Raw genomic sequence first — 222,841 nt, forward strand, 5'->3', positions numbered from 1 at the left:
GCGTACAGCGTCCAGCCGGCAGCGGGTGCGCCGCCGGGCATGAAGAACGAGCCCACCAGCATCAGCGCCGCCGGGATCAGCAGCCAGAAACTGAAGTTGTTCATGCGCGCGAACGCCATGTCGGAGGCGCCCACCTGCAGCGGAATCATCCAGTTCGCGAAGCCCACGAAGGCCGGCATGATGGCGCCGAACACCATGATCAGGCCGTGCATGGTGGTGAACTGGTTGAACAGCTCGGGGTTCACCAGCTGCAGGCCGGGCTGGAACAGCTCGGCGCGGATCAGCAGCGCGAGCACACCGCCCACCATCAGCATCGTGAAGCTGAACAGCAGGTAGAGCGTGCCGATGTCCTTGTGGTTGGTCGCGAACACCCAGCGGCGCCAGCCGGTGGGCGCGTGGTGATCGTGATGCTCGTCGTGTGCGTGGTCGCCGGGGACTGCGTGACCGTGGGGGTCGAGGACTGCACTCATTTCGTTGTTCCTTGCAATTTCTTCGTCGCGGGGCGCTGCTGCCGCATCACTTGGCGCGCAGGGCCAGCACTTCGGCCGGCTGCACCAGCTGGCCCGTCTTGTTCGACCAGCTGTTCTTGGTGTACGTGGCCACTGCCGCGAGATCGGTATCGCTCAGCTGCTTCCAGGAGGGCATCGCGCCGTTGTTCTGGCCGGTGAGCAGCACCGTCAGCTGGATCTTGTGATCGGCGTCGGTCACCTTCGGGGAGCCGTCGAGCGGCTTGATCGGGCCAGCGCCCTTGCCGTTGGCCTGGTGGCAGGCGGCGCAGTTGGCGGCGTAGACCTTCTCGCCGCGCACCAGCATGTCGGGCAGCGCCCAGACCTTGGTCGGGTCGTCGAGCTTGGCGGCGGCTTCCTTGCGCTTGGCTGCCACCCAGGTCGTGTAGTCGGCGGACGAGACCACCTTCACGTGGATCGGCATGTAGGCGTGTTCCTTGCCGCACAGTTCCTGGCACTGGCCGTAGTAGTCGCCCACGGTCTCGGCGCGGAACCAGGTGTCGCGCACGAAGCCGGGGATCGCGTCCTGCTTGAGGCCCAGCTGCGGCACGGCGAAGGCGTGGATCACGTCGTTCGCGGTGGTGATGATGCGGATCTTCTTGTTGACCGGCACCACCAGCGGGTTGTCGACCTTGAGCAGGTAGTCGTCGGGCATCGCGCCCTTGGCGCCTGCGTCGGACATGGCGCGCTGCGAGCTGTCGAGCGTGGAGATGAAGGCCAGGCCCTCGCCTTCGCCGTTCAGGTAGTCGTAGCCCCACTTCCACTGGTAGCCGGTGGTCTTGATCGTGAGGTCGGCGTTGGTGGTGTCCTTCTGGGCCACCAGCACCTTGGTGGCGGGCAGCGCCATCACGATCACGATGAGGAAGGGCACGATGGTCCAGATGACCTCGACCACCACCGATTCATGGAAGTTGGCCGCCTTGTGGCCGACCGACTTGCGGTGCTTCCAGATCGAATAGAACATGACCGCGAACACGGCGACGAAGATGACCGTGCACAGGATCATCATGATCGTGTGGAGCAGATGCTGCTCCTGCGCGATCTTGGTCACGCCGACCGGAAGATTCAACTGGCGCACCGAGGGGCCGCCGGGCAGATCGTTGACTGCGTGCGCCGCGCTGCTGAAAGCCGCGCCGGCCGCCAGCAACAGATTCGCCGGCCTGTACTTATTGCGCCAAATGCTCTTCATCGTGTTCACGTTTCTTCAATTTTTTCGACAAACCCAACCGTGCAGCACTGCGCGAGCCCCCTCAGGCGCCACGCAACGCCATGCGAATCTCGCGGGCCAACGCCGCACGCAACTCCGGGCGTACATAGCGCCCCACCCTGACCGATCGACCCTGCCCCGAGACCTCGATCAGCGAGCGATCGCCGGTCTGGGGTTCGATCCGCACCTGGTGCGGAAGAAATTCCGTGCGTTCGTAGTGCCCGCCGTTCTCGAGCTCCACGACGAGCCGCCCTTCCTGCAGCGCGATCTTTTCGCCGTCGGTCGCATGCCGTGCATAGACCATGAACGCAAATCCGACAGCGGCCAGTTCGAGCCAGGCGAAAGGCAGTACCAGCGGCGCACCGTGCAGCCAGAACAGGGTGCCGATGCCGAGCGATACCACGCACAGCGAGGCGTAGAGCCAGCCCAGCTGGCTCGGCGTCACCGAGCAATTCCGCTTCAGGAACCAGTGGATGCTCTGGCCTGAAACGGTGGCAAATCGAAACACGGAATTCGACACGGGCGAGTTCAGCAAATCGGTGCGTCGACGGTCGCCAAACCCCTCGTACAAACAGGATTCGACACCCCTCGATCGCGGGACAATACCCGCGAGTTTCACGCAACGGCGGATTGTAGCGGGTAGATATCTGCGCCCGAGTGCCCTGTGGGACGCCTACGGGTCACTACTAGTAGGCAAAAAACGGCTCGTGCGCCAGGCGTTTTTGCCGCACGATCAACAGATGATCGAACGGGCGATCAAGCGCCTGGACGACCCCGTTGCAGCATCGAGCGCATCTCGCGCAGCGACACCGCGCTTTCGGCCGACAACGACACGCGCGGCGCCGGCTTGAACGCGTGGCCGTAGATAACTTCGAAGGTCAGCGCGATGCGCCCGCCGCCTTCTTCGGCCGGCGCGAGTTCGGGCAGCGCCTTCTTCAGTGACTGGTGCCAGGCCTTGCCGCGCAGCGCCGCAAAGCGCGACGGGTGCAGGTTGCGGCCCAGCGTGCGCAGCTCGGCCAGCGCCGCTTCGGGCGTGGCCCAGGTCAGCACGATGCGCTCCATGTCCATCACGGGTTCGGCGAAGCCGGCGTGCACCAGCATGTCGCCCCAGTCGTGCATGTCGGTGAACTCATGACCCGCGGCCGGCCAGCCGAGGCGGGCATGCAGCGCGCGCAGCTCGCGCACCGTATCGGGCCCGAGGCAGGAGAACATGAGAAAGCCGTCTGTCGCCACCAGCTTGTGCCAGTGCGAAATGAGCGCTTCAGGGTCGGCCGCCATGTGCAGCGACATGTTGGCCCAAAGCAGGTCGACACCGTCTTCGGGCGGTACGTCGAAGCGCGCCTTGCCGGCTTGCCAGCGGCGCGCGCTCCACCACGGCGCGCTCAGCGCCTGGCCGGTTGCGGCGGCCAGCGCGGGCTCCGGTTCGATCACGAAAGAAGCGGCGTCCTTGTAGCGGCGGGCGACGAGCTCGTGCGTCTCGAGGCCGCTGCGCAGCGGCGCCCAGTCAGCCCAGGTGCGGGGCTGGGCCTTGATCCATTGCAGCCGGTCTTCCATGCGGCGGCCGATTTCCTCGTGCAGCCAGGGGGAGCCGTCGGCAGGCGCAAGCCGGCGCCAGCGGGCCGCCGCCGTGGCATCGATGGTCGGCGGTCGTCGTGAGGGGTCGGTGGCCATGGGGCCGTGAGTATATTGAGGCAATGCTCAGCCATCGGGCCCTGTGGCCTTTCCTGCCTTTCAGGCCTCTCGGGGCCTTCACTTCGCTGCTTGCACGGCTGCCCAGCCAGTGCGCGGTTTGCCGCGCCTGGCCTTCGCGCCCGGTGTGCGATGCCTGCGTGGCCCGCTTCGCACCGCCCACCACGCGATGCGGCAGCTGCGCCCTGCCCGTGCCCGAGGGCGTGAGCCGCTGCGGCGATTGCGTGAAGCACCCGCCGCCGCTGGACGCCTGCCTCGCGGCCTGCACCTACGCGTGGCCGTGGCCGGACGCCATCGCAGCCTTCAAGTTCCGTGGCGAGGCCGGCTGGGCCGGGCCGTTCGCCACGCTGCTGCGCAGCGCGCCCTGGGTAGAGCCGGCTCTGGAGGCCTGCGACGTCGTGCTGCCGATGCCGCTGGCACCCGGCCGGCTGCGCGAACGCGGCTTCAACCAGGCGCACGAACTGGCACGGCGGCTGGCACCTTCCAAGACTGACGCCACCCTGCTCCTGCGCACCCGCGAGACGCCCGCCCAGAGCGGCCTTTCGCGCGCCGACCGATTACGCAACCTGCGCGGCGCCTTCGCGGTGGAGCCGCTGCGCGCCGAAAAGCTGCGCGGCCGGCGCCTCGTGCTGGTCGACGACGTGATGACCAGCGGCGCCTCGCTGTTCACGGCCGCCGAGGTGCTGCGGCTGGCTGGCGCGGCCCACATCACCGCCGTCGTGCTGGCCCGGACCGATCCGCCGCGCTGAGCCTTCGATGCGGCGCGCCGACAATGGGCGCATGTTCCATATCGTCCTGGTCCACCCCGAAATCCCGCCGAACACCGGCAACGTGATCCGGCTCGCAGCCAACACCGGCTGCACGCTGCACCTGGTCGAGCCGCTGGGCTTTTCGATGGACGACCGCCTGCTGCGCCGCGCCGGGCTCGACTATCACGAGTACGCCGAGGTCAAGCGCCATGCCGACTGGCAGGCCCTGCTCGCCGCCGAGCGGCCTGCCGCCGATCGCATGTTCGCCCTCACCACGCGCGGCACGCGGGCCGTGCACGACGTGCGCTTCCAGCCCGGCGACTGGCTGGTGTTCGGCTCGGAGACCAGCGGCCTGCCGCCCGCCGTGCGCGACAGCTTCGCCGAGCCGCAGCGCTTGCGGCTGCCGATGCGCGAAGGACAGCGCAGCCTGAACCTCTCGAATGCAGTGGCCGTGACGGTGTTCGAGGCCTGGCGGCAGAACGGCTTCGGCTGAAGCGGTCGCCCCTTCGAACATCAGGGGCACATCCGATCGGCAAGACGCGCCGTATGGAAGACATGCCGGCCGCGAAGCGACCCGGCATCTGGTCCATCCACCGCCTTGCCCCAAGGAGTCTTGCCATGAATGCCATCAAGTCGATTGCCTTTTCCGCCTTCGCCACGCTCGCCCTCGCCAGCAGCGCCCAGGCCTTCCAGGGTGAACAGAACCCGCTGCCGCCCGCGCCTTTCCAGTCGACGCTGTCGCGCGCGCAAGTGCAGGCCGAAGCGCGCCAGCCGCTGCAGATCAGCAACGGCGGCACCGGCGTGCAGCAGGCCAGGAGCGGCAACGTCGACCGCAACGCGGTGCGCGCCAACGCGCGGAGCATCACCCGCCAGGGCGCCGCGGCCTACGGCGAAGTGACCGACCGCCGGATGTAAAAAGAAAGAGGGAAGGCTGCCGCTTTCTCAGCGGTAGCGGCGCACCACCGACTCGGCCACGCAGGCCGGCTTGGCCGCGCCTTCGAGTTCGATGGTGGTTTCCCAGGTCATCTGGAAGCCATCGTTGGCAATCGCCTCTGAGGTCAGCAGCTTCATGCGAGCCCGCAGGCGCTTGCCCACCGGCACCGGCGACATGAAGCGCACCTTGTTCAAGCCGTAGTTCACGCCCATGCGCGACTCGACCACGTCGAGTGCCGTTTCGTAGAAGCGCGGCAGCAGCGACAGCGTCAGGAAACCGTGGGCAATCGGCCCGCCGAAGGGGCCGGCCTTGGCTCGCTCGATGTCGACATGGATCCACTGGTGGTCACCCGTCGCCTCGGCGAACTGGTTGACCTGCTCCTGCGTGATGGTGATCCAGTCGCTCACGGCGACTTCCTGGCCGACGCAGGCAGCGAGATCCTGAAGGGTCTGGAATGTCTTTTTTGTCATGCGAGGCATTCTGGCGTCTGGGGCCCCCGCACGGCTGTCGGGCGGGCGACAACCGGGCTCAGGGAAAACCGGGAGCAGGCTGGCGGCTCAGGCGTCGAGCCATTCGCAGATCGGCTGCCACTGCTCCAGGTCGCGCTGCACACGGCCGGGAGCGATGTCGAACAGCGTGAGCCCGCGCGCCGCGAGCTGCACGTAGTTTTGCGTGTCGCGCAGCTCGCCGATCACCGGCACGCCGAGCCCGGCGATGAACTCGTGGAGCCGGTCGGCCGCCAGCGTGCGGGCGTTCACGCGCATGCCGACGAGGCCGATCTTCGTTTTCTCGGCGCGGCGGTTCTCCTGCAGCCGGTCGAGGAAATCGCGTGTCGCGTAGATGTCGAAGATGCTCGGCTGCAGCGGCACGATCACGCGGTCGGCCAGTGCCAGCACCTCCTTGAAGCGCCAGCCGTGCAGGCCGGCCGGCGTGTCGAGCACCGCGTGCGTGGTGCCGCGCGGCGGCCGCACCACCGTGCTCTCGCCCGTAGCCTCCCAAGTGGCGATGGGCCGGGCCAGCGGCGGGCGCAGGCCCAGCCAGAGCCGCGAAGACTGCTGGCGATCCACGTCGCCCAGCATCACGGCATGACCACGGCTTGCGAAATAGCCCGCAACATTCGTCGCGATCGTCGACTTGCCGACCCCACCCTTGGGATTGGCGACCAGAACCACCGGCATAAAGCTCTCCTCCAGAACTGGGACAGCTGGAATGGTAGTCGCTGGCGCGTTTTTGCCCGACGCATCGGCCCCGACTGAGATATGTTCGCGGGATGACGACAACAACATCCATGGGAAATCCCGCCGACAGCTCCGGCGGCAATTCCAGCGGCATCTACGTGCTGGCGGCGCACCCGCACTGGCGCGACTCCCGAGTCAACCGCCGCATGCTCGCCGCCGCGCGCGCCGTGCCCGGCGTCGACGTGAACGACCTCTACGGCAGCTACCCCGACTTCGCCATCGACGTCGAGGCCGAGCAGGCCCGGCTCGCCCAGGCCAGCCTCGTGGTGCTGGTGCACCCGATCCAGTGGTACTCGATGCCCGCGCTGCAGAAGCTCTGGGTCGACGACGTGCTCAGCTACGGCTGGGCCTATGGTCCCGGCGGCACGGCCCTGCAGGGCAAGGACCTCTGGCTGGTCGCCACCACGGGCAGCCCCGAAGCGAGCTACCACCCGCAGAACTACCACCGCTATTTCTTCGACGCCTTCCTGCCGCCCTACGAGCAGACCGCCGCGCTGTGCGGCATGCGCTTTCTGCCGCCGCTGATCTTCTACGGCGCGCGCAGCGCCAGCGAGGCGGATGTGAAGTCGCACGTCGAAACCTTCGCCCAGCGCCTGGGCAGCTACCCCGACTGGCCCGAGATCGAGGAGATCGACGCCTGCGTGGCCTGCCCCGTGCCCGAGAGCGACCGGCCGGCCGAGGTCGATGAGCTCGACAAGGCGGCGGCCAGCGCCTTCCATGCCGCCGTGACCCACGGCCTTGCGAACGCCTCCGCAGACAACCACGGCAAGAAGGCGGCCTGAGCATGGAACACGCACCCGCCTGGCTGACCAGCAGCCTTATCTATCTTGGCGCCGCCGTGCTGGTGGTGCCGCTTTCGAAGGCCCTGGGCCTCGGCTCGATCATCGGCTACCTCGTGGCCGGCATAGCCATCGGCCCCTGGGGACTGGGGCTCGTGTCCAGCGTCGAGGACGTGCTGCATTTCGCCGAGTTCGGCGTGGTGCTGATGCTGTTTCTCGTGGGCCTCGAACTCGAACCCAAGCGCCTGTGGAGCCTGCGCCGTCCCATCTTCGGCTGGGGCGCAGCGCAGGTGCTGAGCTGCGCCGTGGTGCTGTTCGCCGTGGGCTGGGCCGTGGGCGCCGAATGGCGCGTGGCACTGGTGGCCGCGCTGGGCCTGGCGCTGTCGTCCACCGCCATCGCGCTGCAGGTGTTCGGCGAACGCAACCTGCTGAAGACGCCCAGCGGGCAGGCCGGCTTCTCGATCCTGCTGTTCCAGGACGTGGCGGCCATCCCCATCCTCGCGCTGCTGCCGCTGCTTGCCGGCGCCACCGCGGCCGAGCAGTCGATCACCGGGCTGGAGCGGGCGCTGGAAGCCGCGAAGATCCTCGGCGTGATCGGCGGCATCATCCTCGGCGGCCGGCTGCTGCTGCGCCCTATCCTGCGCTGGATCGCGCGCAGCGACACGCCCGAGATCTTCACCGCCGCCGCCCTCTTGCTGGTGGTGGCCATCGCGGCGCTGATGCAGTTGGTGGGCCTGTCGATGGCGCTCGGCGCCTTTCTCGCCGGCGTGCTGCTGGCAGAAAGCGAATACCGGCGCGAGCTCGAAACCGACATCGAGCCCTTCAAGGGCCTGCTGCTGGGCCTGTTCTTCATTGCCGTGGGCATGTCGATCAACTTCGGCGTGCTGATCGCGAGCCCGTGGGTCATGGCGATGCTGGTGGTCGGCTTCATGGTCATCAAGCTGGTGGTGATCTATTCGCTCGCCAAGGCGATGGGCATCGCCTACCAGGAGCGGCCCGTGTTCACGCTGCTGCTCGCGCAGGGCGGCGAGTTCGCATTCGTGGTGTTCCAGGCCGCGGGGCCCGATGTGCTGCCGCCCGAGATCACATCGCTGCTGATCGGCGCAGTGGCGCTGTCGATGCTGCTGTCGCCGCTGCTGCTGGTGCTGCTCGACAAGTTCGTGCTGCCGCGCTACAGCCGCAACCAGGGCCCGCAGCTCGAAGAAATTTCGGAGCAGCAGGACGCCAAGGTGCTGATCTGCGGCTTCGGCCGCTACGGCCAGATCGTCGGGCGCATGCTGATGTCGCAGGGCCTGCGCGTGACGGTGCTCGACCACGACGCCGACACCGTCGAAGGCCTGCGCCAGTTCGGCTTTCGCGTGTTCTACGGCGACGCCACCCGGCTCGACCTGCTGCGCACCGCAGGCGCCGGCACGGCCAAGGCCATCGTGGTGGCGGTGGACGACATCGAGCAGTCGCTGGAAATCGTCGATCTCGTGAAGGAGAACTTTCCGCAGGCCCGCATCATCGCGCGGGCGCGCAACGTGACGCACCTGTTCCAGCTGCGCGACCGCGGCGTGACGGAGGTCGAGCGCGAGGTGTTCGAATCGTCGCTGCGCAGCGCCCGTGCGACGCTCGAAGCGCTGGGCTGGCCGGCGCACGAGGCGCGCGAATCGACCATGCGCTTTCGCCGCCGGAACATCAAGCTCAGCGACGAGATCTATCCTCACTACAAGGACCGCGCCAAGCTGATCGCCGCCAACAAGGCGGGCCGGCAGCAGTTCGAGGAGCAGATGGCGCGCGAGCGCGAGGAGCGGCAGCGCCGCTCGGGGCGCGACTGGGACCGGCTGGACGGCGAGGAAACCGCGCCGAAGGAAGAAGCGGACGCGTAGCGGGCCGGTCAGGCCGCCAGCTTCAGCAGCCTGACCGCATTGCCCTTCAGGATGCCCGGCATCACCTCGGGCTTGAACCCCGCCGCCTCGAAGTCACGCATCCAGCGGTCGGGCGTGATCAGCGGGTAGTCGCTGCCGAACAGGATGCGGTCCTTCAGCAGCGTGTTGGCGTACTGCACCAGCTGCTTCGGAAAGTACTTGGGGCTCCAGCCCGACAGGTCGATCCACACGTTGGGCTTGTGCGTGGCCACGCTCAGCGCCTCGTCCTGCCAGGGAAAGCTGGGGTGCGCCATCACGATCTGCATGTCGGGGAAGTCGATGGCCACGTCGTCCAGGTGCATCGGGTTGCTGTATTCGAGCCGCAGCCCGCCGCCGCAGCGCATGCCCGAGCCGATGCCGCTGTGGCCGGTGTGGAAGATGGCCGGCAGGCCGTACTCGGCAATCACTTCGTAGATGGGCCATGCCATCTTGTCGTAGGGGTGGTAGCCCTGCACCGTCGGGTGAAACTTGAAGCCCTTCACGCCGTGCTCTTCGATGAGCCGGCGCGCCTCGCGTGCGCCCATCTTTCCCTTGTGCGGATCGACGCTGCCGAAGGCGATCATGATGTCGCTGTTCTTCTGCGCGGCCTCGGCGATCTCCTCGTTCGGGATGCGGCGGCGGCCCATGTTCGATTCGGCGTCGACCATGAACATCACCAGGCCGATCTTTCTTTCACGGTAGTACGCCACGCTCTCCGCAATGGTGGGCCGGCCGCTGGAGCCGAAGTACTTGTCGGCGGCGCGGTCGTATTCCTCGCCGTAGTTGTCGAAAGGGTTCCAGCAGCTCACCTCGGCGTGGGTGTGGATGTCGATCGCGATCAGGTTCTGGTGGTCCATGTGTTTGTCTCCAGTACGGGTAAGTCCCTAGCATTGGGCAGGTCCAAATGCCTTGAATTGATTATTTCTCATAACCATAATCCAACGCAACCCCGAACACCATCATGACCAATCCAGACCTTCACATCGAGCTCCGCGACGAAGTCGCCATCGTTCGCCTGACGCGCGGCACCAAGCGCAACGCGTTGTCCGACGGCCTGATCCTCGCGCTACGCGACACCTTCGAGAAATTGCCTTCCACGGTGCGCGCCGCGGTGATCGACGGCGAAGGCCCGCATTTCTGCGCCGGCCTCGACCTGAGCGAGCTGAAAGAGCGCGACGCCGGCCAGGGCCTGCAGCACTCGCGCATGTGGCACGCGGCGCTCGATCTCATCCAGCATGGCCCGGTGCCGGTAGTAGCGGCGCTGCACGGCGCGGTGGTCGGCGGCGGGCTCGAACTGGCCAGCGCCTGCCACATCCGCGTGGCCGATCGCAGCACCTTCTACGCATTGCCCGAAGGCTCGCGCGGCATCTTCGTGGGCGGCGGCGGCTCGGTGCGCATTCCCAAGCTGATCGGCGTGGCTCGCATGACCGACATGATGATGACCGGCCGCGTCTACAACGCCGAGGACGGCGAGCGCGCCAACTTCGCGCAGTACCTGGTCGACGAAGGCACGGCCTTCGACAAGGCCTTCGAACTCGCCAAGCGCATCGCCACCAACGCGCCGCTGACCAACTACGCGCTGATGCACGCACTGCCGCGCATTGCAGAACAGTCGGCCGACCACGGCTTCTTCACCGAAGCGCTGATGGCCGGCATCGCACAGGCCGCCCCCGAAGCCAAGGAACGCGTGCGCGACTTCCTCGAAGGCCGGGGCGCGAAGGTGAGCAAGACATGACCGCCATCCGATACCGCCCCCTGGCCTTCGGCGTGACGCGCGCCGTGCTGCGCGACGGCGCACCGGGCACGCAGTACCTGACCGCCGAGACGCAGCTCGAAACCTACCGCGAGCGCATGACCGACCGCCTCGCGCACTGGGCCGAGACCACACCCGATCGCACCTTCATCGCCCGCCGCGAACGGCTGGCCGACGGCAGCACCGGCGACTGGATCCGCGTGAGCTACGCGGAGGCGCTGCAGAAGGCCCGCGGTATCGGACAAGCCCTGTTGAACCGCGGCCTGAATGCCGAGCGCCCTGTGGCCATCCTCAGCGAGAACGGCATCGATCACGCGCTGCTCGCACTCGGTTGCCTCTACGCCGGCGTGCCCTACTGCCCCGTGTCGCCGCCCTACTCGCTCGTGAGCCAGGGCTTCGAGAAGCTGCGCCACGTGTTCGACACGCTGACGCCGGGCCTCGTGTTCGCCACCGATGCCGCGCGCTACGGCCGCGCCATCGCAGCCGTCGTTCCCGCCGAAACCGAAGTCGTCATTGCAGAAGGCCAGCTCGAAGGCCGCGCCACCACCTCGCTCGACGCACTGGCCTCGACCCCCGCCACGCCGGCCATCGACGCGGCCATGCAGTCGACCGGCCCCGACACCATCACCAAGTTCCTCTTCACCTCGGGATCCACCAAGATGCCCAAGGCGGTGATCAACACGCACCGCATGTGGTGCGCCAACCAGCAGCAACTGCGCCAGTCGATTCCAGCGCTGGGTGAAGAGCCGCCGGTGCTGGTCGACTGGCTACCCTGGAACCACACCTTCGGCGGCAACCACAACGTGGGCATCGTGCTGGACAACGGCGGCACGCTCTACGTCGACGACGGCAAGCCCACGCCCGGCGGCATGGCCGAGACGCTGCGCAACCTGCGCGAGATCGCGCCCACCATCTACTTCAACGTGCCCACCGGCTTCGAGGCCATCGCGCACGCCATGGAAACCGACGCGGTGCTGCGCCGCAACCTGCTGTCGCGCGTGAAGATGTTCTTCTACTCGGGCGCCGCGCTGTCGCAGCCCGTGTGGGACAGCCTGCACAAGACGCAGGAGTCGGAAGTCGGCGAGCGCATCGTCATGGGCACCGGCCTCGGCATGACCGAATCGGGCCCCTTCGCGCTCTACGTGACCGGCCCCGACGTGAAGTCGGGCGACGTGGGCCTGCCGGCACCCGGCATCGAGCTCAAGCTGATCGACGTCGACGGCAAGACCGAGGTGCGCTACCGCGGCCCCAACATCACGCCCGGCTACTGGCGCGCGCCCGATGCCACGGCCGAGGCCTTCGACGACGAAGGCTTCTTCTCCACCGGCGACGCCGTGAAGTGGATAGACGACGGCAACATCCACCGCGGCCTGCGCTTCGACGGCCGCATCGCCGAAGACTTCAAGCTCGCCACCGGAACCTTCGTGAGCGTGGGCCCGATGCGCGCAAAGATCATCGCGGCCGGCGCGCCATACGTGCAGGACGCGGTGCTGACCGGCATCAACCTGAAGGAAGTCGGCGCGCTGATCTTCCCTACGCAGAAGGTGCGACAGCTCGCCGGCCTGGCCCCCGACGCCACCATGCAGCAGGTGCTCGAGAGCGCACCGGTGCAGGCGCACTTCCAGCAGGTCGCCGACACGCTGGCCGCGAGCGCCACCGGCAGTGCCAACCGCATCGCACGGCTGCACCTGATGGCCGAGCCGCCGTCCATCGACAAAGGCGAAGTGACCGACAAGGGCTCCATCAACCAGCGCTCCGTGCTCAAGCACCGCGCCGCGCTGGCCGATGCAATGCACGACGGCACCCTGCCCTTCACCGTCAAGCCCCGCTAACCCCATCCAGGAGACACAAGAATGAAGATCGAAGGACAAGCCGCCCTCGTCACCGGCGGCGCATCGGGCCTCGGCGAAGCCACCGCGCGCGAACTCGCACGCCTGGGCGCCAAGGTCGCCGTGCTCGACCGCAATGCCGCGCTGGCAGAGAAAGTCGCAGCGGAGATCGGCGGCGTCGCCTGCGTCTGCGACATCACCGACACCGACAGCGTGAATGCCGCACTCGACAAGGCCGAGGCCGCGCACGGCACCGCGCGCATCCTGATGAACGTGGCCGGCATCGGCAGCGCCAAGCGCATCGTCGGCAAGGACGGCAACCCCGCGCCGCTCGAAGACTTCGTGCGCGTGGTCAACATCAACCTGATCGGCGGCTACAACATGGCGCGCCTTTTCGCCGCGCGCTGCGCCAAGCTCGATGCGCTCGACAACGGCGAAAAGGGCGTGATGCTCTTCACCGCCTCGGTCGCCGCCTTCGACGGCCAGGTGGGCCAGCAGGCCTACAGCGCCTCCAAAGGCGGCCTGGTCGGCATGACGCTGCCGATGGCGCGCGACCTTGCGCAGCACGCCATTCGCGTGTGCACCGTGGCACCGGGCCTGTTCGCCACGCCGTTGCTGCTGGAACTACCCGAGGCGGTGCAACATTCACTGGCCGCATCCATTCCCTTCCCCCCGCGCCTGGGCAAGCCCTCGGAATTCGCCGAGCTGGCCTGCCACATCGTCACCAACGGCCACCTCAATGGCGAGGTGATCCGCCTCGACGGCGCACTGCGCATGGCGCCGCGCTGAGCCGCACCTTTTCGCGTTCCCAAGTTCTCGCCTCACAACGTATCAGGAGACATCGATGACCTTCAAGAAGACCACCCTCGCCGCCGTGCTGGCGCTCATGGCCACCGGCATGATCGGCATGGCCCATGCCGACATCACCATCGGCGTGGTGCAGCCGCTCACGGGCCCCGCCTCGGGCCTGGGTATTCCGGTGAAGAACGGCATCATGATCTGGCCCAAGACCATCGCGGGCGAAACGCTGAAGGTCGTCGTGCTCGACGATGCCACCGACCCGACCACCGGCGTGAAAGACGCGCAGCGCCTCGTCACCGAAGACAAGGCCGACGTCATCGTCGGCTCCAGCGCCACGCCGGTCGCCATCCCGATGGCCGACGTGACGGCCGAAGCGGGCACGCCGCAGATCTCCACCGCGCCCGCCGGCCTGCCGCCGGGCAAGGACAAGTGGTTCTTCCGCCTGCCGCAGTCGAATGACGTGATGGCTTTCGCAGTGGTCGCGCACATGAAGAAGCAGAACGTGAAGACGGTCGGCTTCCTCGGCTACACCGACGCCTACGGCGAGCTGTGGCTGAAGGCGCTGACCGCCGAGGCCGCCAAGAACGGTATCAAGATCGTCGCCACCGAGCGCTTCGCGCGCGCCGACACCAGCGTGACCGGCCAGGTGCTGAAGCTCACGTCAGCCAACCCGGATGCGATCCTGATCGTGGCCTCGGGCAGCGGCGCCGGCATGCCGCAAAAAGCAGTGATGGAGCGCGGCTACAAAGGCAAGGTCTACCAGACGCACGCCGCCGCCACGCAAGACCTGATGCGCACCGCCGGCAAGGACGCCGAGGGCACCTTCGTGGTGTCGGGCCCCGCCACCGTGGCGGAGCAACTGCCCGACAGCCACCCGTCGAAGGCCGCCGCGGTCGCCTTCGTGCAGGGCTACGAAAAGGTCTACGGCCCCGGCTCGCGCAACCAGTTCGCCGGCCATTCGGCCGACGCGCTCACTGTGCTCGAGAAGGCCGTGCCGGTCGCGCTCAAGAAGGCCAAGCCCGGCACGCCGGAGTTCCGCGCCGCGCTGCGCGACGCGCTCGAAAGCATGGGCCGTACGGTGCTCGCGCACGGCGTGCTCAACTGGACGGCGCAGGACCACTGGGGCTACACGACCGAGACCGGCGTGATGCTCAAGGTGGTGAACGGCGCCTTCAAGGTCGAACAGTAATCCTTCGCCACGACCGCACGCCATGGATCTTTCAATCGCCAGCATCCTGACGCTGGACGGACTCACCAATGGCGCGATCTATGCCCTGCTGGGCATGGGCATCGTGCTCGTCTTCACGGTGACCCGCGTCATCTTCATCCCACAGGGCGAATTCGTGGCGTACGGCGCGCTGACGCTGGCGATCTTCCAGACCGGCAAGACGCCGGGCACGGTGTGGCTGCTGCTCATATTGGCCGGCGTTGCCGCGCTGATGGACCTGGCCACCACCTGGCGCCACAGCGGCAGCGCGGCGAGCGGGCTGAAGGCGGCGCTGCGCACATTCGCCCTCCCCGCCATCATTTGCGCGGTGTCGGCCTGGGCCGGCCCGCGCAACCTGCCGATCGGCGTGCAGGCCCTGCTCACGGTGTTCATCGTCACGGCCTTCGGGCCCCTGGTGTATCGCGTGGCGTATCAGTCGCTGGCTGGCGCGAGTTCGCTGGTGCTGCTGATCGTCTCGGTGGGCGTGCACTTTGCGATGACCGGGCTGGGCCTGCTGTTCTTCGGCGCGGAGGGCTTTCGCAATCCGCCGTTCTGGGACGAGCGCATGGCGCTCGGGCCGCTCAACGTGAGCGGGCAGGCGCTGATCATCTTCGGCGTGTCGGCCGCGCTGATCGTGCTGCTGTGGCTGTTCTTCGAGCGCAGCCTGTACGGCAAGGCGCTGCGGGCCACGGCGGTGAACCGGCTGGGCGCTCGGCTGATGGGCATCTCGACGCAGGCGGCCGGGCAGCTCACCTTCGCGATGGCGGCGCTGATCGGCGCCCTCTCGGGGCTGCTGATCGGGCCGACCACCACGGTGTTCTACGACTCGGGTTTTCTCATCGGCCTGAAGGGCTTCGTGGCTGGTGTGATCGGCGGTCTCGCCAGCTATCCAGGGGCGTTGCTTGGCGCACTGGCTGTGGGCGTCATCGAGGCCTTCGGCTCGTTCTGGGCCAGCTCGTTCAAGGAAGTGATCGTGTTCACCATCATCCTGCCGGTATTGCTGTGGCGCTCGCTGACCAGCGGCCATTCGGACGAGGAGCATTGAAATGAAACTCCCCCAGGCTTCGCGCACTTCGTGTCGCTTCTCCTTCCCCCTCACCGGGGGCAACACCAGCGGCCCGGCAGAGCCGGTTCCGCGGTGTTCCGCGCCTTGGCCGCGCCGGTCTCATGGGCCGTGGGTCGCGCACAGCGCAATGGACAACTGAAAATGGAAGCGCTCCTGAACCCATCTTCGGCCCGCGTGCCCGACAAGAGCGCGCTGCGCACCTGGGGCCCGCTCGCGCTGATCCTGGTGCTGATCGCGCTGCCGCTGTTGCCGCTGCCCGACTTCTGGATCATCCAGCTCAACTACATCGGCATCTACACGCTGCCCGTGCTCGGCCTGGTGCTGCTCACCGGCGTGGGCGGCCTCACCTCCTTCGGGCAGGCGGCCTTCGTGGGCATCGGTGCGTACACCACCGCCTACCTCACGGTGAACACCGGCCTCTCGCCGTGGGTCACGCTCTTCATCGGGCTTGCGCTCACTGGCCTCAGCGCTGCGATCATCGGCGCCATCACGCTGCGCATGTCGGGCCACTACCTGCCGCTGGCCACCATCGCTTGGGCGCTGTCGCTGTACTACCTCATGGGCAACCTCGACGCCCTCGGCAAGTACGACGGCATCCTGGGCGTGAAGGGCCTCACCGTGTTCGGCTTCGAGGTCGGGCAGCAGCGCATGTTCTATGCGGTGGTGTGGATCTTCGCGCTGCTTGCCGCGTTCGCGGTGATTCGCCTGCTCGACTCGCGCAGCGGCCGCGCCATCCGCTCGCTGGCGGGCGGCTCGCAGATGGCCGAGGCCATGGGCGTGAACACGCTGCGCTTCAAGATCGGCATCTTCGTGCTGGCGGCCATGCTCGCGTCGATCTCGGGCTGGCTGTTCGCTCACTTCCAGCGCACGGTGAACCCCTCGCCCTTCGGGCTGAAGATGGGCATCGAGTACCTGTTCATGGCGGTGCTCGGCGGCGCGGCCCATGTGTGGGGCGCCATCGCTGGCTCGGGCGTGGTCAAGCTGCTCGAAGACCAGCTGCAGGTGCTGCTGCCCAAGCTGATCGGCACGGCCGGCAGCTACGAGCTGATCGTGTTCGGCATCATGATCGTGCTGGTGCTCAAGTACCTGCCCGAAGGGCTCTGGGCATTCATCGACCGGCGGCTGCCGCGTCCTCGCCGCAGCGTCGACTGGCAAGGCGCGAAGGACCTGCCCGCGCGCGCCAAGCCGGCAGCCGGCGAAGTCGTGCTCGACGTGCAGGCCATCCGCAAGACCTTCGGCGGGCTGGTGGCCGTGAACGACATCAGCTTCCAGACGCGCGCCGGCCAGATCGTCGGCCTGATCGGGCCGAACGGCGCGGGCAAGTCGACCACCTTCAACCTGGTGACCGGCGTGCTCGGCCTCTCGGGCGGTGCCGTGCGCTTCCGCGGCGAGGCCATCGGCGGGCTCGGCGCACGGCAGATCGCGCAGCGCGGCGTGTCGCGCACCTTCCAGCACGTGAAGATGGTGGCGGACATGACGGTGCTGGAGAACGTGGCGCTGGGCGCGCACCTGCGCGGGCGCAAGGGCGCCATTGCAGCCATGCTGCGCATCGACCGCGCCGAAGAGCGCGCGCTGTTCCGCGAGGCCGAGCGCCAACTGCAGCGCGTGGGCATGGGCGCCTTGCTGCACGAACTCGCGGGCAACCTCGCGATGGGCCAGCAGCGCCTGCTTGAGATTGCACGCGCACTGTGCGCCGACCCGGCCCTGCTGCTGCTCGACGAGCCCGCGGCCGGCCTGCGCCACAAGGAAAAGGAAGCGCTGGGCAAGGTGCTGCGGCAACTGCGCGGCGAAGGCATGAGCATCCTGCTGGTCGAGCACGACATGGGACTGGTGATGGACATCTGCGACCACATCGTGGTGATGGAATTCGGCACGCACCTGATGGAGGGCACGCCCGCCGAGGTGCAGAACAGCGACAAGGTGCGCGCCGCGTACCTGGGCACGGAGCATTGACATGACGACCCCCTTGCTCCGCATCCGCGACCTGCACGCCGGCTACGGCCGCGCCGAAGTGCTGCACGGCATCGACCTGCAGGCCGACCAGGGCAGCGTCGTCACCGTCATCGGCCCGAACGGGGCCGGCAAGTCCACCCTGCTCAATGCGCTGATGGGCGTGCTGCCCGCCAAGGGCGTCATCGAGTTCAAGGGCCAGCCGATCTCAGCGCTGTCGCTCGAGGAACGCGTGATGCTCGGCATTGCGCTGGTACCCGAGAAGCGCGAGCTATTCGGCACCATGCCGGTGGAAGACAACCTCGTGCTCGGCGCATTCCGCCAGGTGCGGCTGCGCAACAGGCAGTGGCGCGACCGCATCGACGAGGTCTACACGCTGTTCCCGCGCCTGAAAGAGCGCCGCGCCCAACTGGCCGGCACGCTGTCGGGCGGCGAGCGGCAGATGCTGGCAGTGGGCCGCGCGCTGATGTCGCGCCCCACGCTGCTGATGCTCGATGAGCCCAGCCTGGGCCTGGCGCCGCTGGTGGTGCAGGAGATCTTCCGCACGGTCGATGCGCTGCGCGCCACGGGCGTGACGATCCTGCTGGTGGAGCAGAACGCGCGCGCCGCGCTCGAAGTGGCGGACCACGGCTACGTGCTCGAGATGGGCAGCGTGAGCCTGGAAGGCAAGGCGCAAGAACTTGCGGTCGATTCGCGCGTGATCGACACCTACCTGGGCGCGGCAAGAAAAGCCGCCTGACGAGAAGAAAAGAACGCCGCGGCATGCGCGGCAAGGAGACAACTTGATGACCCGACAGAGCCACGTCCACCTCGGCCTGTGCGCAACCGCGCTCGGCGTTGCCGCGTTGCTCGCGGCCTGCGCGGGCCGGCCCGCGGCATCGAATGCAGCACCGCATGCGCCGCTGGCAGCCGCGCGGCCCGGCACGCTCCAGGCCTGCACCGACCTTGCCGCCCGCGCCGCGCTGCCGGGCACGGTCTACACCTCGGTCACTGACGTACCGGCCGGCACCGTCACGGTCGGCGGCGTGGCCATGAGCGCGCCCGCGCACTGCCTCGTGCAGGGCCACATGAACGAGCGCACGAGCCCCGTCGACAACCAGCGCTATGCCATCGGCTTCGAGATGCGGCTGCCCGTTGCGTGGAACGGCCGCTTCTTCTACCAGGCCAACGGCGGGCTCGACGGCGTCGTGGTGCCGGCGCTCGGCGGCATCGGCGGTGGCGGCCCGCGCAGCAGCGCGCTGCAGATGGGCTTTGCCGTCATCAGTTCCGACGCCGGCCACGCGGGTTCGATGGGCCCGCGCTTCGGGCTCGACCCGCAGGCGCGGCTCGACTACGGCTACAACGCCGTTTCGCAGCTCACGCCGATGGCCAAGAACCTGATCGCCAAGGCCTATGGCCGCGGACCCGACCGCTCCTACTTCGGTGGCTGCTCCAACGGCGGGCGGCATGCAATGGTGGCTGCAGTGCGCTCGGCCGACCAGTACGACGGCATCCTCGCGGGCGACCCCGGCTTCAACCTGCCGAAGGCGGCAGTCGCGCAGCTCTACGGCGCGCAGCAATACGCGGCGGTGGCCAGCGCGAAGACACCCGCCGGCCAGCCCGACCTGCAGAGCGCGTTCACGCCGGCCGAGCTGAAGCTGGTGGCCGACAAGGTGCTGCAGCGCTGCGACGCGCTCGACGGCCTGGCCGACGGCATCGTGTCGAACGTCAATGCCTGCAAGACGCGCTTCGACATCCAGACGGCGGTGCCCACCTGCGCGGCGGGTACGCGTGACGGCATGTGCCTCAGCGCGCCGCAGAAGAAGGCGCTCGCCGACGTGTTCAAGGGCGCGCGCAACAGCGCGGGCCAGCCGATCTACAGCAGCTTCCCGTTCGACGCGGGCGTGAGCGGCGCCAACTGGCGTGAGTGGAAGTTCGCGAGCCCGCCGACGCGCGACGCGGGTGCCGTGGGCTTCATCTTCAGCACGCCGCCACTGGCCGACCGGCCGCAGGGCCTTCCCTTTGCGCTGGGCTTCGACATGGACCGCGACGCACCGCGCATCGCGGCCACCGATGGCGTGTTCCGCGAATCGGCCCTGTCGTTCATGACGCCGCCCGACGCGGCCAACCTGGGCGCGTTGCGCAACCGCGGAGGCCGGATGATCGTCTACCACGGCACCAGCGACCCGGTGTTCTCGTCCGACGACACGCAGGCCTGGTACGACCGTGTGCAGGCCGCGAATGGCGGCGATGCCTCGTCGTTCGCACGCTACTTCCCGGTGCCCGGCATGAACCACTGCGCGGGCGGCCCGGCCACCGATCAGTTCGACATGCTGAGCGCGCTGGTCGACTGGGTCGAGCAGGGCAAGGCGCCCGCATCGGTTACCGCCTCGGCGCGCGGTGCGGGCACGCCGATGCCCAACGCCGAGGTGCCGGCCAACTGGTCGGCGCAACGCACGCGGCCGCTGTGCCCCTACCCGCAAGTCGCAACCTACACCGGCGGCGATACCGAACGCGCGAGCAGCTTCGCGTGCAAGCTCCCGACGCCTTGATACCGAGTTACCGAGCCCCCGATGGATTACCAGCCCCGCCCCGAAGACGTCAGCTTCCTGCTCAATGCCGTGCTCGACGCGCCCGCGCGCCTGGCGACGCTCGCGCCTTTTGCCGAAGTCGACGAGGCCCTGCAGTCGCAAGTGCTCGAAGAGGCAGGCCGCTTCGTCGGCGAGGTGGTGGCACCCATCAACCGTGGCGGCGACGAGATCGGCTGCCGCTTTGTCGACGGCGAAGTCGTCTCGCCGCCGGGCTTTCGCGAGGCGTACCAGGCCTTCGTCGACGGCGGCTGGCCTGCGCTGTCGGCCGCGACGGAAGACGGCGGCCAGGGCCTGCCCGCGGTGCTCGAAGCGGTGCTCTACGAATGGCTGGCCGCCGCCAACCATGGCCTCACGATGGCGCCCGGCCTGCTGCATGGCGCGTACGCCTGCCTCAAGCACCACGGCAGCGAGGAGCTGAAGCAGCGCTATCTGCAGAAGATCGCGACCGGCGAGTGGCTCGCCACCATGTGCCTCACCGAAGCCCATGCGGGCAGCGACCTGGGGCAGGTGCGCACGCGCGCCACACCGCAGGTGGGGCAGGCCGACGGCAGCCTGCGGGTGAACGGCGGCAAGATCTTCATTTCCGGCGGCGAACACGACCTGACGCCGAACATCGTGCACCTCGTGCTGTGTCGCCTGCCCGATGCGCCGGCCGGCCCCAAGGGCCTGTCGCTGGTGCTGGTACCCAAGCTGCTGCCCGACGGCACACGCAACGCGGTGCACTGCGAACGCATGGAAGAAAAGATGGGCCTGCACGGCAGCCCCACCTGCACGATGCGCTTCGACGACGCCACCGGCTGGCTGGTCGGCGAGCCCGGCCGCGGCCTGGCTGCGATGTTCGTGATGATGAATTCGGCGCGCCTGCACGTGGCGCTGCAAGGCATCGGCCTGCTCGATGCCGCCTGGCAGAAGGCCGACGCCTATGCCGCCGAGCGCCGCCAGATGCGAGCCCCCGGCCCCGTGCCCGCCAGCCGCGGCAGCGAGCCGGCCGACCTGATCGCCGAACACCCGGCCGTGCGCCGCATTCTCGATACGCAGCGCGCATGGATCGACGGTGCGCGCACCCTCGCCTACCGCAGTGCGCTGATGCTCGACGTCGCCGCGCACGACGCCGACCCGAAGGCACGCGAGCAAGCGCAGCGCTGGTGTTCGTTCGTCACGCCGGTGCTGAAGGCCGCGTGCACGCACCAGGCCTTTCACGGCGCGAGCGAATGCCTGCAGGTGTTCGGCGGCCACGGCTACGTGCGCGAGTGGGGCATCGAACAGATCGTGCGCGACGCGCGCGTGACCATGATCTACGAGGGCACCAACGAGATCCAGGCCATCGACCTGCTGGTGCGCAAAGTGTTGCCCGACGGCGGCGTGGGCATGTCGGCCGTGCTGCTCGAACTGCGCGACACGCTCGACGCCTCGCGCGAGGCCGATGCCGACGTGCAGCGCCGGCTGGCGCAGCTGCGCTACCTGGGCACCACCGTCGCGATGGCGGCGCATGCCAACCCGGTGCTGCCCTACGAGGTGGCCGACGACTACCTGCGCGTGACGATGCTCGCGATGATGGCGTGGGCCTGGGCGCGCATCGAGGCAGTGGCGCCTCAAGACGCTGACAAGGCCCGGGCGGCGGCCGCCTTTCGCCGCTGGGTGCTGCCCGAGTTCGAAATGCGGCTTGGCATCGTCAAGCGGGCCTGCGAGACGGTGGCCCTGAGCCACCATGCCGCGACGCCCCCGGGTGTCGCCAACTAGCCACTCGAATCGCTCGCATGCATCCACTCGCGGTTACGCTCGGGCCATGCCACCCTCCCCGAAATCCGCCCCCGCGAAAGGCGAGCAGGCCGTAGTGCCGCAAGGCAAGCAGGACCGGCTCGACGCACGCATGCTCGAAACCCTGGTCGGCTACAACGCGCGCCGAGCGTGGCTGATCGTCAGCGCCTTCTTCGCGGAGCGCATGGCGCCCTACGGGCTGAAGCAGATCGACTTTTCGGTGCTGTCGCTGCTGGCGCACAACCCGGGCGCCACGTCGCGGCAACTGTGCAACGCGCTGGACATTCTTCCGCCGAATCTCGTGAGCCTGGTGGCCACGCTGGACAGCCGGGGCCTGATCGAACGCCGCCCCCACCCGCATGACGGCCGCGCCGTCGGGCTGCATCTCACGGCGGCTGGCGAGGCGCTGGTCCGCGAGGCCGAGCAGACCGTGATCCAGCTCGAAGCCGATGCCAGCGCCAAGCTCACTGCGCGGGAGCGCGAGACGCTGATCCGGCTGCTGCAGAAGATCTATTTCTAGCGTTTTGAAGGGGGCTCAGAGGCCCCGCTCGACCATATCGATCAATTGCTGGCCAAGGCTGTGGGCAGCCTCGGCCGGCATCTCGCGCAGCGGCCCGTCGATGATGAGCAGCGCCAGCCCGTGCACCGCGCTCCACGCGAGGTATTCGGCATTCGGGCGCCGCGCCGGGTCGAGCACGCCGGCATCCACCAGCCGGTCGATGGCCTTGCCCAGCAGCTGGAACGGGTCCAGTCCACCGGCGCCCGCCTTGCCCGGGCCGAGTTCGCCGCTGCCCTCGTCGGAGATCACGAAGGCCGTGCGGAACAAACCCGGCTCGGCCTGCGCGAAGCGCAGATAGGCGGTGCCGACGGCGCGCACCTGCGCCCGTGCGAAGTCTGCCGGCGGCTGGTCGCAGGGCAGCACCGCCAGCTCCTTTTCCATCGCGGTCGCCGCCGCGGCGAGGGCCGCCTCGCGCACCGCGAGCAACAGCTCCTGCCGGCTGCCGAAGTGCCGGTACGCCGCGTTGGGCACCACGCCCGCGCGCCGCGTGGCCTCGCGCAGCACCACCGCGCCGGGGCCGCCGTCGCGCGCCAGTTCAATGCCCGCGTCCAGCAGCGCCCGGCGCAGGTCGCCGTGGCGATAAGTGCTGCGGGCGGGCGGCAGGCTGTCGGGGGCGTTGTTGAGCTTCATTGCAATTCCATGTGGACACTGTCCATTATCCCTGTTATTCTTTGTGGACGGTGTACACAAAGTAATCCGATTGTTTGCGGCCCATGACACCGGGGGCCTCCGAGTCACCTCTTCAATCCAAAGGAATCGCCATGAAAGTCCAGTCTTACCTCTCGTTCGAAGGCCGCTGCGACGAAGCGCTCGGCTTCTACAAGAAGGCGCTAGGCGCCGAGGTCGTGCAGCTCATGCGCTACAGCGAAGCGCCTGCAGGAGCCCCTTCAGAGAACGCCGAAGCCGGTTGCGCCGGCGGCACGCCCGATGCAAACAAGGTGATGCACGCCGTGTTCCGCATCGGCGACACCGAGCTGATGGCCTCCGATGGCCGCTGCTCGGGACAGGCGAAGTTCGAGGGCATCATGCTCGCGCTCACCGCCAACACCGACACCGAAGTCGTCAAGTGGTTCAACGCACTCGCCGAAGGCGGCCAGGTCATGCAGCCGCTGATGCCGACCTTCTTCACCTCGAACTTCGGCATGCTGACCGACCGCTTCGGCGTGGGCTGGCTGCTGGTCGTCGCGCACCCCACCTGATTCCCCGCACGCTCCAATCCATCTTCCGAAAAAGCTCCCGACATGCTCAAGAAAATCGCCCTCGTCATCGTGCTCGCGATCGCCGCACTGCTGATCTTCGCCGCCACCCGGCCCGACACCTTCCGCGTGGAACGCACTGCGCGCATCGACGCGCCGGCCGACAAGATCTTTCCGCTGATCGACGACTTCCACCGCTGGAGCGCATGGTCGCCCTACGAGAAGCTCGACCCCGCCATGAAGCGCACCTTCGGCGGCACGGCGAGCGGCAAGGGCGCAACCTACGCCTGGGAGGGCAACGACAAGGCGGGCGCCGGGAGCATGGAGATCGTGGAGTCGACGCCTTCGTCGAAGGTCGCGATCAAGCTCGACTTCATCAAGCCCTTCGAAGGCCACAACACGGCCGAATTCACACTGCAGCCCCAGGGCAACGCGACGCAGGTCACCTGGGCCATGCATGGCCCCAGCCCTTACGTTGCAAAGCTCATGGGCATCTTCTTCAACATGGACCAGATGATCGGCAAGGACTTCGAAGCAGGCCTTGCCAATCTCAAGACGGCCACCGAAAAGTAACCCCACAAGGAAACCTCATGTCCCCCATTCACGCCTACCTCACGTTCGACGGCAATGCAGCAGAGGCCATGCGCTTCTACGAGAAGACGCTCGGCGGCACCATGCAGATGATGATGACCATCGGCGAAGCACCCGACACCGAGCAGTTCCCGCCCGAGGCGAAGAAGCGCATCATGCATGCCTCCCTGGCCTACGGCGACGGCATGCTCATGGCCTCCGACTCCATGCCCGGCCAGCCGTACGAAGGCATGAAGGGCTTCGGCGTCGCGCTGACGCTCGATACCGTCGCCGAAGCACGCCGCGTGTTCGACGCCTTTGCCGACGGCGGCACGGTCTCCATGCCCTTCGAGAAGACCTTCTGGGTCGAAGGCTTCGGCATGGTGACCGACCGCTTCGGCACGCCGTGGCTGATCAACGGCGGGAAGCCTCTGGTCTGACCCTTCCTCCCATCGCTCTACAGGAATTGCACTTCCCATGACCAACCAACTCGACAGCCGAAAGCGCTGGCTCGCATTGATGGTGCTGTGCCTCGGCGTTCTGATGATCGTGCTCGACACCACCATCGTGAATGTGGCGCTGCCCTCGATCCGTACCGACCTGGGCTTCACCGAGACCTCGCTGGTCTGGGTGGTGAACGCCTACATGCTGACCTTCGGCGGTTTCCTGCTGCTGGGCGGCAGGCTCGGCGACCTGTACGGCCACCGCCGCGTGTTCCTCGCGGGCCTGGTGCTGTTCACGCTGGCATCGCTGGCCTGCGGGGTCTCGACCTCGCAGGGCCTGCTGGTGGCGGCGCGCGCGGTGCAGGGCCTGGGCGGCGCAGTGGTCTCTGCCGTGTCGCTCTCGCTCATCATGAATCTCTTCACCGAACCGGCCGACCGCGCAAAAGCCATGGGCGTGTACGGCTTCGTGTGCGCGGGCGGCGGCAGCATCGGCGTGCTGCTGGGCGGCCTGCTGACGAGCACGCTGAGCTGGCACTGGATCTTCCTGGTGAACCTGCCAATCGGCGTGGCCGTGTACGCGCTGTGCGTGGCGCTGCTGCCCAGCGCGCGCGGCCATGCGCATGGCGAGAAGCTCGACGTTGCAGGCGCCATCACCGTCACGCTGTCGCTGATGCTCGCGGTGTACGGCGTGGTCAACGGCAACGAGGCCGGCTGGGGCTCCACGCAAACGGTGAGCCTGCTCGGCGCGGCCGTGGTGCTGCTGGCCATCTTCATCGGCATCGAGTCGCGCGTGCAGCATCCGCTGATGCCGCTGGGCCTGTTCAAGCTGCGCAGCGTGTCGGTCTCCAACGTGGTCGGCGTGCTGTGGGCCGCGGCAATGTTCGCGTGGTTCTTCATCTCGGCGCTGTACATGCAGCTGGTGCTGAACTACACGCCCATGCAGATCGGGCTGGCCTTCCTGCCGGCTAACGTGATCATGGCGGTGTTCTCGCTCGGCCTGTCGGCCAAGATCGTGATGCGCTTCGGCATTCGCAAGCCGCTGGCCGCCGGGCTCTGGCTCGCGGCCATCGGGCTGGCGCTGTTCGCGCGAGCGCCGGTCAACGGCAGCTTCGTGACCGACGTGCTGCCCGGGATGATGCTGCTCGGCCTTGGCGCGGGCATGGCCTTCAACCCGGTGCTGCTGGCGGCCATGAGCGAGGTGAGCCCGTCCGATTCGGGCCTGGCCTCGGGCGTGGTCAACACCTCTTTCATGATGGGCGGCGCGCTGGGCCTGGCCGTGCTGGCCAGCGCCGCGGCAGCGCGCAGCGCATCGATGGAAGCGGCCGGCGCGCAGATGCCGCTGGCCCTCACCGGTGGCTACAACCTTGCGTTTCTCGTCGGTGCCGTGTTCGCGGCGGCGGCGGGTTTGATCGGGGCCTTGCTGCTTCGCACCGTCATGCCTGGGCAAATGGAGAACAACGAAAAGGCTGACGGAAAAGGAGCACCCCGGGAGACGGCGGCATCGTGAGCGGCAACACGCCATGCAACCGCCGGTTTTCTTTCTTCAACGGTTCCACTCTTTATTCAGGAGAACACCCATGGCTCGTTATGTAGACGGCTTCATCGTCGCCATTCCCACCGCCAACGTCGAGGCCTACCGCAAGCTGGCGCGCAAGGCCGGCAAGGTCTGGATGGAATACGGCGCGATCGAATACGTGGAGTGCATTGCCGACGACGTGAAGCCCGGCAAGCTGACCTCGTTTCCGCAAAGCGTGAAGCTGAAGACCGACGAGACCGTGGCCTTCTCGTGGATCGTCTACAAGTCGCGCAAGCACCGCGACACGGTGAACGCGAAGGTCATGGCCGACCCGCGCATCGCGGCAATGGACCCGAAGACCATGCCGTTCGATGCGAAGCGGATGATCTTCGGCGGCTTCAAGAGCATCGTCGAACTCTGACCTCGCCCGACACGCTCAGGCCAGGAAGCCGTCATAGACGAGCTTCAGGCCCGTGAGCAACATGCCCAGGTACACGAAGCGATAGAACCAGGTCGCATCGATGCGCCGAGCGATGCGGACGCCGACCCACACGCCGAGGGGCGCGAGCGGCATCAGCACCAGCGACGTGGCCAGCGTGCGAAAGTCGAGCAGGCCGAGCCACGCGTAGGGAATCCACTTGCTGAGATTCACCACGAAGAAGAAGTAGGCCATCGTTGCGGTGAAGACCACCGGCGTGAGCCGCAGCGGAATCACATAGGCATTGATGGGCGGCCCACCCGCATGCGCGATGAAGCTGGTGAAGCCCGACACCGTGGTCAGCACCGCGCCCACGCCGCGCGAAGGCAGCGGGTCATTGGGCTTGGGTGGAAGCAGCAGGCGCTGCGCCAGAAACAGCAACGTGAACACACCGACGATGCCCGCCACCGTGTGCGCCGACAGCATGCGAAACAGCAGCGTGCCGATCACCGTGCCCAGCAGCCCGAACGGAATCAGAAACTTCAGCAGCGAGCGATCGAAGTCGCGCCGGAACGCCGCCAGGCCCAGCACGTCCATAAGCAGCAACAGCGGCATCAGGATGGCGGCTGCCTGCGGCACCGTGACGGCCAGCGCCATCATCGGCACCGCGAGCGAACCGAAGCCCGCGCCGAAACCGCTCTTGCTGATGCCGAGCAGCAGCACGGCGGGAATAGCGACCGCATAGAAATGCGGGTCGGTGATGAGGGGAAAGGCCATGGGCAGAGGAAGCGCAGAAAAAAGCCCACCGGGGCGGCGGGCTTCGCGAGCGTAGCAGGACAGGGCGCGCCATGCAGGCACTCTGGCGCTACTCCGGCTGAATACCCAGCTCACGCACCGTGCGACTCCAACGCTCCACGTCCTTGCGCACCAGCGCGTGCGTGTCAGACTGCGACAGCGCGAGCGGCTTGCCACCGGCCTTCACGAACGAATCCATCACCTCAGGCATTGCGATGACCTTTGCAAGCTCGGCACGCAGTCGCTCCAGCACCGCCGGTGGTGTCTTCGCCGGAGCAAAGAGACCGAACCACGATTCAAGCTCCAGCTTCGCCACGCCAGTCTCGCCAATGGTGGGAACGTCAGGCTGCGTCGGCAGCCGCGATGTACCCGACACCGCAAGCGCCTTCGCATTGCCAGCCACCACCTGCGGCCGCGCCGTCGGCGAAAGGTCGAAGAACAGATCGACCCGACCGCCGAGCAGGTCTTGGTAAGCCGCCTGCGCACCGCGGTACGGCACGTGCGTCAGCTCCACACCGGCCTGCTGCCACAGCGCCGCCGCGATCACATGCTGTCCAGAACCGTTGCCCGCCGATGCGTAGTTGAGCTTCTTCGGGTTGGCTTTGGCAAACGCCACCACGTCTTTCAGCGTGGCCTGCGGCAGGTCTTTCCGCGCCATCAGCGTGTAGCTGTAGGCCACGGCCAGCCCCAGCGGCTCGAAGTCGCGCAGCGAGTCGTAGGGCAGGTTCTTGTACAGCCCCATGTTGAGCGCGAGGTTCGACACCGAGCCGACCAGCAGCGTGTAGCCATCGGCCGGCGCCTTGGCGACGAAGTCGGTGCCGACCACCGTGCCGGAACCCGAGCGGTTGTCGACGATCACGGGCTGGCCCAGTGCGCGCGACAGACGCTCGCCAAGCAGCCGGCCGACAAAGTCGAAGCCGCCGCCGGGTGGCTGCGGCACTACGAGCTTGAGCGGCTTCGAAGGCCAGTCTTGTGCAAGCGCGAGTTTCGGCATGGCGAGCATCGCCAGCGCCGCAGCCATGACGCTGCGGCGGTCGAGTGTGGTGTCCATGGCCGTTCAGCGCTCGAGTGCGCCGCCAGCGAGCCAGCGCGCGCCGCGCTGGTACAGCGCCTCCACCGCCGGCCCCTTGAGCATCGGCATGTCCAGCTTCACCGTGTAGCCGATGCGCTGCTGGATGTAGGCAAGGTGGCGATAGCCTTCGGGCAGGTCGGCCAGCACCGCAGCGTCGAGCTTCACCGTGGCGGCAGGGTCCACCGGGTCGATGCGGTCCTTCTCGTAGATCGGCTGGCGGTGCAGCAGCTTCCATTCGCCGCCGTGCTTTTCCACGAAGTCGTAGAAGCGGCCGGTACACACCACATCGCACAGCACGCCCTCGACCATGCCGCGCTGCGAGATGGTCATCTTGGTCTGCGCGATGGCGCGCTCGTCAGCCACCTCGATGGCCGAGCCGCCCAGAAAGTGCAGGATGCTCACGCCCTTGGCCCAGCCCTCCTGCGTGACGCGGATGAACTCGGTGTACGGGCCCTGGAACCACGTGGCCATCATCACGCCATCGGGGTGCCAAACGGTGGCGAAGCGCTCCCAGTCGCCAGCGTCGCGCCACACGGCCCAGCGTTCGATCATCCGGCGGATCAGCAGCTCCTGCTGCAGGGTGTCTGTCATTTGCGTTGTCTCCTTCATTGTTTTTTGTTTGGATCAGGCAGGCTGCTTCAACGGGTTGAGCACGAAGTCGAAGTCCAGCCGCCAGCGGCCGTTGTCCTGCTTCTTCCATGGCGCGACCAGCGACTGGCGCACCGCGAACACCGCATCGGAGTCGAGCCACTGGTCGCCGTCGCGGAACACGTGGGTGATGAGCCGTTCGTAGCCCGGCGCCTCGATCTTGAAATGCAGATGCGCGGGCCGCCACGGGTGGCGTTTGGTCGCGCGCAGCAGGTCGCCCACGGGCCCATCGACCGGGATCGGATAGGCCTCGGCCAGCACGCTGCGGAAATGCAGCGAGCCATCGGCCGCAGTGCGCAGGCGGCCGCGGTTCTCTGCGTGGTCCAGCCCTTGGTGCTGCACGTCGTAGTGGCCGCCTTCGTCGGCCTGCCACACGTCGACCACCGCATTGGCCACCGGCTCGCCGTCGAGTCCGCACACCGTGGCGAACACGTCGCAGGGCGCGCCTACAGCGCCGTTGGCCACGTCGTCGCCATGCTCGTATTCGGGCGCGCCTTCGAAGTAGAAGGGGCCGAACACGGTGGCCTCGGTGCAGCCGACCGGCTTGTCGTTGTTCATCGCGATGGTGAGCATCGACAGGCCCAGCACGTCAGACAGCAGGATGAACTCCTGCCGCTTGTCGTCGCACTTCTGGCCGGTGGCGGTGAGGTACTGGATGCCCTGGAACCACTCGTCCTCGGTGAGCTTCACCTCGCGGGCGAAGGCGTGCAGGTGCTGCACCAGGCTGGTCATGATCTCGTGCAGGCGCGGGCTGGGGGTATCGGCGAAGCGCGCGAGCACGGCCTGGGTGATGTTGTCCTGGTTGAGGTTGCGCATCGTGGCTGTCTCCATGTTGTCTCGGCGCACTGTAGGCCGCACGCCGTTCGCACGAAAGCACCAGGGCGCAAATGATTTTTCCGCCCAGCGGAACGGTCGAGCCTGCCCTGCGCCAAAATCGTCCGGCCCTGAAAAACAAGCCCGGAGACACCACCCCATGGACCGCTGGACCGAAATCGCCCTGCTCGTGCAGATCGCCGATGCCGGCAGCCTGAGCCGCGCGGCCGAGGCGCTGGGCCTCTCCAACGCCGCCGCAAGCCGCCATCTGAGTGCGCTCGAAGAAAGGCTGGGCGCGCGGCTGGTCGAGCGCAATACGCGCCGCCTGTACCTCACCGACACCGGCCGCGAGTTCTGCGGCCGCGCCCGCACCATCCTGGCCGACCTGGCGGACGCCGAGTCGACGGTGAACGCCACCGCGCTCAACCCGACCGGCGTGCTGCGCGTGACGGCCTCGCTTTCTTTCTCGATCCATCACATCGCGCCGCTGCTGCGCGAATACACGCAGCGCTATCCGGGCGTGACGGTGCACGTGGAGGCCGCAAACCGCTACTTCGACCTGATCGACAACAACATCGACGTGGCGATCCGCACGCGCGAGTACGAGCCTGATTCGAACGTCACGATCCGCCGGCTCGGCGAGACGCGGCGCATCCTGGCGGCATCGCCGCGCTACTTCGCGCAGCACGGCTTTCCGAAGACGCTGGACGATCTGAAGCAGCACAAGCTGCTGATCTACACCTACGCCAACAACCCGAACGAGCTGCGCTTCAGCCGTGGCGGGGAGACGCACACGGTGTCGGTGACGGGCCTGCTCGAATCGAACGACGGCCAGGTGCTGCGCGCCGCCGCGCTGGACGGCATGGGCATCCTGGTGCAGCCGACCTACATCGTCTACGAAGACATCGTGGCCGGCCGGCTGGTGCCCACGCTGGACGACTGGGACCTGCCGCACCTGACGATCAACCTGGCGTACCCGAGCCGCAAGCACCTGTCGGCGAAGGTGCGCAGCTTCATCGACTTCATGGCGGCGCATTTCGCAAAAATGGACTACGAAAGAAAGTGGACAGGCCACTTCGGCAGCCACTGACCGGGCAAAACGGCCTTTCGCCAAAACATGTGCGTAAACGCACATCCCGCATTTCGGCGGCCTCGCAAACTGGAACCGCAACCGTCGCATTCCGCGGCGGACCCATCGTTTTCCACCAAGCAAGGATCTGCCATGAACACCCAGGCCGCAGCCGCCAACACCCCGCGTGCGCCGATCGCATCGCCGCTTTCCGCCCTCTCCCCCGCCGCGCTGGACGATTCCGGCAAGCTGCTGATTCGCGTGACGATCGGCTTCCTGGTGCTGCTGCACGGCATCTTCAAGCTGTCGGCCGGCGTGGGCTTCATCGGCGGCATGCTGGCCAAGGCCGGGCTGCCGGGTGGGCTGGCCTACCTGGTGTACGTGGGCGAAATCGTCGCGCCGCTGCTGATGATCGCGGGCGTCTTCACCCGCGCGGCCGCCGCCGTGGTGGTCATCAACATGCTGGTGGCCTTCGGCCTGGTGCACATGGCCGACCTGTTCTCGCTGACCAAGCAGGGCGGCTGGGCGCTGGAACTGCAGGGCCTGTACCTGTTCGGCGCGCTGACGGTGGTGCTGCTGGGTGCCGGCCGCTTCAGCGTGGGCGGCGTCAAGGGTCGCTGGAACTGAGCGTCTTCCGGCTCAGTCGGCGTCGCCCCTGACCTGCGAAACCATCAGTTCCAGGCGGGCGACGTCGGCCACCAGCAGGGCCTTGTCGTCCTTGCGCAGCACGCCGCCGCGCACCAGCACGTTCAGTTCGCGGGTGACCTGCTCGCGGTTGGTGCTGATCTGGCTGGCCAGCGCCGCATGCTTGGGAGCCGGCTCCAGCCGGGCCTGATTGCCGTCGATACCGGCAATACGGGCCAGGCGCAGCAGTTCGGCATGCAGCCGGTTCTGCACGCCGAGGGTGCTCAGGTCGATGACGCGCTCCGACAGCTGCCGCACCAGCGACACCAGCCGCAGCATCACGCGCTGGGCCACAAGCGGCTCGTCGTGCAGCAGGGCCATGAAGGCAGCGCGGTCGAGGCTGGCGACCACGCTGGGTTCGAGCGTGACCACGTCGGCGGAGCGCGGGCCGCCGTCGATGGCGGCGATGTCGCCGAAGTGCTCGCCGGCTTCGGAATCGCGGAAAGTCACCTGCCGGCCATTGGCCGAGTAGGTCGTCACCCGCACCCGGCCCGAGACCAGCAGGAACAGGTCGCCCTGCTGCTCGGCGCGCAGCAGCAAGGGCTTGCCGGCTTCCACGCTGTGCCACAGGCATTGCTGGGCCAGCAGGTCCAGGCGCTGGTCTGAAAGGCCTTCGAGCAGCGCGATCTGGCGCAGCGCGAGGCTGGAGCGGGGGGTGAGTTCAGGTTTGGCCATGCCAGGCTAGGTAGGGGCGCGCGGATTATGCTCGGGTGCCGCTTCGAACCCGTTCATGGACAGACGTTCCCCTCACGCCCCCCCTTTTTCCCTGAGACCGCCGACACGGCGCAATCTCCGCTGGGCGAGCGGGCTGGTGCTGATGGCCTACATCACGGCGCATCTGCTGAACCATTCGCTGGGCATCTATTCCTTTGCCGCGGCCGAGACCGTGCTGCGCGGCGTGCAGAAGTTCTGGCACAGCCTGCCAGGCACCGTGCTGCTGTACGGCGCGGCCGCCACCCACCTGGCGCTGGCCGTGGTCGCCCTGTGGGAGCGCCGCACCCTGCGCATGCCGCCGCTCGAAGGCCTGCGCGTACTGCTGGGCTTTGCGCTGCCGCTGCTGCTGGCCGCGCACCTCACTGCCATGCGCGGCGCCTACCTGGCCTATGGCATCGAGGGCTCGTATGTGCGCGTGGTCTGGGGGCTGTGGGACTGGCAGGGCGCGGCCGCACAGCTGCTGATGATGCTGGCGGCCTGGGTCCACGGCTGCCTGGGCCTGCATTTCGCACTGCGGGCGCAGCCGGCCTGGCGACGCTTTTCCTACCTGCTGCTGGCCATTGCGGTTGTGCTGCCGCTGACGGCGGCGATGGGCTTCGTCTCCATGGGGCGCGAGTTCCAGTGGAGCGGCGTGCCGCCCACCGTGCTTCCCACGCCCGAGCAAGGCAAGGCGCTGAATACGGCCGAAGGCAACATCAAGTGGTTCTACGGGCTGGCGCTGGTCGCGCTGCTGGGGGCGCGCTGGGGGCGCAACAGCTTCGCGCGCTGGTCGCGGCAACCATCGGTCACGCTGCGCTACCCCGGCCGCACGGTGCAGGTGCCGCGCGGCTGGAGCGTGCTGGAAGCGAGCCGCTCGCACGGCATCGCTCATGTGTCGATCTGCGGCGGACGGGCGCGCTGCTCGACCTGCCGCGTGCGCGTGGCCGGCCCGGTCGAGCACATCGGCGAACCCGGCCGCGACGAGCAGCGCACGCTCGAACGCGTGCGCGCGCCGGCCGACGTGCGCCTGGCCTGCCAGCTGCGCCCGCGCGGCGACGTCGAGGTCACGCCTCTGTTCGCGCCGCTGCCCAATGAAGGCCGGCCCGCGCCGGTCGGCAGCTTCGGGCGCGAGCGCGACGTGGCGATCCTGTTCGTCGACCTTCGGCGCTGGTCGGGCCTGTCGGAGCGGCAGTGGCCCTTCGACCTGGCCTATGTGCTCGACCGCTACTTCGCCACCGTCGGTGCGGCAGTGCGCGAAAGCGGCGGCGTGCCGAACCAGTTCATCGGCGACAGCGTGATGGCGATCTTCGGGCTCGAATGCGACCTGCCCACCGCTTGCAGGCAGGCACTGCACGCGACCGAGCTGATCGGCCAGCGCATGGATGCATGGAGCGAAGGCTTCGAGGCGCAGTTCGGCCAGCGGCTGGAGTTCGGCATGGGCCTGCATGCGGGCCGTGCGGCGGTGGGTGAAGTGGGCTATCTGGAAACCACGACCTTCACGGCCATCGGTGAAGTGGTCAACACCGCGAGCCGGCTGCAGGACCACTCGAAGACGGCCGCATCGCGCCTCGTCGTCTCGCTGTTCGCGGCCGAGCAGGCCGGTGTTGCGGAGGCCATGGGCGCGATCGAAACGCTCACCGTGCGGGGACGCTCCGAACCTCTTGCGGTGCTCTACGCACCGCACAGCGCTGCTCCTCTGTAGTTGCCGAAAGCGGTGCGCAAACGCACAGCGCAAACCACGATGCGATTTCACACTGCATCCCGTGGCAACGACGAATGTCCGCCGCCCACACTGACAGTCAAAGGGACTCGCATCATGAACACCAAGCAACTCATCGCCATCTCCGCCGCCGCATTCGCCATGCTCGGCGCAGCAGGCGCGCACGCTGAAACCTACGAAGGCGCGCACGCCATCACCTCGTCCGCCAGCCGCATGGACGTGCAGGCCGAAGCCGTGGCTGCCACGCGCGCCGGCAACTCCTACTCCGACAGCGCCGCTGAAGGCACTGTGGCCGTCAACTCCACGCTCGACCGCAGTGCGGTGCGCGACCAGGCCGTGGCCACCGCTCACGACCCGCTGCAAAGCCTGGACCGCCGCGCGTTCTACCGCGACCAGGTGCCCTCGGCCTACAGCAAGCCGACGGTGTCGTTCACGCGCCAGGCCGGCCTGTAAGCGGCGACGCGGCCCTGCCGCAAATCAGGGCCGCACACCTTCCCACGCGTTCTGCAGCAAGGCACGAATCGCATCGCGCTCCAGAGGGCGCGGATTGGGGTACTGGTTCTTCAGCGCATGCTCGCAGGCCAGGTCGAGATCGGATTCCTTCATGCCGATGTCGCGCAACGCAACCGGCGCACCGTTGTCGCGTGCAAGGTCGTACACGGCTTGCGCGGCAGTGCTTCCCCCAAGCGCCTGCGCGATACGCGCCATGGCCTGCGGCGCCGCTTCGGCGTTGTAGGCCAGCGCATGCGGCAGCACGATGGTGTGGGTCTCGGCATGCGGCAGATTGAAGCTGCCGCCCAGCGTGTGGCACAGCTTGTGGTGCAACGCCATGCCGACATTGCCGAGCACCGTGCCGCAGAGCCAGGCGCCATAGAGCGCGTCGCTGCGGGCACTCGCATCCTTGGGCGTGGCACGGATCGCCGGCAACGCGCGGCCCAGTGCTGCAATGCCTTCCTGCGCCATCAGGTCCATGATCGGATTCGAATCGACCGCGTAGAGCCCTTCGGCCGCATGCGCGATGGCGTTGATGCCGCTGGTCACGCTCATGCCCACGGGCAGGCCCAGCGAAAGCTCGGGGTCGTAGATGACGGTGCGCGGCAGCACCTTGAAATCCTTGCCCGTCTTCTTCATGCCGGCTTCGGTGATGCCGTAGATCGGCGTCATCTCGGAGCCCGCGTAGGTTGTAGGGATGGCGAGGATCGGCAGGCCCGAGTCGAGCGCGATGGCCTTGCCCAGCCCGGTGGTGGAACCGCCACCGATGGCCACGGCGCAATCCGCGCCCAGCCGGGCGGCCACTTCCCGCGCCTCACGCGCCGTTTCGATCGGCACGTGCATCACGGCACGGTCGAACACACCGGCCGCGTGCGCGCCGAGCATGTCGGCCACGCGCTCGGCCTGCGGGCGCTGCTCGGGCGTGGACAGCACCAGGGCCCGGCGCGCGCCGAGCAGGTCGATCTCGCGCGCCAGGTGCTGCAGCGAGCCCGCGCCGAACACCACCCGCTGGGGCACGCTGGTGTAGACGAACGATGGTGTGGTCATGGCTTTTCCTGTCTGTCTCTCGAATGTTCATGAACGGCCGATGCCGGGCATCACGATACGCCGGCGGCCCGCCGGGCGAGTGTCCCGCCGGGCCGCCTACTCATTCAACGACAGGAACGGAAAGGAGTTTTCCGCTCAGCTTCGATTGCCGGCCGTCCTCTCGCCGGCGCCCGCCTGAACGATGAGCAGCAGAAAGCCGCCGGCCATGGCCACGTTCTTCAGGAAATTGTTGAGCTGCGCATTGAACTGCGCCGCGTCGGCGGCCCAGAACGCGTGCGCCGCGAAGGCCGTGGCCAGCGTGAACAAGGCCAGCGCGCCGGCAACCCATTGCACGCGCCAGCCGGCGATCAGCAGCAGCCCGCCGCCGATCTCGAGTGCGATGGTCAACGGCAGCACCACGTCGGCCAGCGGGATGCCGAGCTTGGCGAAGTAGCCGAGCGTTGCGCCATAGGTCATGAGCTTGCGCACGCCCGCGACCAGGAAGATCACCGCCATCAGCACGCGGGCGGCCAGGGTCCAGCCGCGAAAGGGTTCGTTTGTCGTCATGTCGTTTCCTTGAATTTCACGCGACCTTCTCGTCGCCCAGGCAGTTGGCGGCCGTCCAGCCGTAGAGCCATTCGAGCGCGTCGTAGAAGCGCTCCTGCGGCCTGCCCGTCCACATGCTGTTGCGCACCAGTCGCTCGACGCCCTTGGCGTGGTAGATGCGGCCCATCTCGCGGGCCGAGAGCACGACACGCGCGGTGCGGGCAACGCGGGAGCGTTCGTACAACGCCAGCGCGCGCGGCCAGTCGCCCTCTTCGCGGCGCAGCGCGAGGCCCAGCGTCACGGCGTCCTCGCAGGCCATGCACGCGCCCTGCGCCAGGTACTGCACCATCGGGTGCGCCGCATCGCCCAGCAGCGTGGCGCGGCCGAAGGTCCATTGCTCGATGGGGTTGCGGTCGGCTGTGGAATAGCGCTTCCACGCTTTCGGAATGCGCAGCAGCTGCTGCACCTGCTCGCAGGTCAGGCGGAAGTAGCGCTGCACCTCCGCCGGGTCGCCGTCCATCGAACCCCACTCCTCGGGCTGGTCGCTGTGGAAGGTGACCGCCATGTTGAACTTGTCGCCGCCCTTCAACGGGTAGTGCACCAGGTGGCAGTTGGGCCCGACCCAGATGCATGGCGCGGTGAAGCGCAGCGCCTCGGGGAAGTCGGCCGTGTCTATCACGGCACGAAACACCACATGGCCCGATACGCGGATGCTGTCGCCCACGTACTGTTGGCGCACCGCCGAGCGCACGCCGTCGCAGCCGATCACGGCCTGGCCTTCGTGACGGCCGCCCTGTGCATCGATCAGCGTCACGCCTGCGTCGTCCTGCTCGATGTGCACGACCTTGGTCGAGGTGAGGAACTCGATGCCTTCTGTCGTGGCCTTCACGCCTTCGAGCAACGCGCCATGGATGTCGGCGCGGTGGATCACCGCATAGGGGTTGCCGAAGCGCTCGCGAAAGCGATCGGACAACGAGATGCTCGCCACGCGCTTCGCGTCGATGGCGTCGAACATCACCATCTCTTCGGTGTAGACCGCCTTGGCGCACAGATGCTCGCCCACGCCCAACGCGTCGCAAGCCGCGAAGGCGTTGGGGCTGAGCTGGATGCCGGCGCCGATCTCCCCGATCTGGCCCGCCTGCTCGATCACCTTCACGCGATAGCCCTCGCGCACCAGTGCCAGCGCAGCTGCGAGCCCGCCGATGCCGCCACCGGCCACGAGCACGGGACGGGTGTCTTTCACGGTGCGCATGTCACTTCAATCCGAACAGCTTGCGCGCGTTGTCGCGGCCGATCTTCTGGCGGTCGTTCTCGCTGATCTCGCACTTGTCGAACCAGCGGGCCGCGTCCTCATGCTTCTCGAACGGGTAGTCGACCGAATACATGATGCGGTCCGCCCCCACCTCGAGCATCGTCGACAGCAGCGTGGGCGTGCGGAAGTTGCCGCTGGTCGTGATGTGCACGTTGCTGCGCAGGTAGTCGCCGATTTCCTTGTCGCAGGGCATGCCGCGGCGGCCCTTGCGCAGGATGTGGTCGACGCGCCAGATGTTGAAGGGAATGCCCTCGCCGAAGTGGCCGAGGATCATCTGCAGATCGGGATGCCGGTCGAACAGGCCGCTCGACATGATGCGCAGCGCATGCAGGCCGGTCTCCACCGCGAAGGCCCAGGTGGGGCCGGTGAGCCAGTGCGCACCTTCGTAGATGGGCTCGCGGCTCAGCAACGGGTCGCGCGGGTGCATGTAGAAGGGTTTCTTCAATGCAGCGGCGACAATCCAGAAGTCGGCGAAGCGCGGGTCGTCGCAATAGACGACGGTGTTCTCGTCGCCCACCTGCGAGAAGCCGTTGACCAGGAAGCCGTGGAAGCCCAGCTGCGTCACGCAGCGCTCCAGCTCGCGCGCGGCCGCCTCGGGGTCTTGCATGGGCAACGCCGCGAACCCACCGAAGCGCGTGGGATGGCGCTTCGTCTGCTCGGCCAGCACGTCGTTGGCGCGCTGCGCGACTTCGACGGCGCGTTTCGCATCGGGAATGGCCTGCACCGCCGGCGAGTTGAGCGAGAGGATCGACAGCTCGGTGCCCCACTCGTCCATCTGCTCGAGGCGCTGCTGCTCGAAGTCGAGCAGGTTGTTCTTCAGGCCCTGCCATACCTCGGGGCGGGCGTATACCTGCGAGTCGGCGATCGTCAGGTCGATCGCGAAATGCTCTTCGAGCGCTATCTTGTTCTTCATCGATGAATCACTCCGGTTTGATGTTGAGCTTGTCCAGCACGTCCTGCCAGGTCTTGCGGTCGTCGGCGATGTAGCGCGCCAGCTGTTCGGGAGTGCCCGGGCGCGGGTAGGTGCCCAGCTCGCGCGACTTGGCCACCACGTCGGGCAGCAGCAGCGCCTCGTTCATGTCCTTGTTGAGCTTCGCGAGCACCTGCGGATCGATGCCCTTCTTCGCGATGACGGCGAACCAGCCGTGCGCCACCGCACCGGGCACTGTCTTGCTCGCAAGCGGGAACTGCTCCAGCCCGGCCTCGACGCGGTCGCCCATGCTGGCCAGCACGCGCATGCGCCCGCCCTGCACGTTGCCGGCGACCACGTTGTAGGTCTCGACCATCATCTGGGTCTGCCCGCCCAGCGTGGCCTGCATGGCCTGTGCACCGCCCGGGTAGTGCACTTCGAGAAACTGCGCGCCCGACTGCAGCCCAAGCAATGCCGAAGCCAGGTGCGGCGCGGTGCCGCGGCCGTTGTCTGCCACCTCGATGCCCTGCGGCTTGGCGCGTGCGGCGGCGATGAAGTCAGCGAGCGTCTTGTAGGGCGAATTGGCCGGCACCGCGAGCATGAAGGGCGCGACGGCCGCGAGCGTGACCGGCACGTAGTCGCGGTTGAAGTCGTAGGTCACGCCCTTGATGGTGCTCGGCGCCACCGAGATGGCCGAGCCCTGCACAAAGCCGAAGGTGTAGCCATCGGCAGGCGCAGCCAGGATCGCGTTCATGCCGATCACGCCGCTGCCGCCGGGCTTGTTGTCGACGATCACGCCCTGTCCCCACTTCTCGCCGAGCTTGGCGCCCACATGGCGGATCAGCACGTCGGGCGCCGACCCCGCGGGGAACGGCACCACGAAGCGCACCGCCTGCTGGGGCCACTTGGCAGCCGTTCCCTGAGCGGTTGCCAGAGGCATCGTTCCCAGGAAAGACAGTGCAATGGCGCATGCGCCGATAGCTCGTCGTAAAGGCTTCAGGCTCATGATCGTCTCCGTATTTGCTTGATTATTCAAGTAATTGCGGCGGACTATATACTTGATTGTTCAAGCATGTCTAGATGAAAACCCTGCCCCAAGATCACGACCTCGAGAAGGCCATTCCCTTCCTGCTGGCACGCGCCGGCGCGCGCATGGGCAATGCCTTTGCGAAGGCATTGAAGCCCTACGGACTCAGCCTCAGCGAATGGCGCGTGTGTGCGTCGCTGCAGCACACGCCGCGGCAAACGCTGTCTGAACTGGCCACGCACGCGTCGACCGACCTGTCGGCGCTGTCGCGCATCGTCGACCGACTGGCGGCGAATGAACTGGTGGCGCGCGAGAAGTGCGACACCGACAAGCGCGCGGTGCGCATCGCGCTCACGGAGCGCGGCCTCGCGCTGACCTGCGAGCTGATTCCGCTCGCGCAGCACTACGAGGCGGTGGCCACCTCGGACTTCAGCGCGGCGGAAGTGAAGACGCTGCGCGCGATGCTGCTGCGCCTGTACGCCAACGCGACGCCGCTGGCCTGAGCTAGGCCGGCGAGACCTGCACCGTCGAAGCCTGGCGGCTCTCGGTGATCGCGAAGCGCACCGGCAGGAAGCGCTCGATCACCGCGCAGTTGGTGCGCGTGTGCTCCGTCACCTCGCTGCAGGTAAAGGCACAGGCCTTCTTGCTCTGCCACGCCGCGAGCGCCAGCAGCAACGCCAGCTGATCCGCAAGGTGCGGGCCGACCGCGGCCTCGCTCTTCTGGAACGCGCGCAGCTCCTTCACCAGCCCGTGCGCCACCTGCTCGGCGCTCAGCGACTTCTCGCCGAAGGCCGTGAAGACCTCGGTGACATGCTCGTACGCCAGCGTGGCCATCAGCGCATTGCCGGGGCCTTCGTTCTGGCGCACCGCGCCGAAGCGCAGCTGCTCGCCCGACCAGCCCATCGCGCCGCCCAGCGTATCGAGCTCACGCGTCGGCACATGGCGCGGCAGGCCGGGCGCCAGGCATTCGGCGTAGTTCGACTGGTGCGCGCCGCGCGCCATCAGATCGAAGGGCTGCAGCGCGCCGGCCGCCGGCACGATGGTCGCTTCGACCTCGCCGCCGCCGGCCGGATAGAAGCCGCAGCGGCGCAGCGTCAGTTGCAGGTCCGCGCCCAGGCGGCGCACCAGCGGCGCGAAGGCACGCTCCAGGAAGTGGAACGGCGGCGCCATCGGGTTGTGCGTACCGCCGCTCAGGTGCACACGGCTGGTCGCGCCAGCAAGCAGCAGCGGTGGCAGCACGGTCTGCAGCACCAGCATGCAGCTGCCCGCGCTGGCAATGGCGAAGCGGTACTCGCCCGCGCGCACCGGGCCGGGCTGGAAGCGCAGCGACTGCGAACCCAGCTCCGCGCCTTCAACCTGCGCGCCACTGATTTCGGCAACCGCGTTCACGCACGCAAGGTGCTGGCGCATCAGCCCCGGCTTGGCGCGGCCCGCGCGGATCTTCTCGATGGTCAGCGGCTGGCCCGTGACCACCGACAGCGCGAGGCTGGTGCGCAGGATCTGGCCGCCGCCCTCGCCTTGCGAACCGTCGAGTTCAATCATGTGCGGCCTCCGTCTTTGCCTTCTCGAAGCGCAGCACCGTCTCGTGCAGGAATGCATCGAGGCCGGCCTCTTCGGCCTGCGGCAGCGGCGTCACCGGCTCCGCCGCATTGGCCGCCAGCTCGGATTCGATGAACGCGTGGATGCCGGGCCAGCGCGGGCTGGTCGCGGCTTCGCCCGCGCGCATCTTCACTTCGAGCAGCGCGTTGATCTCGTCGATCAGCGCCGCATCGCGCGCCGGGTCGAGCGTGCGCTGCGCCAGGTCGGCGAAGCGCATCGGCGGCACGCCGGGCTGCGAGCGGATCCAGCGCGCGGCCAGCAGCGGGCGCAGCACGTAGAGGTATTTCTTGTAGCGCACCTCGTCGGCCTGCAGGTGCTCGCGGAAATTCTTCTTCGCCATCGAGCTGTAGTGATGCCAGCCGCGCGCGTTGGAAAACACCGCCTCCGACAGGGCGCGGAAACGCGGCATCGCCACCACGTCGTCGCGGTACACGATGGGCGAGCGCAGCCATTCGAGCAGCGTCGGGTTCGACTCGCGCATCAGGCCTAGCGCCTTGCGCAGGTCCCAGCCGTTGATGTCGAGGTCGCCGCTGATCGGCACCTCGATCACGTCGCGGCGCGGCGTCACCGTGAGGTACCACGGCAGGCGGTTGACGTAGATGAAGCGCACGTCGTAGTCGCTGTCGGGTGAGGCAAAGCCCCAGCCGCGGCTGCCGGATTCGCAGGCGAAGAGCACGGTCACGTCATGCTTCGCTTCGATGTCGCGCAGGGCCTCCATGATCTGCGCGCGCATGGCGGGCTCGATCGGGTGGGCGGAGCGCAGGAATTCTTCTTCGGTACTCATCTTCGATTCTTCTTTCTTCTTTTCTCTCGTCAGGCCCGCGTGACTGTCACCTTGCCGGCACTGTCGAGCTCGTACACGTCCAGGTCATTGGCCAGGAACGCATTGCCGCTGTAGTGCGCCTGCGCCTCGGCCATCAGCGCCGTCATACCCTCTTCGTTCTGGTGGCGCGCGCTGAAATGCGTGAGGATCAGGTTCGGCACTTCGACGGTTTGCGCAAACTCGGCCAACAGGCGCGCGGAACTGTGCATCGGCCCGGGGCCGACCTTGTCGAGCGCGTCCTGCGTGAAGGTGGCTTCGTGCACCAGCAGTTGCGCGCCCTTGCAGGCATCGCGCAGCAGCGCGGGCTCGGCGTTGTCGCCGCCCAGCACCGCGGTGGCCGTGTCCACCTGCGTGTCTGCATAGTCGGCACTGCGGAGCACCTCGCCGTTGAAGGGCACGTCTTCGCCGGTCTGCAGCGCGCGCCATGCGGGCCCTGGCGGCAGGCCGATGGCACGCAGCGCATCGGCCTTCAGCCGCGAGCGGCGAGTCTCGACCTGCACGCGGTAGGCGTGGCTGGGCACCCGGTGCCGCAGCACATCGCGGTCGATGCGCACGCCGGGCGCTTCGTATACCAGCGGCTGGTCTTCAAGATCAACGTGCTCGACCTCGTAGGGCAGATGCAGGTCGGTCAGTGCGCGCGTGGCTTCGAACCACTCCCACACCGGCAGCGGCGCGATCAGCTTCAGCGGCTTCGTGCGCTTGCCCATGCCCGCGCTCGCGAGCAGGCCCGGCAGGCCGTAGCAATGGTCGCCGTGCACATGCGTGATGCAGATGGCGACCAAGTCGTTCAGAGACAGCGGCGTTTGCAGCAGGCGATGCTGCGTGCCCTCGCCGCAGTCGATCAGGAACCAGTCGGCGTTGAGCACCGTCTGCACGGCGAGGCCGGAGACGTTGCGGTGGCGCGTGGGGGTGCCTGAGGAGGTCCCCAGGAAAGTCAGTTTCATCATCACGTCGATCGCTCCCTGTACATCAGTGCGCTTCTCGCGGCGTCTGCAGCGACCCGCTCCCAACCAAAGTATCGGCGTCCGCCTTCCGGACGAGCCGCCATGAACGCATGGAGCCTTGCGAGATTCTCCGCGCCTCCCCAACGACCGAGCGTCTGAATCGCTACGACACGCAGGCTCCACCACTTGCTTTGCAGTGCGGCTTCGATTTCGGCTTCGGCTTGCGCATTCGGCTTCGTTGCGCCCAACGCACGCAGGCGATCCGTCTGCTCGCGCAGAAGGTTCGCGCCCGGCCCGGTGTTCCGCAAGCACTGGCGACGCGCGCGGCGGCATGCAAGGCAACGCACCGCCCGGCTATCGATGGCGCCGTGCACTACCTCGTACCACCACTTCTGTTGCTTGGCGGTCCACACCTCTTCGGCACCGCAATCGCGGCAGGTGAAAGGGCGCGCTACGTAGAAGGCAGGCAGCATTCCATACGTGTTGTTATGCAGCTGCAAAACGAGCCGATCCGCCAGCTCCCGTCCAGGCGAGTATTCGTCGTCGGTCCGCAGCGGCCGGACATCCTGCGCGCGCAGGCGTGCAGCCTGTGCGAGAGCGCGATTGAGGCGATGCGCCTTGATCTCGGCGCGGCGTTGTTTGTTGCTCTTCATTTTTCTTCGAACCCTCGTAATGCGACGCTACGAAGGCGGGCCCGCTTCTCGCGGGCCCTTTCCCCTCCTACAGCATCACGTTCAACCTTTCACACAAACAACCTGCTTGAGCGTGTAAACCACCTCCACCAAGTCTTTCTGCGCATCCATCACCGCGTCGATGTCCTTGTAGGCCATCGGAATCTCGTCGATCACGTCGGCGTCTTTTCGGCATTCCACGCCTTCGGTCGCGGCGATCTGGTCGGCCACCGTGTAGAGCTTCTTCGCCTTGGTACGGCTCATCTTTCGACCGGCGCCGTGGCTGCAGCTCATGAAGCTCTCGGGGTTGCCCTTTCCGCGCACGATGAAGCTCTTGGCGCCCATGCTGCCGGGGATGATCCCCAGCTCGCCAGTCTTTGCGCTCACCGCGCCCTTGCGGGTGATGAGCACGTCTTCACCGAAGTGCGTTTCGCGGCTCACGTAGTTGTGGTGGCAGTTCACCGCTTCCACGTGCGCCTCGAAGGGCTTGGTGATGACCTTGCGCACGGCCGCGACCACGCGCTGCATCATCACTTCGCGGTTCGCACGCGCGAACTTCTGGGCCCAGCCCACTGCACGCACGTAGTCGCCGAAATACTGGGCACCTTCCTCGAAGTACGCCAGATCCTGATCGGGCAGGTTGCGCTGGTGCAGCTCGGCGTCTTTCTTCGCAAGCTCGATGAAGTGCGTACCGATGGCGTTACCCACGCCGCGCGAACCCGAGTGCAGCATGAACCACACGGAACCCGCTTCATCCAGGCACACCTCGATGAAGTGGTTGCCCGTACCCAGCGTTCCCAGGTGCTTGTGGTTGTTGGTGTTCTTCAGGCGCGGGTAGTCTTCGCAGATTGCGTCGAACTCGTCCTTCAGCGCACCCCACGCCACGTCGGTTTCGTTCGGTGGCGTTTCCCACGAGCCTTTATCGCGGCCCATGCGCTTGGGGTTCGAGCCGTGTGGCACGGCCTTCTCGATCGCGCCGCGCAGCGGTCCCAGGTTGTCGGGCAGGTCGTTGGCATGCAGCGTGGTCTTGCACGCCATCATTCCGCAGCCGATGTCCACGCCCACCGCGGCCGGGATGATGGCCTTGAAGGTCGGGATCACCGACCCCACGGTCGCACCGATGCCGTAGTGCACGTCGGGCATGGCCGCGATGTGCTTGAACACGATAGGCAGGCGCGCGGCGTTCTCGAGCTGCTTCTGCGCTTCGGCTTCCACGGGCACGCCGCGGGTCCACATCTTCACGGGCACGCCGTTTTCGACTTCGTGGAGGTTGTAGTTCTGTTCCATTTCTTTTCTTTCTGTCTGTCTATCTATTCTTTACGACCAACTGGTGGACACGGCGGGATTCGAACCCGCATCAATACGGCGACCATGGTTCTTGAGTCCGATGGCCCAGTCGACGATTGGAAACGCGCGCCAGTGACAGACCCGTCATCGGAGCCAGCACCTGCATCCTCAACCTTGCTCGTCAACCGACTTTCCCGCCGTACCTGGTCTTACCCAGGCTGCCGGCAATATCAACATTTTTGGCAGTGGCGCTCCCTTCTGTGCCTGCGTGCCCGTATCTCTCTCTGCCTATCGCTCAGGAACCGCTTGGCCGAAGCGTCACCAGCCCGTTGAGCACCTGGTCCAAGCCGCCGATCACGGAGATCTTGTCGATCCGCTCGGCCACCCGCTCCAGCGTTTCGAGTTCCTTCATTCGCAACGCGACGGGGTTGCCCTCCATCACCTTGGCGGTGTTCAGCAGCGAGCGCGTGGCCGCGGTTTCCTCACGGCGACGGATCACGTTGGCCTGGGCCGACTTCTCGGCCTCCACCACCTGGGCGAGGATGGTCTTCATCTCGCCGGGCAGGATGATGTCCTTCACGCCCACGCTCTCCAGCGCAATGCCAGTACCTTCCAGCCGCTCACGCACCTGCGCCAGCACCGTCTGGTCGATGGCTGCCTTGTTCTCCAGCAATGCGTCGAGCGTCTGCTCGCCGACGGCTGCACGCAGCCCGAACTGCAGCTCGCGGTACACATGCTCGGCAGGCTTCGGCATCTGCGCCATCGCCTGCCGCACATCGGTGAAGCGCCACACTGCCGACATGTTCAAGCGCAGGCCCACCTTGTCGCGGGTCAGGATCTCCTGGCCGCTCACTTCGGCAATCTGCGCACGCAGGTCCACACAGGACACGGCCACTTGACGGTTGAAGCGCCAGAAACCGTGGTTACCCGGCGGCAGCAGCTCCTGCATCTGGCCCTGCAGCGTCAACACGCCGACATGGAACTCGGGCACCTGGACCAGCAACACACCGTCGAGGCCAGCCACCGCACGCGGACGCAGGGCCACGCTCTGCAGCTTCGAAACCAGCTCAGCCGGCAGACGCGCATCGTCGGCCACGTCGATCACGTCGACGCGCTGCTCACGCAGACCGCGCCAGTACAGCTTGCGCGTGGCAGGCGGCAGGATCTGCACCAGCACGCCGTCTTCCAGGCGCAGGCCGACTTCGGCCTCACCAAGCGACACGTGCACAAACTCACGCTCGACCAGTTCGGGCTCGCGCGCCAGGAAGTAATCGGCCAGCTCGTGCTCGAACGCCGGCTGGGCGAGCGCGAAGCGCTCCAGTTCGATGCGGTCGAAACGCGAGAACACCCAGTGCTTGCCCGCGCCGAGCAGTTGCTCGAAATCGCCATTGCGCAGCAGCAGCGCGCGTTCGTTCTTCTTGATCGTGATTCGGTTGAAACCCAGCATTTTTTCTACTCCCACTCGTTGTTCAGTTCGGTTATTCGTTTCGTTCAGTCACTCAATCCAGGCCCTCGAAAGGGCAGGCGGCGGGCACTGCGGTAGCCAAGGCCTGACGTGCAGCGGTCGCGCGGTTCGGTAGGTGCCTCCCGTCGTCGCATGTGCAACGCCGTCACTTCCCTCGCCGTCGATGGCTGCACGCAGTTCCTTGCCACACACGCGGTGCGCAAGCCGCCTGCGCTTGGCACGGTGTCGCGCGCCGCAAGGCATTTGCATGCCCTGCGCCATCGCTCCGGTGTGCCGGGGCGGAGGGGCTTTCGCCCCCATCAGATGGCGGTGCAAGCACCGCCGGGTTTTTCGCGGGAATCGAACCCGCAACGCCATGTGGTCAACACGGTGCTCAACCATGAGCAAAACTGGAACAAGCCCAGTTGCCAGCCAGTTCAGCTGCGGCATACGGCAAACCCAAGGACAGACCTGGCTTGCTGCACCGGGCCGCTTTCATGCGGCACCTGCGAGCGGTTGAACTGCATCCTGACGGGTGATCTATTGCAGCCAGCGTGCCAGCTTGGCGCTGTTGCGGGCCGGCGTTGAACAAGTTGTTGATATGAAAGGAGAAATTCTTTTCTCAGCGCCATTGCTCGCGATATCAAGCTAGATAGAATTCACATTCATTTATAAATTCAGCTAGTTTTATATCTATGAAGCCAATCGTCGTCATCGGCTTCCTCGGCACCCAGCTCGATGCCGGCCAGGGCGCGGGCCGCTGGAACAAGTGGCGCCCCACCGTCTCGCTCGCGCAGCACGAGGACATGGTCGTCTCGCGCATGGAGCTGCTCTACACGCTGCGGCACAAGGCGCTCGCGGAAGTGGTCAAGGCCGACATCGCCGCCGTGTCTCCCGAGACCACCGTCAACCTCGTGCCGCTCGACCTTGCGGACCCGTGGGATTTCGGCGAGGTCTACACGCGCCTGTACGACTGGGCGCGCAGCTACAGCTTCGACACCGAGCGCGAGCAGTACTGGACGCACATCACCACCGGCACGCACGTTGCACAGATCTGCATGTTCCTGCTGTCGGAATCGCGCGTGGTGCCCGGCGTGCTGGCACAGACTTCGCCGCCCAGGAAGCAGCGCGAAGGCGAGGCCGGCAAGTGCACGCTGATCGACCTCGACCTGTCGCGCTACGACGTGATCGCGCGGCGCTTCGATGCAGAGCAGCGCGATGCGGTCGCGTTCCTGAAGAGCGGCATCGCCACGCGCAACGCACGCTTCAATGCGCTGATCGACGAAATCGAACGCGTGGCCGTGCGATCGCGCGCGCCGATCCTGCTGATCGGGCCGACGGGCGCTGGCAAGTCCTTCCTGGCGCGGCGCATGTTCGAGCTGAAGCAGGCGCGGCACCAGATGACGGGGCCATTCGTGGAAGTGAACTGCGCGACGCTGCGAGGGGACGGGGCGGCGTCCACGCTGTTCGGGCACAAGAAGGGCTCCTTCACCGGAGCGGCAAGTGATCGTGCGGGCCTGCTGCGCACTGCGCACCAGGGCGCACTCTTCCTCGACGAGATCGGCGAACTCGGGCTCGACGAGCAGGCAATGCTGCTGAAGGCGATCGAAGAGAAGCGCTTCTTTCCAGTGGGCGCAGACAAGGAAGTGGAGAGCGATTTCCAGCTCATCGCCGGCACCAACCGCGACCTGCGCAGCGACGTAGCCGAAGGCCGATTCCGCGAGGACCTGTTCGCACGGATCAACCTCTGGACCTACGACCTGCCGGGCCTCGCGCAGCGCCCCGAGGACATCGAGCCCAACGTCGATCACCTGCTGGCCATTCACGCAACGGAGAACCATCGCGTGGTGCGCTTCAACGCCGAGGCACGCGCTGCCTACCTGCGCTTTGCACAGAGCGGCGAGGCGATCTGGAGCGGCAACTTCCGCGACCTGTCGGCGAGCGTGACGCGGCTGGCGACACTGGCCGATGGCGGGCGCATTCCAGTGGCACTGGTAGAGGCGGAGATTGCGCGGCTGCGGTGGCTGTGGAAGCACCAGGGGCCGTCGGCAGTCGCGGGCGGCGACGTCGATCTCGATGCGCTGCTCGGCGAAGAGCGCGCAGCAGCGCTCGACCTGTTCGACCGCCTGCAGCTCGAAGCGGTGGTGCGCGTCTGCCGGCAATCGCGCAGCCTGTCCGATGCGGGCCGCCAGCTCTTCCAGGCCTCGCGCGCGCAACGCAGCGTGGTGAACGATGCGGACAGGCTGCGCAAGTACCTCGTCAAGCACGGGCTCGACTGGGGCCAGATCGCCAACGCCTGAGCTATCCTCCGCCGCGATGGCCATCTCCGCATTCGCCGTGAAAGTCCCCGCTGCCGAGGCTCTTGTCGGGGACCTGCGCCGCCGCTACGACGCGACTGTCGCACTCGGCGTGCCGGCGCACATCACAGTGCTCGTGCCTTTCATGGACCCTGCACTGATCACACCCGAAGTGCTGGAGCGTGCGCAGCGGGTTCTGAACAAGACGCCGTCGTTTGACTTTTCCCTGGCCAAGGTCGGACGCTTCCCCGAAACCGCCTACCTCGCACCGGAGCCGGCCGCGCCCTTCATCGAAATGACGATGGCGCTCGTGGAAGCCTTCCCTAATTTCCCGCCGTACGGCGGCGAACACCAAGGCGTCATTCCGCATCTGACGGTGGCGCACGGCAACGCGCTCGACGCGGATGCGGCAGCCGCCGAACTGCAGATTCGCCTCCTCGCATCTGGCGCCGTGCATGCGACCTGCACCGAAGTCACGCTGATCGAAAACTCGTCCGGGCGCTGGCAAGACATGCATGTCTTCCAGCTGCCCCAAGCCTCCACCCGATTCATGCGCAACGTCCTCTTCATCTGCAGCCGCAACCAGTGGCGCAGCCCGACCGCGGAACAACTCTGGCGCCGGCACCCGCTGATTTCCGCACGCTCCGCCGGCACGAGCCCGAACGCGCGGCACAAGGTGTCCGTCGACGACGTCGAATGGGCCGACGTGATCCTCGTGATGGAAGAAAAACACAAGTCACGCCTGGTGGCCGAGTTCACGCGGATGCTGGAAGGCAAGCCGATCCATGTGCTCGACATTCCCGATGAATACAAATACATGGACCCCGAGCTGATAGAAGAACTTCAACGCTCGGTCGGATCCATCCTCGAAATCGATTGAACCCATGTCAGAAATCTACATAAGCACAGACGTCGAATCCGACGGCCCCATCCCGGGCCCGAACTCGATGCTCAGCTTCGGCTCGGCCGCCTACACGGCCGACAAGCAACTCGTCTCCACCTTCAGCGCCAACCTGCACACCCTGCCCGGCGCCGAGGCCGACCCCAAGACCGCTGCCTGGTGGAAGACCCAGCCCGAGGCCTGGGCCGCATGCCGCACCGATCTGCAGGACCCAGCCCACGCGATGAAGAACTACGTGAGCTGGCTCAAGGGCCTGCCCGCGCGGCCGGTGTTCGTCGCCTACCCGGCGGGCTTCGACTTTCTTTTTGTTTACTGGTACCTGATGCGCTTTGCGGGCGAGAGTCCGTTCAGCCACTCGGCGCTCGACGTCAAGTCGTTCGCCATGGCGATGCTCAAGCTCGACTACCGCGACAGCACCAAGCGCGCCATGCCGCGCCGCTGGTTCGACAAGCTGCCGCACACGCACGTCGCGCTGGACGACGCCATCGAGCAAGGTGCCCTCTTCTGCAACATGCTCGCGGAGAACCGCGCGGCCACCGCAGGCAGCAAGCAGACATGACGAACAGCGCGGTCCGCCGGTGGTGCAAGAAGCTGGCGCTGTGCGCGCTGCCGCTCATGCTGACGGGCTGCGTGCAGTCGATGTTCTATTACCCCGACAGCGTGGCCTATGAAACGCCTGACGTTCTGGGCCTGCGCTACGAGAGCGTGCAATTCACCAGCGCAGACGGCACGCGCCTGAGCGGCTGGTTCCTGCCCGCGGAGAATCGCCGGAACCCGAAGGAAGCCAAGGGCACGGTGGTGCACTTCCATGGCAACGCGCAGAACATGAGCACGCACTGGCGCTTCGCGGCCTGGCTGCCGAAGCAGGACTACAACGTGTTCGTGTTCGACTACCGCGGCTACGGCCAGTCTGAAGGCAAGCCGGAGCCCAAGGGCGTGTTCGAGGATTCCAACGCCGCGCTGAACTACGTGCGCTCGCGCAGCGATGTCGATGCGCAGCGGCTGTTCGTCTTCGGGCAGAGCCTGGGCGGCACCAATGCCATTGCGGTGGTCGGTGCGGGTAACCGGGCGGGCGTGAGGGCGGCGGCCATCGAGTCGACTTTCTATTCCTACTCATCGATTGCCAACGACAAGCTGTGGGGCGCAGGCATGCTGGTGAGCGACGAGTACGCGGCGTCGAAGTACGTGGCGGCCGTGTCGCCCATTCCGCTGCTGCTGATCCATGGCACGGCCGACCAGGTGATTTCGCCCACGCATTCGAGGCGCCTGCTGGCCGATGCGCGCGAGCCCAAGCGGCTGATCGAAGTGCCGGGCGCCAGTCACCTCGAACCGATGACGGCCCTGCGGTACGGCGCCGCCTATCGCAAGGCGCTGACCGCGTTCTTCGAATCCGCGCAGCATCCGCTGCAGCAATGACGACAGCCATGAAGCATTTCGACGAAGCCGCCACCCGCGCACCGCTGAGCTTCGAGCGGCTGGTGCCTGCGCTGCACGCGGCCTTCGCGGCCGGGGCCCAGGTTCCGCCGCGCCATGTGCACGGCATCGAGACCGCGGGAAGCGACGGCAGCAGCAAAGGCACCGTGCTCATCATGCCGGCGTGGAGCGACGCGGGTTTCCTGGGCATCAAGACCATCAACATCTTTCCCGGCAACAGCGCGCGCGGCCTGCCCGGGCTGCATGCGACCTATGTGCTGTACGACGCGCACACCGGCGTGCCGCTGGCGATGATGGACGGCAACGAGATCACCGCACGCCGCACGGCCGCGGCGTCGGCACTTGGGGCCTCGTTTCTGGCACGGCAGGACGCGCATCGGCTGCTGGTGCTGGGCACCGGCCGCATCGCTCGCATGCTGCCGGCCGCGCACGCGAGCGTGCGGCCCATCGACGAACTGTGGGTGTGGAACCACCGGGCCGAAGGCGCCGAAGCTTTGGCCGCGCAGTGGCGCGCCGAGGGCTGGAACGCGCGGGCAACCACCGACCTGGAAGCAGGCGTGCGCCGGGCCGACATCGTGAGCTGCGCCACGCTGGCCACCGCGCCGCTGGTGCGCGGCGAATGGCTGGCGCCGGGCTCACACCTGGACCTGATCGGCAGCTTCACACCCGCGATGCGCGAGGCCGACGTGCAGTGCTTTGCAGGCGCACAAACCTTCGTGGACACGGAAGAGGCGCTGCAGAAATCCGGCGATCTGCTCGACGCGATGGCCGCCGGCACGCTGCGTGCGGAAGAGGTCCGGGGTACGCTGGCCACGCTGTGCCGCGCGGAGCATCCGGGTCGCTCGGCCGCCGGAGAACGCACCGTGTTCAAGGCCGTCGGCAGTGCCCTGGAAGACCTGACTGCCGCCACCCTCGTGTGGCAATCGAGAGACACGACCTAAGCCTTATGGCCTAGTTTCTGGCCGCCAAAGCCTCTTGAGGGCGGGTTTTTCCTACATCTGGATACGTCGTGTGGCCAATAGCGCACATGCTGCATCGCGGATATCGTGCTCCTCACACCATCGACTGGGGGGACCACGTCATGCTCAGCACCGACCACAAAGCCAACATCCTCCACAAGGCCGGATACGCCGTGCCGGCCAAGCCGGGAAGTGCCGACAGCATCTACCAGACGGCCCAGTGCTGGGAGAAAGCGATCGACACGCTCTACGTGTCGTACTCCGCCAGCCGGGCCGCCAAGAGCCTGCGGGATGCGGAGGAAGCGCGCATGCTGGCCTTGCTGCAATTGCGCTCGACCAAGGCCTACGCCTGAGCGTTCACGCTGCCTGCTGGCGGTCGCGCAGGTAGGCAAGGATCAACCTGACAAGTTCGCTTCTGAGCGCGGGCAAGCCCAGGTCGCCACGATGCGCCGCCGCGTGGACGACCCCTTCGACGGCGGATGAGAGCACGCGGGCGGCCGTCTCGTCGTCACCAGCGGCACCGTTCGCGCCCGCGCTCGCGGCGATCAGCGCCCGATAGCGTCGCTGGTATTCCGCCTCGAACTCCGCATAGCTCGACCGCGCCACGAGCGGCACCTCGTCGAGCAGAACCCGGTGCAGCGCCTCGTCGACCGAATGGGCGGCAATGACACCGTCGGCAAACCGCGCCGCCCGCTGGTCGAGCGGGATGGTCTCGTTGTCGTCCCCGGCGCCGGACAACGCCACGAGCACCTCGTCGAGATGACGCTGGCGGATCGCTTCGGCAATCGCCAGCTTGTTCGGGAAGTACTGGTAGAGCGAGCCGACGCTCACGCCCGCGACGGCCGCAATCTCGTTGGTCGTGAACCGCGCCCATCCGCGGCGCGCCAGAACGCGAGTTGCGGCTTCGACGATCACGTCCACCGTGACGCGCGAACGCTGCTGGCGCGGCGCTTTGCGCATGGTCCTGCGCGGCGGGGGAATGCGAGTACCCAAGTTCGAGGCTCCACTCAAGAATAGGACCGCACGCTGGCGGCCATCCGATGAAACGCGAGGCGTGCATTTCATGCTTCAAAGGGAGATTGTGATGAGTACGCAGACGCTTCTGACTTCGCTGTTCCAGTACAAGGCCTGGGCCGACGAGGGGCTGCTCGCGGGTTTGGCCGACCTGGCCAGGCAAGGCCCGCTCGACGAATACCGCATGGCGCTTCGCGTCTTCAACCACGCCTGCATCGTCGACCGCATCTTCGTCGCGAATGTCCAGCGCATGACGCATGCCTACACCGCGACGGGTGCGCAAGAGCCGCCGCTGCTGCAAGCGTTGGCCGAGTCAGTGAAGGAAACCGATCGCTGGTATATCGACTACGTCGCGCGCCTGAACCCTCAGGAGCTCGAGGAAAGCATCGAGTTCACGTTCACCGACGGAGCCCCGGGGCGGATGTCGCGCGAGGAGATGCTGGCCCACGTGGCGACCCATGCGGGCTATCACCGGGGCGAAGTCGGCCGCATCCTGACCCGGCTCACGGGCTCGTCGCCGCCCGACACCTTCACCGGCTATCTGCATCAGGCCGAGCCCACGCGCCGCGCGCGGAGCAGTGCGTAGCGGCGGCGCTTTCGGAGCTTGCTTACTTGCTCTGTGCCGACTGCAGCACGGGGTTCTGCATGGTCGAGATGACCCGGCTGTTGACGCGCGAGCCGCCGGTCACGTTCTGGTCGGGCGCCGCGGCGGTGGCCATGGCTTCCTGGTAGACCTGAGCCGGGTCGCGGCTGGACGTGAACGGATCGGCGCCACGCGAGCCGCGCGTCACGTTCTGGTTGGGCGCGCTGGCGGTTTCGACGGCTTGCTTGTACACGGCTTCGGGATCGGCCACGGACTTGAACGGATCGGCACCGCGCGAGCCGCGCGTGACGTTCTGGTCCGGCGCATGAGCGGCGGCGATGGCTTCGGCTTCGACGGCTTCGCGAGTGCGTTGCTGGGCATTGGCGGAAGCGACTGCAAGCACGGTGAGCGCAGCAGCGAGGGCGAGTTGGGTGGTCTTCATGATTCGGCCTTTTCTGTAAGTTGTCTGTCTGTCCGGATGAGGTCGACCCGGAGATGCGGGAAAACCCTGAGCGAGACTATTCAGGCGAAAAGGCAGGTCAATGACGACCCTGTGGCGCGGAACGGCTCTTTGGGGCGCCCTGCAATCTTTGCGAACTTCTGTTAACTGCACCAGCGCCTTCCCTCAACCAGGCGTGCGCGCGACGCTCATCTGAGGCCGGTGCAGCGGAGTCACAGCCGGCTGCTACCCGCTGGGCACTCCCCCTTCGAATAATGCGGCGACGGCAGGCGCCCCGGCGCCAAGCCGCATTCCAACCTCATTCGAAGGAGACAAGAGATGGCTCGCAAGATCCTGATGCTCTGCGGCGACTACGCCGAAGACTACGAAACCATGGTGCCCTTCCAGACGCTGCTCGCCGTGGGCCACACGGTGCATGCCGTGGCGCCGGACAAGAAGGCCGGCGACTGGATTCACACCGCCATCCACGACTTCGAGGGCGCACAGACCTACAGCGAGAAACCGGGCCACCGCTTCACGCTGAACGCCAACTTCGCCGACGTTCGCCCCGAGGCTTACGACGCCCTCGTCATTCCCGGTGGCCGCGCGCCCGAATACCTGCGCATGCACAGCCGCGTGGTCGAGATCGCGCGGCACTTCCTGGCCACCGACAAGCCGCTGGCGGCGGTGTGCCACGGCGCGCAGTTGCTCGCGGCCACGGGCCTGCTGAAGGGCCGCAAGGTGTCGGCCTACCCGGCCTGCCAGGTCGAGGTGGAACTGGCGGGCGCCGAGTACATGGGCATTCCGGTCGATCAGGCCGTGACCGATCGCAACCTGGTCACCGCGCCTGCATGGCCGGCGCACCCGGCATGGCTCTCGCAGTTCCTGATGGTGCTGGGCACGCGCATCGAGCACTGAGCCGCCGGCTCGCTTCGGCAGATGGGCGGCGCTACAGTGCGTGCGTCGCCCAACCACCCCACGCCCCTCAAGGAGACGGCCCATGTGCGAAGTCTTCATCAGTGCAGACCCACAGAGCTACGACGCGCGCACGCGCTCGGTGCGGCTGCACGGCGTCGTCACCAGCATCCGGCTCGAGAACCTGTTCTGGCAGGTGCTCGAAGAAATTGCGCAACGCGACGGCATGGTCGTGGTGCAGCTCATCGAGCGGCTCTACGACGAGCTGGTGGCTGCGCGCGGCGAAGTCGGTAACTTCGCGTCGTTCCTGCGGGTGAGCGCCTTGCGCTACGAAGCGCTGCTGGCGCAGGGGCGGATTCCGGCCGATACCTCGGTGGCCATTCGCTCGCTCGATGCGGAAACCGTGCTGCATGAGCTGCCGCAGGGGTGGGGAAGATCGACGCCTGCGCAGCCGCAAGACGAGACGCGCGTGCGCACGCTCCACGTGGCCGCGCGGCGGCGGGCTTAGTCGCCGCCCCGGCCCGCGACTGCACACAGCAGCGCGAGGCCTATCTGCCAGAACCGTACTGGCGGATGTAGATGCGCGTTCCCGCAGCCGGGTCAAACTGTTGCCAGGCCAGGACCGCGTTCCCCAGTTCGTTCATGCCGATGTCGGGCGTCTGGGCCGCTTCATCGCTGCTTTCCTGCAGCGCCTGCGCGCCCCAAGCTCCGGCCAGCGTGTGGCGGGCTGCATAGAGGTCACCGGTCCCCGCGCCGTTGGCCTGGGTCCACGCTGCCAGCGCATTCGTCGCGTCATCCACGCCCAGCGCGGGCAGGCTCGTCAGCGCCTGTGAAGCTGCCGGCCGGACCACGGTGTCCGCACCGAATGCCGCGCCCGGCGCCGCCGTTGCGGCCATGAGCGCGTTGTCCAGCCGCCCCCAGCTCACCACGGCCGCACCGGCCGCGTTCATGCGCAGCACGGGTGTGCTCAGCAAGGCCTGCGTCGACATGAACGGCGCGCCCACGCGTGCGGTGTCGCCCTGCCAGGCGCCTCCCGAGAACCGCTTGAACCACACGGCACTCTCCCATTGGTTGCCGCCGCCGGGCAGGTCGACCTGGCCCCAGGCCAGCAGCGCATTGCCGCCGGCATCGATTGCCAGATCGTGCGCGCCGATCGACTGCGCGGTGCCGGCGTCCGGCACGAGTTCAGCCGCCGCGGCCCAGGCGCCGCCCGCATCGGCGCGATTGGTCCAGAGCGAGGCGCTGCTGCCGGTGGAGCGCTTCCACACGGCCAACGATTCGCCCGAGCCCGCCACCACGACCGCCGGGTCGCCGTCCACGGTGCCCACAACCTCGTCGGTCTCGATCAGCGCGGCCGTGCCCCAGCCACCCGCCGGCGTGTAGCGGTTGGCATAGATACTGAAGCGGGTGGCGGGACCGATCTGCGACCACACGGCGACGGCATTGCCGTTGGCGTCGATGCCCGCGCTCGCGAAGCCGACCGTGCCGGTGCCGGTCTCCAGCAGCGCCGGCGTGCCCCAGCCGGTCGATGGATCGACTTGCAGCGCCCACAGGTCATAGCCCGTTACCGAGCTCAACTGCGTCCACACCACGACGGCACGGCCGCTCGGCTTGTCGATGGCGACACGGACGTCGCGCACCGCACCGTTGTTGGCCTCGAGGCGCTGCGGCGTGCTCCAGCCGCCGCCGGGTTGGTAGAGGCTGCCCCACAGCCTGTCCGTCAGCGAATTGACCTCGAGTTGACGCCACACGACCAGCGCGCGCCCTTGCGCATCGACCCCCACCTTCGGCAAGCTGGCTCCGGCGGCGGACAGCGTGACCGCATCGCCCCAGCCGACCACCGGCGGTGCGGCGACGAACGCGGCCGTGACGGTGAGCGCGGCGTCCACGCGCACGGTGCAGGTGCCGGCATTGCTGCTGCACGCGCCGCCCCAACTGCCGAGCACCTGCCCCGCCGCCGGCGTGGCCGTGAGCGTGACCTGCGTGCCCGATGCGAAGTCCGCGCCGCAGCTGTCGGCGCAGTCGATGCCCGCAGGCTGCGACGCGACACGACCGGCGCCGGTGATGCTCACGTCCATCCGATGCGTCACCGCGACGGGCGGCGGAAAGCCGATGGGTGGAAGCAAGCCGCCACCGGCCCCTCCTGCGCCGCCGCCCCCGCAGGCCGTCAACAGGGCCAGGCTCCACACACAAGCCATCCATCGCCTGCAGGCGCTCTTCTTCGTCATAACTGCCATTCCTCGTTAGCTGACACCGGGGCCCGGCGCCTTCTGTGCTCGTTCAAGAGGGTCGGATCGTAGGAAGGAGGTTCGGCGCGGGCCATAGCACCATCGGGCACCTGCCCGATGGTGCTGTTTCCCGGAGGGCAGTGTTTGGCTAGGCTGGGGGTTCCAGTGCGGGTTCGCTCGCATCCCTGAACTTCCCGGCGTTGCATGACACCTTCACCCACCTCCCTCTTCTTCGTGCTTCTCGCTGCCACCGTCCTCGTGGGTGGGTGCGCATCGCATGCCGTGACCGACGACGCCATCGTCACCAACACCTCGCGTGCGTTGGGCCTGCCGCCCTCTGCGTTCACCATCTCGAACCGGGCCGACAGCGGCGTGCAAACGACCTTCCTGGCCAAGACCGACGGCGGCCGCACGTACAACTGCTACGTGGAAGGGTCAGTGTCGGTGGTGGGCCGGGTGGTCAGCGACGCCATCTGCCAGGAGATGCGCCAGAGCGATGCGCCCGCGTCCGCGCGTCGTTCCAATGCCAGGCCGGCGACCGGCACCGCACCAGCACCCGCTCCTGCCTGCAACGCGCTGCTGCGCGCCGCCGGTCGTTGCAACTGAGAACTGAGGCGCGGGCTCGCGCCACACCCACCGGTGTGGACAATGGCACCCTACGAGGAGATGGCGTGGCCTGCCGGGCTCGCGCCGAGGATCACGGCACCATGAAACTCCTGCTTGTCGACGATCACCCGCTGTTCGGTGTCGGCTTTGCGCATGCGCTGACTCACGCGCGGCCCGACTTCGAGGTGGAGACCGCCCTGTCGCTGGGGCAGGGCGTGGAACGCGCCTCGCAGTGCCCGCCGGACATCGTGCTGATCGACTACCGCCTGGGCGGCGAGGACGGCCTCGAAGGGCTGCGCCTGTTCGGCGCCCGGCACCCCCTCGTGTCCCGCCTGATGATCTCGGGCGACGAAGAACCGGCACTCGCCGCGCGCGCACGTGCCGCAGGCGCGGCCGGCTTCATCGGAAAGTCGCAGTCGGTGGCGCGCATCGCCGCCGCGCTGGACGAAGTGGCGGCGGGCGGCGAGGCTTTTGATGTGCTGCAGCCGCGCGCCGGCCTGCCTGCTTCCAACCTGACGCCGCGGCAGCTCGAAGTGCTGCTGCTGGTCGCCCAAGGCCGGCAGAACAAGCAGATCGCCGCCGAGCTGAACATCGCGGAACGCACGGTCAAGCTCCACATCACGGCCCTGCTCGACACCATGGACGCGCGCAACCGCACCCACCTGCTGGTGCAGGCGCGGCGCGCGGGGCTGATGCTGAATTTGCGATGAGGCCGCAGCCCTCCACTTCCGACTCTTTTTCTCCCGCGCAAACGCCGCGCGCACGCGGCTTCATCGCCTCGCGCCTGTCCTTCTCGGATCTTCAGTTCCAGCAACTGGAGCAGATGATCCGCTCCACGCCCTGGGCGTGGATCCTGGCCGCCGCCGCGGGGTTTCTGTGCTACCTCGAATACAAGGACGGCGTGGACGGCCAGCGCGTGAAGGCATGGTTCGCCGTCTACTGCGTCATCGTCGCCGCGCGCATGGGCATCTGGCTGGCTTGGGCGTTGCGGCCGGGGCTTCGCGCGAACCTGCCGACGATGGTGCTGCCCATCATGGCCACCAACCAGCTCATGGCCTTCTCGTTCGGTGTGCTGTGCGTGCTGCTGCAAAGCGACGGGCCGGCGCAGGCCGAGGCCATTCTTCACATCACCATGGTCACGGTCTCGCTGGGCGGAGCGATCCGGCTCTCCACGATGGGCCGAGCGGCCACCGTCTATGTGGTGCTCATTCTTGGGCCGCTGGTATTGCGCGACATCTGGTTCGGCGGCAGCTATCACGTGGCCATGGCCTCGATCGTGTCGCTCATCGGCGTCTACACGTTGCTCAGCGCCAGGGAGCTGTCCTCAGCGCTTCACGAGATCCAGGCGCAGCGCCGGCGCAATGCCGAACTGGTGATTGCTCTGAGTGCCGAAAACGAGCGCAGCAGCTCGGCCCGGCGAACAGCCGAAGAGGCCGTGGCCGCGCGCATGCGCTTCTTCGCCTCGGCCAACCACGATCTTCGGCAACCGCTCAATGCGATGGCATTGCTGGCGCAGACCGTGCACACCGTCAGCACCGAGCACCGCGTGAAGGAGATGTCGGAGCAGTTGGTGGCCTGCGCCGACGGCATGACCGACGTGGTGGACGACCTGCTCGACATCACGCGCGCCGACGCCGGATCGCTCAGCCCGCAGTGGTCGACCTTTGCCATCGACGAACTGCTGGGCGACTGCTGCCGGCCGCACCAGGCGGTGGCCATCGCGAAGGGGCTGTGCTTCGAAATCTCCGCCGGCCATGTGGCCGTGCGCAGCGACCGGGCCTTGCTGGCCAGGGTGGTCACCAACCTGCTGGCGAATGCCATCCGCTACACGCGCGAGGGACAGGTGCGCATCAGCAGCCAAAAAATCGACGGCGACCGGTTGAAGCTGACCATCGAGGACACGGGCATCGGCATTTCTTCCGAGCATCTGCCGCACGTTTTCGAGGAGTTCTACCAGGTCGACAATCCGGCGCGCGACCGGCGGCTGGGCTACGGCCTGGGGCTGCCCACCGTCAAGCGGCTGAGCGAACTGCTGGACCTTCGGGTGACTGCCCGCTCGGTACAGGGGCAAGGCAGCGTGTTCGAACTTCATCTCCCCTTGGCCGATGCCACCATGAGCGAACAGAGGGAGGATGTCGAGCGACCCGCCGCATCGTCATCGGCCACCCCATTGGCGGTGCGAATACTGGTGGTCGACGATGACCCGAGCTCGTTGCAGGCGCTTGACGGGCTGCTCGCTTCATGGGGAATGGACGTCCGGTCCGCAAGCGATGTCGGGGGCGCACTGGACGTGCTCCACGCCGGCTTCAGGCCCCACGCGCTGGTGGTGGACTTGCGACTGGGGCCGCAAGTGAGCGGCATCCAGGCCATCGAGGATCTGCGGTCAGCACTGAACGAGGCCGAACTGCCCGCGTTGATCGTCACCGGCGATGTGGGAGGTGACTATCTGGATGCGGCGCGCGCGGCGGGGCTGCCAGTCATCGTGAAGCCGGTGCGGCCCTCCCAGCTCCGGGCGTTTCTGGGTCACATTCAGGCACTCGGTCGGCAAGGCGTTGCCGAGTGATGCCGCAAACAAAAGCGGCCCCGGCGCTTTCGCGGGGGCCGCATGGCGGTCAGATCGGCGCAGGCTGCCTGCGCAACCCGATCAATCCAGCGAAACGTTCGCCTTGCGGATCACGTCGGTGAACCGCTTCGTCTCGCTCGCCACGAACTCGTCGAACTGCGGCCGCGTGGTCGGGAACGGCTCGTAGCCGAAGCTCTTGAACTTCTCCAGCACGTCGGGCTCGGCCAGGCCCTTCTCGATGTCGCGCTTGATCTTCTCTGTGACCGATGCGGGCAGGCCCTTGGGCACCGCGATCGCGTTCCAGCCGATGACCTCGAAGCCCTTCGGACCACCTGACTCGGACACCGTCGGCACGTCGGGGAAGGCGGCCACGCGTTGCGGCGCGGCAGCCGCCAGGAAGCGCAGCTTGTTCGCGCGCTGCAGCGGGCCGGCGGTGGCGCTGCTGCCCAAAGCAAATGCCAGCTCACCAGTTGCCACGGACGTGTACAGCTGCGTGGTCTCCTTGTAGATCACGTGTTCCATCTGCGTGCCGGTGGCCGACTCGAAGAGCTCGGAGCCCAGGTGCACCGGGTTGCCGACCGACCACGAACCGTAGTCGAGCTTGCCGGGGTTGGCCTTGGCGTCGGCGATCAGGTCGCCCACGGTCTTGTACTTGCTGTTGGTGGCAACGGTGAAGAAGAAGTAGGTCTTGAACAGCGGCAGCAGCGCGTCGAAGTCCTTGGCCGAGTCGTAGGGCAGCTTCTTGAACAGCGCGGGGTACGCGGCCAGGTGCACGTTGTCGAGCACGATGATGTCGTGGCCGTCCTTGGCGCCGCGCTTGAAGGCGTCGATGGCGATGAAGCCGTTGCCACCCGGGCGGTTCTCGACCACCACGGGCTGGCCCCAGGCACGCGATAGCTTGTCGGCCACGAGGCGCGCCACGCCGTCGGGGCCGCCGCCCACGGGAAACGGCGTGATGATGCGCACGGGCTTGCTGGGAAAGGCCTGCTGCGCCGGTGCCGTTGCAGGCAGCAGGGCTGCAGTTGCCAGCGCAAGCGCGGCCAGGCCGGCGCTGCGGCGCGTTGTCTTCGACGTGTGGTTCTTCATCCTCTGATCCATTTCTCTCTGTCCTCTTGGGTTAAAAAAATGCCATCGGGCCGCTATGCCTGCGGCTTCCGATGGCCTTGTCTTCTTGCTTCTCTGGTTATCTTTTTGTCGTCGCGTGTTCGTTCAGCGGTCAGACGCGTTCGAGAATCACCGCAATGCCCTGCCCCACGCCGATGCACATCGTGCACAGCGCGTAGCGGCCGCCGCCCTTGTGCAGCTGGTTGACTGCGGTGGTGGCCAGGCGAGCACCGCTGGCGCCCAGCGGATGGCCCAGCGCAATGGCGCCGCCGTTGATGTTGACGCGGGCGTCGTCGTCCTTCAGGCCCAGCAGGCGCAGCACGGCAAGGCCTTGCGCGGCAAAGGCTTCGTTCAGTTCGATGACGTCGATCTGGTCGATGGTGAGGCCGGTGAGCGCCAGCACCTTCTGCGTGGCGGGCGCGGGGCCGATGCCCATCACGCGCGGCGCGACGCCGGCGGTGGCCATGCCGACCACGCGGGCGCGGGGGGTGAGACCGTGCTTGGCGGCGCTGGCTTCGTCGGCCAGCAGCAGCGCGCAGGCACCGTCGTTCACGCCACTGGCGTTGCCTGCGGTCACGGTGCCGTCGGGGCGCACAACGCCCTTGAGCTTGGCGAGCGATTCCAGGCTGGTCTCACGCGGATGCTCGTCCTTGTTGACGATGATCGCGTCGCCCTTCTTCTGCGGCACGCTCACGGGCACGATCTCGGCGTCGAAGAAGCCGGACTTCTGCGAGGCCACGGCGCGCAGCTGCGAGTTCAGCGCCATCAGGTCTTGTGCTTCGCGCTCGATCTTGTAGTCGGTGGCCACGTTCTCGGCCGTCTCGGGCATGGAGTCGACGCCGTACTGCGCCTTCATGAGCTTGTTGACGAAGCGCCAGCCGATGGTGGTGTCGTACACGGCGTTGTTGCGGCTGAAGGCGCTCTCGGCCTTGGGCATGACGAAGGGGGCGCGGCTCATGCTCTCGACGCCGCCGGCGATCATCAAACCGGCTTCGCCTGCGCGGATGGCGCGCGCCGCGGTGCCCACGGCGTCGAGGCCCGAGCCGCACAGCCGGTTGATGGTGCCGCCGCCGATTTCGAGCGGCAGGCCCGCCAGCAGCGCCGACATGCGCGCGACGTTGCGGTTGTCTTCGCCAGCCTGGTTGGCGCAGCCATAGAGCACGTCGCTCACGGCCTGCCAATCGACGTTCTTGTTGCGTTCCATCAGCGCCTTGAGCGGCACGGCGCCCAGGTCGTCGGTGCGCACGCTGCTGAGCGAACCGCCGTAGCGGCCGAAGGGAGTGCGAACGGCGTCGCAGATGAAGGCTTGGTTGGTCATGAGCTGTCTCTCTTTGATTGCTTGAAAAAAGATCAGGCTGCGATCGGGAGTCCGACGAGCTTTTCGAGTTCTTCGCGGCTGAGGCCATCGACGAGGTCGACCAGCTTCAGGCCCTGCGGCGTGCATTCAAGCGTGGCGAGGTCGGAGTACACGCGCTTGACGCAGGCGATGCCGGTCAGCGGATAGGTGCATTCCTTCACCAGCTTGCTCACGCCCTGCTTGGTCAGCAGATCCATCATGACCCACGTCTGCTTGGCGCCGATGGCGAGGTCCATCGCGCCGCCGACTGCGGGAATGGCGTCTTTCTCGCCGGTGTGCCAGTTGGCGAGGTCGCCAGTGGCAGACACCTGGAACGCGCCGAGCACGCAGATGTCGAGATGGCCGCCGCGCATCATCGCGAAGCTGTCGGAGTGGTGGAAGAACGAGCCGCCCGGCAGCAGCGTGACGGGCTGCTTGCCGGCGTTGATGAGGTCGTAGTCTTCTTCGCCGGCTTCAGGCGCGGGGCCCATGCCGAGGATGCCGTTTTCGCTCTGCAGGATGACCTCGCGGCCCTTGGGTAGGTGGTTGGCCACCAGCGTGGGCTGGCCGATGCCGAGGTTGACGACGGCGCCGTCGAAGATGTCCTGCGCCACGCGGGCGGCCAATTGGTCCTTGGTGCGACGTTGGTAAGTCATGAGAATTAGATTCCTCCGCGCTTTCGCGCTACGGTTTTCGCTTTGGGGCGGCCCGGCAGCTCAAGCTGCCTTCTTGAAGCCGCCGGCCTGCGTGGCGACGCGTTCGATGCGCACCACCTGGTGCACGAAGATGCCCGGGGTGACGATGGTTTCGGGGTCGAGGGTGCCGAGTTCTGCGATGTCGTGCACGGTGGCGATGGTCTTCTTCGATGCCATGGCCATCACCGGGCCGAAGTTGCGTGCGGCCTTGCGGTAGACCAGGTTGCCCCAGCGGTCGCCGCGCTCGGCCTTGATGAGCGCCACGTCGCCGTGGATGGGGTACTCGAGCACGTACTGCTTGCCGTCGATCTCGCGAGTCTCGCGGTTGCCGGCCAGTTGCGTGCCGTAGCCGGTCGGGCAGAAGAAGGCGCCGATGCCTGCGCCCGCCGCACGGATGCGTTCGGCGAGATTGCCCTGGGGCACGAGCTCGAGCTCGAGCTTGCCGCTGCGGTAGAGCCCGTCGAACACCTGGCTGTCGGCCTGGCGCGGGAAGCTGCAGATGATCTTGCGCACGCGGCCGGCCTTCAGCAGCGCCGCGAGGCCGGTCTCGCCGTTGCCTGCGTTGTTGTTGACGACGGTGAGGTCCTTGGCGCCCTGTTCGACGAGGCCCTCGATGAGTTCGTTGGGAATGCCGGCGGTGCCGAAGCCGCCGATGAGAACCGTGGCGCCGTCTGGGATGCCTGCCAGGGCATCGGCGACCGAGCGCGCGATCTTGTTGATCATGAAGCCTGTCTCCGGGAGTGAAGAAAAGAAAGCGAGGAAGCGAACCGCCTGAACACGCCGACCGATTCTGCGAACCGCCGATTTGTTCGTCTAAAGAACATTTGTTCGTATAATGAATTTTAGAGAGGATCGCGCACCATGGCAACCCACCCCACACAACCCGATACACCCGCACCCGGCGACAGCTACGTGCAGTCTTTTGCGCGGGGGCTGCAGGTGATCCGCTCGTTCAGCGCCAATGCGCCGCACCAGACGCTCAGCGAGGTTGCGGCCGGCAGCGGGCTCACGCGCGCGGGGGCACGCCGCATCCTGCTCACGCTGCAGACGCTGGGCTATGTGGTGACCGACGGCAAGCTCTTCACGCTCACGCCGCGCATCCTCGACCTTGGGTTTGCGTACCTCTCGTCCATGCCGATCTGGAACCGCGCCGAGCCGGTGATGGAAGCGCTGGTGCAGCAGGTGCAGGAGTCGTGCTCGGCCGCCGTGCTCGACGCGACGGACATCGTCTACGTGCTGCGCGTGCCGACGAAGAAGATCATGCACATCAACCTGGGTGTGGGCTCTCGCCTGCCGGCCTATTGCACATCGCTGGGCCGGCTGCTGCTGGCGGACCTCGATGACGACGAAGTGCGCGCGCGCCTTGAAGCATCGAGCATCGAGGCGCTGACGAAGCACACGGTGACCGACATCGACGCGCTCATGGCCAAGGTGGCGCAGGCACGCAAGCAGCAGTGGTGCCTGGTGAACCAGGAACTCGAGGAAGGCCTGATCTCGGTAGCCGCACCTATCGTCGATCGGCAAGGGCGCATGGTGGCCGCACTCAACATCAGCGGACAGGCGAACCGCACCAGCGCGAAGGCAATGCAGGAGACGATGCTGCCCGCGCTGCGCGAAGCGGCGGAGCGGATCTCGCGCATGCTCTGACCCGAATGGGTATTCATGGACACGTCACACCGGCTTTTTAGATTGCGCTTCGCACTAAAAACCATGGGAGGGTCCATTCATGTCCATTCGCTTCGCCTCGTCCAACTTGCCGCGTCACCTGATGCTGGCAGTCGTTTCTTCCGCTGCCCTCGCCGCGTGCGGTGGCGGTAACGGAGGCGGCATTGCCCTTCCTCCGGTGGCTGCAACACCCGCTCCGGCACCGGCGCCCGCACCTGCTCCCCAGCCGTCACAAGACGACTCGGCAGGATTGCCTCACAAGCTGACCGGCTGGGCCTCCCTGGCCGATACGTTCCGCTGGCCCGGCCCGACCACTGGCCAGTTCATCACCGCCGCGCTCGGCGTGACGCCACCCTTCGTCGACGGCCAGCCGCTGCCGGGCTTCTCGGCACTGCTGAAGAACGATGACGGCACCTGGACCGCCATGCCCGACAACGGCTACGGCAGCAAGGGCAACTCCGGCGACTTCGTGGTCGGCTTCTACAACGTCAACATCGACTTCCGCACCGCGGCCAACGGCACGACGGTGCCCGGCACCATCAAGGTGAACAGCCACGTCAATTTCAACGACGCCAACGGCTTCCTGAAGGACGGCAAGGGCGTCGACCTGAAGATCACCGCCGACTACGCCAACTACCAGACGGTGTCCGGCAACAACCTGGTCGACAGCGGCAAGCCGGTGGATGCGCGCATCGTCAGCGGCCGGCTGCTGACAGGCTTCGACCTCGACGTCGAGTCGATCGCCCGCGCCAAGGACGGCACCTGGTTCGTCGGCGAGGAGTTCGGCCCCTACATCCTGCACTTCGACAAGAACGGCACGCTGATGGGCGACCCGGTGCCGCATCCGTTCCTGCGCAGCCCGTCCAACCCGCTGGTGATGAACGACGGCGCCACCGCAACCTCGCTCTCGAGCCGGGGCTTCGAGAGCCTGGCCTTCAACGGCGACAGCAGCCGCCTCTACGCGGTGCCCGAAGCAGCGCCCTCGCTGGCCTCGTTGCGGCCGGTGGCAGACGACGAGCGCTACCTGAACTTCTTCGAGTTCGACCCCGCCTCGATGCTCTACACCGGCAAGAACCCGGTCTACAAGAAGGACGGTCCCGCCAAGGACAATCAGATCGTGATCGGCGACATGACCAACGTGGGCGGCAACAAGTTCGTGCTGATCGAGCGCGACAGCCTGTTCGGCTCCAAGGCAGTGGTCAAGCGCCTGTACATGGTCGACCTCGACGTGAAGGATGCCGACGGTGTGCTGAAGAAGACGCTGCTCGTCGACTTGCTGAACATCTCCGACCCGACGGACATCGGCGGTCCGCTGGCCAGCGTGGTGGCTGGCAAGTTCAGCATGCCCTTCGATTCGGTCGAGAGCGTCGAGGTGGTGGACGACAACACCCTGGCCGTTGCGATCGACACCAACTTCCCGACGGAAGACGGTCGCGTTCCCGGCAAGCCGGACGACACGGAAGTCATCACGATCCGCTTCGACCAAGCGCTGTTCAAGCGCGTCGCGTCGAAGACGTAAGGAGAACCGGGGCTCCCCTCGGTCAGCTCTCCGAGTGGATGCCCTTCATGATGATCACGCCGCCCAGGCGCGTGGTGTCGGCGCGCATGCGCTTGGCCAGCGTGTCAGGTGAGCCGGGCTGTGCCTGCCAGCCGGTCTTCAGCAGCGCCTCGCTCACGTCGGGAGAGCTGATCACTTCGACCAGCGCTGCATTGAGCTTGGCGACGGCCGCGGGCTTCATGCCGGCGGGCGCGGCCAGCGCGGTCCAGATTTCGAGGTCGGCGCCGCGCACGTCCGCATCGCGAATCGTGGGCAGTTCGCTGGCCAGCGGGCTGCGCTCGGGAGAGGTCACGCCAATGGCCTTGATCTTTCCCGACTTGATATGCGGCAACGCGAGGCCGGGCGGCAGCAGCGCCAGCTGGATCTCGTTGGCCAGCAGGCCCGCAATGACCTGCGGGTTGCCGGTGTAGGGCTTGTGCTGCGCGGTGATGGCTGCGCGGCTCTTGATGAGCTCCATGCCCAGGTGGCCCACGGTGCCCACGCCCGGCGTACCGTACTTGCCGCTGCTGCCGAGGTTGCGCACCCACAGCAGCTGGTCGGCCGCGGTCTTGCCCGTGGCGCTGCCCGAGACCGCCAGCACCAGCGGCGCGGTGCCGATGAGGCCGACGGGCGCAAAGTCTTTCTCGGGGTCGAAAGGCAGCGCCGGGTTGAGCAGCTTGGCGATGGTGAGGTTGCCGTTGATCAGCGCGCCGATGGTGTGATCGTCGGTGGCCTTGGCCACCAGGTCGGCCACGGTGTTGCCGCTGGCGCCGGGCTTGTTCTCGACGACCACCGGCTGGCGCAGGATCTTCGACAGCGGTTCGGCAATGGCGCGAGTCGCGAGGTCGGGCGATGCGCCGGCAGGAAAGCCCACGAGGATGTGGACGGGCTTGGTCGGCCAGGCGTCGGCACCGGCTGCCGGGCGTTGTTGGGCCCAGGAGCCCGGTGCGAACAACGAAGTGGCAACGGCTGCAGCGCCGCCTTCGAGCAAGCGGCGTTTGGTGATCGTCAAGGGAGGCTCCAGAGCGATGAAAAGAAGCGGTGAAATGTCACCACTTTGTTTCAAACGTTACAGGATCATGCTCTGCTGCGCAAGTCAGAAGGAGGTTTGCACGGGGCCTTTATCGCGTCGGACGCGACAGCACTTCACCTGCGCGACGAAGCCCCGAGCAACCGCCTCTGCGTCGGAAAAAGCGACCAGCCCCAGCGCTGCTGCGCATAGCCCCACAGCCCCTGCTTGAAGAACAGCGTGACGAGGATCGCGAGCATGCCCAGGCCCAGCAGGTACCAGGTGCCGTAGTCGCTCAGGAACTTGTTGAGCGCCCAGAAGATGAGCGCGCCCACCAGCGGTCCCTCAATGCGGCCGATGCCGCCGATGACCACCATGAAGATGGCGAAAGCCGTCCAGTTGACGCTGAAGGCCGCATCGGGGCTTATGCGCAAATTGCCCACGAAGTACAGCGCCCCCGCGAGCCCCGCGCCGAAGGCCGCGACCACATACACCGCGAGCTTCATGCGCGCCACCGGAATGCCTTGCGACTCGGCCGCCACTTCGTTGTCGCGTATCGCCAGCAACGCCAGGCCGCGCTTGCTGCGCAGGAACAGGTACACCAGCGCGATGGCCGCGACCACGCAGGCCAGCGCCATCCAGTAGGTGGTGCTTTCGCGCGTGGCCTTCTCGATGCCGCGCAGCGCGGTGAGCGTAGTGCCCGAGCCGCCGCCCACCGCCGACACGTTGGCAAAGCTCAGGCGGAACACCTCCGCGATGACCCATGTGCCGATCGCGAAGTAGCCGCCCGACAGACGAAACGCAACAAAGGAAACGGGAATGGCGATGAGCCCCGCCGCCAGCGCGCCCAGCGGAATCGCAATGAACGGATTGATGCCCGCGAAGTTGCCGAGCATCAGCATCACGTAGCCGCCGAAGCCGAAGAAGGCCTGCTGCCCGATGCTCACCATGCCGCCGTAGCCGGCAAGCAGGTTCCACATCATTGCGAAGATGAAGTAGCAGGCGATCTCGACGAACTCGCGCATCCAGCTCGACTCGCCCCACCACGGGAGGCTGGCGGCAACGAGCACGAGGGCGATGCCGACGAAGAGTGCGACGCGGCTCGCGGCGGTGGCACGCTCGACGGCGATGAGGGGTGGGGGCATGCTCGTCATTCGGTTCATCCACGCGTTTTCGGAAAGAGCCCCTGCGGGCGCAGCACCAGCACGACGAGGAACACGATGTGCCCGAACCATATGCCCCAGCCCGGATCGAGCCTGAAGCCGATCTGCTGCGTGATGCCGAGAATCATCGCGCCGGCCAGCGTGCCCCAGAAGGAGCCCATGCCGCCGATGATCACGGCCTCGAAGGCAAAGAGCAGCAGCAGCGGCCCGTCGGAAGGCGAGACGGTTGTTCGCATGCCCTGCAGCGCGCCCGCGATGGCGATCAGTACGAAGGCGATGGCAGTGGCAAGCGCGTAGACCTTCTTCGCGTTCAGCCCCATGAGTTCGGCGATCTCGCGGTCGTCAGACACCGCGCGAAACGACCGGCCCAGCGCCGTGCGCTCAAAGAGCCACTGCAGAGCGCCCGTCGCAACGACCGCAATGGCCAGCACGATGAGCGGCAGTACGCCGAGCGACATCGCATCGCCCAGCGCAATGCCCTGCGTGTTGAGCCCGCCGGTCTCGATGGCACGCGGATCGGCCGAGAACAGTTCGAGCAGCAGGTTCTGAATGACGATCGACAGGCCGAAAGTGACGACCAGCGAAGGCAGCGGATCCTTGCCGAGCGTGCCGTTGAGCACGTAGCGCTGCAGCGCGTAGCCGAAACCGAAGGCCACCGGCAGCACCGCGAGCGCCACGAGCCAGGGCATGGCATCGCCCGTCAGCGACACGCCCGCGATGACCGCGAACGCGCCGAGGATGATGAAGTCACCCTGCGCCGTATTGGTGAGCCGCATCACGCCGAACATCAGCGACTGGCCCAGCGCGAACAGCGTGTAGAGGCCGCCGAGCAGCACGCCTTGAACGAGGGTTTCAAGCATGGGCGGCCTCGATGCCGAAGTAGGCCTGCGAGATCTGCTCGCGCGTCAGGTCGGCGGAATTTCCTTCGAGCGACACGCGACCTTCCTGGAAGCAGTAGATGCGCTGAGAGACCTGGCGCGCCATGGTCACGTCCTGCTCGACGATGACCACGGTCATGCCCTCGCCGGTGATGGTCGGCATGGCGGCATAGATCTCGCGGATGACTATGGGCGCGAGACCGAGCGACAGCTCGTCGCACAGCAGCAGCTCGGGGTTGCTCATGAGCGCGCGGCCGAGCGCGACCATCTGCTGCTGGCCGCCCGACAGCGAAGTGCCCGGCTGGTGCCGCTTTTCGGCGAGTATGGGAAACAGCGCGTACAGGCGCTGAAGGTTCCACGGCCCCTTGCGCGCGGCGGTGGCGCCCATGAGCAGGTTCTCTTCGACGCTGAGGCTGGGAAACAAGCGTCGGCCTTCGGGAACCATGGCAAGGCCGCGGCGCACGATGTCGCCGGGAGGCATCCCGCCGATGGGCTCACCCTTGAAGCTGATCGCTTCGCGAGGCGCGCGCACCAGGCCCGTAAGGCTCTTGAGAAAGGTCGACTTGCCCGCGCCGTTGGCACCGATGATGGCCACGAGCTCACCACGGGCCAGCGAGAGGTCGATGCCGAACAAGGCCTGGGCGTCGCCGTAGAAAGCCTTGAGGGCGTGGGTGGAAAGCAGCGCGCTCATGCCTCCATCCCCATGTACACCCGCCGCACCTCCGAATCGTTCATCACCGCGCGCGGCTCGCCTTCCGCCAGCTTCTGCCCGAAGTTGATGACGAACAAACGGTCCGCCAGCGACAGCAGCGCATGCACCACGTGCTCGATCCAGATCATCGTCACGCCCCGTGCCTTGATGCGCTTGAGCTCCCCGACCAGCACCGCGGCCTCTGGCTCCGTCAGCCCGCCCGCGATCTCGTCGAGCAGCAGCAACTGCGGCCGCGTTGCCAGCGCGCGCGCCAGCTCCAGCCGCTTGCGATCGAGCAGGGTCAGCCCACCCGCAGGCTTGTTCGCGTGCGGCATCAGCCCCGTATGCTCCAGCACCTCGTGCGCCGTCTGCCACGCCTCGCGCTCGGTCTGCTGCCCGCCGAAGCAGGCGGCCGTGACGAGGTTCTCGAACACGCTCATGTTGCCGAAGGGCTGCGGCACCTGGTAGCTGCGCCCGATGCCCGCGTGGCAGCGCTGGTGCGGCCGCAGCCGCGTCACGTCGCGGCCCGCGTATTCGACGCGCCCCGCATCGACGCGCACATCTCCCGAGATCAGATTGAACAGCGTGGTCTTCCCCGCGCCGTTCGGCCCGAGGATGCCCAGCGTCTCGCCCTCGGTCACCGACAGCGTGATGTCGTCCGTGACCTTGAGCGCTCCGTAGGACTTGCTCACGGCATGCAGTGCCAGCAGCGTCATGACGGTCAGAGCAGCCGCAGCTTGCCGCCGGCAGGAATGTTCGTCGCCGCCTCGTTGTTCACGATGGTCAGCTCCACCTTGTACTTCTGGCCCTTGCCCCATTGGCCGAGCACCAGCGGTGTCTTGCTGACGTTCTTGAAGGGGCCCTGGCCGCCCCACTTCACCGGGCCGACCACCGAGTTGATCGAGGTCGATGCCACGGCGTCGCGCACGTCCGAAGCCTTCAGCGACTTGGCACGCCCGAGTGCATTCGCTGCCACTTCGAACAACGCATGCGCAAAGCCGATGGGCTGCGTCCACTGCTTCTTCGCACCGGCCTCGTAGGCATCGGCCAGCGCCTTGGCGCTTTGCTGCGTGAGGCTCGACGTGAACGGATGCGATGGGCTCCACCACACCTCGGTCGACAGGCCATCGCCCAGGTCGCCCAGCGCCTCGATCGCGCCGGGGAACAGCAGTGCCTTGCCGAGCGTGATGATCTTCGGCTTGAAGCCCTGTTGCCGAGCCTGCGTGAGGAAGGTCTTGGCGTCGGGCGGAATCACCACGCCGGTGACGATCTCGACGCCCTCTTTCTTGAAGGCCGCGATCTGCGCGCTGAAATCTTGCGTGCCATTCTGAAAGCGCCCAGGGTCGGTGAGCGTGAAGCCCATCTGCGCGAGTGGCTTGGGGAAGCCCAGCTCCTTGTCGCCCCAGGCGTTGCCGTCGCCGTCGTTCGGGAACAGGCCACCCACCTTCTTGTTGGTGGCGAGCGTCTTCCAGCCGTTGGTGAAGTTGGCGATGACGTCTTCGAGGCCCCAGAACATGTGATACGTCCAGTTGAAGCCCTTCGCCGGGTCGCCCTTGCGGCCGAAGAACCAGGGCTGCCACGGCACCACGCTGGAGATGCAGGGCACCTCGTTGAGTTCGCACGCATCGCTCACGGGGTTGGCGGTTTCGGGTGTGCCGGCGGTGAGCACCAGCGCGACCTTGTCTTTCAGGATCAGGTCGTTCGCCACCTCGCCCGCGCGGTTGGGGTTCGACTGGCTGTCCTTCAGCACGATCTGCACCGCGTATTTCTTGCCGCCGACGCTGATGCCGTCCTTGAAGGCGGTCTTCATCTGGTCGATGACCCATTTGTCTGCCTCGCCGAAGGGCGCGAGCGGACCGGTCTGCGGCGACACGTAGCCGATCTTCAGCGTGTCGGCCGCGAACACCAGTGGCGTCGCGCCCGAAGCCACCAGCGCGGCCGTGGCCTGCGTGAACTGTCTGCGATTGAATGTCATGGTTGTCTCCGTCTCTTGTGTTTTTTGTGCCGCCCGATCAGGGGTCAGCGCGCGAAGTGCGGCGGTATCTGCGCGTCGACGTTCACCCACACGCTCTTGACCTGCGTGTATTCGCGCATCGCATCGAACCCCATCTCGCGGCCGTAGCCGCTCTGGCCGACGCCGCCGAAGGGCGAGCCGGGGTTCACGCGCTTGTAGCTGTTGATCCAGACCATGCCGGCGTGCAGGTCGCGCGCGACCTTGTGGGCGCGCTGCAGGTTGTTGGTCCACAGGCCGCTGCCGAGGCCGTAGTCGGTGCCGTTGGCGATCTGCATCGCCTCTTCGTCGTTCTTGAAGGTGAGCACGGTGACGAAGGGGCCGAACACCTCTTCCTGCGCGACGCGGTCTTTGTATGACCTGGCGCGCATCACGGTGGGTTCGACGTAGCAGCCCTTGGCCAGATCGCCGCCCGGCGACTTGCCGCCCGCCAGCAGTTCGCCGCCCTCGCCTTGCGCCACTTCCACATAGCTCAGCACGCGCTCGCGATGCTGCGCGCTGGTGAGCGGACCCATCTCCGTCGCCTCGTCGAGCGGGTCGCCGAGGCGGATCGACTTCGCAAGCGGAATGAACTGCTCGAGGAAGGCATCGGCGATCTTCTCGTGCAGCATCAGCCGCGAGCCCGCAATGCAGGCCTGCCCCTGGTTGTGGAAGATGGCCCACGCGCTCCCGTTGACTGCGGCCTGCAGGTTCGCGTCTTCGAAGACGATGTTCGGCCCCTTGCCGCCGAGTTCGAGCTGCACCTTCTTCAGGTTGCCCGCGCTGGCCTGCACGATGCGCCGGCCCGTGGCGGTGCTGCCGGTAAACGCGATCTTGGCGATCTCCGGGTGCTCGGCGATGTACTGGCCCGCCACGCTGCCAAGCCCCGGCAGCATGTTGACCACACCTGGCGGCAGGCCGGCCTCGGCCATCAGCTCGGCGATGCGCAGCGACGACAGCGGCGTGATTTCAGCCGGCTTCATCACGATGCAGTTGCCGGCCGCGAGCGCGGGCGCCATCTTCCAGCTGGTGAACATCAGCGGAAAGTTCCACGGCACCACTTGGCCGACGATGCCGACGGGCTCGCGCAGCGTGTAGTTGAGAAAGCCCTCTTCGACCGGAATGGTCTCGCCCTGGAACTTGTCGGCCATGCCACCGAAGTAGCGGAAGCACGCTGCCGTGCGCGGCACGTCGAGCCGGCGCGAATCGCGGATCGGGTGGCCGGTGTCGAGCGATTCGAGGCGCGCGAGTTCTTCGCCGTTGGCTTCGATGAGGTCGGCGAGCTTCAGCAGGATGCGGCCACGGTCGGCGGCAGCCATGCGGCTCCATCTGGGGAAGGCACGCTTCGCCGCGGCGACGGCCTTGTCGACGTCGGCCCTGCCGGCGAGCGCGACATTAACGATGGGCGTGTTGTCGTGCGGGTTCAGCGTGGCGAGGGTCTCGCCGGATTCGGCGTCGACGAAGCGGCCGTCGATGAAGAGCTGGTGGCGGATGGAAAGAGCAGGCATGAGTTTCCTCTCCCTCCCCGCTTGGGGAGAGTTGGATGGAAGGGCGTCGGGAGGGAGAGAAAAGCCGGTCAGAACTCGACCGGAATCTCCGGGCTCTCGCCCTTCTGGATTTCGTACACCAGGCTCGGCGACCCGTTCTCCCACACCAGCAGCATCGAGCGCTTGGGGCTGAAGCCCTGGTGGCGGCAGTAGGCGGGCATGGCGGCCATGTCGCCGGCCTTCATGATCACGCGGGCCATGGGCCTGCCGGTGTTCTTGTCGCCGCAGTCCCAGTGGATTTCGTCGGTCATCTGGAAGAACCACTCGACACGATCGTTGCCGTGGATGATCGGCAGGATGTGCTCCTCGGTCGTCGGGCACATGTAGCTGTGCTTCACCACCGAGGTGAAGCTCGGGTTCCACGTGACCTGCGAGCGGCTCAGGAAGCCGAAGAGATTGAAGGCGTGCACATCGTTCTCGAAGCCGGGCTCGGGGTGCAGCTCGGGCTGGCCCTGCGGCACGTCGGCAAAGGCGCGGTTCACCGGAGCGCCGCGTTCGTCGCTGCGCAGGTCGAGGTCTCCCTTCAGGCCCACGCAGCGCTTGGCAAGTTCGCGCGCCCTCGTGATCTTGGCGGTGTTGTTGCCGTTCTTGCGGCCGTAGGGCGAGCCGGTTTCCTGCGGCGCGGCGAAGGGGTCGAAGCTCTCGTTGGTCCAGTCGTCGAGCATGGCCTCGAAGGTGGCGCGGATCTGCGCGGTCGGGAAGTTCTCGAGCAGGTCGATACCCGCGTCCTTCATGGTGCCGTTGAAGCTGCCGGCGTACAGGTCGACCGACTCGTAGTGGTTGACGGTGCCGAACACGTCATCGAAGTTGACCCAGCCGTAGAAGAAGCCCCAGGCCACGTCGCGCATCAATGCGCGCAGGTAGCTGCCGGCGTCCATGGTGTGGCTCATGGGGCGGCCGTCGCGGGTCTTCCAGCCGATGTGCACGAAGTATTCGTCGCGGCGGAAGCTGAAGCTGCCGAGCGAAAAGTCCTTGTAGCCGAGCGTGGCGTCGGGCTGCGACGCGATCACCTTGGCGAGTTCTGCGGGTGCGTTCATGGTGTGTGGCTCCTGGATTCGGGTGCGGTCAATGCACTCAGTGCGATTGGCAGATGTCGGCCCACTTCTCGACCGAGAGGTCGCCCTTGCAGCTTTGCAGGACGATCACGCCCGGCTCGCCGGCGCTGCGGAACTGGTAGGCGGTGTTCTTCGGCAGCAGGCCCTGGTGGCCGCGCGAGAGCTTCATCCAGCCCATCTTCTTGCCTTTGGGCTCGCCCTTGACGAGCACGGCGCCGTTCTTTTCCTTGTCGGCCACTGTCTGGCCGTCGTCGAGCTGCACGAGGTGCACTTCGACGTCGCCGTCCATCACGAGCGCGAATTCGTCGTGCGCGCAGGTGTACCAGGGTGATGTGCCTTCGGCGCGCAGCGTCTCCAGTACGTAGATCTGGTTCTGGCCGAACACGACCTTCTCGTAGGGTTTGCTGATGCTCGCGATCTCGAAGCAGTTGGAAAAGGCGTAGTGGCGAACGTCGTCGTCGATGGGCTCGACGTGGCCCTTCTCGAAGTGCTTGAGTGAACCGAAGCGGGTCTTGTAGGCGGTCGCAGTGGTAGCTGTCATGGCTTGTCTCCTGTTGTCTCCAGTGATGGGTGAACTCTAGGAGTCAAGCGGCGGCACCGGTAGGGACCAGTTTGGAAGAGGATTATTCGGAGCTTCCGAACAATCGCAGGGGTTTACCCCCGTTCGGGCGCTATCCGCTGGAGCGGCTGAACTCGATGAGCTCGGCAGGAATAAGGCCTCGCTCGATCAGCGTGGCGTCCCACGGCGGCACGCGCGTGAAGCGGGTGGCGATGTGCTCGATGAAGAGGCGCAGCTTCAGCGCATTGCGCGAGGTGCCCGCATAAACCGCGCTCAGCGAGAACGACGACAGCTGGTGCTCGGCCAGCACCACGCGCAACTCGCCGCGCGCAATGGCGTCGCCCGCCACGAGCGTGGGCAGGCAGACGATGCCCGCATGTTCCAGTGCATATTCGCGCAGCAGGTGCACGCTGTTGGTCAGCAGCGCGGCGTTCAGGTAGATGGTGGTCTGCTCGCCCTCGTGGTGAAAAGTCCATCGGTCGCGCGTGGGGTAGCCCGAGTACAGGCCCAGCTTGTGCCGGTGCAGGTCGCGCGGCGCAGCGGGCGTGCCGTGCGCTTCGAGGTACGCCGGCGTGGCGCACAGCACTCGCCGCACCGGAAAGAGCGGCCGCGACACCAGCTCCTGCGAGGCCGCTGGAAAGATCTGCAGCGCGCAGTCGACGCCGGCCTTCACGGGGTCGGCCACCGCGTCGCTCACGATCAGCTCGAGGTGGATGTCAGGGTAGGTCGTCTGGAACTCGCGCAGCAGCGTGGCGAAACGGCCCAGCACCATGCCGGTGAGTGCATGCACGCGCAGGATGCCCGAGGGCGTGCCGCGCGCATCGCGCATCTGGTCGACGATGTCGTTGGCGCGCCCCACCAGCTCGGTGCAGTCGCGCAGAAAGGCCTGGCCCATGTCGCTGAGCCTCACCACGCGCGTGCTGCGGTGGAACAGCGGCGCGCCCAGGAACTCTTCGAGCTGCTTGACCCGCGTAGTGACGACTGAATTGGCCACGCGCAGCTGCCGCGCCGCTTCCGCAAAGCTCTGGGTCTGCGCGACGCGAACGAAAGTTTCAATGCTTTGGAGGCGGTCCACGGCGGCACTGTACTGCGGGGCCGGTCGGCGCGGGGCGCCACGGGACGTTGCGGGCAAGCCTAAAGGCCGCGAAAGACCGTTATCCCTGTGTCGGGGAGTTACGTGCCCCACTTACAATCCCTGCCGCATCACCCACCCCTACGAGGTCTTGTCCGCAATGCCCAAGAGCCCCCGGCCACGCGCCCGTTTCAGCTTCTCCCCCACCGTGCGCGCCCTGTTCCTGGCCGCGGCAACCTGTGGCGCCGTGCTCCCGGCGCTGGCCGCCATCGAGCATGAGGAGGTCGACAAGCTCATGCAGGCCGGCAAGCTCGACGAGGCCCTGACGAAGGCCGACGCCTTCCTCAAAGACAAGCCGCGCGACCCGCAGATGCGCTTTCTCAAGGGCGTGATCCAGCTCGACACCGGCAAGCGCAACGAGGCCATCGCCGCCTTCACCCAGCTCACGCTGGACGCGCCCGAGCTGCCCGAGCCGTACAACAACCTCGCGGTGATCTACGCGAGCCAGAACCAGTTCGACAAGGCACGCAGCGCGCTCGAAAGCGCCATTCGCACCAACCCCAGCTACGCCACCGCCCAGGAAAACCTCGGCGACGTGTATGCACGGCTGGCCAGCCAGGCCTACAGCAAGGCCCTGCAGCTCGACCAGAACAACACGGCCGTGCAGCCCAAGCTGGCGGTGATCCGCACGCTCTTCACGCCGACACCGCCGGGCGCCAAGCCGACAGCCCTGGTGGCCTCGGCAGCACCTGTCCAGGCGGCAAAGGCGCCGGCTCCCGCGCCAGCCCCCGCTGCGCCGCCGCCGCCAGTCAAGGTTGCAGCCGCTCCCGCACCGGTGGCCGCCGCGCCCAAGGCGCCCGAGGCAAAGGCGCCCGAAGCGGCGCCGGCTCCAGCACCTGCACCGACCCCCGCCGCCAGCAGCGCTTCCAATGCCGAAGTCGAATCCGCCGTGCGCGCCTGGGCTTCGGCCTGGGCCAGCCAGGACATGGACCGCTACCTCGCGGCCTACGGCCCCGACTTCACGCCCACCGGCGGCCAGAGCCGCAAGGGCTGGGAAGAAGACCGCCGCGCCCGCATCGTCGGCAAGTCGAGCATCAGCGTGAACATCGAGAACCTCGCGATCAAGGTCGACGGGCAGAATGCGACGGCCAAGTTCCGCCAGATCTATCGCGCGGACAACCTCAACGTTTCGAGCCGCAAGACGCTGGACCTGCAGCGCTCCGGCAATCAATGGCACATTCGCAAGGAAAGCGTCGGCGGCTAGTGGCAGACATCGTCCGGCTCGGCCGGCTTCAGAATCCCCCGTTTCGTCTGCGCAGCGGACAACTGCTCGCAGCGCTGATGACCGCATCGGCGCTGATGCTGGCGGCGCCCGGTGCGGCGCTGGCGTCGAACAGCACCCACAAGGCGGGCAGCGCCAAAGCCGCCAGCGGCAGCACCAAGGCCAAGGCTGCGAGCAGCAGCCGTTCCGCCACGCGCGGTGCGAACGGCCGGTCTGCCTCCGCCAAGGGCAAGAAGGGCGTGACCGCTGCAGAGGCCCGAACAGCTGCCGCGACGGCAACAAGGCCCACACGCAGGTCGGCATCCGCCTCCTCCATCCAGGAAGCCAGCAACGCCGAAGCCCGCCTGATCGCGGTCTATGAAATGTTCGGCCGCGGACAGGCCCGCCCCGCGCTGGCCAAGGCCCGCGACCTGGTGCGCGACTACCCGAACTTCCAGCTTGCGCAGCTCGTCTACGGCGACCTGCTCGCGGCGCAAGTGCCCCCGTCGAATGCCCTGCCCGACACCGCCAGCATCGCGAAGATGCGCGGCAACCCCGCCATGGCCGAGCTGCACGAGGAATCGAAGCGCCGCCTGCAGGCCCTGCGCGAGCGCCCGCCGGCCAACACCGTGCCGTCGCAGTTCCTGACGCTCTCGACCCGCAGCCGCTACGCCATTGCCGTCGACGCCTCGCGCTCGCGGCTGTACCTGTTCGAAAACTCGGACAAGGGCCTGAAGCTCACGGCCGACTACTACATCTCGGTCGGCAAGTCGGGCACCGACAAGGTCACCGAGGGCGACGCGCGCACCCCGCTGGGCGTGTACTACATCACCAGCAGCCTCGATCCGAAGTCGCTGAAAGACTTCTACGGCGCGGGCGCCCTGCCCATCAACTACCCCAACCCGTACGACGTGCGGCGCGGCAAGACCGGCGGCGGCATCTGGCTGCACGGCACCCCGCCCCAGCAGTTCGCCCGGGCGCCGCTGGCAAGCGACGGCTGCGTGGTCATGGCAAACCCTGACCTGAAGCAGCTTTTGCGAAAAGTGCAAATTGGCGCCACCCCGGTGGTCACCGCGCGCAGCCTGCAATGGATTTCACAACCGCAGGCCGAAAAAGAAACCCAGTCAATTACAAGCGCTATCAATGGCTGGAAAGATGCGCGAGCCAATGGAAATGAAGCGCAATTGAAGAAATTCTATTTGCCCGATTTCCAGCGCAGCAGCAAGAAATCCACTGAAGGAATTTCGGCTGTCGACGAAGAAGTGAAATACGCACAGGGCAAGCGCGTGCAATTCAAGGACATGTCGTACCTCCACTGGCGGGACGGTGACGACACCATGATTGTTACCTTCGGCGAAGTGTTCGAAGGCGAGAAGAGCGGACGTTCCCGGCGCCAGTACTGGTTACGCCAGGGTACCGACTGGAAGCTCTTTCACGAAGAAATCCTGGGCTGAGGCCCGGTCGAATCCCTCTCGGCGACGGGGTCACCCCCTCAAACCCGTGACTTTTTGCTCACGGGTTTAGCCTTTTTTCACTGTTACATCTGGCCCTTTGGGGCTTCGTGCTACGTAACACGTAACGCACTTGTTCCCGTAACACCCCCGTTTCGCGCGTTCCCGGCGACGTAACGTCGCATCCCCTCTTCATGGGAGGCGCCGCGCGCCCTACAGAGGGAAAAATTCACTTCCAAACTGTCCACCAGCTGACCAGGTCTCTTCCTGACTCGGGCTGGCAGGAGGCTTGCAGCCACCCTGCTTTACTCCTTTCGGCTAGCACACCTGGGCGAAAGTCTTGCGGGTTTGCCTTGTTGATACACGGAGTTACGCTGTATAACATCCACTTCGCAAGCCTTTGTTAACACTTCCTGAAAGGGGAAATCATGCTTAGCTCTATTACTCGTTTTCTGCGCGACGAAGAAGGTGCAACCGCAATTGAATATGGAATTATTGCGGGGCTCATGGCAATTATCTTGATTGGGATCTTTTCCGAAACAAGTGGCATCGGCAAGGCACTGATTGATATGTTCAGCTACATCGGGGGAAAGCTGCCTAAAGCGGACAGCTGAGAGCAGCGATTTGCGACCGGAATTCGTCCTGCTTCTCTGGCTGGCCCTGATCGCCGTCCATGACTTTCGCAGGCGCATCGTTCCCAACTGGCTGGTGCTGTCGGGTGCCGTTGCGGCGCTCGCACAGCTCGCCCTCGGCTTCCAACCCGTGGGGATCGGCTGGTCGGAAGCCTTGCTCGGCTTTGCCGCGGGATTCGGTGTTCTCCTGCTTTTCTACGCCCTCGGCGTCATGGGAGCAGGCGACGTGAAGTTCGCAGGCGCTCTCGGTCTGTGGATCGGCCCAGCCGCACTCTTTCCTGTCTGGATCGGAGGCAGTCTTCTCGCCGCGGCTCACGGCATCCTCTGGCTGGCTCTGCAGCGCTGGCCGCTGTTTCCACGGCTCGCACTCCTGCTTTCGAGGCAACGCGCGACAGCCGAAGGCGCAGTGCCCATCGAACGCCGTGCGCGTTTTGTCCCTTATGCGGCCTATCTGTCTCTGGCCACCGCGGTATGGCTGATTTGGGGGCGACAGAGGTAATCGCACACACAGCGGCAAGCCCGCGGATCGTCGATTTCCGTGTCGCCCACCCCCTCACTTTCAACACGCCGCCCATGATCCACCTCACCAAGATAGTCGCTGCCATCCTCGTGCTGCTCGCCATTGCACTGGGTGGCTACGCGTGGATGCTCAGCCGCCAAGCGCCTCCGCCCACAAAAACCGTTGCTGCACCAACTGCTGCGCCGACGAAGGCGCGGGAAACGACAACCTATCCCGTGGTCGTCGCGTCGAAGCCCCTGCTGGCGGGACAAGTCATTGCCGCCGAGGCACTGCGCATCGAACGCCTGCCGATCAATCCCGCAGGTGCATTCCAGACGACCGCTGATGCCGTCGGCCGTGTACCGGTACTGAATCTCGGCGAGGGCACGCCGTTGCAGGAAGGACAGTTGGTCTCGGGTCTCGCGCTGCGCGTGGCAGAGGGGGAGCGTGCCGTGGCCGTCAAGGCCGACGAAGTCATGGGCGTCGGCAACAAGGTTCAGCCAGGCGACTTCGTCGATGTCTTCGTGATGTTCAAGTCAGATGGCAAGGACATCGACCGCAGCCAGGCCCGACTGCTGCTCGCACGCAAGCGCGTGCTGGCATTCGGCAGCGCTTCCGTCGACGGCATGCAGCCCAAGGGAGCCGACGGCAAGGCGGGCACGGCACAGCCACCCACACAACGCACCGAAGCAGCCAGGACAGCCGTTCTGGCAGTTGCAGTCGACGAGATCAACAGGCTGACGCTCGGCGAATCCAGCGGCCGGCTGCTGCTTGCACTGCGCAACCCGACCGACACTGCCGAGCCCGACCCCAAGCTCTTCGCGGAATTGCCTACCGCCTTGACGATCGCACCCGCCAAGCCTGGCGAACCACGCCGGGCGCCGCTTGGGGGACTGGACAAGGCGCAAGCCGGCCTGACGGCAATGGATTTTGTTTCCGGCAACGTGGCTGAAGGCAGTCGACGCCCCCATGCGGCAGCCCGGTCGCCCTCTCCCGGAAATTCCGGCCTGCCCGCACGCGGAGGCACTGAAGTTGAAGTGATTCGCGGCGAACGCAGTGAAACCGTGCGCTATTGACTGGCCGAGCCAATGACCGCCCAACAAGAAAGAAAACACATGCCGCACCGCGTGAAGTCGGACGATTTTCATCGCCAGTCCACCCGAAATGGGCCGCAGCAGTTTCGTCTCGTGTTCATTGCGCTGTCTCTCGCTTCGATCAGCGCTTTCCCCTCCATCTCGCGGGCCGCCGGTCCGCAGGCAAAGCCAGCGAGCCCGGCGCGCCAACAATCCGACACGCTCGTCATGCAGGCCGGCACGCAAAAAGAATTGCTGGTCGACAAGGGCATCGACCGCATGGCCATCGCGGACGAAGCCGTGGTCGGCGTAACGCTGACCCGAAAGGCTGCGGGTTCACCCGCCGCACGCCTCATCGTCACGGCCAAGGCCGCCGGCCGCACGACCTTGATGGTCTGGGAAAAAGGCAACCCGGCCGCCACGACTTACGCAGTGGAAGTGCGCCGCCGTGCGGCAATCGTGACGGGCTCCACCGACAGCCTCCCGGCTCACCGGCAAGCCACGGACATCGCCCTTTCGAGCGCAGACGAGAAGACCCCGCTGGTAGACCGCTCCATCGTGAACGTGCGCAGCCACACGGTGCAAGTCGAGGTCAAGGTCGTGGAGTTCAGTCGAAGCGTGTTGAAAGAAGCGGGGTTCAATCTCTCGTCCTATGGCGCCAACAGCCATGGCTTCAGTTTCAGCAACATCAGCCCGTCCGGGGCCCTCGCCGACGCATTCAGCCTTGCCTTGGGCTTCGGCAACGCCAACAAGGGCCGCGGCATGACGTTGACGTTGAATCTGCTCGAAGGTAACGGCCTCGCCCGCGTGCTTGCGGAACCGACACTGGTGGCGATGTCGGGCCAGAGCGCAAGCTTCCTCGCCGGCGGCGAGTTGCCGATTCCGGTACCGCAAAGCCTCGGCACGACGACTATCGAGTACAAGCCTTTCGGCATCGGGCTGTCGGTGACCCCCACGGTCCTGTCGAACGACCGAATCGTCCTGAAGGTCGCGCCGGAAGCAAGCGACCTCGACTACACCAACGCCCTGAGCATCGACGGCGTCGCGGTTCCCGCAATCACGACGCGCCGCGCGGACACAACCGTCGAACTCGGCGACGGCGAGAGCTTCGTCATCGGCGGCTTGGTGAGTCGCACCACGTCATCCAATGTCGACAAGGTGCCGCTGCTCGGCGACATCCCGATCCTCGGTTCGTTCTTCAGGCAGAACAAGTACACGATGAGCGAGAAGGAACTGGTGATCATGGTGACGCCGCATCTGGTCAAGCCCATCGCACGCAACACCGATCTCGCTCCATTCCTGCCGGGTACCGCCGAACAACGCGACGGCGCGGTGTGGCGCTCGATCTTCCTGGGCGGCGCAGCCAACACCGCGCTTCCAGGCTTCTCGCGTTGAAGAGACACCGGCGTGAACGCCAGAAATGCTGACCTCATGAACGCACCACGCGACAGCATTCCGGAAACGGGCGCGGAGACCTACTTGTTCGCATCGAGCAACGGCAGCCACATCACCTGGCTGACCGACGCGCTCGGGCGGCTGGGTTCCGTGGTCGTGCTTGCTCCAGACACGAAGTCGATCGACGAGCGCATCGCCCTGCTCGGTCCTGTCGCGATATTCATCGACTTTTCACCCGACCAGATGGCTGGTGCCAACCAGCTTCACCAGCGGCTTAAAAGGGACTGGCCCGCTTTGCCAGTGCTTGCCATGGGAACGTCGGCGGAGCCCACGGCGATGCTTGCAGCTCTGCGCGCGGGCGTCGATGATTTCGTCGATGTTGCAGCAGCGCCGAGTGAAGCAGTGACCACATTGAAAACATTGCTCGAGCGGCGCAGCAGCTTGCAAGGCGGTACCCGCGGCAACACCCTCGCGTTGCTTGGCGCGCGCGCTGGGCTGGGAGTGACCACGCTGGCGACCAGCCTGGCCCTCATGCTGAATGCTCAGTTGGCCCACGCGCCCGCAAGACCACCGTCGCGCGCGACGCGGCACGGGGTGGCTTTGCTAGATCTCGGCCTCCCTGCGCGCGACGGCTTGCTTTACCTCGACACCCAGAGCGGCTTCAGCTTCGTCGACGGCGTGCGCAACCTGCGGCGCCTTGACCAGACGCTGCTGCACACGGCCCTTGCGCACCACACCAGCGGTGTCGCCGTGCTGCCACTGCCCGCCAGCCTGTCGCAGGTGCGAGAGATCTCGCATGCCGATTCCGTGGCGCTGATCAAGAGACTCTCCGACTTCTTCGACTTCCAGATCGCGGACCTCGGCGGCTTCTCTACCGTCGACTTCATCGCTCAAACCCTGCGCGAGGCACAGCAGACCTGGGTCGTGTGCGACCAGAGCATCGGTGCCATCGTCTCCACAGCCAATCTGTTGAAAGAGCTTCGCGCACGCGGCGTCGAGACCGAGCAGCTATCCCTGGTCGTGAACAAATTCGACAGTCATGTCGGCCTGTCGGCGAAGGACATCGCCGAGCGCCTCGAATTGCCGCTGCTTCATGTGTTGCCCGCGCGCAGCGCACCGTTGCTGGCGGCCGCAAGCCGCGGGGAAATGCTGGTGCGTACCGCGCGTAGCGACCCCTATTCACAGGCCGTCACGGGCCTCGCTCGAAGCCTCCATCAGCAGTACATGTCCGCGTCGGGCCAACCGCCAGCGAAAGATCAGCGCTGGGTTGCACTGATGTCGCAAATCACCGGGCTCTGGAAGAGTTCAAACGAAAGTTGAGCCAATGTCCACCGATATCGAATTTGCCGACGACGATCAGGCATTCATCAATTCGCAGCAGTTCCAGGACATCAAGAGCTGGACGCACGACCATTTGCTCAGCCGCATCGAGGAGCTCGGGGCAGAGTTCGGTCGCTGGTCGCGAGCATCGATCCAGCAGTTCGTCGAGTTGGAGGTCGACAGCTTTGTACGGCTGCGCCGCGTGCCGATCAACGATCGCGAAATGCAGCTCATCTCCGACGCGCTCACAAAGGAGCTGGCGGGCTTCGGCCCGCTGGAAGACCTGCTCAACGATCCCGCGGTCGAAGACATCCTCATCAACGGGCACACGAACGTGTACGTATCGCGCAATGGCGTGCTCGAACGCGAAACGCTGCGCTTCGCCGATACCGAACACGTGATGCGCATCGTGCGCCGCATCCTTGCCCCACTGGGCCGACGGCTCGATGAAGCCAACCCGATGGTCGATGCGCGGCTTCCCGACGGAGGCCGCATCAACGTCATCATCGAACCCCTGGCCATCGACGGACTTTCGGTGTCGATCCGGAAATTCCGCAAGGAGCCGCTTACACCGGCAGACTTGGTCAAGCTGGGCACCTTCGATGCAGGCATGGCTCAACTGCTCGAGATCGCCGTACGCGCACGCTGCAACATCCTGGTCAGCGGCGGCACGAGTTCCGGCAAGACCTCTCTGCTCAACGCCCTCGCGAGCTTCATCCCGCCCGCCGAACGGGTGATCACGATCGAAGACACCGCGGAACTCTCGCTCGGCCACACCCACGTGGTGCGCCTCGAAAGCCGTCCTGGCGGCTTCGACGGCACCGGCGTGGTCTCGATCCGCGACTTGCTGCGCAACAGCCTGCGCATGCGGCCGGACCGCATCATCGTTGGCGAAGTCCGGGGCGCCGAGGTAATCGAGATGATGCAGGCGATGAACACGGGTCACGAAGGCTCGATGGGCACCATCCACGCCAGTTCGCCTCGTGAATGCCTCTATCGCCTAGAGATGCTTGCGGGCTTTGCGGGCTACCAGGGTAGCGAAGTGAGCTTGCGCCGCCAGATTGCCAACGCCATCGACTTCATTGTGCAGATCGGGCGCATGTCTGGTGGTCAACGGCGCATCGTGTCGCTGAGCGAAATCACGGGCGTCAACGACAACGTCGTGGCGATGCAGGAGCTATACCGATATGACCCGATCGTGTCGCCCGACGGCGAAGAGCGCGACCGGTGGATATCCCTCGGCATTGCACCCCACTCGCCCAAGATCACACGGTTCCGGCAGATGATGACGCGTTCGCAAGGGGATCGCCGTGGATGAGATTCTGCTGATCGTAGTTTGCCTAGCGTTGCTGCTCGCGGCGGCAGGCATTCTGCTTTGGCAATGGGCGCGAGGGCGTCAAGAGCGGCAAGCTGTCTATCGCCATCTGGCGCAGCAACTCGAGGCCAAGGCCGTTGCAGTCGCCGTGGAAGCTTCGCTGTCGGCTTCGCCGCGCACGTCGTTCATCGACACGCCCGGCAGCGGCATCGCGGCAGACCCGTGGATGAATGCCGGCGGCGAGCCACCAGCGACTCCAACCCGCAGGGCCCGCCTCCAGGCGTTATTGCCGTCCTGGCTGGAAGGTGCCATTTCGGTGCAGGCGATTGCATTGGCTGCTCTCGCGATCGTGGCCCTGAGCGCAGTGGCCGGCCTGTTCGCCGGCTGGATCGGCGCTATCGCGACATTCGTCGTGCTGCTGGCCCTGGCGCTGTTCGGGCTGTGGCTGCGTCTTCAGAAGTTTCGCCGCCAACTGGTCAGCCAGCTTCCCGCATTTATCGATTCGATGGTGCGCCTCATCACCATCGGCAACTCCACGCAAGCCGCGTTTCAACTGGCGATTTCATCGACGCAGCCACCGCTGCAAAGCTATCTCGAACGTTCGGCGAATCTGGTGCGCGCCGGCGTGGACCTCGACCGTGCACTGCACCAGACGGCGGCCAGCGTGCGCGTCGAGGAAATGTATCTCCTGGCATCTATCCTCGGGCTGGGCGTGCGCTATGGCGGACGTGCGGACCTGCTGCTGGAACGCGTTGCGAACTTCATGCGCGACCGTGAGCAGGCCCAGCACGAACTCGTCGCAATGTCGGCCGAGACGCGGCTTTCGGCGTGGATCCTTGGCCTCCTGCCCTTGGGCGTAGGCGGCTTCATCATCATCTCCAACCCGGGCTACTTCCTGCGGATGTGGTACGACTCCACCGGCCAGATGATGATCTTCGGTGCGGTAGGCCTGCAGTTGCTCGGCACCGTGCTGCTCTATCGACTGGCGAGGTTGACATGATGTTCACTCCCGCGCAGCTCGCCGTTTGGAGTCTCGTGTTGCTGGCGCTGGGTCTTTGCACCGCAGCAGCTGGCCTGCTGGTCAACGAAGTGCGGCGCGCCCAGCGCGGCAAAGCCTTGGGCCGGGCACTTCACCGCGACGATGCAGTCATCGATGCAGTCGTCGATGCTCCATCGGAAGTTGAGGCCGCGAGGCGCGCCGACGCCGACCTGCCGTTGCATTGGCTCAATACCCGGATCGGCAAGGCCCTGGTCGCCGATGAAGACCGGCGGTTGATCGATCAATGCGGCTTTTCTTCGATGCGGGCGCAACTCGTTTTTCTGGTGACACGGATCGCGCTGGCAATTCTGCTGCCCACGCTGGCTCTGTTGTTCTGGCCCGGTCTCGTCTCGACGAGAAAGCTGACCATCATTGCAGCATCGGCCATCGGCATCGGTTTCATGGTCCCGAAATGGTTGCTCGGCCGGCTCGCCGCCAAGCGGCGCGAGCGCGTGGCACATGAGCTGCCGCTCTTCATCGACCTCCTGCGGCTTCTTCAGGGCGTAGGCTTGAGCCTCGACCAGAGCCTGCAGATCATGGCCAACGATTTCGCACACGTCATGCCGGTACTCGGCCATGAGCTGACGCTCGCCAACAGCCAATACAGCCGCGGCCGCACGCGCGAACATTCGCTTGCGCGCCTCGGAACCTTGCATGCGAACGAAAACCTCGCGGGCATGGTCTCCTTGCTTGTGCAGGTCGATCGTCATGGCGGTGCCGTCCAGGAACCCCTGCGCATCTTCAGCGACCGATTGCGCGAACACCGCAAGTCGGAAATGAAAGCACGCATCGGCAAGATCACCGTGAAGATGACCGGCGTGATGGTCAGCACGCTTCTGCCGGCGCTCGTGATCGTGACCGCTGGCCCAGGCTTCATCGCCATCATCCGTTCACTGGGAGCCATGTCCAAATGAACCTCGTCTTGCAAGACTCAAAGTGCGCTTGCGCGCTGCTCGTGGCCCTGGTGATGCTGGCCGGCTGCGGTGGGCCCAAAGGCCTGTATCCGGCAGCCGCCGATGCGCAACAGCGGATGGCGGCAGAGACTGCTGCGACGCAGAAGAACGCGACGAACATCGACACCGCCGCAACGTACATGAAGCTCGTCGAGCAGATGCAGACGGACGGCCTGTGGTTCGCATCGCTTGCGCATATCGATGCCCTCGAGCAACGCTGGGGCGTATCTCCCGAATCGAGTCGCCTGCGTGCCGACGCACTGCGCCAGACGGGCGAGACGGCAAGCAGTGAGGCTTCTTACAAGCGCCTGATTGGTACCCCGCTCGAAGGTGCCGGCTACCACGGCCTCGGACTGCTGGCAGGCGGGCGCGGCGACTATTCCACAGCCGTCGCACTGCTGAAGGAAGCACAACGGCGCAACCCTACCGACGCAGTACTTCTGAGCGACCTGGGTTACGCCAGCTTGCGCGCGGGACTCATCGCGCAGGCACGCCTGCCGTTGATGCAAGCGCTGCAACTTCGCTCCGACAATACCCAGGCACAAGCCAACCTCGCGCTGTACCTCGAGGTTACGCAACAGCAGGCCCAAGCCGACGCACTGATGGAGGCCCACCGCATGTCGCCCGCAACACGCGCCGCGATTCGCGAGAGTGCACGTCAACTTGGCAGTGCGCCTTTGGCTTCCGCGCAGCCTACTCCCCAACCTGCGATTGCACGCGCGAGTGCTCCGGACGACAACGCCATACCCCTGCGTCTCAAGGCCGCACGCTGGCCAGGCATGGGCGGAGCGCAGGCCAATGCAGGTCCGGCCACCTCCATCAGCCCGATCACACGAGGTACAGAATGAACAATCGCCTTCCCCGCTCCAACACCGCCTGGCCCGTGACCGGACTCGCCCTTGCGCTGATGGTCGCCGCCGCTTCCGCGCAGACCGCACCCACCGCGCTCGCACCCGAGGCGAAACCGACACCACAAGCAACCCCTGTGGCTGCACCGGCCTCGGGCGCTTCGATGCAAGACGGCGTCGGGCAGGCGGCAGCGTATGAAATGGCCGACTTCGAGGACGCGCCGCCCTTGCAGGTTGGGGACGCTGCATCGAGCCTTCTCGCATGGCAACGCGATGGCGGCATCGCCTCGCCCACTCCGCGTCCGATTGCGGGCGATGTCGCACGGCGAAGCTACGAGCGCTATCTGAAGAGCTTCGAATACCCGATCCCCGAGCGGCTGAACTCGACGGTCAAGACCGGCAGCAACACGAGCGGCAGCAAGTAGGCCGCCAAGGCGGCGTTCCTGCTCGAACCACCACCGCACACCATGAGACTCTCGCCCCCTCGGACGAATCCGCGCACCCAGCGCGGCGTCTACGCGCTTGAGTTCGCGATCGCCTTTCTGATCTTCTTCACCCTGCTCTACGCCATCATTTGCTACGGCGTCCTTTTCGCCATTCGCTTTGGCCTGCAGAACGCCGCCGAGGACGGCGCGCGCGCCGCGCTTCGCTATCCGGTCGGCGCGACAACCAGAGCCGCGAAGGCGTACGACGTCGCGCGCGATCAGGCCAGCGGCCTGCTGCCCATCGCCCCGACCGTGGACGCCAAGATCTGCCAGGTAGCCAGCAACGACTGCTCGGCCACCCGCGTGTGCAGCATCCTCTGGGAACAGCGCTGCCAGATCGTGGTCACGATCACGGCATCGGGCCTCAAGGACATGCTGCCGCCGCTCCCCGCTTTTGCCGTACCCGACACCCTGGTTGCCAAGGCGAGCATGCTGCTCGACGGGAGGACACCATGATGAAGCGCGTCGCAACGCCACGGGAAGGGGCCCGATTCGCCACTGGCCGCCAATGCCGTCAACGCGGCATTGCGGCGATCGAGTTCGCGTTCACGTTCACGTTCCTGTTCCTGGTCATCTATGGCATCGCCACGTTCGGGTCGGTCTTGTACGTTCAGCAGGCCGTATCGCGGGCCGGCGAGGACGGCGCGCGCGCGCTGTCGCAGCCGTCGATGATGGGTCTTTCGGACGACGCCCTGCGCAAGCAGCGGGTCCAGGACGCCGTCCATGAATCGTTGGCTGGTTCGCTGGTCGTGCCGGAAGCCAGCAATGCCGACTCGACGAGCCGCCTCGGTTGGATCAAGAGTCATGTGACCGTGACGGTGGTGATGACGGGCGCGGGCGGCTCGGCTCCCGCCACGGGTGCAGTAGTGACCGTGGCCTATCCCTACAGCGCGAACCGGTTGCTGCCGTCGCTGCCTCTCCTGGACACCAGTCGTTGGATGCCGGATACCGTCACGGGCCGGGCGGCCGCCGCGCTTCCGTCCTGAAAGGCACGCCATGAGACATGAATCGCCATCTCTTCGCCAACGGCATCGCGGCTCGATCCTGGTCAACACGGCCATTGCCATGAGCCTGATCCTGATCGTTCTGATCGGAACGGAACTCGGCTACCTGTTCTTCATGAAGCGGGAACTGCAGAAAACCGTTGACCTCGCCGCGCTGGCTGGTGCGCAGGCATTGAAGCCCTCGGCATGCGCGCCCGCACAACAGGCAGCGAAGGACAACGCCGCCAAGAACTTCCCTGTCGGTATCGATCCTCTGGTAAATGCCGAGGTGGAATGCGGGAACTGGGACCCGCTCTCTCGCACGCCTCCGCTCTACTTCGGCGCGCCGAATCCGGGAGAGCAGTTGAATGCGGTGCGCATCTCCATCACGCGAAGCCCTTCGATGCTGCCGCTTTCGTTCACCGGTAACGCGCAGCATTCGATCGTCGTCTCGGCGATCGCCTACCAGTCGGTTCCCCAGGCGATGCTCAGCATCCGGAGCACGCTGCTGACTGTTGACACGACCAAATCCGCACTGCTGGACACCGTCTTCGGCAAGCTCCTGGGCGGCAACGTGGCGCTCACCGCGGTTGGCTGGCAAGGCTTGGTGACCACCCAGGTCAACCTGCTGTCTTTCCTGGATGCCATCGCACTGCAGGTCGGCCTGCAGGCCGGCCAGTACGAGCAGGTGCTCAACTCGCAAATCACAGCAGGCAAGCTGCTGCAGGCACTCGCAACGGTTCTCCAAAAGAACGGGGCCTTGGCGGACGTGGCACTCAACGGTTTCAACGACATGGTGGCCCTGACCACGCAAGTCTCCAACGTCCAACTCAGCGTTGCCGAGATCCTGGGCGTAGCCACAGGTACGCCCAGCAGCGCCCTGGACGTCAACCTGCAGGCCTTCCAGCTGACGCAGGCCTTCGTGCAACTTGCGAACAGCCAGCATGCGGCCACCGTCAGCGCGCCTGCCAATCTGCTGGGCCTGGCCAACGTCGTTACCACCGTCAAGGTCATCGAACCGCCACAGGTTTCAGCCATCGGAAATCCGGAACTGGCCATGCTGGATCCGTTAGGGGCCAACGGCATCCGCGTGCGCACGGCCCAGGTGCGTGCGCTGATATCGGTAGATTTCACGACCGCGCTGAACGGTGTCACCGGCCTGCTCAACGAGGTTCTCAAGCTGACGCAGCCCGTGACCGATCTGCTCAACAGCCTCCTTCATCTAGACTTGGTTGGCGTATTGAGCAACGTGCTCTGCATCGGTTGCGAAAATAAGGTGACGGACCTGCGCCTGGTGTCATCGCCGTTTCGCATCGACATCAACCTCGACGTTGCCGCAGGGAAGGCGCGCGTCGACAAATACAGCTGTCCTGCTGGCGGCAGTAAGACGCTTTCCGTGATTGCAGACACCTCGGCTGCCACCCTGCGCGTGGGGAAGATCGGCAACAGTGCCGCGGATGCTGCCGCACAAGCCTTCGCCAGCAAAGATTCCCCGAATGTCGAACCCATTCCCCTGGTTGATATCGGTTCGATGACTGTCAGAAAGACTTGCCTCGCACTGCTTTGCTCCTACTCCTGGAAAAAGGGAAACACCTGGGTCCCCGACAGCCAGAAGAGCACAGCCGATCGCCAGGCCTTCGCCGGAGGCGGCATCGGCCTGATGACCAATACCCCCGTACTCGGATCGAGCGATACCTTGGACTTCGCAGCACCGGCGGATGCCAACCTGCCCGACATCTCTGCCACCCAGATACCCACGCCCTACCAGCCCGTGGTCGCGAGCAACCTTGTCGGCAGCCTGAGCCAGACCTTGGCGCAGATCGACATCCACATGTACAAGCCGTCGGTCGACAGTGCCCTCGGCGACCTGCTGGTGGGCGTTGGAAACATTATCGACACGGTGGTTGGATTGTTGCGTGGAGTGATCTCCAGCGCACTTTCACCCCTTCTGGATCCTCTGGTGAATACATTGATCACGGCGCTGGGCATCGATCTCGCGAAGACCGAAGTGGGAGCAAGACTCACGTGCCAAGGTGGAGCGCAACTGGTTTATTGAATCGATTTTTATGAGCGCCTCCAACTTCGACGAACTCGACCTCTTTGTCTGGGAAGGCAAAGCCGACATCCTCGACCGCATCGCGCGGTGCATGGCGAGCTTCGACGTGGAGGTGATCCGGGCCGATGGCCTGCCGCCTCCGCCGCAGGATCGCGGTGCCGCGCTGCGTCCCTCGGTGGCGATCATCAGCGTCACGGTCATCGACAGCGGCGGGCTGGCGCATGCCACCGAGCTGCTGCAGGGCATGCCGGTGATCTGGGTTGCGGCGGGTTCGCGCGAGCGCGATTCGCGCACTTATCCGCCCGAGTACCTGCACGTGCTGCCGTACGACTTCACCTGCGCGGAGCTGCGCACGATGGTCGCCAAGCTGGTGCGGCAGTTGCGCGCGCGCGAGGTTGCGCCGCAGCCGCCCGATGTGCTGGTGGCGCACTCCGAAGCGATGAAGGCGCTGCTGGCCGAGGTGGGCGCCTTTGCCGACTGCGACCACAGCGTGCTGGTGCGCGGCGAAACGGGCGTGGGCAAGGAGCGCATTGCGCAGCAGCTGCACCTGGGGCACCAGCACTACAGCAAGGGCGCGTTCGTGGCGGTGAACTGCGGCGCGATTCCCGACGGGCTTTTCGAGTCGCTGTTCTTCGGCCACACCAAGGGTTCTTTCACGGGCGCAGTGCACGCGCATCGCGGCTACTTCGAGCAGGCCACGGGCGGCACGCTGTTCCTCGACGAAATCGGCGACCTGCCACGCTATCAGCAAGTGAAGCTGCTGCGCGTGCTGGAAGACAGCGCGGTCACGCGGCTGGGCGCGACGGCGCCGGTGCGCGTCGACTTCCGGCTGGTGGCGGCCACCAACCGCAACCTGCGCGAGATGGTGGCGAGCGGCGAGTTCCGCGCCGACCTGTTCTACCGGCTCGCTGTGATCGAGCTGCACGTGCCCAGCCTCGAAGAGCGCGGCGAGGTCGACAAGATCGCGATCTTCAAGGCGCTGCTGACCAACGTGCTGGGCGACGAGCTCGAAACGCTCGGCGAAACGCCGCACTGGCTCAGCGACGCGGTGGCCGAGACTTACTTTCCGGGCAACGTGCGGCAGCTGCGCAATCTCGCGGAGCGCGTGGGCGTGATCGCGCGGCAACTGCACGCATGGGACCAGAACCTGATCCAGCGCGCGATCGCACTCACGCGCGGCACGCCCGCGCCGGCGATCTTCGCCGACCGCAATGGCATGGGCGGCGGCAGCAGCAACGGCAATGGCAGCTCGCTCGATGGCAGCGCCGACCGCAAGGGCTGGAACAGCAGCGAGCGCAATCGCATCATCGCGGCGCTGGAGATCAACGACTGGAAGCGCCAGGACACCGCGCAGCACCTGGGCATCAGCCGCAAGGTGCTGTGGGAGAAGATGCGCAAGTACCAGATCCTCGACGGCGAGCCAGGCATCCCCGAAGACGCCTGACCGACGACAGCGGCCTCAGGGCGTCGAAAGGCGCGGGGTCCTGCGCAGCGGCGGGTTCGCTCCAGCCGCGTCCACGCTGCGCTCGGCCACCGGCTCGCTCGCGCAGGCCGTGTTGCTCGAGATGCAGAGCTTTGCCAGCAGGCCGTCTTCCGTCAGCACCTGGCGGCTGGGCGCGCCGAAGAGGCGGTCGATCCAGCCGTTGGTGCCCACCGGGTCGATGCGCAGTTCGCCGGTGGTGCGCGCCAGGCGCAGTTCGGAGATGCGCAGGTCGAACACGCCATCGACGTAGTCGAACAGCAGCGTGTAGTAGTCGAGCTGCGCGTCGAGCACCTTGGGCAGGGTCTCGCGACCGAACTCCATCAGGCGGCGGCGACCACGGAAGGCCTGGCCGGCGGTGCTGACGGCTTCCATCAGCTGCTTCTCGCGCTCGCGGCCGGAGACGGTGCGCGACCACGATGCCGACGTGAGCTCGAACAGGTTGAGCTTCACGCCTTCGAGCTTGGCTTCCTGGTTGGCGACTTCGGCCAGCGCCGACTTCAGGCGCAGCTGCCGGTCGAAGCCGTTGCCGAAGTTCCAGTTGAGTTCGACGGCCGCGCGCGTCGGGTCTTGCGGCGACACGCCGCGCGGGTCTTTGCTCTTCACGAGCACGGCGTCGAGCGACGGGTAGAGGCTCGCGTCCTGCTGGTCGGCCAGCGCCTTGGCGCGGTCGATGCGGCCCTGCGCCTCTGCAATTTCGGTGCTGCGCGACTCTGCACGGCGCAGCGCCTCTTCCTGCGAGCCGATGCGCCATTGCGCCGGTGCCGCGAGCACGGGCAGCGACTCGGGATTGGGCGAGAACTTGAAGTAGTTGCGGAACTTGGCGAGCGCCTCGTCGCGCTGCGCCTCGAAGTCGGACTCGCGCGCGGCCACCAGCGCGCGCCGCGAGGCCGCCATGTTCAGGTCGTTGTCACCGCTCACGCCCAGCGCCACGCGGCGGGCCTCGGCCTTGGAGATTTCGGCCACCACTTCAGTGGCCTTGTGCGCAATCTGTTTCTTGAGGTCGAAGCGCTGCACCTGCAGGTAGGCGGTGAGCGCGTCCAGCACCACCTTCTGCGAGGTGGTGATGACGGCTTCGTCGTCCGCCTGGTTGCCCGCTTCGGCGGCGCGCTGCGCGGCGCTCATGGCGCCGCCGTCGATCAGGCTCATGCGCGCCTCGGCGGTGAGCACGGTGTAGCTTTGGGTCTTGGCGTTTTCCGCGCCGCTGTTGTAGTTGCCGGACGAAGTGCCGAGCTTGAAGCGCGGGTAGCGCGCCTGCTTGGCCGCATCCACGCTGTAGCTGCTGGTGTTGGCTGCCGCCTGCGCGGTCTGCACTTCCGGGTATTCCTGCGACAGCGTTATCAGGGCCTGCTTCACCTGCTGGGTGTAGCTCGCGGCGCCGAGCGACGGCGGGGACAGGCGGCGCGCGAGCATGAGCGTGGCACCTGCCTCCTGCTGCTGTTGTTGTTGCTCCTGCGCAAAGGCAGCGGGCGGCAGCGCGAAGCTCGCGCACAACGCTGCGCAGACAGCGCCGGAGCCCATGCGGCGCAGGTCGACCGGTTTGCGGTACTTCATGGTTCGCGGAAGGCTTCGCGCCGCAGCTTGAGCACAGGTCGCAGGATGTACCAGATGAACGGGTCGGTGCCCACACGCAAGTCCACTTCGGACTCCATGCCGGCGGTAATGCGGTTCTCGTCGCGCCCCACGTGGGACTGAGACATGCTGATGAGCAGCCGGTAGTACGGCGCACCGCTGGAAATGGCCGGGTCGCGGTCGGCATCGGCCGCCACCAGCTTGACCTTGCCGTCGACCGCGCCGTAGCGCAGGTAGTCGTAGGCGGTGATCTTCACGCGCGCCTGCTGGCCCACTTCGATGAAGCCGCGGTCGTTGGGGTTGAGCCGCGCCTCGACCATGATCTCGTCCTCGTCGGGCACCACTTCGAGAATCGACTCGCCGGGCTTCACCACCCAGCCCGGGCTGGAGTTGCGCAGGCCCTTGACGATGCCGTCCGATGGCGCCTTCACCACCGTGCGCGAACGCTGGGTGCGGGCACGCGCCAGGTCTTCGCTCAGGCTGGCGAACTGGCGCTCCACCGTGGCCAGTTCATCCGATGCGCGGCGGCGAAAGCGCCCTTCGGCCTCGGCCATCTTGGCCTGCGCCTCGGTGATGGACGCGTTGGCTGAAATCACGCCCTGGCGCGCCACCGCGAGTTCGCTGCGCGCGCTCTCGGCCTGGCGCCGCTTTTCCAGCACCTCGACCTGGCCGACCAGTTTTTCGCTGAGCAGCTGCTCGGAGATTTCCAGTTCCTTTTGCGCCAGCACCAACCGGTCACTCAAGCCCTTGACCTTGGCCTGCTGCTCCAGCTGCTTGCTGCGCGCCTGCTCCAGGCCCGACACGGCGCCTGCCATCACGCCGCGCTGTTCGAGCGCGCGCGCCTGGTAGGCGCCGGTCTCGCCTTCGAACACGGCTTCGTCGATGTCGGTGGCAAAAGATTCGCGCTTGAGCGGCTGGCCGCGGCTCTCGGCGATGAGGCGCACGCGGGTAGCCTGCGTGGCGGCATAGCGGGCCGTGAGTTCTTCGAGGTTGAGGCCGCTGCCGCCCAGGTCGATCTCGACCAGCGACTGGCCCTGCTTGACCTTGTCGCCTTCCTTCACCAGCACGTTGCTGACGATGCCGCCTTCCAAATGCTGGATCGACTTGACGCGGTCAGAAGGGATCACGCGGCCGGGCGCGACCACCACGGTCTCCATCGGGAAGCCAAGGCCCACCAGGGCCAGCACGCCGATCGCGCCGCCGATGATCCACTGGCGCCGCCGCCCCTGCGGCGAGGTCTGGGCCGCGCGCTTGTCGTTCTCGTCCTGAAGAATCTGCGGCAAATCTGATTTCAAATCGCGTCCCCGGTCACTCGTCATTCGCGCATCACGCCATCGAGCGGGAGGCCGTGGCCCCCGCTGCACCGTCTTCCGCATCGCCCAGCGCGACCAGCGGTTTCTTCACGCCGAACAGCTTCGGCACCATCACTGCGGCCGTGCCCTGCTCCACATTGCCCAGCCCCGTGACGTGGTAGACCACGCTGGCGGCGGAGACGATGCGCAGCGAATGCGTGACCACCACCACGGTGCGCACCTTGGCCACCGCGAGCAGCGTGGCGAGCAGGTTGCGCTCGCTCTGGAAGTCGAGGTCGTTGCTGGGCTCGTCGAGCACCAGCACCGAGGGCTTGCGCAGGAAGCTCATGGCCAGCGCCAGCTTGCGCCGCTCGCCCACCGACACGCCGGTGCCGCCTTCGCCGACCATGGTGCGGTAGCCGTCGGGCAGCCGCGAGATGAAGTCGTGCGCGCCCGAGAGCTTGCAGGCCGCAACAATCTGCTCGTCGCTCTGGCCCGGGGCCGTGCGGCGCATCACGTCGATGAGCGAACCGCCGAACCAGTAGACCTCCTGCGAGAGATAGCTGATCCAGTGCGACAGCTCTTCGCGGCCGAACTGCGAGAGGTCGTACTCGCCGATGCTGACGATGCCGCGCGTGGGCGTGTACAGGCCCGACAGCAGCTTCACCAGCGTGGACTTGCCCGCGCCGTTGCGCCCGACGATCACATGCAGCCCGCCCGGGCCGATGTCGAGGTCGACGTTTTCGAGCACCGGCTGCTGCGCCGTTTCGGTGAAGCTGAAGCTCACGTCCTTCAGGGTGATGCGGCCCAGCGGCTGCGGCAGCGTCATGCCCGTGGGCGGCTTCTCGACCGGTTCGCGCAGAACGGTTTCGAGCCGCTTGGCGGCTTCCTTCGCGGTGGCCAGCGAGCGCCAGTTCGACACCAGCCCCGCCACCGGCTGCAGCGCCTTGAGCGCCAGCATGTTCGATGCGACAAGGCCGCCCACCGTCATCCACTGCTCCATCACCGAGACCGCGCCAACGGTCACCACGACGACCGAGAACACGGTGAGCAGCACGGTGGTGCCGTCGCGCGCGGTTTCGATCTGGCCGTTCTTGCTGAAGCTCTCGGTGAGCCATGAGTTGTAGGTCTTGCGCCACATCTCGATGGTCGGCGCGTCGTTGGCCTGGGCCTTGAGGGTTTCGCGCGCGTTGCAGATCTCGGCCGTGACGCGCTCAAGGCCACGGCCGCGCTGCACTTCCTCGACGCGGCCGGAGCGCACTTCGTCGGCCCACCACCACGCGAGGAAAGACATGATGGCCAGGAACAGCGCCACCACCGGCAGCACCGGCAGCGCGACGATGCCGATGACGATGAGCGCGAAGATGGCCATCGGCAGGTCGAAGATCGATTGCGCGAGCCCGCCGGTGACAGTGCCGCGCACCGAGGCCACGTCGCGGAAGTACAGGTGCCACACAGAAGCAGGCCGTGCTTCGAGCGCGCGCAGCGGGCGGCCCAGCATCGAGTTCAGCAGCGCGCCCGACACACCGTGGTCGATGATGGCGCCCGCATTCCGCAGCAGCCGCGAGCGGCGCGTGCGCAGCCAGAACTCGATGCACAGGAAAAACAGGATGCCGCTGACCAGCGCGGCAAGCGTCGAGGTACCGCTGCGCGAGAGCACGCGGTCATACACCTGCAGCAGGAAGATCGAAGGCAGCAGCCCGAACAGGCTGATGGGTAGCGAGCGCCATGCCGCGCTCTTCACCAGCGGGTAGGCCGCTCGGAATGCGGCGTTCAAGGCGCCCGCATAGGGACTGGCGCCAGGTTCGTCTGGCGTGTCGGCAACCAATTGACTGGGCAAGAGGAACTTGATCATGGGAAAGAGCCGATCCGTCGTGCAATGACGCCTGCGTCATTATCAACTGTTACCCGGCTGTTACAAGGCAAAAATTCACTCGCCGTGCACATCAACACGACAGCTTTCGCCTCCCATGAACCGGCTCCGGTTGCGCGGCGCTTCCCTTGACCGCGCAACCGGCCGGACTCCCTGCTTTGGCCTCCCTGTTTGATTGGGGCAAACCCTCTGCGAACACCAATGCGATGTTGGCGCACAGCAGCATGCAAAGCACCCATGCGCACAGCAGTTGCAGCCAGCCCAGCCACCAGCGGCGCAACGGCTGCCGACGCAGCGGCACCTCATGTTCGAAGGGCGAATTCGCAAGTACGTTCCATCTCATGGCAGTGCTTTCAAAACCCGGGCCAACCGGGACAGGCCGACGCCCGCTGAACTCTTCGCCAGCACCCAGTCGCCGGGCTGCAGCAGGCTGCCGAGCGCGGTCGACAGATCGGACACGTCGACGAACCAGTGCGAGCGCACCTTGGTGCGAATGCGCGTGTGCAGCGCCCGCATCAGCGGGCCGCACAGCAGCACGCGGTCGGGCTGGGAGGCCAGCAACTCGGCTTCGAGGTCGAGGTGGTGGCGTTGCGCGGCGGGGCCGAGCTCCTGCATGTCGCCGAGGATCGCCACGCGGCGCGACGGCTCGCAGGGCGCCTGCGACAGCAGCTCCAGCGCCGCGCGCATCGAGCTCGGGTTGGCGTCGTAGGTCTCGTCGATCAGCTTGAAGCTGCCGCCGCCGATGTGAATGGTGTGCAGTGCGCCACGGCCGCCCGGCGGCTCGAAGTGCGCGAAGGGCTCGACCGCGGCCGCCAGCGGCAGGCGCATTGCCTGCAGGGCCGCGAGCGCGGCGATGGCGCTCGCGCCCATGTGGCGCCCAGGCGCATTGAGCCGCAGCTGAAAGGGCTCGCCCGCCACCATCGCCTGCACTTCGCCATGGTCGAAGGCGAGCAGGCGCACGTCGGCGTCCTTGTGCTCGCCGCAGGTCACGATCTGCAGTTGCTGCGCCATCGCCGCTTCGGCAAAGGTCGCGAACTCGGGCATGTCGCGGTTGAGCACCACGCTGTCGCCCGGCGCCATGGCCTGGAAGATCCGGCTGTCGAGCCGCGCTGCGGCCTCCGACGGACCGCGGTGTTTCTGCGATGCGGCCGACAGCCCCGTCACCACCACCAGCGAAGGCCGCACCAGCTGCGCCGACGCCGGCATGTGCGAGGTGCCCATCTCCAGCACCCAGTAGGCCGCGTGCCGCGGCATGCAGGTCATGTTCCAGGCAATGCCCGATGGCAGGCTGACGTTGCCCTCGGGCTGGCCGACCTCGCCCCACACGGTGAGCGCGCCGGCCAACATGGCGGCGACGGTGCCGCTTGCCGCGCCGTTCGTCGCGCCGCTGCCGAGCACGCCGCACACGCGGCCGGTGAACTCGGCGCGCGCATGGTCGCCCAGCTCCAGTACGGCCTGCAGCACGTTCGACACCTTGAGCACGGGCACGCGCTTGTCGAGGTGCGGCTTGGGGTCGGTGCACAGCACGGCCGCGGCCGGTTGCAGCACGCCCTTGAGCGTGACGGCCGCCAGTGGTGTCTTCGACGGCCGCGTCTGGTGGTCGAACACCACGCGGCCCTTGCGCATGAAAGAGCGCTGCGCCACGCCGGTGGCGCGCCAGCCGTCCTCGGGCTTGACGACCCATTCGCCGCCGGTCACGCGTGCCATCTCGCTCGCGGTCCAGACGGCGCCGTCGTCGCGCGCGCCGCCCACGCCGGTGCTGCCGCCGCCGCCAGTGCCGGCCGCTCCGGGCGAGGCGCGCCGCTCCACCAGGTAACGGTGATAGGCGACGAAGCCCGACACGTACTGCTCGACGTCGTCGATGCGCACGCGGAACGAGTGATGGCGGATGAAGAACGAGCCGACGACGGTGGAAGGCCGCCGGAAGTACATCGCCATCTCGGGCCAGAAGAAACCGTTGAGCAGGTAGTGCGCGCGGTAGTCGAGCGCACGGTAGAACTTCTCGACGTCGAGCTCGTCGAGCAGGTGCCGCATCGCGGGCATGCCCTCGAGCCGCTGGAGCATCTGCTGCGCGGCCAGCATGAGTTCGAGCAGCGTCGGGAAGGTGGTCTTCCGGTCGAGCACGAAGTCCAGATACCCCGCCACGTTCTGCAGGCCGAAGCGAAAGTACTTCTCCTGCGGGCTCCAGTGCGTGAGCTCGTACACGCAGCAGCTGAGCCAGTGGTCGTGCGCCTGCCAGTGCTGGCTGGAGATGAAATGATCGAACGCCTTTTCGACCACGGCCAGCCATTGCGGGTCGCGCGTGAGGGCATACAGGCGCATGAGGCCGTAGGCCGCTTCGCCGTCGTAGTAAATGATGCGCGAGGCCTGCTTGACCGTGAGGTCGGCCGCATGCAGCACGTGGTTGAAGCGGCCGGTGGCCGGGTCTTGCAGCGAGGCGATGCCGAGCGCGAGCTTTTCCAGCAGCGGCAGCCAGCGGCGCGTGTCCGTCAGCTCGCAGTACTTCACCAGTGCGAGCACACAGGCCGCGTTGCCGCCGAGCTTGATCTCCCCGCCGGTGTCTACCAGGAACGCCACCGCGCGCCCGTCCAGCAGCGTGTAGTCGCGGATCAGCGAGCTCGTGAGATGGTCGAGCGAGCGGTCGATGGCCGCGCGCAGCGTTTCGTCGCGCGTGAGCTCCCATGCCTCGATCATTGCGTAGAGCGCGCTCGCATGGCGCATCGCGTCGTAGGTCGGAATGCGGCGGTCGAAGCACGGAAAGTAGCCGTACACGAAGAGGCCGTCGCTCTGCACCTGGCGCGCCAGGTACGACGAGCCGCTGCGCACGAGGTCGAGCACCGACTGCGGGTTGAGTGCCGGCAACTGCCGGCGGCCCGCGTCGAGCCCCGTGCCCACCAGCTTGTGCACCACGCCGTCGGGCTGGCAGAACACGCCCACCGTGGCGAGCAGGTAGACCGGCTGGTCCGAGGGCATGTCCAGCGGCGGCGAACTCTGGAAACGCGCCTGGCCGTAGACCTCGAAGTTGCGCGCGTTCACCACCGAATGCGGAATGGTCGAATCGCCGCACAGCATGGCGTTGGCGTTGAGCTCCTGCTCGGTGAAGGCCAGCGCGAAATCTTTGTCGAAGGCCAGGCCGAGGCGGAAGTAGTTGCGCTTGACGGCGGTGAGCTGTGTCTTGAACTGGGCCCAGTCCATCGGGCTCGCGCCCTCGACCCAGTCGATGCGCAGCCACGGCGACACGATGCCGCGCTCGCGCACCCAGCGCTCGGCATGCTCGGCGCCTTCGCGCCAGGCGGTCTCGAAATCGGCGGCCCGCGCGTGCACGACGTGTGCGCGCTGCGAGCCATCGCTCACGGAGAAGAACAGCGTGAACGCCGGGTACGGGGCAGGCAGCGCCGCGCACACCGACACCAGGCGTTCGTGGCAGGCGTGGAGCTGGTCTGGGAAGGACATCATTCGGCTCCGGACGAATGCGGGAGACCGGCCGCGCCCGTCATCTGCTCTCGCTTTGATGACGTGTGCGTGGGCCGGAAACCGCCGTCGTCGAAGTCATCGCGGTGATCCGGTTCAGCGGTAGCTGAATTCGGCTCGGCGATTGAGCTGATAGCCCTCCTCGGTGGTTTCGAGCGACGCTGGTTTTTCCAGGCCCCAGCTGATGGCTTCGATGCGCTCGGCGGGTACGCCGAGCTGCGTGAGCGTGCGCTGTACCGAATCGGCACGGCGCTGGCCCAGCGCGAGGTTGTACTCGCGGCCGCCGCGCTGGTCGGTGTGGCCTTCGATCACGACCCGGCTCGCCGGCCGGTTGCGCAGGAAGCTCGCATGCGCCTCGACGATGTTGCGATCGCCCGGCCTGATGTTGTATTTGTCGAAGTCGAAGTAGACGATCTTCGGCACGCCGACCGGTCCGTTCTGCGGCGGCGGCGGCGGTGCCGGCTCCACCTTCGGCACCGCGGTGGCGGCCTTGTTCGAGTAGTAGTACGTTGCATCGTCGCGGCCCGCTTTCGGGGCCGCGCAACCCACGAGGGCTGCGCCGAGGGCGACGATGGTCAGTGTGCGGAAATTCTTTTTCATATCGGTCCTTTCGAGGGACAGGCCGGTGGTGGCCTGTCCCTGGTGCTGCAGCAGCTACTAGCTCCCTCGCCCCTCTTCCTTCTTTGTCTTTTAGTGATCAGCCCAGCAGACCGTGAAGGATGTTCGTCACGGGCGACGCGGCGTGCTCGACCAGGCTGGTGATCGGGGTCACGACATCGGTCACCAGCGGGGTGACTGCATGTTCGACACCGTTCACCACGCTGCTGACAACGTCTGTCACCGGAGCGGTCGCCGTCGTGGCACCGGCCAGGATGTCGGTCACCGGAGCCGTCACGTCGTGCACCGCGCTCGTCGCGTTCGAGACGATCGGGGCCACGGTGTCGGTCAGGCCGCTGGCGACCGAGGTCACCGGCTGCAGGATGTTGGCCACCGGGCTGTCGGTGCCGGTCAGGCCGCCGAGCAGGCCACCCACCAGACCGTCCTGACCCAGGAGGCTGCCGACGAGGCCGTCGTTGCCGAGCAGACCGCCTACCAGGCCATCGTTGCCGAGCACACCGCCGAGCAGGCCACCGGCGTCGCCACCGGTCACGCCGCCAAGCAGGCCACCCACCAGGCCGTCGTCGCCGAGGATGCCGCCGAGCACGCCGCCGGTGTCGCCACCGGTCACACCGCCGAGCACGCCGCCCAGCAGGCCGTCGTCACCGAGGATGCCGCCGAGCAGGCCACCGGTGTCGCCACCGGTCACACCGCCGAGCACGCCGCCCAGCAGGCCGTCGTCACCGAGGATGCCGCCGAGCACGCCGCCGTCGCCACCGGTCACACCGCCGAGTACGCCACCCAGCAAGCCGTCGTCACCGAGGATGCCGCCGAGCAGGCCGCCGTCGCCACCGGTCACGCCGCCGAGCACACCACCCAGCAAGCCGTCGTCGCCGAGGATGCCGCCGAGCAGGCCGCCGTCGCCGCCGGTAACACCGCCGAGCACGCCACCCAGCAGGCCGTCGTCGCCGAGGATGCCGCCGAGCAGGCCGCCGTCGCCGCCGGTAACACCGCCGAGCACGCCACCCAGCAGGCCGTCGTCACCGAGGACACCGCCAAGGAGGCCGCCGTCGCCGCCGAGTACGCCGCCCAGCAAGCCGTCGTCGCCCAGGACACCGCCAAGGAGGCCACCGTCGCCGCCGAGCACACCGCCCAGCAGGCCATCGTCACCCAGGACGCCACCAAGGAGGCCGCCGTCACCGCCGAGTACGCCGCCCAGCAAGCCGTCGTCGCCCAGGATGCCACCGAGGAGACCGCCGTCGCCGCCAAGCACGCCGCCCAGCAAGCCGTCGTCACCCAGGACACCGCCAAGGAGGCCGCCGTCGCCGCCGAGCACACCGCCCAGCAGACCGTCATCACCCAAGACACCGCCAAGGAGACCACCGTCGCCGCCGAGCACACCGCCCAGCAGGCCGTCATCACCCAGGACGCCGCCAAGGAGGCCGCCGTCACCGCCGAGGACGCCACCCAACAAGCCGTCGTCACCCAGCACCCCGCCGAGCAGGCCATCGCCCCCCAGCAGGTTGGCCACACCATCCGTCAGGTAGTCGACTTGAGCCGTGACACCATTCAGCAGCGCGGCCGTCGTGTTCGCGCCGAGCAGTTGATCTGTCAGCGGGCTCAGCAGGCCGGAGGCACCGCTCGCCACCTGGCCAACGAGGCCGTCGACCGGGTCGAGCACGTTGGGGTCGTTCTCCGTGAAGCTGGTGCCGAGCACCGGGCCCAGCAGGCCGTCGACCGTGTCGGTCAGGCCGTCCGCGACGCCGACAACCGGCCCGAGTACGTTGCCCAGGCCGAGCCCGCCCAGCAGGCCGGTGTTCAGGCCGTCGGCCAGGTTACCGAGCACGCCGTCGGCCGGGTCGAGCAGCGCCGCGCCGGTGCCCGGGGTGCCGCCACCGCCGATGCCACCCAGCACATCGCCGAGCAGACCGCCAAGCAGGCCGTCATCACCCAGCAGGCCACCGACCGGACCGTCTTCGCCAAGCAGGCCACCAACCAGGCCATCCGGCCCGAGCAGGCCGCCAGCGAGGCCGTCGCCGCCGAGCACGCCGCCCAGCAGGCCATCGTCGCCCAGCAAACCACCCACCAGACCGTCGTCACCGAGCAGGCCGCCCACGATGCCGTCGCCGCCCAGCAGGCCGCCGACCAGACCGTCATCGCCCAGCACGCCGCCCAGAAGGCCATCGCCACCGAGCAGGCCACCCACCAGACCATCGTCGCCCAGCACGCCGCCGAGCAGGCCGTCGTCGCCGAGCACACCGCCCAGCAGGCCGTCGCCGCCCAGCACGCCGCCCAGGAGTCCATCGCCGCCGAGCAGACCGCCGACGAGGCCATCGTCACCCAGCAAGCCGCCGACCAGACCGTCGTCAGCGAGCAGGCCGTCGAGCGCGCCGCCCAGGAGACCGCCTTCGCCACCGAGCAGGCCACCCAGCGGGCTGTCGGAGATGAGGCCGGAGATCGCTCCGTCCTGGCCGAGCAGGCTGTCGACCAGGCCACCGTGGCCCAGCAGCTCGCCGGTGAGGCCGCTGCTGCCTAGCAGACCCGAGAGGGCGCCGTCGCCGCCGAGCAGACCGCCCACGAGGCCGTCGTCGCCCAGAACACCGCCCAGTGCGCTGCCGTCGCCGAGCAGGCCACCCAGCAGGCCCTCGTCACCCAGCAGGCCGCCGGTCAGGCTGCCCACCGCGCCGTCGCCGAGCAGGCCGCCCACGAGGCCGTCGCTGCCCAGCACATTGCCGAGCAGGCCGCCCACGGCGCCGTCTTCGCCCAGCAAGCCGCCGACAAGGCCGCCTTCGCCGAGCAGGCCACCGACAAGGCCATCGTCAGCCAGCAGGCCTGACACCAGGCTGCCGTCGCCGAGCACGTTGCCGAGCACGCCGCCCAGGAGGCCGTCGTCGCCCACCAGCTGGTCGGTGAGGCCGCCGAGGCCGAGGGCGTCGGTCAGGCCGCTGATGATGCCGTGGTCACCGATCAGGTTGGTCAGGCCGTTGTCCAGCGCGTCGGTCAGGTAGTCGACCTGGCCCAGCACCGTGCCGAGGATGGCGGTCGTGGCGCCCTCGCCCAGCAGGTTGTCGAGCGTGGGGCTCAGGGAGTCGCCCAGCAGGCCGGTCACGCTGCCGACAGTGTTGTCGATAGGGTCGAACTGGTTGGGATCGTTCGGCGTGAACTCGCTGCCGAGCACCGGAGCCAGCACGTCGTCGAGCGTGTCGGTCAGGCCGTCGACCACGTTGTTGACCGGCGTGAGCGAGTCGCCAAGGCCGAGCGCATTGCCGAGGCTGTCGGTGACGTGACCGACGGCGCCATCGCCTGGATCGAGGAGGTGGTCTGCGTCTGCGTCTGCGTCTGCGTCTGCGTCTGCGTCGGCGTCGGCATCGGCGTCGGCGTCGGCGTCGGCGTCGGCGTCGGCATCGGCATCGGCATCGGCGTCAGCATCAGCATCAGCATCAGCATCAGCATCAGCATCAGCATCAGCATCAGCATCAGCGTCAGCGTCAGCGTCAGCATCAGCATCAGCATCAGCATCAGCATCAGCATCAGCATCAGCATCAGCATCAGCATCAGCGTCGGCGTCGGCGTCGGCGTCGGCGTCGGCGTCGGCGTCGGCGTCGGCGTCAGCGTCAGCGTCAGCATCGGCATCAGCATCGGCGTCAGCATCGGCATCCGCATCACCGTCCGCATCCGCATCGGCGTCAGCATCTGCATCCGAGTCGGCATCCGCGTCGGAGTCGCCCGGCGTGGTGGGCGTGGTCGGATTGCCCGAGCCGACGAGCAGCGGAACAACGCTGTCGCTGCCGCCGCCACCGCCGCTGAGGGCGGCGCCAAGCGCTGCGGCGCCCAGGGCGCCGAGTGCGAATTCACCCAGCCCGATGCCGCTGCCGGCTGCGAGCTTCTTGGTCACGGCCAGGGCAGCGGCATCTGCGTCGCTGTCCGGCGGGGTCACTTGCAGGTCGCCCGAGGCGACATCCACATTCACTTGTTCGAGGCCGCCCGGCAGCTTGGTCGAGCCGATGGTGGCGTCTGTGCCGCCGGTGAACACACCGGCCAGCGGGGCCTTATTGGTGGCCGATCCGGGGAAGAGAACATTGGCGTGGCCGTCCTGCGGAACGATCACGCGGTCGCCGGCCATCAGAGTCTGATTGCCATCGACGGGAATGCTGACACCGTCGCGCATCACTGCGACACCCGGCGTGGCATTCGATAATGTGCCGATGCTGGACGGGCCAGCAGCTGCGGCGGGCGCCGCCGAACCCAGCGAGGCAGGAGCGCCCAGCGGAGTGACGGTGGCCTGGGCAATGACCACAGGAGCGACGCCAGCGGCGGCAAGTCCTTCGGTCGAATTGGTCGATGCTTGTTGAGCGGTCATGGCAGCCTCTGTGACAAAAGATGCCTACTAAGGGGCAACTAGCGTGCCGCTTTTTTCGCGCCCCATGCCAAAGCGGTCCATGGCAATGCAACCTGTTGATTTGTATGGAGATTTTTCTTTAATCGGGGGTTTCCACCAGGGTGTGGAAACAGCTCGTAAGAAGGTCATTTGGCGATTCGTTACGTAACGATGTAACGCCCTGTACCCGGAACATCCGACACATCCCAAGCTCCCGAAGCCGCCTGCGAAACGGCTCGCACACACGGCCCCCACACACGGCTCCCATCCCTCTTTTTCTTCTGCTCTATCTATATATATGTTCAACCCCTCCCAGGAAGACGTGCGCCGCTTCTTCTGCGACGTGTACGCCAAGCACCGGCAGGGCCTGCCGATGGAAGCGCTAGAGACCATCGCGGCCGGCTGGATCGACGAGCACCCCGAGTACCACGAGGACCTCGTCGATGCCGACGCGGCGGTGGCGCGTGTCTACGACGGATCGAACGGGCGCGAGAACCCGTTCCTTCATCTGTCGATGCATCTGTCGATCAGCGAGCAGTGCTCCATCGACCAGCCGCGCGGCATTCGCCAGGCCGTCGAGCTGCTGGCAGCGCGCCGCGGCTCGCTGCTGCATGCGCATCACGAGGCGATGGACTGCCTGGGCCAGATGATGTGGGAGAGCCAGCGCGCGGGCAGGCCGCCGGATGGCGAGGGCTACGTGGCCTGCGTACAGCGCAGGGCCACGAAAGACTAGCCAGTTAGCCGCGAGAGGTTTTCCTGGGCCGCTGCGGCACCGCGCCCTGCTGCTTCGCAGCCTCGCGCAGCAGCGTTGCCATGGCGCCGCGCAGCGCCGAAGGCTCGGCATCGCTGCGCTGCAGCAGCCCGACCGGCTCTTCGGTGCCAGCCGTCTCGATGCGCAACCGCACGAGGCGACCGTCCGCCAGCTCGCCGCGCGCGGCGCCCAGCGGCGTGATCCACACCGCATCGGACACCGCCACCAGCGCGCGCGCCACCGCCACGTCGAGCGTCTGCAATGCGTTGGCCGGCAACACGAGGCCGCGCGCTGACAGGAAGCTCTCGGTGTTGTGGCGCGGGATCGTGCCCTCGCCGTACACCACCAGCGGATAAGCCAGCACCGCCTGCACCGACGCCGCCTTCAGCGCCAGCGGATGGCCCGCGCGCACGGCGAACACCAGCGGCTCGGTGTACAGCAGCTCGAAGCTCAGGCCGCCCATCAGGCGCGGATCGCTCATGCGGCCGACCACCAGGTCGAGCTCGCCGGCGCGCAACTCGTCGAGCAGCGTGGGGTTGGCGGCGCTCTTCACCACGATCTGCACCGAAGGCCGGCTGTCGCGCAGCCTTGCCAGCGCCATCGGCAGCAGCGCCGGCGCCACGCTCGGCAGCGCGCCGATGCGCAAGCGCTCGATGCGCCCGCCCGCCGCCGGCGCCACGGCCTGCGCGCTGGCATCGAGCGCTTCGAGCACGCGCAGCGCATGCGCGAGCAGTTGCTCGCCGGCGGCCGTGAGGCCCTGCACGCCGCGCCGGCCGGCCTTGCTGCGCTCGACCAGCCGCGTGCCGACGATGGACTCCAGCTCGGAGAGCGTCTTCGACACGGCCGGCTGGCTCAGCGCCAGCCGTTCGGCCGCGCGCGCGAGGTGGCGCTCCTGCGCTACGGCAACGAGGCAGCGCAGGTGCCGCAACTGCACATTGCGCACGAAGTCCTGGCGAAGATCGGCGGAGTCTTTCAATGCCTTCTGGTTATTGAGAACGGAGCAATCTTCAATTTACATCATCGGATGCCGCTTCTAAAGTGGCGGCTTCCGGATTCGTCCCACGACAGGAGACAACGTACATGTTGACCAAGACCAAGGGCCCCTCGCCCATCCTCACCCCGCGCGACTGGGAAGCCCACCCCAGTTATGTCTACCCCGGCTACAAGTCCACCGTGAAGCGCGGCCCGCAGAAGCCGCTGATTCCGCTGAAGGCCTCGCTCGGCGAGCTGCAGCAGCCGGTGTACGGCCACGACAGCATCGGCGAGTTCGACAACGACCTCACGCGCAACGCGCGCCGCAACGGCGAACCGCTGGGCGAACGCATGATCCTCACCGGCCAGGTGCTCGACGAGCGCCGCCGCCCGGTGGCCAACACGCTGGTCGAACTGTGGCAGGCCAACGCCGCCGGCCGCTACGTGCACAAGGTCGACCAGCACGACGCGCCGCTGGACCCGAACTTCCTGGGCGCGGGCCGCTGCCTGACCGACAGCGAAGGCCGCTACCGCTTTCTCACCATCAAGCCCGGCGCCTACCCCTGGGGCAATCACCCGAACGCATGGCGCCCGCAGCACATCCACCTGTCGCTGTTCGGCCAGAGCTTCGCGAGCCGCCTGGTCACGCAGATGTACTTCCCCGGCGACCCGCTGATGCAGTACGACCCGATGATCACCGGCACGCCCGAGCGCTACCGCAACCGTCTCATCGCCGATTTCAGCCTCGACATCACCGAAGAGGGCTACGCACTGGGCTACCAGTTCGACATCGTGCTGCGCGGTGCAGACGAAACGCCTTTCGAGAACCGCTGAGCCAGGAGACACACATCATGTTGATGACCGCACAGGAAGCCGACTTCGGCCAGACCCCCTCGCAAACCGTGGGCCCCTACTTCGCCTACGGCCTCACCGCCACGCAGTACGGCTACGACTTCGACCAGCCCTTCGACGCCGTGCTGGCGCTCGACAAGGCCAGCGGCCAGCGCATCCGCCTCGAAGGCCGGGTGATCGACGGCGACGGCAACCCGATCAACGACGCGCTGGTCGAGATCAGCCAGCCCGACGGCGAAGGCCGCTATCCGCAGACGCCCGACGAGGCACGCGCCATGGGCTTTCGCGCCTTCGGCCGCGTCGGCACGGGCACCGCCGAAGGCAACCGCTTCGTGTTCCACACCGTGAAGCCCGGCGCTGAATCGCCCGGCGAAGCACCGCACATCAACGTGATCGTGCTGATGCGCGGCCTGCTGCTGCATGCGTTCACGCGCGTGTACTTCAGCGACGAAGCCGAAGCCAACGCGAAAGACGCAGTGCTGCAGAGCGTGCCGGCCGATCGCCGCCACACGCTGATCGCCGAGCGCGTGGAGCAAGGCGGCGCAGTGACGTATCGCTTCGACATCCGCATGCAGGGCACTGACGAGACTGCCTTCTTCGACGTCTGATCTCAGGGAAATCCCGGACGCAAAAAAGCCCGCTGGCAGCGGGCTTTTTTGTTATGAGCGAAGCGCTTATTCGGCGCCGTGGTGAATGCGCGATTCGGGCACCGTCTTCAGTTCGCCGGGCAGCGAGCTGATGTAGCTGGCCAGCGTCTTGAGCTCGGCGTTGGTGAACTTCTTGTCTTCGACCTGCTGGCCCATCACCGCATTCGAGCGGCCGAGGTGCGGGTTGTTCTTCACGCGGTACGACTTGAGCGCGACGAACAGGTAGTCGGCATGCTGGCCGGCCAGCTTGGGCACGGTGCCGTCGTTCGGCGTGTTGAAGTTGGCGCCGTGGCACTTGGAGCAGTTGTTGTCGGCGTTGCGGGTGATGAGCGCCTCGACGTTCGAGGGCGTGGCCTTGGCCAGCGTGGCCGGCGGTGCACTGCCGTCCTTCAGGCCCAACTGGCTGTAGTAGGCAGCGAGGTCGGCGATGTCCTGGTCGGTGAGCGTGTCGGCAATGGCACGCATGGTGGGATGCTTGCGGTCGCCGCCCTTGTATGCGGTGAGCGCGGCCGTGATGTACGTGGCGCTCTGGCCGGCGATCATCGGCACCTTGTGGATCTCCGGGAAGCTGGCCTGATAGCCAATGATGCCGTGGCAGCCCACGCACATCGCAACCTTCTTTGCTCCGTCCTGGGCCTTGCCAGTGACTTGCTGGGCTTCAGCCGAGACCGTCACGCAAGCGACAGCAAGGGCAAACATCGTGGTCAACAACTTGTTCATTTTGCGCGCACAATCTCGTGGAGAGTACAGTTTTTCGAATCAACATTCGATTATATGCAGGGGTCCCCTGGAACCCTGTGCAGGCCAACCCTGAGGCTGCACAACGCGTGTCGAGTGTGTTCTTTTCTCCACCCCAGCCTCCGTCTCACTCATCTCACTCATGAAATTCCAGGGCTCAGACAATTACGTCGCCACGCAGGACCTGATGCTCGCGGTCAATGCGGCCATCACTCTCAAGCGCCCGCTGCTCGTCAAGGGCGAGCCCGGCACGGGCAAGACCATGCTGGCCGAGGAAGTGGCCCAATCGCTCGGCCTGCCGCTGCTGCAGTGGCACATCAAGTCGACCACCAAGGCACAGCAGGGCCTGTATGAATACGACGCCGTGAGCCGCCTGCGCGACTCGCAGCTCAAAGACGTCGACGGCGGCGAGCGCGTCAAGGACATCCAGAACTACATCATCAAGGGCGTGCTCTGGCAGGCCTTCACGGCCGACCAGCCGGTGGCGCTGCTCATCGACGAGATCGACAAGGCCGACATCGAATTCCCGAACGACCTGCTGCGCGAAATCGACCGCATGGAGTTCTACTGCTACGAGACGCGCGAACTCATCCGCGCCAAGCACCGTCCGGTGGTGTTCATCACCTCGAACAACGAGAAGGAACTGCCCGACGCCTTCCTGCGCCGCTGCTTCTTCCACTACATCAAGTTCCCCGATGCCGAGACGATGAAGCACATCGTCGCCGTGCACTTCCCTGGCCTGAAGCAAGAGCTGCTCACGGCCGCGATGAAGACCTTCTACGACGTGCGCAACCTGCCCGGCCTGAAGAAGAAGCCCTCGACCTCCGAGCTGCTCGACTGGCTCAAGCTGTTGGTGGCCGAAGACATTCCGCTCGAAGCGCTGCAGAGCAAGGACGACAAGGTCGCCGTGCCGCCGCTGGTGGGCGCGCTGCTCAAGAACGAACAGGACGTGACGCTGTTCGAGAAGCTCGTCTTCATGCAACGCAACAACCGCTGAGTCCATGAGCCAGACGCCGCATCCCACGGGGCAGCTGATGAAGCTGGGCATTGCCCAGGCAGTGCTGTTCGTGCTGGGTGCGCTGCTCGGCCGCGGGCTGGGGCTGCTGCTGGGCCTCGATGCCTTCGGCGCCGCCGGCTACGGCAACAAGGAAATCTTCGGGATCCTGCTGATCGGCCTGGGCGGCGGTGGCGGGGTGCAACTGGCGCGCGCCTGGTACGTGCGCAAGTATGGCGATCCCAAAGGCTGAAAACACAAGAGAGTCTGAAATGGCGTTCGTCGAACCCGTCACGCTGAAGGCCCGCGGCATCGCGCTGGTGCCACTGTCGCTGGCTCATGAAGAAGGCCTGCGCGCCGCAGCCGCCGACGGCGAGTTGTGGAAGCTGCGCGTCACCTCGGTGCCCGAGCCGCAGGACACGCGCGCCTACATCGAGACCGCGCTGAAGACCGCCGACCGCTTCGCCTTCGCAGTGACCGACGAGGCTACCGGCACGGTGCTCGGCAGCACCAGCTTCCACGACATCCTGCCGGGCGTGAAGCGCGTGGAGATCGGCTACACGTGGTACGCCGCGCGCTGCCAGCGCACGCACGTCAACACCACCTGCAAGCTGCTGATGCTCACGCATGCCTTCGACGCACTCGGCTGCAACACCGTGGGCTGGCGCACCGACAACTTCAACTTCGCCTCGCAGCGCGCCATCGAGCGCCTGGGCGCGAAGAAAGACGGCGTGATCCGCGGCCACGTGATGCGCCGCGACGGCACCATCCGCGACACCGTCATGTACAGCCTGCGCGCGGGCGAATGGCCCGAAGTGAAGGCCCAGCTGCTGTACCTGCTCGACAAGCCGCGCGGCTGAAACACAAGGAGCGCCCATGCTCATCGACTTCTTCTACACCCTGCGCTCGGCCAAGCTGCCGGTGTCGGTCAAGGAATACCTCACGCTGCTCGAGGCCCTGCAGGCCGACGTGGTGGGGCCCAACTCCGACGGTGCCTACGGCATCGACGACTTCTACTACCTCTCGCGCACCGCGCTCGTGAAGGACGAGAAGCACTACGACAAGTTCGACCGCGCCTTCGCCGCCTACTTCAAGGGCGTGGAGATGCTGACCGACTTCACGAAGGAAGTGCCGCTCGACTGGCTCAAGAAAACGCTCGAACGTGAGTTCACCGCCGAGGAAAAAGCCAAGATCGAAAAGATGGGCTGGGACGAGCTCATGGAAACGCTCAAGAAGCGCTTCGAGGAGCAGAAGGAACGCCACGAGGGCGGCAGCAAGTGGATCGGCACCGGCGGCACCTCGCCCTTCGGCAACGGCGGCTACAACCCGCAGGGCATCCGCATCGGCGGCGCGGGCAAGAACAAGAGCGCAGTGAAGGTGTGGGACCAGCGCGCCTACAAGGACTACGACGACACGCAGGAGCTTGGCACGCGCAACATCAAGGTTGCGCTGCGCCGGCTGCGCAAGTTCGCGCGCGAAGGCCACGACGAAGAGCTGGACCTCGACGACACCATCCACTCGACCGCGGCCAATGCCGGCTACCTCGACATCAAGATGCGGCCCGAGCGCCACAACAACGTCAAGGTGCTGCTGCTGATGGACGTGGGCGGCACGATGGACGAGCACATCCAGCGCGTGGAAGAGCTGTTCTCGGCCGTGAAGACCGAGTTCAAGCACCTCGAATTCTTCTACTTCCACAACTGCGTGTACGACTTCATGTGGAAGAACAACAAGCGCCGCTTCTCCGAGAAGTTCGCGACCTGGGACATCCTGCGCAAGTACAACAAGGACTACAAGCTCATCTTCGTCGGCGACGCCACGATGAGCCCTTACGAGATATTGCAGCCCGGCGGCAGCGTCGAATACAACAACGAAGAGGCCGGCGCCGAGTGGATCCAGCGCCTGACGCACACCTTTCCGAAGTTCGCGTGGATCAACCCTGAGCCCCAAGGCGTATGGCAGTACCGCCAGAGCATCGCGGTGATGCAGCAGCTCATGTCGAACCGCATGTACCCCCTGACCCTGCGAGGCCTCGAAGACGCGATGCGCATGCTGTCCAAGTAGGACGAAGCCATCTGTATCCGGACGCTTCAGGAACCGGCGAATCTTGCTGTCAGAATCCGCCCATGGTCAGGGTGGTTTCAGTTTCTTCGCCGGCATGGTGGCCGGCTTTGCTTTTTTCCGGCGTCCTGCTCTTGCAAGGCTGCAGCCTGCTGCCGAAGAAAGAGGCGCCCGAAGACAACAAGCCCGCGGCCGGCCTCGTGCGCAGCGGTGCCGCCGACAGCACTGCCGCCACTGACGACGGCAAGGACGACGACAAGAAAAAAACCGACAAGCGCGACGCCTTCACCGTCGACGTGCGCGGCCCCGAGGCCGTGCGCGACTACCTCAAGCTGCACCTCGAGATCCAGCGCTACCGCGAGCTCGACGACCTCGGCGCCACCGAAATCTCCCGCCTCATGGTGGCCGCCGAAGCCAATGCACGCGAGCTGCTCGGCACCATGGGCTACTTCTCGCCCACGCTGACGCTCGAACTCAACGAGACACCCGAAAGCACCAAGGCCCCGCGCAAAATCGTCATCACCGTCTCGCCCGGCGAGAGCACCAAGGTGAGCAACGTGCAGATCAGCTACGGCGGCCCGATCGCAAACGACGCAACCGCCGAGGCGCAGCGCGATTCGATCCGCACCAACTGGGCCCTGCGCGCCGGCCAACCCTTCACCCAGCAGGCCTGGGACGATGCGAAGACCACCGCGCTGCGCAGCCTGACGGCCAAGCGCTTTCCCACCGGCAGCATCGAGGTCAGCCGCGCCGAAGTCGATGCCGACCGCAGCGAGGCCCGCCTCAGCGTCACCTACCAGTCGGGCCCGGCCTACAAGTTCGGCCCGCTGATGCTGCACGGCATCCAGCGCTACGACCCCGACGGCGCACGCCGCATCGCCCGCCTGCCCAGCGGCACCGACTACGACCAGCAGAAGCTGCTCGATGCCCAGCAGCGCCTGGCCAGCAGCGGCTACTACGACTCGGTGTTCCTCACGCTCGACACCGAGAGCGGCAACCCGCTGGCCGCGCCGGTGATCGCGCAGCTGCGCGAGGCGCCGCTGCAGAAGGTGGTGATGGGCGTGGGCTTCACCACCGACAACGGCCCGCGCCTGTCGATCGACCACATCCACAACCAGATTCCGCTGCTGGGCTGGCGCTCCGTCTCGCGGCTGTCGGTCGATCGCGACATCAAGTCGCTCGGCACCGAGTGGAAAGCGATTCCCGACGACCGCGGCTGGCAATGGTTCTCGGGCGCCGAACTGAAGAGCGAGCAATCGGGCAGCTACGTGGTCGACAGCGGACGCCTGCGAGGCGGGCGCAGCAAGTCGGGCGACCACATCGACCGCAGCTACTTCCTGCAGTACGACTATGCGCAGAACCGCGGCATCAACGCACCGCCCTCGGCCTCTGCCGTGACGGCCAACTGGGGCTGGACCGGCCGCTATTTCGACGACAACGCGTCGCCCTCGCGCGGCTTCGGTCTCGCACTCGAAGTGGCCGCGGGCTACACGCTTACCGGCGAGCAGACGCCCTTCACGCGCACCTACGCACGCTGGCTCGGCGTGCTGCCGCTGGGCGCGGCGGACGACAAGGAAGCGCGCGCGCGCCGCAGCCGCCTGCAGCTGCGCGTGGAGGCCGGCGCGGTCTCGGCAAAAGACAGCGCGCAGATCCCGTCCACGCTGATGTTCCTGACCGGCGGCGACACCACCGTGCGCGGCTACAGCTACAAGCAGATCGGCACCGTGCGCGCCGACGGCCAGACCGTTGCGGGCCGCTACCTCGGCGTGGCCAGCGTGGAGTGGCAGCGCCCCTTCGTCTACAACGGCAAGCTCACCGAATGGGAGAGCGTGGTGTTCGCCGATGCCGGCGCCGTGGCCGACAAACCCGGCGAGCTCAAGCCCAAGGTGGGCGTGGGCGTGGGCGCGCGCTGGCGCAGCCCCGTGGGGCCGGTGCAGGCCGACCTGGCCTACGGCGTGGACTCGAAGAAATTCCGCCTGCACTTCCGCCTCGGCTTCACCTTCTGATTTTTTTCGATGCAGACCGACGCAGACCCCACGCCAACGCCCCTCGCCCCCCGCCGCTCGCGCGCGCGCCGGGCAATGCGCGCCCTGGCCTGGACCGTGGCCGGCCTGCTGCTCGCCGTGGTGCTGCTGGTCGCGGGCGCGTGGTGGTGGCTGGGCTCGAACACCTCGCTCGCCTTCGCGATCGCGCAGGCGGCGCAGCGGCTGCCGGCCGGGCAGACGCTCGAAAGCCGCGACGTGAGCGGCTCGCTGCGCACCGGCGGCCACATCGGCTGGCTCAAGTACCAGAGCGAAAGCATCGCCGTCGAAGTGAACGAGGCCACCATCGGCTGGCAGCTCGCGCCGCTGCTGCAACGCAAGGTGCAGCTGGGCGAGGTGCACGCGAAGCAGGTGCTCATCGAAAAGCGCGGCCCGCCCAGCGACAAGCCCACCGAGCCGCTCGCACAGCTCGCGCTGCCGATCGAGATCGAGCTGCCCTTCCGCATCGACGAAGTGCGCTGGGCCGGCCCGCCCGCGCTGCAGGCACTCAACCTCTCGGGCAGCTACAGCTACAAGGCCGCCGAGCACGTGCTGGAGGTCAAGGGCGTGGACATCGCTGACGGCCACTACAGCACCCGCGTGAAGCTGCAAGGCCCCGCGCCCATGGCGATTGATGCATCGCTCGACGGCCGCGTGAAGGCGCCGCTGGCCGAGGACCACAACATCGACGTGCTGGCCACCGCCACCGTGAAGGGCACGCTCGCCGGCACGGCTGCGCGGCTGCAGGTAGCGGCCGAATTGAAGCCGGCCGAAGAGAACGCCGATGCGCCGATGGAAGCCAGCCTGCAGGCACAGATCGCGCCCTGGCTGCCCCAGCCGGTGATCGACGCGAAGGCCGACCTGCGCAACGTCGATGCGTCGAGCCTGTGGCCCGGCGCACCCCAGACGCAGCTCACCGGCACGGTCGAACTGCAGCCCGACGCCGACACCGGCCCCGCCGCATGGAAGGCCTCGGCCGACATCCGCAATGCCGTGCCCGGCCCGTGGGACAAAGAGAAACTGCCGCTCGAACAGGTGCAGGCCAAGGTCGGCTTCGATGGCACGAGCTGGAGCGTTCCCGAGGCCACCGTGCGCGCGGGCGGCGGACGCATCGACGCGGCCGGCAAGTGGAGCCCCGCGCCGTCGCCGTGGCAGGCGCAGGCCACCGTGCGCGGCGTGCGGCCCGGCGCGCTGTACACCGAACTCTCGGGCGCGCCCGTCAGCGGGCAGCTCAAGGCCGAGCAGAAGGAAAGCACCATCACCTTCGACGCCGCCTTGCGCGCAGAGGGTGGCGCCGGCAGCAAGGCCCTGCCCGGCTTCGCGCTCGACCGCGCGCTGGCCCAGGGACAGTGGAAAGACCAGGTGCTCGACCTGCGCACGCTGCGCATCGAAGCCCAGCGCGCCAGCATCGACGGCCGCCTGCAGGTGCGCGTGGCCGAGCAAGCCGCCAGCGGCAAGCTCAACCTAGTGCTGCCGGGCGGCAGCGCGCAGGTCGATGGCCGCATTGCGCCGTCTGCGGGTGGTGGCGACATCAAGGTAAGCATCGACGATGCCGACACCGTGCAGCGCTGGGTGAAAAGCCTGCCCGGGCTGTCCGGCGTATTCGCGAACACCAGCGCAAAGGGCTCGGCGAAGCTCGACGCCAGCTGGCAAGGCGGCTGGCAGACCATCCAGCGCCGGCTGCAGAACGCCAACGCGCCCGCGCAGCGCGGCGCCGAGCCCAGCCTCAAGGCCGTGCTCGGCGTGCCACGGCTCGACCTGAGCCTGCCCTCGGCCACACCTGGCGGTACGGCAACCGCCGTGCAACTGCGCGACCTGCGCGCCGATCTCGAAGGCAGCCTCGCACAGGCCTCGCTCACGCTGAAGGGCGAAGCCGCCACCGGCACGCAGAGGTTCAACATCGACACACGCGCCAGCGGCGGCATCGCCGGCGCTGGCCAATGGCGCGCAGCGCTGGCCAGCCTGAAGCTGCAGGCACAGGACAGCGCCCGCCCCGGCGACCCGTGGGTGCTGGAGCTGAGCCGCGAAGTCACCGCAACCATCCGCACCACCAGCGGCAATGCACCCCGCCTCGACGTCGAAGCATCCGCCGCCGCGGCCACCTTGCGCGGCCCGGTGCCCGGCACCGTGCGCATCGACTGGCAGCCGCTGCGCTTCAGCCAGAGCGGCGCGGCGCCCAACCGCGTGTTCCGCGTGCAGTCCAAGGGCCAGCTGCAGGGCCTGCCGATGGCCTGGGCCGGCGCGTTCGGCGCCAATACCACGCTGGGCGAATACGGCATCAGCGGCGACTTGATGTTCAACGGCGACTGGGACATCGACGCCGGCGACACGCTGCGCGCCAAGGCCCACATCGGGCGCCAGAGCGGCGACATCCGCGTGCAGGCCGGCGAGGCCGCGCTCGTCACGCGCATCACCAGCACCGGAACGGGCACTGCGAGCGAACGCACGATGAACTCCTCCTCCGGGAACGGCGACGCGCCCAGCACGCCGGCCGGCCTGCGCCAGGCCGAACTGCGGCTCGATGCCGAAGGCGACGCGGTGCACGCTGTGCTCGCGTGGGACAGCGAACGCGCCGGCAAGATCGACGCCGACATCAACACCCGCGTGCAGCAGCGCGCCGGCGGCTGGCAGTGGGCGCCCGACGCACCGCTGGGCGGCACCATCAAGGCCGCGCTGCCGAACCTCGGCGTGTGGTCGATGCTCGCGCCGCCGGGCTGGCGCATTGCCGGCACGCTCGACGCCGGGGCCACGCTGTCGGGCAACCGCGCCGTGCCGCGCTGGAACGGCACGCTGGGCGCCGACAAGCTCGCGCTGCGCGCACCGGTCGAAGGGCTGGACCTGCGCGATGGCCGCCTGCGCGCCACGCTCAGCGGCGAGCGCATCGAGATCACCGAATTCACGCTCAAGGGCGGCACTGGCAGCTCCACGCGCATCGCCGGCCAGAGCGGCAACCGCAGCACCTCGGCCAGCGAGGCCCGCAGCGACGGCGGCACGCTCTCGGCCAGCGGCGACCTGAGCTGGGGCCCCGCCAGCGGCACGGCCTCGGGCATCCGCATGGCCCTGCAGGGCCAGTTGCGCGCGCTGCGCGTGCTGGTGCGCACCGACCGGCAGGTCACGCTCTCGGGCGATGTGCAGGCCCGGCTCGACAACGGCCAGTTCAACGTGCGCGGCAAGCTCAAGACCGACCGCGCCGTCATCATCCTGCCCGACGAGACCGCGCCCAGCCTGGGCAGCGACGTCGTCGTGCGCTCCGCCGCCAAGGACCGCGAGGCCACCGAGACGGCGCAGCGCGAATCCGCCCAGGCCGACGCGCAGGCCGCCAAGCCGCAGACCGCCAAGCCGCCGGACATCGTCATCAACTTCGACCTTGGCGACGACTTCGCGGTGCAGGGCCGCGGCATCACCACGCGGCTCGAAGGCGACCTGGAGATCCGCAGCACGAGGCTGAATGCCCCGCCGCGCATCACCGGCGAGGTGAAGACCGTGAAAGGCCAGTACCGCGCCTACGGCCAGCAGCTCGACGTGGAAACCGGCGTGGCGCGTTTCAACGGGCCGTTCGACAACCCGGCGCTGGACGTCCTGGCGATCCGCCCGAACCTGTCGCAGCGCGCGGGCGTGCAGATCACCGGCACCGCGCAATCGCCGCGCGTAAAGCTCTATTCGGAGCCCGCGCTGTCCGATGCCGAAACGCTGTCATGGGTGATCCTGGGCCGCGCTTCGGCCACCAGCGGCGGCGAGTCTGCGCTGCTGCAGCAGGCCGCGCTGTCGCTGCTCGGCAAGATCGGCGGCAGTGGCAGCGGCGGCAGCCTGGCCAGCCGTTTCGGGCTGGACGAACTCGGCTTCAAGGGGCCGGGCAGCGGCGGCGACCTGCGCGAGTCGGCGGTCACGCTGGGCAAGCGGCTGTCGAAAGATTTCTACCTCACCTACGAACGCAGCCTGGGCGGCACCTTCGGCACGATCTTCATCTTCTACGACCTGACGACGCGGCTCACGCTGCGCGGGCAGGCGGGGCAGACGAGCGGGCTCGACCTGATCTACACCGTGAAGTACGACTGAGCGCGGGTTGTCCCGCAGTAGCCGGACTTCGGCCTTGACCCGCGTCTTGCGCGCGTGATAAGAACCGTCTTCGCCTTCACCGAGGAGCGACGACGATGAAAAAAGATGGAGACAAGGGCGAGGGCCTTCAGAGCTTTGCGCAAGGCCCTCGGACATATGCCCCACCGGGGCTCTCGCGCATCGCGTTCATGCGCGGCACGCTGCGCGGCGTGATCACGCTGATCGCCGTCATCGCGGCGGTGGCTTCCATACCGTACTGGGACGAGATGCAGTTCCCGGTCACCAGCCTCGTGATCTACGTCGCGGGCATGGTGTTCGTCGCGATGCCGCTGTGCCTCTACTACGAGTCGCTGCTCATGGCGCAGCAGGCAGCAGCGTCGCCCGATGGCCGCGAATCGCTGATGCCACGATAGGCATCAGCAGCGGTGTCTTGCCGGCGTCGAAGTCGCGTATCAGCTGGATGCGCATGCTCGGCGCCCAGAACGACTTCAGGTGCCCGGCAATCGCCTGCGTGGCAGCGCCGGCATCGCTCGGCGATTGCGCCTGGAAGAAGGTGCCGATCTGATTGGCCATCTTGACCAGCTGTGCCGAATGATCGTGCTCCATGGGGCCTTCGAGAAATTGAGTTTTTTGTTGATGAAGCGTCAGCGCACGCGTTGCGGGTCCGCCGTGCGCAGCCGCTGCGGATGGCTGTAGACGCCCAGGTCCTGCTGCCGCACGAAGCCCACCAGCGTGAGGCCCGCGCGCTGCGCCGTGGCCACTGCGAACGAGGTCGGCGCCGACACCGCGGCGAGCAGCGGCGCGCCGGCCATCGCGGCCTTCTGCACCATCTCGAAACTCGCGCGGCTGGTCACTGCGATGAAGCCGGTGGAAGCATCGACGTCGTTGGCCGCGAGCGCGCCCACCAGCTTGTCGAGCGCGTTGTGGCGGCCCACGTCCTCGCGCAGCCACATCACTTCGCCTTCCGCCGAGCACCAGGCGGCCGCGTGCACGGCACCGGTAGCCTCTTGCAGCGTCTGCTGCGATGGCAGCTGCGACATCGCACGGCCAATGGCCTCGCGGTCGAACTGCGCGGCGCCCTCGCTGCTCAGCACGGGCAGTTCGCGCGACACCTGCGTCAGGCTTTCGGTGCCGCACAGGCCGCAACCGGTGCGCCCGGCCATCGAGCGGCGGCGCAGCTTCAGGCGCGCAAAGGCCGCGCTCGACACCTGCAGATGCACCGTGACGCCGAGCGCCGACGGCTCGGCTTCCGCCGAATAAAGCTCGTGCGCCGCTTCGAGGATGCCCTCGCTGAGCGAGAAGCCGAGCGCGAAGTCTTCCAGGTCGAGCGGCGTCGCGAGCATCACCGCATGCGAGATGCCGTTGTATTCGAGCGCCACGGGCACTTCCTCGGCCACCCAGTCCTGCACATCGAACGGCCGGCCGCTGCGCACTCCGCGCACGGGCAGCAGCTGCGCGCCTTCGCAGAACTGAACGGCGTCAGTGACCAGGTTCATGCGGCGAGCATCCTCACTTGGCCGGTACCGTCTCGCCGCTTTGCTGCGCCGATGCGGCGGCAAGCAAGTCCTGCTGCGTCTGGTTGAAGCGGCTGTACTCCTGCTGCCAGGCCGAAGGCTGCATCACCGGCATCACCTGCACGGCTGTGACCTTGTATTCGGGGCAGTTGGTGGCCCAGTCGGAGTTGTCGGTGGTGATGACGTTGGCGCCCGACTCGGGAAAGTGGAAGGTGGTGTACACCACGCCCGGCTGCATGCGCTCTGACACCGTGGCGCGCAGCACCGTCTCGCCCGCGCGGCTCTGGATGCCCACCCAGTCGCCGTCGCTCACGCCGCGTTCCTCGGCATCGTGCGGATGGATCTCCAGCCGGTCTTCGCTGTGCCACTGGTTGTTGTCGGTGCGGCGCGTCTGCGCGCCCACGTTGTACTGCGAGAGGATGCGCCCGGTGGTCAGCAGCAGCGGGAACTTGCGCGTGACCTTCTCGTCAGTCGCCACGTACTGCGTGACGATGAACTTGCCCTTGCCGCGCACGAAGTGGTCGATGTGCATCGTGGGCGTGCCGTCGGGCGCCTCGTCGTTGCAGGGCCACTGGATGCTGCCGAGCTCGTCGATGCGCTTGTAGCTCACGCCGTGGAAGGTCGGCGTCAGCGCGGCGATCTCGTCCATGATCTCTTCGGGGCTCTTGTAGTCCATCGGATAGCCGAGGGCCTGCGCCAGCTTCACGGTCACCTCCCAGTCGGCATAGCCGGCCTTGGGCGGCATCACCTTGCGAACGCGCGAGATGCGGCGCTCGGCATTGGTGAAGGTGCCGTCCTTCTCGAGGAACGAGGAGCCCGGCAGGAACACGTGCGCGTACTTGGCGGTTTCGTTGAGGAACATGTCCTGCACCACCACGCACTCCATGCCCATCATCGCGGCCGCCACGTGCTGCGTGTTCGGGTCGGACTGCACGATGTCCTCGCCTTCGCAGTACAGGCCCTTGAAGCTGCCGCCGATGGCAGCGTCGAACATGTTGGGAATGCGCAGGCCCGGCTCGGGGTTGATCTGCACGCCCCAGGCGGCTTCGAACGAGGCGCGCGTGGTGCTGTCCGACACATGGCGGTAGCCCGGCAGCTCGTGCGGGAACGAACCCATGTCGCAGGCACCCTGCACGTTGTTCTGGCCGCGCAGCGGGTTGACGCCCACGCCTTCGCGCCCGACGTTGCCGGTGACCATCGCGAGGTTGGCGATGCCCATCACCGTGGTCGAGCCCTGGCTGTGCTCGGTCACGCCCAGGCCGTAGTAGATGGCGCCGTTGCCTGCCGTGGCGAACAGACGCGCGGCGGCGCGCAGCTCGGCCGCCGGCACGCCGGTCGCCTTTTCAGTGGCTTCGGGCGATTGCTCGGGCTGCTCGACGTACGACTTCCACTCCTTGAACGAAGCCGTATCGCAGCGCTCGGCCACGAAGTCGTCGGCCATAAGCCCTTCGGTGACGATGACGTGCGCCAGCGCCGTCACCACGGCCACGTTGGTGCCGGGCTTGAGCTGCAGGTGGTGCGAAGCCTTGACGTGAGGTGACTTCACGATGTCGATGCGGCGCGGATCGACCACGATCAGCTTCGCGCCCTGGCGCAGCCGCTTCTTCATGCGCGATGCGAACACCGGGTGCCCGTCGGTCGGGTTGGCGCCGATCACCATGATGACGTCGGCCTTGTCGACCGAGGCAAAGGTCTGCGTGCCGGCCGATTCGCCCAGCGTCTGCTTCAGGCCGTAGCCCGTGGGCGAGTGGCACACGCGTGCACAGGTGTCGACGTTGTTGTTGCCGAAGGCGGCACGCACCAGCTTCTGGACCAGGTAGGTTTCCTCGTTGGTGCAGCGCGACGAGGTGATGCCGCCGATGGAGTCCTTGCCGTACTTGGCCTGCAGGCGCTTGAACTCGCCCGCGGCGTAGTTGAGCGCGGTGTCCCAGCTCACTTCCTGCCACGGGTCGGTGATGTTCTTGCGGATCATCGGCTTGAGCATGCGGTCCTGGTGCGTCGCATAGCCCCAGGCGAAGCGGCCCTTGACGCAGGAGTGGCCTTCGTTGGCCTTGCCGTCTTTCCACGGCACCATGCGCACGACCTCGTTGCCCTTCATCTCGGCCTTGAAGGCGCAGCCCACGCCGCAGTAGGCGCAGGTGGTGATCACGCTGTGCTCGGGCTGGCCGAGCCAGATCACCGACTTTTCCTGCAGGGTGGCGGTGGGGCAGGCTTCGACGCAGGCACCGCAGCTCACGCACTCCGAATCCATGAAGGCTTCGTCCTGGCCCGGCGACACGCGCGACTCGAAGCCGCGGCCGCTGATGGTCAGCGCGAAGGTGCCCTGCGTTTCCTCGCAGGCGCGCACGCAGCGGTTGCACACGATGCACTTCGACGGGTCGTAGCTGAAGTACGGGTTCGACTCGTCCTTCTCGCTCTTCAGGTGATTGGCGCCGTCGAAGCCGTAACGCACGTTGCGCAGGCCGGTGACGCCCGCCATGTCCTGCAGCTCGCAGTTGCCGTTGGCCGAGCAGGTGAGGCAGTCCAGCGGATGGTCGGAGATGTAGAGCTCCATCACGCCCTTGCGCAGGTCCTGCAGCTTGGGTGTCTGGGTGCGCACCTTCATGCCGGCTTCGGCAGGCGTGGTGCAAGAGGCCGGAAAGCCTTTGCGGCCCTCGATCTCGACCAGGCACAGCCGGCACGAGCCGAAGGGCTCCAGGCTGTCGGTAGCGCAGAGCTTGGGCACCTGGATGCCCGCATCCACAGCCGCGCGCATCAGCGAAGTGCCCGCGGGCACCGTCACTTCGTTGCCGTCGATCTCCAGCGTCACCTCGCGCGTGGATTCGCGCTTGGGGGTGCCGTAATCGGTTTCCTTGAGATGGTCCAACATGTCTTTCTTACTCCTGCTGCTGCGCCGCAACCGCCTAGGCAGCTTCGCGATCGGGAACCACGAGACCGAAGTCCTGCGGGAAGTGGTCGAGTGCCGAGAGCACCGGAAACGGCGTCATGCCGCCCATGGCGCACAGCGAGCCGTGGACCATCGTGTTGCACAGGTCGCGCAGCAAGATCACCTGCTGCGGACGGTTCTGGTTGTTGCGGATCTTGTCGATGACCTCGACGCCGCGCGTCGATCCGATGCGGCATGGTGTGCACTTGCCGCACGACTCGAGCGCGCAGAACTCCATGGCATAGCGCGCGAGCTTCGACAGGTCGGCCGTGTCGTCGTGCACCACGATGCCGCCGTGGCCCACCGTGCCGCCGACGGCCGCGTAGGCCTCGTAGTCGAGCGGCAGGTCCCATTGCGATTCGGGCAGGTAGGCACCAAGCGGCCCGCCCACCTGCACCGCCTTGATCGGCCGGCCCGAGGCCGAGCCGCCGCCGTAGTCGTACAGCAGCTCGCGCAGCGTGACGCCGAAAGCCTTCTCCACCAGGCCGCCGTACTTGATGTTGCCGGCCAGCTGCATCGGCAGCGTGCCGCGCGAACGGCCGACGCCGTAGTCGCGATAGAAGGCCGCGCCGCGCGCCAGGATCAGCGGCACGCTTGCCAGCGTGATGACGTTGTTGATCAGCGTGGGCTGCCCGAACAGGCCCTCGATGGCCGGCAGCGGTGGCTTGGCGCGCACGATGCCGCGCTTGCCTTCGAGGCTTTCGAGCAGTGCCGTTTCCTCGCCGCACACATACGAGCCCGCGCCCTTGCGCACGGCGAGCGAGAAGCGCTTGCCCGAACGCAGGATGTTGTCGCCGAGAAAGCCCGCTGCTTCGGCAATGCGGATGGCCTCGTTCAGCGTCGCTATCGCGTGCGGGTATTCCGAACGCACGTAGATGTAGCCCTGCGTGGCGCCGGTGGCGAGGCCGGCGATGGTCATGCCCTCGATCAGCATGAAGGGGTCGCCCTCCATCGTCATGCGGTCGGAGTAGGTGCCCGAGTCGCCCTCGTCGGCATTGCAGACGATGTACTTCTGCGCCGCAGCCGTGCCCAGCACCGTCTTCCACTTGATGCCGGCCGGAAAGGCCGCGCCGCCGCGACCGCGCAGGCCCGAGTCGAGCACCTGCTGCACGATTTCCTCGGGTGCGAGAGCCAGCGCGCGGCGCAGGCCTGCGAAGCCTTCGTAGGCCTGGTAGTCGGTCAGCGACACCGGGTCGGTGATGCCCATGCGCGCGAAGGTCAGGCGCTCCTGCTTCTTCAGGTAGGGAATGTCTTCGGTCAGGCCTAGAGCCAGCGGGTGCTTGCCGCCGGTGAGGAAGCCGGCATCGAACAGGCCGGCCACGTCGTCGGGCGTCACCGGTCCGTAGGCGATGCGGCCGCTCGGTGTGTTCACCTCGACCAGCGGTTCGAGCCAGAACATGCCGCGCGAACCGTTGCGCACGAGTTCGAGCATGAGGCCGCGCGCCGCAGCTTCCTTCGCGATGCATCGGGCCACGCGATCCGCGCCTGCCGCGAGCGCGGCCGAATCTCGCGGCACGTAGACGGTGATGGTGCTCATTGGAGTACCTCCGTGCTTCGCACTGCGGTGCGAGCTTGCTTGGGGCGGCCCGGCGCGGCGCTCATGCGCGGCCTCCGCTGGTCTGCGTGACCAATGCATCGAAGCTCTTGGCCGTCATGCGCGCATGCGGCTGGTCGTCGAGCGTCATCGCGGGCGACGAGGCGCACAGGCCGAGGCAGAACGCGGGCTCCAGCGTGAAGGCTCCGTCCTTCGAAGTGCCATGCGCATTGCATCCCAGGCGCAGTTCTGCATGGGCGAGCAAGGCGTCGGCGCCCATCGCCTGGCAGGCCTCGGCGCGGCAGATCTGGATCACGTGCCGGCCAGCCGGCTCGGCACGGAAGTGGTGGTAGTAGGTGACGACGCCATGGACCTCCGCACGCGAGAGGTTCAGCGCGTCGGCAATCACCGGCACCGTGTGCGCGGGGATGTAGCCCAATGCGTCCTGCACGTCGTGCAGGATCGGCAGCAGCGCGCCTGGTTCGTCCGCATGCTGCAGCAGGCTGCGATGCACGGCGGCGAGTTCGTCTTCCTTGTCGGTGGGGCCGGAGGCCGGATGCGGTACCTCGTGCCCCTGCTGCGCTTGTTGTAGTTTCATGATCCCGTCCGATCTGGTCCGTTTCCGGCACCGCTGCTGCATTGCTGTCTGCTTGCAAGCGGAGCTGTTTTCATCGTGGTTCTGTCGCGGGACCAACGTCATGAAATTCGACGTGAATCCCGCGGCCATCCGCTTGAGGATCAATGTCGATGAATCGGGCGCCGGGGGCCTTGACGCAAGTCAATTTCCGCCGAAACAAGCACGGTGCCAATGCGCACAAACCCTGCGGGCACGCAGGGTTTCGGGAGGGGTGCTGAAAGGCCCTAGCGAGCGAAGGGACCGGCGCTGCCGCGCGCCCTGAGCAGAAGCGCTTCGGCCTCGGCGTCGTCGACCTCGCCCGTGACCTTCGCGGGCCTGCCCGCGATGCGCGAGCGGTCGGGAAAGACCTTGCCCTCGGTCAGCAGCGAGCCGGACTCGACGATGCACGCACGGCCGACCACCGAGCCGTTGAGCGCGATGGTGTGCTCGCCGACCACGGCACCGTTGCCGACGGTGCAGCCGTGGAGCATCACGTGCGGCTCCACCGTCACGTCGTCGCCGATGGTCAGTGGATAGCCCGGGTCGGCATGCAGCATCACGCCCGCCTGCACATGGCTGCCGCGGCCGATGGTGATAGGCTCGTTGTCGCCACGCAGCACCGCATTCGCGCCGACGCGGCTGCCGGCTGCGAGCACGACCTGTCCGATCACGCTGGCGCTCTCGGCCACGCGGGCGCTGGCGTCGATGACCGGTTCATGCGCGTCAAGTCGGTAGATGGTCACTGCGGGCTCCTGTGCATCGGCGAAAAGCCCTGCCATCTTCATGGCAGGGCTGCGTGGGCGGAAGAAAGCCGGATGGTACCGGCTGACGGAAAGCCGATGGTGGTCTATTTATTCGACGACGCGGCTTGCCTCGATGTGCTTGCGGCGCATCGGCCGCAACACGAACCACGCCATCAGCGCCGCGAGCGCATTGACCGCGCTGGCCACGATGAAGACCGCCTGCCAGCTGCCGGTGGCAGCCGCGAGCACGCTCGACAGCGGCACCAGCAGCGAGGCCGTGCCCTTCGCGGTGTAGAGCATGCCTGCGTTCGACGCCGCGTACTTCGATCCGAAGGTGTCGGCGCAGGTCGACGGGAACAGGCTGTAGATCTCGCCCCAGGCGAAGAACACGATGCCGGTCAGGATCACGAAGAGGATCGGGTTCTGGCCGTAGTGATAGAGCATCAGGATGCCGACCGACTCCATCGCGAAGGCGATGAACATGGTCTGCTCGCGGCCGATCTTGTCGGACACCCAGCCGAAGAAGGGCCGCGTGAGGCCGTTGAGCACGCGGTCGATGGCGAGCGCGAAGGTCAGCGCGGGCAGCACCAGGCCCATGATGTTGACCGGCACGTCCATGATCTTGAAGTCCTTGGCGATGGGCGCAAGCTGCGCCGTGGCCATCAGGCCGCCGGCGGCCACCATCACGAACATCGCGTACATCACCCAGAACACGGGCGAGCGCAGCACCTCGGACGGCGCGTAATCGCGGCCAGCCTGCTGCACGTTGCGGCTGTTCGAGGCCTTGGAGTGGCTTGGCGCGCGGGTCAGCATCCATGCGAGCAGGAACACGATGAGTCCCTGCCCGATCCCAAAATACAGAAACGCAGATTCATAGCCGCTCGACTTGATCATCGCGGAGATCGGAATGATCGTGAGGGCCGAACCCGCACCGAAGCCCGCTGCGGTCATGCCCGCTGCAAGCCCCCGGCGATCGGGGAACCACTTGAGCGCATTGCCCACGCAGGTGCCGTAGACAGCACCGGCGCCAATGCCGCCAACGGCCGCCGCGATGTACAGCAGCGGCAGCGAGTCGGCCACCGAGTTGAGCACCCAGCCCAGGCCGCACAGCACGCCGCCCACCAGCACCACGGGACGCGGGCCGAAGCGGTCGACCAGGTAGCCTTCGATGGGCACGAGCCAGGTCTCGGTGAGCACGAAGATGGTGAACGCGACCTGGATCGCGGCGCGGCTCCAGCCGTGCTTGTCTGCGATCGGATTGACGAAGAGCGTCCATCCGTACTGCAGGTTGGCGATCATCGCCATGCAGACGATGCCGATCAGCAACTGCCCCCATCGGTAAGCCTCGGATCGCGTCGCGGTCGCGCCATAGGTTTCGGACGGGGGATACATCGCGGGGTTGGAACCCGCGGTCGTGGAGGTGGGCCGAGTCATGGAGTTGTCCTTGGTGTTTTCGTTTAAATCCGACAGGCTGCGAATACAGAGCAATCAGTCGAGCGATCGGTGCGCATCGAAAGGCGACGAGGTTTCCTTGGCATCGCTACACGGCATTGGGATCACCAGTTTTCTGCGCGTGAATGACTGTCGGACTGAGCGACTCAAAAACTCTTGACCTCAGTCAAGTTCACACGAATCGCGCCCTCGTGGGACCCCCGTGATATCCCTAGCACGAGGCCTCGTTGCACGCGCGCTTTGCGTGTGTCGATGCCGTTCGAAACACACCGCGATGCGTGCGTGCATCGCGCTGCATGCGATGTGCATCGCGCGATGCGACGGCATTGCGGCAGCATGGTGCGATGAAGAAAAAATCGCGGAAGTCTTCGCGCGAACTTTCGATGGCCAGTGCGATGGCCTTCATGAATTTGCGATGCGCGTTGCGCGCTCGCTCATGTGCTCCGGAAGCGCTCCTGCAGACGGGTTCCAGGCCTACGCAAGAACCTGTCTGCCTCCGAAAAAATTGACCTAGGTCAAGAAACGCGAAAATGGAGTTTGCTCTCGTCTAGGGTAAACCCTAAAATTCAGGGTAATCCCTTCGGTCTTTTAGATTCAATCCTTTGGAGCCCTCAATGAGCCACACCACACTGAATTCCAGCAGCCTCCGTACCCCGGCCTCGTCGTCCACCGCCAACGACGCAATGCGCGAGCTGTTCGCCGCAATGCCCATCGTGATCTTCTACAAGGCAGCACGCGCCGCGCTGATGCAACGCCGCAGGGCGGCCGTACAGCGTTGAGCCGCCGCACCGGACCCCTCCCCCACAAAGAGCGCGCGCGAGTTACTCGCCGCGCTCTTTTTCTTTGTGGTTCCCGAACGGCACGATCTGCGATATCAGCGACGGCCCGTCGCTCAGCAGAAAGTCCTTGAAGGCCTGCGCCACCGGCGGCAGGCGCTTGCTTCGGCGGTGCACCACGTACCAGTTGAGCATCAGCGGAAAGCCTTCCACGTCGAGCACGCAGAGACTGCCCGCGCGCATCTCCTGGCTCACCGTGTGGGCCGAGACGAAGCTCACGCCCATGCCCGCGATCACCGCCTGCTTGATGGTCTCGGTGCTGCGGATCTCCATCGCGATGTTGATGCCGCTCAGATCGCCGCCAAAGCCGTCTTCCATCGAATGCCAGGTGTCCGATGCTTTCTCGCGCACCACGAAGGGCTCGCGCATCAGCCGTGCCATCGGGATCTTCTTCACACCCACCAGCGGATGGCTCGGTGCCGCGACGATCACGTAGGGGTGCGGCGCGAAGGGCTGGTTGACGGTGTCCAGGTCGGTCGGCGGCCGCACCATGATCGCGAGATCCGTGAGGTTCTCTGCGATGTGGGTCAGCAGCCCCGCCCGGTTGTGCACCGTGAAGTTCAACGTCACGCCCTGGTGCCGGCTCGCGAACTCCACCAGCAGGCGCGGAAAGAAGTAGTCGCCCGCGCTGATCACACCCACGTTGAGCTTGCCGCCCGAGACGCCCTTGAACTGCATCATCGCGTTCTCGGCCGCTTCGAACTGCTGGATGATCGCGCGGCTGATCTGCAGCAGCTCGGTGCCCGCAGGCGTGAGATAGATCTTCTTGCCGAACTGCTCGAACAACGCATTGCCCGCGTGCTCCTCGAGCTTGCGCACCTGCGTGGAGACGGCAGGCTGCGTGAGGTGAAGCTCCTCGGCCGCGCGCGAAAAACTCAGCAGCCGCGCCACTGCCTCGAAGACTTTCAACTGGCGCAGGGTCGCATGCTTCATCGGGAAAGAGGGTGGCTGCAGTCGAGCGGCATCGTACAGCGCGACAACGCCTGCGCTGGCGCCGCGCGCTCAGTCCGCTTCAGTCCGGTATCCGCGCGACGTGCAGCAGGTTGGTGGTGCCCGATTGCCCGAAGGGCAGGCCCGCGACCACAACCACGTCGTCGCCCGCCTTCGCGAAGCCCTCGGCGCGTGCCGTGCGGCAGGCGCATTCGATCATCTCGCCCACGTCGTGCACGTCGTCGACCAGCACCGCATGCACGCCCCAGACCATCGTCATGCGGCGCGCCGCGACGGTGTCGGGCGTGAGGCTCAATATCGGTACCGCCGGGCGCTCTCGCGCCGCGCGCAGGCTGGTGAAGCCCGAGGAGGTGTACGTCACGGTGGCGGCCGGCGCGAGCAGCGCGGCCACCTGGCGCAGCGAGGCGCAGACAGCATCTGCCGTGGTCGACAGCGCCGCATCGTGCGTGGCGTCGATGCCCGCGCGGTAGGAAGGATCGGCCTCCACGCGCACGATGATGCGGTCCATCATCGCGACCGCTTCGAGCGGGTACTTGCCCGAAGCCGATTCGGCCGAGAGCATCACCGCATCGACGCCGTCGTAGATGGCGGTTGCAACGTCCGACACCTCGGCGCGCGTGGGCACCGGCGAGGCAATCATCGATTCGAGCATCTGCGTCGCCACCACCACCGGCTTGCCGCCCTTGCGGCAGGCGCGCACGATCAGGCGCTGCAGCTCGGGCACCTGCTCGGGCGGCAGTTCCACGCCGAGGTCGCCGCGCGCCACCATCAGGCCATCGCACAGCGCGACGATCGCATCCAGATGCTCGATGGCCGCGGGCTTCTCCAGCTTGGCCATGATCCAGGCGCGCGTGCCGATGATGGCGCGCGCCTCCTCGATGTCCTCCGGCCGTTGCACGAACGAGAGCGCAACCCAGTCGACGCCCATCGACAGGCCGAAGTCGAGGTCGTCGCGGTCCTTCGGCGTCAGCGGCGAAATCGGCAGCAGCACGCTCGGCACGTTCACGCCCTTGCGGTCGGAGATAGGCCCGCCGACCAGCACCGTGGTCTCGGCGAAGTCGGCGCCGTGACTGTCCACGCGCAGCCGCAGCTTGCCATCGTCGAGCAGCAGCTCGGTGCCGTCCTGCAGCGCGGCGAAGATTTCCGGATGCGGCAGTGGCGCGCGGCGTGCACTGCCGCTGGTCTTGTCCATGTCGAGCCGGAAGCGCGCGCCCGCATCGAGCTGCGCGCGACCGCCTTCGAAAGTGCCCAGCCGCAGCTTCGGCCCCTGCAGGTCGAGCAGGATGCCGATGGGCCGGTTGAATTCCTTCTCGAGGCGGCGGATGGTCTCCAGACGCCGTGCGTGGTCGTGCTGCGTGCCGTGGCTGAAGTTGAGCCGGAACACGTCCACGCCACGCTCGAACAGCGCGCGGATGGCTGGCTCGTCGGTGGTGGCCGGGCCGAGCGTGGCGACGATCTTTGCGCTGCGTGTGCGTCTCATGCTGCCGTCATTTCATGGAGCTTGACGCGGCCGCGCTGGTCTTCCATGGTGCGCGCGAGCAGCTTGACCAGGCTGTAGACGGTGTCGATGTGCGGCGTCGGGGTCTCGGTGAGCCGGGCCAGCTCGACCACCGCGCCCACCAGCGCGTCGATCTCCGGTGCGCGCCCTGCTTCCACGTCCTGCAGCATCGAGGTCTTGTGCTTGCCGACCTTCTCCGCGCCCGCAATGCGCTTTTCGAGCGTCACGCGGAACTCGATGCCGAGCTTGTGCGCGACGGCCTGGGCCTCGCGCATCATCGCGGCGGCAAGCTCGCGCGACGGCGGATACTGGCAGATGTCGACCAGGGTCGAATGCGAGAGGCTGCTGATCGGGTTGAAGGTCAGGTTGCCCCACAGCTTGAGCCAGATCTCGGCGCGGATGTTGTCGAGCACGGGCGCCTTGAAGCCTGCGCCGGTGAAGCAGGCAGAGACACGGTTCACGCGCTCGCTCGTCGAGCCATCGAGCTCGCCAACAGGGAAGCGGTCGCCTTCGATGTGCTTGACCACGCCAGGCGCGATCAGCTCCGATGCCGGATACACCACGCAGCCGATCACGCGCTGCGCAGGGATCTTCGTGGCAACGAGTCCCGAGGGATCGACGCTGCGCACCGGCGTACCCGCGAGCGCGCCGCCGTGCTGGTGGAAGTACCAGTACGGGATGCCGTTCTGCATCGTCACGACCACCGTTTCGGGCCCGAACAGCTTTGGCACGTCGTTGGCCACCGCCTCGACCTGGTGGGCCTTCATCGCGAGGACGACGATGTCCTGCGGGCCGGCCTCGTCATAGCGGTCGGTGGCCTTGACGTTGCGCGCCACCTGCTCCTCGCCTTCGGCCGAGATCAGCTTGATGCCGTTCTTGCCAATGGCATCGAGGTTGGCGCCGCGCACGATGAACGTCACGTCTTCACCGGCCAGCGCGAGCTTTGCGCCGACCAGTCCGCCGATGGCGCCCGCGCCGATGATTGCAATCTTCATGTCGATCCCCAAGAGTTGAATTCGTTGCGCGACCCTTCGGCGATGTGTCAGCCGAAGCGGTTGCTGAGCTTGCCGATGCCGTCGATCTCGATCTCCACGAGGCTGCCGGGCTTCATGGAGCCGACGCCGACCGAGGTGCCGCAGAGGATCACGTCGCCGCGGTGCAGCGTCATGTCCTGCGAGATGAGGCTCACGAGTTGCTGCACCGAAAAGCGCATGTCGCTGATCGGGTAGTTCTGCCGCACTTCGCCGTTGAGCAGCGTGGTGACGGTGAGCGTCGCGGGATCGAGGCCGGTGGCGACGACCGGGCCCATGGGGCAGAAGGTGTCGAAGCCCTTGGCGCGCACCCACTGTGCGAACGAGGCGTCGCGGTTGAGGATGTCGGCCACGGTCACATCGTTGGCGCAGGTGTAGCCGAACACGTGATCGAGCGCATCGGCTTCGGAGACGGCGGTGGCGGTCTTGCCGATCACGATGCCGAGCTCGCCTTCGAACACCACCTTGCCGTCGCACAGCGGCTTGCGGATGGGTGCGCCGGGGGCGAGATATGAATTGGGCGTCTTCAGCAGGTACAGCGGCTCGGCCGGCACCGGCAGGCTCAGCTTCGCGCCCAATGCGTGGAAGTTGTTCCACAGCGCGATCACCTTGGTCGGCTCGGTGGGCGTGAGCAGTTGCAAACCGGCCAGCGCAAACACGCGGCCCGTGAGCTCCGAGCTGCCGAACATGTCGCCCTGGCGCTCGTGCACGGCATCGCCTTCCAGTGTGCCGAAGCCGATGCCACCGGCATGCTCGAAGCGAACCCATTTCTTCTGCTGCTGTTCCATGTTGTTATCTGCTTTCTGGATTGATGAAAATTCTGGGCGGCCTACCGTCAGTCAGTCGAACGGGAGGTAGTCGGGGATGACGAGCGAGGCGAGCAGCTTTCCCATCTCGGCCGGGTTGCGCGTCACGTGGATGCCGCATTCCTTCATCACCGCGAGCTTTTCCTCGGCGGTGCCGCGGCCGCCGGAAATGATGGCGCCCGCATGGCCCATGCGCTTGCCGGGCGGTGCGCTGGCGCCCGCGATGAAGCCGACCACGGGCTTGCGCATGTGGTCGCGGATCCAGCGCGCGCACTCCTCTTCAGCATCGCCGCCGATCTCGCCGACCATGATCACGGCGTCGGTGCGCGGGTCGTCGTTGAACATCTTCAGCACGTCGATGTGCCGCAGCCCGCCGACCGGGTCGCCGCCGATGCCGACCACGGTCGACTGCCCGATGCCGAAGCTCGCGAGCTGGCTCGCGGCCTCGTAGGTCAGCGTGCCCGAGCGCGAGACGACACCGATGCGACCGCGCTGGTGGATATGGCCCGGCATGATGCCGATCTTGATTTCGCCGGGCGTGATGAGCCCTGGGCAGTTGGGCCCGAGCAGCAACGTCTTGCGGCCTTGCATGCGGTGGCGGGTGCGGATCATGTCGCGCACGGGAATGCCTTCGGTGATGCAGATGACGAGGTCGAGTTCAGCATCGACTGCTTCGTCGATTGCCGCTGCTGCGAAGGCTGGCGGCACGTAGATCACTGAGACGGTGGCGCCTGTCTCGGCCTTTGCCTCTTTCACGGTGCCGAAGATCGGGATGCCGGCCAGCGAGCCGCCTGCTTTCAGCGGATTCACACCTGCGACGAAGCAGTGTTTGCCGTTGCCGTATTCGAGGCAGGCCTGCGTGTGGAAGCTGCCGGTCTTGCCGGTGATGCCCTGCGTGATGACGCGGGTGTGCTTGTTGATCAGGATGGACATTTCATTTGCTCCATCGTGTTTTGTGCTGCGTGCGTTTGTTCGGGGTGGGTGCGAATGACACCGGGTACTCCCCTCCGCGAATGTCCCCCGCCTTCGGCTCCTCCTTTATTTCGCTGCGGGGAGCACCCGGTGCCATTCGCACATGGACGCGGCTGTGGTGCTGGCCGATCACCCACCGCTGCGAACAACGATCACGCCGATGGGGTGCCTTGCGCAGCGAAATAAAGGAGGAGGCCGAAGGCCGGGGGACATTCGCGGAGCAAGGCACCCCGTCGACGTGAGCGTGCCCCGAAACGACGCAGCGAATGAGGGAGCAGGCTTTCATACCTAGCGCATCCAGTTCCGAGCCGCACCAATGGCCCGCTGTGCAGCCTCGGCCATATCGTCTGTGTTGATGATCGACAGTCCGGACTGCGCGAGGATGGTCCTTCCCAGGTCCTCGTTGGTGCCCTTCATGCGCACGATCAGTGGCACGGTGAGGCCGGTCTCTCGCGCTGCGGTGACGACACCGTGCGCGATCACGTCGCATTTCATGATGCCGCCGAAGATGTTGACGAGCACTGCCTTGAGCTTCGGATTGCGCAGCATCAGCTTGAAGGCCTCTGTCACCTTCTCGGCCGTTGCGCCGCCGCCCACGTCGAGGAAGTTGGCGGGCGAACCGCCGTAGAGCTTGATTGCGTCCATCGTCGCCATCGCAAGGCCCGCGCCATTGACCAGGCAGCCGATGTCGCCGTCGAGCGCGATGTATGAAAGATCGAACTTCGAGGCCTCGACCTCCACCGGATCTTCTTCGTCGAAGTCGCGCATCGCGGCAATCTCCGGCTGGCGGAACAGCGCGTTGGCGTCGAAGTCGAACTTCGCGTCGAGCGCAATCACTCGGCCGTCGCGTGTGAGCACCAGCGGATTGATCTCGGCCAGCGAAGCGTCGCTGCCATCGAAGGCCTGGTAGAGGTTCTGCATGAACACGCGCGCCTGCACCACCGAGCGCTCGGCAATGCCGATGCGACGCGCGATGCCGTCTGCATCGGCAATCCGCAGGCCGGTGTCCGGATCGATGAAGAGCTTGTGGATCTTCTCGGGCGTGCGTGCGGCCACCTCCTCGATGTCCACGCCGCCTTCGCTCGACGCCATCAGCGCCACGCGCTGCGAATTGCGGTCGACCACGAAGCCGAGATACAGCTCCTTGTCGATCTCGACACTCTCCTCGACCAGCAGCCGCTTCACCATGCGGCCTTCGGGGCCGGTCTGCGGTGTCTTCAGCGTCATGCCGAGCATCTGGTCCGCGTGCCGCCGCACTTCGGCGACAGACCACGCGGGCTTCACGCCGCCGCCCTTGCCGCGGCCGCCCGCATGGATCTGTGCCTTGACCACCCAGGCCCGGCCACCGAGACGGGCGGCGGCGTCTGCCGCCTCGTCGGGCGAACGGCAGACGAATCCACGGGGTGTCGCCACGCCGTATTGGCGCAACACGTCCTTGCCCTGGTATTCGTGGATGTTCATGGTCGCAGCAGGCTGTTTATTTGCAAGGAATTTCAGGCACCGAGCTCGACGCCGTGGCTTTCCGCCCAATTGAAATAGCTCGACGAAGCCATTTCCCGCTTTCTGTGCAATTCCTTCTTCTGCTCAATTGCCTCGGCCAGGAATTCGGCGTCGTAGGCCTTCAGCAGATGCGGCTGATGGGTCTTCAGGTAGTGGCCGATCCGCTCGTTGGCGCTCTGGCTCAGGCCCATCAGGCGGTCGTAGGTTTCGCCGTCCCAATGCCAGCGCAGCCCCAATTCGAAGAATGCTGCGTTATAGGCATTGCGCTCGATTTCGTCGCGCCAGTACTGAATGGGTGAATGGTTTTCCATGACCTTCTCCTTGAATGAATGCCGAATTGATGAATCGGATGAAAAATCCCGGCGAGTTCAAAATGTAGGGTCGATGGACAATAAATAAAAATTAAATGAATTTATAAAAACCATTCGCCATGAGTTATGCATGGAAGGCGCCAAATCCACGCGCCCAAGGGCCTTCCGCGCCACCCGCAGGCAGCGCTTTTTCTTTCAACTCACGATGGCAGGCGGGCGGGTCTGCGCCCGCCGTGCCTCAGATCACGCGTTCGGCCCGCAATGTCTCCAGCTCGTCCGCGCCGTAGCCGAGCTGCCGCAGCACTTCCTCGGTGTGTTCGCCGAGCAGCGGCGAACGCGTCACCACCGTCGGGCTGTCGGACATCTTGATGGGGTTGCCCACCGTCAGGTACTTGCCGCGCACCGGGTGGTCGACCTCGACGATGGTGCCGGTCTCGCGCAGCGATTCGTCCGCGGCGATCTCCTTCATCGAGAGGATCGGCCCGCAGGGAATGTCGTACTCGTTGAGGATGTCCATGGCCTCGAACTTGGTCTTGGTCATGGTCCATTGCTCGATGCGCGCGAAGATCGGCTTCAGGTGCAGCAGGCGCGCGGCCGGCGTGGCGTAGGCCTCGTCGTTGATCCAGCCCTCTTCGCCGATGACCTTGCACACCGCAGGCCACACGGCCGCCTGCGTGATGAAGTAGATGTATGCGTTGGGGTCGGTCTCCCAGCCCTTGCACTTGAGAATCGAGCCGGGCTGGCCGCCGCCCGATGCATTGCCGGCGCGCGGCACCGCGTCGCCGAACTTGCCGTCGGGGTACTGCGGGTACTCGTGCATGGTGCCGGTGCGTTCCAGGCGCTGCTGGTCGCGCATCTTCACGCGACACAGGTTGAGCACGGCGTCCTGCATGGGCGCGAGCACCTGCTGGCCACGCCCGGTGCTGTTGCGCTGGAACAGCGCGGCGAGGATGCCGAGCGCCAGGTGCAGGCCGGTGCCGCTGTCGCCGATCTGCGCGCCGGTCACGAGCGGCGGGCCGTCCTCGAAACCGGTGGTCGATGCCGCGCCGCCGGCGCACTGGGCCACGTTCTCGTAGACCTTGCAGTGCTCGTACTTGCCGGGGCCGAAGCCCTTGACCGAGGCCACGATCATGCGCGGGTTGAGCTTCTGGATATGGGCCCAGGTAATGCCCATGCGGTCGAGTGCGCCGGGCGCGAAGTTCTCGACCAGCACGTCGCAGGTCTTGATCAGGCTGTCGAGAACTTCCTTGCCCTTGGGCTTCTTGGTGTCCAGCGTGATCGAGCGCTTGTTGTGGTTCAGCATCGTGAAGTAGAGGCTGTCCGCACCAGGAATGTCGCGCAGCTGCCCGCGCGTTGCGTCGCCTTCGCCTGCACGCTCGACCTTGATGACGTCGGCGCCGAACCAGGCCAGCAGTTGGGTACAGGTGGGGCCGGACTGCACATGGGTGAAATCGAGGATTCGAACGCCCTCGAGTGCTTTGCTCATTGACTGTCTCCTTCTTTGATCATCGTGGCTTCGACTTCTACCAGACGGGCGCGCAATTTGCGCTCCTCGGCAAAGCGGGCGGTCTCGTCGCGAACGATGGCAACGATGCCCGTGACCTCGTGATCGGCGGAGAACAGCATCGACACCGTGAAGGCGATCGACAGCGTGTGCCCGTCCTTGTGCAGCGCCGGTACGCGCAGCAGGTCGGCGCCGTACTTGGTGACGCCGGTTTCCATCGTCTTGTTGTAGCCGTCCCAGTGCCGCTGGCGTTGGCGCTGGGGAATGATCAGGTCGAGCGACTTGCCGAGCGCCTCGGCTTCGGTGAAGCCGAAGATGCGCTCGGAGGCGCGGTTCCACAACGTGATCGCGCCTGCCGCATCGCACACCATGATCGCGTCGCCGGCGCCTTCGACGAGCTGCTTGAAATCCAGGTTCGTTTGCATACGTGCCTCCCGGCGCTACCTGTCTACATGTCGTCGTTCACTGCAGGGGGTGAAGCCCCCGCAGCGAACCCGGCCTACACAGCCTTGGCTTCGCGCAGGTTGGAGATCTGGTCCTTGCTGTAGCCCAGCTCCGCCAGCACTTCGTCGGTGTGCTCGCCCAGGAGCGGCGAGCCGGTGATCTCGGGCTTGAGGTCCGAGAACTTGATGGGGCTGCCCACGGTGAAGTAGCTGCCGCGCTCTTTGTGCGGCACTTCGACGATGGAGCCGCTGGCGCGCAGCGACGGGTCGTGCAGCAGTTCCTTCATCGTCAGCACCGGTGCGCAGGGAATGTCGAACTTGCGCAGGATGTCGACCGCCTCGAACTTGGTCTTGTCGGCCAGCCAGCCTTCGATGGTCGCGAAGATGTCGGTGATGTGCGGCTGGCGTGCCTTCGGGGTCGTGTAGTCGGGGTCGGTCTTCCACTCGGGCTTGCCGATGGCGTCGCAGATCGGAGCCCAGGCATGGCCTTGCACCGTGAAGTAGATGTAGGCGTTCGGGTCGGTCTCCCAGCCCTTGCACTTGAGCACCCAGCCCGGCTGGCCGCCGCCGCCGGCGTTGCCGCCGCGCGGCACCACGTCGCTGAAGGTGCCGTGCGGGTACTGCGGGTATTCCTCCAGGTAGCCGAGCTTGTCCAGGCGCAGCTGGTCGCGCATCTTCACGCGGCACAGGTTGAGCACCGCGTCCTGCATCGCGCAGGCCACGCGCTGGCCCTTGCCGGTCTGCTGGCGGCCGATGATGGCCGTGAGGATGCCGATGGCCAGGTGCATGCCGGTGTTGCTGTCGCCAAGGGCGGCAGCGCTCACGGTGGGCGGGCCGTCCCAGAAGCCGGTGGTCGATGCGGCACCGCCTGCGCACTGCGCGACGTTCTCGTACACCTTCAGGTCGTCGTAGTGGTGGCCGTCGCTGAAGCCCTTGACCGAGGCGACGATCATCTTCGGGTTGAGTTCCTGGATGCGTTCCCAGGTGAAGCCCATCCGGTCGAGCGCACCTGGGCCGAAGTTCTCGACCAGCACGTCGGATTCGCGGATCAGCTTCTCCAGCACGACCTTGCCTTCGGGCTGCTTGGTGTCCAGCGTCAGCGAGCGCTTGTTGCTGTTGAGCATGGTGAAGTACAGCGCATCGACATCGGGAATGTCGCGCAGCTGCGAACGCGTGACGTCGCCGGCGCCCGGGCGCTCGACCTTGATGACGTCGGCGCCGAACCAGGCCAGCATCTGCGTGCAGGCGGGACCGGCTTGCACGTGCGTGAAGTCGATGATCTTGATGCCGCTGAGTGGTTTGTTGTTGCTGCTGCTCATTTGGATATCTCCTTGAATGATGGAACTCGGGTTACTTCTTCTTCGCCGTGCTGGGGTTCAGGCTCGTGATGCGGCCGCTTTCGGTGCCGGCGGTCTCGTCGATGACGGCATTGATCAGGGTCGGCCGGCCCGAGGCGACGGCCTCGGCCAGGGCCTTCTGGAGTTCATCGGCAGTGGTGGCGTGCACGCCGACGCCGCCGAAGGCTTCCATCAGCTTGTCGTAGCGCGCGTTCTTGACGAACACGGTGGGCGCCACGTCGGGTGTGCCGCTGGCGTTCACGTCGGTGCCGCGGTAGACGCCGTTGTTGTTGAAGACGATGACGCAGATGGGCAGGTTGTAGCGGCAGATGGTTTCCACCTCCATGCCGCTGAAGCCGAAGGCGCTGTCGCCCTCGATGGCGATCACCGGCTTGCCGGTGACCACGGCCGCGGCCACCGAGAAGCCCATGCCGATGCCCATGATCCCCCAGGTGCCCACGTCGAGGCGCTTGCGAGGCTCGTACATGTCGACGATGCTGCGCGCGAAGTCGAGCGTGTTGGCACCTTCGTTGACGACAATGGCATCGGGCCGCGCCTTCACCTGGTCGCGGATCACGCTGAGCGCGCTGTGGAAGTTCATCGGCGAGGGCCGGGCGGCCAGCGTGACGGCCATCTTCGACAGGTTCTTGTCCTTGCGCTCGGCGATGGCACCGGTCCACTCGGCCGGCGGCTTGGCCCACTTGGCATCGATGCCGGCCAGCAGCGCGGCAACGCAGGAGCCGATGTCGCCGATCACGGGTGCTTCGATGGCGACGTTGCTGTCGATCTCGGTCGGCGCGATGTCGATCTGGATGAACTGCTTGGCGCCCTTTTCCTGCGCCCAGGTCTTGCCCTTGCCGTGCGAGAGCAGCCAGTTCAGGCGCGCGCCGACCAGCAGCACCACGTCGGCTTCCTGCAGCACGTAGGAGCGCGCGGCCGCGGCCGACTGCACGTGGGTGTCGGGCAGCAGGCCCTTGGCCATCGACATCGGCAGGTAGGGAATGCCGGTCTTCTCGACGAATGCACGGATGTCGGCATCGGCCTGTGCATAGGCGGCGCCCTTGCCGAGCAGGATCAGCGGGCGCTTTGCGCCCTTGAGCAAGTCGAGCGCGCGCTTCACGGCGTCGGGCGCGGGGATCTGGCGCGGCGCGGGGTCGACGACCTTGATGAGCGACTTCTTGCCGGCTGCTGCGTCCATGGTCTGCGCGAACAGCTTGGCGGGCAGGTCGAGGTACACACCGCCCGGGCGGCCCGACAGTGCAGCGCGGATGGCGCGTGCAATGCCCACGCCGATGTCTTCAGCATGCAGCACGCGGAAGGCGGCCTTGCACAGCGGCTTGGCGATGGCGAGCTGGTCCATTTCCTCGTAGTCGCCTTGCTGCAGGTCGACGATCTCGCGCTCGCTGGAGCCGCTGATGAGGATCATCGGAAAGCAGTTGGTGGTGGCGTTGGCCAGCGCGGTGAGGCCGTTGAGAAAACCGGGGGCCGACACGGTCAGGCAGATGCCGGGCTTCTGCGTGAGGAAGCCTGCAGCTGCTGCGGCGTTGCCGGCGTGCTGCTCGTGGCGGAACGAGATGACGCGCAGGCCTTCGGCCTGGGCCATGCGCGTGAGGTCGGTGATCGGGATGCCGGGCAGGCCGAAGATGGTGTCGATGTCGTTGAGCTTGAGCGCATCGATGACAAGATGGAAGCCGTCGATGGTCTCGGCGGCCGGCGCGTCTTCCGTCAAGCTCTTGATGGCGCGAACCACTTGTTCGCCATCGGCATCGCGGGTTTTCACGGGCTTGAGGGCATCGTCCAGCGTGGTGGTTGCCTCTTTCTCTGTTCTGACTGAAGACATGTCTCTCCTTCTGCATGGGTGAATGGCCAAGGCCCGAGCCAAGACTATGATTCGGGCTCAAGCTTTCGGCCGTTGACCTCGGTCAACTTTCCCGAAAACGGCGCGCCCCGATGAATGGCGCCGGCAGCGAAAAAATCGAGCAAGACGGTGACCATGACGTTGTTGGAAAACCACCCGGAGAAAAACATCATTCGTGCCCAGCTCCGGCAGAACATCCTTCTCAAGGACCTGAGCGAAGCCGACCGCGCCGAACTGGAAACCCATCTCGTCATCGTGGACGGCAACAAGGGCGAATTCCTGTTGCATCAGGGCGTGCGGGAGATGGAGCAATACTTCATCCTCGACGGCATCCTCAAGCGGGTGGTGAGCAACCCGGAGGGCAAGGAAATGATCCTTCGCTTCGCCGACGAGAACGACATGGAAACGAGCTATGCCGCGCTGCGGCTGGGCACGCCCACGCCTTACGGCATCGTCTGCGTGACGAAGGCGCGGGTTGCGAGCCTTCCGCTGAAGGAATGGATCGCCTTTCTGAACCGGCATGCGGAAACCAAGGAACTGTTCGAGTTCCTGGTGATGCGGGGCATGAGCGAGATCATGGCGCACACGATCACGCTGCATTTGCTCGATGCGGCAGGGCGCGTGCATCGGTTCATCCGAAAGCATCCGGAGCTCGAGGACCGGATTCCGAGCAAGGAGCTGGCTTCGTATCTGAATCTCTCAGCAGAAACCCTTAGTCGGCTTCGGAAGCGCGGGAAGATCTAGTTCCTGCATTCGTTCAGGTTCGTTCGGGTTTGTTCGGGGTGCGTGCGAATGACACCGGGTACTCCCCTCCGCGAATGTCCCCCGGCCTGCGGCCTCCTCCTTTATTTCGCTGCGGGGAGCACCCGATGCCATTCACACATGGACGCAGCGTTTGTGCCGGCCGATCAGCCGCTGCGTCCTTCGATCACGCCCAAGCCTGAACCTACGTCTGCTTCGCCGAAGCAAAGCGCCGCGTGCTTGCCATCAACCTGAGCTGGTTGTGGACACCACTGACTCCCGACACCTCCGCCGCAACCGCCTCGGCCTGCGACCGCTCGTCTGAATTGAGCACGATGCCGCGCAGCATCACCTCGCCCTGGTTCGCGGTGATCGTCACGTTGATGTCGCGCGTTGCCTCATGCTCCTTCAGCGCGGCGCGCACACGGGCTTCCAGCGCCATGTTGGCAAGCAGCGCGCGCGACGCCGGTGTTTCTGCGAACTCGGGGCGGTTCACCATCAGGCGGATCTGCTCGACGCAGCTCTCGACCGACAGGCGGTCGGTGTTGAGCACCAGGTCGTAGAGCACCGGGTCGCCCCAGGTCACGCCGAACTGCGCGTGCATGCGCGCGGCGTGCGCCTGGTCGCTGCGGCGGATCTCGGCTTCGGCAAATTCGGCGTCGTCGGTTTCGAGGTCGCCCATCAGCCACTCGACGCGCTTCTTCAACGAGCGCGTGATGCGCACGCACACCACGTGCGGCACCGGCCGCAGCAGGCAGGTGGCGCCCCAGCCGCGCAGCACCACGTTGCCACGGTCGGCCAGCGCGAACAGTTCCTCGGCCGTGTAGAGCGCCACGCTGCGCGAGTCGGTGGTCAGGCGCTCCACCAGACCGGCCTTGCCGCCGCGCAGCCGGCCGATCAGGCTCGTGGAGACCTGCATGCGGTCTGCCACGTGCTCGATGACTTCATGGCGCATCACGGCGAGGCCGAGGGTCTCGGCGAGTTTCAGCGAAACGTCTTTCGCGAGGGACCCCATCTCCTGGGTCAGTGCGATCACAGGCATGTCTTTGGCTCCTCGTTGTGTTTCAGTCCACCGGCCGTTCGACCGCGAACTCGTCGGGCTTCTTCGGCTTTCTGTTGAGCAGCGCCAGCGCCTTCGAGATCAGCGGCCAGAACAGCAGCACCAGCGCCAGCGTGGTGATGCCGCCGACCAACGGGTTCGAGAACATCACCATCACGTCGCCCTGCGACACCAGCATGGCCTGGCGGAAGGAGTCTTCGGCCTTGTCGCCGAGCACCAGCGCAAGCACCAGCGGCGCGAGCGGAAAGTCGAGCTTCTTGAAGAGATAGCCCATCACGCCGAAGCCGAGCATGAACCAGATGTCGAGCATCGCGTTGTGCACGGTGTAGGCGCCGATCGCGCAGATCACGATGATCACCGGCGCGATGATCGAGAACGGAATACGCAGGATCGACGCGAACAGCGGCACGGTGCTGAGCACCACGATCAGGCCGACGATGTTGCCGAGGTACATGCTGGCGATCAGGCCCCAGACGAAGTCTTTCTGCTCGACGAACAGCAGCGGCCCGGGCTGCAGGCCCCAGATCAGCAGGCCACCCAGCAACACGGCAGCGGTAGGCGAACCAGGGATGCCCAGCGCCAGCATGGGCAGCAGTGCGCTGGTCCCGGCGGCGTGCGCGGCGGTCTCGGGTGCGACCACGCCTTCCATCTCGCCGGTGCCGAACTTGGCGCCCTTCTTCGACATCTTCTTGGCAAGTCCGTAGCTCATGAATGAGGCCGGCGTTGCGCCGCCGGGCGTGATGCCCATCCAGATGCCTATGAGCGAACTGCGGATCGAGGTCACCCAGTATTTGGGCAACTGCTTCCACGTTTGCCACACGACCTTGGGATCGATCTTCGCACTCTTGCCCGAGAACTTCAGGCCCTCTTCCATCGACAGCAGAATTTCGCCGATGCCGAACAGTCCGATCACCGCAATCAGGAAGTCGAAGCCGCGCATCAGCTCGGGCTGGCCGAAGGTCAGGCGCAGCTGGCCGGTGACGGTGTCCATGCCCACGCTCGCAAGTGCGAAGCCCAGTGCCATCGACGCCAGGATCTTGAAGGGCGAGCCCTTGCCCATGCCGACGAAGCTGCAGAAGGTCAGCAAGTACACCGCGAAGAATTCGGGCGAACCGAACTTGAGCGCGAACTTGGCGACCAACGGCGCGAGGAAGGTGATCATCACCACCGCGAGAAAGGCACCCACGAACGACGATGTGAAGGCTGTCGTGAGCGCCGCACCGGCCTGGCCGTTCTGCGCCATCGGATAGCCGTCGAAGGTGGTGGCCACCGACCACGGCTCGCCCGGTATGTTGAACAGGATCGAGGTGATGGCCCCGCCGAACAGCGCCCCCCAGTAGATGCACGACAGCATGATGATGGCCGAGGTCGGCGACATCGTGAAAGTGAGCGGCAGCAGGATGGCCACGCCGTTGGCGCCGCCGAGGCCTGGCAGCACCCCGATCAACACGCCGAGGATGATGCCGACGAACATCAGGCCGATGTTCATCGGCGTGAGGATCACTGAAAAGCCCTGCATCAAGGCACTGATTTCTTCCATTTCGCTTGTGCTCCGTGAGTAGGTTCAGTAGCCGAGGAATCGAAGCGGATCGAGAGTGCCCTTGAACAACGGCACCTTGAACCAGACCTCGAACATGAAGAAGAACAGCGTGTTGACCGCCAGCGCGGCAAGCACGCTCTTGAGCCACGCGTACTTGCCCAGCACCACCATGAACAGCGCGATGTAGATCGCCGATGCCAGGTAGATGCCGAGGAAGGTGATCGCCAGCACGTAGACCGTGGCCGGCACCAGCACCGACAGCACGCGCTTGAGCTGCACCGAATCGACGAACACCGCGGTGTTGCGGCTCTTGCCGAGCAGTGCCTGGTAGAGGATGCCGGCGCCCGAGATCGTGATGATCACGCCGATGAAGAACGGGAAGTAGCCCGCGCCGGGGCCGTCGCTGGTCCAGCCCGCGCCCAGCTTGCGCGCCTCGAAGACCACCACCAGGCCGATCACCAGCAGCGCCAATGCCACCGCCGCTTCGACCAGGTGGGTGGAGATGCCCGAACGCGCCGGGCCCTCGGATGTTTCGTCGTGCTCCATGGAGCCCCCATCGTGGTTGTGTGTGAGAAAGAAGGAAGGGACGGATGCGGCGCGCACGCCGTCCGTCGGGCCGCCGGCACTCCGGCGGTGCCGCGCGCCGCCGTCGCGACCTGTCGGCTACTTGTTGCTTGCGAGGAAGCCCGCGTCAGCCATCAGCGTGCGATGCGTGGCCTCGGCCTCGGTGAGCCATTTCGCGAAGGCGTCGCCGGTCATGAAGGTCGGGTTGAAGGCACCCTTCTCCATGTACTCCTTCCACTCCGGCGTGGCGGCGACCTTGACCAGCAGGTCCTTGTAGAACGCGAGCTGGTCGGGCGTCACGCCGGGCGGCATGAAGATGCCGCGCAGCATCGTGTACTTGGTGGGCACGCCCGCTTCCTTGCAGGTGGGGATGTCGTTCCACGACTGCGTGTCCGTGACCTTGGCCTTGAACGGCATGCGCTCGTCGTCGAACACGCACAGCGCGCGCAGCTTGCCCGCGCGCCACTGCGCCACCGCCTCGATCGGGTTGTTCACCGTCGAATTCACATGGCCGCCCACCAGTTGCACCGCCACCTCGCCGCCGCCCTTGAACGGCACGTAGATGAACTTGGTGCCGGTGGCTTTCTCGAGCGCGACCGTGATGATCTGGTCTTCCTGCTTCGAGCCCGTGCCGGCCATCTTGAACTTGCTCGGCCCCGCCGTCTTCACCGCGGTGATGTACTCGCCGGCGTTCTTGTAGGGCTCGGTCGCGTTGGTCCACAGCACGAACTGGTCGAGGGCCAGCATGGCGACCGGTGTCATGTCCTTCCAGTTGAAAGGCACGCCCGTAGCCATCGGCGTGGTGAACAGGTTCGACAGCGAGATGACGATCTTGTGCGGGTCGCCCTTGGCCTCCTTCACCGCCAGAAAGCCCTCGGCGCCCGCGCCGCCCGACTTGTTGACGACGATCAGAGGCTCCTTCATCAGCTTGTACTTGATGACGATGCCCTGCAGCAGGCGCCCCATCTGGTCGGCGCCTCCGCCGGTGCCGGCGGGAATCACGAACTCCACCGGCTTGGTGGGTTCCCATGCGAGGGCGGGCGTGGCGGCTGCCAGCGCCAGAACGGCCGCGGCAACGACCTTCGTACGGCCCAGAACGAGCGAAGCGATCTTCTTCATCAGGTTGTCTCCTGTGTAGTGTTTCGCTCTTTTTTGTTCTTGGATCTGAGCAGAGATACGGACCGGCACGATGGTGCGCGCCACTGATTCACGCCTGCTTGATCGCGGTCAACTTTTCGCAGATTTCGTATTCGGGTTAGCCCGCGCTGGCGGGCCCTGCGCGTCCTGTCATCGCCAAGCCTATAAAATCGCGGCGCGCAGCGGGGTCTCCTCTCCTCTCGCCTCAATCCGTCTTCGTAGTTCAATGGATAGAACGGGGTCCTCCTAAGACTCAGATACAGGTTCGATTCCTGTCGAAGGCACCAGCAAGCCCCTGTTCAGATACCCGTTGCCGAAGCCTTCGGCGACTGCCGTTGCGCGAGCACTCGTTACGACCCCAGCGCGTAACAACGCTACGTAACAAGCGCCGAAGAGCGCTCAGTCAAGGGCTTTCGCCGATCTCCATCGCGGCACCGATCCGGCAAAAAACTCATATGAATCAATAGCTTGCACATTCGGTGCATGCGCGCTCGATGCATCGCGAGAATGCGGCACGCAAGTTGCCCCGTCAGTAAGTCCCACCACCGAGGAGACTGCCATGACGGATGCCAATGCATCGATTTCTTCGATCGCCGGAGGCGCCGACAACGGTGCTGCGCCGGTGGTCATCGCCCAGGCGACAGTGAAGCCGATTGCCCCCATGGGCACTACCGCCGCCGCAGTTCAGCCCGCGGCGCCGGCCGGCATCGGATCGCTGTCGAACGCCACGCCCGGCACGGTCCTCATGCGCGACGGCGTCTCGATTCCCGTCGACGGCAGCCAGGCGCTGATGGCCGGCGACCGCGTGATCGTTCCGCAGGACGGCCACGCCAACGTTCTCTTTCCCGGATCGGCCACCAACAAGGCGCCGCTGTCCGGCGTCTTCACGGGCGGCACCGACGCCACCATCAGCACGACCAAGCTGGCCAGCGGCCTCGAGCAGGTGAATGTGGACGTGGCCTCGGGCGACCTGGAAGTGACTTCGCCCGACAGCGACGCGGAAGCCGCAGCGCTTGCGGTGAGCAAGAAGACCGCTGCCGGCAGCGGCATCGGGCTGGGTGAATTCGCGCTCGGCGCACTGGGTGCTGTCGCGCTCGGCGCCGCGCTGAGCGGTGGCGGCGGCAGCGACGGCGGCGCGGTTCCTTTCTTCGTTCCGGGCGTTGGCGACAGCGATGCCGACGCAGATGCGGATGCAGATGCCGACTCGGATGCGGACGGTGATGCCGACGCAGACGCAGACGCAGACGCAGACGCAGACGCAGACGCCGACGCCGACGCCGACGCCGACGCCGATGCAGATGCAGATGCAGATGCGGACGCTGATGCCGACGCGGATGCAGACGCAGACGCAGACGCCGATGCGGACGCTGACGCCGACCACTTGCTCGATCCAGGCGACAGCCTCGCCGGCCATCTGCTCGGCTCCCTGGACAACGTCCTCGGCCTCGGAGGTGGCAGCGCCGCCGCGGCCAGAAGCGTCGCCGCCAGTTCATCCGGCACATTGGCATCGCTGATGCCCGCGGCCGACGGCCTCACGGATCTGCTGGACGACGTGCTCTCGCCGATCGCGGGCAACGAGTTCAGGCCCGACGATCCGAACGCGTTCGATCCGCTGGACAACACCGTCGACAACCTGGCCGTCAACATCGGCGGCGTGCTCACCCCCGTGGTGGACGGGCTGCTGGGCGACGGCTTGACTGACGCGCTCGTCGGGTCGCTGATCGGCCAGGTCGACTACCTGACCGATGCGTTGAGCAACATCCTCGAAAACGTGCTCGGCAGCGAAGGCCTGCTCGGCGGCGTGACCACCGGCCTTGGCATCGACGGCCTCGTGGACGAGCTGGTCGGCACCGACGGCGTGGTCGGGCAGGTGCTCGAAGGCCTGCTGGGCGACGGCAGCTTGCTGGGCAACGTGCTCGGCGAAGACGGTCTGATCGGGCAACTGCTTGGCGATGACGGGCTCCTTGGCGGCCTGCTCGGCGGTGACGGCGGGCTGCTCGGTGGCGTGCTGGGTGACGACGGCCTGTTGGGCGGTTTGCTCGGCGGCGACGGCGGCCTGCTTGGCGGCGTGCTGGGTGACGACGGTCTGCTGGGTGGCCTGCTCGGCGGCGACGGCGGCTTGCTCGGTGGCGTGCTGGGTGACGACGGCCTGCTGGGCGGTCTGCTTGGCGGTGACGGTGGCTTGCTTGGCGGCGTGCTCGGCGGTGTTGACGGCCTCCTCGGCGACGATGGCCTGTTGGGCGGCGTGCTCGGCGGCGACGGCTCGCTCGCCGGCTTGCTGGGCAGCGAAGGCCTCACTGGCGGCCTGCTTGGTGAAGGCGGGCTGGTCGACAGCCTGCTCGGACCCGACGGCGTGGTCGGCGACCTGCTGAGCGAGACACCCCTGGCCGGTTTGCTCGGGGGAGATGGCGGCCTGCTCAGCGGCGTGCTGGGCGATAACGGCCTGCTGGGCGGCCTTCTCGGTGACGATGGCCTGCTGGGTGGCGTTCTGGCCGACGACGGCCTTCTCGGAGCCGAAGGCCCGCTCGGCAGCCTGCTGGGCGGTGATGGCGGCTTGCTCGGTGGCGTGCTGGGCGACGGTGGTCTGTTGGGCGGTCTGCTTGGCAGCGATGGCGGCCTCCTCGGCGGGGTCCTGGGTGATGGCGGCCTGCTGGGCGGAGTGCTCGGCGGCGACGGCGGTCTCCTCGGCGGTGTCCTGGGCGAAGGCGGTCTGCTGGGCGGCGTACTCGGTGGTGACGGTGGTCTCCTCGGCGGTGTCCTTGGTGACGACGGCCTGCTGGGTGGCGTACTCAGCGGCGACGGTGGCCTCCTCGGTGGCGTCTTGGGCGAAGGCGGTCTGCTGGGCGGCGTACTCGGCGGTGTGACCGGCGGCGACGGCGGTCTCCTGGGCGGTGTCCTGGGTGACGATGGCCTGCTGGGTGGCGTGCTCGGCGGCGTGACCGGCGGCGACGGCGGTCTCCTGGGCGGTGTCCTGGGTGACGATGGCCTCCTTGGCGGCGTACTCGGCGGCGGCAGTGGCAGCGGTGGCGGCCTGCTCGGTGGTGTTCTCGGCGAGGACGGCATCGTGGGCAACCTCCTGGGCAGCGACGGCCTGGTCGGCGGTCTGCTGGGCGCGGACGGTCTCGTCGGCAGTCTGCTCGGCGCGCTGGGCGGCGACGGCGCCGTGGCCAACGTCCTGCAGCCGGCGGGCGACGCAGTCGCTCCGGCAGTCGAGACCGTGGGCAGCACGGTCTCCCACGCCGCGGCTCCGGCAACGGACATCCTGGCAGGGGCCACGGGTGTCGTGGCGCCGGTGGTCGACACGGTGGCCAGCGTGGTCGAAGGCGCGGGCCATGCCGTCGGCTCGGGCCTGACCGAAGTGGTGGCGCCGATCACCAGCCAGGTCGAGCAGACGGTGAACCACGTCGTGAGCCCGGTCACCAACATCCTGCACGGCCTGCTGGGCTGAATGTAGGCAAGCACCCACGCGCCCGGCCTGCCTTATCCCGCAGGCACGGGCCGCGCACGCGGTCAAAGTGGAGGCCTGAAGGTCTTCGGCAGGCAGCATTTGCCGAAGGGCTCCCGGTTCCTCCTCACGGCGCATTCCTGCGTCGTTAAGCGCTCCCTCGAGGAGCGCTTTTTTTTGACTTCAGTGTGTTTCGCGGCGCAACTGCTGCACGTCTTCATGCAGCGACTGCGCCCAGGCGCGGCGCTCGCGGCCGTGCGGGTCCTGCGGCTCGCCGAAGCGCACGATAGCCAGCAGCGGCGGCGCGCGCAGGGTGTTCCACAGCGACGCGGCGAGGCTGTCGTCGTCGATGTAGCGCGGGGCCTGGCTGGTCTCGCCGGTGGCGGCATCGGCAAAGCGCAGCGCGGCAGGCAGCACCGGCGCGCCGGAAGAAATGGCCGCCTGCAGCAGGTTGGCGTGGAACGGCAGCAGGCCGCGGCCGTCGCTGGTCGTGCCTTCGGGGAACACGCCGATCAGGTCGCCGTTGCGCAGTGCCTCGGTCATGTGGTGCACCACGCGTAGCGCGTCACGGCGGCGTTCGCGCTCGATGTAGAGCGTGCCGGAGCCGTTGGAAAGCGTGCCGATCAGCGGCCAGTTCTTGACGTCCGACTTCGACACGAAGCGCACATGGCGTGCCGCATGGAGGCAGGTGATGTCGAGCCACGAGAGGTGATTGCAAATGAGCAGCACCGGCCCCTCGGGCGGCGGCGTGCCCTGCACCTTCAGCGTGATGCCCATGATCTCGAGCATGCGCTTCGACCATGCCTGCACGCGCGCATTGCGCTCTGCCTGCTCGAGGCTGGGAAAGGTGAAGCGAATCGTCCACCAGCCGACCAGCGCATGCCCCACCGCGTGCAGCAGGCGCCAGCAGGCTTTCAACGAATGAACCATCGGGGCGTCGTTCTTTCTTTCTGTCTGTCAGCCGTGCACGATCCGGCCCGCCACAAGCGTGTGCCGTGCGCGGCCCTGCATCGGATAGCCGGCGAACGGCGTGTGCTTGCCCTGGCTCTTGAGCGCATCGGGCAGCACCTGCCATTCGAGCCCGGGGTCGGCAATGCACAGGTCGGCCACGCCGCCTTCCACCAGGCGACCAATGCCGGTGCCCGCGTCTTCGGCGGCCAGCAGGCGAGCGGGGGCGGAGGTGATGACCTCGATGGCGCGCGCGACGCCCGCGCCACTGCGCTCGCCCCATTGCAGCGCGAGCGGCAGCAGCAGCTCGAGCCCGGTCGCGCCAGCTTCGCTCTCGGCAAAGGGCAGCGTCTTGGCGTCGGCCTCGACCGGCGTGTGGTCGGACACCAGCGCATCGATGGTGCCGTCGGCCAGCGCGGCAGAAAGCGCCTCGCGGTCGCCTTGCTGGCGCAGCGGCGGGTTCAGGCGCGCACGGCTGTCGAAGTAGCCGATGTCGGTGTCGACCAGGTGCAGCGAGTTGATGCTGACGTCACAGGTGAGCGGCAGGCCCTGCGCCTTGGCTTCGCGCACCAGCGCCACGCCGCGGGCGCTGGAGATGCGGCACAGGTGCACGCGTGCGCCGGTGGCCTTCATCAGCTCGACGATGGTGAAGATGGCGATCGTCTCGGCCGACACCGGCACGCCCGCGAGGCCGAGCCGCGTGGCGAGCGGGCCGCTGGCCGCAACGCCCTTGCCGAGGTCGCGGTCCTGCGGACGCAGCCACACGGTGTAGCCGAAGGTGCTGGCGTACGACAGCGCGCGCTGCAGCACCTGCGTGTCGGCCAGCGGCACGTCGGCCTGGCTGAAGCCGATGCAGCCGGCCTCGGTGAGCTCGGCCATCTCGGTCAGCACGCCGCCGGCGAGGTTGCGCGTGAGCGCGCCGAGCGGAAACAGGCGCGCGCACTGCAGCTTCTCGGCGCGGAACTTGAGCATCTCGACCAGGCCGGGTTCGTCGAGCACGGGGTCGGTGTCGGGCGGGCACACGAGGCTGGTGACGCCGCCGGCAATGGCCGCGGCCATTTCGCTTTCGAGCATGCCTTCGTGTTCGTAGCCGGGCTCGCGCAGGCGCGCGGCAAGGTCGACGAGGCCGGGGGTGACGATGCAGCCCGCGGCATCGATGGTGCGCTCGGCCTTGAAACCGGCAGGGATGCTGCCGATGCCGGCGATCTTGCCGTCGGCGATGGCGATGTCGGCCTTCTTGTCTGTGCCCGAAGCGGGGTCGACGACGCGGCCGTTGGTGATCAGTGTGTTCATGCTTCGTTACCTGCCACGATGCTCATCACCGCCATGCGCACGGCGATGCCGAAAGTGACCTGCGGGAGGATCACGCTCTGCCTGCCGTCGACTACGGCGGAGTCGATCTCCACGCCGCGGTTGATCGGGCCCGGGTGCATCACGATGGCGTCCGGCTTGGCCAGCTGCAGCTTCTCGGGCGTGAGGCCGAAGGTCTTGAAGAACTCCTGCGACGACGGCAGCAGCGCGCCGCTCATGCGCTCGTTCTGCAGGCGCAGCATGATGACCACGTCGCAATCCTTGATGCCCTCTTCGAGCGTGTGGCACACGCGCACGCCCATGCCGGCCATGTCGCTCGGCACCAGCGTCTTGGGGCCCACCACGCGCACTTCGGCGCAGCCGAGCGTGGTGAGCGCATGGATGTCGGAGCGCGCCACACGCGAATGCAGCACGTCGCCGACGATGGCGACCGTGAGGTTCGAGAAGTCTTTCTTGTAGTGGCGGATCGTGTACATGTCGAGCAGCCCCTGCGTCGGGTGCGCGTGGCGGCCGTCGCCGGCGTTCACCACGTGCACGTGCGGCGCCACGTGCTGCGCGATCAGGTACGGCGCGCCCGACTCGCTGTGGCGCACCACGAACAGGTCGGCGGCCATCGCGCTCAGGTTGGCGATGGTGTCGAGCAGCGATTCGCCCTTGGTGGCCGAGGAGCGTGCGATGTCGAGGTTGATGACGTCGGCCGAGAGGCGCTTGGCCGCGATCTCGAAGGTGGTGCGGGTGCGGGTGCTGTTCTCGAAGAACAGGTTGAACACGCTCTTGCCGCGCAGCAGCGGCACCTTCTTCACCTCGCGGTCGCTCACGCTCGTGAAGTTGGCGGCGGTGTCGAGGATGTGCGTGACGATGTCCTTGGGCAGGCCTTCGATCGACAGCAGGTGGATCAGCTCGCCGTTCTTGTTGAGCTGCGGATTTCGCTTGTAGAGCATTACTTGCTTTCCTCCACCTTGAGGCTGAAGGCGCCGTCTGCGGCGCGGGCCAGGGCAAGCAGCTGGGTGTTCGGCAGCGTGAGCGTGGTGGCGGCGAAGTCGGCGGCCACGGGCAGTTCGCGTCCGCCCCGGTCCACCAGCACCGCCAGGCGCACGCTGGCGGGGCGACCGAAGTCGAACAGCTCGTTGAGCACCGCTCGGATGGTGCGGCCGGTGTAGAGCACGTCGTCGAGCAGCAGCACGTCGGTGCCGTTCACGTCGAAGGGCAGCACGGTCTGCGCGCTGGCCGAGAGGCCGCGGCGCGCGAAGTCGTCACGGTGCATGGCCGACGAGATGACGCCGGGGGCGCCGCTCAGGCCCAGGTCTTTCTGCAGGCGCTCGACCAGCCAGGCGCCGCCGGAGGTGATGCCGACCAGCCTGGTTTCAGGGCGCATCAGCGTCTTAACGCCGGCAAGCAGCTTGGTGTAGAGCGCTTCGGCATCGGGAATTGAACTCACGTGAGACTCCTCAAGAATTGCTCCAGGATGATGCAGGCCGAGGCAGCGTCGGCATCGCGCGCGCCGGAGGCCAGCGCCTCGGTGGTGCTGTAGCGCTCGTCGACCTCGAACACCTGGAGGTTGAAACGGCCGCGCAGCTGGCGCGCGAACTTCTGCGCGCGGCGGGTGTTCTCGTGCGGGGCGCCGTCGGGGTGGTAGGGCACGCCGATCACCAGGGCGTCGGGCTGCCATTCCTTGATGCGGGCCTCGACCTGCGCGAAGCGGGCGTCGCCCTCGGCCTTGATGGTGGGCTGGGGGGTGGCCGTCTGCAGCAGCCGGTTGCCGCTGGCCACGCCCGTGCGCTTCAGGCCGAAATCGAAGGCCAGGAAGGTCTGGAAATGGGCTGGGACGGGAGCGGCAGCAGCGGGAACGGGAGAAGAAGCGGTGGGAGCGGGAGCGTCTGGCATGGCGGCTGCGCTCATGCGTGTCCGGCGTCCGGCGACAATTTCCACGCTTCGAGGCCCAGCAGCAGCAGCGCCCTGTCGTAGCGCTGCTCGATCGGGGTGTCGAAGATCACGGCCGGGTCGGCGCCCACGGTAAGCCAGCTGTTTTCGGCCAGTTCGGACTCGAGCTGGCCTTCGCCCCAGGCCGCATAGCCCAGCGAAACCAGCACCTTGCGCGGGCCCGCGCCGGTGGCCAGGGCCTCCAGCACGTCCTTGGAGGTGGTCATTTCGAGCCCGCCGGGAATGGTCATGGTCGAGGCGTAGACCGATTCCTCGGGCTTCTCGGCCTGGGTGAAGACCGGCTCGTGCAGCACGAAGCCGCGTTCGGTCTGCACCGGGCCGCCCTGGAAGACGGGAGCTTCGCCCAGCTCGGGGCGGGCCAGATGGAGCTCGATCTTCTCGAACAGCACCCTCAGGTTGATGTCGCTGGGTTTGTTGATTACCAGGCCGAGCGCACCGCGCTCGCTGTGTTCGCAGAGGTACACGACGCTGCGGTTGAAAGTTTTGTCTTCCATCCCGGGCATCGCTATCAAAAAGTGATGCGTAAGGTTCATCGGGGCAGAATCGGCGGCCATATGCCTCCGATTTTACTGGCCGTTGACAAGACCTATCCCAAAGGGCTCATGTGGTTCCGCCGAGACCTCCGGGTGGACGACAACGCGGCCCTGTATCGCGCGCTGCGGGCCTGCCGCCAGGTGGTCTGCGTTTTCGTGTTCGACAAGGCCATCCTCGACGCCCTGCCCACGGTCGACCGCCGGGTCGAATTCATCCGCGAATCGCTGGTGGAGCTCGAGGCAGAGCTGCGCGCGCTGGGCGGCGGGCTGATCGTGCGGCATGCCGCGGCGGTGCAGGAAATTCCGGCGCTGGCACGCGAACTCGGCGTACAGGCGGTATTTGCCAACCGCGACGACGAGCCCGACGCGCTGGAGCGCGACGCCAAGGTGTTCGGCGCGCTGGCCAATGCCGGCGTGGCCTTCCACACCTACAAAGACTCTACCGTCTTCGACCGCGACGAGGTCATGACCAAGACCGACCAGCCCTACACGGTGTTCACGCCCTACAAGCGGGCCTGGCTGGCGAAAGTCGATGCGTTCTTCCTCAAGTCGTACCCGGTGCGCAGCCACGCCGACGCGCTGGCGCCCTCGCCACAGGCCTACGGGGAGCCGGTGCCGACGCTGCGGGAGATCGGCTTCGAGAAGAGCAACCTCTCGGCGCTGGAAATTCCCACGGGCACGCGCGGCGCGGGCCTGCTGTTCGAGGATTTCTTCGAGCGCATCGACCGCTACCACGAGGCGCGCGACTTTCCGGCGGTGCGGGGGCCCAGCTACATGGGCGTGCACCTGCGTTTCGGCACGGTGTCGATCCGGCAGATGGCCAGCCTGGCGCACCAGCTCTCGCTGCAGGGCAACGCCGGGGCGACGACCTGGCTGAGCGAGCTGATCTGGCGCGAGTTCTACTTCCAGATCCTGGTGCACTTTCCGCACGTGCACCGGGGCGGCGAGTCGAAGAGCTTCCGGCCCGAGTACGACAAGATCACCTGGCACCACGGCAAGCACGCCGACCAGCTGTTCGACGCCTGGTGCCAGGGCCGCACCGGCTACCCGCTGGTGGACGCGGCCATGCTGCAGATCAACCAGAGCGGCTACATGCACAACCGCCTGCGCATGGTGGTGGCGAGCTTCCTGTGCAAAGACCTGGGGCTGGACTGGCGGCGGGGCGAGGCCTACTTCGCGCTGCACCTGAATGACTTCGAGCTGGCCTCGAACAACGGCGGCTGGCAGTGGGCCAGTTCGAGCGGCTGCGACGCGCAGCCCTACTTCCGCATCTTCAACCCGGTGACGCAGAGCGAGCGCTTCGACCCCGAGGGCAAGTTCATCCGCCGCTACCTGCCGCAGCTGGCAGGGCTGTCGAATGCGGCGATCCATGCGCCGTGGACGGCGTCGCCGGTGGAGCTGGAGGCGGCGGGCATCAAGCTCGGCGAGACGTACCCGAAGCCGGTGGTGGACCACGCCGAAGCGCGCGAGAAGACGCTGCAGCGCTACGGAGTGGCGCGGGCGAAGGCGCTGCAGAAATAGAAAAAGAAAAGGGCCCGAAGGCCCTTTCCCTGATCGCTGCCTGAAAACCGCGCGTCAGGCGGCGGCCGCCAGCGTCGTCGACTCGCTGGTGTACGCACGCACCAGGCGCAGCAGTTCCTCTTCCGAGTACGGCTTGCCGAGATAGTGGTTCACGCCCAGCGTGCGCGCGTAGTCGCGGTGCTTCTCGGCGATGCGCGAGGTGATCATGATGATCGGCAGCTCGGCCAATGCGGCGTCGGCGCGGATGTTGCGGGCCAGGTCGAAGCCGTCCATGCGCGGCATTTCGATGTCCGACAGCACCACCGCCGGGCGCTCCTGCTGCAGCCGTTCGAGCGCCTGCAGGCCGTCGGCCGCGAGCGACACGCGATAGCCTTCGCGCTGCAGCAGACGCTGCGTGACGCGACGCACGGTGATGGAGTCGTCCACCACCAGCACCAGCGGAATCTGCGGTGCCACCGGGGCCAGCACCGGCAACGGCTCCTGCGGCGCGCCCTGCCCGGCCATGGCCGATGCGGCATGCGCCGGCGCCACCAGCGCAGCGGCCTGGCGCTCGCGCGCCTGTTCGCCGTGCACCGCGGCCAGCGCCACCGGGTTGTAGATCAGCGCCACCGCGCCCGAAGCCAGCACCGAGATGCCGGCCAGGCCGGGCAGCCGCGCGAGCTGCGGGCCGAGGTTCTTGACCACGACTTCCTGGTTACCCAGCACTTCGTCCACGTGCAGGGCCACGCGCTGCGCGGCGCTTCGCACGACCACGATCGTGTTGTTCTTGGCGCCCGCATGCTCGCTGCGGGTCGAGGCTTGCAGCAGCGCGCCGGCCCAGTAGAACGGCACCTGTTCGTGGCCGAAGGGATGGCTGTTGTGCAGGTAGGCGGCCTCGAGGTCGGTTCCGCCCACGCGCTGTACCAGTTCCACCAGGTTCGACGGCACGCCGATCGACACCTCGCCCGCGCGCAGCATCACCACGTGCGTCACAGCGGTGGTCAGCGGCAGCACCAGCTTGAAGGTGGTGCCCTGGCCCGGATTGCTATGCGTTTCGATGCGGCCGCCGAGCGCCGCGATCTGCGCGCGCACCACGTCCATGCCGATGCCGCGGCCGGCCAGTTCGGAGACCTGGCCCGCCGTCGAGAAGCCGGGCTTGAAGATCAGCTCGGTGGCTTCTTCGGCCGACAGTTCCTGGTCGTGGCCGAGCAGGCCGAGAGCGCGGGCGCGCTCGGCGATGCGCTTGTTGTCGAGGCCGGCGCCGTCGTCGCGGAAGCTCACCGAGACGTCGTTGCCTTCATGGTGCAGGTCGATGACGATCAGGCCGCTGGCATCCTTGCCGGCCTTTTCGCGCGCGGCCGAATCCTCGATGCCGTGGGCCACGCAGTTGCGCAGCAAGTGCTCGAAGGCGGGCGTCATGCGGTCCAGCACGCCGCGGTCCATTTCGATGGAGCCGCCGACGATATCCAGGCGCACCTGCTTGCCGGTGTCCTTCGAGGCTTGGCGCACCACGCGGTAGAGGCGGTCGGAGATGCCTTCGAACTCCACCATGCGCGTGCGCAGCAGGCCGCGCTGCAGTTCGCGCGTCTGGCGCGCCTGCACGCTGAGGTCGTCTTCCGTCGCCTGCACCGTCTTTTGCAGCGTGCGCTGCACGGTGGCCACGTCGTTCACCGACTCGGCCATCATGCGCGTGAGTTCCTGCACGCGGGTGAAGCGGTCGAACTCCAGCGGATCGAAGCCCTGTTGCGAGTCCTTGGCTTGCGCCAGGCGGGACTGCATCTGGCTTTCGGCCTGCACTTCGATGTCGCGCAGCTGCTGGCGCAGGCGGTCCAGGTTGCCCGTGAGGTCGGACAGCGAGCCGCGCAGCTGGCCCAGCTCGGCCTCCAGGCGCGAACGCGTGATGATGACCTCGCCGGTCTGCGCGACCAGGCGGTCGAGCAGCTGGGTGCGGATGCGTACGGCCTGGCCCGTTGCGGCACGCAGGGGCGTGAGCAGTGCGGGCGCAGGGCGCGGTTGCAGCGTCGTGGGTGCGGCCGGTGCGGCAGCGACGGATTCTTCGTCTTCCAGGCTCGCCACGGGGGCGGCGGTTTCGTCGTTCGCCGGCACGCCGGCTTCGGGCGCCACCTGCAGCAGTTGGGCGGCGGATGCGGTCGCGGTGGCCGCGGCCACGATCTGGGCCAGCTCGACCTGCGTGGCATCGTCGGCCGCACGCAGTGCGTCGAAGGTGGCCTGCAGGGCGTCGAGGCGCGTCAGCAGCTTTTCGATGTCGGCCCGTTCCGCGCCCTGGGAGCCCAGGACTTCGATCTCGGACTCCATGCGGTGCGCGCGCTCGCCAAGGCGCATGGCGCCGGCCAGTCGTGCGCTGCCCTTGAGCGTGTGCAGCGTGCGCAGCACCGAGGCGCGCGGTGCGCTGTCGTCGGGGTGATGCGCCCACTGGCGCAGCGCCTCGCCGAGCTGGGGCAGCAGTTCGGCCGCCTCTTCCTCGAAGATCGGGAACAGGTCGACGTCGACCGCGTCGGCCAGGTCGATGGCGTCTTCGGAATCGTCCAGCGCCACGTCGGCGACGGAATCGCTGACCACCACCTGCTGCAGCGGCCGAACTTCGGCGCGCATGGCAACTTCGGTCGGCATCGGCGAATTGGCGATGTCGCGCAGCGCCTGCAGCGTGCCTTCGGCCGGATCACGCAGGAAGCCGACGGCGAACTGGTGCAGCAGGCGGCGCAGCTCGTCGGCCGCGGCCACCAGCACCATGCCCTGCTCACGCGTGCCGCTGCCCTGCATCTGCAGATGCTGCAGCGCGGCTTCGAACAGGCGGGCCATGCCCGACAGGCTGTGGAAGCCGACCGTGGCCGAGCTGCCGGCCAGCGAATGGGCCAGCGCAACGGTCGAGTCGGGCAGGCGTTCGTGCGATTCGAGCGCCCATTCGCCGACGTCGGTGGCGAGCTGGCGCGACCATTCGTCGGCCTCGTTGAGGTAGACGTTGTAGAGCTGGATGCCGATGCGCAGCGGGCCGATGACCTTGACCTGGTCTTCGGCGCTTTCCTGCTGCGCAGCTGGCGCAGCGGCCACGACAGGTTCGGGCGCTTCTGCTTCTGTTTCTTTGTCGGCAACGAGGATCTGTGGTTCTTCGGGCACCGGGGGTGCTTCGAAGATGGGCACGAGCACTTCTTCGGCAACCGCCGGGGGGGGCAGTTCGGGCTCGGGCTCCGGCTCTGCTTCGGCCACTGGTTGCGGCTCGGGTGCGGCGATCGGTTCTTCAGGCTCTTCTTCGTGCAGCGGCAGCGCCGCGGCTTCGATGACTTCGGGCTCGGCTGCAACAACGGCAGCAGCCTGCACGGGCAGCGGCTCGGGCTCCCAGTCCAGGTCGGGCAGGCCGGCCGTGGTCGGCACGGTGGCTTCGATCGATTCGATGACTGGAGCGGGCCCTGCCGGCTCCGGCTCGGCGGCGGCAGGCGTCTTCGCAGGGGGCGCCAGGAAATCGAACTCCTCGCCGCTCGGCAAGGCTTCCAGCGCTGCAGGCTCGGTGGTCTGCTTCGCTTCGAAATCGATGAAGTCGGTCGATGCGAAATCGTCGTCGGGCTCGGGCGTGGCTACCTTCTCGGGCTCCTGCCATGCCACGGTTTCGAACGGCACCTCGGGCGCCGCAGCCGGTGTTGGTGCGGGAGTTTCCGAGGTAAGCGACAGGTCCGGCAGATCGGGCAGTTGCAGGGGCGGCAGCTGCGCCGCCACCGGCGCCGCAACTTCGAGCGGCGCTGGCGCGGAATGAGGCGCTTCGGCCGCGATGTGGCGCGCGGCGACCGCCAGGGCCTCCGCATCGGCCACGCGCACCGGCGGGGGCACGGGCTCGCCGGCCAGCAGCGCGTTGGCCACGCGGCTGAACGGTGCCGACTGCCAGCCGTGTGCGGAGCCCGAGGCAATGGCCTCGACCCACTGGCTGAAGTCCTTCATCGTGCGTTCGGTGGCCGACAGCAGTTCCGGCGTGGCGGCACGCTGGTCGGCCAGCCAGGTGTTGAGCACCTGTTCGAGCGACCAGGCGGCGTCGCCGAAGTCGGTGAGGCCGACCATGCGCGAGCTGCCCTTGAGCGTGTGGAAGGCACGACGCAGGATCGTGAGTTCTTCGGTGTCGTCCGGGTAGCTGGCGAGTTCGGCGATGGCGGCCAGGCCGTTCTGCACCACCTCGCGGGCTTCGTCGAGGAAGATGTTCTGCAGGTCGTCTTCTTCGAGCTCGGTGACTTCGGTGTCGGGCAGCGCGGACGGACCGGAAATCTTGTTCGTCCAGCTGTCGGCCTTGCTGCTGAACTCCTCGATCGGCGAAACCTTGGCCTTGCGGTTGGGCGTGGCGAGCGCGGCGAGCTTCGAGGCGATCTGTGCGTCGACTTCCTCGATGCTGAGCACGGCCTGGGCGACCGGAGCCGGGCTCGGGGCGGCGCCGTCGGCAGCAGTGCTGTCGGTGGCCTGGCGGCCCATCAGCGGCTTGAGTTCGCCGGCTTCGGCGTCGAACACGAACAGGCGCTTGGCCAATGCGGGCTGGTAGCCCAGCATGTCGATCAGGAAACCGAGCGCGCCGAGGTTGTTGCCCAGCGCGTCGAAGCCGGCCATTTCTTCGGCCGGCGAGGTGCTGACGAGCATCGCCTCGACGTCGTCGCGCATGCGCTGAACGGTGAGCGCGGCCTGGTCGAGGCCGAGCACGGAGAACACGCCGCGCATCTGCAGGAGCTGCGTCGGCACGGTGCGCAGCAGGCCCTTTTCGGCCGGGCGGCGGAAATACTGGTCGAGCGATTTCTCGAGTTCGCTCAGGTGGCTGCGCAGCTCGTCGACCACGGTGCCCATGGTCTGGCGGTCGCTCACGCGGCGGTAGAGGTCTTCCATCCACGGCTCGAGCGGCTCGGAATGGCCGCCCGCGCGCACGCGTTCGATGCGGCCCGCCAGCTGCAGGGTGCGCGAGGTGAGCTGCGGATCGCTCGGGTCGAGGTCTTCGAGCGCGGCTTCCAGGTAGAGCACCGAGGTGGCGACTTCCATCGCGAGTTCGGTGCCCGGGGCCTGGCCGGAACGCACGGAGGCTTCGACCGAATGGGTCAGCGCCTGCACCATCGGCAGGCTCGGCGGGTGCAGCTTCTGCAGCGATTCGCCGAGCTGCGCGAAGGTGTCGGCCACCTGGCGCGTGCGGGTGATGTCGCCGCCCGAGAGGCCCGACCACATTTCCTTGGCGGTCTCGATACGCTTGCGCGCTTGTTGCAGCACCAGCGGATCGAAGCGGCCGAACTGCTCGACGGTGTAGTCGATGCGCTGTTCGCCGGCGATGCCCCAGGCACTGCGCACGGTGCGCAGCGTGGCGGCGTCGTCGTTGGCGGTGGGCACGGCCTGCGCGCAGAAGAACAGCAGATCTTGCCCGAGGCGATCGGACACGAGGCTGTCGCCGCGCGCGAGCGTGGCGTACTGCAGCAGCACGCGCGAGGCGGCGCGCTTGACGTAGGAATCGGGCGTGATCAGCCCGGTGGCCAGGGCTTCGAAAAAGCCGGCGGCCAGGGTCCAGAAGCTGGCGACGCGGGGCAGCAATGCGCCGCGGCCGAGCCCCAGGCACAGCGCATGCAACCGCCGGGCGGCCTGCACGTCGCCGGTCTTGACCAGTTGCAGCACTTCGCGGTCGAGCTTCGAGCGCACGGCCGGGTCATAGGCGATGGCGGCCTGCGTCAGCGCGGGCTTGACCTCGACCCAGCGCCAGGCGGTGCTCCACAGGTCGGCCGGGTGAACGCGCTCGTTGCCGACGAGCTCCAGCACGTCGCGGTACTGGGGAAACAGCGCCACCGACGACACGGGCTTGCCGGCCAGCAGGGCGTTGAGGAAATCGGTGACGGCAAAGCCGGCACGCTCGATCTTGACCACCGCGGCGTCGGTGCAGCGCTGCGGTTCGGCGATGAAGCCCTGCACCGCGAACTCGATGGCGCCGAGCACCAGCGCGGGCGAGGAATGCCCCACCATCTGGAGCGCGCCAACGGCCTGGTGCAGTTGCTGGCGGGCCATCTGCAGCGGGCCGGCCTCAGGCTCGGCTGCAGCGTCCACGTCGCGCACGAAGCGCCGCAGCGACTTGCCTACACCGTCGAGGGATTTCTGGATTTCTCCCAGCACCCAGGCCAGCGGCCCGAGGTCTTCGGTGGCCGGCACATTGCCGGCGAGGGGGGCCGTGGCAGGGGTTTGAATCGACACGTTGGGTGCTCGCCGTTCTTATCTATCTTGTGGGTCAGGCAATCTTGAAACGAGCCACCGAACGACGCAGTTCTTCGGCCATCTGCGACAGTTCGCGCACCTGCTGAGCGGTGGTGCGCGTACCTTCTCCGGTCTGTTCCGTCACGGCAAAAATGTGCTGGATGTTCGCGGCCACCACGTTGGCCGAATCGGCTTCGCGGGAGGCGGATTGCGAAATCTGCTCAATCAGGTCAGCGAGTCGGCGCGACACGCGGTCGATCTCGGACAGCGCGGTACCCGCGTTGTCGGACAGCTTGGCCCCTTCGACCACACCCTGCGTGGAGCGCTCCATGGCGCCCACGGCATCCTGCGTGTCGGTCTGAATCGCCTTCACCAGCGCCGAGATCTGGCGCGTGGCGTCTGCGGAGCGTTCGGCCAGTCGCTGAACTTCTTCCGCCACCACCGAGAAGCCTCGTCCGGCTTCACCGGCCGATGCGGCCTGGATGGCGGCGTTCAGGGCCAGCACGTTCGTCTGTTCGGTAATGTCCGAGATCAGCTCGGTGATTTCGCCAATCTCCTGCGAGGATTCGCCCAGGCGCTTGATCCGCTTGGAGGTTTCCTGGATCTGGTCGCGGATGGAGTTCATACCGCCGATGGCGTTCTGCACGGCCTGCAGACCCGAGGATGCAGCCTGCAGCGACTGGCGCGCCACCGTGGCGGACTCTTGCGCCTGGGTAGACACGCCGTTGATTCGCTCGGCCATGGTCAGCACCGACTGGCCGGTTTCGCGAATTTCGCGCAGCTGTTCGGTCGAGGCGGCCAGCAGCTCGGTCGAGGTGCTTTCCACCTGCGACGTCGTCTGCGCCACGCGGGTGGCCGTGTTCTGCACGTTGCCCACCAGCAGTCGCAGTTCTTCCACCGTGTAGTTCACCGAGTCGGCGATGGCGCCGGTGATGTCCTCGGTCACGGTTGCTTCCTGCGTCAGGTCGCCTTCGGCCACTGTCTGCAGTTCGTTCATCAGCCGAAGAATGGCGGCCTGGTTGGCGTTGTTCACGCGGCCGGCTTCGTCGGAAGCCTGTTCGGCAGCCAGACGTTCGCGTTCGGCGACGGCGGCACGTTCACGGCCTTCGCGCACCTGCACGAAACCGATGGCGCCAGCGAGTGCCAGGGCGGCCAGCGACAGCACGAACAGCAGCACGATGGTGCCGGCGCCCAGGCCGGTGCGTGCGGAGAGCTTTTCCTGCAGGTCGCCGAGCGACTTACGCAGCGGCTCGCTGTCGGTCAGGATGGAAGCCTGCGCTTCACGCGCCGCCACCAGGCCCTGCAGGTTGCCCAGAATGGCCGAAGCCTGTGTGCGCATCTGCTCGTAGGTCTTCAGGATGGCTTCGAGCTGCTGGCGGGTCTGCGGGTCTTTCGAGCCGGGGAAGCGCTGCTGCGCGTTGCCGTCGAGCAGGCCGCGGGTGGTTTCCTGGAAGGTGTTCAGGTCCTTGCCCAGCAGGAACACGGCGTCGGGGTTCACGCCCTCGACCGTGAAGAACTCGTTGGTCGACTTGCCGATGCGCTGCGTCAGCATCACGAGCTGGCCGGCGGCCGAGATTTCAGGCAGCGTGGCGTTCTGCTGCATCTTCAGCGACGCGACGGTTTCCGTCATTTCGAGCAGCGTGGACGACTGCTGGTTGATGTCGCGCAGAGCGGCACCCACCTGCGTCAGGATCTGGCGCTGGGCCAGCACGGCCTTGGCGCTGGCGTCGGCGCGGGTGACGAGAGGATTGATCTTGTTCATCTCCTCGTCGTACTGGTTGCCCACGCGCTCCAGGCGCAACGAGTCGTCGCCGTTGGTCAGGCCCTGCACGCGGCGCGAGAGGTCGTCGGCGCTGTCCTTCACTTCGACGAACGCCGAGGCGCTGCCGACGAGGGCCTGCGAGATCGACTTGGCAAGACGCTGCGACTGCATCAGCGACTGGCCGGTGGCCGCCACCTGCTGCGCCAGGCGTTCCGCGCGAAGAATGGCGGAGCCGGCAACCAGCAGCAGCAACAGCACCACGACGGCCAGCAGGATGGCCAGGATCCGCTGCTGCCTCGCCGGGTTGGAGCCCGCGCGGCCGCCGGTGGTGTCGGGCACCGCTTCGGCAACCGTGGCGCCCGGCTCGTTGGCGGCGTCGCCGCCGCCGCCCGGCAGGTCGAGCTCGCCGAAGCTGGTGTCCGTGGTCACGGCACCTTTCCTGGCGAGGCGCACGGTTTTCTCGTCCGGAACCTGGACGGTATCGACATCGTCAAGCGATATCGTGGAACCGGAGCCATCGACGCGGGCCTTGTCGTTCCCGTTGTTCACGGGCAGTAATTTCTTGAACTTGTCGGCGATCGAGCTCACGGTCGGTCCTTCAGATGGTTTCCGGTACGGCGTGCGGGAGCACTACGCACCAATACTCAAAAACTGGGGTTGCTGCGAAAGCGCTTGCAGGTTGACTTCCTGCCAGCGCTCCCCCGCTGCATCGGTAAACAGATGCCCATGCCAGGCAGGTGCTTCTGCGCCAGGAGGCTCGGACGCCGTGAAGGCCTCCGCCCCCCGCAACCCCGCCAGTCGATCGACCAGCAATGCGCAGTTGACTTCGAGCAGCTCGTTGAAAGCAACGAGCCGCGACTGGATGCGCGCCGCCTCGGTGGCGGCCAGCGCGACCGGGACGCCGGAGGCGAATGCCGACAGCTGCACGACGCCATAGAGGCCGCCGCGCAGGTTGGCAACGCCGAGGAACCACGGCTCCGTGTAGGGCACGGGCTGTGGCGGCGTCCAGGGAAAGATCTCGCCGGCGTGTCCCAGCGGAAAGAGGTATTTGCCCTCGCCCGCCTCGACCGCCAGCCACGTGGCAGCCACGCCCGTCGTGCGAGCGGCCTGCAGGCGGCTCGCCAGCCGGGACTGGAAGGCTCTCAGAGCATCGCGATTCGCCATGGACTCGGCAGGCTTTCGCTCAGTTCAGCGCGCTGATCTTGGACATCAGGTCGGCTGCGTTGACCGGCTTCACGATGTAGTCGCGTGCGCCCTGGCGCATGCCCCAGACGCGGTCGGTTTCCTGGTTCTTGCTGGTGCACAGGATGATCGGGATGGCCGCGTACTTCGGGTCGCGGGCAATGGCGCGCGTGAGCTGGAAGCCGTTCTGGCCGGGCATCACGACGTCCATGAGGATCAGGTCGGGGTGGTCTTCTTCCAGGCGGCGCATGGCGTCGTCGGCGTTTTCAGCCGTCTTGACGGCAAAGCCGTTCTTCTGGAGGAGGTCGGTCAGGAACACCAGTTCCGTCTTGGAGTCGTCGACGACGAGGATTTTGCGAATAGGCATTACTGCACTTCCTGTTGAACGATGCCAAACTGCTGCACGGCCTGCAGCAGCTGGTCTTTGGTGAAAGGCTTGGTCAGGTAGTCTTGCGATCCGACCATACGGCCGCGGGCCTTGTCGAATACACCGTCTTTCGAAGACAGCATGACGACCGGAACGTTGGAAAAATGGGCGTTGCGCTTGATGATGGCGCACGTCTGGTAGCCGTCGAGCCGCGGCATCAGGATGTCGCAGAAAATCAGATGCGGCTTGTGGTCGTTAACCTTGGAGAGCGCGTCGAAGCCGTCCTCCGCAAGAAGAACCTCGTGCCCACCCTGCTTCAGAAAAATCTCGGCACTGCGCCGGATGGTATTGCTGTCGTCAATGACAAGCACCTTGTAACCTGATCCATTCGGGCCCATTGCAAACGCTCCTGCTCATGAGACTTGGAAGCCCGCCGCGCCGAACATCGACGCAGACCGCGTAGCTCTATCTATGCCATGCTTTCAGATTTCAACCATTTCGAAGTCTTCCTTGCGCGCACCGCACTCAGGACAGGTCCAGTTCATCGGCACATCGGCCCAGGCCGTGCCTGCCGCGATGCCGTCTTCCGGTACACCAACCGCTTCGTCATAGATCCACCCACAAATCAGGCACATCCAAGTTTTCGTATTCATCGGAGCTTAAAGTCCTTGTTCATTAAATGCAACGAGTGTATCTATGCGTATCTCACTGGCAGACGGTAAACGTCGCGCCTATGCCACCATCCAGGGGATTCCGCCCGGCGTATGACCATCTACTTACTTCCAGCAGACAAAACCCGCAAACCGGGCGATCTTAACGACCCCTCGCAGGATGAAGGCGAGCTGGCCGAGCGCGACCTGAATCCCCCCTGCGTGCTGGTGTTCAACGCCAGCGACCCCAGCGGTGCGGGCGGGTTGGGCGCCGATGCCCTCGCCATGGCGTCGGTGGGCGCACACGTCCTGCCCGTCGTCACAGGCGCCTACGCCAGGGACACGGCCGAGATTTTCGACCACTTTCCCTTCGACGAGGAGGCCATCGCCGAGCAGGCGCGCGCCATCCTGGAGGACGTGGAAGTCCAGTTGATCAAGGTGGGCTTTGCCGGCACCCCCGAGGCCCTGAGCACCATCGCCGAGACCGCCGCCGACTATCCCGAGGTGCCCGTGGTGGCCTACATGCCCAACCTTTCGTGGTGGGACGAGAACCTGATCGAGCCCTATCTGGACGCTTTTCGGGAGCTGGTTTTGCCTCAAACGACGGTGTTGGTTGGAAACCACAGTACTCTGTGGCGCTGGCTGCTTCCGGACTGGAACGGCGAGCGTCCGCCCGGTGCGCGCGACATTGCCAAGGCCGCCGGCGAGTTCGGCGTGCCCTATACGCTGGTAACCGGCATGGTGCTGCCCGAGCAGTTCATCGACAACGTTCTGGCCTCGCCGCAGTCGGTGCTCGCCAACGAGAAGTACGAACGGCTCGAAGCCGTCTTCGCCGGCGCCGGCGACACCCTGTCGGCCGCGCTGGCCGCCTTGCTGGCGAGCGGCACCGACCTCGTGGCCGCGACCACCGAGGCGCTGGCCTACATGGACCGCTGCCTCGACGCGGGCTTCCGCCCCGGCATGGGCCACGTGCTGCCCGACCGCCTGTTCTGGGCCGAGCCCGAGGACGACGAAGACGATGAAGACCCGGACGCCGCGCCGGACTTCGCCCTCCCCCCACACGACACCCGACACTGATGACCGACCGCAACGACATTCTTTTCGAGCGCGCCCGCGCCGTGATCCCCGGGGGCGTCAACTCGCCCGTACGCGCCTTCAAGGCAGTGGGCGGCACGCCCCGCTTCATCCAGCGCGCGCAGGGCGCCTACTTCTGGGACGCCAACGACAAGCGCTACATCGACTACATCGGCTCCTGGGGTCCGATGATCCTGGGCCATGGCCACCCTGCCGTGGTCGAGGCGGTGCAGAAGGCCGTGCTCGAAGGCTTCTCGTACGGCGCGCCGACCGAGCGCGAGATCGAACTGGCCGAGGCCATCCTCGCGCTGGTGCCGTCGATGGAGATGGTGCGGCTCGTGAGTTCCGGCACCGAAGCCGCGATGAGCGCATTGCGCCTGGCGCGCGGCGCCACCGGCCGCAAGAGCATCGTCAAGTTCGAGGGCTGCTACCACGGCCACGCCGACGCATTGCTGGTGAAGGCCGGCTCCGGCCTCGCCACCTTCGGCAACCCGACCTCAGCCGGCGTGCCGCCCGAGGTGGTGCAGCACACCATCGTGCTCGAGTACAACAACCTGCAGCAGCTCGAAGAAGCCTTCGCCCTGCATGGCAGCGACATCGCCTGCCTGATGATCGAAGCCATTGCCGGCAACATGAACTTCGTGCGCGCCACGCCCGAGTTCGCCAAGCGCTGCCGCGAGCTCTGCACGCAACACGGCGCCCTGCTGATCTTCGATGAAGTGATGACCGGCTTTCGCGTGGGCCTGCACGGCGCACAGGGCGTGCTGGGCATCAAGCCCGACCTCACGGTGCTCGGCAAGGTCATCGGCGGCGGCATGCCGCTCGCGGCCTTCGGTGGCCCGCGCGCGATCATGGAACAGCTCGCGCCGCTAGGCCCGGTCTACCAGGCCGGCACGCTGTCGGGCAATCCGGTGGCCACGGCATGTGGTCTTGCCACGCTGAAGGAAATTGCAAAGCCCGGCTTCTACGAAGCGCTTGGCAAGAAAACGCGCACGCTGGTCGATGGCCTGAAGGCGGCCGCCGCGGCCGAAGGCCAGCCCTTCAATGCCGACAGCGAAGGCGGCATGTTCGGCTTCTTCCTGATGAAGGACCTGCCGCAAAACTATGCCACCGTGATGACAACCGACAACGCGAAATTCAATGCGCTGTTTCACGGTTTGCTCGATCGCGGCGTGTATATTGCCCCCGCGCTTTACGAAGCAGGCTTCGTGAGCGCAGCCCACAGCGACGACGACATCGCCGCCACCATCGAAGCCGCAAGACAAATCTTCAGGACGCCCTAGCCCATGAACCCCCTGCGCACGTTGCCGGTGCTGAGCATTCCTCTTCTTGCTCTTCTTCTACCCGGCCTGGCAACTGCGCAGTCCTCCTTCGATCCGAAGAACATCTGGATCAACCCGGGTTTCTATTCGGCGCACTTCGACAGTGGCAAGGGCCTGGAGAACGTCAACCAGGGGTTGGGTTTCGAGTACCCGCTGAACGACACCTACCGTCTCACGGCTGGCACTTTCCGCAACAGCGATCGCCGGCAGTCGAACTACGTGGGTCTGTATGTGCTGCCAGTCGAGTTCTACGGCGTGAAGTTCGGCGCCGTGGTGGGCGGCTTCGACGGCTACCCCAATTACCGCAACGGCAACTGGTTCCCGGCCATCCTTCCGGTGGCTGCCATCGAAGGCAAGAACTGGGGCCTCAACATCGCCTACGTGCCGACCATCAAGAACCGGCTGTACGGCGCGATCACCTTCCAGCTGAAATACCGGTTCGGAGAATAGGCTCGCCCCCAGGCTTCGCGCACTTCGTGTCGCTTCGCCAACCCCCACCGGGGGCAACACCTGCGGCCCGGCAAAGCCGGTTCCGCGGTGTTCTTGAAGGAGCGTCGTCAGTGCCTGAAGTGACGCACGCCCGAAAGCACCATCACGACGCCGCGCTCGTCGGCGGCATCGATCACTTCCTGGTCGCGCATCGAGCCGCCCGGCTGAATGACGCAGCTCGCGCCCGCATCGACCACCACGTCGAGGCCGTCGCGGAACGGGAAGAAGGCGTCGCTGGCGACGGCAGTGTCCTTCAGCGACAGGCCGGCGTGCTCGGCCTTGATGCTGGCGATGCGCGCCGAATCGAGGCGGCTCATCTGGCCCGCGCCCACGCCCATGGTCATGCCGTTGGCGCAGAACACGATCGCGTTGCTCTTCACGTACTTCGCGACCTTCCATGCGAAGAGCAGGTCTTGCAGTTGCTGCGGCGTAGGCTGCTTCTTGCTGACCACCTTGAGGTCGCTGGCCGCGAGCTCATGGTTGTCGGCGGTCTGCATCAACAAGCCTGAGCCGATGCGCTTCACGTCCATTGCATTGCGGCCGTTGTCCCAGTCGCTCGCGCCGCCCGGCGGCAGCGATATCTTGAGAATGCGCACGTTCTGCCGGTTCTTGGTCGCCTGGAACAGCTCCAGTGCCTCGGGCGTGTAATCGGGCGCCATCAGCACTTCGACGAACTGCTTGGAGATCTCCTGGGCCGTCGCGCCGTCGACCGGTCGATTGAAGGCAATGATGCCGCCGAAGGCCGAGGTCGGATCGGTCTTGAAGGCCTTGCCGTAAGCCTCGGCAGCATCCTTGCCGATGGCAACGCCGCAGGGGTTGGCGTGCTTCACGATCACGCAGGCCGGCACATCGAAGCTCTTCACGCATTCCCATGCAGCATCAGCGTCGGCGATGTTGTTGTAGCTCAGCTCCTTGCCCTGCAGCTGCTTTGCCGACACGAGCGAACCGGGCGCCGGATACAAGTCGCGGTAGAACGCGGCCTGCTGGTGCGGGTTCTCGCCGTAGCGCAGGTCTTGCACCTTCACGAAGCGGCCGTTGCTTTGCGCGGGGAACAGCGAGCGCTTGGGCGCGGGCTGGCCGATGCTGGCGTCGAAGTCGATGGCCGAGAGGTAGTCGCTGATGGCACCGTCGTAGTCGGCGATGCGGTTGAACGCGGCCACCGAAAACGCGAACTTGGTCTTGTCGCTGAGCTTGCCGTCGGCCTTCAGCTCGGCGAGCGCCACCGCGTATTGCGATGCGTCGGTGAGCACGCCCACGTCCTTCCAGTTCTTGGCCGCGCTGCGCACCATGGCCGGGCCGCCGATGTCGATGTTCTCGATCGCGTCTTCGAGCGTGCAGCCGGGCTTGGCCACGGTGGCTTCGAACGGGTACAGGTTGACCACCAGCAGGTCGATGGTGTCGATGCCGTGTTCCTTGATGGCCGCCACGTGCGCGGGCAGGTCGCGGCGCGCGAGCAGGCCGCCGTGGATCTTCGGGTGCAGCGTCTTCACGCGGCCATCGAGCATCTCCGGAAAGCCGGTGTGGTCGGCAACTTCGGTGACGGGCAGGCCGGCATCGGCCAGCAGCTTGGCGGTGCCGCCGGTGGACAGCAGCTTGATGCCCAGCGCATGCAGCGCCTGGGCGAATTCGAGAATGCCGGTCTTGTCGGAAACGGAGATGAGTGCGGTCTGGGCCATTGGATATGCCGTGGAGTTATTTCAAAAGTTTGTGTTCAACGAGCTTCTTGCGAAGCGTGTTGCGATTCAGGCCCAGCCATTGCGCGGCTTTGGATTGATTGCCTTCCGCGCGCGTCATCACGACGTCGAGCAGGGGTTTCTCGACCACGCGCACGAGCATTTCGTACATGCCGTCGGGTTCGGTGCCACGCAGATCGCGAAAGTAGCTGTCCAGACTGGTGCGCACGCAGTCCTCGATATGTTTCTTGCTCATTGCTTCTTCTCTTTTTCTCAATCGACGGCGCAAGCCGCCTCCTCTTCACCTGGCGACGCCTCTTCGTCCGCCAGGTGCTGCACGGGCATGCGGTCCATGCGGTCCGCCAGCCCGTCGAAATAGTCGCCGACCGCGCGCAGCTGCTCGGCACAGTCCTCGATGGTGTTCATGCGTGCGCGAAACGCTTCGCCGTCGGGCAGCGTGCGCACATACCAGCCGATGTGCTTGCGCGCCGTGCGCACACCGCTGTAGTCGCCGTAAAGCGCATAGTGCTCCACGAGATGGTCGAGCAGCAAGCGGCGCACTTCAGCGACCAGCGGCGGCGCGCGGTGCGTGCCCGTTTCCAGGAAGTGCGCGATCTCGCGGAAGATCCACGGGCGGCCCTGCGCGGCGCGGCCGATCATCACAGCGTCGGCGCCGGTGGCCGCAAGCACGTCGCGTGCCTTCTCGGGCGAACGGATGTCACCGTTGGCCACCACCGGCACGCGCACCGCGGCCTTCACGGCGGCGATGGTGTCGTACTCGGCAAAGCCCTTGTAGCCCTGCTCGCGCGTGCGGCCGTGCACCGTGAGCATCTGCACGCCGGCCGATTCGAAATCGCGCGCGAGCTTCACCGCGTTGCGGTGCTCCTGGCTCCAGCCGGTGCGCATCTTGAGCGTGACCGGCACGCCGAAAGGCTGCGCGGCATCGACCACGGCCTGCACGATTTCAAGCGCCAGCGGCTCGTCGCGCATCAGCGCAGAACCCGCCCATTTGTTGCAGACCTTCTTGGCCGGGCAGCCCATGTTGATGTCGATGATCTGCGCACCGCGCTCGATGTTGTAGACCGTGGCCTCGGCCATCATGGCCGCATCGGTGCCTGCGATCTGCACCGCAATGGGGCCCGGTTCGCCATCATGGTTCGCGCGGCGCGACGTCTTGAGCGTGCCCCAGAGTTCCTTGCGCGACGTGACCATCTCGCTGACCGCGTAGCCAGCGCCGAGTTCGCGGCACAGCATGCGGAAGGGCCGGTCCGTCACGCCGGCCATGGGCGCGACGAACAGGCGGTTTTCCAGCGTGTGGGTGCCGATCTGCAAGGTCATTGGAAAGAGGAGCGTGCGCGTTCGGCTGCTGAAAAATGAGGCACGATTGTAGCCACGCCGCATTTCAGCGACTGAAACGATTTGCGCCCTGGGTACCCGTACAAACACCGGTGCATTCCGGGGCTTTCTCCTGCGGGGTTGCGAGGCACGCGCTGCCTATACTGCGCCGACCTTATGCAAGCCTGGCTCGACTCCCTCATGGCGCTGCTGGCGCTGCCGCAGTACGGTCTCTCGACCTTGTTCGTGGCGGCGTTCGTCTCCGCGACGCTACTGCCGGTGGGCTCCGAGCCCTTTCTCTTCGGGCTGCTCAAGCTCAACCCCGACATGTTCTGGCCGGCCATCGCGGTGGCGACCATAGGCAACACGCTGGGGGGCGCAGTCGACTGGTGGATGGGCTACGGCGCGCACAAGGTGGCCGACAAATACTCGCACTCGAAACATCATGTGCGCGTTCTGGGCTGGCTGGAGCGGCTCGGCCCGAAGGCCTGCCTGCTGAGCTGGCTGCCGCTGGTGGGCGACCCGCTGTGCGCGGTCGCGGGTTGGCTCAAGCTGCCGTTCTGGCCATGCGTTGCCTACATGGCCGTGGGCAAGTTCCTGCGCTACATCACCATGACGGTGGCGCTGCTGCAGATCTTCTGATCAGTTCAACAAGGCGTAGGGGCCGCCGCGTTCGAGCGCGCGCTTGTACGCGGGACGCGCGTGGATGCGCTCCAGGTACGCCATCAGCTTCGGCCGCTTTGCATCGAGCCCGCCGCGCGCCTGCGCGGCTTCGACCACGAAGCTCATCTGGATGTCCGCGCCCGTGAACTCGTCGCCGGCGAACCATTCGCTCTTGCCGAGTTCGGCTTCCATGTAGTTCAGATGGCTTGCGATGTTCGGGTTGATGAACGCCGACTTCGCCTTGGCCGAGATAGCCTTGGCGATCGGCTTCGCGAAGAAAGGCATCTTGCTCGTCTCGATGCGGTCGAACACCAGCTTGAGCAGCAGCGGCGACATCGCCGTGCCTTCGGCAAAGTGCAGCCAGTAGCGATAGCGCAGAGCCTCCGGCGAACCTGCCGCGGGCGCGAGGCGGCCGTGGCCGTAGCGCTCGACGAGTGTCTCGATGATCGCGCCCGATTCCGCAAGCGTGAGTCCGTCATCCGTCGTTACCACCGGCGACTTGCCCAGCGGATGAATGGCCCGCAGCGAAGCGGGCGCCAGACTGGTTTGCGGATCGCGCTGGTAGTGGACGATCTCGTACGGCAGCTCGAGCTCTTCGAGCAGCCAGAGCACACGCTGCGAGCGCGAGTTGTTGAGGTGGTGGACGGTGAGCATGAAGGCGGGCCTTGGAGGAGAAATAGGGCGCGCGCAGTCTACCCAAGAAACCGGCCTTGGCGACCCAGCCGGATGTGCGGGCCGGCGGCTGCCAGCACTGTGCTCGACGCCTACTTCACCCCGGCCTTGCGCAGTTCGTCAGCCGTGATGCGGACTGATTTCTGGCCACGTTGCACCACGATGGCAGTGTTGGTGCGCACTGCGGCTTCTCGCGCTTCCCGTGCGGCGCGCCGAATCGCGATCAGCGAAGCGGCCAGGTCCTTGTCCTTTGCTTGCATCAGCTGTTCACGGGTCATGGTGCTTCTCCCCATTCGATGAGATCTGGCTCTTCGCCAGCGTTGTCGTACAGCGCCCAGGCATCCACCGCAGCGCGATAACGGTCGTCAAAATTCCGACGCCCCGCCTCGAAACGACGGCGAATCACATCTTCAGGAATGTGATGCCCGCCTTGCCGGACACGTTCCGCCACGCGCGCGACTGCAAATTCTGCCGTCGGAAGCGCCAGAAAGAAAAGGCTCACGTGATAGCCAGACTTCCTCCATGCGCCGATGTGGCGCAGATAGCTCAGTCCCGACAACGTGGTCTCGAAAGCAAAGCTCTCCCGACGACGAACGCACTCGGCAATCTCTTCCAGCATCAATCGCCCGGCCTTGATGGCTTCGGCCTCCGGCGCGAAGGGTGACAGCCCGGCGGCGATCAGATCCGCATTGATGAAACGCGAGATTTGCGCTTCCTGCGGAAGGAAAGCGCGGGCGAAGGTAGTCTTTCCCGCCCCGTTGGGGCCCGCAATGATGACGATCTTGGGAAGGCTCATCAACGGAGCATTTCGCTCGGGAGAGTGGCGTCAGGAGCTGAACAGGAAGTTCATCACGTCGCCATCTTTCACGACGTATTCCTTGCCTTCAGAACGCATCTTCCCCGCGTCCTTCGCGCCCTGCTCGCCCTTGAAGGCGATGTAGTCCTCGAACGCGATGGTCTGGGCGCGGATGTAGCCCTTCTCGAAGTCGCCGTGGATCACGCCGGCCGCCTGCGGGCCGGTGTCGCCGATGTGGATGGTCCATGCACGCACTTCCTTCACGCCGGCGGTGAAGTAGGTCTGCAGGCCCAGCAGCTTGAAGGCCGCGCGGATCAGGCGGTTCAGGCCCGGCTCTTCCTGGCCGATCTCGGCGAGGAACATCTTCTTGTCTTCGTCGTCCATCTCGGCCAGGTCGGCTTCGATCTTGGCGCAGATGGCGACCACGGGCGCGCCCTGCTTGGCCGCGTATTCGCGCAGGCGGTCGAGATACGGGTTGTTCTCGAAGCCGTCTTCCGCCACGTTGCCCACGAACATCGCGGGCTTGGCGGTGATCAGCGTGAAGCTCTTGACCAGCGGCAGCTCTTCCTTGGTGAAGTCGAGCGCGCGCACCGGCGTGTTCTCGTTCAGCGCGGCCTGGCAGCGCTCGAGCAGGCCGACCAGCTTTTGCGCGTCCTTGTCGCCGGAACGGGCCACCTTGGTGTGACGGTGCAGCGCCTTCTCGACCGTGGCCAGGTCGGCCAGGCAGAGTTCGGTCTGGATCACTTCGATGTCGGAGATCGGGTCGACCTTGCCGGCCACGTGGATCACGTTCTCGTCGTCGAAGCAGCGCACCACGTTGACGGTGGCGTCGGTCTCGCGGATGTGCGCCAGAAACTTGTTGCCCAGGCCTTCGCCGGTGCTGGCACCGGCCACCAGGCCAGCGATGTCGACGAACTCGACGATGGCGGGCACCACGCGCTCGGGCTTGACGATCTCGCTCAGTTGCGCGAGCCGGGGGTCGGGCACTTCCACCACGCCCACGTTGGGCTCGATGGTGCAGAACGGATAGTTTTCCGCTGCGATGCCGGCCTTGGTCAACGCATTGAAAAGGGTGGATTTACCGACGTTGGGCAGGCCGACGATGCCGCATTGCAAACTCATGGGAGGTCCTCTTGGGTAACCCGCGATTTTAGGCGAGCATGGTTGCAGGCCCGTCCGGCAGGTCTTCGAGCTCGCATTTGCTTGCTCAAAACCTCAGGGTTAGCACCGACTGGCAAACGTTTGCGCAAACGTTTCCCTCAGCTAACATCGGAGCCCCCGGCAAAGACCGGCGCACCGTTCTGATCAACCACCTCAGGAGACATTCACCATGAAGTTCACCCGCCGTACCCTGCAAAGCGCCGCCGCACTCACGCTGCTGGGCGCCATGGCCGGAACACCCGCCCTCGCCCAGGACAAGCCCAAGGTCGCGCTGGTCATGAAGTCGCTGGCCAACGAGTTCTTCCGCACCATGGAAGACGGCGCCAAGGCGCACCAGAAGGCCCATGCCGCCGAATACACGCTGGTGGCCAACGGCATCAAGGACGAGACCGACACCTCCGCCCAGATCAAGATGGTCGAGCAGATGGTGGCGCAGAAGATCAACGCGCTGGTCATCGCTCCGGCCGATTCGAAGGCGCTGGTGCCGGTGATCAAGGCGGCCATCGACAAGGGCATCCTGGTGGTCAACATCGACAACCAGCTCGACGGTGCCGCACTGAAGGAAAAGGGCATCCTGGTGCCGTTCGTGGGCCCCGACAACCGCGCCGGAGCCAAGCTGGTGGGCGATGCGCTCGCCAAGGAGCTGAAGTCGGGCGACAAGGTCGGCATCATCGAAGGCGTGTCGACCACCTTCAATGCGCAGCAGCGCACGCTGGGCTACCAGGACGCAATGAAGGCCGCCGGCGTGACGGTGGTGGGCGTGCAGTCCGGCCAGTGGGAAATCGACAAGGGCAACACCGTGGCCGCCGGCATGATGCGCGAGCACCCCGACCTGAAGGCCCTGCTCGCCGGCAACGACAGCATGGCGCTGGGCGCCGTGGCTGCGGTCAAGGCCGCGGGCAAGACCGGCAAGGTGCTGGTGGTGGGCTACGACAACATCGGCGCCATCAAGCCGATGCTGAAGGACGGTCGCGTGCTCGCCACCGCCGACCAGTTCGCCGCCAAGCAGGCCGTGTTCGGCATCGAGACCGCGCTGAAGGCCATCGCCGACAAGAAGAAGCAGTCGGAGATGCCCGCCGAAGTGAAGACCGACGTGGTGCTGGTCACCAAAGACTCGAAGTAAGCACGCAGCAAGAGAAAGTACAGACGTTGACAGCATCCGCCGCCATGAATCTCACAACGGCCATGCCCGTGCTCTCGCTGAGCGCCATGGGCAAGGACTATGCGGCGCCGGTGCTGGACGACGTCTCGCTCGTGCTCAATGCCGGCGAAGTGCTGGCCCTCACGGGCGAGAACGGCGCCGGCAAGAGCACCCTGTCGAAGATCGTCTGCGGCCTGGTGCAGCCCACGCGCGGCCAGATGCTGCTCGACGGCAAGCCCTTTGCGCCCGGTTCGCGCCGCGACGCCGAGCGGCTGGGCGTGCGCATGGTCATGCAGGAGCTCGGCCTCGTCACCACGCTGTCGGTGGCCGAGAACCTGCTGCTCGACCGGCTGCCCAACAAGACCGGTTGGATCCGCCGCAGCAAGCTGCACGAGCTGGCCGCGCGCCAGCTCGCCAAGATCGGCATGGAGAACATCGACCCGGCCACGCCCGTGGCGCGGCTGGGCATCGGCCAGCAGCAGATGGTGGAGATCGCGCGCAACCTGCAGGACGACACGCGCGTGCTGGTGCTCGACGAGCCCACCGCCATGCTCACGCCGCGCGAAACCTCGCACTTGTTCGAGCAGATCGAGCTGCTGAAGGCGCACGGCGTGGCCATCGTGTACGTGTCGCACCGCCTCGAGGAATTGCAGCGCATCGCCGACCGCGTCGCGGTGCTGCGCGACGGCCGGCTGGTGGACGTGCGCGCCATGGCCGGCGTGCGCGAATCCGAACTGGTGCAGCGCATGGTCGGCCGTGCGGTGCACGAGCACGAGGGCCGCGACCGCCGCGTGGCCGGCCCCGTGTTGCTGAGTGCGCGCGGCATTGGCCGGGCGCAGGTCGTGCGCGACGTCGACATCGACCTGCGCGCAGGCGAAGTCATGGGCCTGGCCGGGCTGGTCGGCTCGGGCCGGACCGAACTGGTGCGGCTGCTGTTCGGCGCCGACCGCGCCGACCGAGGCGAGATCACCCTTTATGAAAACGGCCAGCCCACGAAGCACGCGCGCAAGGGCTGGCGCTCGCCGATGCAGGCCATCCGCGCGGGCATCGGCCTCGTCACCGAAGACCGCAAGTCGCAGGGCCTGCTGCTGACGCAATCGATCCGCGTCAACGCCACGCTGAGCGATCTTGGCGCTATCTCGCACGCCGGCTGGCTGCAGCGCGCCAAAGAGCGCAGCATTGCGCAGAAGCTGGTGGAACTGCTGCGCATCCGTTCGCGCAGCATCGAACAACCGGTTGCCACGCTCAGCGGCGGCAACCAGCAGAAGGTGGTGTTCGCGCGCTGGCTGCACCGCGAATGCAAGGTGCTGCTGCTCGACGAACCCACGCGCGGCGTGGACGTGGGTGCGCGCGCCGACCTGTACGCCGAACTCGACCGCATGACCGACGCCGGCAAGGCGCTGCTGATGGTGTCGAGCGACCTGCGCGAACTGATGGCCATGTGCGACCGCATCGGCGTGATGAGCGCCGGCCGGCTTGTCGCGGTGTTCGAGCGCGGCGAGTGGACCGAACAATCGCTGCTGGCCGCAGCATTCAGCGACGCGACAGGACGCGCCGCCAGCCCGCCGACGGTATCTCCCGTTTCCGATTCGACCCCGGTCACCGCCGACACACAATGAACGCCGAAGCCTCCACCAAACAAAACCCGCCGGCCTCGCCCTCCGCACTCAAGGGCCAGCTCGGCACCTACCTGGGCCTGACGGTCGTGCTCGTGGGCATGATCGCGCTCTTCGGTTCGCTGAGCGAATACTTCCTGACGCGCGAAACCTTCGTCTCCATCGCGAATGAAATTCCCGCGCTGGCCGTGATGGCGGTCGGCATGACCTTCGTGCTGATCATCGCGGGCATCGACCTGTCCGTCGGCTCGGTGCTGGCATTGAGCGCGGCCGTCACGGCGGCGGCCATCCTCGAATGGAAGCTCTCGGTGCCTGTGGCCGCGGTGCTCGGCCTCGTTACCGGGCTCATCTGCGGCACGGTCACGGGCGCGGTGTCGGTCGCATGGCGGCTGCCGAGCTTCATCGTCTCGCTGGGCATGCTCGAAGCAGTGCGCGGCGGCGCCTACCTCGTGACCGATTCGCGCACGCAGTACGTGGGCGACGCCATCTCGGGCCTGGCCGCGCCGTGGATCGGCGGCATCTCGGCCGCCTTCGTGCTGGCGGTGGTGCTGGTGGTCATCGGGCAGATGGTGCTCACGCGCACGGTGTTCGGCCGCCACGTGGTGGGCATCGGCACAAATGAAGAAGCCATGCGCCTGGCGGGCATCGACCCGCGCCCCATCCGCATCATCGTGTTCGCCGTGACCGGCCTGCTGGCCGGCCTCGCGGGCCTGATGCAATCGGCGCGCCTCGAAGCGGCCGACCCCAATGCCGGCGTCGGCATCGAGCTGCAGGTGATCGCTGCCGTGGTCATCGGCGGCACCAGCCTCATGGGCGGGCGCGGCTCGGTGATCAACACCTTCTTCGGCGTGCTGATCATCGCGGTGCTCGAAGCCGGCCTCGCGCAGGTTGGGGCGAGCGAGCCGAGCAAACGCATCATCACCGGCGCCGTGATCGTGGTAGCGGTCATCATCGACACCCTCCGCCAGCGCCGTGCCGACCGCCGCCTGGCCTGACGACAGCATCCCGCCCCACCAGGAACAGGAAAAGCCATGGCCACCATCAAGGACGTCGCACTCAAGGCGGATGTGTCCGTCACCACCGTGTCGCACGTGGTCAACGACACCCGCCACGTGAGCGCCAAGGTGCGCGAGCGCGTGGAGCTCGCCATCCGCGAGCTGGGCTACGTGCCCAACGCGATGGCGCGCAGCCTGAAGAGCAACACCACCTCGACGCTGGGCATGCTGATTCCCAACAGCTCGAACCCCTACTTCGCCGAGATCGTGCGCATCGTGGAAGACCGCTGCTTCGGCGCCGGCTACACGCTGGTGCTGTGCAACACCGACGACGAGCCCCACCGCCAGAGCGTCTACCTGCAGGTGCTGGCCGAGCGCCGCATCGACGGGCTGATCGTGGTGTCGACCGGCGCGGGCGACGACGACTCCCTCATGAAGCAATTGCGCGGCCTGCGCATGCCCACGGTGCTGGTCGACCGAGAAATCGCCGACCCGGCCTGCGACCTGGTGGAAACCGCGCACATGCAGGGCGGCCTGCTCGCGGTGCGGCACCTGCTGTCGCTGGGCCACAAGCGCATTGCCTGCATCGGCGGGCCGGTGGGCGTGATGCCGAGCGAGCAGCGCATCGAGGGCTGGCGCATGGCGCTGGCCGAGACCGGCGCAACGCCCGACATCGCGAATGCCGAAGCGCTGCTGTGGCGCGGCGGCTTCACGAGCCAGGGCGGCTACGAGGCGATGCATGCCATTCTTCGCACCGAGCGCAAGCCCTCGGCCGTGTTCGTCTGCAACGACCTGATGGCCATCGGCGCGCTGCGTGCCGCGCATGAAAGCGGCGTGCGGGTGCCCGACGAACTCTCGATCGTCGGCTTCGACGACATCGAACTCTCGGCCTACACAAGCCCCCCGCTCACCACCGTGGCGCAGCCCAAGGAGCGCATCGGCGCGTTGGCGGTCGACATGCTGCTCGAGCGCGTCGGCGGCAAGCGGCGCGACGCGCGCAAGGTGGTGCTGCAGCCCGAGCTGCGCGTGCGCGCCTCGACCGCACGGCACGCGAGCTTCCGCGAGCCCGCCGCACCTGTCACGACCGAAACGCCTTCAACGGAAACCCGAAAGTCCCGCACCCCGTGAGCCTGAAGCCTTCTTCTTCCACCAGTTCCACCCAGGCGCCGCGCATCGTGGTGCTCGGCAGCCTCAACATGGACCTGGTGCTGCGTGTGCCGCACGCGCCGGCCGCGGGCGAAACCCTGCTGGGCCATTCGATTGCCAACATTCCCGGCGGCAAGGGCGCCAACCAGGCAGTGAGCTGCGCGCGCGAAGGCGCTCAGGTGCAAATGATCGGCTGCGTCGGCGACGACGCGCACGGCCAGTCGCTGCGTCAGGCATTGGAGCGCGACGGCATCGACACCGCCGCGCTGCGCACCGTGGCGGGCGAGCCGACCGGCACGGCGCTGATCCTCGTGGAGGACAGCGGCCAGAACCGCATCGTGATGATTCCCGGCGCCAACGCCCGGGTCGAGATCGACGAGGCTGCGCTGAAGCAGCAGGTGCAGGGCGCGGCCTTCCTCGTGACGCAGTTCGAGACACCGATGGACCAGGTCGCGCGCGCCATTGCGGTGGCGCATGGTGCGGGCTGCAAGGTGCTGCTCAACCCCTCGCCGGTGCAGGCGATTGCCGAACCGCTGTGGCCGCAGATCGACACGCTGGTCGTCAATGAAATCGAGGCGCAGACGCTGTGCGGCCAGTCCGCAGGCAGTCCACAGGAAGCCGCCCAGGCCGGCCAGGCCCTGCGCGCCAAGGGCATCGAGCGCGTGGTCGTCACGCTCGGCGCGCGTGGCGCCGTGGCAGTCGATGCCGACGGCGCGCGCCACCATCCCGCGCCGAAGGTGCAGGCGGTCGACACCACGGCCGCCGGCGACACATTCCTGGGCGCGCTCGCAGTCGCGCTGGGTGAAGGCCAGCCCTTCGACGAAGCCGTGCGCCTGGGCATCCGCGCCGCCGCGCTGTGCATCCAGCAGCCCGGCGCCCAACCTTCCATTCCGCAGCGCGACGCCGTGCTGCGCAGCCCCCTGCCTCCCGACTGGATCAAGCTGTGAAACGCTCCCCCCTGCTGCATGCCGAACTGTCCCATGTGATCGCTTCGCTGGGCCATGGCGACATGCTCGTGCTTGGCGACGCCGGCCTGCCGATTCCTGACGGCCCGCGCCGCATCGACCTCGCCGTGGCGCGCGGCGTGCCGCAGCTCACCGACGTGCTGCAGGCCGTGCTGTCGGAAATGCAGGTGGAAGGCATCGTGGTGGCCGACGAGGCGCTGGGCGATGCGAAGAAGCTGCCGAGCTGGTATCCGCAGTCGCTGGGGATCGCGCCGCAGACGGTGTCGCACGAAGAATTCAAGCGCCGCACGGCAAAGGCGCGCGCCGTCGTGCGCACGGGCGAATGCACGCCCTACGCGAACATCATCCTGATCGCCGGAGTGAAGTTCTGAAGCGCCGGCCTGGCGCCGGTCATTCGAACTTGTAGTTCGCGCCCACCGCCTGCCCGACCTTGAGCATGTGCTCCACGCCCTGGATCACGATGCAGTTCATGCCGAAGGTGATGCCGCCATCCACCCGCGCGTCGGCGCGGTAGGTGCGCAGCGTGTCGCCGACCTCGGGGCTGCTGAGGGCCGTGGCCGGATCGATGTCGGGAATCGGGCAGCGCGTGCAGGGCTTGACGGGGCGCAGCTCGGCCTCGCCTTCGCCGGTCGTGATGTGCAGGGCGTCGACACGGTCCTCGTCGTGCGACTCGATACCCGCCAGCACGATGTTGGGGCGGAAGCGCTCGATACCCACTGCACCGTGGCCCTGCGCCGCGAGGCGTTCGTTGAGTTCGGCCAGCGAGCCCTCGCTCGCCACCAGCAGCGCGTAGCCGTCGGCGAACTGGGTCTGCGCTTCGATGCCGTCGGTCCACTTCATGCTCGACAGGCGCTTGTGCTCGGGGTCGAAGCGCACGAGGCGCAGAGTCTGCGGCTTGCCGGGTTCGGAGAGAAAGTCGCTGAACCACTGTGCGGCGATGTCGCCCATGTCGTAGGCAGCCACGTCGTCCTTCCACACGCGCACCCGCACCGGCTTCTCGACCCGGTCGAAAGCCAGGTGCAGCGCCAGCATGCCGGGGGCGCGCAGCACCACTTCCATGTGCTTCATCTGCGGCTTGATCAGCGCCATGCGCGGCAGCTGCCGCTGGGAGACGAATTCGCCCTGGGCGTCGACCACCATCCAGGCCCGGTCGAACTCAAGGCCGGTCTCGGTCAGCAGCATTTCGGGAAGCTCGACCCCGGCGCAGGACTTGACCGGATAGACGAACAGGCGCGCGATGGTGGCTTCGAGGTCGAAAGCGGGCTGGGACACGGTGGGGGTTCCTTGGAATTCGGCCGCAATTGTCCCGCATCGCGGCAGCCGGAAGACCTTGGCACCCCGGGGGGAAAGGCGCCGGGCGCGGGCTGGCGGGCAACTCCTACAATCGATTCATGGCCCTCCCCCCAGAAGTTTGCATTCGCGGCGCCGGCATCGTCGGCCGTACGCTGGCCCTGCTGCTCGCGCGCGAGCGTGTGCGTGTCGCGCTGGTGGTGCCGCCGGCCACGCAGGGCAAGGAAGACATCCGCGCCTACGCGCTCAACACCGCCTCCCGCACGCTGCTCGAATCGCTGCGCGCCTGGCCCGATGGGGCCCATGCCACGGCCGTGCGCGAGATGCTCGTGCATGGCGACGAAGGCGGCCGGGTGCAGTTCAGCGCCGCGCGCCAGAAGGTCGACGCGCTGGCCTGGATCGTCGACGTGCCCGCGCTCGAACAGCAACTGGCCGACGCAGTGCGCTTCCAGCCCCTGATCGAAGTGGTGACCGAGCCGGTGGCAGCCCCGCTCACCGTGGTGTGCGAAGGCAAGGCCAGCACCACGCGCGAAGCCCTCGGCGTGAGCTACGAGGTCACGCGCTATCCGCAGCATGCGATCGCGGCGCGCCTGGAGGCCGAGCAGTCGCACGACGGCATCGCGCGCCAGTGGTTCAACGACAAGGGCGAAGTGCTCGCGCTGCTGCCGCTCGGCGGCGCGCACGGCAAGACGGTCGCGCTGGTGTGGTCGGTCGACCAGTTGCGCGCGCCCGAACTGCTCGCGCAGGGCAACGACGAATTCAACGCCGCCATCACCGAAGCCAGCCACAACGCGCTCGGCGCGCTCAAGCTCACGAGCGAGCGCGGCGCCTGGCCGCTGGCCCGCGCCATCGCCGACCGCTGGACCGGCGCCATGCCCGGGCAGCCGACTCGCTCCTGGGCACTGGCGGGCGATGCGGCCCACACGGTGCACCCGCTCGCGGGCCAGGGCCTGAACCTGGGCCTGGCCGATGCGGCCGCGCTGGCCGACGTGATCAAGAACCGCGACTACTGGCGCAGCGTGGGCGATGCGCGCCTGCTGCGCCGCTACGAACGCGCCCGCCGCGCCGACGTGCTGCAGATGAGCCTGGCGACCGACGGGCTGCAGCAACTCTTTGCGCACAACCTGGGTCCGCTTCCTGCATTGCGCAACTGGGGCATGCGCGGCTTCGACCGCACGCGCCTCGTCAAGCGCTGGATCACGGCGCAGGCCATGGGCCTGAAGGCCTGACACCCCGCCCCTCTTTTAGAACCGAACCAACGGATCTCCCGATGACACTCGTACGCAACCTCTTACTCGCCGCCTGCACGCTGGGCGCGGTCGCGGCCGCCACAGCCGGCGAAGCCGAGATCCGCAAGAACCTGCCCGCACGCATTCCGCAGTTCCCGGCCATCGACGAAGTGTCGAAGTCGCCGATTCCGGGTGTCTACGAAGTGCGCGTGAACGGCTCGCAGATCTTCTACACCGACGAGCAGGGCAACTACCTCATCCAGGGCAACCTGATCGACGTGAAATCGCGCAAGAACCTGACCGAAGAGCGCGTGGAAAAACTCAGCGCTGTCGCCTTCGACCAGCTGCCGCTGAAGGACTCGATCAAGATCGTGCGCGGCAACGGCAAGCGCAAGCTCGCGGTGTTCGAAGACCCGAACTGCGGCTACTGCAAGCGCTTCGAGAAGGACATGAAGACGGTCGACAACGTCACCGTGTACCTGTTCCTGTACCCGGTGCTCGGCCCCGATTCGAACATCAAGTCGCGCGACATCTGGTGCAGCAAGGACAAGGGCAAGGCCTGGGGCGACTGGATGGAATCGAGCACCCGTCCCACCACCGCGCCTAACGGCTGCGACGTGACCGCGCTGCAGCGCAACGTCGAGTTCGGCCGCAAGTACAACATCACAGGCACGCCCACGCTGATCTTCAGCGACGGTACCCGCACGCCCGGCGCCATTCCCGCAGAGCAGGTCGAGAAGCAACTCGCCGCTTCGTCCAGCTGATGGCGACGAAGACCGTTTCGCGGCGCGCCGCCGCTGTCGCCGCACCCGTGGCGGGCGTGCGCTATCGCGTCGAATGCGCGGACCTGCACGCGCATCTATTCAGTGTCACGCTCACCATCGACGCGCCCGCCGCGCAGCAGCACGTGTCGCTGCCGGTGTGGATTCCCGGTAGCTACCTGGTCCGCGAATTCGCCAAGAACCTGCAGGGCCTGCGCGCCACGCAGGGCCGCCGCAAGCCGGCGCTGATGCAGCTCGACAAATGCAGCTGGCTCGTCGAATGCACGCCCGGCCAGCCGCTGGTACTGCACTACCAGGTCTGCGCGTACGACAACTCGGTGCGCACCGCCTGGCTCGATGCCGAGCGCGGCTTCTTCAACGGCACCAGCGTGTGCCTGCGCGTCGAAGGCCAGACCGAGGCCCCGCATGCGCTGGAGATCGTCGCACCCAAGCTGGCCGATGACGCTGCGCGCTGGTCGTGCGCCACTGCCCTCGTGCCGCTGAAGGCCGACAAGCATGGCTTCGGCAACTACCACGCATCAGGCTACGACGAGCTGGCCGACAGCCCGGTCGAGCTGGGTGCCTTCTGGAGTGCCGAATTCGAAGCCTGCGGCGTGCCGCACCGCTTCGTGATTGCCGGTGCCGCTGCATCCTTCGATGGCGAGAGGTTGATCGCCGACACAAAGGCGATCTGCGAAGCCGAGATGCGCTTCTGGCACGGCGACAAGGTCGGCAAGCGCGGCGGACCGAAGCCGCCGATCGACCGCTACGTTTTCATGCTCAACGCCGTCGACGACGGTTATGGCGGACTCGAACACCGCCATTCGACCGCGCTGATCTGCAACCGCCGCGACCTTCCGCAGCGCGGCGAAAAGAAGAAGCAGCCCGATGGCTACACCACGCTGATGGGCCTCATCAGCCACGAGTACTTCCACACCTGGAACGTCAAGCGCATGCGGCCGGCCGAGTTCGCGCGCTACGACTACAGCCAGGAGAACTACACGCAGCTGCTGTGGTTCTTCGAAGGCTTCACCAGCTACTACGACGACCTGCTGCTGCGCCGCGCCGGTCGCATCGACGACGCAGCCTACCTGCGCCTGCTGAACAAGACCATCAACCAGGTCATGCAGACGCCGGGCCGACTGGTGCAGCCGGTGGCCGACGCGAGCTTCGACGCCTGGGTCAAGTACTACCGCCAGGACGAGCAGACGCCCAACAGCACGGTGAGCTACTACACCAAGGGCGCGCTGGTGGCGCTTTGCTTCGACCTCACGCTGCGCCATGAAGGCAAGGGCTCGCTCGACGACGTAATGCGCCACCTGTGGACGCACAGCAGCGGCGGGCCGATCAGCGAGGCCGACATTGCAGCCGCGCTCGAGGCCGTGAGCGGCCGCTCGTATGCGCTGGAGCTGGCGCGCTGGGTGCATTCGACCGAGGAGCTTCCGCTCGCGCAACTGCTGCGCGCGCACGGCGTTGCCACGCTGGAGGACCCGTCGCAGCAGGCGCAGGCGTTGGGCCTGCGCGTGGCCGAGGCCAATGGCAGCGTTCAGGTGAAGGTGGTGTTGCGGGGCGGGGCGGCCGAGAAGGCCGGCTTCTCCGCGAACGACGAGTGGATCGGCATCGAGCTGCCCGCTGCCGGCAAGAAGGGCCAGCAGCAGCCTGCGCAGGCCTGGCGCATCGCCAAGCTCGACGACCTGGCGCTGTACCTGGGCGATGCGACGAAGTGCACGGCCATCGTGGCGCGCGATCGCAAGCTGATCAGGCTGCCGCTGGTGCTGCCTGTCGGCGTGACCACCTGGCGCCTGTTCTCGCACGACGCCGCCAAGGTGACGGGCTGGTTGGCCGGCTAGGCGTTTTCCGCCGCTGCCGGCTGCCGCACGAAGAGCATCGGCTGCGGTTCACCGACCAGTACGCAGGGCTTGCCGGTGCGTCGGCAGTGGTCTTGCACGCGCCAGTAGGCACCGTGGCTCACGCAGCCGGTCTGGCAGATCACGAGATCGGCCGCGCGCAGGCTGGCTTCGAGCGCGGGATCGTCCGCATCGTCTCCGCCGTCGTGGTGCAGGTAGCGGCCGCCGGCAATCTCGACCAGCTGGCGCGCGAGCGAAGGCGCCTCGTCTTCATGGCCGACGCACAGCACGGCCTTCTCGCGCAGGTCGGCGGGCGCCTGCGGCTCGGGCGGCATCATCAGATGGCGCTTGCTGCCCGGCGACAGCAGCGCGCTCAGCCGCTTCGGCAGCGCCCCGCCTACGGCGGCACGCATCGCGAGCTCTTCGCGCACGATGGCAATGGCCGAGTCGCGCGCCACCAGCGCGCCGCGCAAACGCACGATCTGCGCTTCGAGCCTTTCGACGAGCGCGGCCTGCTCGACCAGCAGGCGCGAGCAGCGCTCCTGCACGCGGGCATAGGCCCGCAGCAACACGGCATGTTCTTGCATCGGGAACTCCATGGCGGGCATTCTAGATGAGAATAATTCTCAACTGAAAGCCACATGGCGCTCAGTGGGAAACCGACTTGGAAAACACGTTCACGACCACCACGCCCGCGATGATCAGCGCGAGCCCCGCAATGGCCGGCCCGTCGAGCTTCTGCCCGAACCACAGCCAGCCCACCAGCGAGATCAGCACGATGCCCACGCCGGACCAGATCGCATAGGCGATGCCCGTGGGAATGGTGCGCAGCGTGAGCGAGAGAAAGAAGAACGCAATCACATAGCCCACCACCGAGGCCAGCGTGGGCCACAGCCGGGTGAAGCCCTCGGACCCCTTGAGGAAACTGGTGGCGATCACTTCGGCCACGATGGCGACGAACAGGTAGGCGTAGTTGGAACTCATGGCGGGCACTCTATGGGAACTCGCAATGCCCCGCCACCCGCGCCGGCCATGCTGGGTATAGTGAAGCGCGTTTTTCTTCCCCTTCCCCCGGAGACACCATGAGCTACGAAAACATCGAAGTGCGGACCGAAGCAGGCAAGGTCGGCATCATCACCCTCAACCGCCCGAAGGCCCTGAATGCGCTCAACGACGCGCTCATGACCGAGCTGGGCCAGGCCCTGAAGGCCTTCGATGCGGACGACGCCATCGGCTGCATCATCCTCACGGGCAGCGAGCGCGCCTTCGCGGCCGGCGCAGACATCGCGGCGATGGCCAAGTACAGCTTCATCGACACCTACAAAGGCGACTACATCACGCGCAACTGGGAAACCATCCGCTCGATCCGCAAGCCGGTGATTGGCGCGGTGGCCGGCTTCGCGCTGGGCGGCGGCTGCGAGCTGGCGATGATGTGCGACTTCATCATCGCGGCCGACAACGCGAAGTTCGGCCAGCCCGAAATCAAGATCGGCGTGATCCCCGGCGCCGGGGGCACGCAGCGCCTGCCACGCGCAGTGGGCAAGAGCAAGGCCATGGACATGGTGCTCACGGCCCGCATGATGGACGCCGCCGAAGCCGAGCGCGCCGGCCTCGTGAGCCGCGTGGTGCCTTTCGAAAAGCTCGCCGACGAGGCGCTGGGCGCGGCGCTGATCATCTGCGGCTACTCGCAGATCTCGGTGATGGCGGCGAAGGAATCGGTCAATCGCGCCTTCGAAAGCGGCCTGAGCGACGGCGTGATGTTCGAGCGCCGGCTGTTCCATGCGCTGTTCGCCACCGTCGACCAGAAGGAAGGCATGGACGCCTTCCTCAACAAGCGCGCGCCGGATTTCAAGAACGCCTGATCTGATCAGCGCATAAGCAGCGAGCGCAGCGCGTCGAGCGCCTGCGCCGGCGGCGTGCCGATGAGAGCCGCGCCGCCGGGCTGCGATGTCCAGCGCACCTGGCCGCCGGCGATTTCCAGCACGGCGACCAGCGCATTGCCTCGGTACAGCTCGAGCCGCGCCTCGACCGGTGCGGCGAGCGGTTCATCGGGCGTTGTGGCCGAACGCGCCACGGTGCTCACGAGGGCCGGCAGGCCTTCGATGTCGCCGCGCTCGTGGCGCACGCTGGCGCCTGAACGCGTGAAGTTGAAGGACGTCCATCGCTCCAGCGCGGAGAAGGACGTTGCCGCGCTCCGAGGCCTTGTCATGGCCTTGGCGGCAGCGCCCGGCGCGGTCGAACTCAGCCCGCCGGAAAGTTCGGCGCTGGCGCTGTCCTGGTTCGCGGGTGCGGCGGCTGGTGGCGGTGGCGCTGCCGGCGCGGGCGCTCCTGCTGCATAAGCGCTTCGCCGTTCGTTTTCCACGCGGGCTTCGCGGCGTTCATCGCGCAAGACGGGTGCGGGTGCGGATTGCTCGGCCACGATGGCAGGCGGTGTCGAAGGTGTGACCGGCTCGGCGGGCGCGACGGGCGCAGGAGCCGCCTGCTTGAGAGATGGCTTCGGCGCAGCACGCTGGAGGGCATCTGCGCTCGCCGCATCGGCCGCCTTTTTCGGGGAAGAAGAATCGCGCGGGGCCGGGGCCTTGGCGCGTTGCTCCGCGGCAGGCGCTGCGGGGGCTTGCGCAACGACTGGTGGCGGCGCGGCGGCGGCTGCCGGCGCTTCGGCTGGAGGCGCGGCCTCCGCGGACGCTTGCGCCGGAGCCGTTGCAGGCGGCGCCACCGGCGCCGGCGCTTGCGCAGTCGCCCCGCCCACGCGGGCTTCACCATCGAGTCGCGCATCGGGCACAGGCTCGCGATGCCACAGCACCGCCACGAAACCAGCCACCAGCACCGTCGCGAAAGCCGCGTTCCACGGCATGCGCGCACGCGGCTCGCCGCCACCGCCGAAGAGGCGGCGCCACCACGGCGCGGCGCTCGCGCTGTTGGCGGCAGGGCTCGCTGTCACCGGCGCCTCGGCAAGGTTGTGCGCCATCTTCAGGATCGCGTCGCGCGTGCGCGGATCGGGCCTGGCATCACTGTCGGGCGCATGGTCCAGCGCGCGGCGCAGCGCGGGGTCGCGCAGATCGCCGTTGTTGTCGTCGAACCCGGTGTCATTGCCGCTCATGCCCGTTGCTCCAGCACCGACAGATAGCGCTCCATGCAGCCGCGCAGTTTTTGCAAGCCATAGCGCAGGCGGCTGCGCACGGTCTCGAAACCGATCTCCAGGCTCGCGGCCAGCGCCTCGACGGTCAGGCCGTCTTCATGGTGCAGCAGGAACGCGGCGCGTTGATCGACCGGCAGTTCGTCGAGGCAAGCCAGCAGGCGACGGCCCGCGGCACGCCAGAACGCCAGCTCTTCGGCCGACGGGTGCGCCGCCGCATCGACCGCACCGCGCACGCCGCGGTCGAGCATGGGCACGGGTTCGCCGTCATCGTCCGGGTGCGCATCGAGCGTCACTTCGCGCCCGCTCACGCGCAGCCGGTCCATCGCCAGGTTGTGCGCGATGGTGAAGGCCCAGGTGCGCCACGTCGCGCCCTGCGGCGAGAAGCTGTCGCGCGCCGAGATGATCCGCACCCAGGTGTCCTGGAATACCTCGTCGGCCTGCGCCACGAGCCGCGCGCCCAGCAGCCGCTTGACGAAGCGGAATAATCCGCCTTCGTGGCGCGCGTAGAGCACGTCGAACGCGGCGGCGTCACCCTGCGCGTAGGCCAGCATCAACTGGTCGTCGGGCATGGCCTGGCGCTCGGGGGCGTTCTTGGCGGAAGGGGCGCGGGGAAGCGCGGACATCGAAGGATTTTCACCCCAGCTTGTACGGGCGGCGGACCGCACCGGGGTTCGGGGCGGCAAAAAAAGTCGGCGAGCTCAACCCCGCTGGCGGTGGTCGGCCGTATCAGCCTGCACTCAACCACCCGGAGTGCTTTCATGACCCAAGCTTTCGTCCCCAGGTTTCGCCGCCCGCTCGTCGTACTGCTGTGCGCTCAACTGCTCCTGACCGCCTGCGGCGCCACCGAGCCCCCTGCCGTTGCCGGCGCCACGCGCTGGCCCACGCCCGCACCCGACAGCCGCCTGCAGGTGGCGCAGACGGTGCCGAACTTCGAGGCGCCGTCGGCCACGCACTGCGCGAGGCCGGTCCAGACCTACGAGACACCGGGCATGGCGCGCGTTTCCGAAGCCCGGCGCGAACCCGCGGGCACCGACGCGTTGAAGGACTATTCGCTGCGCCGGCCCGTGATGCCTTCGGTCGCGGCGGCGAAATCCATGCCGGCTCCCGCAGCGGAGGCTCGCGCCGACGCCGCCATCGCGGAAGCTCCGCCGGCACCCGCCACACCGGCAGCCCCCGGGGCGCGCGTGAGCGGCGGCCTTCAGCCACCAGCCCAAGCCCCGCGCCCCGCCAACGAACCCGTCGCCGCCGGCATGGTCGACGACAACGCCGACTTCAGCGAATACCTGGCCTTCCGCGGCCGCACGCAGGTCGTCCACCGCGAGCGCGACATCAGCGCGCGCTACCTCCTCCAGGTGCGCGACGCCCGCGGCGCGGTCGTGCCCGATGCCGAAGTGGCGGTGCAGGCCGCGAACGGCGCCGCCATGTGGGCCCGCACCGACGCGGGCGGGCGCGCCTGGCTGCATCCGAACGCCTTCGACAAGGCGCAGAGCCCGGTGTACGAAGTCACCGTGCGCAGAAACGGCCGCCAGAGCACCGCCTTCCTGCAGCGTGGCCAGAAGAACGCCGTCGATGTCGTGCTCGACGGCAAACCCGGCACTGCCCCCGCGCGCGCCAGGCTCGACCTGGTCTTCCTGATCGACGCCACCGGCTCGATGGACGACGAGATCGCGAAGCTCAAGACCACGCTGCGCACCATCGCCGACCAGGTCGCCAAACTGCCGAGCCGCCCCGACACCTGTTTCGGCCTGGTGGCGTACCGCGACCGTACCGACGAATTTCTCGTGCGCCGCCACGACTTCACCAACGACCTCAACGCCTTCCAGGGCGTGCTCGATGCGCTGCGTGCTGCAGGCGGCGGCGACTACCCCGAGGCGATGAACGAGGCCCTGAACGAAACCATCCACAAGATGAGCTGGCGCGGCAACGGCACCACGCGCCTCGTGGTGCTGCTGGCCGACGCCCCGCCGCACCTCGACTACGGCGGCCCGCAATACGACGACGACATGGTCGCCGCGCTGGGCAAGGGCATCAAGGTGTTGAGCGTGGGCGCATCGGGGCTCGACAAGCAAGGCGAATACATCCAGCGCCAGATCGCGCAATACACCGGCGGGCGCTTCGTGTTCCTGACCTACAAGGAAGCGACGAACCCGGCGAGCGGCCCGGGAACGCAGACCGTGCATGACGTCGGCAACTACTCGGTGCAGACGCTGGACAAGCTGATCGTGCGGCTCGTTTCCGAAGAATTGGGCAAGTTGCCCGCGGGTGGTTGAACTGAGCCCTCAGCCTGGGCTATAATTTTGGGCTCGGTGCAAATCAGCACTGACGGCTCTTTAGCTCAGTCGGTTAGAGCGATGGAATCATAATCCACAGGTCCGCGGTTCGAGTCCGTGAAGAGCCACCAACAAAACGAAAAAGCCTTGTGAGTCAACGACTTACAAGGCTTTTTTCTTTGCCGAGCATGCTGACCGATAATCCGCGCCGATGCTCGCGCCTTCCCTCGCCACACCGAACCCGCCCGCCGCCCGCGCGGGCTTGCGGCGTCCGGGCGTGGGCCTGATCCGCTGGGTACTGCTGTGGTTCGCGCTGTCGCTTGGCGTGGCCATCGCTTCTCCAGTCGTGCATCCGCAGACCGTGGAACTGGTCTGCTCGAACGCCGGTTCGGTGAAAGCCATCGTGCACACCGACGACGGCGCGCAAGAGCTGGGCGCGGGCCACATGGACTGCCCGCTGTGCGTGCTCAACGGCGCCCCGCCCGTGACAACGCCCACCGTCGAACTGCCCGCGCTCATGCCGCTGGCCCGCGCAGTCCAGCCGATTCCGTCCGCGCACATCGCCGCGGCCACCGCTGCGCCCTTGCCGGCGCGCGGGCCTCCTTCGCTCTCCTGACGCTTCTTCAGTTCTTGCGCGCGTGATGCGGCCGCCTCGGTCGAGGCTCGCTCGTCGCGCGCGTTCCTGCAATGAATTCGTCGGCACACGCACCCGTGCCGAAGAGAGCTTTTTCAATGATCCACACACCCCATCCAACAAGGCGATTCCTGCTGCTGTCCGCCGGCAGCCTCGCCGCGCTCACAACCCTCGCAGCCTGCGACAAGGTGCTGCCCGCCAGCTTCAACGGCGTCGACATCACCGGCGCCAGATACGCGCAGGATTTCCGTTTGACCGACGCGGACGGCCATGAACGCACGCTGGCCGACTACAAGGGCAAGGCGGTGATGATGTTCTTCGGCTTTACCCAGTGCCCCGACGTGTGCCCCACAGCACTCGTGCGCGCGGCAGAGATCAAGCGGCTGCTCGGCGCCGACGGCGAGCGCCTTCAGGTGATCTTCGTCACCGTCGACCCCGAGCGCGATCTGCCCGTCGTGCTCAAGGCCTACACGCAGGCCTTCGACCCCAGCTTCATAGGCCTCTATGGCGACATGCAGCGAACCAGCGAGACCGCGAAAGACTTCAAGGTGTTCTACAAGAAAGTGCCCACGGGCTCCTCGTACACCATGGACCACTCGGCCTTCAGCTACGTGTTCGACCCGAAGGGAAAGATCCGCCTCGTGCTGCGCCACGAACAGAGCGCGGAAGAATGCGCGCAAGACCTCCGCCAGATTCTTCAGACCGCATCCGCCTGACTTCCATCGTTTCAACCTCAGGAGATTTCATCCATGAAAAACCCCATCGCACACACCCTCCTCATCGCCATCGCCACATTGCTCGCCGCACACGCGCACGCCCAGGTCACCATCAAGGACGCGTGGGTGCGCGCCACCGTGCCGCAGCAGAAGGCCACCGGCGCGTTCATGCAGCTCAGCGCTGCGAAAGACACCAAACTGGTCTCGGCCAGCTCGCCCGTCACGCCCATCGTTGAGGTGCACGAAATGGCCATGCAGGACAACGTGATGCGCATGCGCCAGATCCCTGCGCTCGACCTGCCCGCCGGCAAGACCGTCGAGCTCAAGCCCGGCGGCTATCACGTGATGCTGCTCGACCTCAAGCAGCAGGTGAAGGAAGGCGACACCGTGCCGCTCACGCTGGTTTTCGAAGGCAAGGACGGCAAGCGCGAATCGGTCGAGGTGAAGGCGCCGGTGCGGGCGCTCAATGCCTCTGCGCAACCCGCGGGGCACGGTAGCCACAAGCACTGAGGAGCGAACGCGTCGAGGGTCGGCCGCGCCAACGCAGCCGATCCTGAAACCCCAGAACCCGGCCAGAGGAAATACCCTGTTTCGGTGATGGCGCTCGACCGGCCGTCCTACAAGAATTGTTGACAAATATTCACAATTCACACCCTTCTCGACCAACACCCTCGCGGGCTGGATTGGTCCGGGGCGCATGAGTTGTCCAGGAAGTCGGGGGCGTTCTTGCTGCCCCTGCTTTGGCTGGACGGCATGACGCGGCATGAGGGCCGAGGGATACGTAGACAGGGGATCTTCGGTGCCGCTCAGTTACCTTCTTCATTTGGAGCATGCTCGCCTGCCAATGCACGTGACGGACGCGCAGGACGTGCGACGCGTTTCCGTCCTGAAAGCAACCGGCCTGATCGAAGCCGCCATCGACCCGGCTTTCGACACCGGGGGCAGCTACAGGCTGGCGCAGGCGGCGCTGGTGGTCTGCATCACCGACGAGGGGCACGCCGAGATCGACAACCTGCGCGGTCGCAACGCCAGCAACACCGACGCACCACCGAAGCCGGCACGCACGGGCATCGAACCGCTGCACTACCTGCGCATGATCGAACGTTCGACATTCCCGCTTCGCGTGGACGACGCGCAGGAGATCAACTGCATCGAGGCGCTGAAGCAGGCCGGGTTCGTCGATGCCGCGATCAGCCCGGTGCTGGCGTGGAAGGAGAGCCGCGAGCCGCAGGAGCTGGCGGTGATCCGGCGTATCACGCCGTTCGGGCGGGCTCAGCTGGCGCGGGGCACCAGCTAGTTTCGCGGTGTCCAGTTTGCGGAGGGGGTCGATGCCGACTGCCCCTCCTGTTTGTATACATACGCGCCCACCCTATGCCTTTCGGCCTCCCCCATCGAAGGGCTGCCTATTCAACAGGCAACGTGATGGGAAGCCACGCCAATCCTCGCTTCGCCTCTGCGCCTCCACCCACAACTCACAGAGTTGTCCACAGAAAAATCTAACAAGTCATCAAACCGTCAAACAGATGTCGTCGCAACGTAACCTTTGAACTGCTCGCGCAGCTTGGTCTTCAGCAGCTTGCCGGTGGCTGTATGCGGCAGCGTGTCGACGAAGACCACGTCTTCCGGTAGCCACCACTTCACGACGCGCTGCGCGAGGAAAGTGAGCAGTTCCTCGCGAGTGACTTCGGCGCCAGCACGCTTCACCACGATGAGCAGCGGACGCTCCTGCCACTTCGGATGCGCGATGCCGATCACCGCCGCTTCGGCCACGGCCGGGTGCATGCTCGCGGCGTTCTCCAGGTCGATGGAAGAAATCCATTCGCCACCCGACTTGATGACGTCCTTCGCGCGATCGACCAGTTGCACGTAGCCGTCTTCGTCGATGTTGGCGACGTCGCCGGTCGGAAAGAAACCTTCGGCGTCGAGCACCGGGCCGCCCTCGCTCTTGAAGTAGCCGCTCGCAATCCATGGGCCGCGCACGTGCAGATGGCCGAAGGCCTTGCCGTCGTGCGGCAGGCGCTGGCCGTCCTCGCCGACGATCTTCAGCTCCACGCCCCACACGCCGCGGCCCTGGCGCATCTTCACGCGCATCTGTTCTTCTTTCGGCATCGACAGGTGCTTGGGCAGCAGGTTGCCGATCACGCCGATGGGGCTGGTCTCGGTCATGCCCCAGCCCTGCACGAAGTCGGCGCCGAAGTCGCGCTCGAAGCGTTCGATCATGCTGCGCGGCGTGGCCGCGCCACCCACGCCGATGCGCTTGAGGCCAATGGCGCGCGTGTCGATTTCGGGGTGCGCGTCGAAGTACTGGAACAGCATGAGCCAGATGGTCGGCACGGCCTGCGAGAAGCCGACCTTCTCGTCGCGCATCAGCTCGTACAGGCTCTGGCCGTCCATGTGCGGGCCGGGCATGACCAGCTTCGCGCCGGCCATCGCCGCCGCATACGGCATGCCCCAGGCGTTGGCGTGGAACATGGGCACCGCGAGCAGCAGCGTCATCTGCGAATTGACGCCGAAGGTGTCGGGCGCGCATTCCATCAGCGAGTGCAGCACGGTCGAGCGGTGCGAATACAGCACGCCCTTCGGGTTGCCGGTGGTGCCCGAGGTGTAGCAAAGCGACGAGGCAGTGCGCTCGTCGAACTCGGGCCAGGCGTAGCTCTCGCTCTGCGCGCCGATGAGCTCGTCGTAGCACAGCAGGTTGGGCACGTCGATGGCGGGCATGTGGGCGCGATCGGTCATCGCGATGAAGGCGCGCACCGACTTCAGGCCGGGCGCGAGCTTCTCGACCAGCGGAGCGAAGTTGGCATCGAAGAACAGCACCTTGTCTTCGGCGTGGTTGACGATGTAGTCGACCTGCTCCGGAAAGAGCCGCGGGTTCACCGTGTGCAGCACCGCGCCAGAACCCGACACGCCGAAGTACAGCGCCAGGTGGCGATAAGTGTTCCACGCGAGCGTGCCCACGCGGTCGCCGGGTTCGATGCCCAGCGTCGTCAGCGCGTTGGCCACCTGCTTGGCGCGGCGCTGTATCTCCGCGTAGTTGGTGCGATGCACCGGCCCCTCCACCGTGCGACCCACGACTTCGGCATGCGGGTGGAAGGTGGCTGCGTGATCGATGAGCGACGAGATCAGCAGCGGGCGGTCTTGCATCAATCCGAACATGTTTTGTCTCCTGTACGCTGGGGCGATGCTAGGCAGCTGCCACTCAGCGCCGCATCGTCGGAACGGACGATTGAGGTCGCTCGAGGGTTGCCCCTAGCATGGCCTTTCAAGAGGACTTTTGCATGAACGTTCAGGACGCCATCGCCACCCGCCGCTCGGTGCGCAACTTTCTCGACACGCCGGTGCCCGGCGACGTCATCCGCCGCGTCGTCGAGCAGGCGCTGCGCGCGCCTTCGGGCGGCAACCTGCAGCCATGGCATCTGCATGTGGTGGGCGGAGAAAAACTCGCCGAGCTCAAGGCGATCATGCGCACGCGCGTGCAGGAGGCGCCCACCGGCGAAGGCAGCGAGTACGACATCTACCCGCGCGAGCTTGCAGCGCCGTATCGCGACCGCCGCTTCGCCGTGGGCGAGGCAATGTATGCGCGCCTGGGCATTCCGCGCGAAGACAAGGCCGCGCGCCGCGAATGGTTTGCGCGCAACTACCAGTTCTTCGGCGCGCCGCTCGCGCTGTTCTGCAGCGTCGACCGCCGCATGGGCCCTCCGCAGTGGTCCGACCTGGGGATGATGCTGCAGAACGTGATGCTGCTGCTGCGCGGCGAAGGGCTCGACAGCTGCCCGCAGGAGTGCTGGGCGATCTACCCGCAGACCATCGGCCAGTTCATCGCCCTGCCGCCCGAACGCATGCTGTTCACGGGCATGTCCATCGGCTATGCCGACCGCAGCCGCCCGCTCGATGCGCTGGTGACCGAGCGCGCACCGCTGGCCGACGTGGCCGAGTTCGTCGGCATCTGAGTCCACCGGAGGGAACGGATCGTGCTTGATGATGCGGCATGCTCATCGCACAGATCTCCGACCCCCACATCCGCCCCGCCGGCCAGCTCTACCAGGGCGTGGCCGACTCGAACCGCATGTTCGAGGAAGCCATCGACCACCTGCACGGGCTCGACCGCAAGCCCGACCTGGTGCTGCTGACCGGCGACCTCGTCGACGAAGGCAAGCCCGATGAATACGCACAGGTGCGGCACCTGCTCGCGAAGCTGACGTTTCCGTACCTCGTGATTCCCGGCAACCACGATCACCGCGAGAACTTTCGTGCAGCCTTCGCGGACCACGCGTACCTGCCGGCCGAAGGCGCGCTGCACTACTGCATCGACGACCATGCGGTGCGCATCGTGGCGCTGGACTCGTGCATTCCCGGGCTTCACCATGGCGGCATCGATGCGCAAGGATTGGAGTGGCTGCAGCGCACGCTCGAAACCGACCGAATCAAGCCGACGCTGCTGATGCTGCATCACCCGCCCTTCATGAGCGGCATTCCCTACATGGATACGTACCGCTACATGGACACGGCGCCGCTAGAAGCCATCGTGCGCAGCGCCTCCAACATCGAGCTGGTGCTGTGCGGCCACGTGCACCGCACCATGCTGCGGCGCTGGGCAGGCACGGTCGTGTGTTCATGCCCGAGCAGCACGACCGAGATCGCGCTGCAGCTGGCCGCCGATGCGGCGCCGGCCTCCTTCATGGGCCGGCCCGGCTGCATGCTGCACCTGTGGAACGAAGCGCACGGCATGGTGAGCCATGTGAGCCACATCGGGAAGATGCAAGGGCCTTATCCGTTTGCGTGAGGCTGAAGCTCAGCATCTCTTCAGGCAGAGCGGACAGAATCCGGCAAATCGACAAGGAGACGTGATGCAAAAGCAGCCCTACTGGTTTCCCGCCAAGCGCTACGGCTGGGGCTGGGGCCTGCCCAACTGCTGGCAAGGCTGGGCGGTGATGGCCGTGTACGGCCTGCTGGTGGTGACGGCTGTGTTGTCCATCCGCCCCGAACGGGAACCCCTGCTGTTCTTCGCGGCCCTCATGGTCCTGACCATCGCGCTTGTCGCCGTCTGCTGGATCAAGGGCGAGCCGCCGCGCTGGCGCTGGGGCGAAAAGTAGTCGACGGCCATCCAGTCATGCCACAGGAACGCACCCTTCTCTACACCGGACACGAGTTCACGGTCGAGCACGTGCGCTCCCACGCGCACCAGGGGCCTGACTGGAGCAGCCCCTACACGCTGGAATCGCGGCGCATCATCTTCCCGGTGGGCCGTACGGTGCTCGATGTACGCACCGGCAACGGCACCTGGCTGGTCGACGGGCTCACCGCCATGCAGTTCTGCGACGCCATGGTCTATCAGTTGCGGCCGGTGGCACACGCGGCCCGACACAGCATGGTCGTGAGCCGACACCGGCCGTCTCGCACCGATGCGGCACCGGTGTTCTGCCTGCTTTCACCACGGTCGCTGTACCGGGTTCACGCGGCACAGCGACAACTGCGTGCAGGCGATGCAGGTGCGGATGCCATCGCTTCACTGGTCGATGAACTCGGCACGTCGCGCCGGCAGTTGCCGCTGACGGGCGCGGTCATGCGCGCGAAACGGCTGCTCGCGGAAACCGCCGACCGGGAGGTGAAGCTCCCTATGCACGAAGTCGCCGACGCGGTCTCGCGCTCGCCATTCCATCTGGCACGCAGCTTCCGGCAGCAGACTGGCCTGAGCCTGCATCAGTACCGCCAGCACCTGCGGCTCGCAGCAGCCATGGAGCGACTCGTCGATGGCGACAGCGACCTCGCGGGCATCGCGCACGACCTCGGCTATTGCAGCCAGAGCCACCTGGGCGCAGTGTTCCGCCGCGAAGTGGGCGTGACGCTGGGCGAAGCCCGCCGCGTGCTGGCCGGCAGCGCACGAATTTGATAGCCGTCGCGCGGCGCGGTCGCGAGACTCGCCGCGATGATGGATCGCAACCTTTCTGCAGGCCTGCTCGCCGCGCTGGCCGCAGCCTTCATCGGCAGCGCCTGGCAACTCGTCTCGCGCCACGGCGTGACCACCACGCTCGGGCCGATGGAGCTGGCGCTGATGCGCTACGGCATTCCCGCACTGCTGCTCTCGCCGCTGTGGTTCGGCCGCAAGCGCATCGCGCCGAAAGCCTCGCCGTTGATGCTCGCGCTGCTCGTCATCGGCGGCGGCCTGCCCTTCGGGCTGCTGGTGCTGGCCGGCGCGCAATGGGCGTCTGCGAGCCACATGGGCATCTTCATGGCGGGCAGCCTGCCGCTCTTCACCGCCATTGGCGCGTGGCTTCACAAGGGGCAGAAGGTCGAGGGCCTCAGGCTTGTCGGGCTGGCCTGCATTGCCATCGGCATGGCACTGTTCGCTGCGGGGAGCTTTCGCGGCGGCTCGCTCGACTGGCGCGGCGATCTGCTCTTTCTTGCGGCGGCCATGCTGTGGGCCGTGCATTCGCTCGCGTTCGCGCACTGCGGGCTCACGCCGTGGCAAGGCGCGGCGTTCGTGAACGGGTGGTCGGCGCTGATGCTGTTGCCTGTGATATCGATCGCCGGCGCACCGCGGCGGCTGCTCAGCGCGCCATGGCCCGATGTCGCGCTGCAGGCCACGACGCAAGGTGTGGGTGCAGGAGTGCTTGGGCTGGTGGTCTATATGGTGGCCGTCGCACGGCTCGGCGCGCCGCGCGCATCGCTGTCGGCGGCGCTGGTGCCGGTGCTGACCACGCTGGGCGCGGCAGCCTGGATGAATGAGCCTGTGACCGGTGCGGTGCTACTGGCCCTGGCGCTGGTGGTGCCCGGGATCGTGCTGGCGAGCGGTGCAGTGCGATGGCGCGCAAAGAAGGCAACGCAGCCATCTGCATAGACCGAGGCTTCAGGCAGCGCGGGCAGAATGCGGCAGATCGCCAGGGATGTCCGCGCAAATGAAAAAACTCGTCTTCCTCGCCGCCTCACTCATCTTCGCCGCCGCATCCTGCTGGGCACAGGAGCACAGCACCGTTCGCGTGCCCACCCCCTTCGTCGAAGGCAGCGCGCCCGTCACGCTGGAAATGGTGATCTACAGGCCCGAAGGCGCCGGTCCCTTTCCGACGGTGGTGTTCAACCATGGCTCCACGGGCATCGGCAACAACCCGGCTCTCTTCAAGGACACGTGGGCGCCCGAGCGCCTCGCCAGATGGTTCACGCAGCGCGGCTGGCTGGTGGCGTTCCCCCAACGGCGCGGGCGCGGCCAGTCGGACGGGCTGTATGACGAAGGCTTCACCCCGAAACGCGAGCACTACAGCTGCGATCCAGTCCTGTCGCTGGCCGGCTTCGACCACGCACTCGCAGATATCGACGCCGCCGTCGCATGGCTGCAGAAGAACCCCGACGTCGACACGAAGCGCATGGAGATCGCCGGCTACTCACGCGGAGGCATCCTCGCGATCGCGTATGCGGGCACCCGCCCCGGCGTGTTCCAGGGAGTCATCAACTTCGTCGGCGGCTGGATGAGCGACCAGTGCCCCGACAACACCGCGGATGCGATCAACCCCGTGAGCTTCAGGCGCGGCGCCGCGTTTCCCCGCCCCACGCTCTGGCTGTACGGCGAGAAGGACAGCTTCTATGCCGTTGCGCACAGCCGGAAGAACTTCGAAGCCTTTACCACCGCGGGCGGCAAGGGCACCTTCGAGACCTTTGCGCTGGAGCCCGGGGTGAACGGGCACATGCTGGTCGCACAGCAGGGGCTGTGGGGTCCGACTGTCGAGGCTTATCTGGCGAGGTGATCCGCCATGCGACTGATCCTCATCGAAGGCCTGCCCGGGGCTGGCGCATCTCTGCGATGCCCGTGGTCAAGATCACCGCGGAACCCGGCCATGAGAACCGCGTGTTGACCGAAGCCGTTAGCGCAATCTCGCCAACGTCGTGGGCGGCGCGCGAGCGGGTCGCTCGCCAACTGAAAGCCCTCGAATGAATTCCAGTGCATCGACAACGCTCGAAGGCCTGCGGCCCCTGATGGAAGCTGCTGGCATCCCCGGCGTGTCGATGGCTGTTCTGCGCCACGGCAAGGTAGACGCACTGGCCGCGCTCGGCGTCAGAGACACGCTGAGCAACGAGCCGGTGAACACGCAGACGGTGTTCCAGGCCGCCTCGCTCACGAAACCGATGGTGGCCTACGCGGCGCTCCAGTTGGTGGATACCGGCGCGCTGGCGCTCGATGAATCGCTGGCGCATTTCGTTCCGGCCGTACTGCCGGGCGATGCCGCATTCGCGGCCATCACCGCGCGCCACCTGCTCACGCACACCTGCGGCCTGCCCAACCTGCGGTCAAAGAACCAGCCGCTGCAAATGCACTTCCAGCCCGGCGCGTGGTTCAGCTACTCCAGCGTCGGCTTCGGCTATCTGCAGACCGTCATGGCAGCGATCACCGGCGAGCCGCTGGAGGCGACGATGCAGCGGCTGGTGTTCGAGCCGCTGGGCATGCAGTCGTCGAGCCTCGAACAGCAGGCACGCTACCAGGACAACTTCGCGATGCCGCACGAAGGCGAGACGCGCGTGGATGTGCCGTCGTACACGGCCAGCGCTTCCTTTTCGCTGCAGACGACGGCAGCCGACTACGGCGCCTTTCTCGGCGCTGTGCTGCGCGGCGAACGGCTGAAGGAGGCCACGCACCGCGCGTGGCTGGCCTGCCATGTGCATGTACCGAAAGAGGATGCGGAGCGCCTGCACAGCCCGCCCACGGCGGCAGAACTGGAGTCCGACGTCGGCTGGGGCCTCGGCTGGGGGCTGGAGCCGAACCACGGCACCTTCTTCCAGTGGGGAAAGATGGACGGTACCCGTGCATTCACGATGGGCAGCGTGGCCGAGCAATCGGCGGTCGTGCTGTTCACCAACAGCAACAAGGGGCTGCGGCTGATGCGCGAGGCCGCTGCGTGTGCCCTGCCCGGTGCGCATCCGGCCATCCGGTGGCTCGACGCATGCGTGTCCGAATGACCCGCTGAATCAGGCAGCCGCAATCACCTGATCCCGCCCCATCGCCTTCGCGCGATACAGCGCCGCATCAGCCAGCGCCAGCACGTCGTCGACGCCAATGCTGCCCGTGCCACTCTCGCTGGCCGCCACGCCGATGCTCACCGCCATCGAGCCGACGGCAGCCATCGGCGAATCGGCCGGGAACGGTTCGTCGATGTTCTGCTTGAGGCGCGCGGCGATGTCCATCGCCTCGGCCTTGCCCACGTCGGGCAGCAGCACCACGAATTCTTCGCCGCCGTAACGCCCGAGCAGGCCCTTGTCGCCGATGGCGCGCTGCATGCGGCCGACGGCCTCGCGCAGCACCGCGTCGCCCATCTGGTGGCCGAAGCGGTCGTTGATGTCCTTGAAGTGGTCCAGGTCCACCATCAGCAGCGCCATGCGCCGGCGGCCCGAGGCGAACACGGCGCCGCAGGCGTCCAGCACCGCGCGCCGGTTGAGCGCGCCGGTGAGCGGGTCGCGCGTGGCCAGGTATTCGAACTCGGTGTGCACCCGGTCGGTGGCCATGAGGATGACGGCGATGGACAGCAGCAGCACGGTGAACGAGTACATGCTGATATAGAGCGACTGGATCCAGGTGCCGTCCATCAGGCTGCTGCCGGCCAGCCCCGCCACCACCGACAAGAAGCGCAGGCCGGCCACCAGCGCCTGCGCCAGCAGCAGCCCGATCATCAGCCGCTTGCCGAACACCCGGCCCTCGTGGCGCATGTACAGCTGGGCGTGGAAGAAGAACAGCGCCGACACCGCCAGGGTAATGAGCAGCAAGCGAGTCTCGAAGTCGGGCTTCACACTGCTGAACCAGAACATGGCCAGCGCCAGGCAGCCGTTCAGCACCGTCCAGCCCCGGGTGTCGCGGCGCCCGAGCAGGAACTTCTGGCTGCCCGCGTAGTACAGGATGCAGGCCTGGTACAGCACGAAGTTGGCAACGACGATCGTGAGGAAGTCCGGAAAGAAGCCGCGCGCCGCAAACAGCATGGTGCTCACGAACGCCATGAGCGGCGCCTGGGACCACTCGTCCAGCCCCTGGATGGTGGCCGGATAGCTGCGCCGCATGAAGAACACCACCAGCGCCATCACAACGCCCATGAGCCCCGCAAGAATGATGACGGAGCGAGGATCGAGGATGGCTGGCAGGGCGCCCATGGAGCCCGATTATGTTGGCATCGCCGATCCGGGCGCTCCGCAGCGCGGGCGCGCCGCGCTCAGAGCCGCTCGACGATGGTCACGTTGGCCATGCCGCCGCCTTCGCACATGGTCTGCAGGCCGTAGCGCTTGCCGCGCTGGCCGAGCGCGTGGACCAGCGTGGTCATCAGCTTGGTGCCCGAGGCGCCCAGCGGATGGCCCAGCGCGATCGCGCCGCCGTTCACGTTCAGCCGGGCCGGGTCGGCGCCCAGCGCCTGCAGCCAGGCCAGCGGCACCGGTGCGAAGGCCTCGTTGACTTCGTACAGGTCGATGTCCTCGATCTTCATGCCCGCCTTCTTCAGCGCGCGCTGCGTGGCGGGCAGCGGTGCCTCCAGCATGATCACCGGGTCGTGCCCCATCACGCTCATGTGGTGGATGCGCGCAAGCGGCTTCACGCCCAGCGTCTTCAGGCCGCGCTCGTTCACCACCATCAGGCCGCTCGCGCCGTCGCAGATCTGGCTGGCGGTGGCGGCGGTGCAGCGCCCGCCTTCGGCAATGAGCTTGACGGCCGCGATGCTCTCCAGCGTGGCGTCGTAGCGGATGCCCTCGTCGGTGGTGTGCAGCTCGCCGGGCTCGGTGCCGTCGGCCATGCGCACCGCAATCGGCACGATCTCGCGCTCGAAGAGGCCGGCCTGGGTGGCGGCAATGGCGCGCCTGTGGCTTTCCAGCGCATAGCGGTCGAGCTCGTCTTTCTCGATGCCGTAGTTCCTGGCGATCATCTCGGCGCCGGTGAACTGGCTGAACTGGATGTCGGGGTAGCGTTGCGCCATGAGCGGGCTCACGTAAAAGCCCAGCCCGTTCTTCAGCGGCAGCGTGCTGGGCATGCCCATCGGCACGCGCGTCATGCTTTCCACGCCGGCGGCGATGACGATGTCCATGCTGCCCGACATCACGGCCTGCGCCGCGAAATGCAGCGCCTGCTGCGACGAGCCGCACTGCCGGTCGACCGAAGTGGCCGGCACAGATTCAGGCAGCTTCGACGCCAGCACCGCGTTGCGCGCGATGTTGGAAGACTGCTCGCCGGCCTGGTCGACGCAGCCCATGATGACGTCTTCGACCAGTGCCGGGTCGGCGTCGGTGCGCTCCACCAGGGCGTTGAGCACCTGCGCGGCGAGGTCGGCCGGGTGCCAGCCGGCAAGGCGGCCGTTGCGGCGGCCTCCGGCGGTACGTGCGGCGGCGACGATGAATGCTTCGGGCATGGGGGATTCTCCGGCTGGGTCTGGGGTTTGGAGAATTGTTGGCCCCGTGCCGCGGCGCAGCGTCGTCGGAACGGACGATTTTGGACTCCCGCTTTCCGTCCTCTACTTCGCGGGGAGTGACGCCGAGGTCGGAATCCAGACCTCGACGGTGCGATTGCTCGGCTTGAGTCGGGGGGACAGCTGCTCCACGAGCCAATTGGGATAGCCCACCTCGCGAAGCAGCGCGTAGGCACAACCGATCGACGCCTTGTCGTGATAGCGCACCGTGGGCTGGCTCACCTGCCTCGGCGGCGGGAGGTTGTTCTTGCGCGCCGACTCCGTGACGTCTTCGATCGGCGGCACGCTGGCGCCTATTTGCTGCCAACGCTCACGATAGGTACGTACGCTGTCTCTCTGGCTGCCGTCGTAAATCTGGATGTAGACCCTCTCGCCCTTGCAGGACTCGCTCCTCGCGGCCTCGCTGCGAGGCGTCGCAGCGGGAGCGACTGGCGCTGGTGGTGCAACAGAAGGCGACGATGCGGCAGATGCGGGCGACGACGCAGCTGGTGCTGGTGGAATCGCGGCAGGAGAAACCGCCGGCGGCGGGGTCCCGGCTGGCGTCGCCTCTATCTTGGGGCACGCGCGTCGCGCGCCAAGGTCGTTCGACTCCGACGCTCCTGCATCCTTCCCGGACAGCGAAGCGCTTTGATCGTCGGCCTCTCCGTAATCAGCCAGATACCGATTGCGGGCTTTAAGCAATTCGGCGCGGAATGGACTGCAAAGGTGCATGCCATCGAGCGGCGCCACGGCCGAATAGTCATAGCCCCAATAGCGCGGCAGCGGCTCCTTGGAGGTCTTGCCCGGCTCCTGCTTGAGGCAGACGGCAAGCCTGCTCTGCGCCTCCGGATGCTCTGCCTCCACAAGCCCCTTGCAAGCGCGAGAAAAGACATAGGGCACCACCTTGCGGCACTCGCTGAGGGTGTCGGCGTAGATGCGCCTGGCCAGCTCGGAGCGCTTGAACCAGTCCACCTCGCCGGCCGGGCACAGCGTATCCGCAGTCTTGAGAAGCTCGCTGGCCAGCGCCTCGAGCTGGGGGGCGACCTGCGTCGGCCTGGCATTCGCAGGAAGAGCCGCAGGCAGCTTGCTCCAGAGATCGCTCAGTTCATCGAGCGCCTTGCGCTCCCTGTCCACGCGGCTGGCGCTCCCCACCTTCACGCTGTCGATCGCCTGCCAGGCGGACACCCCCAGCGTCGCCGCCGCGCCCAGCCCGATCGACGCACCCACCGCCGTTGCGCCCACGCTGCCGATGATGCGTCCGCGTGCCGCTTTTTCGTCGCCGTTCAGCGCAGCGCCCGACAGAGCCACCGAGCAGTCGTCCGGCACGAAATGCGCCGGCTCGTTCTTGACGCAGTCCGCGCGCAGAGCCTCGATGAATGCCGGGCTCAGGTCCTGCGCCAGGACCTGCCCGAGCCGGAAGTAGCTCTCCCATTGCGCTTCCGAGAAGAACTGGTCGGCGGTCGTTTCCTGGGGAAAGGTTGGAGCCGCCCGCTTGAAGTTCTGAAGATCGATGGGCAGGCCCTTGCACATGTTCGGCTTGACGATCAGCAGGATTCCGCGCTCCCGCTTCAGCTTCGGCCCCACCTCCACAACCCCGTCCCTGTCGGAGTAATTGATCCGGGCCACCGCCAAACAGGCATTGCTCGCGTTCGAGGCCAGCTCCTGCAGCGAGCCGAATGCGTGCAGCGCACCGTAGAAGCCCGAGGGCTCCGACGCCAGCCCGCGCGGGACCTCGCCCGGCAATGCCCGCCGGGGCCGCAGGAACTCGATGTCGGCCTGCAAGTCGATGCGCGCCTTGCGCACCAGGTTTTCGACATCGCCGAAGGTGTAGTCGGGGTCGGCTCCGCAATCCACCACGACGATGACTTCCGCGCGTTCCGAGAGCAACGCGTAGGCGCCGGTGTTCTCGAAATGCCCGCCATCGGTCATGAACCAGTCGCGGCCTTCCTTGCCCTCGAAGATCGCCAGCGTCTCGCGCATCAGGCCCCACGACTTGGTCAGGAAATCCGACCAATGCTTCTTGTCTTTCTCCGGCTGGCGCCACCAGTAGCCCAGCCGCACGCCCGCGAACACGAGCAGTGCAGCCACCCCGCCGCGCGTGAGCTTGCCCAGGCCCGGTGCCACGGCGGCACCCGACACCGCCATCCAGCTGCCGAGCGTCATCGGCGTGTCGCTGCCTTTCAGCTCTTTCCACTCTTCCTGCCCCACCCGCATGAAGCCGCCCGATGCCACGGTCAACGACAGGCCACGGCGGTCCTGGTTGAAGAGCTGCCCCCTCGGGTCCTTGGTCTGGTTGAGGCACACATTGAGCAGGTGGACCGGTCCTCCAGGGGCCTGTGGCTTGTAGTGCGCAAGGTCGGCGTCATCGTCCGCAACGATCGTGTTGACCGAAGCGGTGTCCAGGTTTGGCGGGAACACGGCCGGCACGGAGTCCAACGCCCCCAGAACCCCGTACGCGCCCTGCGCCGAAGGTTGGCCGAAACGCTGCGCGTTGGCCGCGCCCAGATAGCTGCGGATCAGCCGTGCCCGGTAGAAGGCATGCAGCGACGAGAGGTTCAGGAACGCCGGCGTCTTGCCCGTGCACCAGAGATAGCTCACGACCGGCACCAGCAGCAGCCCCCAGATGCGCCATGCATCGGAAAAAGCCAGGTCCTGGCGCGGCACGAACAGCCCGCCCAGCACGGCCTTGTACACCAGCGACACCCACCACGCGAACAGCAGGAAGGCCAGCAAATAGCCCAGCAGATGCGCAATGGCCATGAGGGCCTTCGACGTCGACCGCCCCGGCACCAGGTTCGACGCCAGCGGCAGCACCGCACGCAACACTGCCGCTGCCATCGCGAGATAAATGCCCGCACTCGCCAGCCCGATCTGCTGGAACGCCACATGCCATGCGAGCCGATCGGCCAGACCGATCGCCAGCACGACGATCAGCACGCGAAAACTGAAGGCGAGCTTGTTCGTCAGGAGGTTGCGCGCCTTGTCGGACTGCGGCTGGTGCGTGCCGCGGTCTTCGGACTCCGTCAACACGCCATCCGCCAGGCGCACGGCAAAGAACCAGACGGCGATCAGCACGCCGAAACCGCTCCAGAGAAAGTTCCTGAGATCGTCGCCGGTCTCGCTGCGGACATCTCCGAATGTCAGGCCCAGCCCGAGCAGCAGGGCACTCGCGACCAGCACGCCCAGGCAGATCCTCCAGACGCCGCCTTGCTGGCGCGTGGCCTCCACCCACGGCACGGCCCAATAAGCCGACGCATGGACCAGCACGAACACTCCGACCACCGGCAGCGCCAGCCAGACCACCGGGGTCCACGACGGCAGCCACTCGGCCAGCCACTGGAAGTAGCCCGCGATGCCGGGCAGGTACCCCACTTCCGCCATGCCCCACCAGGCCACCAGATTCAGCGCTGCAAGCGCGAGCCCCGCCAGCACGGACACCAGGCCCAGCTCCACGTGCACGCCGAGCAGGTTGCGCAGGTACAGCGCCACCGCGAAGGTGCGGTCGAGCGGCCCGCGCGGAATCAGGTAGCGACCGTTGGCGCGCAGCCACCAGATGAACCAGCTCGATCCGGCCTTGCCGACTTCGTCCTGGATGCGATCGAGATCCGCGCGATTGCGCGCCCTGCTGAAGAGCCGCCCGAGCATGGAGGCTGCATAGCCGCCGCCCGACACCGAGGACATCAGGTCGAAGCGCAGCAGCGCCCCTCGCCGCGCGAGCGCGCTGAAGACGCCGAGGCAGAAAGTTGCGCTGCGGATGCCACCACCCGAAAGCGCAAGCCCCCACTTCCGGGTCGAACCCGTCAAGGCGGGATCGCCCAGCGCGTCGCGTCGCCTGGTCACCTCTTCGTCGATAGCGCTCATCGAATTCCCCTCCAGTGGCACCTGGTACGGCCGATGCATCGCCCGGCCATGCTGCCTCTGGCTGCGAATTCAATCGGAAGGTGCGCGCCTGCACATCCCCCATAAGAGGTATGTCCGTGCGCGAGCGTGCGGAGGGTCGAACCGCTCAGCGCGGCGCCATGCGGATAGCGCCGTCGAGCCTCACGCTTTCGCCGTTGAAATACCCGTTGGTGATCATCAGCTCCGCCAGCGTCGCGTATTCCGCCGGGTTGCCCAGCCGCTTCGGAAACGGCACCGACGCCGCCAGTGCGGCCTTCACGTTGTCGGGCGCGCCCTGCAGCAGCGGCGTGTCGAAGATGCCCGGCAGGATGGTGTTCACGCGGATGCCCTCGCTCATGAGGTCGCGCGCGATCGGCAGCGTCATGCCGACGATGCCGGCCTTCGATGCGGTGTAGGCGGCCTGGCCCATCTGGCCGTCCTGCGCGGCCACCGAGGCGGTGTTGACGATGGCGCCGCGCTCGCCGTCCTGCAGCATGTCGAGCGTGAGCATGCCGGCCGCCGACTTGGCAATGCAGCGGAAGGTGCCGACCAGGTTGATCTGGATGATGCGGTCGAAATTCGCGAGCGGAAAGTGCTTGATCTCGCCGGTGGCCTTGTCGCGGCTCGCGGTCTTCACCGCATTGCCGGTGCCGGCGCAGTTGACGAGCACGCGCTCCTGCCCGTGCGCCGCGCGCGCTTTGGCGAACGCCGCATCGACCTGTTCTTCGGATGTGACGTCGACCTTGCAGAAGACGCCGCCCAGCTCTTTGGCCAAGGCTTCGCCCTGCTCGGCGTTGAGATCGAACAGCGCGACCTTCACGCCGTGGCTGGCAAGGCGGCGCGCGGTGGCGGCGCCGAGCCCCGAGGCGCCGCCGGTGACGACGGCTGCAATGCTGGAATCGAGTTGCATCTGCTGGTGTCCTTGAGGTGTCTTGACGGGTTTGTCCACAGCCAGTTTAGGAAGCAGAATCAGCCGCACACATCGTCGGAAACGACGGGATTTCAGCAGCACCGCATGCAGTCCCCCACACCCCGGATTCTCGAAACCAAGCTCAACCCCCCGGCCTTCGTCGCCACGCAGGTGCTGCGCACCGCGATCAGCGAGGAGATCGCCTCGGCAGCCGTGAAGCTGGTGCTCGTACGGGCGCCGGCCGGCTTCGGCAAGACGACGGCCATGGCGCAGATCCGCGAGCGCATGGAGGCGCAGGGCATTGCCACCGCGTGGCTCACGCTGGACCGCGCCGACAACGACGTCTCGCGCTTTCTCGCATGCCTGGCCGAGGCCGTGCAGCGCCTGGGTGTGGAAGAGCCGCTCGCCAATGCGCCCTTCGATGCCGTGGCTGCGCTGGCCGCCCACGACTCGCCCTTCACGCTGTTTCTCGACGACTTCGAAAGAGTGCAGGAGCCGGCCGTGCTGGGGCTGGTGCGCGAGATCATCGAGCACCTGCCGCGACGCGGGCAGATCGTGATCGGCTCGCGCAGCCTGCCCGACCTGGGCCTGGGGCGGCTGCGCGCGCGCGGCCAGCTGATGGAGATCGACACCGACCGCCTGCGCTTCAGCCTCGAAGAAACCAGCGCCTTCTTCAGCCTGCGCCAGGCGCAGGCAACCCAGGCGTTGCCGGCCGACATGCTGTCGCAGCTGTACCGCAAGACCGAAGGCTGGGTGGCCGCGATCTGGCTCGCGTCGATGGCGCTGGAGCGGCATGGCACCACGAGCGGTTTTGTCGAACGCTTTTCAGGCTCAGACCGCGCCGTGGCCGACTACCTGGCCGAAGACGTGCTCGCGCACCAGCCGCAGGAGATACGCGACTTCCTGCTGCGCACCAGCATCCTGCGGCAGCTCGATGCGTCGGTGTGCCAGGCGCTGTGCCCGCGCGTGGACTGCGCGGCCATCCTCGAACGGCTGGCCGCGTCGAACCTGTTCGTCACGCCGGTGAGCGGCGATGGCGACGCGTGGCGCTATCACAGCCTGTTTGCCGACTTCCTGCGCGCGCAGCTGGCGCGCGAGCAGCCCGGCGAGCTGGAGCGCCTGCACCTCGCGGCGGCGGGCTGGTACGAAGCGCATGACCGCCCCGTGCCCGCCATCGACCATGCCATCGAGGGAGGCGACCATCCGTATGCGCTGACCCTGCTCGACAGCTACGCGGCGCAGTTCCTCGAACAGGGCCGCATGCGCATGCTGGCGCGCTGGTTCTCGGCGATACCCGAGCATCAGCTGCGCGAACACCCGTTCCTGCAGCCCATCTCGCTGTGGGCCACCTGCTTCACCCATGGCCCGTGGGACGCGATGCGGCAGTTGGAGCAGTCGGGCTGCCTCGACAGCCCCATTGCCGAAGTGCGCGCCAGCGCCCACACGCTGGTGCCCCTGCTGCTGGCCATGCAGGACCGGCACGACGAGGCCTACGAGGCCGGCCGGCCGAGCCTGGCGCGCCTGCCGACCGGCCTGGCCTTTGCCGACAGCGTGCTGCTCAACGCCATGTCCCACATCCTGGCCGTGCGCGGCGACCAGCAGGAAGCGCGGCGCCTGCTCGACGTGGCTCGGCGCGAGCAGGGCAACAGCACCTTCAACCGCATGTATACCGAGTCGCTGGCCGGCCTGTTCGACCTGCACGAAGGCCGCCTGCGGCAGGCCACCGCGCGGCTGCGCATGGCGGTCGATTCGACGCATGCGGTGTCCTACAACCACAGCCACGGCAATGCATGGGCCGGCGTGCTGTACGCGGGCGCCGTGTACGAGACCAACCAGCTCGTGCAGGCCGAGCACCTGCTGAACGTGTACCTGCCGCTGGCGCGCGACGTGGGCCTGCCGGACCACATGATCCTGAGCCACGTGATGCGCTCTCGGCTCGCGTTCCATGCGGGCGACATCGACGCGGCGTTCCAGGCGCTGACCGAGCTCGAATACCTGGGCCACCACCGGCAGTTGCCGCGCGTGGTGGCGGGCGCCAAGCTGGAGCGCTCGCGCATGCTGCTGCTGCAGGGCAACGGGCCCGCATCGCACGACGAACTGCTGCGCGCGGACGACCCCGCGCTGTGGGAGCGCGAGCAGCGGCAACGCCTGCCGGCGCACGACCTCGACTATCTCGCGCTGGCCAAGGCACGCTGGGAGATCACCTTCGGCGACGCACGCAGCGCGCTGGGCGTGCTCGACGCGGAGCTGCATGCCGCGCTGGCCTCGGCCCGCAACCGGCGCGTGCTCAAGCTCAAGGTGCTGCGCGCGCTGGCGCTGCAGCGCGTGGGCGACGTGGCCGCCGCCGTCGACGAATTCGGCGAAGTGCTGCAGACGGCAAGCCAGGAAGGATTCATGCGGCTGATCCTCGACGAGGGGCCGGCCGTGGGAATGCTGGTGCATCGGTATGCGGCGGCGCAGCATGAGGGCGCGCGCAGCGGCAGCACCAACGACCCGATCCTGGCGGACCATCTGCAGCGGCTGCTGCACGCCGTGGGACCGTCGGCAACAGGCGAAGCGGAAGCGTCGACCGGCGACAACGCCATGAAGGAGCCGCTGACGCGCAAGGAAATCCGCGTGCTGCAGTTGCTGGCCGAGGGCTACTCGAACAACGCGATGGCGGAGAAGCTGTTCGTGTCGGACAGCACGGTGCGCACGCACCTGCGCAACATCAACATGAAGCTGGACGCGAAGAGCCGGACGCAGGCTGTGGCCATTGCACGCAGGCTCGGGGTGATCAGGTAGCAGCCTGCCCGGCCTCAATGTAGAACTTAGTGCTTCAACAGTGACTTCGGCTGTCACGATTACTACGGATTCCGGTGATACCCCGGCCGCCTCGCAATCCCTAGCATCCCTCTCAGGAACCGCGCCTTCCGAACGCTGCGGTACCGCAAGCAACAGAGAGCGACGCAAGCCGAAGCCACCATGCCCAAAGGTATTCCCAACCCCGCCGCCATGTATGGCATCTACCCTCGTGCCTGGGGCTTCGAGGTGTCGATCGTGCGCAATGGCACGCGCTACTACAAGCAGTTCGGCCGCGCCAGCTACGGCGGCGAGGAGCAGGCGCTGCTGCAGGCACAGAACTGGCGCGACGGCGTGGTGCGCAGCGTGCCGCCGGTGCCGCGGCGCACCCGGGCCGAGAAGCTGCGGATCAACAACACCACCGGCGTGTCCGGCGTCTTCTGCCAGGTCGCCTCGGGCGGCAGGGTGCGCGCCTGGGTCGCCAAGACCTATATCGGGCAGGACGAGATCCTGCGCACCGACTTTCCCGTGAACCTGGTGGGCGAGGCCGCGCAGGCGCTGGCCATCGAGGAGCGTGAGCGGCAGCTGGAGCGCATGGCCGGGCTGGCGAAGCTGCATCCGGCCGAGGAAACGATCCGCAAGAGCCCGCCGGCCACCCACTCCGAACTGCTGGCGCCCAAGCGCTCGAAGTCCGAGATCAGGCGCAGCACCAATTCCAGCGGCGTGAGCGGCGTGCATTTCAAGGCGCCCAACCCGGGCCACCCGGGCTACTGGCTCGCCATCACCTACACCGCGGGCAAGGGCAGCGTGAGCAAGGCCTTCTCCATCAAGGAGCACGGGCCAGAGAAGGCCAAGCTGCTGGCCATCGAGGAGCGCGAGCGCCAGCTCGAGCAGAAGCTGATGTCGAACACCGCCCCCGCCAACGACCCGCTCACCATTCCCTTCCGGCAGGGCGCCCAGCAAGGCGCTCGGCAGCACGGCCTGGCCACCGCCGAGGCAAGGCCGCAGCAGTGAAAGGGCCGGCGAAAACGCACGCCTCATCCCCGGCGCTGCGCCCCGCGTTGTCCCGGGCATGACCGCTTCCGCGGAATCGTCATGGCGCTTGGGCCAAAATAGCTGCGAAATGCGCGCGCCGATGAGCGACGAGCGAATCGGGGAGCCCATCAGACTCAGCAAAACTGAGTGCAAAAGCAGCAGCATCACGTCGAGAATGCCCAAAGGTATCCCCAACCCGGCAGCCATGTACGGCATCTACTCCAGGTCCTGGGGTTTCGAGGTTTCCATAGTTCGCAATGGCGTTCGCCATCACAGGCTGTTCGGCAAGGCCAGCTACGGCGGCGCGGAACAGGCCCTGCTCCACGCGCAGGACTGGCGCGACTTCATCGTGCGCAGCGTGCCGCCGCAGGCGCGCCGCGAGCGGGCCGAAAAACACCGCACCAACAACAGCACCGGCGTGACGGGCGTGTTCCACCATCTCGCGCCGGGCGGCCGTGTGCGGGCGTGGATGGCCAAGACCTACATCGCGCCCGACGAAATTCTTCGCACCGACTTCTCTGTCGCGGACCTGGGCGACGACGCGCAGGCGCTGGCGATCCAGGAGCGCGCGCAGCAGCTCAAGCGCATGACGGGGCTGGCGCGCATTCATCCTGCCGAAGAGGCGATCCGCATGGGGTTGTCGGCCCATCCGCCCGGGCCGCGCACGGCCAAGCGCTCCAAATCGGAAATCACCCGGCGCAACAACACCAGCGGCGTGAGCGGCGTTCACTTCAAGACGCCCAACCCCAGCCATCCCGGCTACTGGCTGGCCATTACCTACACCACGGGCAAGGGCAGCGTGAGCAAGGCGTTCTCGGTGAAGGTGCACGGCGCCGAAATGGCCAAGAGCCTGGCCATCGCCGAGCGGACAAGCCAGCTCGCCGAGAAGCTGCGTGCCGAGGAAGAAGCCGCGGCCCAGCCAGCCTCGCAGCGCAAGCCGCGCGCGCGGACGGCGGCATCCAGCGCCAAGCGGAACAACGGATGAGGGCCCTGCACGAAACCGGCTTCGCCGAAGCGGCGAAGCCCGAAAGCTGCTGCGTGCGCGGAGTGGCCCGCCCATGACGACGCACAAACAGCTCCACCAGTTGCTGCGCGTGGCCTCGCATCTGCTGGACCAGGCCGCAGCGGATGTGCGGGCCACCGGCCTCGACCCCGTGGACGAGAACATCCAGCGCATCGGCCGCGCGCTGATCGAGGTGATCGAAGTGCAGCGGCAGATCTACGCCGCGCAACCCGAACTGCAGCCCAAGTCGCTGGCCGCGTCGGCGCGCGAGAACGATGCCAACCGGCTCTTCACCCAGTTCACGCTGGAGGCGCTGGAGCTGGAAGACGCGGGCCACACCGATGCGGCGCGCGAGAAGTACACGCAGTTCATCGGCCTCTCGCCGTCGTACCCCCACCGCGAGATTGCACGGGCGGAGATCCGGCGGCTGTCCTGACTGAACACGCTGCGGCTCAAAGCGCCCTGGCGATCACTTCCTTCATGATCTCGTTGGTGCCGCCGTAGATGCGCTGCACCCGGGCGTCGGCATACATGCGCGCCACCATGTACTCGTTCATGAAGCCGTAGCCGCCGAAGAGCTGCAGGCACTCGTCGATCACGCGGCCCTGCGCCTCCGAGCCCCAGAGCTTGGCCATCGAGGCGGTGGCGGTGTCGAGCTTGCCGGCCACGAGGTCTTCCACGCAGCGGTCGATGAAGGCGCGGCCCACCTTGATCTGCGTGGCGATCTCGGCCAGCTTGAACCTGGTGTTCTGGAACTCGACGATCGGCTTGCCGAAGGCCTTGCGGTCGCGCACGTAGTCGAGCGTGGCCTGGTAGGCGCCTTCCATGGTGGCCAGCGCGCTCAGGCCGATGATGGTGCGCTCGTAAGGCAGGTCGCTCATGAGCTGGAAAAAGCCCTGCCCTTCCACGCCGCCCAGCAGAGCATCGGCGGACACGCGCACGTCGTCGAAGAAAAGCTCGGAGGTGTCCTGCGCCTTCATGCCGATTTTGTCGAGCACGCGGCCCACTCGAAAGCCCTTGCAGCCCTCGGTCTCGACGATGAGGATCGACGTGCCCTTCGCGCCCTGCGTTGGGTCGGTCTTGGCCACCACCAGCACCACGCCGGCGAGAAAGCCGTTGGTGATGAAGGTCTTGGAGCCGTTGATGAGGTAGCCGCCGTCCTTCCCATCCTTCGTTTTCTCGGCGCGGGTGCGCACGCCCTGCAGGTCGGAGCCCGCGCCGGGCTCGGTCATGGCGATGGCGCCCACCAGCTCGCCGCGCGCCATGCGCGGCAGGTAGTGGAGCTTCTGCGCCTCGGTGCCGTGGTTGAGGAAGTAATGCGCCACGATGGCGTGCACCGAAGTTGCCATGCCGGTGAGCGCGCGGCGCGACATCTCCTCGTAGACCACGGCCTCATGGCGGAAGTCGCCACCGGCGCCGCCGTATTCCTCGGGAATGTCGGCGCACAGCAGGCCCAGGGCGCCGGCCTTGCGCCACACCTCGTGCCCCACGTGGCCGCGCTTGCGGGCTTCCTCGTCGTGCGGGAGCACTTCGGTCTCGACGAAGCGCACCGCGTTGTCGCGGTACAGCTCCAGGTCTTCGTCGCTCCAGGAGCGGCGGAAATCGATGGACATGTTGTCTTCCTTGGTTTGTTGTCTTGCGGTCTTGGCGGGGCTCAGCCGACGCGGCGCTCCCTGCCGGCCCAGAAGGGTTCGCGCAGCTGGAACTTCTGCAGCTTGCCGGCCGCCGAGAGCGGCAGCGCGTCGCGGAACTCCACGCTGCGCGGGCACTTGTAGCCGGCGATCTGCTCGCGGCAGTGGGCGATGACTGCCTCTGCCTCCAGCGCCACGCCTTCGCGCCGCACGATCACCGCATGCACGCGCTCGCCCCACTTGTCGTCGGGCACGCCGATCACGGCGGACATCAGCACCTGCGGCATCTGCGCGATGGCGTTCTCGACCTCGGCCGAATACACGTTCTCGCCGCCGCTCACGATCATGTCCTTCATGCGGTCGACCACGTACACGAAGCCCTGCTCGTCCATGTAGCCGCCGTCGCCGGTGTGCATCCAGCCGCCGCGCAGCGCGGCCTCGGTCTGCTCGGGCTTGTTCCAGTAGCCCTTCATGACCATGGGGCCGCGCGCGACGATCTCGCCGACCTGGCCGTGGGGCAGCTCGTTGTCTTCGCCGTCGACGATGCGCACTTCGGCAATGGAGATCGGCGTGCCCGCCGAGCGCAGCAGGCGCTCGCGGTCGGGCCCGGGCAGGTGGCAATGCGGCGGCAGCGCGGTGACGACGGGCGACAGCTCGGTCATGCCGTACACCTGCGCGAACGCGGTGCCCGGAAAGGCGCGCATGGCCTGGTCGAGCAGCGCTGCGTCGATGGGCGCCGCGCCGTACGACAGCAGGCGCAGGCTGGACAAGTCGAACTCGGCGAAGCGCGGATGCTCGATCACGCGCTTGATCATGGTCGGCACCAGGAACATCTCTGTGATGCGCGCCGACTGCAGGGTCTGCAGCACGGCCAGCTCGTCGAACATCGGCACCACGTGCACCGGCATCTGCCGCAGCAGGCTCTGCAACGCCACGCCGCAGCCGGCCACGTGAAACATGGGCGCCGCGACGATGGCGGCCGCGTCGTGCGTGTCGCGCGGCAATGCCGCCACCGTGCCCAGCGCATTGATGCACAGGCTGCCGTGCGTGAGCATCACGCCCTTGGGCTGGCCAGTGGTGCCGCCCGTGTACATGATGGCCGCGAGCTCGTCGCCGCTGTGCGGTGCGTCGTCGATGGGCTGCGCTTGCGCCAGCAGCGCCTCGTAGCCGGCCATGCCTTCGGGCACGGCACCGTCGCCGCAATACACCACGGTGCGCAGCGACTTCGACAGCTGGCGCAGCGCGGGCACCATGGGCGCGAAGAGGTCGTCGACCAGCAGGATGCGGGTGTCGCAGTCGTCGAGCGAGTACGCGACCTCCTTCGGATTCCAGCGGATGTTGACCGGGTTGATGACGCCGCCGCCCCACCAGGTGCCGAAGAAGTATTCGACGAAGCGGTGCGAGTTGAGGCTCATCATGCCGACGCGGTCGCCACGCGCCATGCCGAGCTGCTTCAGCACGGCGCCCAGGCGTGCGACGCGGTCGGTGAAGGTGCCGAAGTCCAGGCGCGTGTTGCCGCAGACCACGGCGGTGGCCCGGGCGTTTTCGCGGCGGCCTTTGAGCAGGGGTTGGGTGAGGAACATGCGGGGCTCCTTCAGGCGCCGCACAGGGGCGCGATGGCATCCGCCGCCACGCCCCAGCGGCGCAGCACGGTGGAGCCGTCATCGCGCGCCGTGGCCGGGGGCACCACGGGCGCGGTGCGGCTGAAGCGCGGCGCGGGCGCGGGCTGCACCACGCCGCCCACGTTGGCGAAGGTGCCGCGCGCCACGTTGTGCGGATGCTCCGGGGCCTCGTCCCAGTCGAGCACGGGCGCGAAGCAGGCGTCGCTGCCTTCGAGCAGCACGCACCACTCGTCGCGCGTGCGGGTGCGGAACACGTCGGCCATGCGCAGCTTGAGCAGCGGCCAGCGGTCGGCGTCCATCTGCGCGTCGAAGGCGGGGTCGTCGGCGATGCCGCAGCGCTCGCGCATGAGCGCGTAGAACTGCGGCTCGATGGCGCCCACGGCCACGTACTTGCCGTCGGCGCACGCGTAGGTGTCGTAGAAGTGCGCGCCGCCGTCGAGCATGTTCTCGCCGCGCTGGTTGCTCCACTGGCCAGCCGACTTGAATCCGTACATCATGGCCGACAGCAGTGCCGCGCCATCGGTCATGGCGGCATCGACCACCTGGCCCTGACCGGAATTCTTCGCCTCGTGCAGTGCGGCGAGGATGCCGAAGGCCAGCAGCATCGCGCCGCCGCCGAAGTCGCCCACGTAGTTGAGCGGCGGCACCGGCGGCTCGCCCGCGCGGCCGATGGCGTGCAGCGCGCCGCTGATGGCGATGTAGTTGATGTCATGGCCTGCCGCATGCGCCAGCGGGCCGTGCTGGCCCCAGCCTGTCATGCGGCCGTAGACCAGCCGCGGGTTGCGCGCATGGCATTCGGCGGGGCCGAGGCCCAGGCGCTCCATCACCCCGGGACGGAAGCCCTCGATGAGCACGTCGGCCTTTTCGATGGCGTCGAGCACGGATTGCGCCGCGCCTTCCGCGCGCAGGTCGACCTGCAGCGTGCTGCGCCCGCGCGCGAGGATGTCGTGCGGCGCGGTGCGCGTGCCGGGGCGCTCGATGCGGACCACCTCCGCGCCCATGTCGGCGAACAGCATCGCGCAGAAGGGCCCGGGGCCGATGCCCGCCATCTCGATCACCCGAAGGCCTTGCAATGGACCTGCCATGGTCTGTCTCCTGTGTGTGGAGGCATCTTGGCTCGGGGGCGGCGGGGCTGCATCGTCCAAAGCGACGAATGCGGGCCCCCGATGTCTACGTTGCGGCCGGGCGCAGCTTCGCCACGCGGCGCAAATGCCACGCGGGCGGGCCGAACTGGCCTTCGATGAGCGTGGCGCGGCGCACGTAGTGGCCGACCGCCAGTTCCTCCGTCATGCCCATGCCGCCGTGCAGCTGCACCGCGCCCTGCCCCACGGCTTTGCAGGCCTTGGCGGCTGCGACCTTGGCGGAAGACACGGCACGGGCGCGCTCGTTGTGGTCGGCTGTGTCGATGTGCTCGCCGACGCTCGCAGTGAGCGCGGCGGCCTGCTCCAGCGCCATGTGCATGTCGGCCAGGCGGTGCTGCAGCACCTGGAAGCTGGAGATCGGCACGCCGAACTGCTTGCGCTGGCGTACGTAGTCGAGCGTGTCGCGCATCAGGCGGCGCATGACGCCGATGGACTCGGCGCAGACTGCGAGCGTGGCTTCGTCGAGCGCCCGCTCGATCTGCGGCAGCGCGCTGCCCTCGGCTCCGAGCAGCGCTTCAGCGGGCAGGCGCACGTCGTCGAAGGCGATGTCGGCGGCGCGGCCGCCGTCGCGGGTTGGGTAGGCGCGCAGGCGCACGCCGGCTGTTTCCCTGGGTACGACGAGCAGCGAGAGACCGGCGCCGCTGCGCGCGCTCACGATGAGGTGGCTGGCCCACGGCGCGGCGTGCACCACGGCCTTGCGGCCGTTCAGGCGAAAGCCGTTGCCTTCGCGCGCGAGTTCGGTCTGCACATCGGCGCGGTCGTGCCGGCTCTGCGGCTCGCCATGGGCGAAGGCAAGCACGGCCTGCCCGGCGACGATGCGCTTGAGCAGCGCATCGGCCTGCGCGCCGGGGTGGCGCTGCAGCAGGCCCGCGCCGATCACCATCGTCGACAGGTACGGCTCGGCAGCGAGCGCGCCGCCCAGCGTTTCCATCATCGCGAGGTGGGCGGCCATGCCGCCGCCAAGGCCGCCCTGCGACTCGGGCAGCGCCGCGCCCAGCAGGTCGAGCTCGCTGGCCAGGCCCTGCCAGAACGGCGGAGGCGCATCGTCGGCCTTGCGCAGCGCGTACAGGCGCTGCTCGAAGCCGTGGTTGTCGTCGAGGTAGCGCGCGAGGCTGTCGCGCAGCATCGCGAGGGTTTCGTCCTGTTCGGTGAGAGTGCTCATGGAAGGACCTCAGTTCGCCAGCAAGTGGGCCGCGACGATGTTGCGTTGCACCTCGTTGGAGCCCGCGTAGATGGAGGCCGCGCGGTCGTTGAGGTAGGCCGACATCGAGAACACGGCGTCTTCGGGAATCGGCAGCTCGCCTTGCAGGCCGTCGTCCAGCGGCAGGTCGGCGGCGGCGTAGTGGGCGGCGATTTCTACGCCGAGCTCGGTCAGCCGCTGGCGCAGCTCGGAGCCCAGCACCTTGCCCATCGACGGGCGGATGCCCGGTTGCTCGCCGCGGGCCTGCGCGCGCAGCGATTGCAGCTCGGTGGCCTCGAGGGCGTCGATGGCGCACTCGGCTTCGGCCAGGCGCAGGGCCGTGTCGTCGGCTTCGTGTGCGTCGCCGCCTGAAGCTGAAAAGGTTGCATCTGCCGCGGTTGTCAGCCGGCGCAGGCGTGCGCGCAGCATGGGCGCCCATGCGCCGCCGCGCTCGTGCTGCAGCAGGTACTTGGCGATGGCCCAGCCCTGGTTCTCCTCGCCGATGAGCCCGTCGGCCGGCACGCGCACGTCGTCGAAGAACACCTGGTTGAGCTCGTGGTCGCCCGAGATGCTGATGATCGGCCGGATGGTGATGCCCGGCGCGGGAATGTCGAAGCACAGGAAGCTGATGCCCTGCTGCGGTTTGCCGCCCGAGGTGGTGCGCACAAGGCAGAACATGCGGTTGGCGTACTGCGCGTGGGTGGTCCAGATCTTGGTGCCGTTGATGACGTAGTGGTCGCCGTCGCGCACCGCCTTGCACTGAAGCGAGGCCAGGTCGGAGCCCGACTGCGGCTCCGAGTAGCCCTGACACCAGTAGTCCTCGCCCGAGCGGATGCCGGGCAGCCACGCGCGCTTCTGCGCCTCGGTGCCAAAGGCGATGATCACCGGTGCGACCATGCCCGGCCCCATGGGTGCGCGCGGTGGCGCATCGGCGGCGGCAAGCTCGGCCGCGAAGAGGTAGTGCTGCATCGGCGTCCAGCCGGTGCCGCCGTGCTCGACCGGCCACTGCGGCACGCTCCAGCCGCGCTTTGCCAGCACGCGGTGCCAGCGGTTGCCGTATTCGTAGTCGGTGAAGATGCCGGAGCAGCGCCGGCCCGCGGCACGCAGTTCGGGCGTCAGCTCACGCGCCAGGAAGTCTCGAACCTCGTCGCGGAATGCGGTCTCCGCCGCCGTGAGTGCCCAGGCCATGGTGTTTGTCGTCTCCTGCTGTCGGAATAACACCGGCCGAGTGTGAGGCCCCCGGAGGCCCGGCGGCATCGTCGGATCGGACGAACGCGGCCACGCGCGGCATGGCGCCTCGAAAGCCACCGTCTTCCGTAGTCTTTTGTTTTCATTCGGGATAATCCGATACGCCAGCGTTCCGGTTCCTGCTCCAATGCGTGCGGGAGTTGTTCCGGGCGCCCGAGAACGCGCCGCCCTCGAAGGAGCACAGCAGTGAGCACTGTCATTCCCGGCTTCCCGCACAGCAGCGTCGAGCGGCTGTGCGATTACGAACTGCCGGAACCGCCCGCCAGCCTTTTCCAGACTTCACCGGAGCCCGATGGCCCCGAGAATTTCGCACTGGCCTGGTGGCTATGGATGGACGAAATGAGCAAGAGCATGCTTCGGCATTACGACGCCTGGCGCGAGCAACTCGGCCATACGACGAACGACCCCGGTCGCAAGGGCTGACCGGCCTGCTCGGACGGGCTCAGGCCGCGACGGCTTCGCGCTGCGGCGTCGCCTTCGTCGGCACGGGCATGTGCTGCGCCCAGTCGATGATTTCCAGCGTGCCGTCGGCATGCTCGGCCAGTGCCGTCAGGCTCTCGACCCAGTCGCCATCGTTGCAATAGAGGATGCCGTCGATGTCGCGCATCTCGGCATGGTGGATGTGCCCGCAGACCACGCCCTGTGCGCCGCGCTTGCGGGCTTCGCGGGCCACGGCCACTTCGAAGTCGCCCACGTAGCTCACCGCGCGCTTGACCTTGCCCTTGAGGTACTTCGACAGCGACCAGTACGGCAGCCCCATGCGCGCACGCAGCGAGTTGAGGTGGCGGTTGAGCTTGAGCGTGAACTCGTAGAGCGAATCGCCCACGTAGGCGAGCCACTTGGCGCACTGGATGACGCCGTCGAACAGGTCGCCGTGGATGATCCAGAGCTTGCGGCCGTCGGCCGTCTCGTGAATCCATTCTTCGGCCACGTCGATGCCGCCGAAGTTGTGATGCAGGTACTTGCGGGCGAACTCGTCGTGGTTGCCCGGAATGAAGATCACGCGCGTGCCCTTGCGCGCCTTGCGCAGCAGCTTCTGGATCACGTCGTTGTGCGCCTGCGGCCAGTACCAGTGGCGCTTGAGCTGCCAGCCGTCGATGATGTCGCCGACCAGGAACAGGGTCTCGCACTCGGTGTGCTTGAGAAAATCGAGCAGCGCACGAGCCTGGCAGCCGGGCGTGCCCAGGTGCAGGTCGGAAATCCAGAGGGTGCGGAATTGCAGGGGTGGACGTACGCGATCATCGTCCTCGGGGTCGAGGGCCCGGGTCGCGGTGTCGTGCCATGCACGAAGGAAGGCGTCGTCGCGTTGCATGGACGGGTAGGCTCCCACCGCCACGTGACCATACGATGGCGCCTCCGTGACATCCCGGTGACTTGTCGCCCGACGGCAACGCCACAATCGCGCGATGCGCCCCGGCCAGATCATCGTTCTCGCAACTCCCGTTTTCTTCCTGCTGATCGCAATCGAATTCGCGGTCGGCCGCATGCGCGCACGACGCGGCACGGGGCATGACACCTACCGCCTCGCCGACGCGGTGAACAGCATCGGCCTGGGCATGCTGAGCCAGATCAGCGCGGTGCTCACGGGGCTGTTGCGCATCGGCATCTACACGGCCGTGTATTCGGCTGTGGCGCTGTTTCCGCAAGAGGCAGCGCGCGACTTCTGGACGACGTGGTACGGCTGGCTGCTGGCGCTGGTGTTCTACGACTTCTGCTACTACTGGCTGCACCGCATGGGCCACGAGTCGGCCATCCTGTGGGCGGCGCACGTGGTGCATCACCAGAGCCAGCACTACAACCTGTCGACCGCGTTGCGGCAGACATCGAGCGGCGCACTGCTGGGCTGGGTGTTCTAT

General features: G+C 66.8%; 208 protein-coding genes and 2 tRNA genes (2 of these 210 only partly in view). 104 read left to right on the forward strand and 106 right to left on the reverse strand.

From position 1 onward, the window contains the following. From ctaD to AC07O3_RS22025, 4 genes are all read right to left on the reverse strand, one after another. A protein-coding gene (ctaD, locus tag AC07O3_RS22010) for a cytochrome c oxidase subunit I (protein WP_093057627.1) crosses the window boundary here: on the reverse strand, positions 1 to 470 show its beginning. Its footprint begins 1,171 nt before the window's first position; only the first 470 of its 1,641 coding nucleotides appear in the window; it begins with the start codon at positions 468 to 470; its stop codon lies off the left edge, out of view. A 46-nt stretch (positions 471 to 516) separates the two neighbouring features. Then, on the reverse strand, positions 517 to 1,695 hold the full coding sequence (gene coxB, locus AC07O3_RS22015; protein WP_093079525.1) for a cytochrome c oxidase subunit II: 1,179 nt from the start codon (positions 1,693 to 1,695) through the stop codon (positions 517 to 519). Positions 1,696 to 1,756: 61 nt separating this feature from the next. Further along, positions 1,757 to 2,233, reverse strand: coding sequence for a DUF2244 domain-containing protein (locus tag AC07O3_RS22020; protein ID WP_093057649.1), 477 nt, complete (start codon positions 2,231 to 2,233; stop codon positions 1,757 to 1,759). Between the two features lie 236 nt (positions 2,234 to 2,469). Further along, the gene (locus tag AC07O3_RS22025) at positions 2,470 to 3,384 is read right to left on the reverse strand and encodes a class I SAM-dependent methyltransferase (RefSeq protein ID WP_495340341.1); all 915 of its coding nucleotides are present in this window, start codon (positions 3,382 to 3,384) and stop codon (positions 2,470 to 2,472) included. A 23-nt stretch (positions 3,385 to 3,407) separates the two neighbouring features. Here AC07O3_RS22025 and AC07O3_RS22030 point away from each other — a divergent pair, with 23 nt between their 5' ends. The 3 genes from AC07O3_RS22030 (at position 3,408) to AC07O3_RS22040 (ending at position 5,066) form a co-directional block, all read left to right on the forward strand. Continuing rightward, positions 3,408 to 4,151, forward strand: a complete 744-nt coding sequence (locus AC07O3_RS22030) for a phosphoribosyltransferase family protein (protein ID WP_495340342.1) — start codon at positions 3,408 to 3,410, stop codon at positions 4,149 to 4,151. A 31-nt stretch (positions 4,152 to 4,182) separates the two neighbouring features. Then, on the forward strand, positions 4,183 to 4,644 hold the full coding sequence (trmL, locus tag AC07O3_RS22035) for a tRNA (uridine(34)/cytosine(34)/5-carboxymethylaminomethyluridine(34)-2'-O)-methyltransferase TrmL (RefSeq protein WP_307617069.1): 462 nt from the start codon (positions 4,183 to 4,185) through the stop codon (positions 4,642 to 4,644). A 125-nt stretch (positions 4,645 to 4,769) separates the two neighbouring features. Then, on the forward strand, positions 4,770 to 5,066 hold the full coding sequence (locus AC07O3_RS22040) for a DUF4148 domain-containing protein (RefSeq protein WP_093057623.1): 297 nt from the start codon (positions 4,770 to 4,772) through the stop codon (positions 5,064 to 5,066). Between the two features lie 27 nt (positions 5,067 to 5,093). Here the strand turns inward: AC07O3_RS22040 and AC07O3_RS22045 are convergent, their stop codons facing one another. Both AC07O3_RS22045 and AC07O3_RS22050 read right to left on the reverse strand, forming a co-directional pair. After that, positions 5,094 to 5,564 carry a MaoC family dehydratase gene (locus AC07O3_RS22045; protein ID WP_093057622.1) on the reverse strand — a complete coding sequence of 157 codons (471 nt, stop codon included), beginning with the start codon at positions 5,562 to 5,564 and terminating at the stop codon, positions 5,094 to 5,096. A 78-nt stretch (positions 5,565 to 5,642) separates the two neighbouring features. Continuing rightward, positions 5,643 to 6,263 (reverse strand): ParA family protein, encoded by a 621-nt coding sequence (locus AC07O3_RS22050; RefSeq protein WP_093177544.1) that lies wholly within the window; start codon positions 6,261 to 6,263, stop codon positions 5,643 to 5,645. 92 nt (positions 6,264 to 6,355) lie between these two features. Between AC07O3_RS22050 and kefF the strand changes: the two genes are divergently transcribed. Both kefF and kefC read left to right on the forward strand, forming a co-directional pair. Then, the gene (kefF, locus tag AC07O3_RS22055; protein ID WP_307617067.1) at positions 6,356 to 7,105 is read left to right on the forward strand and encodes a glutathione-regulated potassium-efflux system oxidoreductase KefF; all 750 of its coding nucleotides are present in this window, start codon (positions 6,356 to 6,358) and stop codon (positions 7,103 to 7,105) included. Positions 7,106 to 7,107: 2 nt separating this feature from the next. Then, positions 7,108 to 8,973, forward strand: coding sequence for a glutathione-regulated potassium-efflux system protein KefC (gene kefC, locus AC07O3_RS22060; RefSeq protein ID WP_093057619.1), 1,866 nt, complete (start codon positions 7,108 to 7,110; stop codon positions 8,971 to 8,973). Positions 8,974 to 8,981: 8 nt separating this feature from the next. Here the strand turns inward: kefC and AC07O3_RS22065 are convergent, their stop codons facing one another. Continuing rightward, on the reverse strand, positions 8,982 to 9,848 hold the full coding sequence (locus tag AC07O3_RS22065) for an amidohydrolase family protein (protein WP_093079537.1): 867 nt from the start codon (positions 9,846 to 9,848) through the stop codon (positions 8,982 to 8,984). A 104-nt stretch (positions 9,849 to 9,952) separates the two neighbouring features. Between AC07O3_RS22065 and AC07O3_RS22070 the strand changes: the two genes are divergently transcribed. From AC07O3_RS22070 to AC07O3_RS22115, 10 genes are all read left to right on the forward strand, one after another. Continuing rightward, entirely contained in the window at positions 9,953 to 10,726 is a 774-nt protein-coding gene (locus AC07O3_RS22070; RefSeq protein ID WP_093057617.1) for a crotonase/enoyl-CoA hydratase family protein, read from the forward strand. Continuing rightward, positions 10,723 to 12,576 carry a feruloyl-CoA synthase gene (locus tag AC07O3_RS22075; RefSeq protein ID WP_495340343.1) on the forward strand — a complete coding sequence of 618 codons (1,854 nt, stop codon included), beginning with the start codon at positions 10,723 to 10,725 and terminating at the stop codon, positions 12,574 to 12,576. Before AC07O3_RS22070 ends, AC07O3_RS22075 begins: the two co-directional genes overlap by 4 nt. Positions 12,577 to 12,597: 21 nt before the next feature. After that, entirely contained in the window at positions 12,598 to 13,362 is a 765-nt protein-coding gene (locus AC07O3_RS22080) for an SDR family NAD(P)-dependent oxidoreductase (RefSeq protein WP_093057615.1), read from the forward strand. 55 nt (positions 13,363 to 13,417) lie between these two features. Continuing rightward, a complete protein-coding gene (locus tag AC07O3_RS22085; protein WP_495340344.1) occupies positions 13,418 to 14,563 on the forward strand; it encodes an ABC transporter substrate-binding protein in 1,146 nt (381 codons plus the stop codon). A 22-nt stretch (positions 14,564 to 14,585) separates the two neighbouring features. Continuing rightward, positions 14,586 to 15,626, forward strand: a complete 1,041-nt coding sequence (locus AC07O3_RS22090; RefSeq protein WP_093079547.1) for a branched-chain amino acid ABC transporter permease — start codon at positions 14,586 to 14,588, stop codon at positions 15,624 to 15,626. A 162-nt stretch (positions 15,627 to 15,788) separates the two neighbouring features. Beyond that, entirely contained in the window at positions 15,789 to 17,600 is a 1,812-nt protein-coding gene (locus AC07O3_RS22095) for a branched-chain amino acid ABC transporter ATP-binding protein/permease (protein ID WP_495340345.1), read from the forward strand. Between the two features lies 1 nt (position 17,601). Next, positions 17,602 to 18,336 (forward strand): ABC transporter ATP-binding protein, encoded by a 735-nt coding sequence (locus tag AC07O3_RS22100; RefSeq protein WP_093057611.1) that lies wholly within the window; start codon positions 17,602 to 17,604, stop codon positions 18,334 to 18,336. Positions 18,337 to 18,382: 46 nt separating this feature from the next. Continuing rightward, complete coding sequence (locus tag AC07O3_RS22105; protein ID WP_495340346.1) at positions 18,383 to 20,128, forward strand: tannase/feruloyl esterase family alpha/beta hydrolase; 1,746 nt, start codon at positions 18,383 to 18,385, stop codon at positions 20,126 to 20,128. Between the two features lie 21 nt (positions 20,129 to 20,149). Further along, complete coding sequence (locus tag AC07O3_RS22110) at positions 20,150 to 21,907, forward strand: acyl-CoA dehydrogenase family protein (RefSeq protein WP_495340347.1); 1,758 nt, start codon at positions 20,150 to 20,152, stop codon at positions 21,905 to 21,907. Between the two features lie 46 nt (positions 21,908 to 21,953). Then, a complete protein-coding gene (locus tag AC07O3_RS22115; RefSeq protein WP_093079558.1) occupies positions 21,954 to 22,445 on the forward strand; it encodes a MarR family winged helix-turn-helix transcriptional regulator in 492 nt (163 codons plus the stop codon). A gap of 15 nt (positions 22,446 to 22,460) precedes the next feature. Here AC07O3_RS22115 and AC07O3_RS22120 read toward each other — a convergent pair whose 3' ends face one another. After that, positions 22,461 to 23,114: a TetR/AcrR family transcriptional regulator gene (locus AC07O3_RS22120; RefSeq protein ID WP_426390373.1), complete on the reverse strand. Its 654-nt coding sequence runs from the start codon at positions 23,112 to 23,114 to the stop codon at positions 22,461 to 22,463. A 131-nt stretch (positions 23,115 to 23,245) separates the two neighbouring features. On the opposite strand from AC07O3_RS22120, the gene AC07O3_RS22125 reads away from it, so the two are divergent. The 5 genes from AC07O3_RS22125 (at position 23,246) to AC07O3_RS22145 (ending at position 26,630) form a co-directional block, all read left to right on the forward strand. Continuing rightward, the gene (locus tag AC07O3_RS22125) at positions 23,246 to 23,683 is read left to right on the forward strand and encodes a VOC family protein (protein WP_093177531.1); all 438 of its coding nucleotides are present in this window, start codon (positions 23,246 to 23,248) and stop codon (positions 23,681 to 23,683) included. Positions 23,684 to 23,725: 42 nt separating this feature from the next. Next, positions 23,726 to 24,253: an SRPBCC family protein gene (locus tag AC07O3_RS22130; protein WP_093177530.1), complete on the forward strand. Its 528-nt coding sequence runs from the start codon at positions 23,726 to 23,728 to the stop codon at positions 24,251 to 24,253. Positions 24,254 to 24,270: 17 nt separating this feature from the next. After that, positions 24,271 to 24,690 (forward strand): VOC family protein, encoded by a 420-nt coding sequence (locus AC07O3_RS22135; RefSeq protein ID WP_495340348.1) that lies wholly within the window; start codon positions 24,271 to 24,273, stop codon positions 24,688 to 24,690. Between the two features lie 37 nt (positions 24,691 to 24,727). Continuing rightward, positions 24,728 to 26,200 (forward strand): DHA2 family efflux MFS transporter permease subunit, encoded by a 1,473-nt coding sequence (locus tag AC07O3_RS22140; protein ID WP_093079568.1) that lies wholly within the window; start codon positions 24,728 to 24,730, stop codon positions 26,198 to 26,200. A gap of 70 nt (positions 26,201 to 26,270) precedes the next feature. Further along, positions 26,271 to 26,630, forward strand: coding sequence for a DUF1428 domain-containing protein (locus tag AC07O3_RS22145; protein WP_093057602.1), 360 nt, complete (start codon positions 26,271 to 26,273; stop codon positions 26,628 to 26,630). A gap of 15 nt (positions 26,631 to 26,645) precedes the next feature. Here the strand turns inward: AC07O3_RS22145 and AC07O3_RS22150 are convergent, their stop codons facing one another. The 4 genes from AC07O3_RS22150 to AC07O3_RS22165 form a co-directional block, all read right to left on the reverse strand. Beyond that, the gene (locus AC07O3_RS22150) at positions 26,646 to 27,404 is read right to left on the reverse strand and encodes a sulfite exporter TauE/SafE family protein (protein WP_495340349.1); all 759 of its coding nucleotides are present in this window, start codon (positions 27,402 to 27,404) and stop codon (positions 26,646 to 26,648) included. Positions 27,405 to 27,492: 88 nt separating this feature from the next. Further along, positions 27,493 to 28,473 carry a Bug family tripartite tricarboxylate transporter substrate binding protein gene (locus AC07O3_RS22155; protein ID WP_495340350.1) on the reverse strand — a complete coding sequence of 327 codons (981 nt, stop codon included), beginning with the start codon at positions 28,471 to 28,473 and terminating at the stop codon, positions 27,493 to 27,495. Positions 28,474 to 28,479: 6 nt separating this feature from the next. Beyond that, positions 28,480 to 29,085, reverse strand: a complete 606-nt coding sequence (locus tag AC07O3_RS22160) for a nuclear transport factor 2 family protein (protein ID WP_093079576.1) — start codon at positions 29,083 to 29,085, stop codon at positions 28,480 to 28,482. Between the two features lie 33 nt (positions 29,086 to 29,118). Continuing rightward, the gene (locus AC07O3_RS22165) at positions 29,119 to 29,958 is read right to left on the reverse strand and encodes an intradiol ring-cleavage dioxygenase (RefSeq protein WP_093079578.1); all 840 of its coding nucleotides are present in this window, start codon (positions 29,956 to 29,958) and stop codon (positions 29,119 to 29,121) included. Positions 29,959 to 30,115: 157 nt separating this feature from the next. Between AC07O3_RS22165 and AC07O3_RS22170 the strand changes: the two genes are divergently transcribed. Together AC07O3_RS22170 and AC07O3_RS22175 are read left to right on the forward strand one after the other, a co-directional pair. Next, on the forward strand, positions 30,116 to 31,045 hold the full coding sequence (locus tag AC07O3_RS22170; protein ID WP_307617052.1) for a LysR family transcriptional regulator: 930 nt from the start codon (positions 30,116 to 30,118) through the stop codon (positions 31,043 to 31,045). Positions 31,046 to 31,177: 132 nt separating this feature from the next. After that, on the forward strand, positions 31,178 to 31,651 hold the full coding sequence (locus tag AC07O3_RS22175; RefSeq protein ID WP_093079583.1) for a DoxX family protein: 474 nt from the start codon (positions 31,178 to 31,180) through the stop codon (positions 31,649 to 31,651). Positions 31,652 to 31,663: 12 nt separating this feature from the next. Here AC07O3_RS22175 and AC07O3_RS22180 read toward each other — a convergent pair whose 3' ends face one another. Further along, entirely contained in the window at positions 31,664 to 32,383 is a 720-nt protein-coding gene (locus tag AC07O3_RS22180) for a Crp/Fnr family transcriptional regulator (protein ID WP_495340351.1), read from the reverse strand. A 55-nt stretch (positions 32,384 to 32,438) separates the two neighbouring features. Here AC07O3_RS22180 and AC07O3_RS22185 point away from each other — a divergent pair, with 55 nt between their 5' ends. Then, positions 32,439 to 34,103: an adenylate/guanylate cyclase domain-containing protein gene (locus AC07O3_RS22185; protein ID WP_495340352.1), complete on the forward strand. Its 1,665-nt coding sequence runs from the start codon at positions 32,439 to 32,441 to the stop codon at positions 34,101 to 34,103. A 114-nt stretch (positions 34,104 to 34,217) separates the two neighbouring features. Then, a complete protein-coding gene (locus AC07O3_RS22190; RefSeq protein WP_495340353.1) occupies positions 34,218 to 34,574 on the forward strand; it encodes an alpha/beta hydrolase in 357 nt (118 codons plus the stop codon). A gap of 24 nt (positions 34,575 to 34,598) precedes the next feature. Here AC07O3_RS22190 and AC07O3_RS22195 read toward each other — a convergent pair whose 3' ends face one another. The 5 genes from AC07O3_RS22195 to AC07O3_RS22215 form a co-directional block, all read right to left on the reverse strand. Beyond that, entirely contained in the window at positions 34,599 to 35,660 is a 1,062-nt protein-coding gene (locus AC07O3_RS22195; RefSeq protein WP_093057593.1) for a maleylacetate reductase, read from the reverse strand. 135 nt (positions 35,661 to 35,795) lie between these two features. Then, positions 35,796 to 36,206: a DoxX family protein gene (locus AC07O3_RS22200; RefSeq protein WP_440532610.1), complete on the reverse strand. Its 411-nt coding sequence runs from the start codon at positions 36,204 to 36,206 to the stop codon at positions 35,796 to 35,798. A gap of 16 nt (positions 36,207 to 36,222) precedes the next feature. Beyond that, complete coding sequence (locus tag AC07O3_RS22205; protein ID WP_495340354.1) at positions 36,223 to 37,437, reverse strand: 3-hydroxybenzoate 6-monooxygenase; 1,215 nt, start codon at positions 37,435 to 37,437, stop codon at positions 36,223 to 36,225. A gap of 1 nt (position 37,438) precedes the next feature. Then, positions 37,439 to 38,410, reverse strand: a complete 972-nt coding sequence (locus AC07O3_RS22210; protein ID WP_495340355.1) for an amidohydrolase family protein — start codon at positions 38,408 to 38,410, stop codon at positions 37,439 to 37,441. Positions 38,411 to 38,417: 7 nt separating this feature from the next. After that, the gene (locus tag AC07O3_RS22215; protein WP_495340356.1) at positions 38,418 to 39,347 is read right to left on the reverse strand and encodes a Bug family tripartite tricarboxylate transporter substrate binding protein; all 930 of its coding nucleotides are present in this window, start codon (positions 39,345 to 39,347) and stop codon (positions 38,418 to 38,420) included. A gap of 140 nt (positions 39,348 to 39,487) precedes the next feature. Here AC07O3_RS22215 and AC07O3_RS22220 point away from each other — a divergent pair, with 140 nt between their 5' ends. Further along, positions 39,488 to 39,937: a MarR family winged helix-turn-helix transcriptional regulator gene (locus tag AC07O3_RS22220; protein WP_093057588.1), complete on the forward strand. Its 450-nt coding sequence runs from the start codon at positions 39,488 to 39,490 to the stop codon at positions 39,935 to 39,937. 1 nt (position 39,938) lies between these two features. Here the strand turns inward: AC07O3_RS22220 and rtcA are convergent, their stop codons facing one another. The 6 genes from rtcA to AC07O3_RS22250 form a co-directional block, all read right to left on the reverse strand. Then, positions 39,939 to 40,976 (reverse strand): RNA 3'-terminal phosphate cyclase, encoded by a 1,038-nt coding sequence (gene rtcA, locus AC07O3_RS22225; protein ID WP_093079606.1) that lies wholly within the window; start codon positions 40,974 to 40,976, stop codon positions 39,939 to 39,941. After that, a complete protein-coding gene (locus tag AC07O3_RS22230; protein WP_093177507.1) occupies positions 40,969 to 41,817 on the reverse strand; it encodes a nucleotidyltransferase domain-containing protein in 849 nt (282 codons plus the stop codon). The genes rtcA and AC07O3_RS22230 overlap by 8 nt, the downstream gene beginning before the upstream one ends. 29 nt (positions 41,818 to 41,846) lie before the next feature. Beyond that, positions 41,847 to 42,800: a ribonuclease Z gene (locus AC07O3_RS22235; protein ID WP_495340357.1), complete on the reverse strand. Its 954-nt coding sequence runs from the start codon at positions 42,798 to 42,800 to the stop codon at positions 41,847 to 41,849. Positions 42,801 to 42,802: 2 nt separating this feature from the next. Next, complete coding sequence (locus AC07O3_RS22240) at positions 42,803 to 43,453, reverse strand: zinc-ribbon domain containing protein (RefSeq protein ID WP_495340358.1); 651 nt, start codon at positions 43,451 to 43,453, stop codon at positions 42,803 to 42,805. Positions 43,454 to 43,534: 81 nt separating this feature from the next. Continuing rightward, the gene (locus AC07O3_RS22245) at positions 43,535 to 44,758 is read right to left on the reverse strand and encodes an RtcB family protein (RefSeq protein ID WP_495340359.1); all 1,224 of its coding nucleotides are present in this window, start codon (positions 44,756 to 44,758) and stop codon (positions 43,535 to 43,537) included. Between the two features lie 295 nt (positions 44,759 to 45,053). Next, a complete protein-coding gene (locus AC07O3_RS22250; protein ID WP_440532619.1) occupies positions 45,054 to 46,205 on the reverse strand; it encodes a slipin family protein in 1,152 nt (383 codons plus the stop codon). Positions 46,206 to 46,355: 150 nt separating this feature from the next. Here AC07O3_RS22250 and AC07O3_RS22255 point away from each other — a divergent pair, with 150 nt between their 5' ends. The 7 genes from AC07O3_RS22255 (at position 46,356) to AC07O3_RS22285 (ending at position 52,146) form a co-directional block, all read left to right on the forward strand. Further along, on the forward strand, positions 46,356 to 46,790 hold the full coding sequence (locus AC07O3_RS22255; RefSeq protein WP_258352998.1) for a hypothetical protein: 435 nt from the start codon (positions 46,356 to 46,358) through the stop codon (positions 46,788 to 46,790). A gap of 107 nt (positions 46,791 to 46,897) precedes the next feature. Further along, positions 46,898 to 48,502 carry an RNA repair transcriptional activator RtcR gene (rtcR, locus tag AC07O3_RS22260; protein WP_495340360.1) on the forward strand — a complete coding sequence of 535 codons (1,605 nt, stop codon included), beginning with the start codon at positions 46,898 to 46,900 and terminating at the stop codon, positions 48,500 to 48,502. 16 nt (positions 48,503 to 48,518) lie between these two features. Then, entirely contained in the window at positions 48,519 to 49,379 is an 861-nt protein-coding gene (locus AC07O3_RS22265; RefSeq protein ID WP_495340361.1) for a 2'-5' RNA ligase family protein, read from the forward strand. A gap of 4 nt (positions 49,380 to 49,383) precedes the next feature. Then, positions 49,384 to 49,959 carry a 3'-5' exonuclease family protein gene (locus AC07O3_RS22270; RefSeq protein ID WP_093057580.1) on the forward strand — a complete coding sequence of 192 codons (576 nt, stop codon included), beginning with the start codon at positions 49,384 to 49,386 and terminating at the stop codon, positions 49,957 to 49,959. Continuing rightward, positions 49,956 to 50,816: an alpha/beta hydrolase gene (locus AC07O3_RS22275; RefSeq protein ID WP_093079626.1), complete on the forward strand. Its 861-nt coding sequence runs from the start codon at positions 49,956 to 49,958 to the stop codon at positions 50,814 to 50,816. Before AC07O3_RS22270 ends, AC07O3_RS22275 begins: the two co-directional genes overlap by 4 nt. 8 nt (positions 50,817 to 50,824) lie before the next feature. Then, on the forward strand, positions 50,825 to 51,775 hold the full coding sequence (gene lhpI, locus AC07O3_RS22280; protein ID WP_495340362.1) for a bifunctional Delta(1)-pyrroline-2-carboxylate/Delta(1)-piperideine-2-carboxylate reductase: 951 nt from the start codon (positions 50,825 to 50,827) through the stop codon (positions 51,773 to 51,775). Between the two features lie 140 nt (positions 51,776 to 51,915). After that, complete coding sequence (locus tag AC07O3_RS22285; RefSeq protein WP_093057578.1) at positions 51,916 to 52,146, forward strand: hypothetical protein; 231 nt, start codon at positions 51,916 to 51,918, stop codon at positions 52,144 to 52,146. Positions 52,147 to 52,150: 4 nt separating this feature from the next. On the opposite strand, the gene AC07O3_RS22290 is transcribed toward AC07O3_RS22285, so the two are convergent. Then, entirely contained in the window at positions 52,151 to 52,753 is a 603-nt protein-coding gene (locus AC07O3_RS22290; protein WP_495340363.1) for a TetR/AcrR family transcriptional regulator, read from the reverse strand. Positions 52,754 to 52,877: 124 nt separating this feature from the next. Here AC07O3_RS22290 and AC07O3_RS22295 point away from each other — a divergent pair, with 124 nt between their 5' ends. Continuing rightward, complete coding sequence (locus AC07O3_RS22295) at positions 52,878 to 53,393, forward strand: DinB family protein (protein ID WP_495340364.1); 516 nt, start codon at positions 52,878 to 52,880, stop codon at positions 53,391 to 53,393. A gap of 22 nt (positions 53,394 to 53,415) precedes the next feature. Here AC07O3_RS22295 and AC07O3_RS22300 read toward each other — a convergent pair whose 3' ends face one another. Continuing rightward, positions 53,416 to 53,832: a hypothetical protein gene (locus AC07O3_RS22300; protein WP_495340365.1), complete on the reverse strand. Its 417-nt coding sequence runs from the start codon at positions 53,830 to 53,832 to the stop codon at positions 53,416 to 53,418. A gap of 336 nt (positions 53,833 to 54,168) precedes the next feature. Between AC07O3_RS22300 and AC07O3_RS22305 the strand changes: the two genes are divergently transcribed. Together AC07O3_RS22305 and AC07O3_RS22310 are read left to right on the forward strand one after the other, a co-directional pair. After that, positions 54,169 to 54,747 carry a DJ-1/PfpI family protein gene (locus AC07O3_RS22305; protein ID WP_354338016.1) on the forward strand — a complete coding sequence of 193 codons (579 nt, stop codon included), beginning with the start codon at positions 54,169 to 54,171 and terminating at the stop codon, positions 54,745 to 54,747. An 82-nt stretch (positions 54,748 to 54,829) separates the two neighbouring features. Next, complete coding sequence (locus AC07O3_RS22310) at positions 54,830 to 55,252, forward strand: ribbon-helix-helix domain-containing protein (protein WP_354338014.1); 423 nt, start codon at positions 54,830 to 54,832, stop codon at positions 55,250 to 55,252. A gap of 40 nt (positions 55,253 to 55,292) precedes the next feature. Here the strand turns inward: AC07O3_RS22310 and AC07O3_RS22315 are convergent, their stop codons facing one another. Continuing rightward, positions 55,293 to 56,972, reverse strand: coding sequence for an InlB B-repeat-containing protein (locus AC07O3_RS22315; RefSeq protein WP_495340366.1), 1,680 nt, complete (start codon positions 56,970 to 56,972; stop codon positions 55,293 to 55,295). Between the two features lie 204 nt (positions 56,973 to 57,176). Between AC07O3_RS22315 and AC07O3_RS22320 the strand changes: the two genes are divergently transcribed. The 3 genes from AC07O3_RS22320 to AC07O3_RS22330 all read left to right on the forward strand — a co-directional run bounded on the left by AC07O3_RS22320 (position 57,177) and on the right by AC07O3_RS22330 (position 60,141). Further along, positions 57,177 to 57,578, forward strand: coding sequence for a hypothetical protein (locus AC07O3_RS22320; protein ID WP_093079644.1), 402 nt, complete (start codon positions 57,177 to 57,179; stop codon positions 57,576 to 57,578). Between the two features lie 101 nt (positions 57,579 to 57,679). Then, positions 57,680 to 58,288: a response regulator transcription factor gene (locus AC07O3_RS22325; RefSeq protein WP_093079647.1), complete on the forward strand. Its 609-nt coding sequence runs from the start codon at positions 57,680 to 57,682 to the stop codon at positions 58,286 to 58,288. Further along, positions 58,285 to 60,141, forward strand: a complete 1,857-nt coding sequence (locus AC07O3_RS22330; RefSeq protein WP_495340367.1) for a sensor histidine kinase — start codon at positions 58,285 to 58,287, stop codon at positions 60,139 to 60,141. The genes AC07O3_RS22325 and AC07O3_RS22330 overlap by 4 nt, the downstream gene beginning before the upstream one ends. An 81-nt stretch (positions 60,142 to 60,222) precedes the next feature. Here the strand turns inward: AC07O3_RS22330 and AC07O3_RS22335 are convergent, their stop codons facing one another. The 4 genes from AC07O3_RS22335 to AC07O3_RS22350 form a co-directional block, all read right to left on the reverse strand. After that, positions 60,223 to 61,227, reverse strand: coding sequence for a Bug family tripartite tricarboxylate transporter substrate binding protein (locus AC07O3_RS22335; protein ID WP_097198037.1), 1,005 nt, complete (start codon positions 61,225 to 61,227; stop codon positions 60,223 to 60,225). A gap of 130 nt (positions 61,228 to 61,357) precedes the next feature. Beyond that, the gene (pcaF, locus tag AC07O3_RS22340) at positions 61,358 to 62,563 is read right to left on the reverse strand and encodes a 3-oxoadipyl-CoA thiolase (protein WP_093057572.1); all 1,206 of its coding nucleotides are present in this window, start codon (positions 62,561 to 62,563) and stop codon (positions 61,358 to 61,360) included. A 32-nt stretch (positions 62,564 to 62,595) separates the two neighbouring features. Beyond that, a complete protein-coding gene (locus AC07O3_RS22345) occupies positions 62,596 to 63,237 on the reverse strand; it encodes a 3-oxoacid CoA-transferase subunit B (protein WP_093057571.1) in 642 nt (213 codons plus the stop codon). 60 nt (positions 63,238 to 63,297) lie between these two features. Next, positions 63,298 to 63,999 (reverse strand): 3-oxoacid CoA-transferase subunit A, encoded by a 702-nt coding sequence (locus AC07O3_RS22350; RefSeq protein WP_093057570.1) that lies wholly within the window; start codon positions 63,997 to 63,999, stop codon positions 63,298 to 63,300. A 138-nt stretch (positions 64,000 to 64,137) separates the two neighbouring features. Here AC07O3_RS22350 and AC07O3_RS22355 point away from each other — a divergent pair, with 138 nt between their 5' ends. Then, complete coding sequence (locus AC07O3_RS22355; RefSeq protein ID WP_093079655.1) at positions 64,138 to 64,923, forward strand: IclR family transcriptional regulator domain-containing protein; 786 nt, start codon at positions 64,138 to 64,140, stop codon at positions 64,921 to 64,923. A 79-nt stretch (positions 64,924 to 65,002) separates the two neighbouring features. Then, a complete protein-coding gene (locus AC07O3_RS22360) occupies positions 65,003 to 66,460 on the forward strand; it encodes an esterase-like activity of phytase family protein (protein ID WP_495340368.1) in 1,458 nt (485 codons plus the stop codon). Positions 66,461 to 66,482: 22 nt separating this feature from the next. Here AC07O3_RS22360 and AC07O3_RS22365 read toward each other — a convergent pair whose 3' ends face one another. The 10 genes from AC07O3_RS22365 to AC07O3_RS22410 form a co-directional block, all read right to left on the reverse strand. Next, entirely contained in the window at positions 66,483 to 67,490 is a 1,008-nt protein-coding gene (locus tag AC07O3_RS22365) for a Bug family tripartite tricarboxylate transporter substrate binding protein (protein ID WP_097198033.1), read from the reverse strand. Between the two features lie 134 nt (positions 67,491 to 67,624). Further along, positions 67,625 to 68,632 (reverse strand): branched-chain amino acid ABC transporter permease, encoded by a 1,008-nt coding sequence (locus AC07O3_RS22370; RefSeq protein ID WP_426390398.1) that lies wholly within the window; start codon positions 68,630 to 68,632, stop codon positions 67,625 to 67,627. A 14-nt stretch (positions 68,633 to 68,646) separates the two neighbouring features. Next, complete coding sequence (locus AC07O3_RS22375; protein WP_495340369.1) at positions 68,647 to 69,510, reverse strand: branched-chain amino acid ABC transporter permease; 864 nt, start codon at positions 69,508 to 69,510, stop codon at positions 68,647 to 68,649. Continuing rightward, positions 69,503 to 70,219 (reverse strand): ABC transporter ATP-binding protein, encoded by a 717-nt coding sequence (locus AC07O3_RS22380; protein ID WP_495340370.1) that lies wholly within the window; start codon positions 70,217 to 70,219, stop codon positions 69,503 to 69,505. Before AC07O3_RS22380 ends, AC07O3_RS22375 begins: the two co-directional genes overlap by 8 nt. Next, a complete protein-coding gene (locus AC07O3_RS22385) occupies positions 70,216 to 70,935 on the reverse strand; it encodes an ABC transporter ATP-binding protein (RefSeq protein ID WP_495340371.1) in 720 nt (239 codons plus the stop codon). The genes AC07O3_RS22380 and AC07O3_RS22385 overlap by 4 nt, the downstream gene beginning before the upstream one ends. Positions 70,936 to 70,940: 5 nt before the next feature. After that, the gene (locus AC07O3_RS22390; protein ID WP_093079672.1) at positions 70,941 to 72,194 is read right to left on the reverse strand and encodes an ABC transporter substrate-binding protein; all 1,254 of its coding nucleotides are present in this window, start codon (positions 72,192 to 72,194) and stop codon (positions 70,941 to 70,943) included. A 44-nt stretch (positions 72,195 to 72,238) separates the two neighbouring features. Then, the gene (locus tag AC07O3_RS22395) at positions 72,239 to 73,702 is read right to left on the reverse strand and encodes an aldehyde dehydrogenase family protein (protein WP_495340462.1); all 1,464 of its coding nucleotides are present in this window, start codon (positions 73,700 to 73,702) and stop codon (positions 72,239 to 72,241) included. Positions 73,703 to 73,785: 83 nt separating this feature from the next. Further along, entirely contained in the window at positions 73,786 to 74,793 is a 1,008-nt protein-coding gene (locus tag AC07O3_RS22400; protein ID WP_093057561.1) for a hydroxyquinol 1,2-dioxygenase, read from the reverse strand. A gap of 37 nt (positions 74,794 to 74,830) precedes the next feature. Further along, entirely contained in the window at positions 74,831 to 75,352 is a 522-nt protein-coding gene (locus AC07O3_RS22405; RefSeq protein ID WP_097198029.1) for a cupin domain-containing protein, read from the reverse strand. 130 nt (positions 75,353 to 75,482) lie between these two features. Continuing rightward, on the reverse strand, positions 75,483 to 76,445 hold the full coding sequence (locus AC07O3_RS22410; protein WP_093057559.1) for a LysR family transcriptional regulator: 963 nt from the start codon (positions 76,443 to 76,445) through the stop codon (positions 75,483 to 75,485). A gap of 157 nt (positions 76,446 to 76,602) precedes the next feature. On the opposite strand from AC07O3_RS22410, the gene AC07O3_RS22415 reads away from it, so the two are divergent. The 16 genes from AC07O3_RS22415 to AC07O3_RS22490 all read left to right on the forward strand — a co-directional run bounded on the left by AC07O3_RS22415 (position 76,603) and on the right by AC07O3_RS22490 (position 93,196). After that, on the forward strand, positions 76,603 to 77,706 hold the full coding sequence (locus AC07O3_RS22415; protein WP_495340372.1) for a YybH family protein: 1,104 nt from the start codon (positions 76,603 to 76,605) through the stop codon (positions 77,704 to 77,706). Further along, positions 77,673 to 79,157 carry a L,D-transpeptidase family protein gene (locus AC07O3_RS22420; RefSeq protein WP_495340373.1) on the forward strand — a complete coding sequence of 495 codons (1,485 nt, stop codon included), beginning with the start codon at positions 77,673 to 77,675 and terminating at the stop codon, positions 79,155 to 79,157. Before AC07O3_RS22415 ends, AC07O3_RS22420 begins: the two co-directional genes overlap by 34 nt. 425 nt (positions 79,158 to 79,582) lie before the next feature. Continuing rightward, entirely contained in the window at positions 79,583 to 79,768 is a 186-nt protein-coding gene (locus AC07O3_RS22425) for a Flp family type IVb pilin (RefSeq protein ID WP_093057556.1), read from the forward strand. 10 nt (positions 79,769 to 79,778) lie between these two features. Beyond that, the gene (locus AC07O3_RS22430; RefSeq protein ID WP_256329469.1) at positions 79,779 to 80,285 is read left to right on the forward strand and encodes an A24 family peptidase; all 507 of its coding nucleotides are present in this window, start codon (positions 79,779 to 79,781) and stop codon (positions 80,283 to 80,285) included. Between the two features lie 74 nt (positions 80,286 to 80,359). Then, positions 80,360 to 81,361 (forward strand): Flp pilus assembly protein CpaB, encoded by a 1,002-nt coding sequence (gene cpaB, locus AC07O3_RS22435; RefSeq protein WP_093057555.1) that lies wholly within the window; start codon positions 80,360 to 80,362, stop codon positions 81,359 to 81,361. A 39-nt stretch (positions 81,362 to 81,400) separates the two neighbouring features. Then, positions 81,401 to 82,753 carry a type II and III secretion system protein family protein gene (locus AC07O3_RS22440; protein WP_495340374.1) on the forward strand — a complete coding sequence of 451 codons (1,353 nt, stop codon included), beginning with the start codon at positions 81,401 to 81,403 and terminating at the stop codon, positions 82,751 to 82,753. Between the two features lie 36 nt (positions 82,754 to 82,789). Further along, positions 82,790 to 84,073: a CpaE/TadZ family protein gene (locus AC07O3_RS22445; protein WP_093057553.1), complete on the forward strand. Its 1,284-nt coding sequence runs from the start codon at positions 82,790 to 82,792 to the stop codon at positions 84,071 to 84,073. Between the two features lie 4 nt (positions 84,074 to 84,077). Further along, positions 84,078 to 85,391: a TadA family conjugal transfer-associated ATPase gene (locus AC07O3_RS22450; protein ID WP_093057552.1), complete on the forward strand. Its 1,314-nt coding sequence runs from the start codon at positions 84,078 to 84,080 to the stop codon at positions 85,389 to 85,391. After that, positions 85,384 to 86,388, forward strand: coding sequence for a type II secretion system F family protein (locus AC07O3_RS22455; protein ID WP_093057551.1), 1,005 nt, complete (start codon positions 85,384 to 85,386; stop codon positions 86,386 to 86,388). The genes AC07O3_RS22450 and AC07O3_RS22455 overlap by 8 nt, the downstream gene beginning before the upstream one ends. Further along, on the forward strand, positions 86,385 to 87,341 hold the full coding sequence (locus AC07O3_RS22460) for a type II secretion system F family protein (protein ID WP_097198027.1): 957 nt from the start codon (positions 86,385 to 86,387) through the stop codon (positions 87,339 to 87,341). The genes AC07O3_RS22455 and AC07O3_RS22460 overlap by 4 nt, the downstream gene beginning before the upstream one ends. Further along, on the forward strand, positions 87,338 to 88,228 hold the full coding sequence (locus AC07O3_RS22465; protein ID WP_495340375.1) for a hypothetical protein: 891 nt from the start codon (positions 87,338 to 87,340) through the stop codon (positions 88,226 to 88,228). Before AC07O3_RS22460 ends, AC07O3_RS22465 begins: the two co-directional genes overlap by 4 nt. After that, entirely contained in the window at positions 88,225 to 88,653 is a 429-nt protein-coding gene (locus AC07O3_RS22470; RefSeq protein WP_495340376.1) for a DUF3613 domain-containing protein, read from the forward strand. The genes AC07O3_RS22465 and AC07O3_RS22470 overlap by 4 nt, the downstream gene beginning before the upstream one ends. Positions 88,654 to 88,695: 42 nt before the next feature. After that, positions 88,696 to 89,169 (forward strand): TadE/TadG family type IV pilus assembly protein, encoded by a 474-nt coding sequence (locus AC07O3_RS22475; RefSeq protein ID WP_093057549.1) that lies wholly within the window; start codon positions 88,696 to 88,698, stop codon positions 89,167 to 89,169. Then, positions 89,169 to 89,699: a TadE/TadG family type IV pilus assembly protein gene (locus AC07O3_RS22480; RefSeq protein WP_176928894.1), complete on the forward strand. Its 531-nt coding sequence runs from the start codon at positions 89,169 to 89,171 to the stop codon at positions 89,697 to 89,699. Before AC07O3_RS22475 ends, AC07O3_RS22480 begins: the two co-directional genes overlap by 1 nt. Positions 89,700 to 89,709: 10 nt before the next feature. Next, the gene (locus AC07O3_RS22485) at positions 89,710 to 91,752 is read left to right on the forward strand and encodes a TadG family pilus assembly protein (RefSeq protein WP_495340377.1); all 2,043 of its coding nucleotides are present in this window, start codon (positions 89,710 to 89,712) and stop codon (positions 91,750 to 91,752) included. Between the two features lie 10 nt (positions 91,753 to 91,762). Further along, on the forward strand, positions 91,763 to 93,196 hold the full coding sequence (locus AC07O3_RS22490; protein ID WP_093057547.1) for a sigma 54-interacting transcriptional regulator: 1,434 nt from the start codon (positions 91,763 to 91,765) through the stop codon (positions 93,194 to 93,196). Positions 93,197 to 93,211: 15 nt separating this feature from the next. Here the strand turns inward: AC07O3_RS22490 and AC07O3_RS22495 are convergent, their stop codons facing one another. The 6 genes from AC07O3_RS22495 to AC07O3_RS22520 all read right to left on the reverse strand — a co-directional run bounded on the left by AC07O3_RS22495 (position 93,212) and on the right by AC07O3_RS22520 (position 106,397). Beyond that, positions 93,212 to 94,786 carry a TolC family protein gene (locus AC07O3_RS22495; RefSeq protein ID WP_495340378.1) on the reverse strand — a complete coding sequence of 525 codons (1,575 nt, stop codon included), beginning with the start codon at positions 94,784 to 94,786 and terminating at the stop codon, positions 93,212 to 93,214. After that, on the reverse strand, positions 94,783 to 96,099 hold the full coding sequence (locus AC07O3_RS22500; protein WP_093079720.1) for an HlyD family type I secretion periplasmic adaptor subunit: 1,317 nt from the start codon (positions 96,097 to 96,099) through the stop codon (positions 94,783 to 94,785). The genes AC07O3_RS22495 and AC07O3_RS22500 overlap by 4 nt, the downstream gene beginning before the upstream one ends. A gap of 31 nt (positions 96,100 to 96,130) precedes the next feature. Beyond that, positions 96,131 to 97,951, reverse strand: a complete 1,821-nt coding sequence (locus tag AC07O3_RS22505) for a peptidase domain-containing ABC transporter (protein WP_258352953.1) — start codon at positions 97,949 to 97,951, stop codon at positions 96,131 to 96,133. 357 nt (positions 97,952 to 98,308) lie between these two features. Further along, positions 98,309 to 101,425 carry a glutamate ligase domain-containing protein gene (locus AC07O3_RS22510; protein ID WP_097198023.1) on the reverse strand — a complete coding sequence of 1,039 codons (3,117 nt, stop codon included), beginning with the start codon at positions 101,423 to 101,425 and terminating at the stop codon, positions 98,309 to 98,311. 111 nt (positions 101,426 to 101,536) lie between these two features. Beyond that, the gene (gene pal, locus AC07O3_RS22515; RefSeq protein WP_093057541.1) at positions 101,537 to 102,040 is read right to left on the reverse strand and encodes a peptidoglycan-associated lipoprotein Pal; all 504 of its coding nucleotides are present in this window, start codon (positions 102,038 to 102,040) and stop codon (positions 101,537 to 101,539) included. A 97-nt stretch (positions 102,041 to 102,137) separates the two neighbouring features. Beyond that, entirely contained in the window at positions 102,138 to 106,397 is a 4,260-nt protein-coding gene (locus AC07O3_RS22520; protein ID WP_495340379.1) for a hypothetical protein, read from the reverse strand. 316 nt (positions 106,398 to 106,713) lie between these two features. Here AC07O3_RS22520 and AC07O3_RS22525 point away from each other — a divergent pair, with 316 nt between their 5' ends. Continuing rightward, the gene (locus AC07O3_RS22525; RefSeq protein ID WP_093057539.1) at positions 106,714 to 107,148 is read left to right on the forward strand and encodes a DUF1841 family protein; all 435 of its coding nucleotides are present in this window, start codon (positions 106,714 to 106,716) and stop codon (positions 107,146 to 107,148) included. 4 nt (positions 107,149 to 107,152) lie between these two features. On the opposite strand, the gene AC07O3_RS22530 is transcribed toward AC07O3_RS22525, so the two are convergent. Beyond that, positions 107,153 to 108,142 (reverse strand): LysR substrate-binding domain-containing protein, encoded by a 990-nt coding sequence (locus AC07O3_RS22530; RefSeq protein WP_495340380.1) that lies wholly within the window; start codon positions 108,140 to 108,142, stop codon positions 107,153 to 107,155. A 104-nt stretch (positions 108,143 to 108,246) separates the two neighbouring features. Between AC07O3_RS22530 and pcaH the strand changes: the two genes are divergently transcribed. Then, positions 108,247 to 108,972, forward strand: a complete 726-nt coding sequence (gene pcaH / locus AC07O3_RS22535) for a protocatechuate 3,4-dioxygenase subunit beta (protein WP_093057537.1) — start codon at positions 108,247 to 108,249, stop codon at positions 108,970 to 108,972. Positions 108,973 to 108,989: 17 nt separating this feature from the next. Next, positions 108,990 to 109,598 (forward strand): protocatechuate 3,4-dioxygenase subunit alpha, encoded by a 609-nt coding sequence (pcaG, locus tag AC07O3_RS22540; protein WP_440532640.1) that lies wholly within the window; start codon positions 108,990 to 108,992, stop codon positions 109,596 to 109,598. A gap of 66 nt (positions 109,599 to 109,664) precedes the next feature. Here the strand turns inward: pcaG and AC07O3_RS22545 are convergent, their stop codons facing one another. Beyond that, a complete protein-coding gene (locus tag AC07O3_RS22545) occupies positions 109,665 to 110,357 on the reverse strand; it encodes a c-type cytochrome (RefSeq protein WP_495340381.1) in 693 nt (230 codons plus the stop codon). A 160-nt stretch (positions 110,358 to 110,517) separates the two neighbouring features. Between AC07O3_RS22545 and AC07O3_RS22550 the strand changes: the two genes are divergently transcribed. The 7 genes from AC07O3_RS22550 to AC07O3_RS22580 all read left to right on the forward strand — a co-directional run bounded on the left by AC07O3_RS22550 (position 110,518) and on the right by AC07O3_RS22580 (position 119,920). Next, positions 110,518 to 111,372, forward strand: a complete 855-nt coding sequence (locus AC07O3_RS22550) for an AAA family ATPase (RefSeq protein ID WP_093057534.1) — start codon at positions 110,518 to 110,520, stop codon at positions 111,370 to 111,372. A 4-nt stretch (positions 111,373 to 111,376) separates the two neighbouring features. Then, complete coding sequence (locus AC07O3_RS22555) at positions 111,377 to 111,622, forward strand: hypothetical protein (protein ID WP_093057533.1); 246 nt, start codon at positions 111,377 to 111,379, stop codon at positions 111,620 to 111,622. 19 nt (positions 111,623 to 111,641) lie between these two features. After that, positions 111,642 to 112,229, forward strand: a complete 588-nt coding sequence (locus AC07O3_RS22560; protein ID WP_093079735.1) for a GNAT family N-acetyltransferase — start codon at positions 111,642 to 111,644, stop codon at positions 112,227 to 112,229. A 16-nt stretch (positions 112,230 to 112,245) separates the two neighbouring features. Continuing rightward, positions 112,246 to 113,433 (forward strand): vWA domain-containing protein, encoded by a 1,188-nt coding sequence (locus AC07O3_RS22565; protein ID WP_093057530.1) that lies wholly within the window; start codon positions 112,246 to 112,248, stop codon positions 113,431 to 113,433. Positions 113,434 to 113,495: 62 nt separating this feature from the next. Then, on the forward strand, positions 113,496 to 115,436 hold the full coding sequence (locus tag AC07O3_RS22570; protein WP_495340382.1) for an autotransporter assembly complex protein TamA: 1,941 nt from the start codon (positions 113,496 to 113,498) through the stop codon (positions 115,434 to 115,436). 9 nt (positions 115,437 to 115,445) lie between these two features. Further along, positions 115,446 to 119,507, forward strand: a complete 4,062-nt coding sequence (locus AC07O3_RS22575) for a translocation/assembly module TamB domain-containing protein (protein WP_495340383.1) — start codon at positions 115,446 to 115,448, stop codon at positions 119,505 to 119,507. Between the two features lie 95 nt (positions 119,508 to 119,602). Continuing rightward, positions 119,603 to 119,920, forward strand: coding sequence for a hypothetical protein (locus AC07O3_RS22580; RefSeq protein ID WP_307617011.1), 318 nt, complete (start codon positions 119,603 to 119,605; stop codon positions 119,918 to 119,920). Here AC07O3_RS22580 and AC07O3_RS22585 read toward each other — a convergent pair. The 7 genes from AC07O3_RS22585 to oxlT form a co-directional block, all read right to left on the reverse strand. After that, positions 119,862 to 120,113 carry a formate dehydrogenase subunit delta gene (locus AC07O3_RS22585; RefSeq protein ID WP_093057526.1) on the reverse strand — a complete coding sequence of 84 codons (252 nt, stop codon included), beginning with the start codon at positions 120,111 to 120,113 and terminating at the stop codon, positions 119,862 to 119,864. The two genes, AC07O3_RS22580 and AC07O3_RS22585, sit on opposite strands and share 59 nt — an antisense overlap. Before the next feature lie 38 nt (positions 120,114 to 120,151). Next, positions 120,152 to 121,003 (reverse strand): formate dehydrogenase accessory sulfurtransferase FdhD, encoded by an 852-nt coding sequence (fdhD, locus tag AC07O3_RS22590; protein ID WP_495340384.1) that lies wholly within the window; start codon positions 121,001 to 121,003, stop codon positions 120,152 to 120,154. A 13-nt stretch (positions 121,004 to 121,016) separates the two neighbouring features. Then, a complete protein-coding gene (fdhF, locus tag AC07O3_RS22595) occupies positions 121,017 to 123,890 on the reverse strand; it encodes a formate dehydrogenase subunit alpha (RefSeq protein ID WP_093079747.1) in 2,874 nt (957 codons plus the stop codon). 34 nt (positions 123,891 to 123,924) lie between these two features. After that, entirely contained in the window at positions 123,925 to 125,484 is a 1,560-nt protein-coding gene (locus AC07O3_RS22600; RefSeq protein WP_093177433.1) for a formate dehydrogenase beta subunit, read from the reverse strand. A 61-nt stretch (positions 125,485 to 125,545) separates the two neighbouring features. Beyond that, complete coding sequence (locus tag AC07O3_RS22605) at positions 125,546 to 126,079, reverse strand: formate dehydrogenase subunit gamma (protein ID WP_495340385.1); 534 nt, start codon at positions 126,077 to 126,079, stop codon at positions 125,546 to 125,548. A 263-nt stretch (positions 126,080 to 126,342) separates the two neighbouring features. Beyond that, positions 126,343 to 126,840 carry a gamma carbonic anhydrase family protein gene (locus tag AC07O3_RS22610; RefSeq protein ID WP_495340386.1) on the reverse strand — a complete coding sequence of 166 codons (498 nt, stop codon included), beginning with the start codon at positions 126,838 to 126,840 and terminating at the stop codon, positions 126,343 to 126,345. A gap of 108 nt (positions 126,841 to 126,948) precedes the next feature. After that, positions 126,949 to 128,232: an oxalate/formate MFS antiporter gene (oxlT, locus tag AC07O3_RS22615; protein ID WP_371127396.1), complete on the reverse strand. Its 1,284-nt coding sequence runs from the start codon at positions 128,230 to 128,232 to the stop codon at positions 126,949 to 126,951. A gap of 674 nt (positions 128,233 to 128,906) precedes the next feature. Here oxlT and AC07O3_RS22620 point away from each other — a divergent pair. Further along, entirely contained in the window at positions 128,907 to 129,071 is a 165-nt protein-coding gene (locus AC07O3_RS22620) for a hypothetical protein (RefSeq protein WP_176928890.1), read from the forward strand. Between the two features lie 42 nt (positions 129,072 to 129,113). Here the strand turns inward: AC07O3_RS22620 and AC07O3_RS22625 are convergent, their stop codons facing one another. The 11 genes from AC07O3_RS22625 to oxc form a co-directional block, all read right to left on the reverse strand. Continuing rightward, complete coding sequence (locus AC07O3_RS22625; RefSeq protein ID WP_354337969.1) at positions 129,114 to 130,061, reverse strand: LysR family transcriptional regulator; 948 nt, start codon at positions 130,059 to 130,061, stop codon at positions 129,114 to 129,116. A gap of 79 nt (positions 130,062 to 130,140) precedes the next feature. Continuing rightward, entirely contained in the window at positions 130,141 to 131,559 is a 1,419-nt protein-coding gene (gene pyk, locus AC07O3_RS22630) for a pyruvate kinase (protein WP_495340387.1), read from the reverse strand. Next, complete coding sequence (locus tag AC07O3_RS22635) at positions 131,556 to 132,572, reverse strand: 2-dehydropantoate 2-reductase (protein WP_495340388.1); 1,017 nt, start codon at positions 132,570 to 132,572, stop codon at positions 131,556 to 131,558. Before AC07O3_RS22635 ends, pyk begins: the two co-directional genes overlap by 4 nt. Positions 132,573 to 132,619: 47 nt before the next feature. Then, positions 132,620 to 133,396, reverse strand: coding sequence for a fumarylacetoacetate hydrolase family protein (locus AC07O3_RS22640; protein WP_093057518.1), 777 nt, complete (start codon positions 133,394 to 133,396; stop codon positions 132,620 to 132,622). A gap of 51 nt (positions 133,397 to 133,447) precedes the next feature. Beyond that, positions 133,448 to 134,347: a succinate--CoA ligase subunit alpha gene (gene sucD / locus AC07O3_RS22645; RefSeq protein WP_093057517.1), complete on the reverse strand. Its 900-nt coding sequence runs from the start codon at positions 134,345 to 134,347 to the stop codon at positions 133,448 to 133,450. 327 nt (positions 134,348 to 134,674) lie between these two features. Then, positions 134,675 to 135,847 (reverse strand): ADP-forming succinate--CoA ligase subunit beta, encoded by a 1,173-nt coding sequence (sucC, locus tag AC07O3_RS22650; RefSeq protein WP_495340389.1) that lies wholly within the window; start codon positions 135,845 to 135,847, stop codon positions 134,675 to 134,677. A 32-nt stretch (positions 135,848 to 135,879) separates the two neighbouring features. Next, complete coding sequence (locus AC07O3_RS22655) at positions 135,880 to 136,197, reverse strand: HAD family hydrolase (protein WP_093057515.1); 318 nt, start codon at positions 136,195 to 136,197, stop codon at positions 135,880 to 135,882. Positions 136,198 to 136,435: 238 nt separating this feature from the next. Beyond that, positions 136,436 to 137,683: a formyl-CoA transferase gene (gene frc, locus AC07O3_RS22660; RefSeq protein ID WP_093057514.1), complete on the reverse strand. Its 1,248-nt coding sequence runs from the start codon at positions 137,681 to 137,683 to the stop codon at positions 136,436 to 136,438. Next, the gene (locus AC07O3_RS22665; RefSeq protein ID WP_093079768.1) at positions 137,680 to 138,126 is read right to left on the reverse strand and encodes a PAS domain-containing protein; all 447 of its coding nucleotides are present in this window, start codon (positions 138,124 to 138,126) and stop codon (positions 137,680 to 137,682) included. The genes frc (AC07O3_RS22660) and AC07O3_RS22665 overlap by 4 nt, the downstream gene beginning before the upstream one ends. Before the next feature lie 74 nt (positions 138,127 to 138,200). Next, the gene (frc, locus tag AC07O3_RS22670) at positions 138,201 to 139,463 is read right to left on the reverse strand and encodes a formyl-CoA transferase (RefSeq protein ID WP_093177424.1); all 1,263 of its coding nucleotides are present in this window, start codon (positions 139,461 to 139,463) and stop codon (positions 138,201 to 138,203) included. Positions 139,464 to 139,494: 31 nt separating this feature from the next. After that, positions 139,495 to 141,321 carry an oxalyl-CoA decarboxylase gene (oxc, locus tag AC07O3_RS22675; protein WP_093177422.1) on the reverse strand — a complete coding sequence of 609 codons (1,827 nt, stop codon included), beginning with the start codon at positions 141,319 to 141,321 and terminating at the stop codon, positions 139,495 to 139,497. Positions 141,322 to 141,474: 153 nt separating this feature from the next. On the opposite strand from oxc, the gene AC07O3_RS22680 reads away from it, so the two are divergent. Further along, on the forward strand, positions 141,475 to 142,083 hold the full coding sequence (locus tag AC07O3_RS22680) for a Crp/Fnr family transcriptional regulator (RefSeq protein WP_093057638.1): 609 nt from the start codon (positions 141,475 to 141,477) through the stop codon (positions 142,081 to 142,083). A 202-nt stretch (positions 142,084 to 142,285) separates the two neighbouring features. Here the strand turns inward: AC07O3_RS22680 and AC07O3_RS22685 are convergent, their stop codons facing one another. The 4 genes from AC07O3_RS22685 to AC07O3_RS22700 all read right to left on the reverse strand — a co-directional run bounded on the left by AC07O3_RS22685 (position 142,286) and on the right by AC07O3_RS22700 (position 146,363). Next, entirely contained in the window at positions 142,286 to 143,122 is an 837-nt protein-coding gene (locus AC07O3_RS22685; RefSeq protein ID WP_495340390.1) for a cytidylate kinase family protein, read from the reverse strand. 22 nt (positions 143,123 to 143,144) lie between these two features. Continuing rightward, entirely contained in the window at positions 143,145 to 144,680 is a 1,536-nt protein-coding gene (locus AC07O3_RS22690; RefSeq protein ID WP_093057509.1) for a tripartite tricarboxylate transporter permease, read from the reverse strand. Between the two features lie 24 nt (positions 144,681 to 144,704). Next, positions 144,705 to 145,226, reverse strand: coding sequence for a tripartite tricarboxylate transporter TctB family protein (locus AC07O3_RS22695; protein WP_093177419.1), 522 nt, complete (start codon positions 145,224 to 145,226; stop codon positions 144,705 to 144,707). Between the two features lie 117 nt (positions 145,227 to 145,343). After that, complete coding sequence (locus tag AC07O3_RS22700; RefSeq protein ID WP_093057507.1) at positions 145,344 to 146,363, reverse strand: Bug family tripartite tricarboxylate transporter substrate binding protein; 1,020 nt, start codon at positions 146,361 to 146,363, stop codon at positions 145,344 to 145,346. 230 nt (positions 146,364 to 146,593) lie between these two features. Between AC07O3_RS22700 and AC07O3_RS22705 the strand changes: the two genes are divergently transcribed. After that, positions 146,594 to 146,668: transfer RNA gene (locus AC07O3_RS22705), tRNA-Arg, on the forward strand. Positions 146,669 to 146,940: 272 nt separating this feature from the next. Next, a complete protein-coding gene (locus tag AC07O3_RS22710) occupies positions 146,941 to 149,829 on the forward strand; it encodes a hypothetical protein (RefSeq protein WP_495340391.1) in 2,889 nt (962 codons plus the stop codon). Positions 149,830 to 150,009: 180 nt separating this feature from the next. Here AC07O3_RS22710 and AC07O3_RS22715 read toward each other — a convergent pair whose 3' ends face one another. From AC07O3_RS22715 to AC07O3_RS22740, 6 genes are read right to left on the reverse strand one after another with little or no spacing between them, the layout of a single operon-like run. Continuing rightward, positions 150,010 to 150,756 (reverse strand): lysophospholipid acyltransferase family protein, encoded by a 747-nt coding sequence (locus AC07O3_RS22715; RefSeq protein WP_093177416.1) that lies wholly within the window; start codon positions 150,754 to 150,756, stop codon positions 150,010 to 150,012. Between the two features lie 27 nt (positions 150,757 to 150,783). Beyond that, entirely contained in the window at positions 150,784 to 152,067 is a 1,284-nt protein-coding gene (locus tag AC07O3_RS22720; RefSeq protein ID WP_495340392.1) for a dihydroorotase, read from the reverse strand. Next, positions 152,064 to 153,026: an aspartate carbamoyltransferase catalytic subunit gene (locus AC07O3_RS22725; protein ID WP_495340393.1), complete on the reverse strand. Its 963-nt coding sequence runs from the start codon at positions 153,024 to 153,026 to the stop codon at positions 152,064 to 152,066. Before AC07O3_RS22725 ends, AC07O3_RS22720 begins: the two co-directional genes overlap by 4 nt. Further along, complete coding sequence (gene pyrR / locus AC07O3_RS22730) at positions 153,026 to 153,523, reverse strand: bifunctional pyr operon transcriptional regulator/uracil phosphoribosyltransferase PyrR (RefSeq protein ID WP_093056626.1); 498 nt, start codon at positions 153,521 to 153,523, stop codon at positions 153,026 to 153,028. Before pyrR ends, AC07O3_RS22725 begins: the two co-directional genes overlap by 1 nt. Then, on the reverse strand, positions 153,520 to 153,969 hold the full coding sequence (gene ruvX / locus AC07O3_RS22735) for a Holliday junction resolvase RuvX (protein ID WP_489015981.1): 450 nt from the start codon (positions 153,967 to 153,969) through the stop codon (positions 153,520 to 153,522). The genes pyrR and ruvX overlap by 4 nt, the downstream gene beginning before the upstream one ends. An 11-nt stretch (positions 153,970 to 153,980) precedes the next feature. Then, positions 153,981 to 154,580: a YqgE/AlgH family protein gene (locus tag AC07O3_RS22740; protein ID WP_093056627.1), complete on the reverse strand. Its 600-nt coding sequence runs from the start codon at positions 154,578 to 154,580 to the stop codon at positions 153,981 to 153,983. Between AC07O3_RS22740 and AC07O3_RS22745 the strand changes: the two genes are divergently transcribed. After that, positions 154,581 to 156,080, forward strand: coding sequence for a cryptochrome/photolyase family protein (locus AC07O3_RS22745; protein ID WP_495340394.1), 1,500 nt, complete (start codon positions 154,581 to 154,583; stop codon positions 156,078 to 156,080). A 54-nt stretch (positions 156,081 to 156,134) separates the two neighbouring features. Here AC07O3_RS22745 and AC07O3_RS22750 read toward each other — a convergent pair whose 3' ends face one another. From AC07O3_RS22750 to AC07O3_RS22775, 6 genes are all read right to left on the reverse strand, one after another. Next, a complete protein-coding gene (locus tag AC07O3_RS22750; protein WP_495340395.1) occupies positions 156,135 to 162,263 on the reverse strand; it encodes a hybrid sensor histidine kinase/response regulator in 6,129 nt (2,042 codons plus the stop codon). Positions 162,264 to 162,297: 34 nt separating this feature from the next. Beyond that, the gene (locus AC07O3_RS22755) at positions 162,298 to 164,613 is read right to left on the reverse strand and encodes a methyl-accepting chemotaxis protein (protein ID WP_097197960.1); all 2,316 of its coding nucleotides are present in this window, start codon (positions 164,611 to 164,613) and stop codon (positions 162,298 to 162,300) included. A 42-nt stretch (positions 164,614 to 164,655) separates the two neighbouring features. Then, entirely contained in the window at positions 164,656 to 165,189 is a 534-nt protein-coding gene (locus tag AC07O3_RS22760; RefSeq protein ID WP_093056631.1) for a chemotaxis protein CheW, read from the reverse strand. Positions 165,190 to 165,208: 19 nt separating this feature from the next. Continuing rightward, positions 165,209 to 165,574, reverse strand: coding sequence for a response regulator (locus tag AC07O3_RS22765; protein ID WP_093056632.1), 366 nt, complete (start codon positions 165,572 to 165,574; stop codon positions 165,209 to 165,211). Next, positions 165,574 to 165,972 carry a response regulator gene (locus AC07O3_RS22770; RefSeq protein ID WP_021012487.1) on the reverse strand — a complete coding sequence of 133 codons (399 nt, stop codon included), beginning with the start codon at positions 165,970 to 165,972 and terminating at the stop codon, positions 165,574 to 165,576. The genes AC07O3_RS22765 and AC07O3_RS22770 overlap by 1 nt, the downstream gene beginning before the upstream one ends. 84 nt (positions 165,973 to 166,056) lie before the next feature. Beyond that, complete coding sequence (locus AC07O3_RS22775) at positions 166,057 to 166,227, reverse strand: rubredoxin (RefSeq protein ID WP_007838397.1); 171 nt, start codon at positions 166,225 to 166,227, stop codon at positions 166,057 to 166,059. Between the two features lie 111 nt (positions 166,228 to 166,338). Here AC07O3_RS22775 and thiD point away from each other — a divergent pair, with 111 nt between their 5' ends. Genes thiD through AC07O3_RS22790 form a run of 3 tightly spaced genes read left to right on the forward strand, consistent with a single transcriptional unit; the run spans position 166,339 to position 169,070 of the window. After that, entirely contained in the window at positions 166,339 to 167,301 is a 963-nt protein-coding gene (thiD, locus tag AC07O3_RS22780) for a bifunctional hydroxymethylpyrimidine kinase/phosphomethylpyrimidine kinase (RefSeq protein WP_093056633.1), read from the forward strand. Beyond that, the gene (gene hemL, locus AC07O3_RS22785; RefSeq protein WP_093056634.1) at positions 167,301 to 168,581 is read left to right on the forward strand and encodes a glutamate-1-semialdehyde 2,1-aminomutase; all 1,281 of its coding nucleotides are present in this window, start codon (positions 167,301 to 167,303) and stop codon (positions 168,579 to 168,581) included. Before thiD ends, hemL begins: the two co-directional genes overlap by 1 nt. 3 nt (positions 168,582 to 168,584) lie before the next feature. Then, entirely contained in the window at positions 168,585 to 169,070 is a 486-nt protein-coding gene (locus AC07O3_RS22790; RefSeq protein ID WP_093078477.1) for a hypothetical protein, read from the forward strand. Positions 169,071 to 169,177: 107 nt separating this feature from the next. On the opposite strand, the gene purH is transcribed toward AC07O3_RS22790, so the two are convergent. The 3 genes from purH to dusB are packed head-to-tail and all read right to left on the reverse strand — an operon-like array spanning position 169,178 to position 172,120. Then, entirely contained in the window at positions 169,178 to 170,785 is a 1,608-nt protein-coding gene (purH, locus tag AC07O3_RS22795) for a bifunctional phosphoribosylaminoimidazolecarboxamide formyltransferase/IMP cyclohydrolase (protein ID WP_093056636.1), read from the reverse strand. Positions 170,786 to 170,801: 16 nt separating this feature from the next. After that, positions 170,802 to 171,038 (reverse strand): Fis family transcriptional regulator, encoded by a 237-nt coding sequence (locus AC07O3_RS22800; protein WP_007838304.1) that lies wholly within the window; start codon positions 171,036 to 171,038, stop codon positions 170,802 to 170,804. Positions 171,039 to 171,055: 17 nt separating this feature from the next. Further along, positions 171,056 to 172,120: a tRNA dihydrouridine synthase DusB gene (dusB, locus tag AC07O3_RS22805; RefSeq protein WP_093056637.1), complete on the reverse strand. Its 1,065-nt coding sequence runs from the start codon at positions 172,118 to 172,120 to the stop codon at positions 171,056 to 171,058. Positions 172,121 to 172,294: 174 nt separating this feature from the next. On the opposite strand from dusB, the gene AC07O3_RS22810 reads away from it, so the two are divergent. Next, the gene (locus AC07O3_RS22810) at positions 172,295 to 172,759 is read left to right on the forward strand and encodes a YqaA family protein (protein ID WP_093056638.1); all 465 of its coding nucleotides are present in this window, start codon (positions 172,295 to 172,297) and stop codon (positions 172,757 to 172,759) included. On the opposite strand, the gene AC07O3_RS22815 is transcribed toward AC07O3_RS22810, so the two are convergent. The 4 genes from AC07O3_RS22815 to ychF all read right to left on the reverse strand — a co-directional run bounded on the left by AC07O3_RS22815 (position 172,760) and on the right by ychF (position 175,370). Continuing rightward, the gene (locus AC07O3_RS22815; protein ID WP_093056639.1) at positions 172,760 to 173,434 is read right to left on the reverse strand and encodes a glutathione S-transferase; all 675 of its coding nucleotides are present in this window, start codon (positions 173,432 to 173,434) and stop codon (positions 172,760 to 172,762) included. Between the two features lie 110 nt (positions 173,435 to 173,544). After that, entirely contained in the window at positions 173,545 to 173,730 is a 186-nt protein-coding gene (locus tag AC07O3_RS22820) for a hypothetical protein (protein WP_093056640.1), read from the reverse strand. Further along, entirely contained in the window at positions 173,727 to 174,248 is a 522-nt protein-coding gene (locus tag AC07O3_RS22825; RefSeq protein WP_093078473.1) for an ATPase, read from the reverse strand. The genes AC07O3_RS22820 and AC07O3_RS22825 overlap by 4 nt, the downstream gene beginning before the upstream one ends. Before the next feature lie 30 nt (positions 174,249 to 174,278). Further along, complete coding sequence (gene ychF / locus AC07O3_RS22830) at positions 174,279 to 175,370, reverse strand: redox-regulated ATPase YchF (protein ID WP_093056642.1); 1,092 nt, start codon at positions 175,368 to 175,370, stop codon at positions 174,279 to 174,281. A gap of 208 nt (positions 175,371 to 175,578) precedes the next feature. Here ychF and AC07O3_RS22835 point away from each other — a divergent pair, with 208 nt between their 5' ends. From AC07O3_RS22835 to rbsD, 6 genes are read left to right on the forward strand one after another with little or no spacing between them, the layout of a single operon-like run. Continuing rightward, positions 175,579 to 176,532, forward strand: a complete 954-nt coding sequence (locus AC07O3_RS22835) for a sugar ABC transporter substrate-binding protein (protein ID WP_093177404.1) — start codon at positions 175,579 to 175,581, stop codon at positions 176,530 to 176,532. Positions 176,533 to 176,576: 44 nt separating this feature from the next. Next, positions 176,577 to 178,169, forward strand: coding sequence for a sugar ABC transporter ATP-binding protein (locus AC07O3_RS22840; RefSeq protein WP_495340396.1), 1,593 nt, complete (start codon positions 176,577 to 176,579; stop codon positions 178,167 to 178,169). Further along, positions 178,166 to 179,161: an ABC transporter permease gene (locus tag AC07O3_RS22845; RefSeq protein WP_093056645.1), complete on the forward strand. Its 996-nt coding sequence runs from the start codon at positions 178,166 to 178,168 to the stop codon at positions 179,159 to 179,161. The genes AC07O3_RS22840 and AC07O3_RS22845 overlap by 4 nt, the downstream gene beginning before the upstream one ends. A gap of 36 nt (positions 179,162 to 179,197) precedes the next feature. Beyond that, the gene (locus tag AC07O3_RS22850; RefSeq protein ID WP_495340397.1) at positions 179,198 to 180,289 is read left to right on the forward strand and encodes a LacI family DNA-binding transcriptional regulator; all 1,092 of its coding nucleotides are present in this window, start codon (positions 179,198 to 179,200) and stop codon (positions 180,287 to 180,289) included. Continuing rightward, positions 180,286 to 181,254 (forward strand): ribokinase, encoded by a 969-nt coding sequence (gene rbsK / locus AC07O3_RS22855; RefSeq protein WP_495340398.1) that lies wholly within the window; start codon positions 180,286 to 180,288, stop codon positions 181,252 to 181,254. The genes AC07O3_RS22850 and rbsK overlap by 4 nt, the downstream gene beginning before the upstream one ends. Next, positions 181,251 to 181,643, forward strand: coding sequence for a D-ribose pyranase (gene rbsD, locus AC07O3_RS22860; RefSeq protein ID WP_093056648.1), 393 nt, complete (start codon positions 181,251 to 181,253; stop codon positions 181,641 to 181,643). Before rbsK ends, rbsD begins: the two co-directional genes overlap by 4 nt. 19 nt (positions 181,644 to 181,662) lie before the next feature. Here the strand turns inward: rbsD and AC07O3_RS22865 are convergent, their stop codons facing one another. Further along, on the reverse strand, positions 181,663 to 182,544 hold the full coding sequence (locus AC07O3_RS22865; RefSeq protein ID WP_093177398.1) for an MOSC domain-containing protein: 882 nt from the start codon (positions 182,542 to 182,544) through the stop codon (positions 181,663 to 181,665). A 119-nt stretch (positions 182,545 to 182,663) separates the two neighbouring features. Between AC07O3_RS22865 and AC07O3_RS22870 the strand changes: the two genes are divergently transcribed. Genes AC07O3_RS22870 through AC07O3_RS22880 form a run of 3 tightly spaced genes read left to right on the forward strand, consistent with a single transcriptional unit; the run spans position 182,664 to position 186,402 of the window. Beyond that, positions 182,664 to 183,791 carry an FAD-dependent monooxygenase gene (locus AC07O3_RS22870; protein ID WP_093078464.1) on the forward strand — a complete coding sequence of 376 codons (1,128 nt, stop codon included), beginning with the start codon at positions 182,664 to 182,666 and terminating at the stop codon, positions 183,789 to 183,791. A gap of 41 nt (positions 183,792 to 183,832) precedes the next feature. Next, complete coding sequence (locus AC07O3_RS22875; RefSeq protein ID WP_093056651.1) at positions 183,833 to 184,555, forward strand: DsbC family protein; 723 nt, start codon at positions 183,833 to 183,835, stop codon at positions 184,553 to 184,555. Continuing rightward, positions 184,555 to 186,402: a M61 family metallopeptidase gene (locus AC07O3_RS22880; protein ID WP_495340399.1), complete on the forward strand. Its 1,848-nt coding sequence runs from the start codon at positions 184,555 to 184,557 to the stop codon at positions 186,400 to 186,402. The genes AC07O3_RS22875 and AC07O3_RS22880 overlap by 1 nt, the downstream gene beginning before the upstream one ends. Here the strand turns inward: AC07O3_RS22880 and AC07O3_RS22885 are convergent. Next, complete coding sequence (locus AC07O3_RS22885; protein ID WP_495340400.1) at positions 186,399 to 186,986, reverse strand: DUF2325 domain-containing protein; 588 nt, start codon at positions 186,984 to 186,986, stop codon at positions 186,399 to 186,401. The genes AC07O3_RS22880 and AC07O3_RS22885 overlap by 4 nt on opposite strands. 61 nt (positions 186,987 to 187,047) lie before the next feature. Beyond that, the gene (locus tag AC07O3_RS22890; protein ID WP_093056653.1) at positions 187,048 to 187,383 is read right to left on the reverse strand and encodes an SMR family transporter; all 336 of its coding nucleotides are present in this window, start codon (positions 187,381 to 187,383) and stop codon (positions 187,048 to 187,050) included. Positions 187,384 to 187,481: 98 nt separating this feature from the next. Here AC07O3_RS22890 and AC07O3_RS22895 point away from each other — a divergent pair, with 98 nt between their 5' ends. Next, positions 187,482 to 188,261, forward strand: a complete 780-nt coding sequence (locus AC07O3_RS22895; protein ID WP_093078457.1) for an enoyl-CoA hydratase — start codon at positions 187,482 to 187,484, stop codon at positions 188,259 to 188,261. Between the two features lie 5 nt (positions 188,262 to 188,266). Here the strand turns inward: AC07O3_RS22895 and AC07O3_RS22900 are convergent, their stop codons facing one another. Both AC07O3_RS22900 and AC07O3_RS22905 read right to left on the reverse strand, forming a co-directional pair. Next, entirely contained in the window at positions 188,267 to 189,499 is a 1,233-nt protein-coding gene (locus AC07O3_RS22900) for a hypothetical protein (RefSeq protein ID WP_495340401.1), read from the reverse strand. Beyond that, positions 189,496 to 190,161 (reverse strand): sigma-70 family RNA polymerase sigma factor, encoded by a 666-nt coding sequence (locus tag AC07O3_RS22905; RefSeq protein WP_426390447.1) that lies wholly within the window; start codon positions 190,159 to 190,161, stop codon positions 189,496 to 189,498. Before AC07O3_RS22905 ends, AC07O3_RS22900 begins: the two co-directional genes overlap by 4 nt. A 135-nt stretch (positions 190,162 to 190,296) precedes the next feature. Between AC07O3_RS22905 and AC07O3_RS22910 the strand changes: the two genes are divergently transcribed. The 6 genes from AC07O3_RS22910 (at position 190,297) to AC07O3_RS22935 (ending at position 194,455) form a co-directional block, all read left to right on the forward strand. Further along, positions 190,297 to 191,808 carry a vWA domain-containing protein gene (locus AC07O3_RS22910; RefSeq protein WP_495340402.1) on the forward strand — a complete coding sequence of 504 codons (1,512 nt, stop codon included), beginning with the start codon at positions 190,297 to 190,299 and terminating at the stop codon, positions 191,806 to 191,808. Between the two features lie 54 nt (positions 191,809 to 191,862). Further along, positions 191,863 to 191,939 (forward strand) — tRNA-Met (locus tag AC07O3_RS22915). A gap of 80 nt (positions 191,940 to 192,019) precedes the next feature. Beyond that, complete coding sequence (locus AC07O3_RS22920) at positions 192,020 to 192,424, forward strand: DUF2946 family protein (RefSeq protein WP_495340403.1); 405 nt, start codon at positions 192,020 to 192,022, stop codon at positions 192,422 to 192,424. Between the two features lie 116 nt (positions 192,425 to 192,540). After that, a complete protein-coding gene (locus AC07O3_RS22925; RefSeq protein WP_354338618.1) occupies positions 192,541 to 193,158 on the forward strand; it encodes an SCO family protein in 618 nt (205 codons plus the stop codon). Between the two features lie 33 nt (positions 193,159 to 193,191). Continuing rightward, positions 193,192 to 193,668: a copper chaperone PCu(A)C gene (locus tag AC07O3_RS22930; RefSeq protein ID WP_495340404.1), complete on the forward strand. Its 477-nt coding sequence runs from the start codon at positions 193,192 to 193,194 to the stop codon at positions 193,666 to 193,668. A 334-nt stretch (positions 193,669 to 194,002) separates the two neighbouring features. After that, the gene (locus AC07O3_RS22935; protein WP_093177370.1) at positions 194,003 to 194,455 is read left to right on the forward strand and encodes a hypothetical protein; all 453 of its coding nucleotides are present in this window, start codon (positions 194,003 to 194,005) and stop codon (positions 194,453 to 194,455) included. Between the two features lie 218 nt (positions 194,456 to 194,673). On the opposite strand, the gene AC07O3_RS22940 is transcribed toward AC07O3_RS22935, so the two are convergent. Then, the gene (locus AC07O3_RS22940) at positions 194,674 to 196,314 is read right to left on the reverse strand and encodes a 3-(methylthio)propionyl-CoA ligase (protein ID WP_495340405.1); all 1,641 of its coding nucleotides are present in this window, start codon (positions 196,312 to 196,314) and stop codon (positions 194,674 to 194,676) included. A gap of 122 nt (positions 196,315 to 196,436) precedes the next feature. Here AC07O3_RS22940 and AC07O3_RS22945 point away from each other — a divergent pair, with 122 nt between their 5' ends. From AC07O3_RS22945 to AC07O3_RS22975, 7 genes are all read left to right on the forward strand, one after another. Continuing rightward, positions 196,437 to 197,108 carry a nitroreductase gene (locus AC07O3_RS22945; protein WP_495340406.1) on the forward strand — a complete coding sequence of 224 codons (672 nt, stop codon included), beginning with the start codon at positions 196,437 to 196,439 and terminating at the stop codon, positions 197,106 to 197,108. A gap of 38 nt (positions 197,109 to 197,146) precedes the next feature. Then, positions 197,147 to 197,941: a phosphodiesterase gene (locus AC07O3_RS22950; RefSeq protein ID WP_495340407.1), complete on the forward strand. Its 795-nt coding sequence runs from the start codon at positions 197,147 to 197,149 to the stop codon at positions 197,939 to 197,941. Positions 197,942 to 198,005: 64 nt separating this feature from the next. Beyond that, positions 198,006 to 198,251, forward strand: coding sequence for a hypothetical protein (locus tag AC07O3_RS22955; protein ID WP_093078442.1), 246 nt, complete (start codon positions 198,006 to 198,008; stop codon positions 198,249 to 198,251). Positions 198,252 to 198,268: 17 nt separating this feature from the next. Beyond that, positions 198,269 to 199,048: a helix-turn-helix domain-containing protein gene (locus tag AC07O3_RS22960; RefSeq protein ID WP_495340408.1), complete on the forward strand. Its 780-nt coding sequence runs from the start codon at positions 198,269 to 198,271 to the stop codon at positions 199,046 to 199,048. 36 nt (positions 199,049 to 199,084) lie between these two features. Next, on the forward strand, positions 199,085 to 199,996 hold the full coding sequence (locus AC07O3_RS22965) for a DMT family transporter (protein ID WP_495340409.1): 912 nt from the start codon (positions 199,085 to 199,087) through the stop codon (positions 199,994 to 199,996). Positions 199,997 to 200,054: 58 nt separating this feature from the next. After that, positions 200,055 to 200,894: a dienelactone hydrolase family protein gene (locus tag AC07O3_RS22970; protein WP_495340410.1), complete on the forward strand. Its 840-nt coding sequence runs from the start codon at positions 200,055 to 200,057 to the stop codon at positions 200,892 to 200,894. 184 nt (positions 200,895 to 201,078) lie between these two features. Then, positions 201,079 to 202,101: a serine hydrolase domain-containing protein gene (locus AC07O3_RS22975; RefSeq protein WP_495340411.1), complete on the forward strand. Its 1,023-nt coding sequence runs from the start codon at positions 201,079 to 201,081 to the stop codon at positions 202,099 to 202,101. A gap of 9 nt (positions 202,102 to 202,110) precedes the next feature. On the opposite strand, the gene AC07O3_RS22980 is transcribed toward AC07O3_RS22975, so the two are convergent. The 4 genes from AC07O3_RS22980 to AC07O3_RS22995 all read right to left on the reverse strand — a co-directional run bounded on the left by AC07O3_RS22980 (position 202,111) and on the right by AC07O3_RS22995 (position 209,343). After that, a complete protein-coding gene (locus AC07O3_RS22980; protein WP_426390489.1) occupies positions 202,111 to 203,280 on the reverse strand; it encodes a GGDEF domain-containing protein in 1,170 nt (389 codons plus the stop codon). 59 nt (positions 203,281 to 203,339) lie between these two features. Beyond that, positions 203,340 to 204,518, reverse strand: a complete 1,179-nt coding sequence (locus AC07O3_RS22985) for an acetyl-CoA C-acetyltransferase (RefSeq protein WP_495340412.1) — start codon at positions 204,516 to 204,518, stop codon at positions 203,340 to 203,342. Between the two features lie 102 nt (positions 204,519 to 204,620). Further along, on the reverse strand, positions 204,621 to 208,415 hold the full coding sequence (locus tag AC07O3_RS22990; protein WP_495340413.1) for a patatin-like phospholipase family protein: 3,795 nt from the start codon (positions 208,413 to 208,415) through the stop codon (positions 204,621 to 204,623). A gap of 145 nt (positions 208,416 to 208,560) precedes the next feature. Next, positions 208,561 to 209,343 (reverse strand): SDR family NAD(P)-dependent oxidoreductase, encoded by a 783-nt coding sequence (locus AC07O3_RS22995; protein ID WP_093056669.1) that lies wholly within the window; start codon positions 209,341 to 209,343, stop codon positions 208,561 to 208,563. Between the two features lie 105 nt (positions 209,344 to 209,448). Here AC07O3_RS22995 and AC07O3_RS23000 point away from each other — a divergent pair, with 105 nt between their 5' ends. The 4 genes from AC07O3_RS23000 to AC07O3_RS23015 all read left to right on the forward strand — a co-directional run bounded on the left by AC07O3_RS23000 (position 209,449) and on the right by AC07O3_RS23015 (position 214,598). After that, complete coding sequence (locus AC07O3_RS23000; protein ID WP_495340414.1) at positions 209,449 to 212,127, forward strand: winged helix-turn-helix domain-containing protein; 2,679 nt, start codon at positions 209,449 to 209,451, stop codon at positions 212,125 to 212,127. A gap of 180 nt (positions 212,128 to 212,307) precedes the next feature. Beyond that, positions 212,308 to 213,138, forward strand: coding sequence for an AP2 domain-containing protein (locus tag AC07O3_RS23005; protein ID WP_093177351.1), 831 nt, complete (start codon positions 212,308 to 212,310; stop codon positions 213,136 to 213,138). 196 nt (positions 213,139 to 213,334) lie between these two features. Then, positions 213,335 to 214,144 (forward strand): AP2 domain-containing protein, encoded by an 810-nt coding sequence (locus AC07O3_RS23010; RefSeq protein WP_256330853.1) that lies wholly within the window; start codon positions 213,335 to 213,337, stop codon positions 214,142 to 214,144. Positions 214,145 to 214,217: 73 nt separating this feature from the next. Then, on the forward strand, positions 214,218 to 214,598 hold the full coding sequence (locus AC07O3_RS23015) for a hypothetical protein (protein WP_093056673.1): 381 nt from the start codon (positions 214,218 to 214,220) through the stop codon (positions 214,596 to 214,598). Between the two features lie 16 nt (positions 214,599 to 214,614). On the opposite strand, the gene AC07O3_RS23020 is transcribed toward AC07O3_RS23015, so the two are convergent. From AC07O3_RS23020 to AC07O3_RS23040, 5 genes are all read right to left on the reverse strand, one after another. Further along, positions 214,615 to 215,775, reverse strand: coding sequence for an acyl-CoA dehydrogenase family protein (locus tag AC07O3_RS23020; protein WP_495340415.1), 1,161 nt, complete (start codon positions 215,773 to 215,775; stop codon positions 214,615 to 214,617). A gap of 41 nt (positions 215,776 to 215,816) precedes the next feature. After that, positions 215,817 to 217,376 carry a long-chain-fatty-acid--CoA ligase gene (locus AC07O3_RS23025; protein ID WP_495340416.1) on the reverse strand — a complete coding sequence of 520 codons (1,560 nt, stop codon included), beginning with the start codon at positions 217,374 to 217,376 and terminating at the stop codon, positions 215,817 to 215,819. An 11-nt stretch (positions 217,377 to 217,387) separates the two neighbouring features. Beyond that, complete coding sequence (locus tag AC07O3_RS23030; protein WP_495340417.1) at positions 217,388 to 218,500, reverse strand: CaiB/BaiF CoA transferase family protein; 1,113 nt, start codon at positions 218,498 to 218,500, stop codon at positions 217,388 to 217,390. Between the two features lie 85 nt (positions 218,501 to 218,585). Next, a complete protein-coding gene (locus AC07O3_RS23035) occupies positions 218,586 to 219,719 on the reverse strand; it encodes an acyl-CoA dehydrogenase family protein (protein ID WP_495340418.1) in 1,134 nt (377 codons plus the stop codon). A 9-nt stretch (positions 219,720 to 219,728) separates the two neighbouring features. After that, positions 219,729 to 220,925 carry an acyl-CoA dehydrogenase family protein gene (locus AC07O3_RS23040; RefSeq protein WP_495340419.1) on the reverse strand — a complete coding sequence of 399 codons (1,197 nt, stop codon included), beginning with the start codon at positions 220,923 to 220,925 and terminating at the stop codon, positions 219,729 to 219,731. 246 nt (positions 220,926 to 221,171) lie between these two features. Between AC07O3_RS23040 and AC07O3_RS23045 the strand changes: the two genes are divergently transcribed. Continuing rightward, positions 221,172 to 221,408, forward strand: a complete 237-nt coding sequence (locus tag AC07O3_RS23045; RefSeq protein WP_093056678.1) for a hypothetical protein — start codon at positions 221,172 to 221,174, stop codon at positions 221,406 to 221,408. A 19-nt stretch (positions 221,409 to 221,427) separates the two neighbouring features. Here the strand turns inward: AC07O3_RS23045 and AC07O3_RS23050 are convergent, their stop codons facing one another. Further along, a complete protein-coding gene (locus tag AC07O3_RS23050; RefSeq protein WP_093056679.1) occupies positions 221,428 to 222,297 on the reverse strand; it encodes a UDP-2,3-diacylglucosamine diphosphatase in 870 nt (289 codons plus the stop codon). Positions 222,298 to 222,391: 94 nt separating this feature from the next. Between AC07O3_RS23050 and AC07O3_RS23055 the strand changes: the two genes are divergently transcribed. After that, a protein-coding gene (locus AC07O3_RS23055) for a lysoplasmalogenase family protein (RefSeq protein ID WP_495340420.1) crosses the window boundary here: on the forward strand, positions 222,392 to 222,841 show its beginning. It continues 1,305 nt past the right edge of the window; the window shows 450 of its 1,755 coding nt (coding positions 1–450); its start codon is at positions 222,392 to 222,394; its stop codon lies off the right edge, out of view.

This window comes from Variovorax sp. GW821-FHT09D05 (genome assembly GCF_059416325.1).

What these genes read in the sequence shown, in the direction of transcription:
- AC07O3_RS22525 (WP_093057539.1), top strand. Translation starts at nt 106,714, where the DNA reads ATGTTCAACCCCTCCCAGGAAGACGTGCGCCGCTTCTTCTGCGACGTG.
- AC07O3_RS22150 (WP_495340349.1), bottom strand. Translation starts at nt 27,404, where the DNA reads ATGGCCTTTCCCCTCATCACCGACCCGCATTTCTATGCGGTCGCTATT.
- AC07O3_RS22695 (WP_093177419.1), bottom strand. Translation starts at nt 145,226, where the DNA reads ATGGAGCACGACGAAACATCCGAGGGCCCGGCGCGTTCGGGCATCTCC.
- AC07O3_RS22745 (WP_495340394.1), top strand. Translation starts at nt 154,581, where the DNA reads ATGCCTCCGATTTTACTGGCCGTTGACAAGACCTATCCCAAAGGGCTC.
- AC07O3_RS23035 (WP_495340418.1), bottom strand. Translation starts at nt 219,719, where the DNA reads ATGAGCACTCTCACCGAACAGGACGAAACCCTCGCGATGCTGCGCGAC.
- frc (WP_093057514.1), bottom strand. Translation starts at nt 137,683, where the DNA reads ATGAGCAAAGCACTCGAGGGCGTTCGAATCCTCGATTTCACCCATGTG.
- AC07O3_RS22635 (WP_495340388.1), bottom strand. Translation starts at nt 132,572, where the DNA reads ATGAAGATTGCAATCATCGGCGCGGGCGCCATCGGCGGACTGGTCGGC.
- AC07O3_RS22910 (WP_495340402.1), top strand. Translation starts at nt 190,297, where the DNA reads ATGACCCAAGCTTTCGTCCCCAGGTTTCGCCGCCCGCTCGTCGTACTG.
- AC07O3_RS22850 (WP_495340397.1), top strand. Translation starts at nt 179,198, where the DNA reads ATGGCCACCATCAAGGACGTCGCACTCAAGGCGGATGTGTCCGTCACC.
- purH (WP_093056636.1), bottom strand. Translation starts at nt 170,785, where the DNA reads ATGGCCCAGACCGCACTCATCTCCGTTTCCGACAAGACCGGCATTCTC.
- AC07O3_RS23005 (WP_093177351.1), top strand. Translation starts at nt 212,308, where the DNA reads ATGCCCAAAGGTATTCCCAACCCCGCCGCCATGTATGGCATCTACCCT.
- AC07O3_RS22085 (WP_495340344.1), top strand. Translation starts at nt 13,418, where the DNA reads ATGACCTTCAAGAAGACCACCCTCGCCGCCGTGCTGGCGCTCATGGCC.
- rtcR (WP_495340360.1), top strand. Translation starts at nt 46,898, where the DNA reads ATGAAGCCAATCGTCGTCATCGGCTTCCTCGGCACCCAGCTCGATGCC.
- AC07O3_RS22140 (WP_093079568.1), top strand. Translation starts at nt 24,728, where the DNA reads ATGACCAACCAACTCGACAGCCGAAAGCGCTGGCTCGCATTGATGGTG.
- AC07O3_RS22740 (WP_093056627.1), bottom strand. Translation starts at nt 154,580, where the DNA reads ATGGCCGCCGATTCTGCCCCGATGAACCTTACGCATCACTTTTTGATA.
- AC07O3_RS22480 (WP_176928894.1), top strand. Translation starts at nt 89,169, where the DNA reads ATGAAGCGCGTCGCAACGCCACGGGAAGGGGCCCGATTCGCCACTGGC.
- AC07O3_RS22125 (WP_093177531.1), top strand. Translation starts at nt 23,246, where the DNA reads ATGAAAGTCCAGTCTTACCTCTCGTTCGAAGGCCGCTGCGACGAAGCG.
- AC07O3_RS22760 (WP_093056631.1), bottom strand. Translation starts at nt 165,189, where the DNA reads ATGGCGAATCGCGATGCTCTGAGAGCCTTCCAGTCCCGGCTGGCGAGC.
- AC07O3_RS22255 (WP_258352998.1), top strand. Translation starts at nt 46,356, where the DNA reads ATGTGCAACGCCGTCACTTCCCTCGCCGTCGATGGCTGCACGCAGTTC.
- AC07O3_RS22095 (WP_495340345.1), top strand. Translation starts at nt 15,789, where the DNA reads ATGGAAGCGCTCCTGAACCCATCTTCGGCCCGCGTGCCCGACAAGAGC.
- AC07O3_RS22600 (WP_093177433.1), bottom strand. Translation starts at nt 125,484, where the DNA reads ATGAGCACCATCACCGTCTACGTGCCGCGAGATTCGGCCGCGCTCGCG.
- sucD (WP_093057517.1), bottom strand. Translation starts at nt 134,347, where the DNA reads ATGTCCATCCTGATCAACAAGCACACCCGCGTCATCACGCAGGGCATC.
- AC07O3_RS22135 (WP_495340348.1), top strand. Translation starts at nt 24,271, where the DNA reads ATGTCCCCCATTCACGCCTACCTCACGTTCGACGGCAATGCAGCAGAG.
- ychF (WP_093056642.1), bottom strand. Translation starts at nt 175,370, where the DNA reads ATGAGTTTGCAATGCGGCATCGTCGGCCTGCCCAACGTCGGTAAATCC.
- AC07O3_RS22270 (WP_093057580.1), top strand. Translation starts at nt 49,384, where the DNA reads ATGTCAGAAATCTACATAAGCACAGACGTCGAATCCGACGGCCCCATC.
- trmL (WP_307617069.1), top strand. Translation starts at nt 4,183, where the DNA reads ATGTTCCATATCGTCCTGGTCCACCCCGAAATCCCGCCGAACACCGGC.
- AC07O3_RS22685 (WP_495340390.1), bottom strand. Translation starts at nt 143,122, where the DNA reads ATGCCTGTGATCGCACTGACCCAGGAGATGGGGTCCCTCGCGAAAGAC.
- AC07O3_RS22445 (WP_093057553.1), top strand. Translation starts at nt 82,790, where the DNA reads ATGAACGCACCACGCGACAGCATTCCGGAAACGGGCGCGGAGACCTAC.
- AC07O3_RS22940 (WP_495340405.1), bottom strand. Translation starts at nt 196,314, where the DNA reads ATGTTCGGATTGATGCAAGACCGCCCGCTGCTGATCTCGTCGCTCATC.
- AC07O3_RS22875 (WP_093056651.1), top strand. Translation starts at nt 183,833, where the DNA reads ATGACACTCGTACGCAACCTCTTACTCGCCGCCTGCACGCTGGGCGCG.
- AC07O3_RS22305 (WP_354338016.1), top strand. Translation starts at nt 54,169, where the DNA reads ATGGCTCGCAAGATCCTGATGCTCTGCGGCGACTACGCCGAAGACTAC.
- AC07O3_RS22355 (WP_093079655.1), top strand. Translation starts at nt 64,138, where the DNA reads ATGGCAACCCACCCCACACAACCCGATACACCCGCACCCGGCGACAGC.
- AC07O3_RS22345 (WP_093057571.1), bottom strand. Translation starts at nt 63,237, where the DNA reads ATGACTTACCAACGTCGCACCAAGGACCAATTGGCCGCCCGCGTGGCG.
- pcaH (WP_093057537.1), top strand. Translation starts at nt 108,247, where the DNA reads ATGTTGACCAAGACCAAGGGCCCCTCGCCCATCCTCACCCCGCGCGAC.
- AC07O3_RS22840 (WP_495340396.1), top strand. Translation starts at nt 176,577, where the DNA reads ATGAATCTCACAACGGCCATGCCCGTGCTCTCGCTGAGCGCCATGGGC.
- AC07O3_RS22700 (WP_093057507.1), bottom strand. Translation starts at nt 146,363, where the DNA reads ATGAAGAAGATCGCTTCGCTCGTTCTGGGCCGTACGAAGGTCGTTGCC.
- AC07O3_RS22690 (WP_093057509.1), bottom strand. Translation starts at nt 144,680, where the DNA reads ATGGAAGAAATCAGTGCCTTGATGCAGGGCTTTTCAGTGATCCTCACG.
- AC07O3_RS22985 (WP_495340412.1), bottom strand. Translation starts at nt 204,518, where the DNA reads ATGCCCGAAGCATTCATCGTCGCCGCCGCACGTACCGCCGGAGGCCGC.
- AC07O3_RS22820 (WP_093056640.1), bottom strand. Translation starts at nt 173,730, where the DNA reads ATGACCCGTGAACAGCTGATGCAAGCAAAGGACAAGGACCTGGCCGCT.
- AC07O3_RS22210 (WP_495340355.1), bottom strand. Translation starts at nt 38,410, where the DNA reads ATGAAGAACAAGATAGCGCTCGAAGAGCATTTCGCGATCGACCTGACG.
- AC07O3_RS22440 (WP_495340374.1), top strand. Translation starts at nt 81,401, where the DNA reads ATGCCGCACCGCGTGAAGTCGGACGATTTTCATCGCCAGTCCACCCGA.
- AC07O3_RS22640 (WP_093057518.1), bottom strand. Translation starts at nt 133,396, where the DNA reads ATGGAACAGCAGCAGAAGAAATGGGTTCGCTTCGAGCATGCCGGTGGC.
- AC07O3_RS22960 (WP_495340408.1), top strand. Translation starts at nt 198,269, where the DNA reads ATGCCACAGGAACGCACCCTTCTCTACACCGGACACGAGTTCACGGTC.
- AC07O3_RS22325 (WP_093079647.1), top strand. Translation starts at nt 57,680, where the DNA reads ATGAAACTCCTGCTTGTCGACGATCACCCGCTGTTCGGTGTCGGCTTT.
- pcaF (WP_093057572.1), bottom strand. Translation starts at nt 62,563, where the DNA reads ATGACCAACCAAGCCTTCATCTGCGACGCCGTTCGCACTCCCTTCGGC.
- AC07O3_RS22990 (WP_495340413.1), bottom strand. Translation starts at nt 208,415, where the DNA reads ATGAGCGCTATCGACGAAGAGGTGACCAGGCGACGCGACGCGCTGGGC.
- AC07O3_RS22545 (WP_495340381.1), bottom strand. Translation starts at nt 110,357, where the DNA reads ATGAACAAGTTGTTGACCACGATGTTTGCCCTTGCTGTCGCTTGCGTG.
- AC07O3_RS22360 (WP_495340368.1), top strand. Translation starts at nt 65,003, where the DNA reads ATGTCCATTCGCTTCGCCTCGTCCAACTTGCCGCGTCACCTGATGCTG.
- ruvX (WP_489015981.1), bottom strand. Translation starts at nt 153,969, where the DNA reads ATGCCAGACGCTCCCGCTCCCACCGCTTCTTCTCCCGTTCCCGCTGCT.
- kefF (WP_307617067.1), top strand. Translation starts at nt 6,356, where the DNA reads ATGACGACAACAACATCCATGGGAAATCCCGCCGACAGCTCCGGCGGC.
- AC07O3_RS22655 (WP_093057515.1), bottom strand. Translation starts at nt 136,197, where the DNA reads ATGGAAAACCATTCACCCATTCAGTACTGGCGCGACGAAATCGAGCGC.
- AC07O3_RS22180 (WP_495340351.1), bottom strand. Translation starts at nt 32,383, where the DNA reads ATGGCCAAACCTGAACTCACCCCCCGCTCCAGCCTCGCGCTGCGCCAG.
- AC07O3_RS22905 (WP_426390447.1), bottom strand. Translation starts at nt 190,161, where the DNA reads ATGTCCGCGCTTCCCCGCGCCCCTTCCGCCAAGAACGCCCCCGAGCGC.
- AC07O3_RS22350 (WP_093057570.1), bottom strand. Translation starts at nt 63,999, where the DNA reads ATGATCAACAAGATCGCGCGCTCGGTCGCCGATGCCCTGGCAGGCATC.
- AC07O3_RS22390 (WP_093079672.1), bottom strand. Translation starts at nt 72,194, where the DNA reads ATGACATTCAATCGCAGACAGTTCACGCAGGCCACGGCCGCGCTGGTG.
- AC07O3_RS22585 (WP_093057526.1), bottom strand. Translation starts at nt 120,113, where the DNA reads ATGGAGCACGATCATTCGGCACAGCTGGTCAAGATGGCCAATCAGATC.
- AC07O3_RS22315 (WP_495340366.1), bottom strand. Translation starts at nt 56,972, where the DNA reads ATGACGAAGAAGAGCGCCTGCAGGCGATGGATGGCTTGTGTGTGGAGC.
- AC07O3_RS22775 (WP_007838397.1), bottom strand. Translation starts at nt 166,227, where the DNA reads ATGAATACGAAAACTTGGATGTGCCTGATTTGTGGGTGGATCTATGAC.
- pal (WP_093057541.1), bottom strand. Translation starts at nt 102,040, where the DNA reads ATGAAAAAGAATTTCCGCACACTGACCATCGTCGCCCTCGGCGCAGCC.
- AC07O3_RS22810 (WP_093056638.1), top strand. Translation starts at nt 172,295, where the DNA reads ATGCAAGCCTGGCTCGACTCCCTCATGGCGCTGCTGGCGCTGCCGCAG.
- AC07O3_RS22025 (WP_495340341.1), bottom strand. Translation starts at nt 3,384, where the DNA reads ATGGCCACCGACCCCTCACGACGACCGCCGACCATCGATGCCACGGCG.
- AC07O3_RS22415 (WP_495340372.1), top strand. Translation starts at nt 76,603, where the DNA reads ATGCCCAAGAGCCCCCGGCCACGCGCCCGTTTCAGCTTCTCCCCCACC.
- AC07O3_RS22970 (WP_495340410.1), top strand. Translation starts at nt 200,055, where the DNA reads ATGAAAAAACTCGTCTTCCTCGCCGCCTCACTCATCTTCGCCGCCGCA.
- AC07O3_RS22265 (WP_495340361.1), top strand. Translation starts at nt 48,519, where the DNA reads ATGGCCATCTCCGCATTCGCCGTGAAAGTCCCCGCTGCCGAGGCTCTT.
- fdhD (WP_495340384.1), bottom strand. Translation starts at nt 121,003, where the DNA reads ATGAACCTGGTCACTGACGCCGTTCAGTTCTGCGAAGGCGCGCAGCTG.
- AC07O3_RS22815 (WP_093056639.1), bottom strand. Translation starts at nt 173,434, where the DNA reads ATGCTCACCGTCCACCACCTCAACAACTCGCGCTCGCAGCGTGTGCTC.
- AC07O3_RS23030 (WP_495340417.1), bottom strand. Translation starts at nt 218,500, where the DNA reads ATGGCAGGTCCATTGCAAGGCCTTCGGGTGATCGAGATGGCGGGCATC.
- AC07O3_RS22800 (WP_007838304.1), bottom strand. Translation starts at nt 171,038, where the DNA reads ATGAGCAAGAAACATATCGAGGACTGCGTGCGCACCAGTCTGGACAGC.
- dusB (WP_093056637.1), bottom strand. Translation starts at nt 172,120, where the DNA reads ATGACCTTGCAGATCGGCACCCACACGCTGGAAAACCGCCTGTTCGTC.
- AC07O3_RS22900 (WP_495340401.1), bottom strand. Translation starts at nt 189,499, where the DNA reads ATGAGCGGCAATGACACCGGGTTCGACGACAACAACGGCGATCTGCGC.
- oxlT (WP_371127396.1), bottom strand. Translation starts at nt 128,232, where the DNA reads ATGTATCCCCCGTCCGAAACCTATGGCGCGACCGCGACGCGATCCGAG.
- AC07O3_RS22580 (WP_307617011.1), top strand. Translation starts at nt 119,603, where the DNA reads ATGAAAAAAGATGGAGACAAGGGCGAGGGCCTTCAGAGCTTTGCGCAA.
- AC07O3_RS22110 (WP_495340347.1), top strand. Translation starts at nt 20,150, where the DNA reads ATGGATTACCAGCCCCGCCCCGAAGACGTCAGCTTCCTGCTCAATGCC.
- AC07O3_RS22090 (WP_093079547.1), top strand. Translation starts at nt 14,586, where the DNA reads ATGGATCTTTCAATCGCCAGCATCCTGACGCTGGACGGACTCACCAAT.
- AC07O3_RS22465 (WP_495340375.1), top strand. Translation starts at nt 87,338, where the DNA reads ATGAACCTCGTCTTGCAAGACTCAAAGTGCGCTTGCGCGCTGCTCGTG.
- AC07O3_RS22235 (WP_495340357.1), bottom strand. Translation starts at nt 42,800, where the DNA reads ATGAAACTGACTTTCCTGGGGACCTCCTCAGGCACCCCCACGCGCCAC.
- AC07O3_RS22230 (WP_093177507.1), bottom strand. Translation starts at nt 41,817, where the DNA reads ATGAGTACCGAAGAAGAATTCCTGCGCTCCGCCCACCCGATCGAGCCC.
- AC07O3_RS22570 (WP_495340382.1), top strand. Translation starts at nt 113,496, where the DNA reads ATGGTCAGGGTGGTTTCAGTTTCTTCGCCGGCATGGTGGCCGGCTTTG.
- AC07O3_RS22625 (WP_354337969.1), bottom strand. Translation starts at nt 130,061, where the DNA reads ATGAAGCATGCGACCCTGCGCCAGTTGAAAGTCTTCGAGGCAGTGGCG.
- AC07O3_RS22100 (WP_093057611.1), top strand. Translation starts at nt 17,602, where the DNA reads ATGACGACCCCCTTGCTCCGCATCCGCGACCTGCACGCCGGCTACGGC.
- kefC (WP_093057619.1), top strand. Translation starts at nt 7,108, where the DNA reads ATGGAACACGCACCCGCCTGGCTGACCAGCAGCCTTATCTATCTTGGC.
- AC07O3_RS22220 (WP_093057588.1), top strand. Translation starts at nt 39,488, where the DNA reads ATGAAAACCCTGCCCCAAGATCACGACCTCGAGAAGGCCATTCCCTTC.
- AC07O3_RS22335 (WP_097198037.1), bottom strand. Translation starts at nt 61,227, where the DNA reads ATGAAGAACCACACGTCGAAGACAACGCGCCGCAGCGCCGGCCTGGCC.
- AC07O3_RS22330 (WP_495340367.1), top strand. Translation starts at nt 58,285, where the DNA reads ATGAGGCCGCAGCCCTCCACTTCCGACTCTTTTTCTCCCGCGCAAACG.
- AC07O3_RS22605 (WP_495340385.1), bottom strand. Translation starts at nt 126,079, where the DNA reads ATGAAACTACAACAAGCGCAGCAGGGGCACGAGGTACCGCATCCGGCC.
- AC07O3_RS22770 (WP_021012487.1), bottom strand. Translation starts at nt 165,972, where the DNA reads ATGGGCCCGAATGGATCAGGTTACAAGGTGCTTGTCATTGACGACAGC.
- AC07O3_RS22950 (WP_495340407.1), top strand. Translation starts at nt 197,147, where the DNA reads ATGCTCATCGCACAGATCTCCGACCCCCACATCCGCCCCGCCGGCCAG.
- thiD (WP_093056633.1), top strand. Translation starts at nt 166,339, where the DNA reads ATGACCATCTACTTACTTCCAGCAGACAAAACCCGCAAACCGGGCGAT.
- AC07O3_RS22965 (WP_495340409.1), top strand. Translation starts at nt 199,085, where the DNA reads ATGATGGATCGCAACCTTTCTGCAGGCCTGCTCGCCGCGCTGGCCGCA.
- hemL (WP_093056634.1), top strand. Translation starts at nt 167,301, where the DNA reads ATGACCGACCGCAACGACATTCTTTTCGAGCGCGCCCGCGCCGTGATC.
- rtcA (WP_093079606.1), bottom strand. Translation starts at nt 40,976, where the DNA reads ATGATTGAACTCGACGGTTCGCAAGGCGAGGGCGGCGGCCAGATCCTG.
- AC07O3_RS22870 (WP_093078464.1), top strand. Translation starts at nt 182,664, where the DNA reads ATGGCCCTCCCCCCAGAAGTTTGCATTCGCGGCGCCGGCATCGTCGGC.
- AC07O3_RS22555 (WP_093057533.1), top strand. Translation starts at nt 111,377, where the DNA reads ATGAGCCAGACGCCGCATCCCACGGGGCAGCTGATGAAGCTGGGCATT.
- AC07O3_RS22845 (WP_093056645.1), top strand. Translation starts at nt 178,166, where the DNA reads ATGAACGCCGAAGCCTCCACCAAACAAAACCCGCCGGCCTCGCCCTCC.
- AC07O3_RS22250 (WP_440532619.1), bottom strand. Translation starts at nt 46,205, where the DNA reads ATGCTGGGTTTCAACCGAATCACGATCAAGAAGAACGAACGCGCGCTG.
- AC07O3_RS22945 (WP_495340406.1), top strand. Translation starts at nt 196,437, where the DNA reads ATGAACGTTCAGGACGCCATCGCCACCCGCCGCTCGGTGCGCAACTTT.
- AC07O3_RS22070 (WP_093057617.1), top strand. Translation starts at nt 9,953, where the DNA reads ATGACCAATCCAGACCTTCACATCGAGCTCCGCGACGAAGTCGCCATC.
- AC07O3_RS22475 (WP_093057549.1), top strand. Translation starts at nt 88,696, where the DNA reads ATGAGACTCTCGCCCCCTCGGACGAATCCGCGCACCCAGCGCGGCGTC.
- AC07O3_RS22040 (WP_093057623.1), top strand. Translation starts at nt 4,770, where the DNA reads ATGAATGCCATCAAGTCGATTGCCTTTTCCGCCTTCGCCACGCTCGCC.
- AC07O3_RS22370 (WP_426390398.1), bottom strand. Translation starts at nt 68,632, where the DNA reads ATGCCCCCACCCCTCATCGCCGTCGAGCGTGCCACCGCCGCGAGCCGC.
- AC07O3_RS22505 (WP_258352953.1), bottom strand. Translation starts at nt 97,951, where the DNA reads ATGATCAAGTTCCTCTTGCCCAGTCAATTGGTTGCCGACACGCCAGAC.
- AC07O3_RS22105 (WP_495340346.1), top strand. Translation starts at nt 18,383, where the DNA reads ATGACCCGACAGAGCCACGTCCACCTCGGCCTGTGCGCAACCGCGCTC.
- AC07O3_RS23015 (WP_093056673.1), top strand. Translation starts at nt 214,218, where the DNA reads ATGACGACGCACAAACAGCTCCACCAGTTGCTGCGCGTGGCCTCGCAT.
- AC07O3_RS22460 (WP_097198027.1), top strand. Translation starts at nt 86,385, where the DNA reads ATGATGTTCACTCCCGCGCAGCTCGCCGTTTGGAGTCTCGTGTTGCTG.
- AC07O3_RS22930 (WP_495340404.1), top strand. Translation starts at nt 193,192, where the DNA reads ATGAAAAACCCCATCGCACACACCCTCCTCATCGCCATCGCCACATTG.
- AC07O3_RS22680 (WP_093057638.1), top strand. Translation starts at nt 141,475, where the DNA reads ATGACGTTGTTGGAAAACCACCCGGAGAAAAACATCATTCGTGCCCAG.
- AC07O3_RS22450 (WP_093057552.1), top strand. Translation starts at nt 84,078, where the DNA reads ATGTCCACCGATATCGAATTTGCCGACGACGATCAGGCATTCATCAAT.
- AC07O3_RS22245 (WP_495340359.1), bottom strand. Translation starts at nt 44,758, where the DNA reads ATGGAACAGAACTACAACCTCCACGAAGTCGAAAACGGCGTGCCCGTG.
- pcaG (WP_440532640.1), top strand. Translation starts at nt 108,990, where the DNA reads ATGTTGATGACCGCACAGGAAGCCGACTTCGGCCAGACCCCCTCGCAA.
- sucC (WP_495340389.1), bottom strand. Translation starts at nt 135,847, where the DNA reads ATGAACATCCACGAATACCAGGGCAAGGACGTGTTGCGCCAATACGGC.
- AC07O3_RS22420 (WP_495340373.1), top strand. Translation starts at nt 77,673, where the DNA reads ATGGCACATTCGCAAGGAAAGCGTCGGCGGCTAGTGGCAGACATCGTC.
- AC07O3_RS22720 (WP_495340392.1), bottom strand. Translation starts at nt 152,067, where the DNA reads ATGAACACACTGATCACCAACGGCCGCGTCGTCGACCCCGCTTCGGGC.
- AC07O3_RS22485 (WP_495340377.1), top strand. Translation starts at nt 89,710, where the DNA reads ATGAGACATGAATCGCCATCTCTTCGCCAACGGCATCGCGGCTCGATC.
- AC07O3_RS23010 (WP_256330853.1), top strand. Translation starts at nt 213,335, where the DNA reads ATGCCCAAAGGTATCCCCAACCCGGCAGCCATGTACGGCATCTACTCC.
- AC07O3_RS22620 (WP_176928890.1), top strand. Translation starts at nt 128,907, where the DNA reads ATGAGCCACACCACACTGAATTCCAGCAGCCTCCGTACCCCGGCCTCG.
- AC07O3_RS22490 (WP_093057547.1), top strand. Translation starts at nt 91,763, where the DNA reads ATGAGCGCCTCCAACTTCGACGAACTCGACCTCTTTGTCTGGGAAGGC.
- AC07O3_RS22725 (WP_495340393.1), bottom strand. Translation starts at nt 153,026, where the DNA reads ATGCTCTACAAGCGAAATCCGCAGCTCAACAAGAACGGCGAGCTGATC.
- AC07O3_RS22300 (WP_495340365.1), bottom strand. Translation starts at nt 53,832, where the DNA reads ATGAAGACCACCCAACTCGCCCTCGCTGCTGCGCTCACCGTGCTTGCA.
- AC07O3_RS23000 (WP_495340414.1), top strand. Translation starts at nt 209,449, where the DNA reads ATGCAGTCCCCCACACCCCGGATTCTCGAAACCAAGCTCAACCCCCCG.
- AC07O3_RS22130 (WP_093177530.1), top strand. Translation starts at nt 23,726, where the DNA reads ATGCTCAAGAAAATCGCCCTCGTCATCGTGCTCGCGATCGCCGCACTG.
- AC07O3_RS22955 (WP_093078442.1), top strand. Translation starts at nt 198,006, where the DNA reads ATGCAAAAGCAGCCCTACTGGTTTCCCGCCAAGCGCTACGGCTGGGGC.
- AC07O3_RS22050 (WP_093177544.1), bottom strand. Translation starts at nt 6,263, where the DNA reads ATGCCGGTGGTTCTGGTCGCCAATCCCAAGGGTGGGGTCGGCAAGTCG.
- cpaB (WP_093057555.1), top strand. Translation starts at nt 80,360, where the DNA reads ATGATCCACCTCACCAAGATAGTCGCTGCCATCCTCGTGCTGCTCGCC.
- AC07O3_RS22200 (WP_440532610.1), bottom strand. Translation starts at nt 36,206, where the DNA reads ATGACGACAAACGAACCCTTTCGCGGCTGGACCCTGGCCGCCCGCGTG.
- AC07O3_RS22425 (WP_093057556.1), top strand. Translation starts at nt 79,583, where the DNA reads ATGCTTAGCTCTATTACTCGTTTTCTGCGCGACGAAGAAGGTGCAACC.
- AC07O3_RS22520 (WP_495340379.1), bottom strand. Translation starts at nt 106,397, where the DNA reads ATGACCGCTCAACAAGCATCGACCAATTCGACCGAAGGACTTGCCGCC.
- AC07O3_RS22375 (WP_495340369.1), bottom strand. Translation starts at nt 69,510, where the DNA reads ATGCTTGAAACCCTCGTTCAAGGCGTGCTGCTCGGCGGCCTCTACACG.
- AC07O3_RS22790 (WP_093078477.1), top strand. Translation starts at nt 168,585, where the DNA reads ATGAACCCCCTGCGCACGTTGCCGGTGCTGAGCATTCCTCTTCTTGCT.
- AC07O3_RS22045 (WP_093057622.1), bottom strand. Translation starts at nt 5,564, where the DNA reads ATGCCTCGCATGACAAAAAAGACATTCCAGACCCTTCAGGATCTCGCT.
- AC07O3_RS23040 (WP_495340419.1), bottom strand. Translation starts at nt 220,925, where the DNA reads ATGGCCTGGGCACTCACGGCGGCGGAGACCGCATTCCGCGACGAGGTT.
- AC07O3_RS22835 (WP_093177404.1), top strand. Translation starts at nt 175,579, where the DNA reads ATGAAGTTCACCCGCCGTACCCTGCAAAGCGCCGCCGCACTCACGCTG.
- AC07O3_RS22995 (WP_093056669.1), bottom strand. Translation starts at nt 209,343, where the DNA reads ATGCAACTCGATTCCAGCATTGCAGCCGTCGTCACCGGCGGCGCCTCG.
- AC07O3_RS22980 (WP_426390489.1), bottom strand. Translation starts at nt 203,280, where the DNA reads ATGGGCGCCCTGCCAGCCATCCTCGATCCTCGCTCCGTCATCATTCTT.
- AC07O3_RS22710 (WP_495340391.1), top strand. Translation starts at nt 146,941, where the DNA reads ATGACGGATGCCAATGCATCGATTTCTTCGATCGCCGGAGGCGCCGAC.
- AC07O3_RS22665 (WP_093079768.1), bottom strand. Translation starts at nt 138,126, where the DNA reads ATGCAAACGAACCTGGATTTCAAGCAGCTCGTCGAAGGCGCCGGCGAC.
- AC07O3_RS22065 (WP_093079537.1), bottom strand. Translation starts at nt 9,848, where the DNA reads ATGGACCACCAGAACCTGATCGCGATCGACATCCACACCCACGCCGAG.
- AC07O3_RS22115 (WP_093079558.1), top strand. Translation starts at nt 21,954, where the DNA reads ATGCCACCCTCCCCGAAATCCGCCCCCGCGAAAGGCGAGCAGGCCGTA.
- AC07O3_RS22165 (WP_093079578.1), bottom strand. Translation starts at nt 29,958, where the DNA reads ATGCGCAACCTCAACCAGGACAACATCACCCAGGCCGTGCTCGCGCGC.
- AC07O3_RS22080 (WP_093057615.1), top strand. Translation starts at nt 12,598, where the DNA reads ATGAAGATCGAAGGACAAGCCGCCCTCGTCACCGGCGGCGCATCGGGC.
- frc (WP_093177424.1), bottom strand. Translation starts at nt 139,463, where the DNA reads ATGAGCAGCAGCAACAACAAACCACTCAGCGGCATCAAGATCATCGAC.
- AC07O3_RS22765 (WP_093056632.1), bottom strand. Translation starts at nt 165,574, where the DNA reads ATGCCTATTCGCAAAATCCTCGTCGTCGACGACTCCAAGACGGAACTG.
- AC07O3_RS22155 (WP_495340350.1), bottom strand. Translation starts at nt 28,473, where the DNA reads ATGGACACCACACTCGACCGCCGCAGCGTCATGGCTGCGGCGCTGGCG.
- AC07O3_RS22510 (WP_097198023.1), bottom strand. Translation starts at nt 101,425, where the DNA reads ATGATGTCCTTCCCAGACCAGCTCCACGCCTGCCACGAACGCCTGGTG.
- AC07O3_RS22185 (WP_495340352.1), top strand. Translation starts at nt 32,439, where the DNA reads ATGGACAGACGTTCCCCTCACGCCCCCCCTTTTTCCCTGAGACCGCCG.
- AC07O3_RS22405 (WP_097198029.1), bottom strand. Translation starts at nt 75,352, where the DNA reads ATGACAGCTACCACTGCGACCGCCTACAAGACCCGCTTCGGTTCACTC.
- AC07O3_RS22320 (WP_093079644.1), top strand. Translation starts at nt 57,177, where the DNA reads ATGACACCTTCACCCACCTCCCTCTTCTTCGTGCTTCTCGCTGCCACC.
- AC07O3_RS22400 (WP_093057561.1), bottom strand. Translation starts at nt 74,793, where the DNA reads ATGAACGCACCCGCAGAACTCGCCAAGGTGATCGCGTCGCAGCCCGAC.
- AC07O3_RS22310 (WP_354338014.1), top strand. Translation starts at nt 54,830, where the DNA reads ATGTGCGAAGTCTTCATCAGTGCAGACCCACAGAGCTACGACGCGCGC.
- lhpI (WP_495340362.1), top strand. Translation starts at nt 50,825, where the DNA reads ATGAAGCATTTCGACGAAGCCGCCACCCGCGCACCGCTGAGCTTCGAG.
- AC07O3_RS22565 (WP_093057530.1), top strand. Translation starts at nt 112,246, where the DNA reads ATGCTCATCGACTTCTTCTACACCCTGCGCTCGGCCAAGCTGCCGGTG.
- AC07O3_RS22935 (WP_093177370.1), top strand. Translation starts at nt 194,003, where the DNA reads ATGCACGTGACGGACGCGCAGGACGTGCGACGCGTTTCCGTCCTGAAA.
- AC07O3_RS22385 (WP_495340371.1), bottom strand. Translation starts at nt 70,935, where the DNA reads ATGACGCTGCTGGCACTGCATGCCGTGAGCAAGTCCTACGGAGCGCTC.
- AC07O3_RS22295 (WP_495340364.1), top strand. Translation starts at nt 52,878, where the DNA reads ATGAGTACGCAGACGCTTCTGACTTCGCTGTTCCAGTACAAGGCCTGG.
- AC07O3_RS22195 (WP_093057593.1), bottom strand. Translation starts at nt 35,660, where the DNA reads ATGACCACACCATCGTTCGTCTACACCAGCGTGCCCCAGCGGGTGGTG.
- AC07O3_RS22885 (WP_495340400.1), bottom strand. Translation starts at nt 186,986, where the DNA reads ATGCAAGAACATGCCGTGTTGCTGCGGGCCTATGCCCGCGTGCAGGAG.
- AC07O3_RS22925 (WP_354338618.1), top strand. Translation starts at nt 192,541, where the DNA reads ATGATCCACACACCCCATCCAACAAGGCGATTCCTGCTGCTGTCCGCC.
- AC07O3_RS22895 (WP_093078457.1), top strand. Translation starts at nt 187,482, where the DNA reads ATGAGCTACGAAAACATCGAAGTGCGGACCGAAGCAGGCAAGGTCGGC.
- AC07O3_RS22380 (WP_495340370.1), bottom strand. Translation starts at nt 70,219, where the DNA reads ATGAGCGCGCTGCTTTCCACCCACGCCCTCAAGGCTTTCTACGGCGAC.
- AC07O3_RS22495 (WP_495340378.1), bottom strand. Translation starts at nt 94,786, where the DNA reads ATGAAGTACCGCAAACCGGTCGACCTGCGCCGCATGGGCTCCGGCGCT.
- oxc (WP_093177422.1), bottom strand. Translation starts at nt 141,321, where the DNA reads ATGTCTTCAGTCAGAACAGAGAAAGAGGCAACCACCACGCTGGACGAT.
- AC07O3_RS22825 (WP_093078473.1), bottom strand. Translation starts at nt 174,248, where the DNA reads ATGAGCCTTCCCAAGATCGTCATCATTGCGGGCCCCAACGGGGCGGGA.
- AC07O3_RS23050 (WP_093056679.1), bottom strand. Translation starts at nt 222,297, where the DNA reads ATGCAACGCGACGACGCCTTCCTTCGTGCATGGCACGACACCGCGACC.
- AC07O3_RS22145 (WP_093057602.1), top strand. Translation starts at nt 26,271, where the DNA reads ATGGCTCGTTATGTAGACGGCTTCATCGTCGCCATTCCCACCGCCAAC.
- AC07O3_RS22170 (WP_307617052.1), top strand. Translation starts at nt 30,116, where the DNA reads ATGGACCGCTGGACCGAAATCGCCCTGCTCGTGCAGATCGCCGATGCC.
- AC07O3_RS22715 (WP_093177416.1), bottom strand. Translation starts at nt 150,756, where the DNA reads ATGGTTCATTCGTTGAAAGCCTGCTGGCGCCTGCTGCACGCGGTGGGG.
- AC07O3_RS22285 (WP_093057578.1), top strand. Translation starts at nt 51,916, where the DNA reads ATGCTCAGCACCGACCACAAAGCCAACATCCTCCACAAGGCCGGATAC.
- AC07O3_RS23025 (WP_495340416.1), bottom strand. Translation starts at nt 217,376, where the DNA reads ATGTTCCTCACCCAACCCCTGCTCAAAGGCCGCCGCGAAAACGCCCGG.
- AC07O3_RS22290 (WP_495340363.1), bottom strand. Translation starts at nt 52,753, where the DNA reads ATGCGCAAAGCGCCGCGCCAGCAGCGTTCGCGCGTCACGGTGGACGTG.
- AC07O3_RS22560 (WP_093079735.1), top strand. Translation starts at nt 111,642, where the DNA reads ATGGCGTTCGTCGAACCCGTCACGCTGAAGGCCCGCGGCATCGCGCTG.
- pyk (WP_495340387.1), bottom strand. Translation starts at nt 131,559, where the DNA reads ATGAGACGCACACGCAGCGCAAAGATCGTCGCCACGCTCGGCCCGGCC.
- AC07O3_RS22030 (WP_495340342.1), top strand. Translation starts at nt 3,408, where the DNA reads ATGCTCAGCCATCGGGCCCTGTGGCCTTTCCTGCCTTTCAGGCCTCTC.
- AC07O3_RS22550 (WP_093057534.1), top strand. Translation starts at nt 110,518, where the DNA reads ATGAAATTCCAGGGCTCAGACAATTACGTCGCCACGCAGGACCTGATG.
- AC07O3_RS22890 (WP_093056653.1), bottom strand. Translation starts at nt 187,383, where the DNA reads ATGAGTTCCAACTACGCCTACCTGTTCGTCGCCATCGTGGCCGAAGTG.
- AC07O3_RS22160 (WP_093079576.1), bottom strand. Translation starts at nt 29,085, where the DNA reads ATGACAGACACCCTGCAGCAGGAGCTGCTGATCCGCCGGATGATCGAA.
- AC07O3_RS22175 (WP_093079583.1), top strand. Translation starts at nt 31,178, where the DNA reads ATGAACACCCAGGCCGCAGCCGCCAACACCCCGCGTGCGCCGATCGCA.
- AC07O3_RS22975 (WP_495340411.1), top strand. Translation starts at nt 201,079, where the DNA reads ATGAATTCCAGTGCATCGACAACGCTCGAAGGCCTGCGGCCCCTGATG.
- AC07O3_RS22920 (WP_495340403.1), top strand. Translation starts at nt 192,020, where the DNA reads ATGCTCGCGCCTTCCCTCGCCACACCGAACCCGCCCGCCGCCCGCGCG.
- fdhF (WP_093079747.1), bottom strand. Translation starts at nt 123,890, where the DNA reads ATGTTGGACCATCTCAAGGAAACCGATTACGGCACCCCCAAGCGCGAA.
- AC07O3_RS22120 (WP_426390373.1), bottom strand. Translation starts at nt 23,114, where the DNA reads ATGAAGCTCAACAACGCCCCCGACAGCCTGCCGCCCGCCCGCAGCACT.
- AC07O3_RS22240 (WP_495340358.1), bottom strand. Translation starts at nt 43,453, where the DNA reads ATGAAGAGCAACAAACAACGCCGCGCCGAGATCAAGGCGCATCGCCTC.
- AC07O3_RS22190 (WP_495340353.1), top strand. Translation starts at nt 34,218, where the DNA reads ATGAACACCAAGCAACTCATCGCCATCTCCGCCGCCGCATTCGCCATG.
- AC07O3_RS22275 (WP_093079626.1), top strand. Translation starts at nt 49,956, where the DNA reads ATGACGAACAGCGCGGTCCGCCGGTGGTGCAAGAAGCTGGCGCTGTGC.
- AC07O3_RS22205 (WP_495340354.1), bottom strand. Translation starts at nt 37,437, where the DNA reads ATGCGCACCGTGAAAGACACCCGTCCCGTGCTCGTGGCCGGTGGCGGC.
- AC07O3_RS22075 (WP_495340343.1), top strand. Translation starts at nt 10,723, where the DNA reads ATGACCGCCATCCGATACCGCCCCCTGGCCTTCGGCGTGACGCGCGCC.
- AC07O3_RS22575 (WP_495340383.1), top strand. Translation starts at nt 115,446, where the DNA reads ATGCAGACCGACGCAGACCCCACGCCAACGCCCCTCGCCCCCCGCCGC.
- AC07O3_RS22880 (WP_495340399.1), top strand. Translation starts at nt 184,555, where the DNA reads ATGGCGACGAAGACCGTTTCGCGGCGCGCCGCCGCTGTCGCCGCACCC.
- AC07O3_RS23020 (WP_495340415.1), bottom strand. Translation starts at nt 215,775, where the DNA reads ATGTCCATCGATTTCCGCCGCTCCTGGAGCGACGAAGACCTGGAGCTG.
- AC07O3_RS22470 (WP_495340376.1), top strand. Translation starts at nt 88,225, where the DNA reads ATGAACAATCGCCTTCCCCGCTCCAACACCGCCTGGCCCGTGACCGGA.
- coxB (WP_093079525.1), bottom strand. Translation starts at nt 1,695, where the DNA reads ATGAAGAGCATTTGGCGCAATAAGTACAGGCCGGCGAATCTGTTGCTG.
- AC07O3_RS22215 (WP_495340356.1), bottom strand. Translation starts at nt 39,347, where the DNA reads ATGCCTCTGGCAACCGCTCAGGGAACGGCTGCCAAGTGGCCCCAGCAG.